This window comes from Serratia sp. BNK-4, from assembly GCF_048685115.1.
GTDB classification, from domain to species: domain Bacteria; phylum Pseudomonadota; class Gammaproteobacteria; order Enterobacterales; family Enterobacteriaceae; genus Serratia; species Serratia bockelmannii.
The window spans coordinates 1-228,822 of sequence record NZ_JBLQTM010000001.1 but is presented as its reverse complement, the minus strand read 5'-3'; the positions used below and the strand labels follow the sequence as shown (position 1 = coordinate 228,822).

Genomic DNA, 228,822 nt, shown 5'->3' with positions numbered 1-228,822 from the left:
GGCGGGCAGGCTCGCCCATCTGCGGCACCATCAGCTTGAGGGTGTCCAGGATGCTGTTGATACCGGCGGCGGAGAACGGCGCACGCACCTTCTGGAACAACGCGGCAATCTCCCGGCTCAGCTGTCGGTGTGGCAGCACCTGCCAGGCGCCGCGCGTGTAGCGGCACAGCTCTTCCCCCACCGGCGGCACCGCCAGGGTGTTGCCGTAGTGTTCGGCCAGCAGCTCGGCCTTCTCGCTGGCGCTCATGGCTTTGAGGTCTGCATCGCTCAGCGTGTCGAACGGGCTCGGCTGCGGTGGCTGACTGAACGCCTGGAGCTGGGCGCGCGTGGCCTCGGCCCCTTCCCGGCCATAAACGTCGTTCCAGTCGCCTTCCGTGGACGGCAGCGCCGGGGTGCCGCCGGTGAGTGTGGCCGCCTCGGCGGCGCGGGTCTGCCCGGTGCCGCTGCGGTCATTATCGGCCGCCAGCAGCAGCCGCGCATCCGGGTAATGGCTGCGTACCTGCTGCGCCACGGCGGCCAGGTTGTTGGCGCTGAGCGCCACGCACACCGTTTCACCGGTCAGGCGGTGCACGGTGAGGCCGGTGGCATAGCCTTCGGTGAGCCAGATAACCGCGTTGTCCGGGCCGCTCAGGGTGTGGCAGGCGGCTTTCACCTGCCCGCCTGCCAGCATCCGCTTGTCGCCGCTGGCGTTAATCAGCTGCACGTTGACCACCTCGCACCCGGCATTGTGCAGCGGCAACAGCAGGTCGCCGGGCTGGAAGGTGATACCGCCGACGCGCAGCGGCTGGCCGTGCAAGGTCAGGGTGTCTGCCTCCGGCCAGCCCTTGGCGCTCAGATAGGCGTTGCCGGTCTGGGACTGCGCGGCAGCCACCAGAGCCTGTGCCTGTCGCGCGGCCTTGCGCTGAGACTCGGCCTTATCTTTCGTTGAATGACCAGTCTCAGCGGCCGGTGGCAGAGCGTTGGAGTTTTCTCCCATCACGGCGGCCACCTGTTCGGCGGCGGCCCTGGCAGACAGTGACAGGGCCTTTTCCACCAGGTTGAGGCCGTCACCGGCCCCGCACTGATTGCAGAACCAGGTGCCGCGCCCGTCCTGGTTATCGAAGCGGAAGCGGTCTTTACCGCCGCAGGTCGGGCACGGCTGCGGCTTGCCGTTCGGCTGCAAGGCAATGCCGAGGGCCGGGAGTATCACCGGCCAGTGGCCGGTGGCGGTGCGTACGGTCTGGGAAACGAACTGGGCGCTCATCCTTTCTCTCCTCAGTGTACGGTGGCGTTCTGTGCCGCCGACAGGCGCTCGCAGCACAGCTCGTCCATCATCTTCTGCCCCAGCGCGGTCAGGCGCGGCGCGGCCACCAGAACGTCCGGCTGCACCATGTCGCTCAGCATGGTGCACGCCATGTCCATGCCGTCTTCTGCGCCGTACTGACGCACAAAGTGCCCTTCCAGGCGCAGGGCAATCGCCATCTGCAGCTCGTCCAGCGTGTACCCGAGGTTCACCCGGTAAAAGGCGCAGGTATCCAGATAGGCTTGCGCCACGGCGCGGCGGAAAACGGCGGTACGGACTTCAATCGGTAAACAGGATTGGGTGTTCATGCGGCGGTGGCCTCCATGCGGGCAAGAATCTGGGTTTCACAGGTGTTGACGACGTGGCCGAGCTGGTCGGTCAACATAGCAATGACCGAGGCAAACGATGCCTGTTGCACGGCATCGGGGCACTGCCCGCCGAGGTCGAGGGTGTCCAGCAGGTCAAGGAACAGCACGCCGGTGGCGTGCGCGTGCTGGAGACGCAGAAAATCGGCGTGCGGAATAGGGTAATGGGTGTCACGGTAGTAACGGTCGGCCAGGGTGTTCATGCTGCCGCCTTAACCGGCAGACGACCGGCAAAGGACAACACGTAATCACGGGAAAGCCTACGGCGGGCGTTGCGTTCGCTATCCGCCACGGTGCGCACCATACGGGGCGAAGCCGTCAGCGCAGACCGGCGCACGGCCGCAAACAGAAAGCAGAATGTCGGGTGAGTCGGGGTGAGGGTCGTAGCCATGGTGGCAGCCTCCATTGAGTCATGGTTATTGCTACCACCGAAGTTCTCACGCAAGGGTGGTAGCCCAGACGGGGGTGAGAAACCGGCCTCAATGAATACCGGCCAGCCCGAAGGCTGCCCCGCCTGAGCCACCATTGATTGACTGCTGCGATAGCATAACATCCACCGCGCAAAAAATGAGCAAGCAAAGGCTGCGACATAAAAAAACACGCCAGGCGCGTGTTGTGTCGCCATTGAGTAACACGGGTTCTCACGCCCGGCTGCCGATTGTGCGGCAGCGGGAGGACTATAGCGCAAGGCCGGACAGGGGGGCAAGCCGTAAGACGCCCCCGGACGTTCAATCGATCGCATAGTGATCAACAGTCGGTAAGCTGATCGTTGCGGGTATCGGCCGCCGCGCAGGTCAGCGGCACCGGCCCGGCACGGAACAGGCGCGGCTCGGCCTGGCGACTTGCCAGACGAATAACGCCGTGCTTTTCGCTACGGTGCTCCGGCAAGACGACGCCAGGCTCTTTACGCTGCAACAGGATAGCTTCCGCCACAAACAGCGCGTCGCGTTCATCGAGGGTGAAATGCTGGCGACCCAAGGTTAACTGCATCATGCGGCGGCCCCCTGGTGACGGTTGGCGATACGTTCATCCATCCACTGCTCGACCTCGGAGGCCAGCCAGGCGACGTTTTTACCGCCGAGGGAAACTTGTACCGGGAACTGCCGGCGGCTCATCATCTCGTATACGGTGGAGCGGGACAGGCCGGTGGTGTAGAGCACTTCCGGCAGGCGGATAAAGCGCTCGCGCGGGGTGTAGCCGTTCTGAAGCACCGGCGACGGGGTGGATGGAGTGGGGGTGGAAACGGTCAACATAAAACGCTACCTCTTTGTGTCCGGCCAACGCTGGCCGGGACTGTGTGAACTTCGGTAGCGCCCTATTATGTGAATATTTACCGGGGTGGCAACAAGGCGTTGTTGTGTGGTGGAACAGATTTTATGCTTGTTTTTCAATCAAGTGGACAACGTTGGCCGATATTGGCCTTTATTGGCATTTATTGACCGTTGTTGGCAAACCGGCCGAAAAGCCTGAGCGATGAATGGGCGGTTGATTAATAGGGAAAAACCGCCAAACATCGCTAGCCAGGGAAAAGGCCTCGCGAGAGCCGGTGAACAGGCATGAACACCAGGTGAACGGATACGGTCGCTACTCTTCACCCCACTACCTACTGATTTATCTCTATTTTTTATTTTGGTGAACAGTATGAAGAGTGAGTAATAAAACTAAAAACACTCTGATGTGATTATCGTCAGCGCTAGGTACATCTCCCCCAGCTTCAGCAACGGCCCTCGGCCATGTCATTGAGTAACGCACGACAACGCCAGGCGTAACTCCCTCACGCCCCGTCATCAAAAAAGAGCTTTTTCTCTGGCTAGCGGGTATCAAATTGCGTGTGCATGCATAGGGTGCATGATTTTGCATGTGGGAAGATGCAATCTTTATCCCCCACCGCGCCAGTACAGGCAAGGCCTGCGGCCCATCATGCAGGTGCATGAAAAGCGACACATAAAGCGGGCAGGCGTGGCGGGGGTAGCATTGCGCGCCAGGGGGTTTTAACGATTTATTGGCAGAATTTTGGGGGGTGGTAATGGAACGCCATTATGCAGCCTTATTTTTTTATGCGGGCAAAATCATACGGAGCTATACCTGCTTCTTTATTTGCATCCAGATAATCAGCCCACCATTGGATCATCAGCCTACGCTCATCTAAGTGCACAGAAGTATGAATGTAAGCAGCCCGCACGTTATTACGCTCAGAATGACTAAGCTGACGCTCTATTGCATCATCGCTCCACAGTCCAGACTCCCCCAAAGCACCACGAGCCATAGTCCTAAAACCATGCCCACACACCTCCGTTTTGGTGTCATATCCCATTGCACGCAGGGCGTTATTCACCGTGTTTTCGCTCATGACTTTTTTTGGATCATGGTCACCTGGAAAAAGTCGCTCATTATCGCCACTTAGCTCTTTCAATCTGTCCAGCAAGATCAACGCTTGGAGACTGAGTGGAACAATATGCTCTTCTTTCATCTTCATACCACGGTGCGAATAGCGAACCCCTCTGATTTCTTCTCTTTGCGCCGGTATGCGCCAGCAAGCTTTATCAAAATCGAACTCATCCCAGCGGGCGAAACGCAGCTCACTAGAACGCACAAAGGTGAGTAAAGAAAGCTCTACGGCGATGCGTGTCATGAGACGTCCCCGATAAGCGGCAAGCCGTGCGAGGAACTCGGGGAAACGATGTGGCGGCAATGCTGGATAGTGCCTGGCTTTAGTCGTTGCCAATGCCCCGGCCATGTCGCTGGCAGGATTAGAATTAATATAATCGTTCTGTACAGCATAACGCATGATGGCCGTAACGCGCTGTTGCAGTCGCTGCGCTACGTCGTGCTTACCGCTGGCATCAACAGCCTTAATCGGTGCTAAGAGATGGCTGGTTTTAAGACCACGAATATCAGCTGCACCAATGTGCGGGAAAATATACAGTTCCAAATAACGAAGCACTCTCGCCCGGTGATCTTCACTCCAGCGTTTGTTGTTGGCATGCCATTCTCGGCCAATGGTCTCGAACATGTATGCGCCCGCAGTTTCCGCCTGAGCTTCCCTTTCTTCTGCTTTTGGATCTAATCCTTGTACCAACAGCTTTTTGGCTTCATCTCTTTTGCTACGTGCCTCGGCAAGACTAACCGTCGGCCAAACACCGAAAGCAAGCCGATCCTCTTTTTTATCGCTAGGGCGGCGGTACTTCATTCGCCAATACTTGGAACCTTTCGTTGTAACTTCGAGATACAAACCGCCGCCATCGGCCATTTTGTAGGTTTTCTCTTTGGGCTTTGCGGTCTCGACCTGGCGGGCGTTTAGCTTCATTTTGGGGGCACATTTTCTATCGAAGTGGAGATGCCCCCAATTATGCCCCCAGTACCCCCTGGATTTCAACGGACGGTCTCGGACAATGGCGGACGCCAGAAAGGCTACGATTATTGATTTTAAAGGATTTTTTGGACTTCGTCGGACGACTACGGAAGGGGGAATGGTGCCGAAGGCCGGACTCGAACCGGCACGTATCTCTACGGTTGATTTTGAATCAACTGCGTCTACCGATTTCGCCACTTCGGCACTGAAGTAGTATGCGGAAAACGGGTGCATTATACCTTCCCGCGATCGGTGCGCAAGAGTTATCAGGCATTCAATGAGTTAAATGTTGAAAAAAGCGTCACAATCCCCGTTTACCCTCTTATTGCGGCGTTTACCGCATCTTCCTCCCGCTCTTTCACGCCCCTCACTCCAAAACCGCAGATCCGATCACAATTTCACCAAATGCTGATTTTAAAGCCATATGAAAGAGAATAAGGTGAATAAATAAAATCAAATGAAAATAAAAGAAGGATAAACGCAATGAATGAAACAACCAGAAGCATGGCCAGATTGATCGATCTGAGCGCAGTGCAGGCCACCAATACCGAGGAAGACGTGCGCCACTGCGCCGCGCTGGCCTGCCGCTATCGCATCATCTCGGTGCACGTACTGCCCTGCTGGACGCGTTTCCTCAGCACCCTGCTGCCGGAGCGCGGTCAGGCGGGCGTGATGATTGGCGGGCCAGTCGGCTTTCCCGGCGGCGGGCAGACTACCGACCTCAAGGTGCAGGAGGTACGCCAGCTGATCGCCGAGGGCGCGCGCGAGGTCGATATGGTGGTGAACATCGGCAAGGTGCTATCGGGGGATTACGACTACGTGCGTGAAGATCTGCGCCGAGTAGTCGAGGCCGCCGCACCGGTGCCGGCCAAAGTCATTCTGGAGACGCACTATCTGAACGAGCAGCAGATCCGTCGGGTGTGCGATATCGCCGTCGAAGTCGGCATGGTCTGGGTGAAAACCTCCACCGGCTGGGCACCGACCGGCGCCACGGTAGAGAAAGTGGCGATCATCGCCGATCAGTTGCGTGGCCGCATCCAGATCAAAGGGGCCGGCGGCATTCGCGATTTGGACACGGTGCGCGCGTTGTATCGGCTGGGCGTACGCCGCTTTGGCATGAGCGCGGCGGCCACCCAGCGCGTGCTGGAGCAGCTCGAACAGGATCCAGGTCTGTTCCCAGAACTGAACGATAACTAAATCCTGCGCGATCCCAGCACACGCTTCTGCGGGTGGCCCGCGCCATCCGCCACGGGAGTGATAACAATGAAAGATTTACTTCTTACCCTTGATATTGGCACCGGCAGCACCCGCGCCGGGCTGGTCACCAACACCGGGGAAATCCTTGGCTTCGCGCAGCGCGAGTACGAGCAGATCACGCCGCAGGCCGGTTGGTCGGAACAACCGCCTTCACTGTGGTGGCAGAGTGTCTGCCAGTGTACGCAGGAGCTGTACGCGCGCTACGCCGAATACTGGCCGCGTATCGCCGCCGTCGGTGCCTGCGGGCAAATGCACGGCACGGTCTTGCTCGATGCCGACGGCGAGCTGGTCGTCGATCGCGCCATGCTGTGGAACGACAAACGCGCGCAGCCGCAGGTGGCACGCTTTAGCCACCAACAGCCGCCGCAGCCCTGGCTCGAACTGTTGAACAATCCCCCCACCGCCGCCTGGCCGGCGTTCAAGCTGGCCTGGCTGTGTGAGCATCACCCATCGCAGTGGGAGCGCATCGCCACGGTGTTGATGCCTAAGGATTACGTCAATTTCCGGCTCTGCGGCGTACGCGCCACCGACTACAGTGAAGCCTCCTGCTATTACCTGATGGACAGCGCCACGCTGCAGTGGTCGCCAGAGGCGCTACGGCAGTTCGGGCTGCGCGCCGATCAGCTGCCCGCCATCCACCTCTCCAGCGAGGTGATTGGCCACATTACGCCCGCAGCGGCACGCGTGACCGGTCTGCCGCCGGGCGTGCCGGTGGTAGCGGGCACGGCGGATATGGCCGCTACCCTGCTCGGTTCCGGCGTCTATCAGGCCGGCATCGCCTCCGACAGCACCGGCACCTCCACGCTGCTCACCGTGGTCTCGGAACACCCGCTGCTCTCTGCCAGCGTCAACAACCTGCACCTGGCCAACTCGGCCTGGGGCGGTTTTACCCTGCTTGATGCCGGTGGCGACGCCATGCGCTGGGCGCGTTCGGCGCTGAGCGCCGGCCAACTCAGCCATCAGCAGATGCTCGATATGGCGGCCGAGGTGCCGCCGGGTGCCGAGGGGCTGCTGTTCCTGCCCTACCTGACCGGCGAGCGGCTGGCGGAACACACCAACTCGCGCGCGCAGTTCTTCGGCCTGCAGCGCAAGCATAGGCAGCCGCATCTCTACCGCGCGGTGCTGGAAGGCGTAGCGCTGGCCTCCCTGCGTAATCTCCAGCAGCTCAGGCGCCACGCACAGGAGCCGGAGGCAATGATCGCCTCCGGCGGCGGCGCACGCAGCCCGCTGTGGCTGCAGATCAAAGCCTCGGTCTATAACCTGCCGCTGCTGCAGACGCGCAATCAGGAGAACGGCACCACCGGCTGCGCGATCGTCGCCGGGGTCGGCGTCGGGCTGTTCAGCAGTTTTGCCCAGGGGGTGAGCCGCACCGTCAGCATCGAGCGCGAATTTACTCCCGATCCGCGCCAGCACGAGCACTACCTGCGCTGCTTCGAGCTGTTCGAACAGCTCTACCGCCAGGCGCAGCCCCTCTACGAACAGCTTGACGTTATTAGCTCGTTCTCTTTTTCTCCGGATGAAGGAACACCGCAATGAGCGACTCTCTGATTAACAAGGGCGACATCGCGCCGCACGCCGCGGCCGAAAGTATCGACCGCAGCGCCTATCTTCCCGCCACGCCCTGGCTGCAGCTGATGCTGGTCTGCTGCCTGTTCGCCCTGTGGGGCATGGCCGGCAACCTGAACGATATTCTGATCGCCCAGTTCAAAAAAGGCTTCGATCTGTCGGATACCCAAACCGCACTGGTGCAGTCGATCTTCTTCCTCGGCTACTTCGTGATGGCGCTGCCCGCCGCAGCGGTGATCAAACGCTACTCGTACAAGGTGGCGATCGTGATCGGCCTGTGCCTGTACGCGCTCGGCTGTTTCCTGTTTATCCCGGCAGCGCAGATCATGACCTACGGCGCCTTCCTGGCCTGCCTGGGGGTGATCGCCACCGGGCTGTCGTTCCTGGAAACCTCCGCCAATACTTACTCCAGCCTGCTGGGGCCGCTGGAAACCTCCACCCAGCGCATCAACTTCTCGCAGATCTTCAACTCGCTGGGGATCATTTTTGGCGTATTGATCGGCCAGCAGCTGGTGTTCGGCAAAAACGATCCCAGCCATGCCGAGCTGCTGCAGATGCCACCGGCGGCGGCCGAAGCGGCACGCACCCAGATGGTGTCGCAGGTGGTCACACCTTATCTGATCATCGGCAGCGTGCTGATCGTGTTGGCACTGATCTTCGTGGCGGTGAAATTCCCCGCCTGTAAAACCCAACGCTCGCACCAGGGAGCAGGCAAGCCGCTGATGCAATCGCTGAAGATCCTGCTGGCGCTGCCGCGCTTCCGGTTGGGGGTGCTGTCGCAGTTCCTGTATGTCGGCGCGCAGGTAGGGCTGTGGAGTTTCACCATTCGTTTTGTGCAGATGATTGAACAGGGGGCAACCGAGCATTCAGCCACCTACTGGCTGCTGGCCACGCTGGTCTGTTACTCGGCCGGCAAGGTGGTCACCACCGCGCTGATGAAAAAGTTCAGCCCGGCGCGGCTGCTCGGCGTGTTTTGTTCGGTATGCGTGCTGCTGTTGCTGCTGGCCGTCAACATCCAAAGCCTGCTGGCGGTGGTGGCGATCATGGGCGTCAACTTTTGCATGGCGCTGTGCTGGCCAACCAACTTTGGCCTGACGATCAAAGGGCTGGGCGAAGAAACTCAGGTGGCCGGTTCGATCGTAGTGATGTCGATCATCGGCGGTGCGGTGGTGCCGTTAATCATGGGCATCATCTCCGATCTCAACGGCGGCGATATGCAGATCGCCTTCGCGGTGCCGCTGGTCTGCTTCGCCTACGTCGCCTTCTATGGCTTCTACTGCGCGCGCAAGGGGATTTGATATGGCACACCGAATTAACGGGCTGATGCACGTCGGTTTGCGCTGCGCCGATATCGAACGAGCCGCCGGCTTCTATCGTTCACTCGGTTTCGAACCCCGGCAAACGCTGGCGCTCAGCGGCCCCGTCACCGTACAGTTTTTGCAGTTGGGTGAGTTAACGCTGGAGTTATACCAGCTACCCGCCGAAGGGCTGACTCGCCCCGCCAGCGCCTATGGTATCGACCACATCGCTTTGCGGGTCACCGATCTGGCGGCCACGCAACGCTGGCTGGCGGATCTGGGCTATCCGGTGATTGAAGGGCCGACGCTGCAGCCCAGCGGCGCCAACGGCGTGCGCTATCTGATGATCGCCGGGCCGGACGGTGAGCGGGTGGAGTTCAGCCAACCGTTGTAATGTTTCTTCCCACATAGCACAAGGCCCGATGGCTGTTATAAGCCATCGGGCCTCATTCGCTTTTTTGTCAGCTCACGCGTCTTTATAACCTTGGCTCGCCGCTTGTCGGGTTATGCTTGTTACTCCCCCGATCTATGTAAACGATGCCAAATAATCCCGAACCGGGATAACAATGCTGAAAATAATTGCATCACAATAATTCAGCCAATAAAAAATATGTTTGCACAACATTTCGACAACACTATTTTTTCATCTACGGCAGTCATAACTGGAATAAGTCAATGGGAACGGGGTTGTCAGGGGAGAGATGTTATTTCTTGATATGGGATTTTATCTAGAACCAACAGAAAATAGCGTGCATACGTAACAAAACAGCAACCCAAAGCTAAAAACCAGCAGAGAACACTTGCCTCTGCTGAGTTGATAGCTTTAAGATGGTGTAAGAAAATTTTCCCTGGTGTTGGCCGATCTTGGCAGCCTGACCCTACGAGGTCAGGTTTTTTTTATGTTTTTTTCATCAAAAATTGACTAGAAAAGTGTATCGCCTTAGGGAGTTAGAAGCTAGTTAGACTAAAGTATAGTACCCTACTAGACCTTCATCAGTTCAGTTGGGTTATTATTTCACATAGCGGAAATCGGGTGCTAGCACTATTTTTCGCTCTGTATCTCAGCCGCCACGGCGTTCTATCAAGACCACCACACATTGCTCATTTCACCCAGCAGCCCAACATACCCGCAGAACCATCACGAAATAGCACCGTTCCTGTCATTACAATAATGTGATCTCTATCAGATATTTTTTAAGAGCGGACTTGGTCACGCAGGAGTACAGGTCCGAGGACATACTGTAAAAATCACACTGGCCGCCATTTTCACGCTTATTCCTCTGCGGGACGACGAAGTCATGCCTTATAGGCAAATCTTCAGTAGGAAAATATCACCAATTCACTATTAAAATAATTAAGACACCATTCATTATAAAATCACCAGTTAATATTTCGCCATGGCAGACAAGGCCGGGCAGCCCATGATAGCAATTCTGGAATCCTCTCCTGTCTTTAATCGGCCAGGCCGTTCAATTTCGCCGGCCTGCTGTGTTCACTGTGCCATTGCCCTGAAACTGCCTCGCGGCACGGCATAATAAGGTTAGCGCCGATCGCTTAAAAAGCCTTATCATTCTCACGCACCGGCATGCTCGTAGTGAAACTTCGCTGATGTTACTGGATAAAGTTATTTCTCTTAATTTATTCAAAGGTAACATTATGTTTAATATTTACAGCACCAACTACGCATCAATGAGCACCGAAAAATCAGCAGAACTTTATGTTTTAAGGAAAAATGTCTTTAAAGACAGGCTGCAATGGGCCGTGAACTGTTCAGACGGCAAGGAGCTGGATGAGTTTGATAATGATAAGACAAACTATATATTTGGCGTAAAGGACAACATGATAGTTTGTGGTACCAGGATGATTGATATGAAACACAAGAATATGCTGAACAGCGCATTTTCCTCTTTCTTTCATGACATCGTCATTCCAGAAGGGAATTTCATCGAATCCACACGCTTTTTCGTCGATAAAGAAAGAACCCAGTCACTGCTGGGTCGCCGGTTCCCTGTGACTCTGGCGCTGTTCTTATCGCTGATCAACTATGCGCGGCAACACGGCTATGACGGCATACTGGCCGTCTCCAGCCATCCGATGTTGCATATCATCAAAAGCTCCGGCTGGAACGTCACGCTGCTGAAGACAGGCATATCGGAAAAGAACGAGCCCGTTCATTTGCTGTTGGGCCACGTTGATCGTCAGAGCCAGGAGGCATTAAAAAACAAAATATTCAAAAAGTTGAATACGCAAGACGAGCACATGCTAAACGCCTGGCCGTTGAGCGACGAACCTGCATTCTAATCACCCCACCGGTTTAATCAGCTGAAGTTCCATCCCTAAACGGATAGCATGCCGGGCATTCGCCACCCCCAGCTTTTTGACAATGTTCCCCATATGAAACTTGATGGTGCAGGTTTTGATCCCCAGGATCATACCCATTTCCTGGTAGGTTTTCCCTACGCTGGCCCAATAGAGGATCTCGTTTTCTCTCTCGGTAAAACGGGCGTTTTTTTCTTGGCGCGCGGTGTTTTTTTCGGACAGTGAGGTCAGCGTCAAATACATCTCATGGGTCGATGCCAACAGCAATGAAATATCGCCTTTATGCTGATTCAGCATCTGCATGGTTTCCGCCTTGCGCTCGGCAGCGAGGGTAAAGGAAAGGGTCACCAGATTATTATTAAAATCATGCAACACGAAGGTATAGCCGTCGGCTACGCCGAATTCGCGTGCTTGCTCGAACAACTCAGAAAAGCGGAAGCCGGCACCGGCCATCAGATTTTCATCCCAGGCAAAAGGCGTCAGGCGATTGAGCGCCGTAATGACTACCGGATCGGTATATTGTAGCCCTTGTTCTTTATATTGCTTTACCCATTCACCGGGATAATTGGTGACGCCAAAGATACATGACATATCTTTCTTGGATAACACCACGTAGGCCCAGATAAGCTCGCCGAAATCGCCTAATGCCGCTTCCAGATGCTTGCTGATAATGTGACTGATATTCTCTTCATATTCCATTAACTGCCTGCCCCGCTACCCAATACGCTGCTGGGTAGACTATACCAAAAAGGATCGACGCGCCGTAACCTTCACATCTCGCACAGATAATGCCCGGTGGAATATTGCCCTCGGTGGCCGGCAAGCGCTTTGCCTGCCGCCGATACGCGGGGTATATTAGCCGCACGTCCATTGTGCCTGTCAGGAGTGAATGAGTGAGCATGTTCGCAGAAGAGCGCCAGGAAAAACTCCTCGCCATTCTCAAGGAGAAGCGCAAGCTCTCCGTGGGGGAAATGAGCTCGCGCTTTAACGTCTCCGGCGCCACCATCCGCACCGATCTGCGCATTCTGGAAGACGCCGGTATGCTGACACGCACCCACGGCGGCGCCATTCTGCGCACCCGCGCCAGCTTCGAGGTCGGCTCTGATCAGCGTGAAGAGGTGAACCTCAGCGCCAAGGAGCAAATCGGTCAATTGGCCGCCGGCCTGGTGGAAGACGGCGACATCATCGTATTGGATACTGGCACCACCACCCTGCAGATCGCCCGCCATCTGCGCCAGCGCCGCAACCTGACCGTGGTCACCAACGATTTCATGATCGCCAAGAGTCTGGAAGACGTCGAATCGATCCAGATCATCCTGCTGGGTGGCATCGTCAAAAAGGGTTATCACTGCGCGGTCGCCATCAACGGCCGTTCGCTGCTGGATACGCTGAACATCGACAAGGCGTTTATGGGTGCCAACGCATTGTCGCTGAAACAAGGCGCCTGTGTGGCCGACATCATGCTGGCCGAAACCAAGCGCGCGATGGTGGAGCATGCCAATCAAGTGATCGTAGTGTGCGATCACTCCAAGCTGAGCAACACCTCGCTGGCGCAGTTCGCCTCCCCTGCACAGATCGATACCCTGGTGCTGGATCGCCTGCCGGAAGACGCGCAGGCCTATCAGGATGCCGGCATCGCGCTGCTGAGCGTTAGCTAATCCTCCCAACAAAAAAGGCGCGGCCCCACGGCCGCGCCTTTCTTCACTACCGATCGCCCCGCTACTTGCGTTTGAGCAGCATATACACGCTGATCAGCAGGAACAGCATGCTCGGCAGCAGCGCGCCCAGCACCGGCGGCATGCTGTAGACCATGCTCAGCGGGCCGAAGATCTGATCCAGCACGTAGAACAGGAAGCCGAAGCTGATGCCGGTCACCACGCGGATGCCCATCGGCACGCTGCGCAGCGGGCCGAAGATGAACGACAGCGCCATCAGCATCATCACCGCCACCGACAGCGGCGAGAAGATTTTGCTCCACATGTTGAGCTGGTAACGGTTGGATTCCTGGCCGCTCTGCTTCAGGTACTTCACGTAGTTGTGCAGCCCGCTGATGGAGAGCGAATCCGGATCCAGCGCCACCACGCCCAGCTTGTCCGGGGTTAGGTTAGTTTTCCATTCGCCGGTCAGCGTCTGGGTGCCGGTCACCTGTTTCGGGTTGGTCAGATCCGAGGTGTCCACCTGCGAAAGCTGCCACAGGCCGTTCTCGAAGCTGGCGGTAGCGGCATAGCGCACCGTTTCCAGGCGACGCTGATCGTTGAAGTGGTAGATGTTCACGCCGGAGAGTTCTTTGTCGCCGGAGACGCGCTCGATGTAGATGAAGTCGTTGCCGTCCTTCGCCCACAGCCCGCTCTTGGTGGAGAGCAGCGAGCCGCCGTACATCTGCTGGGCGCGGTAGTTGCGCGCCATCTGCTCGCCCTGCGGCGCTACCCACTCGCCGATCGCCATGGTCAGCAGCACCAGCGGAATGGCGGTTTTCATCACCGAGCCGGCGATCTGCAGGCGGGTAAAGCCGGAAGCCTGCATCACCACCAGTTCGCTGCGCGTCGCCAGTTGGCCCAGGCCGAGCAGCGCGCCAAGCAGCGCCGCCATCGGGAAGAAGATCTCGATGTCTTTCGGCACGCTCAGCAGGGTGTACATGCCGGCGCTCAGCGCGGTGTATTCGCCCTGGCCGACCTTGCGCAGCTGATCGACGAACTTGATGATGCCGGACAGCGACACCAGCATGAACAGCGTCATGATGATGGTGTTGAAAATCGTTTTGCCGATATACCGGTCTAATACGCCAAACATCAGGCCGCTCCTCTCAGGCGTGCGCGCAGCTTGCGCATCGGCACGGTATCCCACAGGTTCAGCGCCAGCGCGATCGCCAAGTAAACGCCGTTAACCAGCCACAGCCACAGCATCGGATCCAGCTTGCCCTTGCCGGCGTTGGAGCGCAGCGAGGTCTGCAGCAGGAAGAAGATCAGATACAGCAGGATGGCCGGCAGCATGCTCAGCACGCGGCCCTGGCGCGGGTTCACCACGCTGAGCGGCACCACCAGCAGCGCCATCAGCGCCACCGAGACCACCAGCGTCAGGCGCCAGTGCAGCTCGGCGCGCGCGTCCGGATCGTCGGATTCCCACAGCGTCTGCATCGACATCTGTTCGGATTCGGTGTTATCCGCCGCCACGGTGCGGTGGCCAATCACCGCCTTGTAGTCGGTGAAGTCGGTAATGCGGAAGTCGCGCAGCAGCGCGGTGCCTTCAAAGCGGGTACCCTTGTCGAGCGTCACCACCTGCGAGCCGTCTTTCTGCTGCACGATGTTGCCGTGCTCGGCCACCACCACCGACGGGCGTTGGTTGCCGTTCGGCCGCAGCTGCGCCAGGAACACGTCGTTGAAGGTGCTGCCCTTCACGTTGCCGATAAACAGCACCGCGTTGCCATCCTGCGAGGGTTTGAACTGCCCTTCCGCCAGCCCGGCGATGCTCGGGTTGGCCTTGGCTTCGTTCACCACCACGTCCTGATAACGCGAAGCCCAGGGGCCGGCCCAAAACACGTTCACCGCCGCGATCGCAGAGGTGAGCAGCGCCAGGATCATGGCGGCGATAATCAGGGTGCGCTTGCCCAGCCCGCAGGCGTGCATAACGGTGATTTCGCTCTCGGTATACAACCGCCCAAGCGTCATCAGCAAGCCGAGAAACAGGCTCAAAGGCAGGATGAGCTGCGCCATTTTCGGCACGCCCAACGCGAGCAGAGAGAGTACTAAGTTTGTCGGGATATTGCCGTCCACCGCGTCGCCCAACACCCTGACCAAATTCTGACAAAAGAAGATCAGAAGCAGGATGAACAGGATGGCGATTTGGCTCTTGAGCGTTTCCCGTACCAGATATCTTATGATGATCACGCTTATTACGCCTGTGAAAACTTGTCTTTTTGCAGGAAAATCGATAATTTCATCGTTAATCCGCCATTTATTCTCATCATATGGCAACCTTCACAGCTAAAATAGTATTACAACATCAAGCCGTTTGGGTGTCCTATAGGAACTTGCTTATAGTCGCCAAAACAGAGCAATTTATGCCGTTCAGGTTAACATAATCCGTTAACTCAAATGGCAGGAGATCGTTACGGAGTCGGTTATTCTAGCCGTAGCGTCCGCCTTTGTCTTTAAGATTCAGGAGAGTGCATGGAGTTCAGTGTAAAAAGCGGTAGCCCGGAAAAACAGCGCAGTGCCTGTATTGTAGTCGGCGTTTTCGAACCGCGCCGCCTGTCCCCTATCGCAGAACAACTCGACAAAATCAGTGATGGTTATATCAGCGCATTGCTGCGCCGTGGCGAACTGGAAGGCAAGGTCGGGCAGACGCTGCTACTGCACCATGTGCCCAACATTCTCTCCGAGCGCATCCTGCTGATCGGCTGCGGCAAAGAGCGCGAGCTCGATGAGCGCCAATACAAGCAGGTGATCCAGAAAACCATCAATACCCTCAACGACACCGGCTCGATGGAAGCGGTCTGCTTCCTGACCGAACTGCACGTGAAAGGCCGCAACACCTACTGGAAAGTGCGTCAGGCGGTAGAAACCGCCAAAGAGACGCTCTACACCTTCGATCAGCTGAAAAGCAACAAAGTGGAGCCGCGTCGTCCGCTGCGCAAAATGGTGTTCAACGTGCCGACCCGCCGTGAGCTCACCAGCGGCGAGCGCGCGATTCAGCACGGTCTGGCGGTGGCTTCCGGCATCAAGGCGGCCAAAGATCTCGGCAACATGCCGCCGAACATCTGTAACGCTGGCTACCTGGCCTCGCAGGCCCGCCAGTTGGCGGACGCCTTCAGCACCAACATCACCACCCGCGTCATCGGCGAACAGCAGATGAAAGAGCTGGGCATGAACGCCTATCTGGCGGTCGGCGCCGGTTCGCAGAACGAATCATTGATGTCGGTGATGGAATATAAGGGCAACCCAAATCCGGACGCTAAGCCGATCGTGCTGGTAGGTAAAGGGCTGACCTTCGACTCCGGCGGCATCTCGATCAAACCGGCCGACGGCATGGACGAGATGAAATACGACATGTGCGGCGCGGCGACCGTGTACGGCGTGATGCGCGTGGTGGCGGAGCTGAACCTGCCGCTGAACGTGATCGGCGTGCTGGCCGGCTGTGAAAACATGCCGGGCGGCCGGGCGTATCGTCCGGGCGACGTGCTGACCACCATGTCCGGCCAGACCGTCGAGGTGCTCAACACCGACGCCGAAGGCCGCCTGGTGCTGTGCGACACCCTGACCTACGTCGAGCGCTTCGAGCCGGAGCTGGTGATCGACATCGCCACCCTGACCGGCGCCTGCGTGATCGCCTTGGGCCACCACATCACCGGCCTGATGTCGAACCACAACCCGCTGGCGCACGAGCTGCTGGGCGCTTCCGAGCAGGCCGGCGACCGCGCCTGGCGCCTGCCGATGGCCGACGAGTACTACGAGCAGTTGGACTCCAACTTCGCCGACATGGCGAACATCGGTGGCCGCCCTGGTGGCGCCATCACCGCCGCCTGCTTCCTGTCGCGCTTCACCCGCAAGTACACCTGGGCACACCTGGATATCGCCGGCACCGCCTGGCGCTCCGGTAAAGCCAAGGGCGCGACCGGCCGCCCGGTGGCGCTGCTGTCGCAGTTCCTGCTCAACCGTGCAGGTCTGAACGGCGACGATTAAATCTGAGCGGTAATTCAGGTATAATCCCAAGGGGCACAGCATGCTGTGCCCCTACATTTTTTTATCGGCAGCGGTGGATCCTTAATGAAACAGGCGACGTTTTATTTGCTCGACAACGCGGAACCGTCAGGCGCGCTCAGCGCCCATGAGGCCGTGGCCTGCGCCGTTGCCGCCAGCGGCTTCCGTTCCGGCAAGCGGGTGCTGATCGCCTGCGAGAGCCAGGAGCAGGCCCAGCGGCTGGACGAAGCGCTGTGGCAGCGCGAGCCGCATGAATTCGTGCCGCACAATCTGGCCGGCGAAGGGCCGCACTACGGCGCGCCGGTGGAACTGTGCTGGCCCGGCAAGCGCGGCAATGCCCCGCGCGATCTGCTGATCGCCCTGCTGCCGCAGTTTGCCGATTTTGCTACCGCTTTCCATGAAGTGGTAGACTTCGTTCCTTACGAAGACACTCTGAAACAGTTGGCGCGCGACCGTTACAAGGCCTATCGCAGCGTCGGCTTCCATTTGACCACGGCTACGCCGCCAACTCACTGAATACGATAAAGAATGGAAAAGACAAACAGTCAGCTCGACACCGCATACGACCCAAAACAGATCGAACAGAAGCTGTACGATCACTGGGAGAATCAGGGTTACTTCAAGCCGAACGGCGACACCAGCCAGGAAAGCTTCTGCATCATGATCCCGCCGCCGAACGTCACTGGCAGCCTGCACATGGGCCACGCGTTCCAGCAGACCATCATGGACACCATGATTCGCTATCAGCGCATGCAGGGTAAAAACACCCTGTGGCAGGCGGGCACCGACCACGCCGGCATCGCCACCCAGATGGTGGTGGAGCGCAAGATCGCCGCGGAAGAAGGCAAAACCCGCCACGACTACGGCCGTGACGCGTTCATCGACAAAATCTGGCAGTGGAAGGCGGAATCCGGCGGCACCATCACCCGCCAGATGCGCCGTCTGGGCAACTCCGTGGACTGGGAGCGCGAGCGCTTCACCATGGACGAAGGCCTGTCGAACGCGGTGCGCGAAGTGTTTGTCCGTCTGCACAAAGAAGACCTGATCTACCGCGGCAAGCGCCTGGTGAACTGGGATCCGAAGCTGCGCACCGCCATCTCCGATCTGGAAGTGGAAAACCGCGAGTCCAAAGGCTCCATGTGGCACCTGCGCTACCCGCTGGCCGACGGCGCGAAAACCGCCGAGGGCAAAGACTATCTGGTGGTCGCCACCACCCGTCCGGAAACCGTGCTGGGCGATACCGGCGTGGCCGTCAACCCGGAAGATCCACGCTATAAAGACCTGATCGGCAAAGAGATCATTCTGCCGCTGGTCGGCCGCCGCATCCGCATCGTCGGCGACGAACACGCCGATATGGAAAAAGGCACCGGCTGCGTGAAGATCACCCCGGCGCACGATTTCAACGACTACGAAGTCGGCAAACGCCACGGCCTGCCGATGATCAACATTCTGACCTTCGACGGCGACATCCGTCAGGAAGCGGAAGTGTTCAACACCCTGGGCGAAGTCTGCACCGACTACTGCAACGAGATCCCGGCCGAGTTCCGCGGCCTGGAGCGCTTCGCCGCGCGTAAAGCGGTGGTTGCCGCCTTCGATCAGTTGGGCCTGCTGGACGAGGTCAAACCGCACGACCTGACGGTGCCTTACGGCGACCGCGGCGGCGTGGTGATCGAGCCGATGCTGACCGACCAATGGTACGTGCGCACCGCGCCGCTGGCCAAAGTGGCGGTGGAAGCGGTCGAACAGGGCGACATCCAGTTCGTGCCGAAGCAGTACGAAAACATGTACTTCAGCTGGATGCGCGACATTCAGGACTGGTGCATCTCGCGTCAGCTGTGGTGGGGCCACCGCATCCCGGCCTGGTATGACGTGAACGGCAAAGTCTACGTGGGCCGCAGCGAAGAAGAAGTGCGCAGCGAGAACAACCTGGGCGCCGACGTGGTGCTGACCCAGGACGAAGACGTGCTGGACACCTGGTTCTCGTCCGGCCTGTGGACCTTCTCTACCCTGGGCTGGCCGGAGCAGACCGAGGCGCTGAAAACCTTCCACCCGACCAGCGTGATGGTCAGCGGCTTCGACATCATCTTCTTCTGGATCGCGCGCATGATCATGCTGACCATGCACTTCATCAAGGATGAAAACGGCAAGCCGCAGGTGCCGTTCAAGACCGTCTACATGACCGGCCTTATCCGCGACGACGAAGGCCAGAAGATGTCCAAGTCGAAAGGCAACGTGATCGACCCGCTGGACATGGTCGACGGCATCTCGCTGGAAGATCTGCTGGAAAAACGCACCGGCAACATGATGCAGCCGCAGCTGGCGGAGAAAATCCGCAAGCGTACCGAGAAGCAGTTCCCGAACGGCATCGAGCCGCACGGCACCGACGCCCTGCGCTTCACCCTGGCGGCGCTGGCCTCGACCGGCCGCGACATCAACTGGGACATGAAGCGCCTGGAAGGCTACCGCAACTTCTGTAACAAGCTGTGGAACGCCAGCCGCTTCGTGCTGATGAACACCGAAGCGCACGACTGCGGCTTCAACGGCGGCGAGAAAGTGCTGTCGCTGGCGGATCGCTGGATCCTGGCCGAATTCAACCGCACGGTGAAAGCCTACCGCGAAGCGCTGGACACCTACCGCTTCGATCTGGCGGCCAACATCCTGTACGAATTCACCTGGAACCAGTTCTGCGACTGGTATCTGGAGCTGACCAAGCCGGTGGTGAGCAACGGCAGCGAAGCGGAACAGCGCGGCACCCGCCACACGCTGATCACCGTGCTGGAAGCGCTGCTGCGCCTGGCGCACCCGATCATTCCGTTCATCACCGAAACCATCTGGCAGCGCGTGAAGCCGCTGACCGGCACGACCGCAGACACCATCATGCTGCAGCCGTTCCCGGCCTACGACGCCGCGCTGGAAGACGAGCAGGCGCTGAACGATCTGGAGTGGATCAAGCAAACCATCATCGCCGTGCGCAACATCCGCGCCGAAATGAACATCGCGCCTAGCAAAACGCTAGACGTGCTGCTACGCAACTGCAGCGCCGACGCCCAGCGCCGCGTGCAGGAGAACCAAAGCTTTATCGCCCGTCTGGCGCGCCTGGAATCCATCGCGCTGCTGCCAGCCGGTGAGAAAGGCCCGGTCTCCGTCACCAAGCTGGTGGACGGCGCCGAGTTGCTGATCCCGATGGCCGGCTTCATCGACAAGGACGCCGAGATCGCGCGTCTGGCGAAAGAGATGGGTAAACTGGATGCGGAAATCGCTTCGATCGAAGGCAAGCTGGCGAACGAAGGCTTCGTGGCACGCGCGCCGGAGGCGGTGGTCGCCAAAGAACGCGATCGTCTTGCGGCCTGTAAAGAAGGCAAAGTGAAACTGCAGGAACAGCAGGCGACCATCGCCGCACTGTAATCCACCGGCTCACGCCAACGCCTGAAAAACAGCGGGGTCTTCCCCGCTGTTTTTTTATCGCCGTTGCATCCGGGCCGGGTTAGATGTTATTACAAGATATTACTGCTGCAGGGACGCCGCCGGGAAATAATCCCCGGCGCGTTTCGTGCTGCGATAAAAACGAAAAACGAACGTGGTCTCTTTCAATGGCGAGTGTAAACATGACAACAGCAACCCCGGCGCGCCTGCTGGTGCGCCCCATCACGGCGGAAGACAATCCCGCCATTGCTCACGTCATTCGCGAAGTCTCCGCCGAGCACGGCCTGACGGCGGATAAAGGCTATACCGTCTCCGATCCCAATCTGGACGCCCTGTATCAGCTCTACAGCCTGCCGCGCAGCGCTTACTGGGTGATCGAGGTGGACGGCCAGGTCGCCGGCGGCGGCGGCATCGCGCCGCTGCAGGGCGGTGCAGACGATATTTGCGAATTACAGAAGATGTATTTCCTGCCGGTGTTGCGCGGCAAAGGATTGGCGAAACGCCTGGCGCTGCAGGCGCTGGATTTCGCCCGCCAGCACGGCTTCCGCTGTTGTTACCTCGAGACCACCGCCAGCCTGACGCAGGCAGTTGCACTGTACGAACACCTGGGCTTCGAACACATCGACCACGCGATGGGCGCCACCGGCCACGTCGATTGCGAAGTCACCATGCTGAAAACGCTGTAATCGTCCCCCGTCTCTCTATCATGGCGCAGCGTGCTGCGCCATTTTATTAATATCGCAATCAATCAGTAAAACTCGCTATGACGCCGTTTTTCAAGCAGATAAACTGACGTTAAAAACCATAATGTAAATTTAATGTGAAGTTCGTTAATAAATTAACGATCGCAAATTGACCGCTTTTTCCCCCGCGTTACTCTGCCAGTATCCCAATCGCGCACGGAGAGTTGTCATGTCGGAAAATACCTTTGATTACATCATCGTCGGCGCCGGATCCGCCGGCTGCGTGCTGGCGGCGCAGCTGATCCGCCGCACCCAGGCGCGGGTGCTGCTGCTGGAAGCCGGCGGCGACGACAATAACCTGTTTATCAAGATGCCGGCCGGGGTGGCCAAGATCATCGCCAAAAAAAGCTGGCCCTACGAGACGGAACCGGAACCTCATGCAAATAACCGCCGCATGCAGATCGCGCAGGGCAAGGTGCTGGGCGGCAGCAGTTCGGTCAACGGCATGATCTACCTGCGCGGCCAGCCGCAGGACTACGACGACTGGGCCGAACGCTATGGCTGCGCCGGCTGGAGCTACCGGGATGTGCTGCCCTACTTCAAACGCGCCGAGGCCAATGAAAGCCTGTCCGACGACTACCACGGCGCCGACGGGCTGCTGCCGGTCAGCGAAAACCGCTACCGCCACCCGCTGAGCATGGCGTTTATCCGCGCCGGCCAGGAGCTGAACCTGCCCTATCGCAACGACTTCAACGGCGACAGCCAGCACGGCGTCGGTTTCTACCAAACCACCACCCACAACGGCGAACGCGCCAGCACCGCCCGCACCTACCTGAAGGCGGTGCGCGACGAACGGCGGCTGGTGGTGAAACTGAACGCCCTGGCGCATCGGCTGACCTTCGAGGGCAACGTCGCCACCGGCGTGGTCTACAGCCAGAACGGCGGCGCCGAAGTGACCGCACTCGCCACCAAAGAGGTGATCGTCAGCGCCGGCGCGGTCGGTTCGCCGAAGCTGCTGATGCTGTCCGGCATCGGCCCGCGCGACCACCTGCAGCAGCTGGGCATCGAGGTGCGGGCGGATCTGCCGGTGGGCAAAAACTTCCACGACCATCTGCACATGTCGATCAACGTCAGCACCCGCGAGCCGATCAGCCTGTTCGGCGCCGATCGCGGTCTGCAGGCGCTGAGCCACGGCGCGCAGTGGCTGGCGTTTCGCAGCGGCGTGCTCTCATCCAACGTGCTGGAAGGCGCCGCCTTCACCGACAGCCAGGGCGACGGCCGGCCGGACGTGCAGATCCACTTCCTGCCGCTGCTGGACAGCTGGGACGACGTGCCCGGCGAGCCGCTGCCGAACATTCACGGCTTCACGCTCAAGGTCGGCTACCTGCAGCCGAAGGCGCGCGGCGAAGTGCAGCTGCGCAGCAGCAACCCGCGCGATCCGGTCAAGCTGCACGCCAACTACCTCGGCCACCCGGACGATCTGGCCGGCAGCGTGCGCGCGGTGAAGTTCGGCCTGGATTTCCTGCAAACCGCGGCGCTGAAGCCGCTGATCAAAGACCTGCTGATGCCGCAGCCGGAGTGGACACGCGATGAAGCGCAGCTGGAAGAGTTCGTGCGCAACTTCTGCAAGACGGTGTATCACCCGGTGGGCAGTTGCCGCATGGGGCCGTCGCCACAGGACGCGGTGACCGATCCGCAGCTGCGGGTGCACGGTTTTGAACGGCTGCGGGTGATCGACTGCTCGGTGATGCCGCAGCTCACCAGCGGCAACACCAATGCGCCAACCATCATGCTGGCGGAAAAGGCGGTGGATCTGTTGCTGGGCGCGCCGCAGTAAGGGCGCGCTTCAACGTCAGGCGGCGGCGGGCACGCCGCTGTGGAAACGCAGCTCGCTGTCCGGCGACAGGATCAGCTCGGCTTCGAGGCGGCCGAAATGCGCCACCCGTTCGCTGATGTCGCCGCCGGCGATCTGCTCGGCCAATGTCAGGTAGTCCTGATAATGCCGCGCTTCGGATCGCAGCAGCGAGACGTAAAAGCGGTTCAGCTCATCGTCCAGGTGTGGCGCCAGTTTGGCGAAGCGTTCGCAGGATCGCGCTTCGATGTAGGCGCCGCAGATCAGTTTGTCGATCAGCGTCGCCGGATCGTGGGTGCGGATCTCGCGTATCATGCCCTTGGCGTAGCGGCTGGCGGTGATCTTGCGATACGGGATCCCGCGCGCCTGCATGATCTCCAGCACCTGCGAGAAGTGATGCAACTCTTCCTTGATCAACAGCACCATGCGATCCGCCAGATCCTGGCCGTAGGCCGAGCCGTTTTTCGGCAGGATCTTGCGGGTGAACTGGCCCTGGCGGAACAGCGTGTCCGGCGCGCCCTGCGCCTCGTGCAGAAACGCCTCGTAGGGCCGCAGCAGCGCCAACAGCGCGTCGCCGCTCTCTTTGTCCGCCACGTAGCGGCGGATCAGCCACATGCCGGTCTGTGCGGCTTTCAGCTCGCACACCAGGTGGTCGGTCAGCAACAGCTGCAGGTTTTCCGGACGGCGCGCGGCGTCGATCCAGGCGTCGGGAGTTTCACAGTGCAGGAAGCTTAAAATCGGGGCTAACAGGGATTGGTATGTCATCGGCTTCATTGCCCTATGTATTTCAAGTCGCAGCTAGGCGGCCAGCTCACTCATCCCCAGGAGCTTACTCAGGTAAGTGACTGGGGTGAGAGAGTGCAGCCAACAACGCTGCAGCTTGAAAGACGACGGGGATATCAGGGGCCGGCGAGAACCGGCCCATGTGAATAAGCGAGGTTAATTAGTGGCGTTTGCCGTCGTCGTCTTCGTCGATGTAGTCGCCGTCTTCGTCATCCTCACCGTCTTCACCGTTCGGATCTTCGAAGTAGGTGCCCCAGCCGTCGTAGTTGACGCCGCAGCGTTCCGCCAGCGCCACCAGCTGTTCTACCTGGGCGTCGATCAGCTCGGCGTTCAGGCCGACTTCGCTGATCACGTCGCAGCACATCACCATCGAACCGTCTTCCACTTCCAGCTCTTCGGCGTCGGTCACTTCGTAGCCCAGCTTGAAGGCTTCAACGGCGGCCTGCTCCAGAACCTCAAATTTCTCGGCGGACAGATGGTGCTCGATGGTGTAGAGCGCGTCCGGATCGCTGCCGTCTTCCAGCAGTTCTTCGATGATCAGGCGGGTCTCTTCACGTTGTTCTTCCAGCAATTCGCGGTTTGCCATGCCTATATCCTCAAGTCAAATGGCCTTCATTCCTTCTATTTTCACACACCGCCGACATTGCTTCCACGATAAACGTGAAAGATTTCCTCGCTGGGGTTGAAATTGAATATTCATACATATAAAGTGAATTTTAATTCAATTACACAATCAGGGAATCGGACTATGAGCACCGGCAATGCGTTCTACCAACGTCACTTTCTGAGGTTAATGGATTTCACCCCCGCCGAGCTGCAGGCGCTGCTGCGGCTTTCGGCCGATCTGAAACAGGCCAAGAAGCAGGGGCAGGAACAGCGCCGGCTGCAGGGCAAAAACATTGCGCTCATCTTCGAAAAAGACTCGACCCGCACGCGATGCTCTTTCGAAGTTGCCGCATTCGATCAGGGTGCGCAGGTGACCTATCTCGGCCCAAGCGGCAGCCAGATCGGCCATAAAGAGTCGATGAAAGACACCGCCCGGGTGCTGGGCCGCCTGTACGACGGTATTCAATACCGCGGCTACGGCCAGGCGCTGGTGGAAACCCTGGCGGAACACGCCGGCGTGCCGGTGTGGAACGGCCTGACCGACGAGTTCCACCCCACTCAGCTGCTGGCGGATCTGCTCACCGTGCAGGAACACCTGCCGGGCAAGGCGCTGAGCGAGGTGAAGCTGGCGTACGTCGGCGACGCGCGCAACAACATGGGCAACACGCTGCTGGAAGCCGCCGCGCTGGCGGGCATGGATCTGCGGCTGGTGGCGCCGAAGGCCTGCTGGCCGCAGCCGGAGCTGGTGGCCGAATGCCAGGCGCTGGCGCAGCAAACCGGCGCGAAACTCACCCTGACCGAAGACATCGCCGAAGGGGTGCAAGACGCCGACTTCCTCTACACCGACGTGTGGGTGTCGATGGGTGAACCGAAAGAGACCTGGCAGGAACGTATCGCGCTGCTGCGGCCGTATCAGGTCAACATGGCGATGCTGAAGCTGACCGGCAACCCGAACGTGAAGTTCCTGCACTGCCTGCCGGCTTTCCACGACGACCAAACCACGCTCGGCAAGCAGATGGCGCAGCAGTACGACCTGCACGGCGGCATGGAAGTGACCGACGAGGTGTTCGAATCGGCGCACAGCGTGGTGTTCGATCAGGCGGAAAACCGGCTGCACACCATCAAGGCGGTGCTGGTCGCCACGCTGAGCGAAACCCTCTGACACGCCTCCCCCTCCGCCCTGGCGCCCCCGGCCAGGGCGGCTAATATATTCCTGGAATATCAAATAGCGGATTAACCTTTGCCCGCCGCCGGCAAAGGTTCTACCGTGACAGGCCGACGGCGCCCGCGCCGTAAAAACCAACGATAACAAACCGTTCTCAGCGCCGCCTTGCGGCGCTTTCAGGGGATACACACCGATGAAAGCCAAACTCTTGCCGCTGTTCCTGCTCGCCGCCCTGCCCACCGCCACGTTAGCCGCCACGCCGCCGAATACGCTGGTGGTGGTGCAATCACTGGATGACATCGTCAGCCTCGATCCGGCGGAAGCCAACGAACTCTCCAGCATCCAGACGGTGCCCAGCCTGTATCAGCGTCTGGTGCAGGCGGACCGCGACGATCCGGCCAAGGTGGCGCCGGTGCTGGCGGAAAGCTGGCAGGGCGATGCGGCGGCTAAAACGCTGACGGTGAAACTGCGGCCGCAGGCGGCGTTTGCCTCCGGCAATCCGCTGACCGCCGACGACGTGATCTTCTCTTACAGCCGCGCGGTGAAAATGAACAAGTCGCCGGCGTTCATCCTCAACGTGCTCGGCTGGCAGCCGGACAACATCGACGCGCAGCTGAAGAAGATCGACGACCATACCGTGCAGCTGCGCTGGACGGCGGACGTCAGCCCGGCGGTGGCGCTGAATATCCTCTCGACGCCGATCGCCTCGATCGTCGACAGCAAGGCGGCGCTGGCCAACGTCAAAGACGGCGACTTCGGCAACGCCTGGCTGAAAATGCACTCCGCCGGCAGCGGTCCGTTCAAGATGCGCGTCTATCAGCCGCATCAGGCGATCGTGCTGGACGCCAACCCCACCTCGCCGGGCGACAAGCCGCAGCTGAAAAACATCATCATTAAAAACGTGCCGGATCCGGCCACCCGCCGCCTGCTGATCCAGCAGGGCGACGCTGATATCGCCCGCGAACTCGGCGCCGATCAGACCGACACGCTGAAGAACCAGCCGGGCGTCAAGGTGCTGGAGATCCCGTCCGCCGAGCAAAACTACCTGGTGTTCAACACCGGCAACGGCGCCAATCCGCTGCTGAACAACCCGGCCTTCTGGGAAGCGGCGCGCTATCTGGTGGATTATCAGGGCATCACCCAGGATCTGCTGAAGGGCCAATACTTCGTGCACCAAAGCTTCCTGCCGGTCGGGCTGCCGGGCGCGCTGGAGACCAACCCATTCAGCTACGATCCGGCCAAGGCGAAAGCCATCCTGGCCAAGGCGGGCATCACCCACGCCGCCTTTACGCTGGACGTAGAGAACAAGCCGCCGTTCATCACCATCGCGCAGGCGCTGCAGGGCAGCTTCGCCGCCGCCGGTGTGAAGGTCGAGCTGCTGCCGGCCGCGGGTAGCCAGGTTTACTCGCGCGTGCGCGCCAGGCAGCATCAGGCGGCGATCCGACTGTGGATCCCGGATTACTTCGACGCCCACTCCAACGCCAGCGCCTTCGCTTACAACGACGGCAAGAGCAGCACGGTGGCCGGGCTGAACGGCTGGCAGATCCCGCAGTTGAACCAGCAGACGCTGGCGGCGCTGGCCGAAGCCGATCCGGCCAAGCGCCGCGCGCTGTACACCGCCATGCAGCAGGAGCTGCAGCGCAGTTCGCCGTACGTGTTTATCGATCAGGCCAAAACCGAAGTGGTGCTGCGCGACAACGTCAAAGGCTATCAACAGGGGTTGAACGCCGACATGGTCTACTACGATCGCGTCAGCAAATAGCCGACGGGCGGCCATCGCCGGCCAATCGATTGCGGGGCGGCAAAAAACGGCGTTTTAACGCTTGCAGTGGCGAAAAGCGCGAGTATAATGCGCCACAATTTGCCAGGAGAAAGCATGAAAAACGACGTTTGTTTTGTTAGCCGCAATCGACAAAACCGACTGCCTATCGGCGGCCAGCTGCCGTTGTTTCTCCTGTTGCTAAACCGATCTTTTCAAGCCCCTCATTGAGGGGCTTTTTTTTGCCTTAAAAAGTCCCGCGCCACGGGCACGCGTCGAGGAGGAGTGAAAAATGGCCAACCCGCTGTATCACAAACACATCATCTCTATTAACGATCTCAGCCGCGAGGATCTGGAGCTGGTGCTGCGCACCGCCGCCGGTCTGAAAGCCAACCCGCAGCCGGAGCTGTTGAAACACAAGGTGATCGCCAGCTGCTTCTTCGAAGCCTCGACCCGTACCCGCCTGTCGTTCGAAACCTCGATGCACCGCCTCGGCGCCTCGGTGGTCGGTTTCGCCGACGGCAGCAACACCTCGCTCGGCAAGAAAGGCGAAACCCTGGCCGACACCATCTCGGTGATCAGCACCTATGTGGACGCCATCGTGATGCGCCATCCGCAGGAAGGCGCAGCGCGCATGGCCTCGGAATTCTCCGGCAACGTGCCGGTGCTCAACGCCGGCGACGGCGCCAACCAGCACCCGACCCAGACCCTGCTGGATCTGTTCACCATCCAGGAAACCCAGGGGCGCCTGAGCAACCTCAGTATCGCCATGGTCGGCGACCTGAAATACGGCCGCACCGTGCACTCGCTCACCCAGGCGCTGGCCAAGTTCGAAGGCAACCGCTTCTACTTCATCGCCCCGGACGCGCTGGCGATGCCGGCCTACATCCTGAAAATGCTGGAAGAGAAAGGCATCGAGTACAGCCTGCACAGCAGCATTGAAGAAGTGGTGCCGGAGCTGGATATTCTCTACATGACCCGGGTGCAGAAAGAGCGCCTCGATCCTTCCGAGTACGCCAACGTGAAGGCGCAGTTCGTGCTGCGCGCCGCGGATCTGACCGGCGCGCGCACCAACCTTAAGGTGCTGCACCCGCTGCCGCGCATCGACGAGATCGCCACCGACGTGGATAAAACGCCGCACGCTTACTACTTCCAGCAGGCGGGCAACGGCATCTTCGCCCGCCAGGCGCTGCTGGCGCTGGTGCTCAACGCAGATTTGGCTCTTTAAGGGGGAACCGCCATGACTCATGACAACAAACTGCAGGTCGAAGCGATCAAATGCGGCACGGTGATCGACCACATCCCGGCGCAGATTGGTTTCAAACTGCTGACGCTGTTCAAGCTGACCGCCACCGACCAGCGCATCACCATCGGCCTGAACCTGCCCTCCAACGAGCTGGGCCGCAAGGATCTGATCAAGATCGAGAACACCTTCCTGACCGAGCAGCAGGCTAACCAGCTGGCGATGTACGCGCCGAAGGCCACGGTAAACCGCATCGACAACTATGAAGTGGTACGCAAGCTGACCCTCAGCCTGCCGGACCACATCGACGGCGTGCTGACCTGCCCGAACGGCAACTGCATCAGCCGCAGCGAGCCGGTGGCGTCGAGCTTCAGCGTCAAATCGCGCGGCGGCGAAGTGCACCTGAAATGCCGCTACTGCGAAAAAGAGTTCGAGCATCAGGTGGTGCTGCAGGCGGACTAAGCCCGGCATGGGCGCCGGGAGATGGCGCTGTCATTCTCCCGGTGACGCCCTATAATGGGTCCTCTGAAAATTACTCTACCCACGTTGCTACCCACCGAATTTTACGCTGCGGCCGACCGCGCGGCGGCGTGAAAGACAACGGGTCTATCAGGAGAAAACATGTCACGTAATATCAGCACTGAACTCGCCCCGGCAGCCATTGGTCCTTACGTGCAGGGCGTTGATCTGGGCAGCATGATCATCACTTCCGGCCAAATCCCGGTCGATCCGAAAACCGGCGCCGTCGCCGACGACGTCGCCGCTCAGGCGCGCCAGTCGCTGGAAAACGTTAAAGCGATCATCGAAGCCGCCGGCCTGATCGTTGCCGACATCGTGAAAACCACCGTATTCGTGAAAGACCTGAACGACTTCGCCACCGTCAACGCCGCGTACGAAGCCTTCTTCACCGAGCACAGCGCGCCGTTCCCGGCCCGCTCCTGCGTGGAAGTGGCGCGTCTGCCGAAAGACGTGAAGATCGAAATCGAAGCCATCGCCGTGCGTCGTTAATCGACACGCATGCGAATCACGGCCAGTGCAGACTGGCCGTTTTTATTGATAATCATTTTATTAACCCAATTAATTTATAGCGATAGCGTAATATCGTTCACATTTACAATTCCTCAATAAAAATACGCCTATAATTGTTTTTCACCCGGCCGGGTCATTGCTGTTTCATTTCGTTCACTTCGTGAATAATGACAGGAGATAACCATGGCACCTAGCGTATTGGATTATTTTATCCAACAAGTTTCCCGTTATCCGGAAAAACTTGCCGTCGTCGGCGATAATAAGCGCCTGACCTACCGTCAATTGGATGAAGCCAGCAGCGCACTGTGCACGCTGTTGCTACGGCGGGGCGTAGCGCCCGGCAGCTATGTGCCGCTCGTCACGCTGCGCACGCCGGAAATGCTGATCGGTATGTTGGCGATCGTCAAAGCCGGCGCAGGCTATATTCCCATCGACGCCCGTTACCCGGAAAAAAGAATACAGGATATCGTCACGCAAAGCGGTTCCCCTTTAATACTCGCCAGCAACGCGACGATAGCGCTTTCGGAAAATAACTTCAGCGAGGATATTATTTATATTGATAATATATCAACTTCTTCGCAGGAGAATATAACGTTAATTTCTCCGTCCCCCGATGCCATCGTTTATCTCATTTTCACTTCAGGCACCACCGGCAAACCGAAAGGTGTGCTGATAGAACATCAGTCACTGCTGAATTTAATTCTCTGGCATAACAAGCAATTCGCCATGGATGCCGAAAGTCGTTCTACGCTGATCGCCGGCTTGAGTTTCGACGTCGCGCAATGGGAGATCTGGTCGCCTCTGACCAGCGGCGGCACATTGTATCTCCCCCCGGAAGACGCTCGCCTGCAGCCGGAAGTCCTGCTGGCCTACTTTGCCGAACAGGGCATTACCCACGCCAGCCTGCCCGCCGTACTGGTTGCCGAAGTGGTCGGCGCGCCGCAACCGGCCAATCTGGCGCTGCGGTATCTGTTCAGCTCAGGGGAGAAACTTCATCCGGTCGATCTGCGCGGCATCGATTATTCATTGATCGACTACTACGGCCCGACGGAAGCCACCATATTCGCCACCTGCAACCGGGTGGCTTGCGCCACGCAAAACCCGCCCGCCAGCATTGGGCGGCCCATCGGCGATACCGAAATCTTCATCCTCGATGACCGACTGCAGCCCGTGATCGGCGATCGCCCCGGCGAGCTGTATATCAGCGGCCGCTGTCTGGCCCGCGGCTACCTGAACAATCCGGCGTTGACCGCCGAGCGCTTCATCACCCCGCCTCACTTCGCCGGATTGCGCCTGTACCGCAGCGGCGATCGGGCTCGTTGGCTGGCGGATGGCCGCATTCAATATCTGGGCCGTATCGACGATCAGGTCAAAATCCGCGGCAATCGCATTGAACTGGGCGAAATCGAAAACGCCATGCTGCAGGTTGCGGGCGTCCGTAAAGCGGTGGCCGCCGTGGCAATGGCTGACGATCCGCTGGGCAAGAAAATCGTGGCGTTTCTGATCGCGGAGAGTGACAGCGAAAACGTGACCGCACGCGTCCGACAGAAACTGAAAGAAACGCTGCCCACCGCATTTCTGCCCGCCGATTATCGTTTACTGGAACACATGCCGCTGAACAACAACGGCAAGATCGACAAAGCGGCTCTGTTGGCGCATTACCAATCGGTCAGCGTCAGTGTCGACGTTGCGCAGCCGCTGACCGCCGACCAGCGCGTCGTCGCCGATCTCTGGCGCTCGCTGCTGAAAGTGGAACAGCCCGCAGCCGACGATGATTTTTTCTCGCTGGGCGGCCATTCGCTGTTGGCGGCCAAACTGATGGCGGCGCTGGCCGAGGCATTTGCCGTCGAGACTTCGGTGCACGACATCTATGAATATCCCACTCTGGGCGCCCTGGCGCAGGCACTGGCACAACGCAGAGACCGGCAACCGACACAGCGGCAAGGCGAAGCGCGTGCCTTGCAGGATGATGTTTATTTGCCGTCGGATCTCGTCATCGATCCGACGTTCGATCCGCGGCAAATCAGCGCGCCGCGCGCCATTTTGCTGACCGGCGCCACCGGCTTCGTCGGCGCGCATCTGTTGGCCGATCTGCTGCGCACCACCGACGCCGAGCTGTACTGTCTGGTGCGCGACGGCGCCAAACTGCCGCCGAGACAGCGGCTGGAGGCGGTGCTGCAGCGCTACCGGATCGCGCTGAACGCCAGCCAGCACGCGCGCATTCATATCGTGCCTGGCAACGTAGCGGAACACGACTTTTCGCTGACGCCGGCGGCCTACAGGGCGTTAAGCCGAGATATCGATCTGATTTACCATTCGGCCAGCGCGGTGAATTTTATCCAGCCTTACGCCTACATGAAGCGCGACAACGTGCAGGGCCTGCGGGAAATCATTCGCTTCGCGGCGCATAGCCGCACCAAGCCGCTGATGCTGCTGTCGACCATCTCCGTATACAGCTGGGGGCATCTGCACACCGGCAAGCGGGTGATGCGGGAAAGCGACGATATCGACCAAAACCTGCCGGCGGTCAGCCGCGATATCGGCTACGTGCGCAGCAAATGGGTGATGGAGAAAATCGCCGATTTAGCGGCGGCGCAAGGCCTGCCGCTGATGACCTTCCGCCTGGGCTACGCCACCTGCCACAGCCGTACCGGCGTCAATGCCGATTATCAATGGTGGGGACGGCTGGTGAAAACCTGCATCAGCAGCGGCACGGTGCCGGATTTACGGGATATGCGCGAAGGGTTGACCACGGTGGATTACATGACCCGGGCCATCGCCCACGTCTCTCGCAACCCGCAGGCGCTGGGGCAGAAATTCAACCTGATCCATCAAGGTGACAATAATCTGACGCTGCGTGAGTTTTTCAGCCTGCTGGAGCGCGAGTTCGGTTATCGTTTTCGCCCCTTGCCCTTCGCACAGTGGCGGGCACAATGGGAAAACGACAGCGACGCGCCGCTGTACCCGCTGCTCAGCCTGTTCAAGGATCCTATGGTGGACGAGCTATCGACGGTGGAGCTCTATCAAGACACCTATCGGTGGGACTGCAGCAACCTGCAACGCTTCCTGCAGGGCAGCGGTATCGATGAGCCGCGCTTCACCCGCCAGCTGCTGCTGAATTACCTGCAGCACGCCATCGGGTATGCGCCGCTGTCGCTACAGGCGTAACAAAACCGGGGCTCAACTGGCCGAGCCCCGTCACCCTCACTCCGTTTTAAGCCCCCGCAGCAGCGCCTCCAGCGGGTACACCGCGGCAATCACCACTTCGTCGCGCGTCTGCGCCGCCGCATCCAGCCGGCGCTGCGCTTGTTCGGCCTCGGCCCGGCTCAGCGGTTTGTCCTGCTGATGGCGATCCAGCAGCGTTAACCCCAATACGGCCAGGGCATCGACGTCCTGCGCCACCGGCGCCAGCTCCCGCAGCGTGCGGTTGCCCGCGATCGCCGTTTGCAGCGCCGCGCCGTTCGCCTGCCAGCGCTGCAGCCGTTCGCGCAGCGCCTGCGCCGCCGCCTTATCGCGCTTATCCTTCAGCAAAGCCGCAACCTGGGCATGCATGTCACGCACCGCGCCGCTCTCCGGCGGCAGCGCATCGGCAAAGCGGTTCAGCGGTTCGAACTGGTGATAGTTGCCGGCCTGGAACTTCAGGTGCTGGCGGGTGTAATACTGCGCCGGTTCCACCGCCTCGGCCAGGATCTGTAGCGGCGCGATCTGCACGCTGTTGCTCAGCCGGGTGAATTCGCGCGCCGTTTCCGCATGCTGCTGCAGGCCGACCGACACCACCGACCAGGCGTCGATCGCCGCCAGCCGCCGGTACATGTTGCTTTCGTCGGTAACGTCCTGCGCCGACCACAGCCGCTCCGCCACCGCGAAGGCGCGCGGCCACAGCTTGAGATCGATCAGCGGCGCGCGCACGTTTTCCGCCCACAGCGCCGCTTCCCCGCCGAGAATATTGGCCTGCCCTTTCTCGTCCGGCACCACCGGCATCTTGCCCGCCGGCGCCGCCGCCAGTTTCTCGCCCTGGGTGGGGTAACGCACGTTGCCGACCAACGTATAGCCGCTGAGCTTGTCCTGCTGCAGCGTGACCACCGGCCGCGTATCGCCCATCCAGGTATCGACGCGGAACGTCACCTGCTGCGGCGTGCGCCAGACGATGTCGTGCACCGCGCGGCGCGACTTGCCGTTGAAATCGATAAAGCCGCGCCAGCCCTGCTTGCCCTCGATCAGCGTGAAGCTGCCCTCCACCGCGCTACCCTTCAGACGCGGCATGCTGAAACGCCAGCTTTGCGCCTGCTCGCCGGGTTGCACCGCCGTCTCAACCCCCAGCGGCTGCGGCAGAATTTCATTGCGGTAGTGATAGGCGGTGCTTTGCGGCTGATCGAGGTAGAAACCGGTGGAGAGGATGCCCTGATAGCCGTCCTGCGCGCTGGCGCCCAGCGAGTCTTGCCCCTGCCAGGATTGAATGACGATCGAGCGCGGCAGCGACGGATGGTAGATCTCGTCCCAACCGACCATCTGCCGCTGGTGCTTCTCGAGGATCTTTTCCAGCTTCTGGTTGAAGTAGGCCTGCAGCGCATGGGTATCCGCCAGCCCGTTCTGCTGCATAAACGCCTGAATCGACGGCGATGCCCGCCACTGGCTGGCGTCCACTTCGTCGCCGCCGATGTGCAGATAAGGATCGGGGAAGATCGCCGCCAGCTCGCCGACGATCGTATCGACAAACTGATACACCTCGTCGCGGGTCGGATCGAGCGTCGGCTTATGCACGCCCCACTCGCGCTCCATGCGATACGGCCCCGGCGCGCTCATCAGGTCGGGATAGGCCACCGCGATGCTGGAGGCGTGCCCCGGCATGTCGATCTCCGGCACCACGCGAATGCCGCGCGCCGTGGCGTAAGCCACCACCTGCCGCATCTGCTCACGGGTGTAGAACTGGCCGTCGCTGGCCTGCTGCTGCAATTTGGGGTAATGCTCGGAGGCGAAGCGCCAGCCCTGATCGTCGGTCAGGTGCCAGTGGAATACGTTGAGCTTGGCCGCCGCCATGCCGTCAAGCTGGCGCAGAATGTCCGGCAGCGGCAGGAAATGGCGCGCCGAATCCAGCAGCACGCCGCGCCACGGAAAACGCGGCACGTCGCGAATATCCACCAATGGCAGGAAAGTGTTTTGCCCGTCGGTCTGCAGCAGCTGCAGCAGGGTCTCCATGCCGCGCAGCGCGCCAAAGCGAGTGTTGGCGGTCAGCGTGGCGCCCTGCGGCGTGACCGCCAGCCGGTAGCTCTCATCGCTGCCCGGCAGCGGCTGCGCCGCCACCCGGTCCTTGATCACCACCTTGATCGCCGCGCCGTTTGCTTCTTCCCTCAGCGCCAGCGTCCAGCCGGTCTGCAACTCGATGCGCTGGCGCCAGCGCGGCAGCGCGTCACCCAAATCATCACCCTGCAGCGTCAGAGACAATCGACGATCCAGCACCAGCTTGCCCGCCGGTTGCGTCACGTCCACCTGCTGCGGCCAGGGCATCAGCGGCAGATCGCCCGCCGGCTGTGCTAGCGCGCCGCAAGAAAACCATAACGATGAAGCCAGTAGCGTATAACGGAAAGGTCTGTGCATCGGAAATTCCTCAGAGGAAAAAAATCAATAAAAACAGCCAACGCTGTAGATAAAGACTCAGCACAGAACAGATGTCCAACCGTTGCGGTGAAAAAGCGGACGGGATCACAGTTGCCCCCTCCCGGCCGGAGGGGGCGAACGGGTTATTGCCAGCCGTAGCGGCGCACGAACCAGCCTTTCACGCACTGGGTCAGCACCATGTAACCGGCGAGGATCAGCACCAGCCACGGGAAGTAACCGAGCGGCAGCGCCTGCAGCTGCAGGAAGCCGGCCAGCGGCGAGAATACCAGGCCGATGCCGGTGGCGATCACCGCCAGCGTCATGATGCACAGCGGCCAGGACGGGCGGCTCTGGATAAACGGAATTTTGCGCGTGCGGATCATGTGCACGATCAGCGTTTGCGACAGCAGCCCTTCCACGAACCAGCCGGACTGGAACAGCGTCTGCATTTCCGGCGTGTTGGCCTTGAATACCCACCACATCAGGCTGAAGGTCAGCACGTCGAAGATCGAACTGATCGGCCCAAAGAACACCATAAATCGCCCCAGATCGGCGGAGTTCCAGCGCTGCGGCTGGGTGATCTGATCGTCATCGACGTTATCGAACGGGATGGCGATCTGCGAGATGTCGTACATCAGGTTCTGAATCAACAGGTGCAGCGGCAACATCGGCAGGAACGGCAGGAAGGCGCTGGCGATCAGCACGCTGAACACGTTGCCGAAGTTGGAGCTGGCGGTCATCTTGATGTATTTCAGCATGTTGGCGAAGGTGCGGCGCCCTTCGATCACCCCCTGCTCCAGCACCATCAGGCTTTTTTCCAGCAGGATGATGTCCGCCGCTTCCTTGGCGATGTCCACCGCCGAATCAACGGAGATGCCGATATCGGCCGCGCGCAGCGCCGGCGCGTCGTTGATGCCGTCGCCCATAAAGCCCACCACGTGCCCCTGGCGGCGCAGCAGTTTGACGATGCGCTCCTTGTGCAGCGGCGTCAGCTTGGCGAACACCGTGGTGCGCGCCGCCGCCTGCGCCAGCTGCTCGTCGTCCATCTGCTCGATCTCGCTGCCGCGCAGCAGATGATCGGCCGCCAGCCCGACGTCACGGCACACTTTGGCGGCCACCAGTTCGTTGTCGCCGGTGAGGATCTTCACCGTGACGCCGTTCTGTTTCAGCGCCGCCAGCGCCGGCGCGGTGCTTTCCTTCGGCGGATCGAGGAAGGCGACGTAGCCTTCGAGGATCAGATCCGACTCGTCCGCCACGCCGTATTCATGGGTTTGCGCCGGCAGGATCTTGTTGGCCACCGCCACCACCCGCAGCCCCTGCTGGTTGAGATCGTCGGTGATGCGGCGGATCCTCGCCAGCAGCGCCTCGCTCAGCGGGATCACCTCGTCTTCGTGGCGCACGTGGCTGCAAATCGCCAGCATCTCTTCCAGCGCGCCCTTGCACACCAGCTCGTGATACTCGTTGTCTTTGGCCACCACCACCGACATGCGGCGGCGCACGAAGTCGAACGGGATCTCATCCACCTTGCGGTAGTTTTGCAGCGCCTGCGGCTGCTGATTTTGCTCCGCGCAGCTCAGCACCGCCACGTCGAGCAGGTTTTTCAGCCCGGTCTGGTAGAAGCTGTTCAACCAGGCGTAGCGCAGCACCCGCTCGCTGCTGGCACCGAACACATCGGTGTGGCGCTCCAGTACGATCTTGTCCTGGGTCAGGGTGCCGGTCTTGTCGGTGCACAGAATGTCCATCGCGCCGAAGTTCTGGATGGCGTCCAGGCGTTTGACGATCACCTTCTGGCGCGACAGCTTCACCGCCCCTTTGGCCAGCGTCGACGTGACGATCATCGGCAGCATTTCCGGCGTCAACCCGACCGCCACCGACAGCGCGAACAGCGCCGCCTCCCACCAGTCGCCCTTGGTGTAGCCGTTGATCAGCAGCACGATCGGCGTCATCACCAGCATAAAGCGGATCAGCAGCCAGCTGACCTTGCTGATACCGCTCTGGAAGGCGTTCGGCTGCTCATCCTGGCTGGTGACGCGCTGCGCCAACTGGCCGAAATAGGTGCCGCCGCCGGTGCCAATCACCATCGCCAGCGCGGTGCCGCTGACTACGTTGGTGCCCATGAAGCACAGGTTCTGGCAGTCGAGCGGATCGGCCGCCAACGCCTGCGGCGCCGCGGATTTTTCCACCGGCAGCGATTCACCGGTCAGCGCCGCCTGGCTGATGAACAGATCCTTGGCCGACAGCACGCGCAGATCCGCCGGGATCATGTCGCCGGCCGCCAGCTTGATGATATCGCCCGGCACCAGCTGCGCGATCGGCAGCTCCACGTGCTCACTCTTGCCGGTGAGCGCATCGCTGCGGATCACCGTGGCGGTGTTGCTCACCATGGCCTTCAGTGCGTCGGCCGCCCGGTTGGATCGTGCCTCCTGGATGAAGTTCAGCAGCGTGGAGATCAGCACCATCAGCGCGATCACCAAGGCGCCGGTGAGATCCTCGGTGGCGTAAGAAATCATGCCGAGCGCGGTCAGCAGCAGGTTGAACGGGTTGCGGTAGCAGTGCCAGAGGTGTTGCCACCAGGCCTCTTTCTGCTGATCGTCGATGACGTTCTCGCCGCAGCGCTGGCGCACCTGCTCCGCCTCATGGGCGGTAATGCCTTCCGGGTGGCTGTGGAAACGCTCAAACAGCTGCATCGTTTCTGCGGCGGCGCATGCCAGCCGCTGCTGAGCCAGGCCGGCCGGCATATCGCGCGCAGCGCCGCCGACGCTGTCCAGCAGACTGTCGCGACGCACCAAACGGCGCGGGAGGCCGCGGGCGAACAGGCCCAGCAGCTGGCGGGGGAGTTTTTTCAGTTTCATGGTTCGCACCTCGTCGCCCGGTGCCTCACGGCAGCGGGTAAACGGGGATCGTCATCGGCCGGGCGGATGGCGGGTGCGCCAAAAAGCCTCTGCCAACGCAGATCCTTATTCTTTTTTTCAGCAGCAGGAGCGAACGACGAAGCGCGCGCTACCGGTTACCGTGATGTACTTCACCGGTAAAACAGCAGCGCCAGGCGGAGAGGTTTTACCGGAGAACCGAGTGAGTGTCTAAAGCAGTCGGGTCGGGGTCCATATGGGGGATCACCTCCGGTAAAGGGAAAACAGAGCGGCAGGAGCGGCCGTTCAGCGCAGTGCAACAATCCCGTTTTGCATCAAGATCCGCGTCGGAAAATGAGCTATGCTGACGGGCATTGTTTTACAGGCCGTTATGTTACGCCTGTCCACTTCAACGAAAAGTAAACCATGCAAAACCGGCTGACCATCAAGGACATCGCACGCCTGAGCGGCGTAGGTAAATCCACCGTCTCACGCGTGTTGAACAATGAAGGCAGCGTGAGCCCGCAAACCCGTGAACGGGTGGAAGCGGTGATCCGTCAGCAAGGGTTTACCCCCTCCAAGTCGGCGCGCGCCATGCGCGGCCAGAGCGACAAAGTGGTGGGCATCATCGTTTCCCGTCTCGATTCGCCGTCGGAAAACCAGGCGGTGCGCACCATGCTGCCGTTGCTGTACCAGCAGGGCTTCGATCCGATCGTGATGGAGAGCCAGTTCGAAACCCGCCTGGTTCAGGAGCATCTGCACGTACTGCATCAGCGCAACGTCGACGGCGTGATCCTGTTTGGCTTCACCGGCCTGACCGCGGCGATGCTCAAGCCGTGGCAGGAAAAAATGGTGGTGATGGTGCGCGAATACGACGGCTTCTCGTCCGTCTGCTACGACGACGCCGGCGCGATGAACCTGCTGATGGATCGCCTGTATCGGCAAGGGCATCGGCATATCGGCTATCTGGGGGTGCAGCTCAGCGACGCCACCACCGGCCAACGCCGCTACCAGGCCTATCTCGACGCCTGTGAACGCCTCACGCTCACGCCGCGCGCCACGCTGGGCGAGCTGAGCTACCAGAGCGGTTTCCAGCACGCCGCCGAAGTGATTGACGCGCACACCAGCGCGCTGGTTTGCGCCTCCGACAGCATCGCCCTGGGGGCGATCAAATACCTGCAACAACAGCCGACGCGCGCCATCCAGGTATGCGCCATCGGCAACACCCCGCTGCTCAGCTTCCTGTTCCCCGACACCCTGTCGGTGGAGTTCGGCTACGGCAGCGCCGGCCTGCTGGCGGCGCAGCAGCTGTTGGCACAGCTCAGTGGCGAACAGGGGATCCGCCGCCTGGTGGTGCCCAGCAAACTTTCCTGACGACCTGATGAGAAGTTGACCATTTTTTGTCATTTTGTGATCCTCGCCCCAATCCGGGAACGTTCCCATTTCATTCAAAAAGCCGAGTGGCTAAGCTTTGATCATTACTCAGTCAACACCTCTGCAGGTATCCCATAATGAGCAAAGTAAAACAGCAGGATATTGATCGCCTGATTGTTTTGGTCGGCGGCCGCGAGAACATCGCCACCGTCAGCCATTGCATTACCCGGCTGCGTTTCGTCCTCAACGATCCCAACAAGGCGAAACCGAAAGAGATCGAAGCGCTGCCGATGGTCAAGGGTTGCTTCACCAACGCCGGGCAGTTCCAGGTGGTGATCGGCACCGACGTCGGCGACTACTATCAGGCGCTGATCGCCAGCACCGGCGTCAACGAGGCCGACAAGGAGCAGGCCAAGGTGGCCGCGCGCCAGAACATGACCTGGACTGAGCGCACCATCTCCCACTTCGCCGAGATCTTCTTCCCACTGCTGCCGGCGCTGATCAGCGGCGGTCTGATCCTCGGCTTCCGCAACGTGATCGGCGACATCCCGATGTCCGACGGCCAAACGCTGGCGCAGATGCACCCGGCGTGGAAAACCATTTACGACTTCCTGTGGCTGCTCGGTGAAGCGATCTTCATGTTCCTGCCGGTGGCCATCTGCTGGTCGACGGTGAAAAAGATGGGCGGCACGCCGGTGCTCGGCATCGTGCTGGGCGTCACCCTGGTGTCGCCGCAGCTGATGAACTCCTACCTGCTCGGCCAGCAAACGCCGGAAGTGTGGAACTTCGGCTGGTTCGTGATCCAGAAAGTGGGCTATCAGGCGCAGGTGATCCCGTCGATCCTGGCGGGCATGGCGCTGGGCTGGATCGAAACCCGGCTGAAAAAGATCGTTCCCGACTATCTCTATCTGGTGGTGGTGCCGGTGGTCTCGCTGCTGCTGGCGGTGTTCCTGGCACACGCGCTGATCGGGCCGTTCGGCCGCATGATCGGCGACGGCGTCGCCTGGGCGGTGAAATCGGTGATGACCGGCAGCTTCGCGCCGGTGGGCGCCGCGCTGTTCGGCTTCCTGTATGCGCCGCTGGTGATCACCGGCGTGCACCAGACCACGCTGGCTATCGACATGCAGATGATCCAGAGCATGGGCGGCACCCCGGTGTGGCCGCTGATTGCGCTGTCCAACATCGCGCAGGCCTCGGCGGTGCTCGGCATCATCATCATCAGCCGCAAGGCCAACGAGCGTGAAATCTCGGTGCCGGCGGCGATCTCCGCCTACCTCGGCGTGACCGAACCGGCGATGTACGGCATCAACCTCAAATACCGCTTCCCAATGCTGTGCGCGATGATCGGCTCCGCGATCGCCGGCCTTATCTGCGGGCTGGACGGCGTGATGGCCAACGGCATCGGCGTCGGCGGCCTGCCGGGCATTCTGTCTATCAAGCCGCAGTTCTGGCTGATTTACTCGCTGGCGATTCTGGTGGCGATCGTCATCCCGCTGGTGCTGACCATCATGGTCTACAAACGCAAGGCCGCCCGCGGCGAGCTGCCGGTTTGATTGACGCAAGATGAATGTAGGGGCCTGCTCACGCGGGCCCGTTGTCACGATTCAAAGGTATTGAACTATGAGCAACCCAACCCCCTGGTGGCAGAACGGCGTCATCTACCAAATTTATCCGAAGAGTTTTCAGGACAGCACCGGCAACGGCTACGGCGATTTGGCCGGGGTGACCCGGCGGCTGGACTATCTGCAGGAACTGGGCGTCGACGCCATCTGGCTGACGCCGGTCTACGTATCGCCGCAGGTGGACAACGGCTATGACGTGGCGGACTACTGCGCCATCGATCCGGCTTACGGCACGATGGCCGACTTCGAGCAGTTGATCGCCGCCGCCCACCAGCGCGGTATCCGCATCGTGATGGACATGGTGTTCAACCACACCTCGACCGAGCACCCGTGGTTCAAGGCCGCGCAGGATCGCCACAGCCCGTATCGTCAGTTCTACGTCTGGCGCGACGGCGACGGTGAAACGCCGCCGAACAACTGGCGCTCCAAGTTCGGCGGCAACGCCTGGCAATGGCACGCCGACAGCGGCCAGTATTACCTGCACCTGTTCGCCGCCGAGCAGGCGGATCTCAACTGGGAACACCCACCGGTGCGCGAAGAGCTGAAGAAAGTGTGTCAGTTCTGGGCGGACAAAGGCGTCGACGGCCTGCGCCTCGACGTGATCAACCTGGTGTCCAAGCAGCAGGACTTCCCGTCCGACAGCCAGGGCGACGGCCGCCGCTTCTATACCGACGGCCCGCGCATTCACGAGTTCCTGCAGGAGATGAGCCGCGAGGTGTTCCAACCACGCGGCCTGATGACGGTGGGCGAGATGTCCTCCACCACGCTTGAGCATTGCCAGCAGTACGCGGCGCAGAGCGGCGAAGAGCTGTCGATGACCTTCAACTTCCACCACCTGAAGGTGGACTACGCCGGCGGTGAAAAATGGACGCGGGCGGCGCCGGATTACGTGGAACTGAAGCAGATCTTCCGCCACTGGCAGCAAGGGATGCATAACCGCGCCTGGAACGCGCTGTTCTGGTGCAACCACGATCAGCCGCGCATCGTGTCGCGCTTCGGCGATGAAGGCGCACTGCGGGTGCCGGCCGCCAAAATGCTGGCGATGGTGCTGCACGGCATGCAGGGCACGCCTTATATCTACCAGGGTGAAGAGATCGGCATGACCAACCCCGGCTTCCGCGCCATCGAGCAGTATCGCGACGTGGAAAGCCTGAACATGTACGCCGAACTGAGCGCCCAGGGCCGCAGCGATGCCGAACTGCTGGCGATCCTGGCCGACAAGTCGCGCGACAACGGCCGCACCCCGATGCAGTGGAGCGCCGCGCCGCACGCCGGTTTCACCACCGGCACGCCGTGGATCGGCTGCGCCGAGAACTACCCGCAGATCAATGCCGACGCGGCGCTGGCCAATCTCGACTCGGTGTTTTATGCCTACCGCCAGCTGATCACCCTGCGCAAGCAGTACCCGCTGCTGACCCACGGCGACTATCAGGATCTGGCGCCGGAACACCCGGCGCTGTGGTGCTATCAGCGCAGCTGGAACGGCCAGCGCCTGCTGGTGGTGGCCAACCTGAGCCGCGAGCCGCTGGCCTGGGCGGCGGCAGGCGTGGAGCCTTCCGCCCAGTGGCGCCCGCTGATGAGCAATTACAGCGACTCGGCAGACCAGCCGCAGGCGCTGACGCTGCGGCCGTTCGAAGCGGTGTGGTGGCTGCTCGAAGACTAACCCCGCAGGGCGCGGCGAGCGCTGCGCCCTACCATTTCCCCAGCAGCGCCACCACGCCGGCGGCCTCTTGCGCCAGGCGTTCATCGCTCATATCGAACACGCCCTGCACCAAATGCGGCGGCAGGTAATCCATGCCGGTCAGGTTGGCCATGGCGTGGAACGGCAGCAGCAGATCCTGCACCGGATAACGGTTGTACCCTTCCGCCGTATAAGCCTGCGCGTTACCGCCGGTGCTCACCACCAGCTGCAACGGCTTGCCGTGCAGTTTAGTGCCCTCGCTGCCGTAGGCGAAACCGTAGGTTAATACCGCATCCTGCCATTCGCTGAGGATCGCCGGCGAGCTGTACCAGTAAAACGGGAACAGCATCACTACCGCATCATGGCTCTGCAGCAACTCCTGTTCGCGCGCCACGTCGATGCGATAATCCGGGTACGCGCGGATCAGCTCATGTACGGTAACGTTAGGCAGCGGGCGTACGGCCTCGATCAGCGCCTTATTAATGCGCGACTCGTCGGGGGTGCGGTGGGCAGTTAACACTAAAATGCGTGGCATAACGATTCCTCGGTCATAAGAAGATGAGGCATTTTTCCATTTCCGCCGCTTCGGGTGTAGGCTGTTAGAGGTCACTTCAATTTCAACCGAAAGTATCAACCACTATGTCGCTGCCCTTTGACGTGCATCGCCTGTTGCCGGCCTTCCTCGCCGCCGCGCAGGCGCAAAATTTCTCCGCCGCCGCCCGCCAGCTGGGCGTGACGCCGGCGGCGGTCAGCAAAAACATCCGCGCGCTGGAAGAAAAGCTGGCGCTGCGGCTGTTTCAGCGCAACACCCACAACGTGTTGCTGACCGACGAGGGCAAAGCGCTGCTGGCACAGGTGGCGCCGCTGTGGCAGGCGTTGGCGGCGACGCTGGAAAGCGCCGGCGGCGAACGGCAGGCGCCTGCCGGCGTGGTGCGCGTCACGATGATCCCCGGCTTCGGCCGCCAGATGCTGATGCCGTTGATCCCGCAATTTCTGGCACGCTACCCGCAGATCGATCTCGATCTGTCGCTGGATGCCCGGGTGGTGAATCTGGTGGGCGAAGGTTTCGACGTCGGCATCGGCAGCCGGGTCGATCCCGACAGCCGGCTGGTGGCCCGCCCGCTCTACCCGATGCACATGGTGCTGGCGGCATCGCCGGACTATCTGGCGCGGCGCGGTGAACCGCAAACGCCGCACGATCTGCTGCGGCACGACTGCCTGCTGCACCGCAACCCGGCCAACGGCCGCCACGTCAAATGGCAGCTGCGCCATCAGGGCGAAACGCTGGCGCTGGATCTGAACGGCCGGCTGGTGGTCAGCCGCCCGGAGATGTTGCTGGATGCGGCGCTGGCCGGGCTGGGCATCGTCAACCTGGCGCGCTGGTACCTCGATAGGCACTTCGAACAGGGCACGCTGCGGCCGGTGCTGGCGGAATGCTGGCCGCGCCCGGTGCAGCTGTGGCTCTATTACGCCTCGGCGGATCTGCCGCCGCGGGTGCGCGTCTGGGTCGATTTTCTGCTGGAACATTTTCGCGATCGGCCAACCGGCGATTGACGTCTGTTCAGCTTGCACACGCTCTTCCGTTTTCCTTGTTCTACATCAAAAGAATCGCGCCAATATCTATATATAGTGCATTAAGAATTGCGAACACCTATATATAGTAGTTATCCACAAAATCATCCACACGCCGCCACAGCCCTTACGCGCTGCGGCTTTGCCCTGTGGATAAGCGAAATTTGACGGTTGCTCGCCACGCCAGGCGGGTATGAACGCTCCCTCGGGGAACAAGGAGTACAACGTGAAACCAGTAGTGATTAAGCGGGACGGTTGCCAGGTACCTTTTGACGAAGCGCGCATCGCGCAGGCCATCGAGCGCGCCGCGCTGGCGGTGGGCGTGGTCGACGCCGACTACTGCGCCACCGTCGCCCGCGTGGTCGCTCAGCGCATGGAGCAGCAGCCGCGCGTCGATATCCACGAGATCCAGCAGGCGGTGGAAAACCAGCTGATGGCCGGTGAGTACAAACAGCTGGCGCGCGCCTATATCGAATACCGCCACGATCGCGACGTGGCGCGCGAGCTGCGCGGCCGCCTGAACCAGGAAATTCGCGGCCTGGTCGAGCAGAGCAACCGCGCGCTGCTGAACGAAAACGCCAACAAGGACAGCAAGGTGATCCCCACCCAGCGCGACCTGCTGGCGGGCATCGTCGCCAAACACTACGCCAAGCAGCACATCCTGCCGCGCGACGTGGTGCTGGCCCATGAACGCGGCGAAATTCACTACCACGATCTCGACTACTCGCCGTTCTTCCCGATGTTCAACTGCATGCTGATCGATCTGAAAGGCATGCTGACCAACGGCTTCAAGATGGGCAACGCCGAGATTGAGCCGCCGAAGTCGATCTCCACCGCCACCGCCGTGACCGCGCAGATCATCGCCCAGGTCGCCAGCCATATTTATGGCGGCACCACCATCAACCGCATCGATGAAATTCTGGCGCCGTTCGTCGACGAGAGCTTCCGCAAACACCTGCAGGTGGCGGAAGCGTGGCAGATCCCGGATGCCAAAGGCTATGCCATGGCGCGCACCGAGAAAGAGTGTTACGACGCCTTCCAGTCGCTGGAGTACGAGGTCAACACCCTGCACACCGCCAACGGCCAGACGCCGTTCGTCACCTTCGGCTTCGGCCTTGGCACCAGCTGGGAATCGCGCCTGATCCAGCGCTCGATATTGAAAAACCGCATCGCCGGGCTGGGCAAGAACCGCAAGACCGCCGTGTTCCCCAAGCTGGTGTTCGCCATCCGCGACGGCCTCAACCACCAGTACGGTGACCCGAACTACGACATCAAGCAGCTGGCGCTGGAGTGCGCCAGCAAGCGCATGTACCCGGACATCCTCAACTACGATCAAGTGGTTAAAGTCACCGGCTCGTTCAAAACGCCGATGGGCTGCCGCAGCTTCCTCGGCACCTACGAGCAGGACGGCGAGCTGGTGCACGACGGCCGCAACAACATCGGCGTCATCAGCCTCAACCTGCCGCGCATCGCGCTGGAGGCGATGGGCGACGAGTCGCGCTTCTGGGCGCTGCTGGAACAGCGCCTGCAGCTGGCGAAAAAGGCCCTGATGACGCGCATCGCCCGGCTGGAAGGCATCAAGGCGCGGGTGGCGCCAATCTTGTACATGGAAGGCGCCTGCGGCGTGCGGCTCAAGGCCGACGACAACATCGCCGATATCTTCAAGAACGGCCGCGCTTCAATTTCGCTGGGCTATATCGGCCTGCACGAGACCATCAACGCGCTGTTCGGCGGCGAAAATCACGTGTATGACGACGAAGCGCTGCGTGCCAAAGCGGTGGCGATCGTCGCGCGGCTGCGCGCCGCCGTCGACGCCTGGAAAGACGAGACCGGCTACGGCTTCAGCCTCTACAGCACGCCGAGCGAAAACTTGTGCGATCGCTTCTGCCGGCTGGACACCGCCGATTTCGGCGTGGTGCCGGGCGTCACCGACAAGGGCTATTACACCAACAGCTTCCACCTCGACGTGGAGAAGAAGGTCAATCCGTACGACAAGCTGGACTTCGAAGCGCCCTACCCGCCGTTGGCCAGCGGCGGCTTCATCTGCTACGGCGAATACCCGAACCTGCAGCACAATCTGAAGGCGCTGGAAGACGTGTGGGACTACAGCTACACCCGGGTGCCTTACTACGGCACCAACACGCCGATCGACGAGTGCTACGAGTGCGGCTTCACCGGTGAATTCTCCTGCACCAGCAAAGGCTTCACCTGCCCGAAATGCGGCAACCACGACTCGGCCAAGGTCTCGGTCACCCGCCGGGTGTGCGGCTATCTCGGCAGCCCCGATGCCCGGCCGTTCAACGCCGGCAAGCAGGAAGAGGTGAAACGCCGGGTGAAACACCTCGGCAACGGGCAGCTCGGCTGAAAAGCGCCGTGCAACCTAGGCAGAAGCCTGTTCATCAGGCGTGATTGTCGCAGCCGGTTTGCCTTCGGCCAGCGCACACCAACCGGAGCGTACACGCAGTACGTGAGGATTGGGAGCACTGCCCGGAGGCAAAATGGCCAGTAAAATAGCCTGATGGGCAGGCCTCACATGAATTATCACCAGTATTACCCGATCGACGTCGTCAACGGCCCCGGCACCCGCTGCACGCTGTTTGTCGCCGGCTGCGTGCACCAGTGCCCCGGCTGCTACAACAAAAGCACCTGGCGGCTCAACTCCGGCCAGCCGTTTACCCCGGCGCTGGAAGACCGCATCATCGCCGATCTGAACGATACGCGCGTGCCGCGCCAGGGGCTGTCGCTCTCCGGCGGCGATCCGCTGCACCCGGCCAACGTGCCGAGCATCTTGCAACTGGTGAAACGGGTGCGCGCCGAGTGCCCTGGCAAGGATATCTGGCTGTGGACCGGCTATCGGCTGGCGGAGCTGGACACGCAGCAAATGCAGGTGGTGGACAGGATCAACGTGCTTATCGACGGCAAGTTCGTGCAGGATTTGAAAGACCCGGCGCTGATTTGGCGCGGCAGCAGCAACCAGGTGGTGCATCGGTTGCGATGAGCCAACAACACACGTTTCAATAGGTATTCATCCAAACTCGACCTGACGCATCGGCAGCATAGAGTTAATCTGACAGGCGGCTCTGTGCCAAAAGCGGATGTTAGGGGTGCAAACCTTGCTCTAATGATGCCGTAGATACTACAGAGGGTATGATTGACTGAGAGAGCGACTGATTTTTCAAACTTGTAAAATCAGTGATTTCAGCCTCATTGTGGTAATGGCATAATCAGGCTGGCGAAAGTGAGGGTGAGAATGGATAAAACATCTAAAAATCAGATAGTAGACAGCGACATTGCGCGTTTATTGCTTAAACATAGGAAGGCACGCAACTGGACGGTAGCAGAGCTTGCCCAACGGTCGGGCGTCAGTCAGGCCATGATCAGCAAGGTTGAACGAGGGGCCTCCAGTCCCAGCGCCACGATCCTCGGCCGTTTAGCCAACGCGATGAATATCACGCTATCAAAACTTTTCGCAGAGCTTGAACAACACCAGAACTCACTGGTGCTCTTTGCTCATCAGCAGCAGCATTGGACAGATGAAAAGTCGGGCATTACCCGCTGGTCTCTGTCCCCAGCGGGCGCATGTCCCGAACTTATCAAAGTTGAAATTCCTGCTCTTGGTCAACTTACGATACCCGCTTCCGCCAGTGAGCATCTTTCCGGCCAAACGCTGTGGGTGTTGAGTGGCAGCCTTGATTTTCGGGTCAATAATCAAACCCATCATTTACGCGCCGGTGACTGTTTTGCCCTGACCTTTGCCAGCGAGTACCAAATGAGCAATCCCGACAGTGAGCAGGGTTGTGCGTACGTCGTTGCTTTTAGCCAAAAAAATCCATGAGGCGCCACTGCCACGACGGCTACATTCCCGCCGATCGGCTTAGGTGCAATAGGGGATAGGCCCTGCCTTGATTATCCAACTCGGAACGCCCTGAAACTTCAAAGCCCATATGTTGATAAAATCCGACGGCCTGTTGGTTTTGTTCATTCACATCGACGCTTAAATCAGGATGAAGCGCCAGCGCATGTGATATCAACTGCTTTCCGACGCCACGTCCGCGAGCTGCAGCATCGACAAAAAGCGCCTCCAGATGACCATCGTGTAAAAACATAAATCCCAGCGGATGGTCTTCCCGATCGGCGGCAACCCACACGGGGGTTTCAGAAAAAAAACCGACAACCTCTTTTTCGATCTCTTGTCGATCGTGCGCAGTGAGAAAGTCGTGCGTAGCATCTACAGAATTTTTCCAGATTTGTATAATTTTTGACGCTTCAGATGGACGTGACATTCTGATTTTTAACATTCTTCTACCTTACCGTGGTCATTACTGGGTGTATTTACACACAAAATTAGTCCACACAAATTTACTATAGTGAATTTAAATTCACAATAGTACATTCGATATCATGTCATGATATACGACAGGAGAAGCATTAACTCACTGACTCCATTGATCTGCTTTACCGGTTGTTAAACGTGGCCATTGCCATCTCCTCCTTGAGACAGCACCGGGCCACTCATCAGTTACACCAACCCCATCCCCACCACGCCGGTCAGTACGCCGCACAGCGCCACCAGCGCCGCCGTCAGGCACAGCGCCCGGGCGGAGAAGGCTTTGTTGAGCATCAGCAGCGAAGGCAGGCTGACCGCCGGCAGGGTCATCAGCAGCGCCAGCGCCGGGCCTGCGCCCATGCCCGCTAGCATCATGGTCTGCACGATCGGGATCTCCGCCGCGGTGGGGATAACGAACAGGCAGCCGACGATCGCCAGGCCGATGATCCACAGCAGGCTATTGTCGACGGCGCCGTCGGCGTGCGGGAACAGCCAGACCCGCGCAGCGCCCAGCGCCAGCACCGCCAGCACGTAGATCGGGATGGTCGACCAAAACAGCGCCCACAGCGCTTTGCCCCAGCGGGCGAGGAACGGCTGCTCGTCGTTCTGCGCCATCATCATCACCGGCGGCTGCGGCGCGGCGGGCTGCGGATCGTTGGCGGTCACGCGCTGCACCAGCCAGGCGATGCCCAGCACCATCACCACGCCCGCCACCAGACGGATGGCGGCGAATGGCCAACCGAGCACAAATCCCATAAACACCAGCGTCGCCGGATTCAATACCGGGTTGGCGAGCCAAAAGGCCAGCGCGGCGCCGCTGGACACCGACTGGCGACGCATGCCGGCGGCAACCGGTGCGGCGCAGCAGGTGCACATCATGCCCGGCAGCGCGATCAGCGCCCCCAGCACGGTGCCGGAAAAACGCCGGTGGCCGAGCGTGCGCGCCAGCCAGTCGCGCGGGATCAGCACCTGCACCAGCGAACCTAACAACATCCCGAGCAGCGCCGCCTTCCACACCGCGGTGAAGTAGACCAGCGCGTACTGCCAGGCCGCCAGCCAGGGGCTCGCGGCGCCGTCGGCCAGGATAGATTTGCCGATCGAGTGGCTGTCCGCCGCCACGAAGGCCTTGCCGTAGTAAGGCTGCCATTTGACGTAGTAGAGGCCGACGGCCACCACCAGCAGAAACAGGATCGGTTTCCACAGCGGCCAGGCGCGTGGGGCGGGTTCAGGGGCGTTCAGAGGTTGCGGCATGGTAGCGGCCAGAGTCAGTCAACAGAGGCGTCAGCATAGCGCGCCGTCGCCGCCCGTGCACGCCTGGGCTGTCCTAAATAGTTCATCTGTTCGCCACCGAGGCGTAACGCGATTGTCATCTGCGCCCGGCACCATGATGCCAACTTGAAAACCACAGGGTAGACGCCCGATGAAACGCACCGCTTCCGCCTTCATCGCACAGCCATCGGTATGACGAGGTTTTTATTATGATGGAGTTATCTAGACATCCGACCACTTACCCCACCCGCTATCAGCAGATCGCCGCACAGCTGGAACAGGAGCTGCGCACGCGGTACCGCTGCGGCGACTACCTGCCTTCGGAGCAGCAGTTGGCCGAGCGCTATCAGGTCAATCGCCACACCCTGCGCCGCGCGGTGGATCAGCTGGTGGAGCGCGGCTGGCTGCAGCGCCGCCACGGCGTCGGCATTCTGGTGCTGATGCGGCCTTACGACTACCCGCTGCACGCCAATACCCGCTTCAGCCAGAACCTGTTCGAGCAGGGCAGCCACCCCACCAGTGAGCGCTTACTCGCTGTCTTGCGCCCGTGCAATGGGCATGTCGCCAGCGCACTCTCGCGTGAAGAAGGCGAAATGGTGATCCACCTGCGCACCCTGCGCCGGGTCAACGGCGTGCCGATGAGCGTGATCGACCACTATCTGCCCGATCTGGACTGGTGGCCGGCGCTGCAGCAGTTCCACAGCGGTTCGCTGCACCAGTTTATCGAACAGCACCTGCAGCAGCCGCTGACCCGCCGCCAGACGCGCATCAGCGCGCGCCGCGCGCAGGCCAAAGAGAGCCGGCTGCTGGAGATCGCCACCCACGCACCCCTGCTGTGCGTGCGCACCCTTAACGTCCGCAGCGGCGGCGAAGACGTGGCGGAATACTCCGTCAGCCTGGCCCGCGCCGACATGATTGAACTGACGATGGAGCACTGAATGCAAGCCTTAGAGTCGAGACAACGCTGGATGTCGGTGCTGGCGCACAGCCGGCCCGAGCAGCTGCGCAGCCACTGGCAGGCGCTGAACCTCAGCCCGGGTTACCGCCGCATCCGCGCGCCGGAGATCGGCCTGGCCCAGCTGCAGGGGCGCATGGGCGCCACCGGCCGCCGCTTCGTGTTGGGGGACATGACGGTCACCCGCGCGGTGGTGCAGCTAGACAACGGCGGCTACGGCTACAGCTATATCGCCGGGCGCGACAAGGCGCACGCCGAGCTGTGCGCGCTGGCCGATGCGCTGCTGCAACAGCCGGAACACGGCGAGCGCCTGCAACAACAGCTGATCGCGCCGCTGGCCGCGCTGCAGCACGAGCAGCGCCAGCTGCGCGCCCGGGCGATCGCCGCCAGCCGGGTGGACTTCTTTACGCTGGTGCGAGGGGATTAAGCTATGAGTTTATTGACCGGTTTTGAACAACCGATAGACCAATCGCAGCACGCTTTCCGTTTGATTCTTAAGGCATTGAGTGAACCGGGTTACCGGGTGACGCTGCCGTCCGGCCCGGCCTGGGCGCCGCTGAACGCCGCCAGCACCGCCGCGCTGCTGACGCTGGCCGATCAGGAAACGCCGCTGCAGCTGTGCGCTGCGCTTAAAAGTGAGCAAGTGCTAACAAACATTCGTTTTCACAGCGGCGCGCCGCTGGCCGCCACGGCGCAGGAGGTCTGTTTTGCCCTGTTCGATGAACAACTGCAGGCCGCCGATCTGCAGGCCTTACCGCACGGCACTGAAATCTCGCCGGAATGCGGCGCCACGGTGGTGGTGCAGCTTGCTGAGCTGGAGAACGGCGCCGCGCTGCGCCTGACCGGCCCCGGCATCGAGAGCCAACGCCTGATTGCGCCGCGCCTGCCGCCGGCGCTGCTGGATTACCTGGTCAACCGCCCGCAGCGCTTCCCGCTGGGGCTGGATATTTTGCTGACCTGCGGCGATCGCCTGCTGGCGATCCCGCGGACCACCCGCGTGGAGGTGTGCTGATGTACGTAGCGGTAAAAGGGGGCGAAAAAGCCATTGAGGCCGCCCATCAGCTGCAGGAACAGCTGCGGCGCGGCGACGACGCGCTGCCGGCGCTCGGCGCGGAACAAATCGAACAGCAGCTGGGGCTGGCGGTGGATCGGGTGATGACCGAAGGCGGCATCTACGATCGCGAGCTGGCGGCGCTGGCCATCAAACAGGCCAGCGGCGATCTGGTGGAGGCGATCTTCCTGCTGCGCGCCTACCGCACCACCCTGCCGCGCCTGGCGGTCAGCGAGCCGCTGGCCAGCGAAAACATGCGGCTGGAGCGGCGCATCTCGGCGGTTTACAAGGACTTGCCCGGCGGGCAGGTGCTGGGGCCGACCTACGACTACACCCACCGGCTGCTGGACTTCGCGCTGCTGGCGGAAGGCGAGGCGCCGCGCGCGCCGCAGGCCGACGAACCGCTGCCGGACAACTGCAGCCACGTGTTCGATCTATTGTGTCGCCAGCAGCTGGCGCGGGAGGAACAAGACGACGGCAGCGCGCCGGACGACATCACCCGCAACCCGCCGGTTTACCCCTGCTCGCGCTCGGCGCGCCTGCAGCAGCTGGTGCGCGGCGACGAAGGTTTTCTGCTGGCGCTCGGCTATGCCACCCAGCGCGGCTACGGCCGCAACCACCCGTTCGCCGGCGAGATCCGCACCGGCCACGTTTCGGTGGAGATCGTGCCTGAAGAGCTCGGTTTCGCCATCGATATCAGCGAAATCCTGCTGACTGAGTGCGAAATGGTCAACGGCTTCGTCGATCCCAAGGACCATCCGCCGCACTTCACCCGCGGCTACGGGCTGGTGTTCGGCCGCGCCGAACGCAAGGCGATGGCAATGGCGTTGGTGGATCGCGCATTGCAGAGCCCCGACTACGGCGAAGGCGTCGCCGGCCCGGCGCAGGACGAAGAGTTCGTGCTGGCCCACGCCGACAACGTCGAGGCCGCCGGCTTCGTCTCCCATCTCAAGCTGCCGCACTACGTCGACTTCCAGGCCGAACTGGAACTGCTCAAGCGGCTGCGACAGGAATACAGCGAGCGTCAGGAGGCCCGCGATGAGTGAAGTATTGACCGGCTATAACCTCGGTTATCTGGACGAGCAGACCAAGCGCATGATCCGCCGCGCCATCCTCAAGGCGGTGGCGATCCCCGGTTATCAGGTGCCATTCGGCGGCCGCGAGATGCCGATGCCCTACGGCTGGGGCACCGGCGGCATCCAGCTCACCGCCAGCGTTATCGGCCGCGCCGACGTGCTGAAGGTGATCGACCAGGGCGCCGACGACACCACCAACGCGGTGTCGATCCGCCGCTTCTTCCAGCGCGTCGCCGGGGTGGAAACCACCGAACGCACGCCGGAGGCCACGCTGATCCAAACCCGTCACCGCATTCCGGAAACCGCGCTGCGCGAAGACCAGATCCTGATCTATCAGGTGCCGATCCCGGAGCCGCTGCGCTTTATCGAACCGCGCGAAACCGAGACCCGCAAGATGCACGCGCTGGAAGAGTACGGCGTGATGCAGGTGAAGCTGTATGAAGACATCGCGCGCTACGGCCATATCGCCACCACCTACGCCTACCCGGTGAAGGTCAACGATCGCTACGTGATGGATCCGTCACCGATCCCGAAATTCGACAACCCGAAAATGCACATGATGCCGGCGCTGCAGCTGTTCGGCGCCGGGCGCGAGAAACGCATCTACGCCCTGCCGCCGTTCACCAAGGTGGAGAGCCTGGACTTCGACGACCATCCGTTCAGCGTGCAGCAGTGGGACGAACCCTGCGCGCTGTGCGGTTCGCGCCACAGCTACCTGGACGAGGTGGTGCTCGACGATCAGGGCAACCGCATGTTCGTCTGTTCGGACACCGACTACTGCCGGCAGCAGCTGGCGCAATCTTCGCAAGAGGCGCAGCACTGATGACTTCCACCCCTTTGAGCACCACCCCGCTGCTGTCGGTGAACCGGCTCACCCACCTGTACGCCCCCGGCAAGGGCTTCAGCGGCGTGTCGTTCGACATCTACCCCGGTGAAGTGCTGGGCATCGTCGGCGAATCCGGCTCCGGCAAAACCACGCTGCTGAAGTCGATCTCGGCGCGGCTGGTGCCGCAGCGTGGCCAGATCCTTTACCGCCCGCAGGCGGACCAGGAACACGATCTGTACGCCATGGCGGAGAGCGATCGCCGCCGCCTGCTGCGCACCGACTGGGGCGTGGTGCACCAGCACCCGCTCGACGGGCTGCGGCCGCAGGTCTCCGCCGGCGGCAACATCGGCGAGCGGCTGATGGCCATCGGCCAGCGCCACTATGGCGACATTCGCCGCCAGGCTGGCCAATGGCTGGAAGACGTCGAAATCCCGCTGTCGCGCCTCGACGATCTGCCGACCACCTTCTCCGGCGGCATGCAGCAGCGGCTGCAGATCGCCCGCAATCTGGTCACCCACCCCAAGCTGGTGTTTATGGACGAGCCGACCGGCGGGCTGGACGTGTCGGTGCAGGCGCGCCTGCTCGATCTGCTGCGCAACCTGGTGGTGGAGATGCAGCTGGCGGCGGTGATCGTCACTCACGATCTCGGCGTGGCGCGGCTGCTGGCCCACCGCCTGCTGGTGATGAAACAGGGCGAAGTGGTGGAGAGCGGCCTGACCGATCGGGTGCTGGACGATCCGCACCATCCTTACACCCAGCTGCTGGTTTCTTCGGTGCTGTCGTAACCCAAGGCGATAACAGATGACTATGCAAATCCGAGTTGAACATCTCAGTAAAACCTTTGTGCTGCATCAGCAGTACGGCACCCGCCTGCCGGTGCTGCACGACGCCAACCTGACGGTCCACGGCGGCGAATGCGTGGTGCTGCACGGCCACTCCGGCAGCGGCAAATCCACCCTGCTGCGCTCGCTGTACGCCAACTACCTGCCGGACAGTGGCCATATCTGGATCCACCACCAGGGCGACTGGCTGGACATGGTCAGCGCCGATGCGCGCCAGATTCTGGCGGTGCGCCGCCATACGCTGGGCTGGGTCAGCCAGTTCCTGCGAGTGATCCCGCGCATCAGCGCGCTGGAGGTGGTGATGCAGCCGCTGCTGGAACAGGGCGTCGAGCGCGCCGAATGCCGCGACCGCGCCGAAGCGCTGCTCGCCGCGCTCAACGTGCCGCAGCGCCTGTGGCCGCTGGCGCCGTCCACCTTCTCCGGCGGCGAGCAACAGCGGGTAAACATCGCGCGCGGCTTTATCGTCGACTACCCGATCCTGTTGCTGGATGAACCGACCGCCTCGCTCGACAGCCGCAACAGCGCGGCGGTGGTGCAGCTTATCGAACGCGCCAAGGCGCGCGGCGCGGCGATCGTCGGCATTTTTCACGATGAAGGCGTCCGCCAACAGGTCGCCGACCGGCTTTATGACATGCAGGCGCCGCAGGCGCTGGAGGCCCTCTGATGATCGTCAATAACGTTAAGCTGGTGCTGGATGACCAGGTGGTGCAAGGCTCGCTGGAGATGCAGGACGGCGTGATCCGCAGCTTCGCCGACGGCCCGAGCCGGCTGCCGCAGGCGCTGGACGGCGACGGCGGCTGGCTGCTGCCGGGGCTGATCGAGCTGCATACCGACAACCTGGACAAGTTCTTCACCCCGCGCCCGAACGTCGACTGGCCAGCCCATTCGGCGATGAGCAGCCACGATGCGCTGATGGTGGCCAACGGCATCACCACGGTGCTGGACGCGGTGGCGATCGGCGACGTGCGCGACGGCGGCCACCGGCTGGAAAACCTGCAGAAGATGATCGACGCGGTGATCCACAGCCAGCGCGCCGGGGTGAACCGCGCCGAGCACCGGCTGCACCTGCGCTGCGAGCTGCCGCACGAGAGCACCCTGCCGCTGTTCGAACAGCTGATGGACAAGCCGGGCGTGTCGCTGGTGTCGCTGATGGACCACTCGCCAGGCCAGCGCCAGTTCGCCTCGCGCGAAAAGTACCGCGAATATTATCAGGGCAAATACCACCTCAACGACCAGCAGATGAGCGAGTACGAGGAGCAGCAGGTCGCCCTGTCCGCCCGCTGGGCTGCGCCGAACCGCGAGGCGATCGCCGCCCACTGTCACGCGCGCCGCATCTCGCTGGCCAGCCATGACGACGCCACCGCCGCGCACGTGGCCGAATCCTGCGCGCTGGGCAGCGCCATCGCCGAGTTCCCCACCACCGAGGCGGCCGCCCGCGCCTCGCACCAGCAGGGCCTGCAGGTGCTGATGGGCGCGCCGAACATCGTGCGCGGCGGTTCCCACTCCGGCAACGTGGCGGCGCACCACCTGGCGGCGCTGGGGGTGCTGGATATTCTCTCTTCCGATTATTACCCGGCCAGCCTGCTGGATGCGGCGTTTCGCCTCGCGGCGGACGAACGCAACGCCTACGATCTGCCCCAGGCGGTGCGCATGATCACCCGCAACCCGGCGCGGGCGCTGGATCTGCAGGATCGCGGCACCCTCGCCGAAGGGCTGCGGGCGGATCTGGTGCTGGCGCGGCCGCACGGCGAGCACGTTTATGTGCAGAACGTGTGGCGCCAGGGCAGGCAGGTGTTCTGATGGCGCGGCTCATCTACCTGATGGGGCCTTCCGGCGCAGGCAAGGACAGCCTGCTGGCCGCACTGCGGGCCGACGCCGACCGCGCGCCGCTGGTGGCGCACCGTTACATCACCCGGCCGGCGGACGCCGGCTGCGAGAATCACATCGCGCTGAGCGAACCCGAATTTCTGCGCCGCCGTGCCAAGGGGCTGTTCGCGCTCGACTGGCAGGCCCACCAGCAGCGCTACGCGTTCGGGATCGAAGTGGATCTTTGGCTGCTGCAGGGGATCGACGTGGCGGTCAACGGTTCGCGCGCCCACCTGCCGCAGGCGCAGCAGCGCTATGGTACGCAGCTGCTGCCGGTATGCCTGCAGGTCAACGCCGCGGTCCTGCGCCGGCGCCTGCAGGATCGGGGGCGAGAAAGCGCCGAACAGATCGAGCAGCGGCTGGCGCGGGCGGCGGAATATCAGCAGAGTCTGCCCGCCGGCTGCCGGGTGCTGCACAACGACGGCCCACTCGACGACACCCTGGCGGCGCTGCTGGCGCTGCTGCCCACCCCTACCCGACAAGCTCAGGATGCGACGCCATGAACGACTTTGCCCAGCCGAAAATCGGCGACAACGTGACCCTTAACCGCACCCGGCTCGGCCAGTATGTGCACCTGGCCGACGATGCGATCCTGGAAGAGGTGGAGATGGGGGATTACTCCTACACCGCCGGGCACAACCAGATCTTTTACGCCACTATCGGCAAGTTCGTCTCCATCGCCTCCTATGCGCGCATCAATCCCGGCAACCACCCGACCTACCAGCGCATCGCGCAGCATCACTTCACCTACCGCGCTTCCGAATACGGGCTGGGGGAAGACGACGCGGCGTTCTTCGACTGGCGGCGCGAGCACCACGTCACCGTCGGCCACGACGTGTGGATCGGCCATAACGCCATTCTGATGCCGGGCGTCAGCGTCGGCAACGGCGCGGTGATCGGCAGCGCGGCGGTGGTCACCAAGGACGTGGAGCCCTACAGCATCGTCGCCGGCGTGGCGGCCAAAAAGATCGGCATGCGCTTCGACGATGCGCTGATAGAGCGTATCGAACGCAGCCAGTGGTGGCACTGGGATCACGCCACGCTGCAGGCGCGGCTGGCGGATTTTCGCGACATCAACCGCTTTGCCCAGAAGTACCTTTAACGGAGGGGGAGCGATGCAACTGACCTTTCTCGGCACCGGCGGCGCACAGCAGGTGCCGGTGTTCGGCTGTGACTGCCTGAGCTGCCAACGGGCGCGGCGCGAGCCGGCATTTCGGCGGCGAGCGTGCAGCGCCATGCTTAACTATCAGGGGGAAACGACCTTATTGGATGCGGGATTGCCGGCTTTGGAGCGGCGATTTTCGGCGGGGCAAATTCAACGTTTTTTACTGACACATTACCACATGGATCACGTTCAGGGGTTATTTCCTTTACGTTGGGGGTGCGGAAATTCCATTCCGGTGTATGGCCCACCGGATGAACAGGGCTGCGACGACCTGTTCAAACACCCGGGCATTCTGGCGTTTCAGCCGCCGCTGGCGCCCTTCGCCACCGTCGAACTGGGCGGCATGCGCATCACCCCGCTGCCGCTGCAACACTCCAAACTGACCCACGGCTACCTGATCCAGGCGGCGGGCGCTGCGCTGGCCTACCTGACCGACACCGTCGGCCTGCCGCCGGCCACCGCCGACTATCTGCAGAACGTGGCGCTGGATCTGCTGGTGCTCGATTGCAGCCTGCCGCCTCAGCCGCAGGCGCCGCGCAACCACAACGACCTGACCCGCGCGCAGGAGACGCAGCAGTTGCTGCAGCCCAAGCGCACGCTGCTGACGCACATCAGCCATCATCTCGATCTGTGGCTGCTGGACAATGAACTGCCCGCCGGGCTGGAGCTGGCGTTCGATCACCTCAGCGTGAGCCTCGGTAGCAGTGCAGCCGATCCGACTCCAGCACCCTGACCCCTTCGCCCGGCGTGAACGCCTGCTGCATCAGCGTTTGCGCCACGTCTTTGGCGGAGACGGCGCGCCATTTGCCAGGCAGCAGCCTGAACAACGGCAGCGTGAGGCGCTCCATCAGGCGCGGCGCAGGGCGATCCCCCACCAGCATGGAGGGCCGCACCAGCGTCAGGCGCGGCCAGTGCTGTTCGCGCAGCGCCTGCTCCATCTCGCCTTTGGTGCGGTTATACAGGAAGGTGGAATGCGCATTGGCGCCCAACGCGCTCACAACCAGACAGTGCTGCGCCCCCAACCGGCGGCCGGTCAGCGCACTCTCCACCACCAGTTGGTAATCGACGTAGCGGAAGGCATCGGCGCTGCCCGCCGCCTGGCGGGTGGTGCCCAGGCAGCAGAACACCAGATCGACCGGTTGCTGCAGGCTACTCAGCAGCTCGAACAGCGCATCGCCGACCGGGTTGGTCAGCTTGCCGTGCGGCGGCAGCGGCGCACGCGTCGGCGCCACGATAGCCGTTACCTGCGGATCGCTTTGCAACCGCTGCAACAACTCGCGCCCCACCAGCCCGGTTGCGCCGACTAACAGTGCTCGCGCCATGCAATCTCCCGTTGTAATCAATACGTCGACTTAAAGTATAGACCGCGCCCAATGCAGCTTCTTGCCGAAGCCGAGGGTGTTGTCGGTCATCTTCACCTCGTGCAGATCCAGCCGCCATACCGAGGCCTTCATCGCCCTGGCGATCGGGAAGCGCTTGCAGTAACGCGCGCGCGCCGCCTCGGCTTCTTCACCGCTCAGCAGCACCGCCTCGGCGCGGTATTGCACGCCGCGGATCAGCGCGATGCTTTTCGGTTTCGGCGCGATGGTGCCGACCACCCGGCCGTTGTTCAGCATCAGCCCGCCGTGGCGGGTGTGCGGTTCGGTCATCAGCCACAGCGCCATCGTCGCGGCGTCGAACACGTAAAAACAGTTGGCGCACCACATGTCGAGGCCGTCGCCGGCGCACAGCGTTAAGACGTGTTGCTTGCCGATGAAATCCGCAATCTGTTGCCGTTGTTCTGAGGTATTCAAGGTTACTCGCCTCCCGGTTCACTCACTTCATCTTACCCTGCGTTGTTGAGGCGAGTCACAAATAACGATAATCATCAAAAATCACACATGAATATAAACACAACAATAATGAATTTTTATTTATTTTTGCATAAAGCAGATTGATAACATAAAAAACACAAGGCGGATTTATTTGATCGTTATGTAGCCGGTTATTTGACCGCTTTTTTTATTCCTTTCCGAGCGCCATTGAAATTAAGCGCTTAAGGGCCGCGAGCATTAGCAATTCATTTACATGCCAACCTCTGGACCCGGATGATACTTATGCAATTCATTGCATAACAGGTGAATAGTTATTTATAAACACCGGCATTTATGTGACTTTCATCACGATTTTTAGCACACCTTGCGTTAAAATAGCGCCATCTTTTCACTCAGCAAGGTGGATTAGAAAATGGAAAACAATAACCGAAAAATGGCGCACATCAGGCGCACAACCCATATTATGATGATGGCTCATCGCAGCTGCTTTAGTTTCGCATTCTTCAACTACAGATAACCCTCCCCCTCGCTCTTACGCCGTTGATAAGAGTGTCATTGCGTTTTATTTATTCTCCGCACGCCGGTGATAATATCTCTTTCTCGCTAACCGGGAAGGACACGCAATTCATTTTTAATTTCGGCCAAGCGCATCCAAGCTAAATAAAACAGCGAACACAGTTAATGCCTTTCGGCATCACTGGGTTCTCGCACACCTTTATTTTCGTGAAGGCGTTAACGGCAAATGTAATTATTTGCCGGCGGAATGCCTTTGCCTGAAGAATGAGAAAAATGAAAAAATTAAAAATTGCCGCCAACACCCAAACCCTCGGCTGCTTTGAAACTGAACGCGACATCGTCGATGTGCACCACAGCGATTTCAATGACGTCGCCGCCATTGTGCTGTCGGTAGACGACGTCACGCAAGGCATGGTGGCGCGCATCGAAGAACACGGCCTGAACATTCCGCTGTTCGTCGCCGTCTGCTGCGAAGAAGAGCTGGATAACGCCGTCTTGCCGGCGCTGCACGGTGTGTTTGAACTGTGCGGCAAGAATACCCAGTTCTACGGCAAACAGCTGGAGGCCGCCGCCGCCAAATATGAGAGCGAGCTGCTGCCGCCGTTCTTCAACACGCTGACGCAGTATGTGGAAATGGGCAACGCCACCTTCGCCTGCCCCGGCCACCAGGGCGGCGAGTTCTTCCGCAAACACCCAGCGGGCCGCCAGTTCTTCGACTTCTACGGCGAAACGCTTTTCCGCTCCGACATGTGCAACGCCGACGTCAAACTGGGCGATCTGTTGATCCACGAAGGCGCGCCTTGCGCGGCGCAGCAGCACGCCGCCAAGGTGTTCAACGCCGACAAGACCTACTTCGTGCTCAACGGCACCTCGGCCTCGAACAAGGTGGCGACCAATGCCCTGCTGACGCGCGGCGATCTGGTGCTGTTCGACCGCAACAACCATAAATCCAACCACCACGGCGCGTTGATCCAGGCCGGCGCCACGCCGGTTTATCTGGAAACCGCGCGCAACCCGTTCGGCTTTATCGGCGGCATCGACGCGCACTGCTTCGACGAACGCTACCTGCGCCAGCAGATCCGCGAAGTGGCGCCGGAACGCGCCAACGAAGTCCGCCCGTTCCGCCTGGCGATCATCCAGCTCGGCACCTACGACGGCACCATCTACAACGCCCGTCAGGTGGTCGACAAGATTGGCCACCTGTGCGATTACATCCTGTTCGACTCCGCTTGGGTGGGTTATGAGCAGTTCATTCCGATGATGAAAGACTGCTCGCCGCTGCTGCTGGAGCTGAACGAGAACGATCCCGGCATCATCGTCACCCAGTCGGTGCACAAACAGCAGGCCGGCTTCTCGCAAACCTCGCAGATCCACAAAAAAGACAAGCATATCAAGGGGCAGAGCCGCTACTGCAACCACAAGCGCTTTAACAACGCCTTTATGCTGCACGCCTCCACCAGCCCGTTCTATCCGCTGTTCGCCGCGCTGGACGTCAACGCCAAGATGCACGAGGGCAAGAGCGGCCAGCGCCTGTGGCAAGAATGTGTGCGCGTGGGCATCGAAGCGCGCAAAATGCTGCTAGATACCTGCACGATGATCAAACCGTTCGTGCCGGATCAGATCGACGGCAAGCCGTGGCAGGCCTATGACACCGCGGCGATGGCCAACGATCTGCGCTTCTTCAACTTCGTGCCCGGCGAGAAGTGGCACGCCTTTGAGGGCTATGCCGAGTCGCAGTACTTCGTCGATCCGTGCAAACTGCTGCTCACCACGCCGGGTATCGATACCGCGACCGGCAGCTACAGCGAGTTCGGCATCCCGGCGACCATTCTGGCCAACTACCTGCGCGAAAACGGCATCGTGCCGGAAAAATGCGATCTCAACTCGATCCTGTTCCTGCTGACGCCGGCGGAAGACATCGCCAAGATGCAGCACCTGGTGGCCCTGATCGCCCGCTTCGAGAAGCACATCGAGCAAAACTCCCTGCTCAGCGAGGTGCTGCCTGCGGTCTATAAAAACCACCAGCAGCGCTACAAAAACTACACCATCCGCCAGCTGTGCCAGGAAATGCACGATCTTTACGTCAGCTATGACGTTAAAGAACTGCAAAAAGAGATGTTCCGCAAAAGTTATTTCCCGCGCGTGGTAATGAATCCGCAGGACGCCAATACCGAGTTCGTGCGCGGCAATGTGGAATTGGTGTCGCTGGCCAAGGCCGAGGGCCGCATCGCCGCCGAAGGCGCCCTGCCTTACCCACCAGGCGTGCTGTGCGTCGTGCCCGGTGAAATTTGGGGCGGCGCCGCGCAGCGTTATTTCCTGGCACTGGAAGAAGGCATCAATTTATTGCCGGGGTTCGCGCCGGAATTGCAGGGCGTTTATATCCAACAGGATGAGGACGGCTGGAACCGTGCTTACGGCTACGTCATGAAAAATTAATCACCTTACGGGGCGGCGATAATTCCCGCCGCCCGGATCGCATCCTAAAAGAGAAAATGATCATGAGTAAGTCCAATAATAAAATGGGGGTCGTGCAATTAACGATCCTGACCGCCGTGAATATGATGGGTTCCGGCATAATTATGCTGCCGACCAAGCTGGCCGAAGTGGGCACGATTTCGATCGTTTCCTGGCTGGTGACCGCTGTCGGCTCGATGGCGCTGGCCTACGCCTTCGCCAAATGCGGCATGTTCAGCCGTAAATCCGGCGGCATGGGCGGCTACGCCGAATACGCCTTCGGTAAATCCGGCAACTTCATGGCGAACTACACCTACGGCGTTTCGCTGCTGATCGCCAACATCGCCATCGCCATTTCCGCCGTCGGCTACGGCACCGAGCTGTTCGACACCACGCTCAGCCCGCTCGGGATCTGTATCGCCACCATCGGCGTGCTGTGGCTGGCGACCGTCGCCAACTTCGGTGGCGCGCGCATCACCGGCAAAATCAGCGGCATCACCGTCTGGGGCGTGATCATTCCGGTGGTGGGCATCTCGGTCATCGGCTGGTACTGGTTCAGCGGCAGCGCCTACGTCGCCGCCTGGAACCCGCATCAGGTGCCGACCTTCGAAGCCATCGGCGCCTCGATCTCAATGACCCTGTGGGCGTTCCTGGGGCTGGAATCCGCCTGCGCCAACACCGACGTGGTGGAAAACCCGGAGCGCAACGTGCCGATCGCCGTACTGGGCGGCACCCTCAGCGCGGCGGTGATCTATATCATTTCGACCAACGTGATCGCCGGCATCGTGCCGAACATGGATCTGGCCAACTCCACCGCCCCGTTCGGGCTGGCGTTCTCCCACATGTTCAACCCGACGGTCGGCAAGATCATCATGGCGTTGATGGTCATGTCCTGCGTCGGCTCGCTGCTCGGCTGGCAGTTCACCATCGCTCAGGTGTTCAAATCCTCCGCCGACAGCGGTTTCTTCCCGAAAATTTTCTCCAAGCTGAGCAAGGCCGACGCGCCGGTTAAAGGCATGCTGACCATCGTCGTCATCCAGAGCGGTTTGTCGCTGATGACCATCAGCCCGTCGCTGAACAAGCAGTTCAACGTGCTGGTGAACCTGGCGGTGGTGACCAACATCATCCCTTACATCCTGTCGATGGCGGCGCTGGTCATTATTCAGAAAGTGGCGAAGGTGCCGGACAACAAGGCGCGCATCGCCAACATCATCGCCGGCATCGGCGCGCTGTACAGCTTCTATGCGCTCTACAGCTCCGGTGAGGAAGCGATGATGTGGGGCGCCATCGCCACCTTCCTCGGCTGGACGCTGTACGGCATCGTCTCGCCGCGCTTCGAGCTGGCGGGAAAAAAGGGGTAAAGCGGTAGGGCACCGGCGGCCGGGGATGGGATTGTGACGGCGAACATGCCATCATACGCCGACCCTGGCCACCGAAACGGCGTACGATGACCGACACTTCCCCCACTCCCTGGCACCTCTACATGCTGCGTTTACCGAGCGGCATGCTGTATACCGGCATCACCACCGACGTGGCGCGCCGCCTGGCGCAGCATCAGGCCGGCAAAGGCGCCAAGGCGCTGCGCGGTAAAGGGGAACTGACGCTGGCGTTTCACTGCCAGGTGGGAGATCGCTCAACGGCGCTGAAGCTGGAATACCGCGTCAAACAGCTGAGCAAAATACAAAAAGAGCGGCTGGTGAATCACCCGCCGCTGTCGTTGGCGTATCTATTGCCGGTCGTTAAAAGCGATTAAACGGCGCCGAAAAAGCCACTTCGCCGCTGACGCCATTCAGGGCGTCTTCCGCCAGCGGATACACCTGGAACGCGCTTTCCGTGTCCGGCCAGCGGCAGTTCAGGCCATAGGTGGCGGCCGGTTTAAAGCCGAAGCGGCCGTAGTAGGCCGGATCGCCCAGCACCACCACCGCGGCGTAGCTGAATTCGTTCAGCGAATCCAGGCCTTCGTACACCAGCTTTTCAGCCAGCCCCTGGCGGCGCAGGCTTTCGTCTACCGCCAGCGGCGCCAGCGCCACCCATTGGCGGTCTTCGCCGGCCACGTCTACCGGGCTGAACGCGGCGTAACCCACTACCCCGCCTTCGTCGTCAGTGGCGACCACGCCCAGCGTCAGCAGGCCGTCTTCGCGCAGCTGCTGCACCAGATCGGCTTCGTCGTCGCGGCCAAAGGCGCGGCGCAGCAAGGTGTCGATGCCCGCCGCGTCTACCGGGATCTCTACGCGGATCAGCATGATACCGCCACACGGGAAGCCGACGCCGTGCCCTCCTGCAACCCTGCTTCGACAAAATCAGCCAACTGCAACAGCCCCATGCGCAGCGGCGCAGGCATGCTTTCCAGCTCGATGGCGTCCATCAAATTTTTCACATACAGGCCCAATTCGGTATCCCCTTCAATCTGCAGCCGACGCTGAAAGAACAGCGTATCCGGATCTTGCTTGCGCGCCGCGATCAGGATCAGATCGTTGGCGTCGCCGCTGAAGCTGACGTCCGCTTCGGCGTGCTGGCTGACCACCAGTTTGTCGTTTTCTACCGTCATAAACCATTGTAGCGCCAGATCGCGAACTTCGATCTTCAGCCAACGCGATTCGAGAAACTCCAGATCCCCATCCGCCAATGCCTGGCGGAACTGCCAGCTCAGCACCTGTTGCAGCAGCTGACGCTGCAGAGCGAACGGCGTGAATTTCAGCGGGATGCGCAGCAGCGACGGCCCCTGGCGCACAAGGCGTGCTCGTAGTTGTTCCAACACGGTCATCCACTCCTTTCAATACGGACTACCGCTATTTTGCCACACTGACGCGCGGCTTCAGCGGTCTATATCAACAAATAGTGCATTTCACCGCCATGTTTATCAATACGCCATAAGCTGCCTCAAATCAAAACCTGTGTGTGCCCCATTGCCTAAAATGACCTCCCCGATTCGCATTTGCCGGCGGAACACCTCCGCCGGCAACCTTTAAAGACAGCGTGCGCCCGGCCGGGCGCACGGCTAAGCCAGGATAAATCTATGGAGCTGCTTTGTCCCGCCGGCAACCTGCCGGCCCTGAAGGCCGCGGTGGATAACGGCGCCGATGCCGTTTACATCGGTCTGAAAGACGATACCAACGCGCGCCACTTCGCCGGCCTTAACTTCACCGAGAAAAAGCTGCAGGAAGCGGTCGATTATGTGCATCGCCACGGCCGCAAACTGCATATCGCCATCAACACCTTCGCCCATCCCGACGGCTATGCCCGCTGGCAGCGCGCGGTGGATATGGCGGCCCAACTGGGCGCCGACGCCCTGATTCTGGCGGATCTGGCGATGCTGGAATACGCCGCCCAACGCTATCCGCAGTTGGAACGCCACGTTTCGGTGCAGGCTTCCGCCACCAACGAGGAAGCGATCCGTTTTTACCAGCGCAACTTCGAGGTCGGCCGGGTGGTGCTGCCGCGCGTGCTGTCGATGCATCAGGTGAAACAGCTGGCACGCACCAGCCCGGTGCCGCTGGAAGTGTTCGCCTTCGGCAGCCTGTGCATCATGGCCGAGGGGCGCTGCTATCTCTCTTCCTACCTGACCGGCGAGTCGCCGAACACCGTCGGCGCCTGTTCGCCGGCGCGTTTCGTGCGCTGGCAGCAAACCCCGCAGGGCATGGAGTCGCGCCTGAACGACGTGCTGATCGACCGCTACCAGGACCATGAAAACGCCGGTTACCCGACGCTGTGCAAGGGCCGCTATCTGGTGGACGACGTGCGCTACCACGCGCTGGAAGAGCCCACCAGCCTCAATACGCTGGAGCTGCTGCCGGAGCTGCTGGCCGCCAACATTGCCTCGGTGAAGATCGAAGGCCGCCAGCGCAGCCCGGCTTACGTCAGCCAGGTGGCGCGCGTCTGGCGCCAGGCGATCGACCGTTGCCAGGCCGATCCGGCCGCCTACCGCGCCGACGCCGCCTGGATGGAGACGCTGGGCGCGATGTCCGAGGGCACCCAGACCACGCTGGGCGCCTATCACCGCAAATGGCAGTAGCCGGAGGAAACATGAAATACGCACTGGGGCCGGTACTCTACTACTGGCCGAAAAACGACATCGCGGCGTTCTATCAGCAGGCGGCGGAGAGTAACGCCGACATCATTTATCTCGGCGAGAGCGTCTGCACCAAGCGGCGCGAGATGAAGGTCGGCGATTGGCTGGCGCTGGCGCGCGACATCGCCCGCAGCGGCAAGCAGGTGGTGATCTCCACGCTGGCGCTGCTGCAGGCGCCGTCCGAACTGAATGAGCTGAAACGCTATGTGGAGAACGGCGAGTTCCTGTTTGAAGCTAACGATCTGGGCGCAGTGAACATGGCGGCGGAACGCGGTCTGCCGTTCGTCGCCGGCCATGCGCTGAACTGCTACAACGCCTATACTCTGCGCCTGCTGCGCCGCCAGGGCATGATGCGCTGGTGCATGCCGGTCGAGCTGTCACGCGATTGGCTGGCCAATCTGCTGACGCAGTGCGACGAGCTGGGCTTCCGCCACGACTTCGAGGTGGAGGTGCTGAGCTACGGCCATCTGCCGCTGGCCTATTCGGCGCGCTGCTTCACCGCCCGCTCGGAAAACCGCGGCAAGGACGAGTGCGAAACCTGCTGCATCAAGTATCCGCAGGGTCGCATGATGCGCTCCCAGGAACAGCAGCAGGTGTTCGTACTCAACGGCATCCAGACCATGAGCGGTTACTGCTACAACCTCGGCAACGAGCTGCCAAGCATGCAGGGGCTGGTGGACATCGTGCGGCTGTCGCCGCAGGGCGCCGAGACGCTGGCGCAAGTCGACGCATTCCGCGCCAACGAGCATGGCGAGCAGCCGCTGGCCTTGACCAACCACGCCGACTGCAACGGCTACTGGCGCCGCGTGGCGGGGTTGGAGTTGGTGGGGTGATCCTCGCTCCCCTCCTCACCGAGGGGAGTTTTCAATCAACTCGCCCGCCGCTTCCTGAACATCCCGCGCAGCGCCACGCTGTTGCGCAAGAAACCGACGCCGAAGCCCAGCAGGGTGTAGACCACGCCGAGCACCAGCATCATCATCACGTCGCCCCACACTTCATTCAGCGACAGCCCCATCTGGTTGACGCCGGCGATCGCCTTGGTGCCCCAGGTGGAGGGAATGCTGTACGAGATGGCGCGCACCCAGGCCGGCATCGACTGCAGCGGCCAGATAGTGCCGGATAGGTAGAAGACCGGCGTCGTGATGAACGCCAGCGTCAGGTAGATCATCTCGACGCTGCGCAGGCACTCGGTCACCAGCTTGCCCAGCCCCAGTACCGCCAGCAGGAACGGGAAGGTCAGCAGCAGCAGTTCGGCGATGTTCGCCGTCTGCCGATAGCCCAATACCCACGGCCACAGCACGAACAGCACGATCGACAGGAACAGCCAGATCGGCAGCAGCGCCGTCAGCCCGCCGAGGTGCGCCGCCAGCGGCGCTTTGCCGCCGGGCATGCTCTTCATGGCGATATTGACGCGGATACAGGCGATCAGCAGCGAGTGCTGCAACAGCATCACCAACAGGCCGGGGAAGATGATCGCCGCGAAGCTGATGCCGGGGTTGAACACGTCCAGCGTTTGCCCCAGTATCGGCGTCAGCAGTATCTGCGCCTGCCGTTCGCTGAAACCGCTGCGCAGCAGCAGCCCGTTGTTGTACTCCGTCAGCAGCTGCTGGTAGGCCGCCACCACGTCCTGTTGGATCTGGCCGTTGGCCAGGCGGTTGGTGGCGTCGCCGTAGACCGGCACCACGATGTTCTGCCCGCTGAGGATCTTCTTCTCCAGATCCACCGGCATGATGATCACCGCAAACAGCTTGCGCCAGCTGAGATCGCGCTGTGCCTGTTCCAGGCTGTCGTAGGTTTCAATCGCTATCTTGGAGGTGGCGTCCAGTTGGCGGATCAGCTGGCGGCTGGCGGTGCTGTGGTCCTGATCGACCACCCCCACCGGCAGATCCCACACCGTGCGGTTGGCGTACACCAGGCTCATGATGCACAGCGACAGGATCAGCATCAGCCACACCGGCCGCTCCAGCATGCCGAGCAGCACCTTAACGAAGGTTTGCCAATAGAGCTTCATCCGGCGTTCCCCTCTTTTGCCAGCCGCGCCGGCAGGCGATTGCGCACCAGCAGCGCGGCCACCAGCGGATAGACCGCCAGCAGCGCGCACACGCTGAAGATGGCGCTGGCGTGCACCTGCCGCAGGAACACGTCGAACATCGCGTACAGCGCGTGGGTCAGCGGTTCGATGTTGGAAATGATGCGCGCCGGCAGCGGCATCGACAGCTCAGGCACCGCCATGCCGGAGAAGGTCATCGCGATACTGACCAAAATACCAATCAGGCTGTAGGCGGTGATGGTGCTGCCGGTAAAGGTGTACAGCAGCAGGCCGATGCTCTGCGCCGCCATCACGTAGAACAGGCCGATCATCAGCATAAACAGCGGATTGCCGCTGACGCGGGCGTCAAAGATACCCACCAGCGCCGCGATCTCCACCATCAGCAGGGTGGTGAAACACAGCGTGTACGGTGCCAGCTTGCCGAGCAGCGCCAGGCTGAACGGCTTGGCCTGCAGCAGCGACTTGCTGCGCGCCAGCACGTAGATCATGCAGGTCACCGCGAACAGCTGCAGCAGGTGGATGGTGGCGGCGAACTGCTGGTAATAGATATAGCTGCCGCTGGCGTTGAACAGGCTGCCGTAGGAGAGCGTCACGTCCGCCAACGGCGGCAGCGTTTTACCCATCTCGGTGGCGATGATGCTGCGGGTGCTGGCGTTGATTTCGTTCATCAGGCCGCCAAAGTCCTGGGTGGAGTACAGCCCGGCGCCGTAGAACAACGCATTGTAGTACATCACTACGCTAGGCTGTTTGCCCGACAGCGCGTTGGCCTCAAAGTCCGGCGGGATATACAGCAACGCGTAATCCTGCGCGCTGCGCAGGCGGCTCAGCGACTCCGGCAGCCCGCCGCCATATGCCTCGACGTGGGCATGCGAACCGGCGTCCAGCCGCCGCGTCAGCGATTTGGACAGCGGGCTGTGATCGCTGTCCACCACCGAGACCGGCAGATCGAGCAGCGTGCCTTCGGAGAAGTTGCTGCTGATCAGCGCAAACAGGATCAGTGGAAAGATCCAGCTCAGCCAGTGCACCACCGGGCTGCGAAAGGCGACGCGACACTCTTTGTCGAACGCGTGACTGAAGCAGCGCCAGCCGGCCCTTACTCTTTCCATTGCCATAAGGTGCTCATCCCCGGACGCAGGCCGTCCACCGGCTGTGACGGATACAGGCGCACTTCGAAGGTTTTCAGGTCGAAGTCGCCGGTGGCGCGGGTGGCGCGTTTGGTGGCGTAATCCCCCAGCGGCGCGATGTAGCGCACCTCGGTGTCGATCATTTTGTCCTTCAGCGCCGGCACCCGCAGCGTGACCTTGTCGCCTTTGCGCACGTGGGCCAGGATGTCTTCACGCAGGTTAAACACGAAGTAGGCGTCCGGCACCCGGATCAACGTCACCAGCGGGCTGCCGGCGTTCAGCAATTCGCCCACTTCGGCCGGGATCGGCCCCACTTCGCCGTCCACCGGCGCTTTCACCTGCAGATCGTCGCTCTGCGCCTGGATCTGCAGCAGATTCTCTTCCGCCGCCCGCAGCGCCGCCGCATATTGCTGCCGCTGCTCGACGCGGTCGCCGTTAATGCCTTCATCCAGATTGGCCTTGGCGGCCTGTACCTGCTGGAAGGCGGTGTCGCGCGACCGGCGCGAAGCGTCCAGCTCGGACTTCGAGATATAGCCCTTGCCGGCCACGCTCAGGTTGCGGTTGTAGTCATTTTGCGCATTGCGGTACTGCGCCTCGGCCTGCGCCAGGTTGGCGCGCAGGTTGCGGATGCTCTCTTCACGGGTGCCGTGCAGCGACAGCTCGAGCTGCGCCTTGGCCTCGTCGCGCGTCGCCTGCGCGGAACGCAGCTGCGCCATCAGTTCGGGGCTATCGAGCTGAATGATCAGCTGACCGCTTTTCACGTCGTCGCCGCGTTCGATCAGGCGTTCAACGACCCGGCCTTTCGCCTTGGATGCGACGATCACTTCGGGGGCATCCACTTCACCCTGCAGCAACAGATCCTGATTGTGCGCGCGGAACAGGATCGCCAATGCGATCGCCGCCAACATCAGCAACAGGGTAAACAGCGTCTTTTTTTTCATTATGTCAGCTCCCGGAACGGTAAGCGGCGGGCGGGGATCATCATTTCCATGTCTCAAATTGCTCCAAAAAACACCATTGCTCTCATGAGGATATCACAAGCACATATCTCCTCTTTTATAACTATAAATTGGATTATGCTTTTAACACTAAAAAGCATCTTTTTTCGGCTTTTTGGTATGCAGACTCCTGCAATCGCCCTTTAAGCGATCCACTCTCTGATGGACGATGTCATGACTGAACACACTGCGGTACCGCTGTCGGTACTGGATTTATCGCCAATCCCGCAAGGGGCCAAAGCGCGCGACGCTTTCCACTGTTCGCTGGACTTAGCGCAGCACGCCGAACGCTGGGGCTACCAGCGCTACTGGCTGGCCGAGCACCACAACATGACCGGCATCGGTAGCGCCGCCACCTCAGTGCTGCTGGGCTATCTGGCCGCCGGCACCCAAAGCATTCGCCTCGGCTCCGGCGGTGTGATGCTGCCGAACCATGCGCCGCTGGTGATCGCCGAGCAGTTCGGCACGCTGGAGTCGCTCTACCCAGGGCGCATCGATTTGGGGTTGGGCCGCGCGCCCGGCACCGATCAGCGCACCATGATGGCGCTGCGCCGCCACCTGTCCGGCGATGTGGATACCTTCCCGCGCGACGTGCAGGAACTGCAAAACTATTTCTGCGATGCGCAGCCCGGCCAGCCGGTGCAGGCGGTGCCGGGCCAGGGGCTGCACGTGCCGCTCTGGCTGCTCGGTTCCAGCCTCTACAGCGCGCAGCTGGCGGCGCAGCTCGGCCTGCCGTTCGCCTTCGCCTCGCACTTCGCCCCGGATATGCTGTTCCAGGCGCTGCAGCTGTACCGCGAGAACTTCAAACCGTCCAAACAGCTGGCGCAGCCGCACGCCATGGTATGCGTCAACGTGATCGCCGCCGAGAGCGACAGCGATGCACGCTTCCTGTTCAGCTCGATGCAGCAGCAGTTCATCAATCTGCGCCGCGGTTCGCCCGGTCCGCTGCCGCCGCCGGTGGATAACATCCACGCGCTGTGGACCGCCGGTGAACAATACGGCGTCGAACAGGCGCTGCGGATGTCGATCGTCGGCGATGAAAAAACGGTGCGCCACGGGCTGCAAACGCTGCTGCGTGAAACCGATGCCGACGAGATCATGGTCAACGGCCAGATTTTCGATCACCAGGCACGGCTGCGTTCGTTCGAGATTGTTGCCGGCGTGAAGGGCGACATCGTGAAGGGATAAAAAGCGAAAAGGCGGTGGGGAACCCCACCGCCTCGGCGTTAACGCTGGATCAGGTAGCGGATGGTCGGCCCGTCCTGCTGGATATCCAGCACCTTATAGCCATGGTTGCGCGCATCGAGCGGGATGTTGTTGATCGACTGCGGGCAATCGCTGATCACTTCCAGGATCTCCCCCGGTTTCAGCTGCGGCATCGCCTCCAGCGTCGCCACTGCCGGGTACGGGCAAGGCTCACCCAGCATGTCCAGCCGGTAGTCCGGCACTATCGTCGTCTCTTTCATGACATGCTCCTCAAATTCACCACCTGCGCCTCAGGCCGGGCGCGGAAAAAGCGTTTCTCCCACAACAGCATGGCGGCGAAGGCCAGCGCCAGCAGCAGGTAAGTCACCAGCAGGCCGCCGATCGGGCCGAAGGTATCGAGCAGGTTGATCTTGTCGTAGTCGGTCGCCAGCGCCGGCGCCAGATCGTCCCAGTAATAGGCCAGCAGCGTAGCGCCGATGATGTTGCCCAGCCCCACCCACCAGTAGTGCACCTGCCCTTCCACCGCGCGGTACATCCAGCCGGTTTCGCAACCGCCAGCCAGCACGATGCCGAAGCCGAACAGCAAGCCGCCCAGCACCGCATTCGGGCCGGCCCACATGATCTTCGGCGCCACGCCGAGCTGCACGTAGCTGAAGATGCCGATGGCGCTCACCGCCATGCCGATGATGATGGCTTTCGCCATGTGAGTGCGGCCGGTGATCCACAGATCGCGGAACGCCGAGGTGAAGCAGATCTGCGCGCGTTCGATCAGCAAACCGAAGCCGATACCGAACAGCATGGCGATACCGAGCTTCGGCGCATCGAACAGCGTCCACAGCGACCAGGCCACCGCTAGGCCGAAGACCGCCATGCCCAGCCGGAAGCGGCGGCGCGCCTGCTCAGGCTTCTGCGTCAGCGGCGCGGCGGACTTCACCTTTTGCAATTTGACCGGGATGCGGAACATCGGCAACAGCGTGAATTTGGCGCCGAAGTAGGAGCCGGCGGCGGTCGCCAGCGCGAAGAACCAGGCATGCAGCGAGAACTGCGGGATGCCGGTGAAAAACGCTGCCAGGTTACAGCCCATCGCCAGGCGCGCGCCGAAACCGGCGATGATGCCGCCCAGCAGCGCCTGTACGATGCGAATGCGGTGCTGCGGCTGGCGCAGCTTGATGTTGTTGGCCCACAGCGCGGCGGCGATGCAGCCGGCGAACATGCCGATGATCATGCGCCCGTCGATGCGTTCCAGCGGCGTGCCCTGCAGGCCGATAACCTTGAAATAGCCCCACTGCTCGGGGTGCAGGCCGAACCACTGCAGCACATGGCCGCCCCAGCGGGTGAATTCCCCGGTCACCGCCCAGAAGGTGCCGGTCATGCCGAAGTAGTAGGTAGAAAGGATCCCGGCAGCGATCACCGCCGGCAGCGGCGCCCAAAAGCGCACCAGGTATTGAGATTTGAACTGCTGCCAACTCATGGCATCTCCCGTGCATATCATCCATAAGAAAAAACCTTATGAATGATACGCCATTCAGGGGCGTTTGACGGCAATTTTCAGGCATAAAAAAACCAGCCCGCAGGCTGGTTTTTCAGAGTGCTTCACCGCGAACGGTGAATCAGCGATTACGCGTCGCCGAAACGACGACGTGGTGCTGCCGGTGCGCTGTCATCACGGCGTGGCGCCGGCTTGCCGTCACGGTTGTAGTTACCGCCACGACGCTCGCCGCCGTTACCGCCTTCGCGACGTTCACCGAAGGAACGACGTGGGCCGCCTTCGCGACGTTCGCCGTTGAACGGACGGCCGTTACCGTTGCCACGACGCTCGCCACCGTTGCCACCGTCACGACGCTCGCGACGTTCGAACGGCTGTGCATCACCCAACAGCTGCATGTTCATCGGCTTGTTCAGGATGCGAGTGCGAGTGAAGTGATTCAGGATCTCGCCCGGCATGCCTTTTGGCAGCTCGATGGTGGAGTGGGAAGCAAACAGCTTGATGTTACCGATGTAACGGCTGCTGATGTCGCCTTCGTTAGCGATAGCACCAACGATATGACGGACTTCAACGCCATCGTCACGGCCCACTTCGATGCGGTACAGCTGCATTTCGCCAACGTCACGACGTTCACGACGCGGACGGTCGCCGTCACGGCTATCGCGACGGTCGCCACGATCACCGCGGCGATCGTCACGGTCGTTGAACTCACGGCGCTGGCGCGGTTTGAAGACCGGATCCGGCGGCAGGATCAGCGGACGTTCGCCCTGAGCCATTTTCAGCAGCGCTGCGGCCAGGGTTTCCATATCCAGCTCTTCTTCCGGCTGCAGTTTGGTCAGCAGTGCGCGGTACAGATCCAGATCGCTGCTTTCCAGCTGCTGCTGAACTTTCGCGGCGAACTTGGCCAGACGACGCTCGCCCAGCAGTTCTGCGTTTGGCAGCTCCACTTCAGGGATGGTCAGCTTCATGGTGCGTTCGATGTTGCGCAGCAGGCGGCGTTCGCGGTTTTCCACGAACAGCAGCGCACGGCCGGCGCGACCCGCACGGCCGGTACGGCCGATACGGTGAACGTAAGACTCGGAGTCCATCGGGATGTCATAGTTGACAACCAGGCTGATGCGCTCAACGTCCAGGCCACGGGCCGCAACGTCGGTCGCGATCAGGATATCCAGACGACCGTCTTTCAGGCGCTCCAGGGTCTGCTCACGCAGCGCCTGATTCATGTCGCCGTTCAGCGCGGCGCTGCTATAACCGCTGCGCTCCAGCGCTTCGGCCACTTCCAGGGTCGCGTTCTTGGTACGGACGAAGATGATCGCCGCGTCAAAGTCTTCGGCTTCCAGGAAACGCACCAGCGCTTCGTTTTTACGCATGCCGTAGACCGACCAGTAGCTCTGGCTGATGTCCGGACGGGTAGTCACGCTGGACTGGATGCGCACTTCCTGCGGCTCTTTCATGAAGCGGCGGGTAATGCGACGGATCGCTTCCGGCATGGTGGCGGAGAACAGCGCGGTCTGATGTTCTGCCGGGATCTCAGCCATGATGGTTTCTACGTCTTCGATAAAGCCCATGCGCAGCATTTCGTCGGCTTCATCCAGCACCAGACCGCTCAGGTTAGAGAGGTTCAGGGTGCCGCGCTTCAGGTGGTCCAGCAGACGACCTGGGGTACCCACAACGATTTGCGGGCCCTGGCGCAGAGCGCGCAGCTGTACGTCGTAACGCTGGCCGCCGTACAGGGCTACCACGTTGACGCCGTTCATGTGTTTGGAGAAATCGGTCATCGCTTCGGCAACCTGAACCGCCAGTTCGCGGGTCGGTGCCAGCACCAGGATCTGAGGTGCTTTCAGGTCTGCCTGCAGGTTGTGCAGCAGCGGCAGCGAGAACGCTGCGGTTTTACCACTACCGGTCTGTGCCATGCCCAGCACGTCGCGGCCGTTCAACAGGTGAGGAATACACTCAGCCTGGATCGGAGATGGTTTTTCATAGCCCAGATCGTTCAGGGCGGAAATGATTGGAGCAGACAGCCCCAGATCAGCAAAAGAGGTTTCAAACTCAGTCGTCATGTACACGTGCCTCATTAATAATGGCAGCCAGTCTACATAACTCGTCGAGAAAATTTTCAGTCATTTTCATTGAAAAGTGTGAACCGGCTCAAATTAGATTATAAAACGAACAAAAAAGCCCTCGCCCGTTAAGGCGATAACTTTGGTTAAAAACCAATGTTCATCAGGCTGATAGGTGTTCGTCAGCTATTGCTGGTCCGATTCCGATAGGTCGTCTTGCTCTTGGCCCAAAAGCGCCAATTCCAACAATGCATAGCGGTGCTCAACGAAGTTGTGAACGTTGTTAGACACCGTCAGTTTGAACAGCGCCGAAGCGGTGTCCTTGTCCCCCAGACTCAGGTAGTGTTTACCCAAATAGAAGTCAGTTTCACTGAGATGCTCAGCGAGCGAAGTGTTATCCGTTGCATCTGCCTTGAGGCGTTCCATCAGCGTTTTTTCGCTGATCTTGCCCAGGTAGAATTCGACAATATTCCATCCCCATTGCCCTCTGTCCGATTTGTCATAGCGCTGCTGAAGCGCTACTTCGGCCTTCTTGGGATCGATTTCTCGCTCCACCAGATACAGCCATAACGAACGGAAGGGATCGTTTGGGTCGTCTTGATAAAACGCCTGCAGATCATCCTGCGCCAACGGGAAGCGGCCGCCATAATACAGTGCGATGCCCCGGTTTAAACGCGCGTAATTGTAAGTTGGATCAAGCTCTAGTACAGAATCAAACGCTTCATAGGCAGCATCAAAATTGCCTGCCTGCGTTAAGTAAATGCCCAGGTAGTTGAAAACTTCCGGCATGTCGGGACGTATCGCCAGCGCCTGCGAGAAATCATTGCGCGCTAATGCACGTAACCCGAGGCTATCATACAGCACACCGCGCTCATATAAAAGCTGTGCGCGTTCGTCATCCGTCAGTGCCCGGCTGGCAAGAATTTGTTCCATGCGCGCCAGGATCACTTCCTGCTGCAACGTAGGCTGCAACGGGATTGCCAAAACTTCGTCTTTACGCCAATCATGGTTGCTGCATCCTGCCAGCATGAGTGCTGTCGCAACGTAACACCAGCGCAAGAAAGGCTTCATTTCCCACTCCCGAAGACAAACATTGGATGAACGTCCTGTCCTCCGTTTGCTAAAACGCGGGTATCCTACCCGCGCGATACGAACAGCTCCCAACCCCATGGCGGGGAGCTGTAAAACTATCTATACAGTTATTCTGCTTCAGGCGCAGGTGAACCTGCTTCCGGCGCCATCGCTTCTTTGATGCTCAGACGCACGCGGCCCTGACGGTCAACTTCCAGTACCTTAACCGGCACTTCCTGACCCATCTGCAGATAGTCGGTCACTTTCTCAACGCGCTTGTCGGCGATCTGAGAAATGTGCACCAGACCTTCTTTACCACCGCCGATAGCGACGAATGCGCCGAAATCAACGATACGGGTCACTTTACCCTGGTAGATACGGCCCACTTCGATCTCTGCCGTGATCTCTTCGATACGACGGATAGCGAATTTCGCCTTCTCACCGTCGGTCGCAGCGATTTTAACTGTACCATCATCTTCAATTTCGATGGTAGTGCCAGTCTCTTCGGTCAGTGCGCGGATAACGGAACCGCCCTTCCCGATCACGTCTTTGATTTTATCCGGGTTGATGCGGATAGTATGAATACGCGGTGCGAATTCGGAGATATCGCCGCGTGGGGAGCTGATAGCCTGTTCCATCACGCCCAGGATGTGCAGACGCGCGCCCTTGGCCTGGTTCAGAGCCACCTGCATGATCTCGCGGGTGATGCCTTCGATTTTGATGTCCATCTGCAGCGCGGTGATACCGTCGCGGCTACCGGCCACTTTGAAGTCCATGTCGCCCAGGTGATCTTCGTCACCCAGAATGTCGGACAGAACCACAAAGTTATCGGCTTCTTTCACCAGGCCCATCGCGATACCCGCAACGGCAGCCTTGATTGGCACACCGGCGTCCATCAGCGCCAGAGATGCGCCGCACACGGAAGCCATGGAAGAAGAACCGTTGGATTCGGTGATTTCAGACACCACGCGAACCGTGTACGGGAAATCTTCCGGTTTAGGCATCATAGCCAATACGCCGCGTTTCGCCAGGCGACCGTGACCGATTTCACGACGCTTAGGAGAACCGACCATGCCGGTTTCGCCTACGGAGTACGGAGGGAAGTTGTAGTGGAACAGGAAGCTGTCGGTCTTCTCGCCCATCAGCTCGTCCAGGTTCTGTGCGTCGCGCGCGGTACCCAGGGTCGCGGTAACCAGCGCCTGAGTTTCGCCACGGGTGAACAGCGCGGAACCGTGGGTGCGCGGCAGTACGCCGGTGCGCACGTCCAGGCCACGGATCATGTCTTTTTCACGGCCGTCGATACGCGGCTCGCCACGCAGTACGCGGCTACGCACCACGTTCTTCTCGACGTTGCCCAGGATGTCCTGGATTTCGCCGGCGTCCAGCGTTTCGTCCTGCGCCAGCAGGGTTTCAACCACGCTGTCTTTGATCGCGTCAACCTGAGCGTAACGCTCTTGTTTTTCGGTGATGTGGTAAGCGTCGCCCAGGCGAGCTTCGGCCAGTTCAGCCACGCGCGCGTGCAGCGCTTCGTTGACCGCAGGGGCCTGCCAATCCCACTTCGGCTTGCCGGCTTCGGCAACCAGGGAGTTGATGTTTTCGATAACCACTTGCTGCTGGTCGTGGCCGAACACCACGGCGCCCAGCATCTGATCTTCGCTCAGCACTTCCGCTTCGGATTCAACCATCAGCACCGCGCCTGCAGTACCGGCAACCACCAAATCCAGACGGCTTTCTTTCAGCTCGTCAGTTGTCGGGTTCAGCACATACTGATCGTTGATGTAACCTACGCGCGCTGCGCCGATTGGGCCGTTGAACGGAATACCGGACAGGCTCAGGGCGGCAGAGGCGCCGATCATCGCAACGATGTCCGGGTTCACCTGCGGGTTAACGGAAACCACGGTCGCGATCACCTGAACTTCGTTCAGGAAGCTGTCCGGGAACAGTGGACGGATCGGACGGTCGATCAGACGGGAAGTCAGGGTCTCGCCTTCGCTCGGACGGCCTTCGCGACGGAAGAAGCTGCCCGGGATGCGGCCGGCGGCGTAAGTACGCTCTTGGTAGTTAACGGTCAGCGGGAAGAAGCTCTGGCCCGGCTTGGCTTTTTTCTGGCCAACGACGGTAACGAATACGGCAGTGTCATCCATGCTCACCATAACGGCGGCGGTGGCCTGACGAGCCATCATACCGGTTTCGATGGTGACGGTATGCTGGCCATACTGGAATTTGCGAATGATCGGTGTCAGCAAAATTATATCCTTGATTAGCGGCGCGCAATCGCATTGACGACTCGACACGCCTGTGACTCGATTTGCCTTCTCACTACATCCTCGCGACTAATGACAATCCTTATCTCAGGCAGGAGATAAAGCCTCTCATTAGCCGCGCGAACCTCTGTAACGGAAGAACCTGTTTGGAAACATCAGTAATACATTAACCTGATTTGCTTATGCTTCCTAGAAGAAAGGGGCCAAAATAGGCCCCTTTCCACTGAAACTTGCTAGATTAGCGACGCAGACCCAGACGCTCGATCAGGCTGGTGTAACGTGCTACATCTTTACGCTTCAGGTAGTCCAGCAGCTTACGACGCTGAGAAACCATACGCAGCAGACCACGACGGCTGTGGTGATCTTTTTTGTGCTCGGAGAAGTGGCCTTGCAGATGGTTGATCTGCGCAGTCAGCAGGGCAACCTGAACTTCGGTAGAACCGCTGTCGTTAGTACCACGACCGAAATCAGCTACGATTTGAGCTTTAGCTTCAACACTTAGAGACATTGTAATACTCCAGATTATAGATAATAAAAACAGGCGCCGATCTCTAATTCAGCAACCCAATGCATAAGCTGCGCCATTCTACTCTTAGCGCAGTGCGATCGCAAGGCGACGCAGTGCCCCGCCGTCAGTCGAAATGCTCGACCACCAGGCGGCGCGGCGCCACGCGACCATCCTCGGCGATGTCGCCAACGCCGATGAATTTTCGCTCTTCACCCTCGGTGATACGCACCAGGCCGGAAGCCGGCGCGCCGGCGACTTGCACCGGTTGCCCCTGCTTGACGTAACCCGCAACCACCGGCAGCAAATTCACTTCCGGATAGTTCTCAACCGGGCTGTCCATCGGCATCAGCAGCGGATCGAGCAGCTCGCCGGGCGCGATTTCTTGTTCCTGCGCCTGCGCCAGCAAAGCGTTCAGCTGTTCCAGCGTCACCATGCGCGCAATCGGATAAGTCGCCACCTGCAGGCGGCGCAGATAGATCACGTGCGCGCCGCAGCCCAGCAGCTCGCCGAGATCGTCGGTGATGGTGCGGATGTAGGTGCCTTTCGAGCAGTGGATCTCCAGCTCCAGCTCATCCCCTTCCCAGCGGATAAACTGCAGCTCGTACACCGTGATGCTGCGCGCTTCGCGCGGCACTTCAATCCCCTGGCGCGCATACTCGTAGAGTTTCTTGCCCTGGTATTTCAACGCCGAATACATCGACGGCACCTGCTGGATGTCGCCGCGGAAGGTGTCCAGCGCCGCGTCGAGCTGCGCCTGGGTGAAATTCACCGGGCGCTCCTGCACGATCTGGCCGTCGGCGTCGGAGGTATCGGTACGCTGCCCCAGCTTGGCGATCACCCGATAGCGCTTGTCGGAATCGAGCAGGTATTGCGAAAACTTGGTCGCTTCGCCCAGGCAAATAGGCAGCATGCCGGTCGCCAACGGATCGAGCGCGCCGGTATGGCCCGCTCGGTTGGCGTTGTACAGACGTTTTACTTTTTGCAGCGCATCGTTGGACGACAACCCCTGCGGCTTGTCCAGCAACAGCACGCCGTGGATGTCACGGCCGCGGCGACGAGGGCGACTCATTAATCCTCCTTGTCATCGCCTGAGGCGGAACGGCGCTCGGCGTCGTTCTTCACCACGTTGGTCACCAGGTTGGACATGCGCATGCCTTCCACCAGGGAGTTGTCGTAAGCGAAGGTCAGCTCCGGCACCACGCGCAGGCGCATCGCTTTGCCCAGCAGGGTACGGATATAGCCGGAAGCGTCCTGCAACGCTTTGATGCCGTTGGTGACCAGATCCGGATCGTGGTTCTCGGTCAATACGTTCAGGAAGGTGACGTAAACCTTGGCATACGCCAGGTCGCGGGACACTTCCACGCCGGAAACGGTCGCCATGCCGACGCGCGGATCTTTAACTTCACGCTGCAGAATGATCGCAATCTCTTTCTGCATCTCTTGCGCCACGCGTTGACCGCGGCTGAATTCTTTTGCCATTTTGGATTCTCCAGACAAATCGGGGGGCACAAAGGCCCCCCGTAAACAGATATAAGCAGATGTGCAATCGTTAAGCGATGGTGCGTTGGATCTCAATGATTTCGAACACTTCGATCATGTCGCCGACGCGCACGTCGTTATAGTTCTTAACGCCGATACCACATTCCATGCCGTTACGGACTTCGTTAACGTCATCTTTGAAGCGGCGCAGGGATTCCAGCTCGCCTTCATAGATAACCACGTTGTCGCGCAGTACGCGGATTGGGTTGTGACGCTTGATGGTCCCTTCGGTAACCATACAGCCGGCGATAGCGCCGAACTTAGGCGATTTGAACACGTCGCGCACTTCGGCCAGGCCGATGATCTGCTGCTTGTATTCCGGCGCCAGCATACCGCTCATCGCCTGCTTCACTTCGTCGATCAGGTTATAGATCACGGAGTAGTAACGCAGATCCAGGCTTTCCGCTTCGATCACGCGGCGCGCAGAAGCGTCGGCACGCACGTTGAAGCCCAGGATGATGGCGTTGGAAGCCGCAGCCAGCGTCGCGTCGGTTTCGGTGATCCCACCTACGCCGGAGCCGACAATCTTCACCTTCACTTCGTCGGTAGAGAGTTTCAGCAGCGAGTCGCTGATCGCTTCGCAAGAACCCTGCACATCGGACTTCAGTACGATGTTCAGCTCAGACACTTCGCCGTCGGTCATGTTAGCGAACATGTTTTCCAGCTTGGACTTCTGCTGACGCGCCAGTTTGACTTCGCGGAACTTGCCCTGACGATACAGCGCCACTTCACGCGCTTTCTTCTCGTCGCGCACCACGGTCGCTTCGTCACCCGCTGCAGGCACGCTGGACAGACCCAGGATTTCCACAGGGATAGACGGACCGGCAGAGGTCACTTCACGGCCCAGCTCGTCACGCATCGCACGCACACGGCCGTATTCGAAGCCGCACAGGACGATGTCGCCCTTGTTCAGCGTACCTTCCTGAACCAGTACGGTAGCCACTGGGCCACGACCTTTATCCAGGAAGGACTCGATCACTACGCCGCTCGCCATGCCGCTGCGTACCGCTTTCAGTTCCAGAACTTCGGCCTGCAGCAGGATAGCCTGCAGCAGCTCGTCGATACCGGTACCGGCTTTCGCGGACACGTGAACGAACTGCGCTTCGCCGCCCCACTCTTCCGGCATAACGCCGTACTGAGACAGTTCCTGCTTAACGCGGTCCGGATCGGCTTCCGGCTTGTCGATTTTGTTCACCGCAACCACCAACGGCACCTGCGCCGCTTTCGCGTGCTGGATAGCTTCGATGGTCTGTGGCATCACGCCGTCGTCGGCCGCCACCACCAGAACCACGATGTCAGTCGCCTGAGCACCACGAGCACGCATCGAGGTAAACGCGGCGTGGCCCGGGGTATCCAGGAAGGTGATCATGCCGTTCTCGGTTTCTACGTGGTAGGCACCGATGTGCTGGGTAATGCCGCCGGCTTCGCCCGCCGCCACTTTGGTGGAGCGGATGTAGTCCAGCAGAGAGGTTTTACCGTGGTCAACGTGGCCCATGATGGTCACGACCGGCGCGCGCGGCTCAGCCGCAGCGCCCGTATCACGGTCGCTCATCAGCGCTTCTTCCAGCTCGTTTTCACGACGCAGAATAACTTTGTGGCCCATCTCTTCGGCAACCAGCTGTGCGGTTTCCTGGTCGATAACCTGGTTGATGGTGGCCATCGCGCCCAGCTTCATCATCACTTTGATGACCTGAGAACCTTTTACCGCCATCTTGTTGGCCAGCTCGGCCACGGTGATGGTTTCACCGATCACCACGTCACGGTTAACCACCTGCGCCGGCTTGTTGAAGCCCTGCTGCAGAGCGCTAGGCTTGCGTTTGCCTTTACCGCCACGGGTAACGGCACGCGCTTCTTCGCGATCCGCTTTGGATTCGGACAGCTTGTTGCCTTTCTTCTGCTTGGTCGCTTTGCCGCCGCGGGTGCGGCTACGACGATCGCCTTCAACTTTGGCGTCGTTTTCGTCTTCTGCGGCACGCGCATGCTGAGAGGTGGTCACGTGATAGTCGGCACTTTCAACCGCAGCGCTTGCCGCGTCGGCCTGGGCCCACTTCTCGCCGTTCTCTTCGGCCATGCGACGCGCTTCTTCCGCCACGCGCTTGGCTTCCTCTTCAACCTTGCGGCGCACTTCCTCTTCCGCTTTACGTTTCAGTTCAGCGGCTTCGGCTTCACGGCGTGCTTTTTCCGCCTGAGCTGGCTTGGTCATTTCGTCGGTATGTTGATTGGTCACTTTTTCTTTTTCCGCTGAATTACGCTTAGCAATCTCCGCGGCCTCACGTTTGGCTTGCTCTTCGGCTGCGCGCTTCGCTTCCGCTTCGCGTTTTGCGAGCTCTTCCGCTTCGCGCCGTGCCTGCTCTTCCGCTTCACGCTGTGCCTGCTCTGCCGCTTCAGCCAACTGGGCTTCCTGCGTATCGCGATTTACATAAGTGCGTTTCTTGCGGACCTCAATTTGCACCGATTTACTTTTACCGCCGGTGCTCGGGATATTCAAGGTGCTGCGCGTTTTGCGCTGCAAAGTGAGTTTACCTGGCGCGCTGCCGTGTTCACGGTTCAGGTGCGCCAGCAATGTTTCTTTTTCTTGCTGGGTAACAGAGTCCGACTCGGACTTGTTGATCCCTGCATCAGCAAACTGCTGTACCAGGCGATCAACCGGAGTCTGAATCTCTGCTGCCAGCGATTTTACGGTTACATCTGTCGTCATGCTGTTCCTTCCTGCTACAGTTATTACGCGTTGTCGCCAAACCAACAGATATTGCGTGCAGCCATGATCAGCTCACCGGCTTGCTCATCGCTAAGCCCTTCAATATCAGCCAGATCGTCAACACCCTGCTCGGCAAGATCTTCCAGCGTACAAACCCCACGCGCGGCCAGTTTAAAGGCCATGCTGCGCTCAAGACCCGGCAGGTTGAGCAAATCGTCGGCCGGTTTGTTGTCGCCCAGGCTTTCTTCTTGTGCCAGGGCCAGCGTGGTCAATGCAGCTTTGGCGCGTTCGCGCAATGCTTCAACCGTATCTTCATCCAGACCGTCGATTTCCAACAGCTCTTTGATCGGCACGTAGGCCAGCTCTTCCAGCGTGGAGAAGCCTTCTTCAACCAGTACGGTGGCGAAATCTTCGTCGATATCAAGATACTTGGTGAAGGTATCAATAGCGGCATGAGCCTCGGCCTGGTGCTTGGCCTGCAGGTCGTCCGCCGTCATCACGTTCAGTTCCCAACGATCGTCGCCGCGGTGTTGTTTCAGCAGCTGGGAAGCCAAACGCACGTTTTGGCCGTTACGGCCGATCGCCTGTGCCAGGTTGCTGGCTTCAACGGCGATATCCATGGTGCAGTTATCTTCGTCTACCACGATCGACGCGACGTCGGCCGGCGCCATGGCGTTGATGACGAATTGCGCGGGGTTATCATCCCACAGGATGATGTCGATGCGCTCGCCGCCGAGCTCGCTCGACACGGCCTGAACGCGCGCACCGCGCATACCTACGCAGGCGCCGACCGGGTCGATGCGCTTGTCGTTGGTTTTCACTGCAATTTTCGCGCGAGAGCCTGGATCGCGGGCTGCCGCTTTAATTTCGATCACTTCTTCACCGATTTCCGGCACTTCGATGCGGAACAGTTCTTTCAGCATTTCCGAGCTGGAACGGCTGACGAACAGCTGCGCGCCGCGAGCTTCAGGACGCACGGCGTACAGTACGCCGCGAATGCGATCGCCCGGACGGAAGTTTTCGCGCGGCAGCATGTCTTCACGGCCAATCACCGCTTCGGCGTTGTTGCCCAGATCCAGCGCGATGCTGTCACGGTTCACTTTCTTCACCACGCCGGTGACGATCTCACCTTCGTGTTCACGGAAAGCGTCGACCACCATCGCACGCTCGGCTTCACGTACTTTCTGCACGATAACCTGCTTGGCGGTTTGGGTGGTGATACGGTCAAAGGTCACAGATTCGATCTGATCTTCGACGTAGCCGCCGAGCTCGATGCTCGGATCTTCAAACTGAGCGGCTTCCAGCGTGATTTCACGCGTCGGCTGAGTCACTTCGTCTACGGCGACCCAACGGCGGAAGGTGTCGAAATCGCCGGTTCTACGGTCAATGCTGACGCGCACGTCGATTTCCTGCTCGTATTTTTTCTTGGTTGCGGTGGCTAATGCAGTTTCCAGCGCTTCGAAAATCTTCTCGCGCGGAAGGGATTTTTCATTGGAAACTGCTTCAACAACAGCCAGAATCTCTTTGTTCATCCTAGTTGCCTCTTCCAAACTTTAAAAGTGGGGTACCAGGTTCGCTTTCTGGATGTTGCTCAGCGCGAACACTTCATCTTTCCCTTCCACAGTAACCGTGATCATCTCGCCTTCGACAGACTTGATAATACCCTGCCACTTGCGACGGTTCTGTACCGCCATGCGCAGGACCAGGCTGACTTCTTCACCGAGGTAACGCGTATAGTGTTCTGCGGTGAACATCGGGCGATCAAGGCCAGGAGAGGAGACTTCCAAGTTGTAAGCGACCGTGATTGGATCTTCGACGTCCAATACAGCGCTGACCTGGTGGCTGACATCAGCGCAATCATCAACATTGATGCCGTTATCACTATCAATATAGATGCGGAGCGTCGATTGGCGCGCACGAATGAATTCGATGCCTACAAGCTCAAAGCCCAACGCTTCTACGGGTGCCGAAAGCATCTCTGTTAACTGTTGCTCTAATGTGGACAAGCCCACCCCCAAGACATAAAAAAAGGGCTAAATAGCCCAGTGATTCTGTTGCCAAATAACAAAAAACCCCGAAAAATCGGGGCTTTATGCAACTGGACCCTGTTTGCCGCTAGGCGGCCTCGGTACAACTTTCGAGCAAGTGTCATTTTCAAATGTTGATCGAGAAAAGCGGATTTCAATCGAAAAGTGTATTTGAAAATAAACACTTAAAGGAAAGTGGTTGCGGGGGCCGGATTTGAACCGACGACCTTCGGGTTATGAGCCCGACGAGCTACCAGGCTGCTCCACCCCGCGTCCGAAAACGTGGCAAATACTACGCCGATAATCGCAAAATTGCAAGTTATCTCTGGGATTTGGTACCGAGGATGGGACTCGAACCCACAAGCCCGTTAGGGCACTACCACCTCAAGGTAGCGTGTCTACCAATTCCACCACCTCGGTACTGATTCTTACTGCTAACGGCCGTTGTTCCTTCGAGTTCACAACCACCGTTTACAAACTTTTTGCGGCTTACTGCGGGATGTCGCTGCTCGGCTTAGCTGGTGCTGCCGGCGCGGTCGTCTGCTCAGTTTTCACTGGCTGACCCAGGTTTTCCCACTCGCTGCCTTTCTTGCTTTGGTTGCTGCTGAGGTTGCCCAGAATCAGGCTGATGACGAAGAACAGCGTCGCCAGCACAGCAGTCATGCGGGTCATAAAGTTACCGGAACCACTCGAACCGAACAATGTGCCTGATGCACCTGCTCCGAAAGAGGCTCCCATATCAGCGCCTTTACCTTGCTGTAGCATAATCAGAGCAACCAGCCCGATTGAGATCAGCAGGAAAATTACCAGAAGAGCTTCGTACATAGTAGTACCCGTATCCTTGCGGCCTCACCGCATGCCAAATGCTTCACACTCATCAAGCAGGCGTTTTTACAAACTGCCTACTGAAGCGGGTGTGAATACTAACCAAAGCCGCCAACCCACGCAAGGGCAATTTGCTGCCGCCGGCGCGTTTGCGGAAAAAAACGCCAACAATCATCTATTCGGGCTCAGCGATGCCAAGCCCGATGGCTAACTGTCTGTTTTAACCTGCGGATTTCACCGCATCGGCGATGCGATGCGCCAGCGCGGTCACCTGCTGCTCGTCCTCGCCTTCCACCATCACGCGGATCAGCGGCTCGGTGCCCGATTTACGCAGCAGCACCCGGCCACGGCCGGCCAGCTCGGTTTCCACCTGCTCGGTGACCTTACGCACCGCTTCAGACTCCAGCGGATTATGCTCGCCGGCGAAGCGGACGTTGACCAGGATCTGCGGCAGCAGCTTCATGCCGCTGCACAGGTCATGCAGGCTCATGTGGTTGCGCACCATGGCAGTCAGCACCTGCAGCCCGGCCACGATGCCGTCGCCGGTGGTGGTTTTGTCCAGCAGGATCACATGGCCGGAGTTTTCCGCACCGATGCGCCAGCCCAGTTCCTGCAGTTTCTCCAGCACGTAACGGTCGCCCACTTTGGCGCGAGCGAACGGAATACCCAGCTGTTTCAGCGCCAGCTCCAGCCCCATATTACTCATCAGGGTCCCGACCGCGCCGCCGCGCAGCTGCCCCTGACGCAGGCCTTCGCGGGCGATGATGTACAGGATCTGATCGCCATCCACCTTGTTGCCGAGGTGATCCACCATCATCACGCGGTCGCCGTCGCCGTCAAACGCCAGGCCAACGTGCGCTTTTTCCTGCAGCACGCGCTCTTGCAGCTGACGCACGTCGGTAGCACCGCATTTTTCGTTGATATTCATACCGTCCGGCTCAACACCGATAGCGATCACCGTGGCGCCCAGCTCGCGCAGCACGCTCGGCGCAATGTGGTAAGTCGCCCCGTTGGCGCAGTCGACCACGATTTTCAGCCCCTTCAGGCTCAGCTCGCTCGGGAAGGTACCTTTGCAGAATTCGATGTAACGGCCAGCGGCGTCGATGATACGGCTGGCTTTACCCAGCTCGGCGGACTCCACGCAGGTCAGCGGTTTTTCCATCTCGGCTTCAATTGCCTCTTCGACGTTGTCCGGCAGTTTGGCGCCGTCGATTGAGAAGAACTTGATACCGTTGTCATAGAACGGGTTATGCGAAGCGGAAATGACAATGCCCGCTTCGGCACGGAAGGTACGCGTCAGGTAGGCCACCGCCGGCGTGGGCATCGGCCCGGTGAAGGAGGCGGACAATCCAGCGGCCGCCAGACCGGCTTCCAGAGCGGACTCCAGCATATAGCCGGAGATGCGCGTATCCTTACCGATGATGATCTTGCGGGAACCGTGACGCGCCAGCACTTTACCGGCCGCCCAGCCCAGCTTCAGCACGAAGTCCGGCGTGATGGGGCTGTCCCCGACCTTGCCACGGATGCCGTCGGTGCCAAAATATTTGCGCTCGCTCATGTCTCTACTGTCCCTTAGCTGAAAGTGTTGCCTCGACGACACGCATCGCCTCGACGGTTTCTTTAACGTCATGCACTCTGACAATCTGCGCACCCTGCATCGCCGCGATCACCGCGCAGGCCACGCTGCCGATAACCCGTTGATCCGGCGGCACGTTCAGCAGTTGCCCAATCATCGATTTACGCGACATGCCGACCAATAGCGGCAAACCGAAACGATGAAACTCCGACAACCGTGCCAGAAGCTGATAGTTGTGCGCCAAATTTTTACCGAAACCGAAGCCTGGGTCGAGCAGCAATTTCTGATTTGTTATCCCCGCCTCGTTACAGCGCTGAATATGATGCTCGAAAAACGCCTGAACATCGGTAATCAGGTCATCGTAATGCGGCGCCTGCTGCATGGTGCGCGGCTGCCCTTGCATATGCATCAGACAGACCGGCAGACCGCTTTCCGCCGCCGCCGCCAGGGCACCCGGCTCCTGCAGCGAACGAATGTCGTTAATCAGATGTGCGCCTGCATGCGCCGATTCGCGGATCACGCCCGCTTTCGAGGTATCGACCGAGATAAAGACTTCGAAGCGCTGCGCCAGCGCTTCCACCACCGGCACGACCCGTTCCAATTCTTCCTCTTCACTCACCTCAGCTGCCCCCGGCCTTGTCGATTCGCCGCCGATATCGATCATCGTGGCACCGGCCGAAATCAGCGCATGCGCGTGGAGCAGCGCCTGGTTCAGGGTGTTGTGACGGCCGCCGTCGGAAAACGAATCTGGCGTCACATTGAGGATACCCATCACCTGCGGATAGGAGAGGTTGAGCGTCATGTCGCGCACGGTTAACTGCATGGTTGGTCCACCTTACTGTTGCCTGGTTCACTGCCCGCCGGGCAAAAAAAAACCCCGGCGTACCGGGGTTTGATGTTATTACACAGCCGCTGTTACTTGTCGAGCTGTTCGGACATGGTGTTGCCCGGCGTTGGGGTGCGCGGCTCATCTACCGGCGTCGGGGCTTTCGGAGTGCCACCGTTGTCGGAGCTGTTGCCTTTGTTCGCATCGTCCCAGCCCGCCGGCGGACGCACGTCTTTGCGGTTCATCAGATCGTCGATCTGCGGCGCATCGATAGTTTCATACTTCATCAGCGCATCCTTCATCGAATGCAGGATGTCCATATTTTCCATCAACAGCGAACGAGCACGCGTGTAGTTACGTTCGATCAGCGACTTCACTTCCTGGTCGATGATACGCGCGGTTTCATCCGACATGTGCTTCGCCTTGGCCACGGAACGGCCCAGGAACACTTCACCCTCTTCTTCCGCATACAGCAGCGGCCCCAGCTTCTCGGAGAAGCCCCATTGGGTCACCATGTTGCGGGCAATGGAGGTCGCCACTTTAATGTCGTTCGACGCACCGGTAGAGACTTTTTCCGGCCCGTAGATGATCTCTTCCGCCAGACGACCGCCGTACAGGGTGGAGATTTGGCTCTCCAGCTTCTGACGGCTGGCGCTGATCGCATCCCCTTCCGGCAGGAAGAAGGTCACACCGAGCGCCCGACCACGAGGAATGATGGTGACCTTGTGTACCGGATCGTGTTCAGGAACCAGGCGGCCAATGATGGCGTGGCCCGCTTCGTGATACGCGGTCGACTCTTTCTGCGCTTCGGTCATCACCATGGAGCGACGTTCCGCACCCATCATGATCTTGTCTTTGGCTTTTTCGAACTCCACCATCGACACCACGCGCTTGTTGCCGCGGGCGGCGAACAGCGCCGCTTCGTTGACCAGGTTGGCCAGGTCGGCACCGGAGAAGCCCGGCGTACCGCGCGCAATGACGGAGGCGTCGATGTCGGCAGCCAACGGCACGCGGCGCATATGCACCTTCAGGATCTGCTCACGGCCACGCACATCCGGCAGCCCGACCACGACCTGACGGTCGAAACGGCCCGGGCGCAGCAGCGCAGGGTCAAGCACGTCTGGACGGTTGGTCGCCGCGATGACGATGATGCCCTCGTTGCCTTCGAAACCGTCCATCTCAACCAGCATCTGGTTCAGGGTCTGCTCACGCTCATCGTGACCGCCACCCAGGCCGGCGCCACGCTGGCGACCGACGGCGTCGATTTCATCGATGAAGATGATGCACGGCGCGGCTTTCTTCGCTTGTTCGAACATGTCGCGCACGCGGGATGCACCCACGCCGACGAACATTTCGACGAAGTCGGAACCGGAAATGGTGAAGAACGGTACCTTCGCTTCGCCGGCGATCGCTTTCGCCAACAGCGTTTTACCGGTCCCCGGCGGGCCAACCATCAGCACGCCTTTCGGGATCTTGCCGCCCAGCTTCTGGAAACGGCTCGGTTCGCGCAGGTATTCCACCAGTTCGCTCACCTCTTCTTTCGCTTCGTCACAACCGGCGACATCGGCGAAAGTGGTCTTGATCTGGTCTTCCGTCAGCATGCGGGCCTTGCTCTTGCCGAAGGACATCGCGCCCTTGCCGCCGCCGCCCTGCATTTGCCGCATAAAGAAGATCCAGACCCCGATCAGCAACAGCATCGGGAACCAAGAGATAAAGATAGAAGCCAGCAGGCTCGGCTCTTCAGGCGGCTCGCCGACAACTTTCACATTCTTCGTTAACAACGTATCCAGCAACTTAGGATCGTTGACAGGGATGTAGGTCGTGTATTTGTTACTGTCTTTCTTGGTAACGTTAATTTCACGTCCGTTGATTCGCGCTTCGCGAACCTGGTCCTGGGTCAGTTCGGACATGAAGGTAGAGTAATCCACCCTACGGCCATTCGACTCGCTGGGCCCAAAGCTCTGGAATACAGACATCAACACTACCGCGATGACTAACCAGAGAATTAGGTTTTTCGCCATGTCACTCAAGGGATTAACCTCATCTTACAACTGTGTTAACAAACAGCGTTAGGGTACTACAGTTTGCGCCCTGTCGCTACAATGTACACTTCGCGCGAACGGGCGCGGGAAGCGTCTGGCTTACGAATCTTAACCTTCGTAAACAGGGAGCGAATTTCCCGTAGGTACTCGTCAAAGCCATCTCCCTGGAACACCTTCACCAGGAAACTTCCGCCTGGTGCGAGGACATCACGACACATATCCAGCGCCAACTCCACCAGATACATCGACCTTGGAATATCGACCGCCGGGGTGCCACTCATATTCGGGGCCATATCGGACATGACCACCTGAACCTTACTCTCGCCTACTCGTTCCAACAGCGCCTTCAGCACCAGTTCATCACGAAAATCGCCCTGAAGGAAATCGACGCCAACGATAGGATCCATTGGCAAAATATCACAGGCGATGATGCGCCCGGTACCGCCGATTTGGGTGACCACATACTGCGACCAGCCGCCCGGTGCGGCGCCCAGATCAACCACGGTCATTCCCGGTTTGAACAGTTTGTCGCTCTGCTGTATTTCATCAAGTTTAAACCAGGCACGGGAACGCAGTCCCTTTTTCTGCGCCTGCTGCACATATTTATCGCTAAAGTGTTCTTGTAACCAGCGACTGGAGCTAGCCGAACGCTTTTTATTAGCCATCTCGTTTTCCAACTATCATAAAAAGAGTCTTATGTCAGGGTCGCTGCTCACGTAGACTCACACCGGTGAAGACCGATTTGGTGATATACATGAGATGGCGGTAGAATGTACCGTTTTCAATCCCAACTTAAGCAAAAAAGACAATGAATCTGAATAATAAACAAAAACAGCACCTGAAAGGCCTGGCGCATCCGTTAAAACCGGTGGTAATGCTGGGCAATAACGGTCTTACCGAAGGGGTGCTGGCTGAAATTGAACAGGCTCTGGAGCATCATGAGCTGATCAAGGTAAAAATCGCCGCTGAAGATCGCGAAACCAAAACCCTGATCGCCGACGCTATCGTGCGTGAAACGGGCGCCTGCAATGTGCAAGTTATCGGCAGTACGCTTATTCTTTACCGCCCGTCGAAAGAGCGCAAGATCAGTCTACCGCGTTAATAACCATCAGGTTAACGAAAAGGTGCCATGCGCCTGACGAAGATAAAAGGCCGCTTGCGGCCTTTTTCCTATCTTTACAAAACGTTGGCGCATTAATGACCAACGGCCTCGATCAGAGATACTCGACCTTCAGGATCTCGTATTCCACGTCGCCGCCGGGGGTTTTGATCACCACCACGTCGTCTTGCTCTTTGCCGATCAGGCCGCGCGCCATCGGCGAGTTTACCGAAATCAGATTTTTCTTGAAATCGGCCTCATCGTCGCCAACGATGCGGTAAGTCACTTCTTCTTCACTGTCCAGATTCATCACCGATACGGTGGCGCCGAAGATCACCCGGCCGGTGTTCGGCATCTTGGTGATATCGATCACCTGAGCATTGGACAGCTTGGCTTCGATTTCCTGAATGCGGCCTTCGCAGAAACCCTGCTGTTCACGGGCGGCATGGTACTCGGCATTCTCTTTCAAATCGCCGTGCTCACGGGCGTCAGCGATATCCGCAATGATTTTCGGGCGGCGCACGCTTTTCAGATATTCGAGCTCTTCGCGCAGTTTTTCAGCGCCAAACAAGGTCATCGGAATTTGGTTCATCGTATAAATACCTCTAAATCTTTCCTGTTCAAATAACCGTCATCCTGACGTATTCGTATGAAAACACGGTTGGCATACCGCCACCCGCCTCCAGGCGACAAACAAAAGAAACCTGACTCGGAACGAGGCCCAAGCCAAGATTGGTTTTGCATTTTGATACGCATTTTAGCCTAGAGTTCCTTGAGGGTCATCGTTTACTTTTTCCCTGATTGCACCGTAGTATGACGGCACGTTATCCAGCTGTTATCCCGAGATTATGCGTTTTTCACGAATTGTCAGTGCATTGGCTTGCGCATTTGTTCTGAATGCGAATGCGGCCCCGGTTGAAGAGTACACACAATATCTGCCTGATGGGGCCAACCTTGCCCTGGTCGTTCAGAAAATCGGTGCCGGCGCGCCGACGATCGATTATCACTCTCAGCAGATGGCGCTGCCGGCCAGTACCCAAAAAGTGCTGACCGCGCTGGCGGCCTTGCTGCAACTCGGGCCCGATTACCGTTTCACCACCACGCTGGAGAACCAGGGCGATATCCGCGATGGCGTGCTGCACGGCAACCTGATCGCCCGCTTCAGCGGCGATCCGACCTTCAAGCGCCAGAGCCTGCGCAATATGGTGGCCGTCCTGAAGAAACAGGGCGTGCGCCAAATCAGCGGCGACGTGCTGGTCGATACCTCGGTCTTCGCCAGCCATGACAAGGCGCCCGGCTGGCCGTGGAACGATCTGACGCAGTGCTTCAGCGCGCCGCCGGCCGCCGCCATCGTCGATCGCAACTGTTTCTCGGTCTCGCTGTACAGCGCGCCGAATCCGGGCGACATGGCGTTTATCCGCGTCGCCTCCTATTATCCAGTCAATATGTTTAGCCAGGTGCGCACCCTGGCGCGCGGCTCAGCAGACGCGCAATACTGCGAGCTGGACGTGGTGCCGGGCGAACTGAACCGCTTTACCCTGACCGGCTGCCTGACGCAACGCAGCGAACCGCTGCCGCTGGCCTTCGCCATCCAGGACGGCGCCAGCTATGCGGGCGCAATCCTGAAAGACGAACTGACCCAGGCCGGTATCCAGATCGACGGGCACTTGAAACGCCAGACGCGTCCCGGCATCACCGGCACGGTGATCGCGCAAACTCAGTCGGCGCCGCTGCACGATCTGTTGAAGATCATGCTGAAGAAATCGGACAACATGATCGCCGATACCGTCTTCCGCACCATCGGCCACGAGCGCTTCGGCGTACCGGGCACCTGGCGAGCGGGCTCCGATGCAGTGCGGCAGGTGCTGCGCCAGAAGGCCGGCATCGATCTGGGCAATACCATTATCGCCGACGGTTCCGGCCTGTCGCGCCACAATCTGCTGGCGCCGGCGACTATGATGCAGGCGCTGCAGTACATCGCTCAGCACGACAACGAGCTGAACTTCATCTCGATGCTGCCGCTGTCCGGCTATGATGGCACCCTGCGCTACCGCGGCGGCCTGCACGAAGCCGGCGTCGACGGCAAGGTGTCGGCCAAGACCGGTGCACTGCAGGGCGTCTACAACCTGGCGGGCTTCATCACGACCGCCAGCGGCCAGCGCATGGCCTTCGTGCAGTATCTCTCCGGCTACGCCGTGCCGCCAGAAGATCAGAAACAGCGCCGCGCGCCGCTGGTGCGCTTCGAAAGCCGCCTGTATCGGGACATTTACCAAAACAACTGAGGATCGTCATGAAGCTGCTGGTCGTTGAGGATGATGAACTGTTGCAACAGGGGCTGGCACTGGCGCTGACCGGCGAAGGTTACGTCTGCGACTGCGCCGCCACGGCGGCGGAGGCCAACAGCCTACTCATCACCAGCCAATACAGCATGGTGATCCTGGATCTCGGTCTGCCGGACATGGACGGCGCCGCACTGCTGCGGCAGTGGCGCCGCCAGCAGATCGATCTGCCGGTGCTGATCCTGACCGCCCGTGATGCCCTGGAAGATCGCGTCGACGGGCTGGATGCCGGCGCCGACGACTACCTGGTCAAACCCTTCGCGCTGGTTGAGCTGCAGGCGCGCGTGCGCGCCCTTCTGCGGCGCTACCAGGGCCACAGCGACAATCTGATGCAGGTGGATGACCTGCAGTTGAACCTCTCCAGCCAGCAGGTCTACCTGCAGCAACAGCCGGTGGAGGTTACGCCGAAAGAGTTTGCCATTCTGGCGCGCCTGATTATGCGTGCCGGGCAGACGGTCAATCGTGAACTCCTGCAGCAGGATCTCTACACCTGGCAGGACGACCTGGGTTCCAACACGCTGGAAGTGCACATCCACAACCTGCGCCGCAAACTGGGCAAGGATCGCATCCGCACCGTGCGCGGCATCGGCTATCGCCTGGAACCCTCGTCATGATCAGCATGCGCCGCCGCCTGCTGCTGATGCTGGCGCTGATCCTGCTGGTCACGCAACTCATCAGCGCCTTCTGGCTGTGGCACGAAAGCCAGGAGCAGATCAGTTTCCTGGTGGATGAAACCCTGTCCGCCAAAGTGCGTACCGAGCGCGTCGATACCGAGATCGCCGAGGCCATCGCGTCGCTGCTGGCGCCTTCGCTGATCATGATGGTCGTCACGCTGCTGGCGTCGTTTTGGGCCATCAGCTGGATCATCCGCCCGCTAAACCAATTGCAGCAGCGGCTGGAAAAGCGCTCTGCCGATAACCTGACGCCGCTGCCAATCACCAGCGACAGCCAGGAAATGGTAGCGGTCACCAATGCACTCAATCAGCTGTTCTCACGGCTGGATAACACCATTCAACAGGAACGCCTGTTCACTGCCGACGCCGCCCACGAGCTGCGCACGCCGCTGGCCGGCATCCGCCTGCACCTGGAACTGATGGAAAAGCAGGGCGTCCAGGGCAGCCAGGCGCTGATCGCCCGCATCGATCAACTGATGCACACCGTCGAGCAGTTGCTGATGCTGTCGCGCGCCGGGCAAGACTTCGCCAGCGGCCATTATCAGCATTTCGATTGGGTGGCCGATGTGATCCAACCGCTGCGCGAAGAACTCGACGAAATGACCGCCCAACGCGGACAGACGCTGGATTGGCAATTGCCGGCCGTCGCCGCGGTGAACGGCGATCCGGTGCTGCTGCGGTTGCTGCTGCGCAACCTGGTCGAAAATGCCCACCGTTACGGCCCGGAAGGCGGCGCGATGCAGGTGCGATTAACGCCGCAAGACAGCGGCTATCTGCTGCAGGTCATCGACGATGGCCCGGGTATCAAGGAAGAGATGGTTGGGGAGCTGACGCAGGCGTTTCGCCGCATGGATCAACGCTACGGCGGCAGCGGACTGGGCCTGAATATCGTGATCCGCATCGCGCAACTGCACCAGGGGCGATTGACGCTGGAAAACCGCCGCGATGCGCGCGGCCTGAACGCCCAGTGCTGGTTGCCGGAAAAGGCGCTCAAATAACAAGGGCCCAGTGTTGCTGAGCCCTTTATCACCGAATTACTTCTGGTAAATGATTTCGACGCCTTCGTCGTCGTCTTCGTCCCAGTCGTCATCCCAGTCATCTTCCGCTTCGGCTTCCACCTCCGCGATTTGCTCGCGGTGGTAGTCATCCCACATGAATTCGACTTTTTCCGGCGCGCTTTCTTCAATCGCCATCGCTTTCGGCTGAGTGTTGATGAAGTTCATCACGTCCCAGCACAGCGCGTTGACGCCTTCGCGGTTGGCGGCGGAGATCATGTAGTACTTCCCTTCCCAACCCATGCCTTCCACAATCGCTTTGGCGCGTTCGGCGGCTTCTTCCTCACCAATCACATCAATTTTGTTGAACACCAGCCACCGTGGCTTCTGCGCCAGATTTTCGCTGTATTGGTTCAACTCGTTGATGATCACTTTGGCGTTTTCCACCGGATCGGTTTCGTCGATCGGCGCGATGTCCACCAAGTGCAGCAGCACGCGGCAACGCTCCAGGTGTTTCAGGAAGCGAATACCCAGGCCCGCCCCTTCGGAGGCCCCCTCGATCAACCCCGGAATGTCGGCAACCACAAAGCTCTGCTCGTGGTCCATGCGCACCACGCCCAGGCTCGGTACCAGCGTGGTAAACGGATAATCGGCCACCTTAGGTTTGGCAGCAGACACCGCGCGGATGAAGGTCGATTTACCGGCGTTCGGCAGCCCCAGCATGCCCACATCGGCCAGCAGCAACAGCTCCAGCAACAGGTCACGCGCTTCGCCCGCGGTACCCAGCGTCTTCTGACGCGGCGCGCGGTTGACCGAAGATTTGAAACGGGTGTTGCCCAGACCGTGCCAGCCGCCTTTGGCGACCATCAGCTTCTGCTCGTGACGCGTCATGTCGCCGAGGATCTCGCCGGTGCCCTGATCCTTCACGCGCGTGCCGACCGGCACCTTGATGATGACGTCTTTACCGCGTTTGCCGGTACAGTCGCGGCTCTGGCCATTCTGGCCGCGCTCGGCGCGGAAAGACTTCTCAAAGCGGTAGTCGATCAGGGTGTTGAGGTTCTCATCCGCCAGCAGGTAAACGTCGCCGCCGTCACCGCCGTCACCGCCGTCAGGCCCACCGTTCGGGATATATTTTTCGCGGCGGAAGCTGACGCACCCGTTGCCGCCGTCGCCTGCAACGACCAGAATCGCTGCTTCATCTACAAACTTCATTTACCGTCTCCGTAAATCATTCACCGGGCTGCTTCAAAGGAGCAACCAGGGGGGGTTCTGCCCGTCGCGGCCACCACCGGTGACCAATTGCGGAAAACATGGCGCCCGCCACAACCACAAACGCACCCACATAGCCGACGATGTTCAGCGTCGGCGCAGCGAATGCCTGGGGCCAGGCCAGCGCCAATAAATCTGAAAACAGCAGGGTAAACAGCGGGGTCAGCGTCACCAACGCGCTCACCTGCGCCGCCTGCCAGCGTGCCATCGCCTCTGCCAACGCGCCGTAGCCGATCAGCGTGTTGGCGCCACAAAATAGCAGACACGCCAATTGCCAGCCGCTCAGCTGGAAAATCACCTCGGGTTTGGCCAGAGGGAACAACGCTATCGCACATAAAGTGTACAACATAACCAGGATCTGCGGCGAAGCCAGTCGGCGCAGCAACACCTTCTGCGCCACGCCGTAGCTCACCCAAACCATCGCCGCGCACACGCCCAGCATAACGCCCAGCGTGTAGTCCGTCAGCCGGGTGAAGATCTCTATCAAACTGACGTTGAAAAACAGCATCAGTCCGCAAATCAGCATCAGGGCGCCAATAACCTGGGTGATGCGCATACGTTCTTTTAAAATCAGCACGCTGGCGAACATCATGCCCACCGGCGACAGCTGGCCAATCACCTGCGACGCCGTCGGGCTCAGGTATTGCAGCGAGGAGCTGAAGAACACAAAGTTGCCTAGCAGCCCCGCCGTCGCGATCGCCAACAGCAGCAGCCAACGCGGCTGGCGGAACATCGTCAGCCGCGGCAGCTTGCCGCGTACCGCGAGGATCACGCCCAAACCGATGGCGGCCATGGTAAAGCGATACCAGACAACGGTAAACGGCTCCATCACGACCAACACTTCTTTCATCGCGATCGGCAACGCGCCCCAGCAAACCGCCGTGGTTAACGCCAGAGAAATGCCAACGCCGACCTGCTGCTTCGTATCCATATCACCTTCGTCAACGCTGACGGGCCTGCCCTCAGGCAACCCATAAATGTAAAAAGCCCCGCAACGAATTGCGGGGCTTACATCTATTTCGTAAGGCTCGAAAAATTATTCAGCTTCGATGCTGATGAATTTACGATTGCTCGGGCCTTTAACTTCGAATTTGACTTTACCGTCTTTCAAAGCAAACAGAGTGTGGTCTTTGCCGCAACCCACGTTGGTACCAGCGTGGAATTTGGTGCCGCGCTGACGAACGATGATGCTGCCTGCCAGTACTGCTTCGCCGCCAAAGCGTTTTACGCCCAGACGTTTAGCTTCTGAATCGCGACCGTTACGAGTCGAGCCGCCAGCCTTTTTGTGTGCCATTAATCCGCTCTCCTAACTTAAGCGCTGATGCCGGTGATTTTAACGTCAGTGAACCACTGACGGTGGCCCTGCTGCTTACGGTGGTGTTTACGACGACGAAACTTAACAATTTTAATTTTCTCGCCACGACCGTGAGCAACAACTTCAGCTTTGATCTTGCCGCCATCGACGAAAGGAACGCCGATTTTGATATCTTCGCCATTAGCGATCATCAGAATCTGGTCAAACTCAACCGCTTCACCAGTTGCGATGTCCAGCTTTTCCAAGCGAACGGTCTGACCTTCGCTTACTCGGTGTTGTTTACCACCACTTTGGAAAACCGCGTACATATAAAACTCCGCTTTCCGCGTGCCCGACTGTGTTAGTTCAGAGCGCGCTATAAATATTCACAATAGGGCGCGAATTCTACGCAAAAAAGCAGCGTATGACAAGAGCAGAATAAGACCAGAACAAGAAAAAAGAAGAAAAAAAGCGCAGTTTCTTTCGTGGCGTTTATCTGAACCGTTTTTCAAGTACAATCATAGGGACAGTTACCGCCATGTACCGATGTGAGCAGCGATCTCAACGCGGTGAAGAGAAACACAGCTGAAAAAAACACAATGAACCTAGAGCAAATTACCGAGTTAACCGCGCAAGATATGGCGGCCGTGAACGCAACAATTCTCGAACAGCTGAATTCCGATGTCACGCTCATCAATCAGCTTGGCTATTACATTATCAGCGGTGGCGGTAAGCGCATCCGGCCGATGATCGCCGTCCTGGCGGCGCGGGCGTTGGGCTATGAAGGCAACAAGCACGTCACCGTCGCCGCCCTGATCGAATTCATTCATACCGCCACGCTGCTGCATGACGACGTCGTCGACGAATCGGACATGCGCCGCGGCAAAGCCACCGCCAACGCGGCGTTCGGCAACGCCGCCAGCGTGCTGGTCGGCGACTTTATCTATACCCGCGCCTTCCAGATGATGACCAGCCTAGAATCCCTGCGCGTGCTGGCGCTGATGTCGGAGGCGGTCAACGTCATCGCCGAAGGCGAAGTGCTGCAGTTGATGAATGTGCACGATCCCGACATCAGCGAAGAAAGCTATATGCGGGTGATCTACAGCAAAACCGCCCGTCTGTTTGAGGCGGCGGCGCAATCGTCGGCGATCCTGTCCGGCGCCAGCGCCGAACAAGAGAAGGCGCTGCAAGATTATGGCCGCTACCTCGGCACCGCTTTCCAGCTGATCGACGATCTGCTCGACTACAGCGCCGACGGCAGCACCCTGGGCAAAAACACCGGCGACGATCTGAACGAAGGGAAGCCGACCCTGCCGCTGCTGCACGCGATGCACAACGGCGACGACGCCCAGCGTGACATGATCCGTGGCGCAATTGAGCAAGGCAACGGCCGTCATTTGTTGGAGCCGGTACTGCAGGCGATGCAGCAATGCGGTTCGCTGGAATACACCCGCCAACGCGCCGAGGAAGAGGCCGACAAGGCGATCGCCGCGCTGCAGGTGTTGCCGGCATCGGAGCACCGCACGGCGCTGGAAGGCCTGGCCCATTTAGCGGTGCAACGCGATTTTTAAGAAATCGTGATTTCGCAATACACTCATCAGGCCCGCGTACGCGGGCCTGCTTAGGTATTGCTCTCTTCGTCGATACGCGCCAGCAGGCCGCCAATCCCTTCCCGCATCAGGAAAGCCACCATTTTCTCGCGCTCGCTCTCCGTCAAATGGTAGTAATACTCGATCCAGACCGCCAACGGATCCTGGCGTTCTACGTCATAGGCCGCCCCGTCTTCCTTCAGCACCAGCAGGTTACGCACACCTGAAGGCAGGCTATCGATATGGTATTCCAACGCTTTTCCCTGCACGCCTTTACGCCTGCGGCTGATCCAGCCTTCGCGCCGGGCCATCAAATTGATTCCCTGTGGTGAGGAGGGTAATCCTGCGATGCCTGTCAGTTCCTTGGCGGCAAACCACTCGTTTTTCATGGCCATCATCTCTGGGCAATAGTGGGCAACGTCATTTTTGGAAATTACCTGGGTATTTTTTAGGAAATTTAATGGTATTCTGGTTTCCGAATAAACGTTTCACGTTGTTCAAACGCTTAACTTTGACTCGTTAGTTATACCACTAACGCAACTTTGGCTAATCAGAAAAGGAATGTAAACATGAATTCAAGGAACCCAGATTGGCACCCGGCAGATATCATCGCGGCGCTACGCAAGCAGGGCACCACGCTGGCGGCGGTATCGCGCAAGGCCGGATTGAGCTCATCGACGCTGGCCAATGCGCTGTCGCGCCCGTGGCCGAAGGGGGAATGGCTGATCGCCGAAGCGATAGGCATTCACCCATCGGAGATCTGGCCAAGCCGTTATTACGATCCGCACAGCGATTGCCTGCTGGATCGCAAAGCACGCATCAAGTCGTGAACGCGGAACAAAAAAAACCGCCGGAACAGCGTCCGGCGGCGTTTATCGGCTGACTCTCGGTATCGATCAGTTATTGATGAACTTCTCGCCCAGTTCGATATCTTTGTGCAGCACGTCCAGCATCTCGTTCAGCGCTTTCTGCTCGAAGGCGCTCAGGGTGCCGATATCTTTACGCTCTTCAACGCCGTTCTTGCCCAGCACCAGCGGCTGCGCGAAGAAGCGAGCGTATTTGCCGTCGCCTTCAACGTAAGCGCATTCCACAACGCCTTTTTCGCCCTGCAGCGCACGCACCAGAGACAGACCGAAACGTGCGGCCGCCTGGCCCATGGACAGCGTTGCAGACCCGCCGCCGGCTTTGGCTTCTACCACTTCGGTACCGGCGTTCTGAATGCGTTTGGTCAGATCCGCCACTTCCTGATCGGTGAAGCTCACACCAGGGATCTGCGACAGCAGAGGCAGAATGGTCACGCCAGAGTGGCCGCCGATAACCGGCACGTTCAGCTCTTCCGGCTGCTTGCCTTTCAGCTCGGCCACGAAGGTGTTGGAACGGATGATATCCAGCGAAGTCACGCCGAACAGTTTGTTCTTGTCGTAAACGCCGGCTTTTTTCAGCACTTCCGCCGCGATAGCGACCGTGGTGTTAACCGGGTTGGTGATGATGCCGATGCAGGCTTTCGGGCAGGTTTTCGCCACTTGCTCAATCAGGTTACGCACGATACCGGCGTTAACGTTGAACAGATCAGAGCGATCCATGCCTGGCTTACGGGCCACACCGGCGGAAATCAGCACCACGTCCGCACCGTGCAGAGCCGGGGTCGCGTCTTCGCCGCTGAAGCCTTTGATTTTAACTGCGGTTGGGATGTGGCTTAAGTCGACGGCAACGCCTGGGGTAACGGGGGCAATGTCGTAGAGAGAGAGTTCAGAACCTGAAGGAAGCTGGGTTTTGAGTAGAAGGGCGAGGGCCTGGCCGATACCGCCAGCAGCACCGAGAACTGCAACTTTCATCCTATACTCCTTTATTATCTTAAATATATAAAGCGCCGTGAATGTGTTGGTTACGAACCTTGAGTCATTACACCTTTCAAAACAATAAATTAGTCAATTCTTGCCTGCAGGTGTAATAAAACGGCCGCTGTCGCGCCCATTTTAGATTAAATCGCTTGCGCATGAAGGGCATAGCGCACACTAATCAAAAATAGTGCGAGGTTATTCACGAGCAAGTTAACCGGCCGTTACATTACACCCTTACGCAACATCAGAACAACATCATTTTAATAACATTTTATTTACCACCGTAGGCCGATTTTCCGTCGTCAAAAGGGCATATTCATCGCGGCCGGATTTTGTTAAAATGCCGCCCTTTCCTCGCCGCCCGGTCTTTTTTATTTTCTTTGGGGCGGCCTTTGTTGCATAAAAATTCATCTATATGCATAATCATGACTTCCACTATCAACATTCCACGGTGCAAAATGCGTAATCCCGCAAAACAGGAAGATCTGATCAAGACGTTCAAAGCGTTATTGAAAGAAGAAAAATTCAGTTCTCAAGGCGAGATCGTTTTGGCGCTGCAAGAAGAAGGCTTCGAAAACATTAACCAATCCAAAGTATCGCGCATGCTGACCAAGTTCGGCGCGGTACGTACGCGCAATGCCAAAATGGAAATGGTGTATTGCCTTCCTGCCGAACTCGGCGTGCCGACCACCACCAGCCCGTTGAAGAATCTGGTGCTGGACGTCGACCATAACGACGCCGTCGTGGTGATCCATACCAGCCCGGGCGCCGCGCAGCTGATCGCCCGCCTGCTCGACTCACTGGGTAAATCCCAGGGCATCCTCGGCACGATTGCCGGCGACGATACCATTTTCGTCACCCCGTCCAGCGGCTTTACCGCTCAGAAGCTGCATGAAGCGATCCTGGGCGTGTTTGAGCAAGAGCTGTGAAACCTGGCGCTAACAAAGTGCGGCTACCTTCCGCATTTTGTTAGCGCTTCTTTAACCCTCGCGTTACCTCCCCGGCCTTTAACCGCGTTTAACACTGCTTTTTTATCCTGCAACAACACATTTCCATGACATCGCCATGTAACCAGCAGTACCCACTGTGATCTTCCGCACTTTTGGTTAAAAGCACTTACCTTATTGAAATTACATAAATTTAACATCAAAAGATCGTTTTATGAGCGTTTTTTATTCCTTGCAGTTATAAAAAATAAGGATCATAAGGTTAAAGTTTCACTAGAAACTGTTAGCGAACTATTAATTTTTCGCGTTACTAGCTGTATACTCATTTTCGTGAACTGAATCACAGTTCGTTGGAACTGATAAAAGAATACGATGAGGTGAGATGATGAAAATTAAAGCTACCGTTGCAACCCTGAGCGTTCTGTCCATGCTTTCATTTGGTGCATTCGCAGCACAATCTGTTGATGCAACCCAGGCCGCACAACTGCAACCCGCCGGTGTGATCACCGTGAGTGGCGTCGCCGCTGCGCCTTCCGACATTCGCCAGGCACTGTCTGACAAAGCTGACGCCAAAGGGGCGACCGCTTACCGCGTGATCGAAGCGCGCAACGACGGCAACTTCCACGCGACCGCTGAAATCTACAAATAAGTAACGACATTACCCGGTAACGGGCAATACATCTCTGGAATCAAACGCTGTCATAACGGCCTTCAAGAATAAAAATCGCTGCCAAGCCCTTCCAGGCGGTTATGACCAAGGATCGCTATCATGAACATGAAAACTACTCTTGCTGCACTCGGTCTGCTGTCCGTCATCTCCTTCGGCGCATCTGCCGCCCAGTTGGTGACTAACGATCAGACCGCCAATCTGCAATCTATCGGCACCATTACCGTCAGCGGTATCGACGGCGCACCGACCGACATTCGCCAGGCGCTGTCGGAGAAAGCCGACGCTAAAGGCGCGACCGCCTACCGCGTGATCGAAGCGCGTAACGAAGGCAACTACCACGCCACCGCCGAGATTTACAAATAACAACTCTGGGAACGGCTTTGCAGAGCTGATTACCCTCGTCACTGCCACTGCCGAGTTCTGACGCAAACGCCGATTTCCCAGAGACCCTCTCGTCGTCCTATCCGACGAACCCCGTTGCCCTCGCTCGCGAGGGCTTTTTTATGGGCGTAAAAAAGGCCGCAAATGCGGCCCTTAGAGTGGCTTATGCTACTGAACAATCAGTAGGTCACCTTCGGTTCCTGCTTTTTCGCCAGCGCGTCCAGCAGGCGATCGTGAATGCCGCCAAAACCGCCGTTGCTCATCACCAGAATGTGGTCGCCCGGCTGTGCGGTTTTCACCACCATGTCCACCAGCGTGTCGAGATCCGCGCTCCAGTGCGCCGGCTGCACACAGGCATCAGCCACTTCCGCTACCTGCCATGGAATGTGATGCGGCTGGAACAGGAACACTTCGTCGGCGCGGCCGAGCGAAGGCGCCAGATCGTTTTTGCTGATGCCCATTTTCATGGTGTTGGATCGCGGTTCCAGCACCGCCAGAATGCGCGCCGTGCCGCCGACCTTGCCGCGCAACGCGGCCAGGGTGGCCAGGATCGCGGTCGGGTGGTGCGCGAAGTCGTCGTAAACCGTGACGCCGTTGGCTTCGCCACGCAGCTCCAGGCGGCGGCGGGCGTTGATGAAATCGCCCAACGCGCGGCAGGCGTCTGCCGGCTGCACGCCAACGTGGCGAGTCGCGGCTATGGCCATCAGGCCGTTATGCATGTTGTGCTCGCCCACCAGCGCCCAGTTCACTTCGCCGACCTGCTCGCCGTCGAGGAACACCGCGTAATGACTGGCGTCCGGCGTCAGCTTCTGCGCACGCCAGGTACCCTCTTCGCCCACCAGCTCCTGTTCGCTCCAGCAGCCCATCGCCATCACCTGCTTCAGGTGGCTGTCGTTGTCCGGCAGGATGATCTTGCCTTTGCCCGGCACCAGGCGCACCAAGTGGTGGAACTGTTTCTGGATGGCTTTCAGATCGTCGAAGATATCGGCGTGGTCGAACTCCAGGTTGTTCATGATCAGCGTGCGCGGGCTGTAGTGCACGAACTTGGAGCGCTTGTCGAAGAACGCGCAGTCATACTCGTCGGCCTCGATCACGAAGAACGGGCTGCCGCCGAGGCGCGCCGAGACGTCGAAGTTGCCCGGCACGCCGCCGATGACGAAGCCGGGCTGGTAACCGCAGGCCTCGAGGATCCAGGTCGCCATGCCGGCGGTGGTGGTTTTGCCGTGGGTGCCGGCGACCGCCAGTACCCAGCGATCGCGCAACACGGCGTCGTGCAGCCACTGCGGGCCGGAAACGTAAGGGATGCCACGCTCCAGCACCGCCTCCACGCACGGGTTGCCGCGCGTCATGGCGTTGCCGATGATCACCAGATCCGGCGCCGGATCCAACTGGGCTGGATCATAACCCTGAATAAGATCGATCCCCTGGTTCTCCAGCAGCGTGCTCATCGGCGGATAGACGTTGGCGTCCGAACCGGTGACGTCATGCCCCAGTGAACGCGCCAGCATCGCCAGCCCGCCCATAAAGGTGCCACAGATCCCAAGAATGTGAATGCGCATAGGTTTCTCATGTGAGTGCATCGAATGTCGGCATATTCTAACGCTCAGAATCGTCCAGAAGAAATGGATTTGCCTATGAATGGCGCGCATCTTTGGGCTACACTGCTCGCGAAAACGTTGGCGGTTTGTTAACAGGCCGCTATCCATCCGTAGATTCAGGGATTGTGTCATGAAAACGTTAGGCGAATTTATCGTCGAGAAACAGCACGACTTCTCGCACGCCACCGGCGAGCTGACCGCGTTACTTTCTGCCATTAAACTGGGCGCCAAAATCATCCACCGCGACATCAACAAGGCTGGCCTGGTTGATATTCTGGGGACCAGCGGGGTGTCCAACGTACAGGGCGAAGTTCAGATGAAACTGGACCTGTACGCGAACGAAAAACTGAAAGCGGCGTTGAAAGCGCGTGGTGAAGTTGCGGGTATCGCTTCCGAAGAAGAAGATGAAATCGTGATATTCGACGGCGAGCGAGCTGAAAATGCCAAGTATGTCGTATTGATGGATCCGTTGGACGGTTCGTCCAACATCGATGTCAACGTCTCGGTCGGTACGATTTTCTCTATCTACCGTCGCATCACGCCGGTCGGCACACCGGTGACCGAAGAAGACTTCCTGCAGCCGGGCAGCGCCCAGGTCGCAGCGGGTTACGTGGTTTACGGTTCGTCCACCATGCTGGTGTACACCACTGGTTACGGTGTCCACGCCTTTACTTACGACCCGTCTCTGGGCGTGTTCTGCCTCTCCCACGAGAAAGTACGCTTCCCGGCGAGCGGCAACATGTATTCCATCAACGAAGGCAACTACATCAAGTTCCCTCTCGGCGTGAAGAAATACATCAAGTACTGCCAAGAGCAGGATGAAGCGACGCAGCGCCCTTACACCTCGCGCTACATCGGTTCTCTGGTGGCGGACTTCCACCGCAACCTGCTGAAAGGCGGCATCTACATCTACCCAAGCACCGCCAGCCATCCGCAAGGCAAGCTGCGCCTGCTGTACGAATGCAACCCGATGGCGTTCCTGGCCGAACAGGCCGGCGGTAAAGCCAGCGACGGCAAAAACCGCATTCTGGACATCACGCCGGTGAAACTGCACCAGCGCGCGCCATTCTTCGTCGGCACCAAGTCGATGGTAGAAGACGCAGAACGCTTCATCGCCGAAAACCCGGACGAGTAACGCGTTTCTGGCAAGGGTTCGGCACCGCGCCGAACCCTTATCGCCTTACAGCTTGAACGCCGCCATGCTCTGCGCCAGCAGCTGAGCCTGATCTTCCAGCGAGCGCGTTGCCGCCGCCGACTCTTCCACCAGCGCCGCATTCTGCTGCGCCACCTGATCCATCTGCGCCACCGCCAGGTTTACCTGTTCGATACCGCTGCTTTGTTCGCGCGTCGCCGCCGAGATCTCACGCATCAACGCCGTCACCCGGCCCACTTCACCGGTGATGCCGCTCATGGTCTGCGCGGCCGACTCCACCATCTGTTCGCCTTCCTGCACCCGGTTCTGCGACGCTTCAATCAGCCCTTTAATCTCTTTCGCCGACTGGGCGCTACGCTGCGCCAGACTACGCACTTCACCGGCCACCACCGCGAAACCGCGGCCTTGCTCGCCGGCACGCGCCGCTTCCACCGCCGCGTTCAGCGCCAGGATATTGGTCTGGAAGGCGATGCCGTCCATCACGCTGATGATGTCGGCGATGCGGCGCGAACTGTCGGTGATCGCCTGCATCTTGCTCATCACCTGGCTGACCACGTCACTGCCCTGGTTGGCGATATCGGACACGCTCAGCGCCAGTTGGTTGGCCTGCTCGCAGTTCTCGGCGTTCATTTTCACCGTCGAAGTCAGCTGTTCCATGCTGGCGGCGGTCTCTTCCAGCGAAGCGGCCGACTCTTCGGTACGCTGCGCCAGATGCAGGTTACCGGCCGCCAGTTCGCGTGAACCGGTGTCGATCTGGCTGCTGGCATCGCGCACTTTGCTGACCGAACTGGCCAACGCCTGCTGCATACGCTGCATCGCCCGCACCAGGCGGCCCATCTCGGTATCACCCTCACCGCGGATCTCATGGGTCAGATCGCCGCCGGCGATGTGTTCCAACTGCGCGATGGACTCGTCCAACGGGCGCAAAATGATCACGCGCAGCGCGAACCAGGCCAGCACCGCCAGCAGCACGCTGAGCAGGCCCGCCACCACGATCAACGAGATCTTGGTGCTGGCGTTGTTTTCCGCGTCATACACCTGCTTTTCGCCGAGCTTCATGGCAAAGCTGCGGAAATCGCTGAGATCCTTTTCAAACGCGATGCTCAGCGCAGAGATGCGGGTCTCCTGAATATGGTAATACTCATCGATTTTGCCGGCCTTGATGGCGGCAGCCATCGGCTTCACGCCCTGCTCGAGGTAGGCGCGATAGCTGTTTTGCAGACGATTGGAGAGTTCGCGGCCGCGATCGGTCACGGTGCCGACGCCGACAAAGCGCGCCATTTCCTTGTTTGACTGATCGAGGTAACCGTAGATGCGGCCCACGGTGGCGTCGGACACATCGATTTGGCCGATCTCCCGTTGGCGCACCGCCAACGAAGCGGCGGTTCGGGCGCGCAGCGTCAGGTTGGAGCTGTTGGCCAGCGAGCCCAGCTCTTCACCGAGGATCTGGTTCAAGGTATGGATCGATCGCGATCCTTCGTTAATCGCGTTGACGCCAATAACGCTGACCATGATCAGCAACATGGTCATCAGGCTCAGCAGGGCGATCAGCCCAGCCTTCACCGTAATCTTTTTTAGCATGAGTTCTTCCCGGCTTCAGAAATTGTGAGATCAGACGTAGTAGGGGTGGCAAAACGCGGAGCCAGCTTTGCTGGCTCATTATTGTTTGTTGAAGTTATCGGCAGGCGAAGGCAAAACTTCATGCCGCGGCGGGATTAATCTGGAAATTATCCCTGCGCCGGCACACTGGGTTTTCGACGATGAAAAGGGCAGGAAATCGCAAAAGAGTCCGCTATAATAGCCGCCACTCCATTTCTGGTTTGATGATTAAAGGAAACCGACATGAGCTTGAATCTGGTCCCTGCTGGCAAAGACCTGCCGGAAGACATCTACGTAGTAATCGAAATCCCGGCCAACGCCGATCCAATCAAATACGAAATCGACAAAGAAACCGGCGCGCTGTTCGTTGACCGTTTCATGTCCACCGCGATGTTCTACCCGTGCAACTACGGCTACATCAACCACACCCTGTCTCTGGACGGTGACCCGGTTGACGTGCTGGTCCCAACCCCATACCCGCTGCAGCCGGGCTCCGTGATCCGCTGCCGTCCGGTTGGCGTACTGAAGATGACCGACGAAGCCGGTGAAGACGCCAAGCTGGTTGCGGTACCACACAGCAAGCTGACCAAAGAGTACGATCACGTGAAAGACGTGAACGACCTGCCGGAACTGCTGAAAGCCCAGATCGCTCACTTCTTCGAGCACTACAAAGATCTGGAAAAAGGCAAATGGGTGAAAGTGGAAGGCTGGGCAGACGCTGCCGCGGCTAAAGCGGAAATCATCGCCTCCTTCGAACGCGCTGCCAAGAAGTAATTCCAGCCGCCGTCCGATGAAAAAACACCGCTCATTGAGCGGTGTTTTTTTCTTACTGTTCTTCGAGACGCTTCAGCCAGTCACCGCTGGTAATTCGCGGGTAACCGTCCACGCTGTGTTTGTACAGGTAGATCCACGCACTCCCATAAGGCGTCTGAATCAGCTCGCGCTTATAGTCCTTGGTGTTGCTTTTCAGTTCGTCCAGCTCTGCCAGAATCGATGAGTTAATACGATACACCTCGCAATGTATCGTGCCCTCTCCAGGGATCGCCGCCGGGTAATGGCCCAGATTATAAATCTGATAGCCTTCGAGCTCGTGCTCGCCGAGCCATTGGGCGTTGGTCATCCAATGGCTGTTTCCCTGTTTGCGCCGTAAACTGCCGTAGACAATTATTCGCATCGCTAAAACTCAAACTGATAGAGCAAATCTAATGCCTGGTCGAGACCAGACACCGCTTCAAGATACAACTTAGGCATCAGGCGATAACGCAACGTCAGCGTGGCCAGCGAGTCGAAAATGCCCACCCCATATTTTACTTGTAAGCCTGGGAGGACATAGCCGCTCACGACAACCTGGGAATTGTCGCCAACCCCTTGAGTGTCCAGAGCCAAATTACTCACGCCGAATGCCTCGCCGATTTTACCCACAAGTTGACCACTTTGTGCAACCCCCATGCCGATTAACATCGACGTCATGGCGTTGCCGTCGGCGCCGGAGCTGCTCAAACCCTGGCCGCGCAGCAGATAAGACAAGGCTTCCTGTTGCGATTTGGCCGGATCGGAGAACACTTCCAGCTTCGGTGCATCCGCCAGGCCGGTCACACGCACGCCGGCGGTCACGTCGTCCTCGGTGGATTCCGGGTTGCGGATCGCTTCGATATTGAGCAGCGGCTGATCCGGCGGGCCGGAGAACATCAGCTGCCCTTTACGCACGATCAAATCCTGACCATAAGCATGGAAGCGACCGGAAGGGATGTCAATCTGGCCGTTGAGGCCCAACCCTTTCTTGTCCTGCACCACCTTCAGATCGCCCTTCAAGCGGGCTTTCAGGCCAAAGGCGTCCAGCCGCACGTCGTTACCGACGTGGATCATCAGGTTGCTGTTGATCGGGATCGAGGCGGTCTTCGGCTGAATCGGCTTCAGCTGATCGTCCAGCATCACCTCGTCGGAAGAGACGCCCACCGCGCTTTCCGGCAGCTCCTGCACCGTAATGCGCGCCCAGGGAATGTCGACCTTGCCGTTGAGCGAGAACAGCTGCGGCGTGGCTTCGAACACCAGATCCGGCGACACGTCGATGCGGATCATCGGCGGCACCGTCACCCGCAGCTTGTCGCCCTTGGCGGCAATGCGCGCACGCCAGGCGTTGATGTCACGCCAGTCGGCATCGCCCGCCAGATTCAGCTGGCCGCGGGTGGTGCTGAGCAGCCCCTCCAGCGTCGAGGTCATGCCGTTGAAATTCACCGCCAGCCGCGCGTCGGTCATATCGAACGGCATCCAGTGCCCCTGCACCTTCGCCCGATCCAACGCCAGACGCCCGAACACCAGCGGCTTCTGCGCGCTGCCGCCCAGACGCAGGTTGGCGTTCAGCATGCCCGCTGCACTTTCGCCCTTCATCAGCGCCGGGTTGATCAGCGCCAGCGAGATGTTGGTGATATTGACGTTGCCGCTGATGGTGCGCCGCACCTGCGGATCCACCACCTGGATATTGCCGTCAAACTGGCCGTTGTTGGTCAGTTTGATCCGCCAGTCAGCCTGCGCGCGGCCGTTGTTCAGGCCGGCGTTGAGGGTCAGCGTATCGAAAGCGATAGGCAGCGCGTTGCCCTGCACCTGCTGTACCACCTTGACGCCGTTGCCGGCCAGCGTGACTTTCGCCTCCGGCAGCGCGCCGCCTGGTTTCCAGCTGACGTCGGCCCGGCCGGTGAACACGCCGCTCAGGGCGGTTTCCGGGCCGAGAAACGGCTTGATCATCGCCAGGTCGAACCGATTGAGCACCACGCTAGCCTGGCCGCTCTGGCCGGCTTCAATGGTCTTCGGCACGCACAGCTCGGCGTTCGGGTTCTGCCAACAGTGCGGCCCGATGCTGATTTTCTGCGCGGTGTTCAGGTAATCCAGCGCGATGGCGCGCGTCAGGCGCCACTCCCCTACCGGCGTATCGAAGCGGGTATTGTTCAAATTGCCGCGCCAGCGCTGCTGCTGACGATCGAAGCTGCCCTGCAGCGCCAGCTGGCCGGAGACCGGTTTGCCGTCGATCTTCAACTGCAGCTGATGCTGCTTCTCGCTGCCTTTGGCGTCGAGGGTCAACAGGCTGACTTCCAGCGCATCCTGCTTCAGCTGCTCGACGCGTACCGCCAACTGCCCCTGGATCTGATCCGTGGAGCGCACGTCGCCGTCTATTTTCACGCGGTTGATGCGCAGCGCCTGCCACTGCAAGCCGGAGGCGGTCAAATCCGCCAGCAGTTGCGGCGCCTGCAGATTGCCGCGCAGTTTCAACAGCCCTTTGGCGGTGCCGCCCAGGCCCGGCAGCGCGCCGTCCAGACGCGGCGCGTCGATGTTGGCGTCCAGGTTCCAGCTTTTCTCATCCAGCTGCCCTTTGACGTTCAGCTGGTTGCGCCCCAGCGTCAGATCGATGCCGGGGATTTTCCACTGCCCGGCGGCGTTGCCGCTCAGCGTACCGCGCGCCGTGACCTTGTTCTGCTTCACGTTGCCGTCCAGCTGCAGCACCGGCACCTGCAGCTGCCAGCTGCCGCCGTGTAGGCTGCCGCGCGTAGTGATCTTGCCATCCAGCTTCGCCGGCCATTCCGGCCACTGCTTGGCGGTATTGATGCCGCTCAGCGTCAATTGCGAGTTCCAGCTGATGGCCTTGCTCCAGTCCACCAGCGCGGTAAGATCGGTATTGCCCTGCAGCGCCGCCAGCCGCAGGCGCTCCAGCTTGAACTGCTCAACGTTGCCTTTGCCGTCCAGCGTCAGCACCGCCGGCGGCAGATCCTGGCCTTTCAGATTGGCGCGTGTCGACAGCGCATAGTCGGTCGCCTTGCCGTTAAAGCGCAGGCGAAAATCGTTGACCTGGTACTGCGCCTCGCCGCTCAGCGGCCATTTCAGCTGTTTGCTCTGCAACGTCAGCGCCAGCGGCAGGCCGGCTTCGGCCAGCCGGGTTTGCACATCGAGCTGGGCGCCGACCGGGCCGGACAGGTTCAGCGCGACCTTCAGCTCATCACGCAGTCCGCCACCGATGTTCAGCTTCACCTTCTCGCCCTTCAGCGGTTCGATGTTCAGCGCGCTGTTGGCGGTCAGGGCCACCGGCCAGTCGCCGGTCAGGGTCGCCTGCCCCTGCACCGACAGCGTGCCCTGCGGCGACTTCACGTCGAAGTTGTCCAGTTGGATATGCTGATCCTGCGTGCTGGCCTGCAGCAACAGACTCGTGATCAGCACGTCGGTATCGCCGGTCAAGCGCAGCTGTTCGCCGCTGATCTCTTTGACGGTGATATCCAGCGGCAGGCGGATGTCCGGCAGATCCGGCAACAGCGGTTTGGCGAACAGTTCCTTCAGCGTTTCGCCGAGCGGCTTCTCTTCCGGCTGCGGCGCCGGTTTCGCCGCGTCGGTAACCTGTTCACCGACCTTTTTCGCTACCTCAACCGCCGGTTGCACCGCTTCCGGCAACGGATTTTGCGGCGTTTTCGGCAAGGCGATCAGCAACGAGCCGATCTTGGTTGGCATCAGCGTCAGCGCGCGCTCTTGCCACTGTGCGCCGGTGCGAAACTCGGCCAGAGAAATGGCGGTGTCGTCGACGGTGACCTTGACGTTGTTCAGCGCCAACAGGCGCAGGGTGATCGGATAAGGGGTGCTGAGATTGGAGGTCGGCTCACTGCTCTCCTCCACCGGCGCGGAGGGCGTCATCTCTTTGGTGTTCACCGCCACATCCACGTCCTGGGCGGTCAAGGCATTGACGCACAGCGAACTGCGCTTAAAGCAGGAGAGATCGAGGGACAGATGGAACTGCCCGGCGTTGACCGTCACGCCCGGCATCTGATACTTCACGCCCTTCAGCGTCAGATCGCGCCAGCCGCCGCTGACGCCGGCGATCTCCAGCCCCGGCACCCAGCGCGCCGCGCCGTTGATGACCATATGCAAACCGGTGGTGGTAGCCACCAGGAAGGCCAGACCGCCGATCAGCAACAGCAGAACGACCAGAAATCCGAGACAAATCTTTTTAACCAGGCTCATAGTTCAGGCCCCAAACCGATGTAGAACTGCATCCCGTGGGTGTCCTTGTCCCCCACAGGCGCGGCGATATCCAGCTTCACCGGCCCCACCGGCGACTGCCAGCGCACGCCTACGCCGGCGCCGGTCTTGAAGTTGCTCTTCTTGATATCGTTCACCGCTTCACCGGAATCGACGAACATCGCCCCCCACCATTTGCCGGTCACGTTGTATTGGTACTCCAGCGAGCCGGTCAGCATCTTGGAGGCGCCGGTCAGCTTGCCATCGTCGCCGCGCGGCGAAATGTCTTTGTACTTGTAGCCGCGAATGCTGCGGTCACCGCCGGCGAAGAAGCGCAAATCCGGCGGCACCTTGTCGAAGTCGTTGGTTTCTATCCATCCCACCTGCCCGCGCGCCACGAAACGATGCTTGTCAGCGAGCGTGCGGATCCAGACGTTTTGCGCCTGCATCAGCGCGAAGTCCACGCCGGAGCCCCAGGTGGTGTCGGACACGTCGATGGAGTAGCGTTGGCTGTCGCCCCAGGTCGGCATCAGGCCACCGCGTGAGCGGGTGCGGTTGAAGCTGACGCCGGGGTACAACAGCATGGTAGTGTTGCTGACATTGCCCTGGGTAAAGTTATCCCAGCGCCAGGTCAGGTTGATCGCCCGCTGCCAGCCGCTGGAGAGATCCCAGTTGCGCGAGGCCACCACTTTGGAGGTCACGGATTTGGTGTCGTTAAGATCGACGTTCTTGAGCCCGCCCTGCAGCAGGTAATACTGCTCCAGCGGATTCTTCAGCAGCGGGATCTTATAGGTCAGATCCAGTTGCTGCTCCGGCGCCGACACGCTGGCGCTGGTTTCCAGGCTGTGGCCGCGATCGTTGAGCCAGGGCTTTTTCCAGGTGCCTTTCACCCGCGGGCCGACGTCGGTGGAGTAACCGATACCGGTTTCGATGGTATTGCGCGTACGCGGCGTTACCAGCGCGTCCAACGGCAAAATCTTGTTCTCTTTGGCATCGTTGAAATCAGGGGACACCACCACCGAGTTGAACCAGTTGGTAGCGGACAAACGGCGGTTCAGCTCGGCCAAATCCTCCGAACTGTAGTAATCCCCCTGATGAAAGGGCACCAGATTTTGCAGATAGTCTTCGCGGATTTGCGAACCGGTGAATTTCACCTTGCCGAAGCGGTAACGTTCGCCGCTGTTGAAATCGATGTCCCAAAACGCCTTGTGCAGATCTTCGGCCACGCCGAGCTGGCTTTTGGTCATGTCGGCGTCGAAATAGCCTTTGCGCAGCGCCAGGCCGGTGAGCGAGCCTTTGAAACTGTCATACTTGCCGTGGTTGAGGATCTCGCCGATGGTCGGCCGCCCCTTCTTTACCAGCGTCAGGTAGTCTTCATCGGTCTTCGCGCCGCCCTCCAGCACGATATTAGCGCCGGCGATACGCACCGGCTCGCCCGGATTGACCTTGGCATGCAGCACCGGGCGCGACATTCCCGGTCGGTCGTCCAGCGTAAACTCGATGGTCGGCTGGTAATAGCCGAGCGCGCGCAGCCCCTGGCGCACCGCCTCATCCACCCGCGCGCGGAAGCGGCCGTCGGTGCCGACCTCTTCAGGCGTGATCGACGACAGGCGCACCCGGACGTTTTTTTCCAACTCTCCGCTTAACCCCTCCACCTGCAGCCGCACGTTCGCCGCATAGGCCGCAGGTGCCGCAAGCAACACAGATATCAAGCACATGACCGGGTACTTTGGCACGTGTTCTCCTTATTGATTTTACTTTCCTGTTATGGTGTTTGCTCCGGGGCCAGGGCAGACTCCGCGCTATCATGACGGCAGCCCTCTTCAACCTTATTCCGGACGCCGCCCGCCGCGCTTTGCCACCGCCGCGCAACAGGCGAATTCTTCACTTTTGGCGCTCAAAATACTGCGTTAAGCTTATACAAAATCCAACTTGCCACTTATTGTGGGCAAAGACGCGGTGAGATACAACCGAACCGCCGCCATGTAGGGTCAATTCTTACTGTGACAACAGGAGTCAACCGTGGTGCCATTTTTTGATAAATCACAAACCGTCGATAAGGCAAGCGCGCTGCCTGGCCGCACCACGCCAATGCCTGTCGCAACGCTCAACGTGGTCACCGAACACTCGATGACCCAGGTGCCGGCAGGCATGGAAGTGGCGATCTTCGCCATGGGCTGTTTCTGGGGCGTTGAGCGTCTGTTCTGGCAGCAGCCGGGCGTCTACAGCACCGCCGCCGGCTACAGCGGCGGCTATACGCCGAACCCGACCTACCGCGAAGTGTGCAGCGGCCAGACCGGCCACGCCGAAGTGGTGCGCGTGGTGTTCGATCCGCAGATCGTCAGCTACAAACAGCTGCTGCAGGTATTCTGGGAAAATCACGATCCGGCGCAGGGCATGCGCCAGGGCGGCGACGTCGGCACGCAGTACCGCTCGGCGATTTATACGCTGAGCCCAGAGCAGCAGGCCGAGGCGGAAAGCAGCCTGCAACGCTTCCAGCAGGCGATGGACGCGGCGGGCGACAAGCGCGTCATCACCACCGAGATCGCGCCGGCGCTGCCGTTCTATTATTCGGAAGACGATCATCAGCAGTACCTGTTCAAAAACCCGGAAGGTTACTGCGGGCTGGGCGGCATCGGCGTTTGCCTGCCGCCGCAGGGCTGATTTGATGCCGGCCGGCGGCACTTTTTTAACCGCTGGCGGCCCCTGTGGGGCAACTGCTATACTATGCGGGCCGCTTCTGCGGCCCGATAGCTTCCCTTCTGGTTGTTATCGCTGCTTTTTTTACTATGTACTACCCTTCCTCAAGAGCGCCGTCATCCCGTCGGCACGTATGGATAGATTATGTTAAACAGTATTTTACTGATTCTTTTTCTGATCGCGGTGAGTGCGTTCTTCTCACTGTCGGAAATCTCTCTGGCCGCCTCGCGCAAGATCAAACTGAAGCTGATGGCCGACGAAGGTAACGTCAACGCCGCCAGAGTGCTCAAGCTGCAAGAAACCCCAGGCATCTTCTTCACCGTGGTGCAGATCGGCCTGAACGCCGTGGCCATCCTCGGCGGTATCGTCGGCGACGCGGCTTTCTCTCCCACCTTCAAGGTGTTGTTCGATCGCTTCCTGTCGCCTGAACTGGCAGAACAGGTCAGCTTCATCTGCTCCTTCGTGCTGGTGACCAGCCTGTTTATCCTGTTCGCCGATTTGACCCCGAAGCGCATCGGTATGATTGCACCAGAGACGGTCGCCGTCCGGATCATCAACCCGATGCGTTTCTCCATCATGATCTTCCGCCCGCTGGTGTGGTTCTTCAACGGCATGGCCAACCTGATCTTCCGCATGTTCAAGCTGCCGATGGTGCGTAAGGACGATATCACCTCCGATGACATCTACGCGGTGGTGGAAGCCGGCGCCCTGGCGGGCGTGCTGCGCAAGCAGGAGCACGAGCTGATTGAAAACGTGTTCGAGCTGGAATCGCGCACCGTGCCGTCTTCGATGACCTCACGCGAAAGCGTGGTGTACTTCGATCTGCGCGAAAGCGAAGAGAGCATCAAGGAGAAGGTCTCGACCCATCCGCACTCCAAGTTCCTGGTGTGCGACGGCCATATCGATCAGGTGGTGGGTTACGTCGATTCCAAAGACCTGCTGAACCGCGTGCTGGGCAACCAGAGCCTGGTGCTGAGCAGCGGCGTGCAGATCCGCTCGGCGCTGATCGTGCCGGATACGCTGACGCTGTCCGAAGCGCTGGAAAGCTTCAAAACCGCCGGCGAAGACTTCGCGGTGATCCTCAATGAATATGCGTTGGTGGTGGGCATCATCACCCTTAACGACGTGATGACCACGCTGATGGGCGATCTGGTCGGCCAGGGCCAGGAAGAACAGATCGTGGCGCGCGACGAAAGCTCATGGTTGATTGAAGGCGGCACGCCGATCGACGACGTGATGCGCGTGCTGGACATCGACGAATTCCCGCAGGCGGGCAACTACGAGACCATCGGCGGCTTTATGATGTATATGCTGCGCAAGATCCCGAAACGCACCGACTTCGTCAAATACGCCGGCTACAAGTTCGAGGTGGTGGATATCGACAGCTACAAGATAGACCAGTTGCTGGTCACCCGGCTGAGCGACAAACCGGCGGCGGTGCTGCCGAAAGCGCCAGACGACACCCCGGCGGCCTGACGGCGCGAAGGACTGAAACATCAGCGGCCCCATCGGGGCCGCATTTTTTTACCGCTGTCAGCGAGGTGTTCACCCCATCTCGGTCTGCAACAGCAGCACCTGACGGTTCACTTCAGACATCACGCTGAAATGGCGCTTGTCGCGAATCTTCGGCGGCAGGATTTTCCCTTCGTCGAATTCAAATGCGCCTACGTCCTTGATATACAGCCTTCCACGAAACAGGGTCTTAACGTACTTTGCCACTTTCAAAGGGTTATAACGCTGGAAGATTCTCATTCTTTTACGCTCCTCCCGTTGATCCATGCGCTCAGCGAGCCGCCAAAGGTGGCAGCCTCGAAATTCAGAACGCAACTTGATTGCATGTAGTAGACCCAGTAAAGACCAGAACGTTCACTTCTGCCTGGTTATCTACGCTGGATTTACACTTTTTGACAGAATTGTATATGATAATTTATAACGTTTTCAGGATATCCCTTCAAAATCTGATGATTAGCGAACCAAGGGAAAATCTGCGATCCGGTTAACAGGACAGACCTCTTATCACATCCTATGCTTTAGGCTGTCGAAGTGCTGTCGCACAAATTCCCCCCATTACAAGGAGAAAGCATGAAAACAAGTCGCATGCTGATGGTATCCCTGCTGCTCGCCCCGCTTTTCGCTTCCGCGCACAACTTCCAGCTCCAGCAGCGCGTAGCGCCGGTTGGCGTCAGCGACAAAGGAGAGCTCAACTACGCTGACGGTAATTTTAGCTACCAAAACTGGAACAGCGCGCAGCTCAGTGGAAAAGTGCGAGTGATACAACATATTGCCGGCCGCAGCTCCGCCAAAGACATGAACGACCCACTGATTGAAGCGATCAAGAAAGCGAAGCTACCACACGATCGTTACCAAACGACGACAATCGTCAACACCGACGATGCCCTGATGGGCACCGCGATGTTCGTGCGCAGCAGCATTGAAGACAGCAAGAAGGAGTTCCCGTGGTCGCAGTTTATCGTCGACAGCGACGGCAACGTGCGCAAGGCCTGGGATTTGCAGCCGAAAGGCTCAGCCATCGTGGTGCTGGATAAGCAAGGGCGCATTCAGTTTGCTAAAGACGGCGCGCTGACGCCGGAAGAGGTGCAGCAGGTGATATCCAAACTGCACCAGCTGTTGGCGAACTAACTCAGAACAGCGACACCCGGAAGCCGGGGTTGAGGAAAGATTCACGCGGGGTATAGAGCAACGGCTTGCCCTGCCAATCGTGAATTTGCGCCCCGGCAGCCACCGCCACCGCATGCCCTGCGGCGGTATCCCAAATGTTGGTCGGCCCAAAGCGCGGATAAAGCTGCGCCTTGCCTTCCGCCACCAGGCAAAACTTCAGCGAGGAACCGACGGACACGGTCTGGTGCTCGCCCAGTTGCTGAAGGTAATCTTTCAGCTCGTCGTCGATATGCGAGCGGCTCACCACCACCAGCGGCGGATGCGCGTTGCTGACGCCGATCGCCTGCCGCACGCCCTTCTCTTCTTTCCAGGCCTTGCCGCGCTCCGCCAGATACAACACGTCGATCGCTGGGGCATACACCACGCCCATCACCGCCTGCCCGTCTTCAATCAGGGCGATATTGACCGTGAACTCGCCGTTGCGGTGCAAAAACTCTTTGGTGCCGTCCAACGGATCGACCAACCAGTAGCGCGTCCAGTTGCGGCGCTCTTCCCACGCCGGCGGATCCTCTTCCGACAGCAGCGGCACCTCCGGCGTCAGGGCCGCCAGGCCGCGCTTGATGATGTGATGCGCCGCCAGATCGGCCGCCGTCACCGGTGAGTCATCTTTTTTCTGTGCGACATCAAGCGGTTGTTCACCGTCGTACACCGCCATGATCGCCGCCCCCGCCTCGCGGGACAGTTGGCAAATTCGCTCTAACATCATGCACCTCAACTCTGCATCTCCGTGGGAAATTTCCCTCTGTCTCTGCTAGCAGACTAGTTTTTTTTACGCCGAATATCCATCTCAACCGGCTAAGCCACGGGAAATCCTCAGATCTTGTTGGGCACAACTGTGAACTTCCCCGCGTTACCTGCTCCCGTTTTCTGCCACACTTCACAGTTTACTGTGGCAAGCAGTGTTAATTACATTTCCCTCTGCGATAACACTCGAATAATGGAATGGAGAGAACCCCAAATGATGAAGCATCCACTGACGCTGTCCGCGCTTGCGCTGCTGGTGTGCGCCTCGGCGCAGGCGGCGACCGTCGATCTGCGCGTGCTGGAAACCACCGATCTGCACAGCAACATGATGGACTTCGATTACTACAAGGACACGCCGACCGACAAATTCGGCCTGGTGCGCACCGCCAGCCTGATCCAACAGGCGCGCCAGCAGGCCGCCAACGCGGTGTTGGTGGACAACGGCGACATCATTCAGGGCAGCCCGCTCGGCGACTACATGGCAGCCAAGGGGCTGAAACCGGGTGACGTGCACCCGGTCTATAAGGCGATGAACACGCTGGACTACGTCGTCGGCAACATCGGCAACCATGAGTTCAACTACGGGCTGGACTATCTGAAGAACGCCATCGCCGGCGCCAAATTCCCGTATATCAACGCCAACGTCATCGACGCCAAAACGCAAAAACCGCTGTTCACGCCGTACATCATCGTCGATACGCCGGTGAAAGATCGTGACGGCAAGGCGCATACGCTGCGCATCGGCTATATCGGCTTCGTGCCGCCGCAGATCCTGGTGTGGGACAAAGCCAACCTGCAGGGCAAGGTGACGGTGGACGACATCACCGCCACCGCCAAGCGCTACGTGCCGCAAATGCGTAAACAGGGCGCCGATCTGGTGGTGGCGATCCCGCATTCCGGGCTGTCCAGCGAGCCTTACAAGGCAATGGCGGAGAACTCAGTCTACTACCTCAGCCAGGTGCCGGGCATCGACGCCATCATGTTCGGTCACGCCCATGCGGTGTTCCCGAGCAAAGACTTCGCCAACATCAAAGGCGCGGATATCGACAAAGGCCTGCTGAACGGCGTACCGGCGGTGATGCCGGGCCAATGGGGCGATCATCTCGGCGTGGTCGATCTGCAGCTCAACAACGATAACGGCAGTTGGAAAGTGACCGCCGCCAAAGCGGAAGCACGGCCGATCTACGATAAAGAGAACAAGACATCGCTGGCGGCGGAAGATGCCGCGCTGGTGAAGGTGTTGGCGGACGATCACAAAGGCACGCGCGAGTTCGTCAGCCAGCCGATCGGTAAATCCGACGGCAACATGTACAGCTACCTGGCGCTGGTGCAGGACGATCCGACGGTGCAGATCGTCAACAATGCGCAGAAGGCCTACGTCGAACATTACATCCAGGGCGATCCGGACCTGGCCGATCTGCCGGTGCTGTCGGCGGCGGCGCCGTTCAAGGTCGGCGGCCGCAAGAACGATCCCGCCAGCTTCGTCGAAGTGGAAAAAGGCCAGCTCACCTTCCGCAACGCCGCCGATCTCTATCTCTACCCCAATACGCTGGTGGTGGTGAAGGCCAGCGGCAAAGAGGTGAAAGAGTGGCTGGAGTGCTCCGCCGGCCAGTTCAACCAGATCGACGTCAACAGCGCCAAGCCGCAGGGCTTGATCAACTGGGACGGCTTCCGCACCTATAACTTCGACGTGATCGACGGCGTCAACTACCAGATCGACGTCAGCCAGCCGGCGCGTTACGACGGCGAATGCCAGCTGATCAACGAGAAGGCGGAGCGTATCAAACAGCTGACCTTTAACGGCAAGCCTATCGATCCGAACGCCACCTTCCTGGTTGCCACCAACAACTATCGCGCCTACGGCGGCAAGTTTGCCGGCACCGGCGACAAACATATCGCCTTCGCTTCGCCGGATGAAAACCGCTCGGTGCTGGCGACCTACATCAGCGCCGAAACCCAGCGGCATGGCGCGGTGCGCCCGCAGGCGGACAACAATTGGCGTTTGGCTAACTTCAGCAGCAAGCAGCCGCTGGATATTCGCTTCGAGACCTCGCCTTCGGACAAAGCGACGGCGTTTATCAAAGAGCACGCCCAATACCCGATGACCGCCGAAGGCAATGACCGTATCGGTTTCGCGGTCTATCGCATCGATTTAAGCGCGAAATAATCACCAGGCCGGGGCACTCCCCCGGCCATCACCTCTATTTTCCCGCTGGCGCGCCCTTTAAATTGCATTTAAAATGCATGTTATAAAATCCCTTCGTTTAAAGAGGCACTACCATGGATTACCGCAATCAATCCCTTGGCGCGCTCGCTATCGCCATTCCCCGGGCATCCCGCCTGTTTCGCCAGCATCAGCTGGATTTCTGTTGCGGAGGCCGGCAATCGCTGGCACGCGCCGCCGAGCGCAAAGGGCTGGATATCGACACACTGGAAAACGAACTGGCCGCCCTGGCCGCCACACCGGAGCAGAGTCGGGACTGGCGCACGGCGCCGCTCGGTGAAGTAATTGATTACATTCTGCCGCGCTTTCATCAGCGGCACCGCGAGCAGCTGGCCGAACTGGTGCTGATGGCGGAAAAAGTCGAACGTGTGCACGGTGACAAACCCACCTGCCCGCGCGGACTGGCGAAGCAGCTGAACCTGATCCGCCTGGATCTGGAGAATCACATGATGAAAGAGGAACAGATCCTGTTCCCGCTGATCAAACAAGGCATGGGGCCGCAGGCCGCCGGACCGATCTCAGTGATGGAACATGAGCATGACGAGGCGGGTGAACAACTGGAGGTGGTGAAGTTCCTCACCGATAACGTGACGCCACCGGAGGGCGCCTGCACCACCTGGCGGGCGCTGTACAACGGCCTCGACGAGTTCATCGGCGATCTGATGGAGCACATCAGCCTGGAAAACAATCTGCTGTTCCCGCGCGCGCTGAGCGGCGCATAAAACAAGGGCGCCATAAAGGCGCCCAGAGCAATCTTCGGTAGGATTACAGGATTTCCAGCAGCTCGACGTCGAACACCAGCGCGCTGAACGGCGGGATGGACGCGCCTGCGCCACGTTCGCCGTAGGCCAGGTTGTGCGGGATATACAGCTGCCATTTGGAACCGACCGGCATCAGGGTCAGCGCTTCAATCCAGCCTGGGATCACGCCGCTGACCGGGAATTCTGCCGGCTGGCCACGCTCGACCGAGCTGTCGAACACGTCGCCGTTGATCAGACGACCGGTGTAGTGCACACGCACGCGATCCTGACGGGACGGGATTGGGCCGTTGCCCTGCTCCAGTACGGAGAACTGCAGGCCAGACTCGGTCAGCGTCACGTCGTCGCGCTTGGCGTTGTCGTCCAGGAATTTCTGGCCTTCAACGGCCATCGCCTGCTGGCGCTCGCGGCGCACCGCATCCGCACGCTCGTGGATTTCACGCAGCGCACGGTGCACCACGTCTACCGGAACCGCCGGGGCATTCCCTTCCAGCGCGTCGCGCAGACCCGCCAGCAAAGCTTCCGGTTGCAAACCTTCCAGCCCGGACTCTTGCAGCTGCTGGCCGACCTGTAAACCAATCCCGTAACTTGCTTGCGCTTCAACGCTGTCAAAAGAAGGGGTTGTCATGGGGTTTTCCTTAAGTCTGTAAAAAGTCGAAAGCGCAGCATAACAGCGCGTCAATGCCGGGTAAAATCTTGTGTGGAGAATGATGACTTTTGTCGTAGAAAAAGAAACAATAACCTTCTGTTAACGCCCGCAGCCGCAAACGCCGGCCCTGCCGCTCAGCCGCCTTTCACTTCAATCAGTTAGCGGACTATACTGAAAGCAGGATATCGGGCAGGCAACGCGCTTGCCGCGCCGCGCTCATTATTACGCCGTCGAAGAGAGGTCACCATGGGCAGAATCGCGCCCAGGAGAAGGAAAACCACCCGCATCTACCAGCCGCTGCTGCGCACCTGGCTGAACGTCAGCCAGCGCCTGAAACCGGGCGCCGCACCCACGTCTGAAGGCGCGGAACCGCCATCGGAGCCACCGTCGGCCAACGATAAAATGCAGCAGCTCAAAGCGCTGCTGGCCAAAGTCTGGCATCTGCCGGACCGTTTCCATTGGATGGAGCCGCTGCCCTACTTTCACCGCCGCTGGGTGCTGATCTTTGGCATCATTCTGCTGTTGGCGTTGCTGTGGCCCTATTCGCCCGAAAGACAGCCGTTCCCGGTCTCCCACCAAGAAACCAGCGTGCCACTGCAGGCCGATCTGCAAAACGGCGGCGGTACCACTTCAGCCAGCGAACCGACGCCGGCGGGCAACTGGCAGCGTTACCAAATCCAGCCAGGTCAGACCCTGGCCCAGCTGTTTCGCGATAACAATCTGCCGGTAAATGAAGTGTTTGCCATGGCGCAGGTGGAAGGCGGCGACAAGCCGCTGAGCAACATGAAAGCCGGCCAGGAAGTGCGCATCGAACGCGACGCTAACGGCGTGATTAACGCGCTGTCAGTCACCACCGTGGACAACAGCCAGGCGCTGTTCCGCCGCCAGGCCGACGGCAGCTACCGCCGGGAACGCTAATCCCTACAGCTGCGCCAGCAAAAACTCGCGCAGCACCACGCCCTGGTTGCGCTCGGTGTCCTTGCTGCCATACAGCAGCGTCAGCGTTTTCCCCTGCCGTAAGAGCGCCACCAGCGGCTGCCAGGCGTCGTTGGTAGCCAGCTGTTGGCGGTAACGCTCTTCGAAGACTGTCCACTGGTCGGTATGCTGATGGAACCACTTGCGCAGTTCGTCATCCGGCGCCACCTGTTTCAGCCACTGCACGCCCGTCAGCCGCTCCTTGCTGATACCGCGCGGCCATAGCCGGTCTATCAGATAACAGTGTTCCGGCGCCGGCGCGCTGAAGTCATAAACCCGCTGCAGCATAATCTTTGCCATCGCTCGCTCTCCTTTTCATCCCGTCTTCAAGCGTAGCGCGTTTTGCCGGGCGCAGAAAAGCAAAACGCCAGCGCGAGGCTGGCGTTTTAACCGGGTTAACAGCAGCGTAAATTACGCTTCTGCAACCACAACTACATTCAGCTGTGCGAACACGTCACTGTGTACCTGGAAGTGCACTTCGTGCTCACCAGTGGTACGCAGAACGCCGTTCGGCAGACGAACTTCGCTCTTGGCAACTTCAACGCCTGCCGCAGTCACTGCGTCAGCGATGTCGCGGGTGCCGATAGAGCCGAACAGTTTACCTTCGTCGCCAGATTTGGAAGCGATGGTCACTGAACCCAGTTCGTTGATCTTGGTTGCGCGAGCTTCAGCAGCAGCCAGAACGTCAGCCAGTTTGGCTTCCAGTTCAGCACGGCGTGCTTCGAAGAACTCAACGTTTTTCTTGGTAGCAGGAACAGCTTTGCCCTGTGGTACCAGGAAGTTACGAGCGTAGCCCGCTTTAACGTTAACTTGATCACCCAGGCTGCCCAGGTTTGCTACTTTATCAAGCAGAATAACTTGCATTACCTTATCCTCTCAAAGTCGTTAATGGACAGTGGCCGATTACTGATGACGATCAGTGTACGGCAACAAAGACAGGTAGCGCGCGCGCTTGATAGCACGGGCCAGCTGGCGCTGATATTTTGCACGAGTACCGGTGATACGGCTCGGTACAATTTTACCACTTTCGGTGATGTAGTTTTTCAGCGTAGCGATGTCTTTATAGTCAATCTCTTGAACGCCTTCCGCGGTGAAACGGCAGAACTTGCGACGACGGAAATAACGTGCCATTTGGCTAGTCTCCAGAATCTATCAATTCAATCTGCTCGGCATGCAGAACCAATTTGCTCAGCCCGTTGCGCCCTTGATGGCAGCTTACAAAGCCTTGCACGGTAATCTGACTGCCGACCGTTAATCTTTGAGTTAGTGCTTGTGACTGTTGTCCGCTGACAACCACGGGCATTCGGCACCATGCTTGTCTGCTGAATCCGGCTTCCATCTGCTGCGAACGGTGCTCTAGCACAAATTGGCAGTGCGGTATCCCGGAAGGACTCACTTTTCGAACCGGCGCCTTGCACACAGTGCCCGACAAGACCAGACGATTAGCCGTCACGGCGGCAATTACTCTTCAGAATCCCCAGCATCTGCATCATCTGCGGTTTCGTTAGCGAAGTCTTCGCGGCGATCGCCACGACGTTCGTCTTTCGCTTTAACCATCGGAGATGCTTCAGTTACCGCGTGCTTAACGCGCATAACCATGCTGCGGATAACGGCGTCGTTGAAGCGGAAGTTAGTTTCCAGCTCATCGATCGCTTCCTGCGGCGCTTCAACGTTCAGCAGAACGTAGTGAGCTTTGTGCAGTTTGTTGATCGGATAAGCCAGCTGACGGCGGCCCCAGTCTTCCAGACGGTGAATCTGACCTTGCGCGTTAGTGATGGTAGCACTGTAACGCTCGATCATGCCCGGAACCTGTTCGCTTTGGTCAGGATGGACCATAAAAACGATTTCGTAATGACGCATCGAATTGCTCCTTACGGATTATTCAGCCTCCTGTCAGGGTCAACCGCGGCCCATGGAAGCAAGGAACGTGTTTAGTGTGCGGCTGAAAAATGACGCGTAATCATACTGACGCAGGGCGGGAAACTCAAGGACTGCGTGGGTTTTATTCGCGTTAATGCGAGGCGCTATGGGAAATAGCACGATTTGCTCGTGGGTGAACCTATGTACGCCGATCCATGGGTTTCAAAAATCTTTCAATGAAATCAGCGCTGAGTCACAAATCTATTTCATTTTTTTTGAAAGAGGTCATCAAAACACCCCACTTTTTAATCCGCAGTAACGGACTAAAATTAACCATATCCGCCGCAGACAGCGCGACGAAAAAGATTTCAGGTTATTCAATGCAGATAAATGACTTTTTGCCGCAGCGACACTCGCTGTCAGGCCGTAACGGCAAAGGGTTAAGAGAGGCACTATGAAACGCATTATTCTTGCGACGGCGCTGGCCGCCCTGTTCTCCGCCAACGTGATGGCCGCGACGGAGATTAGCTCGCACCAGGCCGATCAACGCCAGAGCGTTGGCTTCGTCACCCTGAACCAGAACGTGGTTTCGCCGGATGACGCCAGCAGCCAGGTCAGTAAAATCGCCGATCAACGCGGCGCGACCTCTTATCGCATCATCGCCCTGCACGAACCGGGCGACAACAGCACGATGCACGTCAGCGCCGAGCTGTACCGCTAAAAAGACGCGCCACGCCAGGGAAATCCCCAGGGCTTCATCAGAAAGCCCGCTCAATCCTCGCCGGAGCGCCGCTTGTCGGGCGCTCCACTTTCTCACCTGTCACAGCTTGAGCAACGCCGGCGCGCTGAACGCTTTGCCCGGATTGTGCAATTGCAGCGCCATCCGCAGATAGTTTGTCCGCGTTTGCAGCAGCTCGGCGCTTTGCGTCAGCGTCACCCGCTGCTCGAAGGAGAGCGTACCGGCCGCCGCGGTGTGAGTGGCCGCCGCTTTCGGCGCGAAGGCAAACAGCGCCGTCATGTTTTGCACCGTCTGCGCGGTGATGCGCGACAGCGGATCCGCCTTGTTTTGCCGCACCTTGCAGTCGGCTGCCCCCAACATCTCGCTGAAGGCCGCTGAGTTAAGATCGGCGCGCACTTTCATCGTTCCCACCAGCCCGCGCGCTGTCTCGGCCGTATTGCTGATACCCTTTATCATGCTCTCCGCTCCTTGCTGCCCTGAAAGAATTCACGCTGACATTCTCCTCCTCCATGCGTCAAACAATGACCGAAACAGCCCGCAGAGAGCGGCGCAATTCCACGCATCGCGCCCGGATGCGTATTACAGCTCGCGGAGGAAGAAATCGGTGGTAGCGGACAGCGCCAGCGGCGTGATGCGGTGCTTCACGCCCGGCTCGACGAGCGACGTCAAGCGGCCATCTGCGCCTTGCTGCCGCAGTTCAGCCGCCAAACGCAGGCTGTCCGCCGCCGGCACCACGTCGTCCGTCTCGCCGTGCCACAGCAGCAGCGGCCGCCCGGCGATCGTCTCCAAACGCCCTTCCAGCTCATACTCCGCCAACACGGCGGTGCGCGCCGCAAACGCCGCCGGCGAGAGTGCCTCGCCCTCTTCGCCCAACGGCGGATACAGCGTTTGCGCCAGCGCACGGTAATAGCCTGAGCCCATCAGGCTGGCGGCCGCCCGGATCCACGGAAAGCGCGCGAAGGCGCCCAGCGCGGTCATGCCGCCCATTGAGGCGCCGGCGACGCCGATGCGGCCGTCGACGATCAGGCCAAGCCGCTCGAAATGCGCCTTGATCTGCGGCAGTTCGTCGATATTGCTGCGCAGGATCTCCCAGAATGACGCCAGGCGCTGCGCCTCATCGCCGTCGAATCGCTCGCCGTGCCGATCGGCATCCGGCAACACCGCCCGAAAACCGGCACGCGCCAGCGCATAGGCGAAGTAGGCGTACACCTCTTTCGACGAGGTATAACCATGGCAGAAGAACACCGTCGGCAGCGGCCGATGATACTGCCCCGCCGGCACCGCATGGATCACCGCGATATCGCCCACTCGCTCGTCATGAATTTCGATCATCCGTTCATCCTCACTCCACCTGTTGGCCTTAATCATGACAAACTTGCGCGAAGCAGCGTTAGCTCAATCTGTTACAGCTTATATTGCGTTACACTGAAGCCATCGCACCGGCTCTTTCGAGGTCACCATGACGCTAGTCCGCACACTCATCGCCCTGACGCTGGCCGCACAGCTTTCCGCCTGCGGCATCATGACCACCACGCCGAAACCGCCACCGCCCCCCACCGCACAGGCGCAGGAGATCGTACGCGCGCAGACCGCCGCACTGGCGAAAATGGGCACCATCACCGCCGTGGTGCGCGGCAGTCCGATGGACGTGGAAGCGGAGATCCAACGCAAGGCCACCGCCGCCGGCGCCCGTTATTACGTGATCATCATGAACAGCGAAACCGTCGTGCCGGGCCAATGGTATTCCCAGGCGATCCTGTATCGTTAAGGCGGGGATTTTTTAAGCAGATTTACACTGGCTTTGCACTGGCTGAAGAAGGGTGTTGCACACTGAGGGACAGCATGCCGCATGTTGCGGGTGTCGATTCAGGATCTGACGAAGGGGAACGCCATGAAACGCTCCACCGCACTCACCTCCCTCTTGCTTTCCATGGGATTGCTCAGCACCGGCGCACAGTCCGCCGAGCTGGCGCCCGCCGATCGCGTGACGCCGCTCAGTGAAATCGCCGAGATCACTTTCAACGATCTGCCCGGTTCGCCGCAGGAAGCGGAACTGGCCATTGCCCGCACCGCCGACCAACACGGCGCCAGCTATTACCGCATCCTGCGGATGGAAGAACAGGCGCACCCGCTTGGCTGGCGCGCCTCCGCCATCTTATACCTTTAATAGCTCATGCAAGCCGCATTCAACACGCCGCCGCTAACGGAGACGCCCCCCAGGAAAATCCCGGCGGCCAGGTGATTCGCTTCGATCTTTTCGCTGATACGCGGCATGTAGATCTTCACGGCCGCGAACAGCAAGAGTTGCACCACCAGCGCCACTACGCCCCACAGCAGGTAATCCAGCAGGCTGATCGAGTTGATCGCCGCGCTGGCCAACGGGATCACATACCCCAGGCAGGCGCCGATGAAAGCAAAGGCGGCGGATTGATTATCGGCCTTGATCAGCGCCCATTCATCGTGCGGGGTGATACGGGTATAGACGAACAGAAACACCAAAATCATGGCGAAGCCGCTGAAGAAGTAAGAGGCAAACGCCGCCAACGCGCTGAGAATATCCATGTGCATTTTCCTGTCAGAGTGAGGCTGAATTAAAAAGGTTTTCGCCGCCGGGCGCCACCCTTTTCCCTAACCGCCGATGGCGCGACTCAGCAGCAGTTCGCACACCTCGGCCGACAGCAGGCTCTCGCCACGGTGATCCAGCGTCAGATGACACCAGGCGTCGGCGATCTGCGGGCTGGCGTGCTGCAGCAGCTGCGCGGCGCAGCACAGGTCGAACAGCTGCTGGGTCAGCAGCCGCCCCATCTCTTCACGCGGTTGCCGGGCACGCTGCTGCCACTGCCGCCAGGCGCGATCGAACAACCGATTCTGGCCGCGCACCGGCTGCAGCTCGAACTGCAACATCTCGAGCGCGCCCGGCAGTTTGTGCAGGCTGCGCAACACGTCCAGACACATGATGTTGCCAGAGCCCTCCCAGATGCTGTTCACCGGCATTTCACGGTACAGGCGCGGCAGTTCACTCTCCTCGCAGTAACCGATGCCGCCCAGCACCTCCATCGCCTCGGCGATGAACGGCATGCCCTGGCGGCAAATGCTGTATTTGGCCGCCGGCGTCAGCAGACGGCTGTAGATCAGTTCGCCTTCATTGCTGCGGCTTTCCCAGGCGCGAGCCAGCCGGAACAGCAACGCGGTATGCCCTTCCAGCCGCAGCGCCATGCGCGCCAAGACCTGGCGCATCAGCGGTTGTTCTATCAACAGCTTGCCGAACGCCTGCCGCTGCAGCGCATGATACAGCGCCACCGACAGCCCGCGGCGCATCAGGCCGTGGCTGCCCAACGAACAGTCGAAACGGGTCAGGCCGCCCATCTTCAGGATATGCCGCACGCCGTCGCCCTCATCGCCCAGCAGCCAGGCCGTGGCATCCTGAAACTCCACCTCGCTGCTGGCGTTGGAGCGGTTGCCCAGTTTGTCTTTCAACCGCTCAAGGCGAATGGCGTTGCGGCTGCCGTCCGGCAAAATGCGCGGCAGGAAGAAGCAGGACAGCCCGCCTTCGGCCTGCGCCAGCACCAGGTGCGCATCGCTCTGCGGCACCGAGAAGAACCACTTGTGCCCCACCAGCCGGTAGGCTTCGCCCGGCCCGCGCGCGCCGAGCGGCGTGGCGGTGGTGGTATTGCTCAAGACATCGGAGCCGCCCTGTTTCTCCGTCATGCCCATGCCGATCAGCAGGCCGCGCTTTTGCCCGCCCGGCAGCAGGTGAGCGTCATAACGGTCCGACAGCAGCGGCGTCAGCCAGGAGCGAAACTCGGCCGGTAAAGCCTGCAGCAACAGCGGCGTGGCGCCGAAGGTCATGGTCACCGGGCACAGCGTGCCGGCCTCGACCTGCGCATGCAGCATAAAGCGCGCGGCGCGCGCCACGAAGGAACCGATGCGCGCATCCTCCTGCCAGGGCAGGTTGTGCACCCGATTGGCGATCAGGCCCTGCATCAGAATATGCCAGGCGGGGTGAAAGCGAACGTCATCCAGCCGCTGGCCAGTGGCGTCGTAGCGCAACAGTTCCGGCGGGTTGGCGTTAGCCAGCCGCCCCAGCTCCAGCGACTCCTGGGTACCGAGCTGCTGGCCCAGCGAGGCCAATACCTCGGCGTCCCAACCGCCTTGTTCACGCTGCAACGCTTCGCGCAGCGGCGTATCGGAGAGAAACAGGTTGCTGTTGCCCAGCGGCTTGGGTTGGTTAAAAACGGTGTGCGTAGTCCAGACCATGAGAGTGCTCCCTGAAAAAAGCGTCAGGGATAAGTATGGTCGGCGCAGAGATTTCTGCCGCAGGCGGGATCACAAGAGGGGGAATTAACGGGGGCACGGGGCCCCCGTCAGAAGAATCAGCCGCGCTGACGCACCGCTTCGAACAGGCAGATGCCGGTGGCGACCGACACGTTCAGCGAAGAGACGGTGCCGGCCATCGGGATGCTGATCAGCTCGTCGCAGTGTTCGCGAGTCAGGCGACGCATGCCTTCGCCTTCCGCGCCCATCACCAGCGCCATCGGGCCGGTCATTTTGCTCTGATACAGCGTATGGTCGGCTTCGCCGGCGGTGCCCACCACCCAGACATTCATCTCTTGCAGCAGACGCAGCGTACGTGCCAGGTTGGTCACGCGGATCAACGGCACGTTTTCGGCGGCACCACAGGCCACTTTCTTGGCGGTGGCGTTCAGCTGGGCGGAACGGTCGCGCGGCACGATCACCGCGTGCACGCCGGCTGCGTCGGCGCTGCGCAGGCAGGCACCGAGGTTATGCGGGTCGGTCACGCCGTCCAGCACCAGCAGGAACGGGGTCGCCACGCTTTCCAGCAGGCCCGGCAGATCGTTCTCCTGATACTGACGCCCTTCGCGCACCCGGGCGATGATCCCCTGGTGCACCGCGCCTTCAACCTTGTCATCCAGCCATTGGCGGTTCGCCACCTGGATCACGATGCCGGTCGCTTCCAGCTCGGCGATCAGCGGTTGCAGACGGCGATCTTCGCGGCCTTTCAGGATAAACACTTCCAGGAAGCGTTGCGGATCGCGCTCTAACAGGGCTTTGACGGCGTGGATGCCGTAAATAATTTCGCTCATGATGCTCTTTTAAATTCGTGCGGCCGGCGATAACCGGCCGATGATAACGATGTGCGGCAGGTTAAGCCTGCTCGGCACCTTTCTTCTTGGCTGCGCGTTTGGCTTTGGTCGCCGCCGCGATTTTCCGCGTTTTGTCGGACGCTTTCTTGGCTTTCTTTTTCGCCTTCTTCACGTTGTCCGCGGGCTTGGCGTCATCCTGCTTACGGAAGGCGCTGTCCGGCTCGAAGTTGGCCGGCGGTTTGCCGCCGCGGCGTTTGCCGCGCCCCGCATTGCCACTGTCGCGCAGCGTGCGTTGGCCGCCCTTCTTGGCGCGATCGCGCTCGGTTTTGCCTTCACCGCGTGCTTTGCGGGTGCTGGACACCAGCGCGAAGTCGATCTTGCGCTCGTCCATATGCACCGCATCCACGCGGATCTCCACCGTATCCCCCAGGCGATAGACCGTGCCGGAAGACTCGCCGATCAGGCGCTGGCCGATATTATCGTAGCGATAGTAATCATTATCCAGCGTTGATACGTGCACCAGCCCGTCGATGAACAGATCGTTCAGGCGCACGAAGAAGCCGAAGCCGGTCACGCTGGAGATGATGCCGCTGAACACTTCACCGACGTGATCCTGCATGAAGTCGCACTTCAGCCAGTCGGCGACGTTGCGCGTCGCTTCATCCGCACGGCGCTCGGTCATCGAACAGTGCTCGCCCAGCTGCAGCATCTCTTCGAATTCGCTGTGCCAGCCGCCGGTCGGCGTCCAGCGCTCTTTCGGCTCGCCGTGTTCTTTGGCCAGCTGGTATTTGATCGCGCGGTGCAGCGCCAGATCCGGATAACGGCGGATCGGCGAGGTGAAGTGGCCGTAAGACGCCAGCGCCAGACCGAAGTGGCCGCGGTTTTCCGGATCGTAAATCGCCTGCTTCATCGAGCGCAGCAACATGGTTTGCAGCATTTCGTGGTCAGGGCGCTCGGACACTTCATCCATCAGCACCGCATAGTCCTTCGGCTGCGGTTTGTTGCCGCCGCCCAGCGTCAGGCCCAGTTCGCTCAGCACGCTGCGCAGCGCGGAGATGTGGTCATCGCTCGGACGATCGTGCACGCGGTACAGCGCCGGCTCGTTGCGTTTCTCGACAAAGCGCGCGGCCGCCACGTTGGCCATGATCATGCACTCTTCGATCAGCTTGTGGGCGTCGTTGCGCACCGTCGGCTCCACGCGTTCGATACGGCGTTCGGCGTTGAAGATGAACTTGGCTTCTTCGGTTTCAAACGCGATGCCGCCGCGCTCGGCGCGCGCCTTATCCAGCACCTTATACATCGTGTGCAGCTCTTCCAGGTGCTTGACCAGCGGGTGGTAATGCTCGCGCAGCTCCTGATCGCCCTGCAGAATGTGCCACACCTTGTTATAGGTCAGGCGGGCGTGCGAGCTCATCACCGCCTCGTAGAATTTGGCCGTGGACAGGCGCCCCTGGGCAGAGATGGTCATCTCGCATACCATGCACAGGCGATCGACCTGTGGGTTCAGGGAGCACAGTCCGTTGGACAGCACTTCCGGCAGCATCGGGATCACCTGCGACGGGAAGTAGACCGAGTTGCCACGGCTGCGCGCTTCGTCATCCAGCGCGGTGCGTGGACGCACATAGTAGCTGACGTCGGCGATCGCGACCCACAGGCGCCAGCCGCCGCCGCGTTTTTTCTCGCAGTACACGGCGTCGTCGAAGTCGCGCGCATCTTCACCGTCGATGGTGACCAACGGCAGTTTGCGCAGATCGACGCGGCCCTTCTTGGCCGCTTCCGGCACCTGCTCGCTGAGATCGGCCACCTGCTTTTCCACCTGCGGCGGCCAGGTATGCGGGATCTCATGGGTGCGCAGCGCGATGTCCACCGCCATGCTGGTGCCCATTTTGTCGCCGAGGATCTCGACGATCTTGCCGACCGCCTTAGTACGGCGGGTCGGGCGCTGAGTCAGCTCCACCACCACCATAAAGCCCATGCGCGCGCCGCTGACGCTGTCGGCTGGGATCAGAATATCGAAGCTCAGACGGCTGTCGTCCGGCACCACGAAGCCGGTACCGGCGTCCATGAAGAAGCGGCCGACAATCTGGCTGGTTTTCGGCACCAGCACGCGCACGATGCGCGCTTCGCGGCGCCCTTTACGGTCCGCACCCAGCGCCTGCGCCAGCACCACATCACCGTGGATCGCCATTTTCATCTGTTCGGCAGACAGGTACAGATCGTCTTTGCTGCCTTCAACGCGCAGGAAGCCGTAGCCGTCGCGGTGGCCGATCACCGTGCCGCGCAGCAGATCCAAACGCTCCGGCAGCGCATAGCACTGGCGGCGGGTAAACACTAACTGGCCATCGCGCTCCATGGCGCGCAGGCGGCGACGCAGCGCTTCCAGCTGCTCTTCACCGCTGAGGCCCAATTCGTTGCCCAGTTCTTCGCGACTGGCCGGCGTTTCTCGTTTCGCCAAATGGGCCAGGATATATTCACGGCTGGGGATAGGGGATTCGTATTTTTCTGCTTCTCGTTCCAGGAATGGATCTTGTGACATTGCGGTTCCTCCGTTGTCATCAGCAGGATGACGTTGAGCCTTGTCTTCTCAACGTCGTTTTATTCGACAAGCAATAGCTTGTAGAGCGGCGGATTGTCTTCGACCATGTCGGCCAACGTATGCTTATCCAGCTCTTCAAGGAAATTCTGTACGCCCTGTTGGAGCACCTGCTTCAATCGGCAGGCAGGGGTGATGTGGCAAAAATCACTGCTGCAGTTAACCAGCGCAAGCGGCTCCAGCGCCCGCACGACGTCACCGAGGCGAATGCTCTCGGCCGGTTTACCCAAACGAATGCCGCCATGCTTACCGCGCACCGCCGTGACAAAACCGACCCGGCTCAACTGATTGATGATCTTCACCATATGGTTGCGGGACACGCCATAAACCTCTGTCACTTCCGAGATGTTGGTCATCTTGTCCTGCGGCAACGAGGCCATGTAGATCAACGCCCGCAGGCCATAATCAGTAAAACTTGTTAACTGCACATCTTACCTCTGGGTATCACTTTACCCGTCTGATACGCCGCTTTTCGGCGCTATTCAAAAGATTACTCATTGGATAATAAACCAGCCGGAGAGTTCGTCGCTAATTATTTAGCGGATCCCGCGCCCTAAGGCGAGTTTATGAAAGGATTTTTTGACGTGAAACCGCAATCGGAGGGAGTCAGGATAAAAACAAACCGGGACGCGCCCGGTTTGTTTAATGCCGCAAAGCCTGATTATGCGTCGAACGGGTCGCGCAGGATCATGGTTTCGCTGCGGTCCGGGCCAGTAGAGATGATGTCTACCGGTACGCCGGTCACTTCTTCGATGCGCTTGATGTAGTTCAGCGCAGCCTGAGGCAGCTTGCTGTGCTCTTTCACGCCAAAGGTCGTTTCGCTCCAGCCCGGCATGATTTCGTAGATAGGCTCGATGCCTTCCCAACCTTCAGCCGCCAGCGGAGTGGTGTCCACTTCGCGGCCGTCCGGCATGCGGTAGCCCACGCAGATCTTCACTTCTTTCAGGCCGTCCAGGACGTCCAGTTTGGTCAGGCAGAAGCCGGACAGGGAGTTGATCTGCACCGCGCGACGCACCGCTACCGCGTCCAACCAGCCGGTACGACGACGACGGCCGGTGGTGGCGCCGAACTCGTTACCCTGCTTGCACAGGTACTCGCCGGTTTCATCGAACAGTTCGGTTGGGAACGGGCCGGCACCCACGCGAGTGGAGTAGGCTTTCACGATGCCCAGCACGTAGTCCACATAACGCGGGCCAATGCCGGAACCGGTAGCCACGCCGCCGGCGGTGGTGTTGGAAGAGGTCACGTACGGATAAGTACCGTGGTCGATATCCAGCAGGGTGCCCTGAGCGCCTTCGAACATGATCAGGTCGCCACGCTTGCGTGCGCCGTCCAGCAGTTCGGAAACGTCAACCACCATGGCGGTCAGGATGTCGGCGATAGACAGTACGTAGTCCAGCGTCGCCTGATAATCGACGGCTTCAACTTTGTAGTAGTTGACCAGCTGGAAGTTGTGGTAATCGACGATCTCTTTCAGCTTAACGGCGAAGGTTTCTTTATTGAACAGGTCGCTGACGCGCAGGCCGCGACGAGCCACTTTATCTTCGTAAGCCGGGCCAATGCCGCGACCGGTGGTGCCGATCGCTTTCGCGCCGCGCGCTTTCTCACGCGCGTTGTCCAACGCAACGTGGTAAGGCAGGATCAGCGGGCAAGCTTCAGAGAGTAACAGACGTTCGCGTACCGGGATGCCACGCGCTTCGAGTTCACCCATTTCTTTCATCAACGCGTCCGGCGCCAGAACAACACCGTTGCCGATGATGCTGGTGACGTTTTCACGCAGAATACCTGAAGGAATTAAATGAAGGACGGTTTTTTCACCGTTGATTACCAGAGTGTGGCCAGCGTTATGGCCACCTTGGTAGCGCACAACATATTGAGCCCGTTCAGTCAGCAGGTCTACAACCTTGCCTTTACCTTCGTCACCCCATTGGGTGCCCAGTACGACGACGTTCTTACCCATTTTTCAAAATCACCGATTGCTTAAAAATGGATTCTACCACCGTAATTTTCGATTTTCAGCACTTTTAGCATACGATTGCATAAATTTTGGGCTAGACTTTAAAGACCCGTGCGGCCGCTCAACATGTAGTAGATCACGCAGCCCGCAACCACTATTCCACCACCAAATCGCCGCAGCGTCGCGTCCGGCAGCTGCGACATCGCCACAATCATTTTGCGCCAGGCCTGCGGAAACAGCATCGGCCCTAACCCTTCCAGCACCAGGACCAGCCCGAGCGCCAGCCAAATCGTTGAGTTCATGCATCCCCCAAAAACGAGAAAGGGCCCGCGTAAACGGGCCCTCGGTCAGATCGCCTGCCGCGCTTATTTGCGCAGGGTATCAGGCGACTTCATGTAGCGGAAGAAATCGCTGTCCGGGCTCAGTACCAGCACGTCCTGGTTGTCCTTGAAGCTGGCTTCATAGGCACGCAGGCTGCGGATAAAGGCATAGAAGTCCGGATCCTGGCTGAACGCGTTGGCGAACAGTTTAGCCGCTTCGGCATCGCCTTCACCGCGGGTGATACGCGCCTGACGCTCGGCTTCCGCCAAGGTACGGGTCACTTCGTAGTCCGCGCTGGCGCGCAGTTTCTCAGCTTCTTCCTGGCCCTGCGAGCGCAGACGACGGGCTACCGCTTCACGCTCGGCGCGCATACGCTGGTAGATGGCGTCGGACACTTCGGCCGGCAGGTTGATCTGCTTGATACGTACGTCGATCACCTCGATGCCCAACGCCGCCATGCTGTTCGGGTTAACCTGCGGCTGTTTGCCGGTGGTTTCCCGTTCAACGCGCGCCGCCGCAGAGGCGATAGCGTCATCGGCTTCGGTGGTCGCCACTTCTTCGCCGTCACCCACGGTGCCGGTGTTCAGCGCGTCACGCACGTCAGACATCAGCTTGCCGCGCGAGTCGGTCACGATGTCTTTCACGTCCAGACGGCCGATTTCGGAACGCAGACGGTCGCTGAACTTGCGTTTCAGCAGCACTTCGGCCTGGGAGACGTCGCCGCCGCCGGTCGCCAGATAGTAGCGGCTGAAGTCGCTGATACGCCACTTCAGATAGGAATCGACGATCAGGTCTTTCTTCTCGCTGGTCACGAAGCGATCAGCCTGGTTATCCATGGTCTGAATACGCGCATCCAGGTTCTTCACGGTCTCGATGAACGGGATCTTGAGGTGCAGACCCGGCGCATACACCAGCGGCTTGTTTTCGCCGTCGCGCAGAACCTTGCCGAAGCGCAGCACGATGCCGCGCTGGCCTTCCTGCACCACGAACAGCGAAGCGTACAGCACCACCAGCACCGCGAGGACAATAACTACAAAAGACTTACGCATTGATTACTCTCTCCCTACGCGAGTGGTGTCGTCACGCTGCGCATTCGCCCGGCGCTGATCCATAATCGAACCGCCGCTGGTACGCGGAGCGCTGCTGTTGGCAGCCGGCGCAGGATTCGGATTGAGGCGAATCAGGCTGGTATCCTTGTTGCCGCTCTCCGTTGCCGCGCCTTGACCGCGCAGCATCTGATCCAGCGGCAGCACCATCAGGTTGTTGCCTTTGTCGCTCACCAACACCTTACGGGTATGGCCCAGCACTTTTTCCATGGTTTCGATATACAGACGCTCGCGAGTAATCTGCGGTGCGGACTTGTATTCCGGCAACAGCTTGGCAAAGCGCGCCACCTCACCCTGAGCTTCCAGGACGGTACGGTCTTTATAAGCCTTGGAGTCTTCCAGCAGACGCTGCGCCTGGCCGTTCGCACGCGGCTGAACTTCGTTGGCGTAAGCTTCCGCTTCACGGATGTATTGCTGCTCGTTCTCACGCGCAGCGATCGCATCGTCGAACGACGCCTTCACCTCTTCCGGTGGACGCGCCGCCTGGAAGTTGACGTCCAGCAACGTGATACCCATGTTGTAAGGACGAATAGTCTCTTCCAACATGCGCTGCGTATCGTTACGCACCACGGTACGGCCTTCGGTCAGGATGCGGTCCATCGAGTATTTGCCGATCACGCCGCGCAGGGCGCTGTCGGTCGCCTGGCTCAGGCTGTCGTCGGCATTGACGACGCTGAACAGGTACGCTTCCGGGTTGGTCACGCGGTACTGCACGTTCATTTCCACGCGCACCACGTTTTCATCGGAGGTCAGCATCACGCCGGACGCCGCCAGCTCGCGCACGGACTCCACGTTCACCGGACGCACGTCATCGATGAAGGTCGGCTTCCAGTTCAGGCCCGGCTGCACCAGGTGGCTGAACTTACCGAAACGCGTCACAACGCCGCGTTCGGCTTCCTTGATGGTGTAGAAGCCGCTGGCGGCCCAGATCACCACCACGGCAACCGCCGCGATACCGATAATGCGGCCGCTGAAGCCCGGACCAGAGGTGCCGGTGCCGCCGCTATTGCTGTTGGAGCCTTTGCCCCCGCCGAAACCGCTCAATTTCTTGCTCAGTTTGCGGAAGATATCGTCCAAATCAGGTGGCCCTTGATCACGACCGCCTTTGTTGTTACCGCCAGAGTTGCCGCCATTATTATTGCTGCTCCCCCACGGGTCGCGGTCCTGTCCGTTATTACCGGGCTGATTCCACGCCATGTTTTAGCTCCATATTCTGTGATTGGGTACTTCAGGCTTTCGCGAAGCATAAATGTAACAGGATATGATCATACGATAAAGTCAATCAGGTCCTGTTCTTGCTTGCAGAGACGACGCCATTCGACGATCGGCATTCGCACCACCACGCCAATGCTGCCGTCCTCTTCGTTCCACTCTTTTTCAATCGCCTGAAGCTGGTAAAAACGGCTGCGAAGACGGCCTGCCCGTGGCGGTAAGCGCAATTCGTAATGCGCGATCTCCCCCGATAAGCGCTCCGTCAACGCCTGATACAGCAACGGAATACCCTCTCCGCTGGCGGCGGACAGCCACACCCGGATCGGCAGGTTTTCGTCGTTGCGGTCGATACGCGGCACAAAATCGTCCAGCATATCTATTTTGTTCATCACTAACAGTGTAGGAATTTCATCCGAGTCTATCTCCGCCAGCACGGTGTTCACCGCTTCGATGTTCTCATCGACGCGCGGATCTGCGGCATCGATGACGTGCAGTAGCAAAGACGCCTGGCGCGTTTCCTGCAGCGTCGCCTTGAAGGCGGCCACCAGATCGTGCGGCAGGTGCCGGATAAAGCCTACGGTATCCGCCAACACGGTATCCCCCACGTCCGGCACGTCAATGCGCCGCAACGTAGGATCCAGGGTGGCAAATAGCTGGTCCGCCGCATACACCTCGGCAGACGTTATTCGGTTAAACAGGGTGGATTTGCCGGCGTTGGTGTAGCCCACCAGCGATACGGTCGGCACATCGGCACGGGTCCGCGCGCGTCGGCCTTGTTCACGCTGCTTTTCTACCCGCTCGAGGCGGCGCAGAATCAAGCTGATGCGATCGCGCAACAGGCGACGGTCGGTCTCAAGCTGGGTTTCCCCCGGCCCGCGCAGGCCAATCCCCCCTTTTTGCCGCTCCAGGTGCGTCCAACCGCGTACCAGACGCGTGGCGATGTGACGCAACTGCGCCAGCTCCACCTGCAGCTTACCTTCATGGGTGCGGGCACGCTGGGCGAAGATGTCTAAAATCAGCCCGGTGCGATCGATCACCCGGCATTCGCACAGGCGCTCGAGGTTTCTTTCCTGCGCCGGGGAAAGGGAATGATCAAACAGGACAACAGACGCGCCGCTGGCTTTCACCGCATCTGCAATTTCTTCGGCCTTTCCTTCGCCGACAAAGTACTTCGGATGCGGGGCTTTGCGGCTACCAGTCACCACTTGCAAAGCTTCGACACCGGCTGAAGAAACCAACGATTCGAACTCGTTGAGGTCTTCCGTATCTTTGTCTTGCGAGAAATAGATATGAACCAGTACGGCCTGCTCACCGGCTTCATAACGGTCAAACAAGCGTGCAACCTCTCAAACGGACACTCACCGTGAGTTTGGGGGACATAAACAGCCCGCGGCTGCTTATGCTCCCCGTCATGGTTGACTTGCAACGCGCTTTATTCAGCGTCATCGCTTTCCTGCTGCGGCTGTTGCTGCGCAGACGGATTGTTGCCATGGTGATAGTTGCTTGAACCGCCGCTCGGGTTGTTGCTGTGATGCGAAACCGGGCGTGACGGGACAACGGTAGAGATAGCGTGCTTGTACACCATCTGGCTAACCGTGTTCTTCAACAGGATGACAAACTGGTCAAAAGACTCAATCTGGCCTTGCAGCTTAATACCATTCACCAAATAAATAGAAACCGGAACACGTTCACGACGCAATGCGTTCAGGAACGGATCTTGCAAAGATTGCCCCTTAGCCATTCTATCTTTTCCTTATTTGCTTGTTGTTTGTAACTAAGAACCTGTCGGCTCTAAAATAAACGACGTAAAAAATTTGCGCGCTGAATACTCAGCAATTGTACACAATCACCCAACCTATGCACTAACAACCTGTGTCACCGAGTCCAAAGCCTCTCCCGGCTTTTCACTGTCCAACCAATGGACCGACTCCCAACCCCGTAACCAGGTCATCTGACGTTTAGCCAACTGACGTGTTGCGCAAATACCACGATAAACCATCTCATCGTAACTAATTTCACCAGACAAGTATGACCACATCTGGCGGTAACCGACACAGCGAATGGAGGGCAAGTCCGTATGCAAATCACCCCGTGCGAAAAGTGCACGCGCTTCCGTCTCAAAACCCGCCGCCAACATTTGATGGTACCGCAGCTCGATGCGTTGATGGATCAACTCACGGCTGGTCGGCGCTATCGCAAATTGGTGAACTTGATACGGTAACGATTCACCCGAAATTTGAGTCAGTTCCGTTAAAGTTTTACCCGAAATAAAAAAAACTTCCAGTGCTCTGGACAGTCTCTGCGGATCATTCGGATGAATTCTCACTGCCGCGACGGGATCGATCGCCTGTAACTGACGGTGCAGCGCCTCCCAGCCCTGCTCCGCCGCTTGGCGTTCGATGCGCTCGCGCACCGCGGGATCGGCGGAGGGCAGCGGCGACAATCCTTCCAGCAACGCCTTGAAATACAACATGGTGCCGCCGACCAGCAGCGGAATGCGCCCGGCGGCGGTGATATCGGCCATCTCCTTCAGCGCGTCGGCGCGGAACTCCGCGGCCGAGTAAGCTTCGGCGGGATCGCGAATATCGATCAGCCGATGCGGCGCCTGCGCCAATTCTTCGGCGCTCGGCTTGGCGGTGCCGATATCCATGCCGCGGTAAATCAGCGCGGAATCGACGCTGATCAGTTCCACCGGCAGGCGTTCGCGCAGCGCGATCGCCAGCGCGGTCTTGCCTGAGGCGGTCGGCCCCATGATGAAAATAGCCGGGGGACGTGGTGTCATTTCAGTGTTAGTCATGCTTGAGGGCCGCCAGTGCGGCCTGTAAATCAACGGGTTGTAAAAGTCCGCTCGGTGGCGATTTGACCAGCTGCGGGCAAAGTCGTTCAACGTCGGTCAGCAATTGTATCGCTTGCGAGGTGTTCCACTGTTCATGTTCGCTGCCAAGACGGCGAGCGAGCCAGGTGGCCAGCACCGCGGGCGACATCTCCTGATGTTCGGCCAGATAGCCTAACAGTTCGGGTATCAGTTTTTGTAAATTTTGTTGGCGTAATGGTAAAGGCACTGCGCGCAGCGTCACACGGCCGTGATCCGTCTGCAGATCCAGCCCCATCATCGTCAGCAGCGCCTGATGCCGTGCAATGGCCGCCGCTTCGTTCTTATCCAACGTCAGCTTGATCGGTATCAGCAGCGGTTGCGGCCGCAGCCCTTCCGTCGGCGGATTGAGCTGCGCCTGGCGCAACCAGCGTTCGGCCACCGTCAGATTGAGCAACGCCGGCTGCTGGCGCTGTTCAATCAGCGCGTAGCACGGCGGATGGATCATCAGCACCCGGCCAAAGCTGTGTTGTCCGCTCGCCAACGGCGTTTCCACGGCGGCTTTCGCCGGCGGGAACAGCGGCGGCTTGCTCGACACTTCCGGCGTCGCATCGGCCGGTGGCTCGGTGGCGGGCTGCATCAGTTTGCCGTACAGCTCGCCTTCGCGTTTCTGGTAACCGCCCGCCGTTTGCCAACCGGGCTGCGGCGCGCGCTCGCGGACGGCGCCGGCCGATGACGGCGTTTCGCGACGCGGCGCAGGCTGAGAAAAATGGTTGCCGCCGGCGGCGACGCGGTTTTCCTGCTGCCAGACCGGCGCGGGCGTTTCCGCCAGCGGCAGCGACGGTGTCTGACTGGCCTGTTGCAGCACGGTGGTCACCGCCTGGTAGATAAAATCGTGTACCAGCCGCGCCTGATGGAAACGCACCTCGTGCTTGGCGGGATGAACGTTGACGTCCACCTGGTGCGGGTCGACTTCCAGATACAGCACGTAAGCGGGCTGCTGATCGTCTTTTAACTGATCCTGATAGGCCTGACGAATCGCGTGATTGATCAAGCGATCGCGCATCATGCGGCAATTGACGTAGCAGTATTGCATCTCACCCAGCTGGCGCGCCCCCGCCGGATCCGCCACCCAGCCGCGGATACTCAGATCGCCGTGTTGCCAGTCGATGTTCAGCGCATGCTGTAAAAACGCCGGGCCGCAGATGCTGCCCAAACGGCGTTCGTGCTGGCTCTCTTCTTTCGCCGCCCGGTATTGGCGGATCAGTTTGCCGTTGTGGCTGAGGTTGATCGCCACATCGAAACGCGCCAGCGCGATGCGCCGCACCACTTCATCGATATGGCCGAATTCGGTTTTCTCGGTACGCATGAACTTGCGGCGCGCCGGCGTGTTGTAAAACAAATCCAGCACTTCCAGCGTACTGCCGACCGGGTGCGCGGCGGGTTTGACCGTCACCGCCTGCTCGCGCCCTTCGGCATAGGCTTGCCACGCCTCGCTTTGTTCGGCGGTGCGCGACGTCAGGGTCAAACGGGAAACCGAGCTGATACTGGCCAGCGCTTCGCCGCGAAAACCGAGGCTGACGATCGCTTCCAGGTCATCGAGCGTGCTGATTTTACTGGTAGCGTGCCGCGCCAGCGCCAGCGCCAAATCGCCCTTGCCGATGCCGCAGCCGTTATCGCGAATGCGGATCAGCTTGGCACCGCCGCGTTCGATATCGATATCGATGCGCGTCGCACCGGCGTCCAGACTGTTTTCCACCAGCTCTTTGACGACCGACGCGGGGCGTTCAACCACCTCTCCGGCGGCGATCTGGTTGGCGAGCTGTGGCGGTAACACCTGGATAGGCATGCTGACTCCTGTAGCGGTGGCGCTAGGCCTGCGGAATGGTCAGCGTCCGGTCCAGCGGCGCGACGTCCGACTTCAGATTATTGACCCGTTTCAGATCGCCGACGCTGACCCCATAACGAGAAGCGATAGAGGACAGCGTGTCCCCGCGGGCCACTTTATGTTTAGACGGCTTCTTCGCCGGCGTTTTCGCCTTGGCGACGGCGGTGACGGCGGCGGTTTTCCCCGCCGGCACCTTCAGACGTTGCCCGACCCACACGCCGTCTTTTTTCAGTTTGTTCAGATCCCGCAGCGCCGCCATGGTCGTGCCGTAGCTGTCGGCGATGCCGGACAGCGTCTCCGCCCGTTTCACCACATGGATCTGAGTCTTGCCGCTTACGCTGCGGCTCGCGCCGGCCGAGCTCACGATAGGCTCCGGCTGGCGCACGTCTGGTGTTGAGGTGTTAACCGCCGCTGCGACGTCCAGCGGTCGGTTTTCCACCTTTGGGTCGGCTTGCAGCGGATGCGCCAGGAAGTAGCTGCGCAGGCCGTTATGAATGGCCTTGGCAATCTTCTCCTGATACGCGCTACTGCCCAGCAGCCGCTCCTCCGTGCTATTACTGATAAATCCGGTTTCCACCAGCAGCGAGGGAATATCCGGCGAACGCAATACACCCAGGCTGGCGTGTTCCGGCCGGCGTTTATGCAACGATCCGACGCTCTGCAGCTGCTGCAGCACCTTCACCGCCACATCGTACCCGACGCGCTGCGAGTGGCCGAACTGCAGGTCCAACACCGCCTGGCTCAGATAAGGATCGGCCTGGCTGTTGGCCAGCAAATCGCCGGCGCCGCCGAGCAACTCAGACTGCTTCTCATGCTGTTCGAGCCAGCCGGCCATTTCGCTGTTGGCGCGGCGATTGGACAGCACCCAGACGGAAGCCCCGCTGGCGCTGCGGTTCGGCGCGGCGTCGGCGTGGATGGAGACCAGCACGTTGGCACCCTGTTTACGCGCAACGTCGGAACGCCCCATGACCGAGATGAAATAGTCGCCGTTACGCGTCAGCACCGGTTTGAACTGCGGATCGGCGTCCAGCATCGCCTGCAGGCGGCGCGCGATGGCGATGGTGACGTTCTTTTCTTTCAGTCCGCTCGGGCCAATGGCGCCCGGATCCTGGCCGCCGTGGCCGGCGTCGATCGCTACCACCACCCGATCGCCGGAACCGGCGGAAACGCGGCTACTGCGCGGCGTCACCTCGGTGGCGGTGCCTGCAACCACGGTCTGTTTATTGGTAAACGGATTCGATCCCGTCGGCGCTTTGCGCAGCGGCGGCTCCGGCGCTTCACGCACCGCCACCGGCGCCTGGCGCGGTGGCTGGCTGACCGTGACGGGCGCCTGACGCGGCGGTGGATTGACCGCAACCGGCGCTTTACGCACTACGGTATTGGCACTGCCTTCGGCCGTGATAGTGAACACTACGGTGTGCACGCCGCCGTTCTGGCGGGTGGCGACGCGGGTTTTGGCGCGCTGCGTCAGATCAAACACCAAACGCACGCTCTGAGCGTCTTTCGGCGCGCTGGAGCGAATGCTCTTCACCAGGTTTTGGCCGCTGAAATTGAGCGGCAGGCCGCCGACCTTGCCTTTCTGGTTGACGTCAAGCACCACGCGCTCCGGGCCGTGCAGCGGGAAAAACGCGTAGTCCGGCGGACCATTGAAGCTCACCGACACCGTCGCTTCGCGTTGGGCGTTGGACACTTTGATATCGGACAGCGAGGACGCCGCCAGCGCGTTCAACGCGCCGAGCGGCCCCAGCACGGCGATCAGCATGATGACCGCAAATTTTTTCAACACATGCGTCATTGCAGCATCATCCCTGTGATCCATGAATGCGGTCTAACAGCTGGCTGCCGTATGCGGAAATCGCCTCGATCTTCGCCTCTCGCCCCTCGCCCTGATAGCTGAGGTGCAGCGCCAGATCCGGCTCCGGCAGCACGCCAGTGCCCTGCTGCGGCCATTCGACCAGGCAGATGGCGTCTTGCGCGAAGTAATCGCGAATGCCCATAAATTCAAGCTCTTCCGGATCGGCCAGGCGATACAGATCGAAGTGATACACCGCCAGCGGCTGCAAGGCATAGGGTTCCACCAGCGTGTAGGTTGGGCTTTTGACGTTGCCCTGATGCCCCAACGCCTGCAGGAAACCACGGCTGAAGGTGGTTTTACCGGCGCCCAGGTCGCCGTAGAGATAGATGACGCTGGCGCGATCGCAGGCCTTGGCCAAAGTGGTGCCCAAAGCGACAGTCGCTGCCTCGTCCGGCAGAGGTAAAACGAGTTCTTTCATTCGATAAAGTCTATTTTGCCCACTCAGGGTTAACGAAATGAAGGATGTCCGGCAGTAAATCGGTCGCCAACATGCCTCTTGTTCCTTGTCTTTCCGCTACGCGATCGCCGGCCGCGCCGTGTACGACGCAGCCCGCACAGGCGGCATCATACAGCGAGAGCTTTTGCGCCAGCAAACCGCCGATGATGCCCGACAGCACATCGCCCATGCCGCCGGAGGCCATGCCGGCGTTGCCGACGTCGGCGATCGCCATCTGCCCCTGCTCATCGGCGATCAGCGTACCGGCGCCTTTTAGCACCGCCACGCCGCCGTAGCGTGCCGTCAGCTTGCGCACGGCAAGTAAGCGATCACTCTCGATGTCGACAGTGCTGCAGCTCAACAGCCGCGCAGCCTCTCCAGGATGCGGAGTCATCACGCGATTCTGCCGTTTCTCGGGATTTAATGCCAGCAAGTTCAGCGCATCGGCGTCCCACAAGGCCGGTTTATCGCTGGTTTGCAGCACGTTCAAGGCATTTTTGCCCCGCTCAGCCTGGCCAAGCCCCGGACCGATCACCAGCACATCCGCCCATTGCATCGCCTGCCGAAGCGTCGCCTCGTCCAGCGCCTGCGCCATCAGCTCCGGCCGGGCCGCCAGCAGCGGCGCGACGTGCTCAATGTGAGTAAGCACTCGCACCAACCCAGCCCCGCTGCGCAGCGCCGCTTCCGCCGCCATGCGAATGGCGCCACCGAACCCGCGATCGCCGCCCACCAACAGCAGACGGCCATGCTCGCCTTTATGGGCACAGGGACGACGCGGATGCAGCCAGCGCGGTAACACCTCGGCGGTAAGCCGCTGAATCTGCTCCGGTTGCTTCGCCAGCCAATCCGATAAGCCTAGCGTATTCTGATGAAGTTGCCCGACCCAGTCGCGCGCTTGCCCGGTCAGCAAACCCGGCTTGAGGCCAATGAACGTGATGGTGTGCGCGGCACGCACGACCGGACCCGGCGTCGCGCCACTTTCCGCCAGCAGGCCGGACGGAATATCGAGCGCCACCACCGGCGCCGAATGGCGGTTGACGGCCTCGATCAGCGCGTCGTAGGGCGCACGCGGCGCGCTGCCCAGGCCGGTGCCTAGCAGGCCATCAATGATGAGCGAAACAGACGCCGGCCAGCGGCTGTTCGCCGGCAGAATGTCGCCGCCGGCAGCCAGCCAGGCCTCGCGGGCCGCTGCGGCCTCCGGCGGCAAAGGGCGTGCGCCTTCGCAGGCGATCACCGTCACCTGCACGCCCGCCGCCTTCGCCAAACGCGCCACCACATAGCCGTCGCCGCCGTTGTTGCCGTGGCCACAGAGCACCAGCCAGTGGTTGCAGGAGGGATAAGTGTCGCGCGCCAGTACGTAGGCCGCCTGACCGGCGCGCAGCATTAAATCGTAAAGAGAAAGACCGAGCGAGGCCGCCGCCGCAGGTTCCGAACGACGGATCCAATCCGCAGGCCAGACAGAGTGTGGTAAACTGTCAGCGTATGCTTTTTCACTGTGGCCCGTCATGACGCACCCCCTCGATCTCCATCAACTCGCCCAACATATCAAGCAATGGGGGCAATCGCTAGGATTCCAGCAGGTTGGCATCTGCGATACCGATCTCAGCCTGGAAGAGCCGAAGCTGCAGGCCTGGCTCGACAAACAGTACCACGGCGAGATGGAGTGGATGGCGCGCCACGGCATGCTGCGCGCACGCCCTCACGAGCTGTTGCCGGGCACGCTGCGGGTGATCAGCGTGCGCATGAACTACCTGCCGGCCAAGGCGGCGTTCGCCAGCACCCTGCAGAACCCGCAATTGGGCTACGTCAGCCGCTATGCGCTGGGGCGCGATTATCACAAGCTGTTGCGCCAGCGTCTGAAAAAGCTGGGCGATCAGATCCAGGAATACTGCGGCGAGTTGAATTTTCGCCCCTTTGTCGATTCTGCGCCGGTGATGGAGCGCGCGCTGGCCGCCAAAGCGGGCATTGGCTGGGTTGGTAAACACTCACTAATTCTCAACCGTGAAGCCGGGTCGTGGTTTTTCCTCGGCGAACTGCTGATCGACCTGCCATTGCCGGTGGATCAGCCGCAGGAAGAGCAGTGCGGCCGCTGCGTTGCCTGCATCACCACCTGCCCGACCGGCGCCATCGTCGCGCCCTACACCGTCGATGCCCGGCGCTGCATCTCCTACCTGACCATCGAGCTGGAAGGCGCGATCCCGGAAGAATTCCGTCCGCTGCTCGGCAACCGCATCTACGGCTGCGACGACTGCCAGCTGATTTGCCCGTGGAACCGCTTTTCTCAGCTCACCGACGAAGACGATTTCAGCCCCCGCGCCGCGCTGCATGCGCCGCAGCTGCTCGATCTGTTCAACTGGACGGAAGAAAAATTCCTGCGCATCACCGAAGGCTCGGCGATACGCCGCATCGGCCACCTGCGCTGGCTGCGCAATATCGCCGTGGCGCTGGGCAATGCGCCCTACGAAGACAGCATCGTGCTCGCACTGCGCACGCGTTTGGGCCAAGACGCCATGCTGGATGAACATATCCACTGGGCGCTGGCGCAACAGCTCGCTCGCCGCGAAGCGCAGGGTATCGAGGTGCAGACGGCGCAGAAAAAGCGGCTGATACGGGCTGTGGAAAAAGGTTTGCCAAGGGATGCCTGACGGCGTACGCCATTCAGGCGTATCGCCGGAAGACTCACTCTGTGGATTTGTGCATAAAAATAAAAACACGTTGTCTTTCAACTGCAACAAAAAGAGCAAGTGATCGGCATAACGTTTTGGGATAAATAAATAAGCATATAAATCAAATAGATAAATATTTAATTTGTATGACGTTGATTTTTCAGGCAGGCGAGTTTATGTACAGAGGCTGTGGATAACTCTGTTTACAACATTTTTACCAGGCGTGTAAAACGGGACAAAAACCCGCGCCGGATAAGGCGTTGGATTTGAGTTTGAAACGAAGAGAAAATTGGAGCGGGAAACGAGACTCGAACTCGCGACCCCGACCTTGGCAAGGTCGTGCTCTACCAACTGAGCTATTCCCGCATTGAGATGCTTTTGGCATCCGGCCACCAAACACTGGCGTGACCTTTGAATTTTTGGAGCGGGAAACGAGGCTCGAACTCGCGACCTCAACCTTGGCAAGGTTGCGCTCTACCAACTGAGCTATTCCCGCGTCGCATAGGTACTGCTTGATACTGCTTTATTTATTCATCATGCCGCATCGCGACATTGTTGAATTTGGAGCGGGAAACGAGACTCGAACTCGCGACCCCGACCTTGGCAAGGTCGTGCTCTACCAACTGAGCTATTCCCGCCCGGCGTATCGATGGTGGAACGTTACGAAATTCTTCATCGGTACGGGGTGCGCATTATACGAGAAATCCTTTTTGTCGCAAGCCCCTGAAAGCAAAAAAACGCGATTTTTGTTTGATTGCCGATTAAAGCGCCAGATTGGCGAATTAAGCGGCTAAAAACGGCGTTTTTTCCCCGCAGGGGCCGTCATCGCCTTAAAGCTGAATGAAATGTTCGCGGTAATAAGCCAGTTCGGCCACCGATTCACGGATGTCATCCAGCGCCTGATGGGTGCCCTGCTTCTTAAAGCCGCCGAGAATTTCAGGCTTCCAACGGCGCGCCAGCTCCTTCAGCGTGCTGACGTCCAGATAGCGGTAATGGAAGTAGGCCTCCAGCTCCGGCATATAACGGAACAAGAAACGGCGATCCTGGCCCACGCTGTTGCCGCAGATCGGCGATTTGCCGGCCGGTACCCACTGCTGCAGGAAGGCTATCGTTTCCAGCTCAGCGGCGCGATCGTCCTGGCGGCTGGCTTTCACCCGCTCCACCAGCCCGCTGCCGGTATGGGTGCGCACGTTCCACTCGTCCATCAAGGCCAGCTGCTCGTCGGATTGGTGCACGGCGATCACCGGCCCTTCCGCCAGGATGTTCAGGTTGGCGTCGGTGACCAGCGTGGCGATCTCGATAATGCGGTCACGCTCGGGATCCAGCCCGGTCATCTCCAGATCGATCCAAATCAGGTTATTTTCGTTTGCTGTCATGATGTTTCCTGCCTAAAAGCCGAGAGAAAAACGCTGTGCGGACGAGACGACGGCCGCCGCCGATGGCGACACGCCGCAGCCGGCGGCTAACAACGGTTATTTAATATAAAATAGCGTGTATCATAGTCTTTTTGGTCGCCATCGGCGACATATACCCTGACGGGTTCAAGGCTGCGCCCGGGGCTAGTCCCTCGCCGCAGCTGTGCGTATACGTAAAGGTATAAAACCGATTCAAGTGAGGCGCAGTGAGTAAGAACAAACTGTCCAAAGGTCAGCAACGCCGCGTGCAGGCGAACCATCAGCGCCGTCTGAAACGCGCTGATAACAAACCGGAACCGGATGATTCCCAGCTGGGCGAGCCGCAGGAAGGCGTCGTCATCAGCCGTTTCGGCATGCACGCCGACGTTGAGGCGCCGGATGGCACTCAGCACCGCTGCAATATCCGCCGCACGCTGCGTTCGCTGGTCACCGGCGATCGCGTGGTGTGGCGCCCCGGCCTGGGCACCCATGAAGGGGTAAAAGGCATTGTGGAAGCGGTACACGAGCGCACCTCGGTGCTGACGCGCCCGGACTTCTACGACGGCGTGAAACCGATCGCCGCCAATATCAATCAGATCGTCATCGTGTCGGCGATCCTGCCCGAGCTGTCGCTGAACATCATCGACCGCTATCTGGTGGCCTGCGAAACGCTCGAAGTCGAGCCGCTGATCGTGCTCAACAAAATTGACCTGCTGGACGCCGAAGCGCGCAAGCTGGTCGACGGCATGATGGATATCTATCGCAAGATTGGCTACCGGGTGCTGGAAGTCTCCAGCCAGACGCGGGAAGGCATGGCGGAATTCGAACAGGCGCTCGCCGGGCGCATCAGCATCTTCGCCGGCCAGTCGGGAGTCGGCAAGTCCAGCCTGCTGAACGCGCTGCTGCCGCCGTCTGAAGAGCAAATTCTGGTAAATCAGGTTTCCGACGTCTCGGGCCTCGGGCAACATACCACCACCGCCGCGCGGCTGTACCATTTCCAGCACGGTGGCGACGTGATCGACTCCCCGGGGGTGCGCGAGTTTGGCCTGTGGCACCTGGAGCCGGAACAAATCACCCGCGGCTTTGTCGAATTCCGTGATTATTTAGGCGGTTGCAAATTCCGCGACTGCCGCCACGATACCGATCCCGGCTGCGCCATCCGCGCGGCGATGGAGAAAGGCGATATCGCGGAAGAACGTTTCGACAACTATCACCGCATTCTGGAAAGCATGGCTCAGGTGAAGGTTCGCAAGAACTTCACGGACGCCGCAGACTGACACTGACGGGCGAGCATTGACGACGGCGAGGCCCTCGTTACAATGCGCGCCCTTTACCCTGATTCACGAGGTTAACGTGCTGGATAGCATCAAGATTAAACTGCAATATTGGCTACCGAAGCTGGCGCTGACCCGCCTGGCGGGCTGGGGCGCCGACAAACAGGCAGGCTGGCTGACCCAACTGGTGGTCAAAACCTTCGCCCGCTACTACCGCGTGGACATGCAGGAAGCGCAAAACCCAGACCTGACGTCTTACGCCACCTTCAACGACTTCTTCGTGCGCCCGCTGCGCGATGGCGCGCGCCCGATCATCGCCGACGCCAACTGGCTGGCGCTGCCTGCCGATGGCGCCATCAGCCAGCTCGGCCCGATCCGCGAGGATCAAATCTTCCAGGCCAAAGGCCACCACTACAGCCTGGAAGCACTGCTGGCCGGCAACTACCTGTTGGCCGAGCCGTTCCGCAACGGCCTGTTCGCCACTACCTACCTGGCACCGCGCGACTATCACCGCGTACACATGCCGTGCGCCGGCGTACTGCGCGAAATGATCTATGTGCCGGGCGATCTGTTCTCGGTCAACCCGCTCACCGCCGCCAACGTGCCTAACCTGTTCGCTCGCAACGAGCGCGTGATCTGCGTATTCGACACTGACATCGGGCCGATGGTGCAAATCCTGGTCGGCGCCACCATCGTCGGCAGCATCGAAACCATCTGGGCCGGCACCGTCACGCCGCCGCGCGAAGGCATCATCAAACGCTGGACCTACCCGGCCGCCGGCGAAGAAGGCGCCATCGCGCTGGAAAAAGGCGCCGAGATGGGCCGTTTCAAACTCGGCTCCACGGTGATCAACCTGTTTACCGCAGGCAGCGTGCAGTTTGCGCCGCAGCTGCATAACGGCACCGTCACCCGCATGGGTGAGGCCTTCGCCGAAATCCCGGCCGCCGCTGAAACACCACAGACCCCGCTCTAAAGGAATCGACGCCGTGCGCCTGATCATCACGCTTTTGCTCGGTTGCCTGCTGTGGCAACCGGCGCTGGCCGCCCCCGTGCCGACCGAGAACCAGCTCAAACAGGAGCTGAAGCAGGCGGAAAGCAGCAAAAACGCGCCGAATCAGGCGGAAACCACCGAGGCGCTGCAAAGCGCCCTCAACTGGCTGACGGAGCGTAAAGAGTCGCAGACTCGCTCCGAGCAGTATCAGAGAGTGATCGACGATTTCCCGAAGATGACGCAGGAGCTGCGCCGTCAGCTGGTGCTGGAAAGCAACAAGATCCTGCCGAACGGCGACGATCTGCCGGCCGCCGAGCTGGAACAGCAGATCCTGCAAACCAGCAGCCTGCTGCTGGAACAGGCGCGCCTGCTGCAGCAAGAGCAGGATCGCACGCGGGAAATCAGCGATTCGCTCGGCCAGCTGCCGCAGCAGCAGACCGACGCCCGCCGCGCGCTGACCGAAGTGCAGCGCCGTCTGCAGGCGCAGCCCGCCAACCCGACCACCCCGTACGCGCAGGCCGCCCTGGCCCTGCTGCAGACCGAAGCCGCGGCGCGCAAAGCCAAAGTGGACGAGCTGGAGCTGGCGCAGCTGTCGGCCAACAACCGTCAAGAGCTGGCGCGCATGCGCGCCGAGGTCTATAAAAAGCGCCACGAGAAAATAGACGTTCAACTGCAGGCGCTGCGCAACAACCTCAACGCCCAGCGCCAACGCGAAGCGGAACTGGCGCTGGAAAAAACCGAGCAGCTGGCCGAGCAGAACGGCGATTTGCCAAAAAGCCTCAGCCAACAGCTGCAGATCAACCGCGAACTGTCCGCCGCGCTGAACAGCCAGGCGCAGCGCATGGATCTGATTTCATCGCAGCAGCGGCAGGCGGCGGCGCAGACGCTGCAGGTGCGCCAGGCGCTGAGCACCATCATCGAGCAGGCCCAGTGGCTCGGCTCGTCGTCGGCGTTAGGGGAGACCCTGCGCGCCCAGGTGGCGACGCTGCCGGAAATGCCCAAGCCGCAACAGCTGGACGGCGACATGGCCCAGCTGCGCGTGCAGCGCCTGCAGTTTGAAAATCAACTGGAAAAACTGTCGCAGCGCGAATTCAAACGCGACGACGGCAGCGCGCTGACCAACCAGGAGCAGCGCATCGTCGATGCTCAGCTGCGCACCCAGCGCGAACTGCTCAACTCGTTGCTGTCCGGTTGCGACACCCAAATCCTCGAGCTGACCAAGCTGAAGGTGGCCAACACCCAGCTGATCGAAGCGTTGAACGAGATCCGCGACGCCACCCACCGCTATCTGTTCTGGGTGCCGGACGTCAATCCGATCAACTTCTCTTATCCGCTCAACGTGGCGCACGATCTGACGCGCGTCCTGTCGCTGGACACGCTGTCGCAGCTCGGCGGTGCCTTCATGATGATGGTGACCAGCCGCGAAACGCTGATCCCGATCTTCGGCGCCCTGCTGCTGGTGATTTTCAGCATCAGTTCGCGCAAGCACTATCACGCCTTCCTCGAGCGCGCCAGCAGCCGCGTCGGCAAGGTGACGCAGGACGAATTCTTCCTGACGGTGCGCACCGTGTTCTGGTCGATTCTGGTGGCGATGCCGCTGCCGGTGCTGTGGGCCGCGCTCGGTTACGGCCTGCAGAGCGCCTGGAACTACCCGGTGGCGGAAGCGATCGGCAAAGGGGTGACCGCCACGCTGCCGATCCTGTGGATCTGCATGATCTGCGCCGCCTTCGCCCACCCTCAGGGGCTGTTCATCGTGCACTTCCGCTGGCCGGCGAAGCAGGTTTCGCGCGCCATGCGCTACTACAAGATGTCGATCTGGCTGATCGTGCCGCTGATCATGGCGCTGATCACTTTCGATAGCCTGAAAGAACGCGAGTTCGCCAACACGCTGGGACGGCTGTGCTTCATCCTGCTGTGTCTGGCGCTGGCGCTGGTCACCCACAGCCTGAAGCGCGCCGGTATCCCGCTGTATCTGGATAAAAACGGCTCCGGCGACAACATGCTCAACAGCGCCTTCTGGGGGCTGCTGCTGTCGGCGCCGCTGTTGGCGGCACTGGCCTCGACCGTCGGTTACCTCACCACCGCGCAGGCGCTGTTGGCGCGCCTGGAAACCTCGGTGGCGATCTGGTTCCTGCTGCTGGTCATCTACCACATCATCCGCCGCTGGATGCTGATCCAACGGCGGCGCATCGCCTTCGATCGCGCCAAACAGCGCCGCGCCGACATCCTGGCCCAGCGCGCCCGCGGCGAAGACGAAACCTCGCACACCCCGAACAGCACTGAAGGCGCCATCGATCCGGACGATTCGGACTTCGATCTGGACACCATCAGCGCCCAGTCGCTGCGGCTGGTGCGCTCGATCCTGACGCTGATCGCATTGGTGTCGGTGATCGTGCTGTGGTCGGAGATCCACTCCGCGTTCGCCTTCCTGGAAAACATCTCGCTGTGGGACGTGACCTCGACGGTGAACGGCGTGGAAACCGCCCATCCAATCACTCTCGGCGCGGTTCTGATCGCCATTCTGGTGTTGATCATCACCATGCAGCTGGTGCGCAACCTGCCGGCGCTGCTGGAGTTGGCAGTGCTGCAGCACCTGGATCTGACGCCGGGCACCGGCTACGCCATTACCACCATCACCAAGTACCTGTTGCTGGTGTTCGGCGCGGTGCTCAGCTTCGCCTGGATCGGCATCGAATGGTCGAAACTGCAGTGGGTGGTTACCGCGCTCAGTCTGGGGTTGGGCTTCGGCATGCAGGAGATCTTCTCCAACTTCATCTCCGGCCTGATCATCCTGTTCGAGAAACCGATCCGCATCGGCGACACCGTGACGATCCGCAACCTGACCGGTACCGTCACCAAGATCAACACCCGCGCCACCACCATCTCGGACTGGGACCGCAAAGAGATCATCGTGCCGAACAAAGCCTTCATCACCGAACAGTTCGTCAACTGGTCGCTGTCCGACACCCTGACCCGTGTGGTGCTGACCGTACCGGCGCCGGGCGAAGCCAACAGCGAAGAAGTGACCAAGATCCTGATGAACGCCGCCGAGCGCTGCTCGCTGGTGCTGGATAACCCGGCGCCGGAGGTTTACCTGGTCGATCTGCAACAGGGCATCCAGATCTTCGAGATGCGTATTTACGCCGCCGAGATGGGCCACCGTATGCCGCTGCGTCACGAGATCCACCAGTTGATCTTGGCGGGCTACCGCGAGCACGGCATCACGCTGCCGTACCCGCCGTTCCAGGTGCGCACCGAGACGCTGTCGCGGTTGACCAACAACGGCCGTACGCCGCCGTCCACGCCGGCGCCGAACACCAAGCGCGACGCCGGGGGGCTGTAAGCGTTTCTCGCGATAAAAAAAGGGCCGGCAAATGCCGGCCTTTTTTGCTTTTCTTACCGCCTGAAACTCAGGCGATCCCGACTGGGAAGGCTAATACTTCGCTCAGGCTCTCGGCGCCCAGCGCCAGCATCACCAGGCGATCCACGCCCAGCGCCACGCCGGAGCATTCCGGCATGCCGTGCTGCAACGCCGCCAACAGGTTGTAGTCGATCGGCTGCTGCGGCAGGCCGCGCTCCGCACGTTTGCGGTTGTCCTGCTCGAAGCGCTGCTGTTGTTCACGGCCGTCGGTCAGCTCGCGGAAACCGTTCGCCAGCTCAATGCCCTTGAAATACACCTCGAAACGCTCCGCCACGCGGTGGTCTTCGGTGCTGATCTCCGCCAGCGCCGCCTGGCTGGCCGGGAAGTGGTACACGAACGCCGGTTTTTCACGGCCGATATGCGGCTCCACGCCCACGGTGAACAGCAGCTGCAACAACGTATCACGGTCTTCTTCGGTATCGGCGATGTTGCTCAGATCGAGTTTGGCTGCCGCTTCACGCAGCTGCGCCTTCTCCGCCGACAGCGGATCGATGTCCAGATGGCGCAGGAACGCCTGCTGATAGGACAGGGTCTCCGCGCTCTCGCAGTCCAGCACCTGTTGCAGCAGATCGTCCACCTCGTTCATCAGGCGGTACATGTCGTAGTGCGGACGGTACCACTCCAGCATGGTGAATTCCGGGTTGTGATGCCGCCCGGCTTCTTCATTGCGGAAGCTGCGCCCCATTTGGTAGATCGGGCCGCTGCCCGCCGCCAACAGGCGCTTCATGTGATATTCCGGGCTGGTCATCATGTATAGCGTCAGGCCCTCTGCCGCCCCCGGCCCGACGAAACGCGTCTCGAACGGGAACAGGTGAACGTCGGTGACCGTCGCCTGGCTCATGGTGGGCGTCTCAACTTCCAGCACGCCACGATCGGCGAAGAAACGCCGGATCTCAGCCAGAATCGCTGCGCGTTTCAACAAATTGGCGATGGGTGCACTAGGCTGCCAGCTTGCCGTTTCGCTCATGGTAATTAACTCCGAAATCAAACAGGGGATGCAGTCTACTCGCATCCTTGCAGCCAAACAAATTCTTCACGATGCACAACCGTCCATAACGCCAATTTCCGATAAATGGGCGGCAAAAGCGCGTTAAAAAGGGTAAAGCAGGCCAAACGCGCAAAAAAACAGGCAAGCCTGTTGGTCGAGCGTTAATCGACAAAACAATCGATCACATCAAATTTCGACTACTTAACTTTAGGTATAGTTAATTCCCCATTATTGGTGGGAGATATCTATCCTTAACCTTTAAGCAACATTAATCGGTTCAATTAGTTAGCACCCGAAGAGTTCGCTAAATTTTAAGCATAGATATTTAACTTGCCGTTCTTAACAAGAACATTGGAGGAATGCAGTGCAAACCTTTAACGCCGATCTTGCCATTATTGGGGCCGGGGGCGCTGGTTTACGTGCAGCAATAGCCGCAGCGGAAGCCAATCCCCAACTGAAAATCGCGCTGATCTCTAAGGTCTATCCGATGCGCAGCCACACGGTCGCCGCCGAGGGGGGCTCCGCCGCCGTCACCCAGGATCACGATACCTTCGACTACCACTTCAACGACACCGTCGCCGGCGGCGACTGGTTGTGCGAGCAGGACGTGGTCGATCACTTCGTGCATCAGTGCCCGCGCGAGATGACCCAGCTCGAGCAGTGGGGCTGCCCGTGGAGCCGCAAACCGGACGGGTCGGTCAACGTGCGGCGCTTCGGCGGCATGAAGATCGAACGCACCTGGTTCGCCGCCGACAAGACCGGCTTCCACATGCTGCACACCCTGTTCCAGACCTCGCTGAAATACCCGCAGATCCAACGCTTCGACGAGCACTTCGTGCTGGATATCCTGGTGGATGACGGCCAGGCGCGTGGTCTGGTGGCGCTCAACATGATGGAAGGCACCCGCGTGCAGATCCGCGCCAACGCGGTGGTGATGGCCACCGGCGGCGCCGGGCGCGTCTACCGCTACAACACCAACGGCGGCATCGTTACCGGCGACGGTATGGGCATGGCGTTCCACCACGGCGTGCCGCTGCGCGACATGGAGTTCGTGCAGTATCACCCGACCGGCCTGCCCGGTTCCGGCATCCTGATGACCGAGGGCTGCCGCGGCGAAGGCGGCATTCTGGTGAACAAAGACGGCTACCGTTACCTGCAAGACTACGGCATGGGCCCGGAAACCCCGCTGGGCGAGCCGAAGAACAAATACATGGAGCTGGGCCCGCGCGATAAAGTGTCCCAGGCCTTCTGGCATGAATGGCGCGCCGGCCGCACCATCGCCACCCCGCGCGGCGACGTGGTCTACCTCGATCTGCGCCACCTGGGCGAGAAAAAGCTGCTGGAGCGGCTGCCGTTCATCTGCGAACTGGCCAAGGCCTACGTCGGCGTCGATCCGGTGAAAGATCCGATCCCGGTGCGCCCTACCGCGCACTACACCATGGGCGGCATTGAAACCGACCAGAACTGTGAAACCCGCATCAAGGGGCTGTTCGCGGTCGGCGAGTGCTCCTCCGTCGGCCTGCACGGCGCCAACCGCCTCGGCTCCAACTCGCTGGCGGAACTGGTGGTGTTCGGCCGCGTCGCCGGTGAACACGCCGCGCGCCGCGCGCTCGAGACCGCGCCGGCCAACGGCAGCGCGCTGGATGCGCAAACCCGCGACGTCGAAACCCGCCTGAGCAACCTGATGAAGCAGGAAGGCAACGAAAACTGGGCGAAGATCCGCGACGAAATGGGGCTGTCGATGGAAGAAGGCTGCGGCATCTACCGCACGCCGGAGCTGATGCAAAAAACCATCGATAAGCTGGCCGAGCTGAAAGAGCGTTTCAAGCGCGTCAACATCACCGACAACACCAGCGTCTTCAATACCGATCTGCTGTACACCATCGAGCTGGGCTATGGCCTGGACGTCGCCGAATGCATGGCGCACTCCGCGTTTAACCGCAAAGAGTCGCGCGGCGCCCACCAGCGCCTGGACGAAGGCTGCACCGAGCGTGACGACGTCAACTTCCTCAAGCATACGCTGGCGTTCCATAACCCGCAGGGCGCGCCGCGTCTCGAATACAGCGACGTGAAAATTACCAAGCTGCCGCCGGCCAAACGCGTCTACGGCGCAGAAGCCGAAGCGCAGGAGAAAAAGAATAAGGAGCAGGCAAATGGCTGAGATGCAAACCCTGAAGATCGACGTCATGCGCTATAACCCGGAAAGCGACGCCGAGCCGCATTTCGTCACTTACGCCGTGCCTTACGACGAACAGACCTCGTTGCTCGATGCGCTGGGCTACATCAAGGATAACCTGGCGCCGGACCTCTCCTACCGCTGGTCTTGCCGCATGGCGATCTGCGGCTCCTGCGGCATGATGGTCAACCGCGTGCCGAAGTTGGCGTGCAAAACCTTCCTGCGCGACTACGTCGGCGGCATGAAGGTTGAAGCGCTGGGCAACTTCCCGATCGAGCGCGATCTGGTGGTCGACATGACCCACTTCATCGAAAGCCTGGAGGCGATCAAACCGTACATCATCGGCAACGATCGCAAACCGGAGGATGGCCCAAACGTGCAGACTCCGGCGCAGATGGCCAAATACCACCAGTTCTCCGGCTGCATCAACTGCGGCCTGTGCTACGCGGCATGCCCGCAGTTCGGCCTCAACCCCGAGTTTATCGGCCCGGCGGCGATCACGCTGGCGCACCGCTATAACCTGGACAACCGCGACCACGGCAAGAAACAGCGCATGCCGCAGCTCAACGGCCAAAACGGCGTCTGGAGCTGCACCTTCGTCGGCTATTGCTCCGAAGTCTGTCCGAAACACGTCGATCCCGCCGCCGCCATCCAGCAGGGCAAGGTGGAGAGCGCCAAAGACTTCATGATCGCCATGTTGAAGCCGCAATAAGGGAGAAAATTGCCATGACAACTCAACGTAAGCCCTATGTGCGCACCATGACGCCCACCTGGTGGCAAAAGCTCGGCTTCTACCGTTTCTACATGCTGCGCGAAGGCACCTCGGTGCTGGCGGTCTGGTTCAGCATCGTGCTGCTCTACGGCGTGTTCGCGCTGAAGGGCGGCGCCGAGAGCTGGGCCGGCTTCGTCGGTTTCTTGCAGAATCCGCTGGTGCTGTTAATCAACGTCGTCGCATTGCTGGCGGCGGCGCTGCACACCAAAACCTGGTTCGATCTGGCGCCGAAGGCCGCCAATATCGTGGTCAACAGCGAGAAAATGGGACCGGGCCCCATCGTGAAAGGGCTGTGGGCCGTCACGATCGTCGTCAGCGTGGTCATCCTGGCCGTGGCCCTGTTCTAATCCGGAGGAAACATGATAAATCAAGCACCTAAACGCTCCGATGAGCCGGTTTTCTGGGGATTGTTCGGCGCTGGCGGCATGTGGGGCGCGATCGTCGCGCCGGCTATCGTGCTGCTGGTCGGCATTCTGCTGCCGCTGGGGCTGTTCCCCGGTGAAACGCTGGGTTACGAGCGCGTGCTGGCGTTCTGCCAGAGCCTGATCGGCCGCCTGTTCCTGCTGCTGATGATCATTCTGCCGCTGTGGTGCGGCCTGCACCGCATCCACCATGCGATGCACGATCTGAAGATCCACGTGCCGGCCGGCAAGTGGGTGTTCTACGGTCTGGCGGCAATCCTCAGCGTCGTCACCGTCATCGGCGTCGTCACTCTGTAAACCGCTCGGGTGGCCAACGCCCGTTGGCCGCCCTTTTCTCATCGGCTACACTGTTTACTCGCCCCCGGTAAACAGGAGTCACCGATGCGTTTATGGTCAAAGCTTAGCGTCATGCTTTCCGCCCTGCTCTCCGTCGCCTGCAGCGTCTCCCCGCCTAAAGACATCAAGGTCGTGACCCCCTTTGACAGCCAGCGCTATCTCGGTACCTGGTATGAGATCGCTCGTCTGGATCATCGTTTTGAACGCGGTTTGCAGCAGGTGACCGCCCATTACAGCCCGCGCGCCGACGGCGGGCTGAAAGTCATCAATCGCGGCTTCAATGCGCAAAAACAGCAATGGCAAGAAAGCGAAGGCAAAGCCTACTTTATCGGTTCACCGCAGGTCGCGGCGCTGAAAGTGTCGTTCTTCGGCCCCTTCTACGGCGGCTATAACGTGATTGCCCTGGACCCGCAGTATCGCTACGCGCTGGTTTGCGGCCCTAACCGCGACTATCTGTGGATCCTGTCGCGCACGCCGACGCTTGACGCCAGCGTACGCGACAGCTTATTGCAGACGGCCAAAGGCTACGGTTTCGCCACCGACAAGCTGATCTGGGTGCAACAGTCCGCCGATCAGTGACTGCTGAACTTCAGCCCGAGTATGCCGACCACGATCAGGCACAGGCTGATGATGCGCGCAATATTGGTCGACTCACCCAACAGCACCATGCCCATGATGGCTGCACCCACCGCGCCGATGCCGGTCCACACCGCATAGGCGGTGCCGGCGGGCAGCGTTTTCATGGCGTTGGCCAACAGCAACATGCTGACCACCATCGCAGCGATGGTGATGATGCTCGGCGTCAGCCGGGTAAAACCGTGGGTGTATTTCAGACCGATAGCCCAAACCACTTCGAGCAAACCGGCGATAAGCAGAATAATCCAGGCCATGAGACGGCCTCCCTACCACTGGGGTCGTCCCCGATAAAATGACGCGTAAACGGGTCGTCCCGTTTAGCGAGGTGACGCATGACGGGTAACCTCACCCGCACTGCGGCAGGATAGCAGCAGCGTTAACGCTCAGGCAAGGGATAGAAATGTGGCGGCTCTCCGCAGCCGGAACGCCGCCGGGTAGAGAACGGATTATTCCGCGCTGCGCTGAATAGCCTTGCCGCCGGCCTGAATGTCTTCACCCACACCGCGGGTGGTATTGCAGGCGGTCAGCGAGCTCAAAATCATCAAAGAGAAGATCGCGATAATACTTTTCTTCAGCATAAGAAAGTCCTTATTTGTCGTTGATGAAAAAGTACGGCTTTCTAAGCGTAGTCAAAATTGACGGAGGGTGTGGGATCGTGACCGGCTTTGTGGCGCAAATACATCGGGTTAAAGACGGGGATCAGCTGGCCGTGCGGGAGATGGCGCCGCCGAGATGCTGAACGTCTTCGCCGAAACCGCGAAACGTATTGCAACTGCTGAGGGAGAAAAGGAACAACAGGGAGAGCACGGCCAACAACGTTTTCTTGAACATGCGGATTTTCTGCCAACGAACGGGGATGGGATAAAACAGAGGAACCGCGTGGGTTCCTCTGTTTTGAAACTTATTTAACGCGAGAGACGTATTCGCCAGAGCGAGTGTCAACCTTGATCACTTCGCCGATCTGGACGAACAACGGCACTTTCACCACGGCGCCGGTGCTCAGGGTAGCCGGCTTGCCGCCAGTCCCTGCGGTATCGCCTTTCAGGCCAGGATCGGTATCGGTGATTTCCGCTTCGATGAAGTTCGGCGGCTGAACGGCGATTGGACGGCCATCCCACAGGGTGATGATGCACTCTGCGTTATCCTGCAGCCATTTGGCCGCGTCGCCGACGGTTTTGCCGTCAACCTGATGCTGTTCGAAAGACTCAGGGTGCATGAAGTGGTAGAACTCACCGTCGCTGTACAGGTAGTTCATGTTGGTGTCCATCACGTCTGCGCCTTCGCAAGAATCGGTAGACTTGAAGGTTTTTTCCACGCGGGTGCCGGTCAGCAGACGACGCATTTTCACGCGCGCGAACGCCTGGCCTTTGCCCGGCTTAACGAACTCACTGGCTTCGACGGCGTAAGGTTCGCCCTCGAACATGATTTTAAGACCCGGACGGAAATCGTTGCTAGAATAAGTCGCCATGATGGCCCTCTGAATATTTGAACTGGTAGCTTAGCCAAAAAAATGGCACACATTATAACCCAAAGTACGGCACATAGAGAAGATTGGTTGCATCAACTCGCCGATGTTATTACCGATCCCGATGAATTACTGCAGCTTTTGTCACTGAATACGCACCCGGAACTGCCGCAGGGGCGCGATGCCCGTCGGCTGTTTGCCCTGCGCGTGCCGCGCGCCTTCGCTGCGCGCATGCGCCCCGGCGATGCCAACGACCCGCTGCTGCGCCAGGTGCTGACCGCCAGAGAGGAGTTCATCAACGCCCCAGGGTTCACCACCGATCCGCTGGATGAACAGCGCAGCGTGGTGCCGGGCCTGCTGCACAAATACCGCAATCGCGCGCTGCTGCTGGTCAAAGGCGGCTGTGCGGTCAACTGCCGTTACTGTTTCCGCCGTCACTTCCCCTATCAGGATAATCAGGGCAACAAGAACAACTGGCGGCAGGCGCTGGATTATATCCGCCAACACCCGGAACTGGACGAGATCATTTTTTCCGGCGGCGATCCGCTGATGGCCAAAGACAGCGAGCTGGAGTGGCTGGTCGGCGAGCTGGAGGCCATTTCGCACCTGAAACGCCTGCGCATTCACACCCGTCTGCCGGTGGTGATCCCGGCGCGCATTACGCCAGCGCTGTGCCGCCTGCTGTCGGCCTCGCACCTGCAGGTGCTGATGGTCACGCACATCAACCACGCCAACGAAATTGACCGCGACCTGCAAAGCGCCATGGCGCAGCTGCGCCTCGCCGGCGTCACGCTGCTCAACCAGAGCGTGCTGCTGCGCGACGTCAACGACCATGCCGACACGCTGGCGGCGCTCAGCAACGCGCTGTTCGACGCCGGTATCCTGCCTTACTACATCCACGTGCTGGACAAGGTGCAGGGCGCGGCGCACTTCATGGTCAGCGACGATGAAGCGCGCGTCATCATGCAGGCGCTGCTGAGCAAGGTGTCCGGTTATCTGGTGCCGCGCCTGACGCGTGAAGTGGGCGGCGAACCGAGCAAAACGCCGATCGACCTGCGCCTGATGCCGGAGTGACGTGCGCCAAATGCCGTAACGAAAAAGAGGAATGCCGTGGCATTCCTCTTTTTTATCTCTTTGCGACTGCGGTCTCAGCGCCTTACGGGCACTTGTAAACCTGGCCGACCATTTTGCTGTCCAGCGGTGCGAAGCTGGAGAGCAGATTCTGGCTCGGGCTGTTGGCGCCGTAGATCACGTTGCCGCCCATGGCCGCCGCCTTGTTGCGCAGATCGTTGGCCGCACCGCGCATGGAGCTGCCTTCACCGCCGTTGCCGGACAGCCAGTTGCTCTGGGTGCCGGTCACTTCCCCCAGCAGCTGGCATTCCGCCGCCGGCTTGCTGTCGGTGAACTTGATCTGCTGACCCGCAGCGGTCAGTTCATGAGTGGTGCTGCAACCCGCCAGCAGCATCGCTGCCGAAAGACCCAGTAAGGCTTTAATCCGCATCTTGTTCCCCATTCGATGTTGAGAATTACGCAAAATCTTCTACCCGTCGCCTTTCAAGCTGTAGCGTTGTTGACTGCGCTCGCTCACCCCAGTTACTTACTCAAGTAAGCGCCTGGGGACTCACGAGCTGGCCGCCTAGCTACAACTTGAAATTCATAGGGTATATCAGAAAGCGATGCCATCTCTTAAGCATCCGTTGCCGCGCGAGCGGGCCAACGTCTTGAGCGACAGCTGATGACTTACCAGTTTACCAGCTAAATCGCCCCGGGCGGCAAAAATATCATCAAATACAGTGCGGCGGCGTTATACCCAACCGGCAACGGCCGCCGATGCCTGCGCCTCCACGTCGCCCTGGCGCGGTTCCCCCTCCGCCAGTTTGAATACCGCCACCGCCTGCGCCAGCAGGGCCGCCTGTTCCTCCACGCCGACGGCGGTGGTCGCCACCTCCTCCACCAGCGCGGCGTTCTGCTGGGTCACCTGATCCATCTGGGTCACCGCCACCCCGACCTGCTCGATGCCTTTGCTTTGCTCTTCCGACGCATAGGAGATGTTATCCATCAGCGACGTCACCTGGTTCACCGAGCCGACGATGGCATTCATCGTCTCGCCCGCCTGTTCCACCAGCCGCACGCCGGCGGCGATATCGCCGGTTACGCCGTCGACCAGACCGCTGATCTCCTTGGCCGAAGTCGCGCAGCGCTGCGCCAGATTGCGCACTTCGCCGGCTACCACCGCAAAACCCCGCCCCTGCTCCCCGGCACGTGCGGCCTCGACGGCGGCGTTCAGCGCCAGAATGTTGGTCTGGAAGGCGATGCCGTCGATCACGCTGGTAATATCCCCCACCTGACGCGCGCTGTCGTTGATCGCCCGCATCTTGTCGATCGCGCTGGCCATCAGCGTTTCGCCGTTGCGGGCAATGCCGGCGGTCTGATTGACCATGCCGGCGGCCTGAGTGGCGTTATCGGCGTTTTGCCGCACCGTGGCGGTAATCTGCTCCATGCTGGCGGCGGTTTCCGTCAGCGCGCTGGCTTGTTCTTCGGTGCGGCTGGAGAGATCGGCGTTGCCGACGGCGATCTCGTGCGTACCGTGGTTGATCGACTCCACACCGTCACGCACCTGCTGCACGGTCGCACTCAGCTCCTGCTGCATCGTCCGTAGGCTGGCGAACAGCATGCCGATCTCATTGTTGTTGCGTACCGCGATCTCGCTGCGTAGATCGCCGCGCCCAACCTTTTGCAAGTGTTCGGCGATCTGGCGCAGCGGCAGAATCAAGCGCCGGCGGAAATCACGCTGCACGGCGACCAGCAGCAACAGGATCGCTGCCAGGGTGCCGCTCAGCAGGCGGGCGAAGACTTTTTGGGTCTGCTCCGCCTCTTCCACTGCCAGACGGTGGGCGGCCACCGTGGCCCGCATGTAGTCGGCAAACTGGTTATCCAGCCGCTGGCGCACCTGGCGCTTCTCTGCCGCCATGGCGTGCAGCCGCTCGATCAGCGCCGTCTGTGGCGTGTCGGCCAACAGCGTCAGTTCTTGCTTCAGCACCGCCTGCTGCGCCAGGTAAACCTTTTTCATCGCCTCGCCCAGATCCGGGCGCGATACCGTCAGGCCCGGCGTCTCCCAAAACAGGTTGAACGCGACGTCGGCGCTGCGCAGCTCACCTCGCGCCTCATCGATACCCTGCTGAATATCGGCTCTGCTGGTCTGCGCCCAGCGCTCGAACGCCATGTTGTCGATCAGCGTCTGCGTTTGCAGCAAAGCACGCCAACTGCGGTTCAGCGCCGCTTCCTCGTCGGAGAAGGTGCTCATCCTGTCGATACTGTGGCCGTTTTGCTGCATGAAATAGAAGGCAATGGCGCCAGTTCCCATGGGCATCAAGCCCAGCAGCAACAGCATCATCATCAGCCAGGTGGCTATTTTCATATTTTTCAGCATAAGTCGTCTCCGTTGACAGTCACACCGGCGAGGGGAAATTCCCCGCCTGGTAGGGGCTATATCGGTACGAAACGACAACGGTTTAGGGTAAAAACAAAATAATGCAATTATTCATTCACCAAACTAATAACAAGCTAACAAAACATCCTTTTAATTGATTTTTAAGCTAAAAAAAACCCCGGTCAGTTGACCGGGGTTCTCAGCACACAAGCGTGTGGGGGATGATTACATCATGCCGCCCATGCCGCCCATGCCACCCATGCCGCCTGCTGCGCCCAGATCCGGTGCGTCAGCCTTCGGCAGGTCGGTGACCATGCATTCGGTGGTGATCATCAGGCCAGCCACGGAAGCCGCGTACTGCAGAGCAGAACGGGTCACTTTGGTTGGATCCAGGATACCCATCGCGATCATGTCGCCGTATTCTTCAGAGTAAGCGTTGTAGCCGTAGCTGCCTTCGCCCGCTTTCACCTGGTTGGCGATAACGGAAGCTTCTTCACCGGCGTTGACCACGATCTGACGCAGAGGGGCTTCCATTGCGCGCAGCGCAACTTTGATACCCACGTTCTGGTCTTCGTTGTCGCCTTTCAGCGAGGCGATTTTGCCTGCAACGCGGATCAGCGCGACGCCGCCGCCGGCAACCACGCCTTCTTCCACTGCGGCGCGGGTTGCGTGCAGGGCGTCTTCAACGCGGGCTTTCTTCTCTTTCATTTCAACTTCAGTGGCTGCGCCAACCTTGATAACGGCAACGCCGCCGGCCAGTTTCGCTACGCGCTCCTGCAGTTTTTCACGATCGTAGTCAGAGGTCGCTTCTTCGATCTGCTGACGAATTTGAGCAACGCGGCCCTGGATGGTCGCTTCGTCGCCCACGCCATCGATGATGATGGTGGTGTCTTTGTTGATGACAACGCGTTTCGCCTGACCCAGATCTTCCAGGGTGGCTTTTTCCAGTTCCAGACCGATCTCTTCAGAGATAACGGTACCGGCAGTCAGGGTAGCGATGTCCTGCAGCATGGCTTTACGACGGTCGCCGAAGCCAGGCGCCTTAACGGCAGCCACTTTCACGATGCCGCGCATGGTGTTGACCACCAGGGTCGCCAGCGCTTCGCCTTCTACGTCTTCAGCGATGATCAGCAGCGGTTTGCCTGCTTTGGCAACGGCTTCCAGCACCGGCAGCATTTCGCGGATGTTGGAGATCTTCTTGTCGGCCAGCAGGATGAACGGGCTTTCCAGCTCAACAGAACCGGTTTCCGGCTTGTTGATGAAGTATGGAGACAGGTAACCGCGGTCGAACTGCATACCTTCAACCACGTCCAGCTCGTCTTGCAGGCCGGTGCCTTCTTCAACGGTGATAACGCCTTCTTTGCCCACTTTCTCCATCGCTTCCGCGATCAGTTTACCCACGGTTTCGTCGGAGTTGGCGGAGATGGTGCCGACCTGAGCGATAGCTTTGGAATCGGAGCAAGGTACGGACAGTTTTTTCAGTTCTTCAACCGCAGCGACAACCGCTTTGTCGATGCCGCGCTTCAGATCCATCGGGTTCATGCCTGCAGCAACCGCTTTCAGGCCTTCGGTGATGATGGATTGAGCCAGTACGGTTGCAGTGGTGGTGCCGTCGCCCGCCGCGTCGTTCGCTTTGGAGGCCACTTCTTTCACCATCTGTGCGCCCATGTTCTCGAACTTGTCTTCCAGTTCGATTTCACGCGCAACGGAAACGCCGTCTTTGGTGATGGTCGGTGCGCCGAAAGATTTATCCAGCACTACGTTGCGGCCTTTCGGGCCCAGGGTCACTTTTACTGCATCAGCGAGAACATTCACGCCGCGGAGCATTTTCACGCGAGCGTCATTGCCGAATTTTACGTCTTTAGCTGCCATTGGTATTTCCCTTCAACTCGTTCAGTTCAGAAGATAAAGCGCAATTACGCTTCAACAATTGCCAGAATGTCGCTTTCGGACATGATCAACACTTCTTCATTGTCGATCTTCTCTGCTTTCACGCCGTAGCCGTCGTTGAAAATCACGATATCGCCAACTTTCACATCCAGCGGTTGGATGTTGCCGTTTTCCAGCACACGCCCTTTACCCACTGCAACCACTTCACCGCGAGTGGATTTACCCGCAGCAGAGCCAGTCAGGACGATGCCGCCAGCAGATTTTGATTCAACTTCTTTGCGCTTGACGATAACGCGGTCATGCAATGGACGAATACTCATTGAACGCTCTCCTGTAAGAAGGTCTCTATCAGATTTAGGGTTGTACACCGGATGGTTGTTATTACCGGCCTCGTGGCATTTGAGATGGGGGCGTTCCAGCCCCCTTCAAGGGGGCGAACAAAAAAAATTTCGCATTTTCGGTTCGGCGAGTGCCGCAGAGATGAAAAACGCGGCCTGAGCCGCGTTTGCTTAACGATCGTGAGGTTTGCGATCCTCGTCCGGGCGGTGTTCCAGCACCGGGCGTTCGTCGTCCTTGCGCTGGAATTCGCCGTCGAAGGTATTGCCGTTGGCGGCGTCGCCGCCCGTCCAACCGCCGGGGCGATACACCGACAGGTGCGGCATCAGCTTCAGCGTCAGCGATTTTTGCACCGGCGGCAGCAGCAGCAACAGGCCGAGGAAGTCGGTGAAGAAGCCCGGTATCAGCAGCAGGAAGCCCGCCAGCACCAGCGAAACGCTTTTCACCATTTCCGCCGCCGGGCTTTCGCCGGCCGCCAGTTTTTGCTGCATCTGCACGAAGGTTTTCATGCCCTGATTGCGCACCAGCGAAATGCCGACGCAGGAGCTGAACACCACCAGCAGCAGGGTGACAGCCACGCCGAGCACGGCGGCGACTTTGATAAAGATGGATATTTCTATGTAAGCCAGCAGAAATATCAGCAGTAGCGGTAACCAGCGCACCTGGTTCTCCTATCGGTAGGTAAGGCACGGCCGCCACGGGGCGACGGCGCGAAAAAAGAGGCCGTAAACGGCCGACACCATTACAATGAGGGCATCCCCCCACCATTTCAACCGAGAGCCGGTTTTTATTGCTAAAGTTCACAAACGTGAAAGAAGTCACAGAACCGGAAAAGGGCATATCCTTAAACACCATAAGGTGATCTGGATTCAGTCATTTCTTATCAACCAGCATATGATCTGGGCAGCAACGGGCGATTTGGTTAATCGTTTCACGCCCCAAGCCTTCGGCAACATTAATTTAGGCTGTGCCCTTACTAGCCTTGACCTGACAAATTATTAATTCGGCAGCAACACATAGAGAAGGTTCTCATGTCAAACAACATTCGTATCGAAGAAGACCTGTTAGGAACACGTGAAGTCCCCGCAGACGCTTACTACGGAGTTCACACTCTGCGTGCGATTGAAAACTTCTACATCAGCAACAGCAAAATCAGCGATGTCCCCGAGTTCGTTCGCGGCATGGTGATGGTGAAAAAGGCCGCGGCGATGGCCAACAAAGAACTCAAAACCATCCCACGCAAAATCGCCGACGTGATCATCCAGGCCTGCGACGAGGTGCTGGATAAAGGCAAGTGCATGGATCAGTTCCCGGTGGACGTGTTCCAGGGCGGCGCAGGCACCTCGCTGAACATGAACACCAACGAAGTGCTGGCGAACATCGGCCTGGAGCTGATGGGCCATCAAAAAGGCGAATACCAGTACCTGAACCCGAACGATCACCTCAATAAGTGCCAGTCCACCAACGACGCCTACCCGACCGGGTTCCGCATCGCGGTGTACGCCTCCAACCAGAAACTGATCGACGCCATCAACCAGCTGCGTGAAGGCTTCGATCGCAAGGCGAAAGAGTTCGAAACCATCCTGAAAATGGGCCGCACCCAGCTGCAGGACGCAGTGCCGATGACCCTCGGCCAGGAATTCCACGCCTTCAGCGTGCTGCTGAACGAAGAGACCCGCAACCTGCACCGCACCGCGGAGCTGCTGCTGGAAGTTAACCTGGGCGCCACCGCCATCGGCACCGCGCTCAACACCCCGGAAGGCTATCAGCCGCTGGCGGTGCAAAAACTGGCGGAAGTCAGCGGCCTGCCGGTGGTACCGGCGGAAGACCTGATCGAAGCCACCTCCGACTGCGGCGCCTACGTGATGGTGCACAGCGCACTCAAACGCCTGGCGGTGAAACTGTCCAAAATCTGTAACGACCTGCGCCTGCTCTCCTCCGGCCCGCGCGCCGGCCTGAACGAAATCAACCTGCCGGAGCTGCAGGCGGGGTCGTCCATCATGCCGGCCAAAGTGAACCCGGTGGTGCCGGAAGTGGTCAATCAGGTGTGTTTCAAGGTGATTGGCAACGACACTTGCGTTACCATGGCGGCCGAAGCGGGCCAGCTGCAGCTGAACGTGATGGAGCCGGTGATCGGCCAGGCGATGTTCGAGTCGATCCACATCCTGACCAACGCCTGCTACAACCTGCTGGAAAAATGCATTAACGGCATCACCGCGAATAAAGAAGTCTGCGAACACTACGTCTTCAACTCGATCGGTATCGTCACCTATCTGAACCCGTTCATTGGCCACCACAACGGTGACATCGTCGGGAAGATCTGCGCCGAAACCGGCAAGAGCGTGCGCGAAGTGGTGCTGGAACGCGGCCTGCTGACCGAAGCCGAGCTGGATGACATCTTCTCCGTGGAGAACCTGATGCACCCGGCTTATAAAGCTAAACGCTATACGGATGAAAATGAACAATAACAGACCTACCCGGTAGCCCTGAAAGGCACGCTAAATCCTCTGGATAGCGTGCCTTTTTACTTTCCGGCGCCCACAAAATTTTAACGTTTGATTTTCAATTTCTCTCATTTTAAGGAGTAAACACTATGCTAGCCGTAGAATTGGTTATCGTTCTGCTGGCCATCTTTTTAGGGGCCAGGTTGGGCGGTATCGGTATCGGGTTCGCGGGGGGGTTGGGCGTTCTGGTCCTGGCGCTGATCGGCGTCAAGCCAGGCAGCATTCCCTTCGACGTGATTTCCATCATCATGGCGGTGATCGCGGCGATCTCCGCGATGCAGGTCGCCGGGGGGATGGACTATCTGGTGCAGCAGACCGAAAAACTGCTGCGCAAGAACCCCAAACACATCACCATTCTCGCCCCTATCGTCACTTACTTCCTGACCATCTTCGCCGGCACCGGCAACATCTCGCTCTCGGCGCTGCCGGTGATCGCCGAGGTGGCGAAAGAGCAGGGCATCAAGCCTTGCCGCCCGCTGTCGACCGCCGTCGTCTCCGCCCAGATCGCCATCACCGCCTCGCCGATCTCCGCCGCGGTGGTGTACATGTCTTCGGTGATGGAAGGCCACGGCGTCAGCTACCTGCACCTGTTGATGGTGGTGATCCCATCCACCTTCTGCGCCGTGCTGGTGATGTCGCTGCTGGTGACCTGGCTGTTCGACTCCAAGCTGTCTAACGATCCGGTGTACCTGAAACGCCTGGAAGAAGGCCTGATCACCCTGCGCGGCAACAACGCGCTGGCGATCAAACCGCGCGCCAAAACCTCGGTGCTGCTGTTCCTGCTGGGCGTGCTGTGCGTGGTCGCCTACGCCATCATCAACAGCCCGGGCCTGGGCCTGGTAGCCAAGCCGCTGATGAACACCACCAACGCCATCCTGATCATCATGCTGAGCGTCGCCACGCTGACCACCCTGCTGTGCCGCGTCGACACCGACATGGTGCTGAACTCCAGCACCTTCAAGGCCGGCATGAGCGCCTGTATCTGTATCCTCGGCGTCGCCTGGCTGGGCGATACTTTCGTGCAGGCCAACATCGACTGGATCAAAGAGACGGCCGGCAGCGTCATTCAGGCGCACCCGTGGCTGCTGGCGGTGATCTTCTTCTTCTGCTCGGCGCTGCTGTACTCGCAGGCCGCCACCGCCAAGGCGCTGATGCCGATGGCGCTGGCGCTGAACGTGTCGCCGCTGACCGCCGTCGCCTCCTTCGCGGCCGTTTCCGGCCTGTTCATCCTGCCGACCTACCCGACGCTGGTCGCCGCGGTGCAGATGGACGATACCGGCACCACGCGCATCGGCCGCTTCGTGTTCAACCATCCGTTCTTCATTCCCGGCACCATGGGCGTGATCTTCGCGGTGGTATTCGGCTTCCTGCTCGGCAGCGTCATGCTGTAAGGCATCGACCGGGGCTACGGCCCCGGTTTTCTTTCTGGCGATAAACTCGCCTTCTAGCCAATCCGCCTTCAGGGTATAGTGCCCATTCAAACCGATGAGAGGGCTGAAGATGTCTGATTGCGAAGCTGTCGTCATACTCTGTACCGCACCCGATGAAGCCAGCGCCCAGGAACTGGCGGCGCGGGTCTTGGGCGATAAGCTGGCGGCCTGCGCCACGCTGCTGCCCGGCGCCACCTCGCTGTATTACTGGGAAGGGAAACTGGAACAGGAATACGAAGTGCAGATGCTGTTCAAAAGCGATCGCCGCCGTCAGCAAGCCCTGCTCGACACCCTGAAACAACATCACCCCTACCAGACGCCCGAGCTGCTGGTCTTGCCGGTGATGGCCGGAGATAAAGACTACCTGTTATGGATCAACGCTTCCTTAAACTGATTTTGCTGCTGTGCAGCCTGTGCTTCCTGCCGCAGGCGGCGCAGGCTTCGCTGTTCGCGCCGAAGGGCGGCAGCCAGTTCGTGCCTGTCGATCAGGCCTTCACTTTCGATTTCAAACAGCAAGGCAACCAGGTAACGCTGAACTGGCAGATCCGCCCCGGCTACTACCTGTATCGTCAGCAGATCAAACTGGTGCCGCAGCAGGCGACGCTCGGCGCGTTTACCCTGCCCGAAGGGCTGAGCCACAAGGATGAATTCTTCGGCGAAGTGGCGATTTTCAAACAGCAGCTGAATCTGCAGGTGCCGCTGCAACAGGCGGCGGCCAACGCCAGCCTCAGCGTCACCTATCAGGGCTGCGCCGAGGCCGGCTTCTGCTATCCGCCGGAAACCCGAACCATCCCGCTGGACGCGGTCAGCGCCACCGCCGCCGCGCCGCTCTCGGCCTCTGCGCCGGCTGAAGCCCCTGCCGCACCGGCCAGCCTGCCGTTCTCGCCGCTGTGGGCATTGCTGATCGGCATCGGTATCGCCTTCACCCCGTGCGTACTGCCGATGTACCCGCTGATCTCCGGCATCATCCTCGGCCGCGACCGGCCGCAAAGCAGCGGCCGCATTCTGGCGCTGGCGGTGGTTTACGTGCAGGGCATGGCGCTCACCTACACTCTGCTGGGCTTGGTGGTGGCCGCCGCCGGATTGCAGTTCCAGGCGGCGCTGCAGCATCCTTACGTTCTGATTGGCCTGTCGGCGCTGTTCATCGCGCTGGCGCTGTCGATGTTCGGCCTCTATTCCCTGCAGTTGCCCTCGGCGCTGCAAACCCGGCTGGCAAACTGGAGCAACACCCAGCGCGGCGGCTCACTGACCGGCGTGTTCCTGATGGGCGCCCTGGCCGGGCTGATCTGTTCCCCCTGCACCACCGCGCCACTCAGCGCCATCCTGCTGTATATCGCCCAGAGCGGTAATCTGTGGGCCGGCGGCGGCACGCTGTACCTGTACGCGCTGGGAATGGGCATTCCGCTGGTGATCGTCACCCTGTTCGGCAACCGCCTGCTGCCGCGCAGCGGCCCGTGGATGCAGTACGTGAAAGAGGCCTTCGGCTTCGTCATTCTGGCGCTACCGGTGTTCCTGCTGGAGCGGGTGATCGGCGACCTGTGGGGCATGCGCCTATGGAGCCTGCTCGGCCTGGCGTTCTTCAGCTGGGCCTTCGCCCTGAGCCTAAGAAGCGCACGCGGCTGGGCGCGTGCCCTGCAATTGCTGTTGCTGGCGGTGGCGGTGATCGCCGCGCGGCCGCTGCAGGACTGGGCTTTCGGCACCGACCAGGCGCAGCAGGCGGCTCAACCGCATCTGGCCTTTACCCGCATCAACAACGTCGAACAGCTCGATCTCGCGCTGCAACAGGCGCGGGGCAAACCGGTGATGCTGGACCTATACGCCGACTGGTGCGTAGCTTGCAAAGAGTTCGAGAAATACACCTTCAGCGACGCCGCGGTGCAGGCGAGCCTGGCCAACGCGGTGCTGCTGCAGGCGGACGTCACCGCTAACAGTGCGGAACAGGCGGCGCTGCTGAAGCATCTGCAGGTGCTGGGGCTGCCGACGATCCTGTTCTTCGATCCGGCGGGCCAGGAACTGACAGTACAGCGGGTCACCGGTTTTATGAAGGCGGCAGCCTTCAACGCGCATTTGCAGAAAGTGATGTGATAAATAACACTGAGGTTCTGAACCGAAGAGGAGGAAGCACAAGTGCAACGTGAACACGTCCTTGATACCGCGCTGGGCCTGTTGGAACAACAGGGCCTGGCGACCGCCACATTAGAGATGCTGGCGGAAAAACTCGACGTTCAGCCCGGCGATCTCAAGCGGTTCTGGCCAGATCGCGAAGCGCTGCTGTACGACTGCCTGCGCTACCACGGCCAACAGATCGACACCTGGCGCCGCCAGCTGCTGCTGGACGAGAGCCTGAGCCCGCAGCAAAAGCTGCTGGCGCGCTATGACGTGCTGGCGGAATACGTGCAGCAAGACCGCTACCCCGGCTGCCTGTTTATCGCCGCCTGCAGCTTCTTCCCGGAAACGGATCATCCGATCCACCAACTGGCGGAGCAGCAAAAGCTGACCTCACTGGAGCTGACCCGCGAACTGCTGCGCGACATGGACGCCGACGACGCCGACATGGTGGCACAGCAAATGGAGCTGATTCAGGAAGGCTGCCTGAGCAAACTGCTGGTAAAACGCCAGCTCCAGGACGTATCGGTCGCCAAACGGCTGGCGGAAGACATCTTGCAGGTGGCGCAGTGCCGCCGCAACGGGGCGTTGAGCTGAATCGGCAGGGTTGGCGGCACAGCCAACCCAAGGTGATAGCCAGAACAGGCGCATTTTTTGCGCCCTTTGCCTGAAAAGCCAGCAACCGGAGGTATTTTAACGTCTTTAACGCATAAAGCCGTTGACGGCTTTCGGCCAATACGGTTTAATGCTGCGCGTTGCCCGGATAGCTCAGTCGGTAGAGCAGGGGATTGAAAATCCCCGTGTCCTTGGTTCGATTCCGAGTCCGGGCACCATATTCAGAAGAACCCGCCTATGGCGGGTTTTTCGCTTTCTGGGGTACGGACTCTCCATCGAACTGCGTTCGATTATTCGGCCAAAGGCCTCACCCTACGGGCCAGCGCCGGTTGTCCGAGTCCGGTCGCCCTATTCAGAAGAACCCGCTTATGGCGGTTTTTCGCTTTCTGGGGGTACGGACTCTCCATCGAACTGCGTTCGATTATTCGGCCAAGGGCCTCACCCTGCGGGCCAGCGCTAAAGCGCTATTCAACACGGCACCAGCGCCGGTTGTCCGAGTCCGGTCGCCCTATTTAGAAGAACCCGCCTATGTCGGGTTTTTCGCTTTCTGGGGTACGGACTCTCCATCGAACTGCGTTCGATTATTCGGCCAAAGGAGCTTACACTGCGGGCCAGCGGCATAGGCGAATGCTCCCTTCTCTACTTGCATCCCCCAAAAACGTTGGCGCCAAGGGTAAGCGAATTGCCGCATTCTCGGCATTAGGTGTGAAAGTGGCGACGCTAGACGAGCAATGCCCAATTTCGTTGAGGCGGATACTTACTCTCTGGTAAAAAACGCTACGTCATGCAATGCGTAGCAGCGTCAATGATGACGTCGCAATGCCAACCAACGGGAAGAATGGCCAAGTTCTTGAATAGATAACTGCCTTTTCTTCATCCGCTGCGCATGTTTATAGAATGAATAGATGCTTAAACAGAACAAGAATATCGCGAAATAAAACAAATCCACTTCACCTTTCCCTTGGTGTAGATAATACCCAACGTAAATTACGTACAGCTACCATCACTGCCAACGATAATAATTCACCTAACTTATGATCTGATTCGGAACAACAGGATATTTAATCAACAGTCACAAAAAAAGCAGGGAGGATAACCCTGCTTGTCATTCAAAAATAAATATTACTGGCATAGCGGCGAGTATTTTTTCATAAACGGCGATTCACATATCGCATTCATGACTTCGCCTTTATCTTTTTCTTTAGGCTTGGCGCCTGTGTTGGTGTTGCCCGCACATTGCCCGCCATTTTTCCCTTGACCATTGATGCATTGGCCAAAATCGCTATTGCCGGCGCCGCTGGCGTTGCCATTATTGCCCTGCACGTTCTGATTGCCGTTAAAACCGGCATGTGCATAAGATGCCATCATGATGCAAGCGCCAATAAGTAAAGCCGCTGTCTTTTTCATAATTTTCCCTTTTTGTTATTTAATAAATGAATAAATCGAGAATTAACATTTCCCTGATGGATTTTAATCAGAATCAACTATCCTTTAGCGTTCTAAAGATAACAGACGAGAATAATTATAATTATTCCCCATCACGGTTAGGAATACTCTGCCTCTGGAGATAGTAACCAATACATAAAATCATGGCTGCGGTTTAACATTAGCTTACCCATTACCGAACGCTTATGGCTGTGCACCGTTTTAACGCTCACCCCCATTATTCTGGCGGTTTGCGATTGATCCAACCCGCGCCGCATATAGCCGATAACCTGCCGCTCACGAGGGGTCAGCACCAGTCCGGAAAAATGGCATGCCGGGCCGGGATTGGCCAGGGCATCGGTCAATAGCGTAAACAGCCGTTGTTGATCGTCGGTTCGATAAAGCACTCGCTTCGCTCGCCTAGCGACAAGGGTCTGTCTTTCTTCAATGGTGACGACGTGTGCCCTTGAATAGGCAGTCCAACGCCGGGCGTGCCGGAGCTGCGAGGTCAACACGATGTCGGGCCGCTCATCGCTGCCTGGCCGCAGGAAATGCGCGACTTTATTATACTGCTGCGCATATTTCGCAATGCTTAACCGCAAGCCGGTAGCGAAATAGCGATTTTCGTCATCAATCACAATATTGATCGGTTTCATTCCCTGAGCCTCCTGTAGGCATAGTATTAATTCGTACCGGCGATAACCTTCCGCCGCCCCTTTGTCTCTCGCTTTTACAGTGTATGACTGAAAATAGCGGGTCGTTCAGGCTCACTCCATGACATCGCCAGGTAAGAGAATGCGTATATCACATATGTTCTTTTCGCATTTACCAAATAAGCAGCGACACGGCAATAATCTCATTCACTTGCTCATTGACTAATGACTTATTTAATACACGCGATAGCACATTACTTTATGCCACCTCTACGATGAGCACCACCGAGGCAGAAAACGGGCCCGTATGTGAGGTATTATTATTTTTAAGATCGCCATCGATAAATATCTCTTGCGTACCGGCCCGCACGTTAACAAAACTTTCCAAACTGTTCGCACCCGGGGTTGAATTCCTCACTTTCAGGCTGGCCGTCAGCTTTCCATCCTGGCTGAGTGACATATTCGTCACATTGGAGGCAAACTTGACCCGCACGCTGCTGTCACCGGAGCAGTCAATTTTAAATGAACCACTGGCCTGCCGGCTTACCACGTCGTTGCCGAACGTTCCAAAATTGACCAGGGCATCAGTATCCAGAATATCGCAGCTTGTCGTCAGAGGGATAAGTGGGCTGCAATCGAATCGCCCCGAAGACCCATTCCCAACCGCTGAAGAATTAGAAAAATACAAACATGATCTGAAACCCTCAAGTTCAAAATAGGGACGGATCAGTTCCGTCTTGGCTATACCAAAGCCGCCACGGTACTTCATCAATGGCACCAGTTCCCCAATAGTTTTGGCTGTTGCTATATTTGTCTTGCAAGTACTGGTCGAACACTGGTTAGGGGGGCGTCGGTCAACCAAGTCAGTGATCAACCTGGCAGTAGCCACAGATCCGTTCGAGGCAATTGGGTAGATAGCGAAAGTGTAACCACATGGGTACGCAGTACTAGTTATCGTGCCATTGCATATATTACTATCGGGTATCGGCCCAATGTCATTTAGCGTGGTGGTGACAAGGAAAGATCCCGGGATCTCCCCTTTTCGTATGATGGTGGTGGCGTTGTGGTATGCGGCATTCGCCGTGCTGACGCTGCAAAAAAACACGATTAAAAATAAAAGAGCACTTTTCATCGAATGACCTTTCATATTATCTCAACAATAGCCACCACAGGCACAGAAAACGGGCCGGTATGCGAGGTATTGTTATTCCTGAGATCACCATCGATAAAGATTTCTCTATTGCCGCCTGGCACTTTGACATAATTCTCGCCCACGCCAGCGATCAGATCTCTAAACTTCAGGCTGGCGGTCATTCGCCCGTCCTGGCTTAACGGCATATTGGTGACATTGGAATTAAACTTAACGCGCAAGTAAGCCTCGCTGGCACAATTTATCTTGATGGTTCCCGTGGCCTGCCGGGCCGTGACATCGCTGCTGAATGTGCCAAAGTCAACGATGGCGTTAGTGTCAAGAATATCGCAACTGTTCGTCTTGGGTATTTCGGGGCCACAGCCGAAAGCGCCACTCCATCTACCGTTAATTGCCACACCGAAGCAGAGTCGAAGAGGCCAGCTGCCAACCTGGTTTATATCTCTCGTCGAGTTCGTCCCATTGCGCCCTAAATACCTGACTAACGGCGCGAGCTCCCCCATGGTTTTGGCCGTGCTCGTGCTGGTCTTGCAATCCGCCGTGTTACAGCTGCTGTTGGCCTCAGCCAACGCCACAGAGGCACGTGGGGAGCTCGATAAGGTCATCACCACAGATAACATGCAGTCTCTTTGTCCATAACATGGGTTGGGTTCCTGCGACTCCGGTAAAATACGGAGAAACGTAAAAGAGAGAAAAGCATAGGATCCACTTGTAGGCTCTATACGAGGAATGGCCTCAAAATTAGCGGCGCGGGCCGCATTCATGCCGCCGAAAAATACGATTAGCAATAATAAAAAAATCTTTTTCATCTGGTTACCCTGCCGGAAAAATAGCTTATCCGACCATCGCCAATGGCGAAAATATTCCGCCGGTTAAGTGCCGTCGGTGCGCCTCTTTCCACCGCGTTTATAACGCGGCGGCTTTAATTGCTGCCGCAGCCCGGCACCGGAGCAGTGCAGCTTCGGTGCCGGTCTAACGTTTTACTCATATATGGCGGTCATGGTTGCCGACGCGGTGAAACTTCCCACAGGTAAACCCGCGTTCTCTTTGCCGATCGGTACGGCGTAGAACTTAGGCGGATTATTCTGATCGGCAACCACCACCTTGGTGTTAGGCACATAGGTTTTATCCGCGTCCCCTTCGATGATACGCAACCCGAAATTAGCAAATTGCTGGAGGGGTTGGGCCTGGATCGAGCTGTAATCGCCCCATGGGACAGTCGTATAGCCCAGCATCACCTTAAGCTGGCCGCTGCCTGGTGAACCGCCGCTACAGCTGACGGTGTAGGGGATCTGCATTTTCTTGTAGGTTTTACCATCAACCTTGGTGCCCACCACTTCCTGAAAATCAACGCTGATATCTTTACCCGTGTTGAGGACGCAGTCGGGCGCCGCCACCAGCTTACCGGTAAAGTTCACATTTATCGCCTGCGCCGCGCCGCTGGCCAGCAACCCCATACAGGCCAAGGCGGCCAGCCCTGGAATATATTTCATCTTCATCTCCTTATTGAACCTCGACTAATAATGTGGCTGAACTGGAAAAGTTCCCGCCACTCAACTTGGCGCCGCCGCGCTTGACCGGTACGGCATAGAGCAGTGGATAATTGGGATAAAAAAAGTTATGCCACTCGTTCAGCTTTAGCTGCTGGCCATTTTCGAACAGCAGCTTGATCGCCAAATCTTCCTTCTCGCGGGTGCGCAGCAAACCGACGCCAAAATTTGAGTTCTCGCCCTGCAATGACACTTTCATATTTCCGTTCGAGCCGGAGGTATCGCCGCTGCAGCTCACGCTATAGGGGATCTTTTTCTTGCCGTAGTTGACGCCGTCAATGTCTGCGATATTCAGTTCGCCGAAGGGCACATCGATGTCATTGCCGCCGTTGATTTCACACTTTGGTTTCGCGAGCACTTCACCTTTCACCGTGACATTCACCGTGGCGGCCTGCGCCAGCTGGCCAAAACTCAGCACCGCCAGCAGGGTGAGCGCCGAAGCGGCAGCGGTGCTGGCCGCCAGCGCACAGCCCAGAAGGAGATATTCGCCGCCGATGGCCAGCGTGCGTCGCCCTGTATCGCCCATACCGTCCACCTCAGTCATAGTTCAGCCGGAAATCGATCGCCGCGCGGTAGGCGCCCGCCAACAGCGGCGCACGCGTGCGCTCCGCCATCACATAAAACTGCAGCCCGTTATCGCCCAGCGCCAGCAGCTGCGGCCGGCTGCGGCTGCCCAGCCGCACATCGCGGTTATCCGCATCCAACAGCCGCAGCCCCAGGCCTTCGGCGCCCTGCACCTGCACCAGCTGCGGGTTATCCGCATCGGCCGGGGCGGTGAAGCTCACCGTTACTGCCGGCTGGTAGGCATCCCACAGCCGGTAACCCAGGCGAGTGTCTCTGATGGCCGCCCCCATGCGCGTGCAGTCACGCAAGCGCAGTTGGAAGGCCACCGGCTGCGTGCGGTTGCCGGGCGCCGCCAGGCTGCTCGTGGTGGTTTCGCCCAGCCAGATATCCTGGTAGGCCGAAGACATCTCCAGCCGGCAGGCGCCTTCGGTCAGCGCGCCATGCACAAACAGCATGCCGTGGTTACCTGACTCTGCCCGATTCGTCAGCAAAACCAGCGCCAATAACGCCGCCTGGCCTGCCCGTCGCGTTAAAGCGCCTCTCTCCTGGCTATTGCAGCCGCTATCGATTATTTGCATTAGTTTCCCTGCCGCTTCAACTGATGGAACGCCGCTGCCGGCGCCGATTATCCTTGCTTCTCAGGCACCACCTGACAATCACCGGTGCCACACTTGAAGGTCAGATCCGGGCGGCCGCCATAGTCATTGACATAAGTCAGCACCGGTGCATTGCCCAGGCCAGTGGCGCCTAACGCCACGCTGCCTTTCGGCGGCACCATCAGCGGTTCAAAACCGGCGGCGGTTTTACCGCTCTTGCTGCTGCGGGCATCGACCAGCGTGATGTAATACGGGGTCGGGTTATTGGCCCTAAAGCCCGCGCCCTGGCGGGTCAGCGTCAACTGCTCTTGCCACGGGCTGTACGCGGCATTTTTGTTCGGCACGATCGCCGCCGGGCGGTAGAACAGCTTGATGCGGGTCTGCAGCGCGATCTGCAGCGTGTTGGCCTTGTTGCTCTTCGGCGGGATCTCGCGCAGGTTGAAGTAGAACAGGCTCTCGCGATCCTGCGGCAGCGCCTTGGCGGCCGGCAGCGCCTGCACCTTGACCTGGCTTTGCGCGCCCGGCTCCACCCGCTGCACCGGCGGCAACACGATCAGCGGGCTGTTGATTTTTTCACCCTGCTCATTCTCCAGCCAGCCCTGAGCCAGATAAGGCAGTTGGGTGTTTTTATTGGTGATGCTCATACTGGCCGAGTTATCGCCGCCGTTTAAAATCACGCGGGTGCGATCCAGCGCGATAGCGGCCTGCGCCTGGCCGCTCAGCAAGGTGGTGGTTAGCAGGCCGGCTACCGACAGCGTTTTTACAGTGTTGTTTCGCATAATAAGCTTCCATTTGGTCAAAAATTGCATTTACGGGTTTTCCGGGGCATCTGCCTGGCCTTCACTGCCTGCGGCCACGCGCCGGCACGGCAGCAGCAGATCGCTCAGAGCAACATCCGTGCGCAACGCCGGCAGATCGATTTCGCATTGCGCCTTCCCTTCCCAATGCACCGTCATTTGTTCACCGGCGCGGATACCGCTGAGGTAAACGCTGCCGCCGTCATTCACAATCCCGGTCTGCTGCCTGCGGCGGTTGAACACCTCGGCGCCAAACGGCGGCGTGCTGCCGTCCGCCAGGCGGATCACCGCCATCGCTTTCTGGCCGGAAATCACGTTGAAGCGCCGGTAGCCAATGGCCCCTTCGGTGAGCGTCGCCTGCACCACCGACTGCGTCGCTTCAGCCTCGTCCGATAAGTTGGTCAGATCGATGCTCGCCCGGCTGCGGTAAAAGTTGCCGACGTCCGTCACCACCGCTTTGCCAAACATGTTGGTGCGGCTCGTGGCGCCATAGCCACGTACCGGCACCCCGGCCACGCCATCGGTGTCCAGCATCAGGCGGGTACCACCGAAGCTTCCGCTACGGTGCAGCGCCGCCCCCTGGGCGGTAAGCGTGGCCCCGCCCAGCAGGCTCATGCCGAACGCGGAGTACTGGCCCCCCTGATAACTCGCGTTGGCGTCGATACGCGCCGCGTCGCCGTCGTGGCTGTAAAACGCGCTGGCGGAGCCGCCGTTGCGCGAGCTGCCGGCGGTCAGCTGATAGTTGTTGTGTTCATCCAACCGTTGGTAGTAGCCCACCCGCTGGTTGTTATTGTTACGGTTCCACGAACTGCTGTAGCTGAGGTTGGTATCTTCTCCCCACGGCACCGTCAGGCTCAGATACATGCCGTCGTCGTTGGTCCCTCTGGACTTGTTGCGATAAGCCGAGAGTGAGGCGCTCAGGTTTTTCCACGATCCCAGGTTGAAATAGCGCGACAGCGCCAGGCTGTAGCGTTCGTCGGTCGGCTTATCCCAGTAAGTCTGGTGGTCGTAGTTGAGATAGGTACTGACCCCCAGATCGCGGAACTGCTTGTTAAAGGTGATGGTGTACATTTCTCGGCTTTTGCCGTTCCGCAAGCCGTGATAACGCGCGTCCAGGTATTCGCTCATGGTCATAAAATTTTCTTCCGAGAAGCGATAACCGGCGAAGGTGATCTGACTGTCGTATTCATCAAAGCTTTTCGAATAGCTCAAACGGTACGAGCCGCCTTTTTTGGTGCCGTCGTCAATCGGCAATCTGGCCCGCGAATATGTGGTATCAAACGACAGCGCGCCGAGCACCAGCAGATCGCGCCCCAGCCCCAGCGACAGCGCGTTATAATCGCCACCGGCGATAGCCCCGCCGTACAGCGACCAACCGTTGCTGACCCCCCAGGAGAATTCACCGGTGGCAAAGGTTGGCCCCTGCACCTGGTGCTCCCAGTTCGACGGCCGACCACCGGCGAACTTGAAGCGCACCATGCCAGGGCGCGTCAGATAAGGAATGCTGGCTGTGTCCACCTGAAACTGCTGCACGCTGCCGTCTTGTTCCTCAACCTTGACGTCCAGCTTGCCCATCACCGAATCGCTCAGATCCTGGATGCGGAACGGCCCGGCGGCGACCTGCGCCTCATACAGCACGCGCCCCTGCTGGCTGATGGTGACTTTGGCGTTGGTTTTGGCGATGCCGGTCACCTCCGGCGCATAGCCGCGCAGGTTGGGCGGCAGCATGTTGTCGTCCGACATCAGGCTGAAGCCGGTAAAGCGGAAGCTGTCGAAGAGGTTGCTCTGCAGCGAATCCTCTCCCAACGCCAGGCGCGCGCCCCACTGCGGCAACGCGCGGAAAGCGTAATAGCGGCTCCAGTCAAACGTTCTCTGGCTCGATTCCCCCGAGCCGGTCTGGTGATTGAGACTGGTCTGCCAATCGGCCCGCAGCCGCCAGGCGCCCAGGTTGGCGCCCACCGCACCATTACCGCCCAGGCGCTGCGTCTGGCCGCCGCCGTTGCTATTCTGCTGCACCTGGCCGTTCAGGTTGTAGTCCAGCAGCAGGCCGGGAATGCCGTTATCCCAGCGCGCCGGCGGATCCCAATCCGGCGAGGAGTACTCTAAATAGGCCTGGGGAATGTTCAGATACAGCGCCGACACCGCCAGATCGCCCCTGGCCTCGATGCCCTTGAGGCTGCTCAGATCTAGGCACTGCTCGTTATGCCACCAGCGCAGCTGCTTGAGAAACTCGGTTTTAAGGCCCAGTTTTTCAACCAGCTCCGGCGAGACGCAGGCCGCACTGCCATCGGGATCGTTTTCCGGCGGATAGAAAACCACCGGCTGCTCATCCAATGGCTGCTTGTTCACCACTACCGTCATGCTGTACTTGCCCGGCATAATAAAGGCGCCTTTGGCAAAGCGGCCGAGATCGATATTTTTACGATCGTTGATATCCAGGATGTCAGTGTTGAACTGAATTGCATCATCCGCCCGTCCCGGCAACGCCAGGCCGCAGAGAGCCAGAGAAATACATATCCCTAATAAACTTAACGGGAGCGCCCCCGATTTAAATTTTCTCGCATCCATGATCCCGCCAACCTTTAACTTATTTATAATCAGTAGTAATCCAATTTAAAACGAATGGCGGAGCGGTAATCCCCTGCGCGCAATACCTGGCTGTTAGCCACCAGCTGCATTGAATAATTCAATCGATAATCTTTTGTTAGGGTATTTTCTATTGACATCGGCACCCCAGGGTAAATATCTGTGCCGATGCTATCGACAATGCGTAACGCCACGCCACGGGCATCGCCGATGACGCCGAAGTTTTTTCCTTCCGCATTACCGTCAAATATCATGCGGAAATGCTGGCGCCCGGTATTGGTACTGTTTTCCCCTGCCAGCCCGCAGTTCACCAGCTTCAGCGTAAAGGGGCGGGTCAGCCCGTGCCCATCACGGGTAATTTGTTCCACCGGCAAAATTTTCATATCGATGGTTTGATCACGGCTGGCCGCTTCAAGGGCGCAGGCCGCGTTGACAATAGCGCCTTCCATATTGACTCTTCCCCAGCCAATAACCGAAGCCGTTGCCGGCATCGTCTGGGCCGTAAAAATCGCGACCAATAGGGAAGGCGCCACTACATTTTTGCCAATAAGGGCCATAGAGATTATCCCTTGCAAACAGGAATCCATTCGGGGAAAAAGCATACGGGCTAGTCCCGCATGCTATAATTATTCAACCTGTCGTAAATCGATTAGTTATAATTTACAATGAAGTTAGCAGTACTGAAGAAGGTACCGGCTTGAATTGGTTTATTTTTATCGTCTCCATTACCACGCAGGTGAGAGGTGAAATTCAGAGTATATTCAGTATCTGCGCCCGCTTTCAGTACACCAATGTTAATTGGCGTACCCAGCTTAACAGTGTCCGCGCCATGAGAGATAACGACACCGGCGTTTTTAGCGGTGCTCATTGGACCGAATTGCAGCATATCGTCTTTAACACCTTTAAGACCGTTGAAAGTGATCGTCATCGCCGTCTCAGTAGGAGCGTCAGGCAAAATACAGTCTCTCAGCACAATATCGAACGGAGTCTTAACAGCGGAATCACGGCCATTCAGCAGGCTGGAGTCGCCGATTTGGCCCATTTTTACAGTTTGCTCAACGCTCTTCTGATCCATTGAACATGCAGCTTTCGCAATAGAACCTTCAAAGTGAACCTTACCGGTGTTAGCTGCCTGGGCCATCATAGAAGAAGCGCCGAAGGCCAATACCGCTGCAATCATAATTTTGTTCAGTTTCATAGAGATTCCTTACATTCCTTAGTAAGTAGTGGAGAAGAATTAAATCCTTAAAGTCACGCATGCAATGCAGCAGCTTTATTCCTGAGATTCCTGCGCATTGTCTCCGTGGCTAATACGCTGCGTTTCCGCGCCCCGTATCAGTGGAAACAAATTTACACTTAGCGCCTTCCATTTGAAACGTTATGTCGCAAAAATACAAAAACACAGGATTATTATCGATAAAATAATAATTAAATAGATTAAAATCACGATAAATAGGATTTAATTATCAGTATTTATATTAAAAAACTTGTAAGCAGATAAACATTTCATTTCAATTACACGAATAAAGAGAAAAATCCTATTGCCCTGCAACTCAAGGGATTGAAAAAAGTACACAGAGGTCTCAGAATAATCTCTCGACAGGAAAGTTGACGGGTAAATAAAATGATTTTCATTATAAATGAGAGCATCCTCTATAACGAGGAGGAAGGCACATTGATGCATGTCGATAATGCCAGCAATAAAATAGCTTTACTGAAGCCGACCAGCAGACTGCTTTCGTTGTTCATCAAGAATAATAACAAGCTGTTGTTGCGAGAGAGGTTGCTTAATGATGTTTGGGTCGATTATGGGCTGAAAGCCTCCAACAATAACTTAAACAATTACGTTTCCGGGTTACGTAAATCACTGGCGCAGTTTGGCGCCGAGGAGATTATCGTCACCTATCCACGTCAGGGGTTTAAATTTATTGCTCGAAACATTCATGAAGCGAATGAAAATAAGGTGGAAATATATAGAGAAGAAAAGCACCGTGAAACGGAAATAGCGTCTACGCCGCCCCCCGGGACTTCTCCCCCCGGCATCCGACGAGCATTACAACGCTTAATAATGATTGCCGCTGCCTGTCTGGTGCCTTTTGCCATCATTGTGCTGTATCAAAACAGCACGCGTATCAGCGTTTATCCACTTGGGAATTACCAAAGCTGCCAGGTGTACAGTATGACTTTAGGTGGAGGAAGCCTGGAGAACATCAAGCAGGTGATACAACAGGCGGGCTTCAATTGCCGTACGCGGGCCGATGTCTATTATTACGCTAACATTCTTAATGAGAGCACTAACCAGGATGAACAGCAGGTCACCTACTGCCCGCGTACCGGTAACAGCCCTTGCATCAATAATTATATAACCGGCAATCAACCTTAATCTTTTCGCTCTTGACACCCAGGGTCAGAGACAACATCGGCCCCCCGGTAATTCTGGGGGGGACCGTTATGCGCCAGTCACGCAGACAAAAAGCGGCGAATGGTTATCAGTAAACAGATAGTGATGCCGATCGATACGCTCGATGCGCAAATGCAGCTGCTGCCCGGCGATAGGCAACCGGCGATTCATATCCTCGCGAACGACAGAGTCCTGCGGCTTGCGGGTATTTTTCGTTACCCACATGGTGTAGTTGCTGCCGCGACGCTGGTAACTCATTTCCACGGAGCGATCGACCACATAACGTGTATCACCATCAAAAAAACTGCCGCTCATCAACATAGTGAGCTGTCGCGCGCCCTCAGGCACGATGCTCACCAGCAGCACACGCTCCATCGCCGCATCTTTATCCTGATTATGCACCCGCATCGACGCCCGGCATTCCGGCACCTGCGGCATAGCGAACAGCACATAAGCGGCGGCGCAACAGCAGGCCAGCGCCGCAAAGACTAACAGCGCGTAACGGTAATGCCATATCCGGTTATTTTTCCAGACTTTCATAGTAGTTCTCGCATTGCGCTTTGCCCGCCGCCATCGCCGTCTGCGGACAATAAAAGAAGTAAGAAGATCGCACGCGTTCTGCGCTGCCTGGTACCACCGACTGGCTGTCGTAATAAAGCAGCGTCGCCGGTTCACTACAGTGAATATGATTTCGTTTATCCAGCAACGTTTGCAAGTGCGCCAAATCCGCCTTGCCGGAACCGGTCTTATGATAAGAAGCGATGAACTTCACCTCACAGCTGCCGATGTTGCCTACGCTTACCGTGCTGATCGGCGCATAGCCGGCGTCCTGCCAGGCCCACAGACCGCTCCCCGCCGCCAACAGCAGCAACGCGGCCAGCCCGAGGCGCTTAAATCGCTGCGCTCGCAGCGGCTTGGTCGGCAAGGCGCTTTCTGCAGCCGCCGGGATCGGCGGCTCCGACGAACTCTCCGCCAGGCTGTCCGTCGTCTTCAACGAAGTGGCGGTAAACATAAATCCCTGGCGCGGCAGCGTGACGATAATCTCGTCCTCGCCCAGGGCGGCGAACATCTTGCGCAGGATGGAAATGGTGTTATTGAGGTTATTGCCGGAGGCCACCTGGCCGTGCGCTTCCCATACCTGCGTCAGCAGGGTATCGCGGGAGAGCACCAGGTTATTGTTTCTGACCAATGTGGACAGCAGGCGGTTCAGGGTGGCGGTGAGCGGTTGAGGCGGTAGCTCAGCATTGATATCCACCAACTCTGATCTATCTTCATGATATTTAATCTTATTATTAATTATGTATCTCATTATTCCCCGCTCAAAAAACTAATTAATAATAATTAGCCCTTGTTAAACATGAGAATAGTAGCACACGGCGTGAGTTAAGAAAATTCCTATAAAAACGCATAAAAAGCTAAATAATCATAAATATAAGAAATAACATTGTGCTGTATCACAGGGTGCCAAACATTTAACTGATGATTATCTATTTCTTATCATGTCGACATTAAAATGCCGCCCGGAAAATACTGGGCGGCACGAGAAGTCGCTATTTTCACTAGGCTTAACGCAACAAGGCTTACTCTTTTAAACGCCGCAGTTGCCTACCCTGCCAGCCACCGAACAGCCACTGGCCGGCTATCGCGCCGAGCAACGCGCAGAACATATCGGACTGCGTGTCCCACGGGTCGCCCTGGGTGCCGAGAAACTCGTCGGCGCCCTGGCCCAGCGCCAGTGCCGCCCACCACTCGATCAACTCATACACCGCGCTGATCGCCAGCGCGATGCAGCACACCACGAAGCCCAGCATCTTGCGGCCCTGCACATAACCGCCGCGCAGCAGGATCTCGCGCGCCGCCAGCGCCGGCACCAATCCCTGGAAGAAATGCCCCAGTTTGTCGTACGGGTTGCGGCCAAGATCCAGCCACTGCTGCACCTCAAAGCCCAGCGGCACGCGAGCATAGCTGTACATGCCGCCGAAAATCAGGATCAGCGCATGGAAGAAAATCAGCGTGTAGAGCAGCGGCGTCAGCGGATAACGGCGATGGGTCAGCCACAGCAACGGCAAAACAATCAATACCGGCGCCACCTCCATCAACCAGGTGGTGCGATCGTAGGGGCTGATGCCGCTGTGGATCAGCGCGGCCAGCAGCAGCAGGGTGATAACGGACAACAACAGCGGTGTGCGTGAAGCAGGCATAACCCACGTTCCTTCGGATCAATAAGGCAATCCACACTTTATACCGCAGATCGCACGGCGAAAAAAACAGGCGGAGCGTCGCCGCTTCGCCTGTTCGAGGGGGTTTACCCTGCGCGGGATTATTTCAGCGCTACGCGGATCACGTCGTCCGGCGCGGTCGCTTCTTTCTCGCGGCTGGAAGCCTGCTTGACGCTAACGTACAGCGTCTGGCCGTCCGGCGACAGCGCCAGGCTGTTCGGGTGGGTCGGCGTCTTGATGGTGTTCAGCACCTTGTAGCTCTTGGCGTCGATCACGCTCACTTCACCCGCCTGGCGATGGGTCACGTAAACTTCATTGCGCGCCGGGTTGAACAGCACCGCCAGCGATTCCGGCACGTCGATCTTGCTCAGGATGTTGCCGCTGCGGGTATCCACCACCAGCACCTGTGGCTGCTTGGAATCGGTGATGAACGCGCGATGGGTGGCGGTATCCAGGCTGATGTTCAGGAAGAAGTGCTCTTTAGCCTCATCCAGCTTCTTGCGCGACAGCACCTTGTTGCTCTGGGTATCGATGGTCACCAGCTCGCCGTCGGCGTTGGTGACGTACAGGCGCTTGGCGGCGGCGTCCAGCGCCAGGCCGGTGCCGTATTTGCCGGTGTCGGTCACGGTGGCACGCAGGGTCAGATCCTTGCCATCCACCACCCACACCACGCTGGATTCACCCAGCCCGGTAATGTACAGGGTATCGCTGTCGGCATCCGCCACCAGCTCGCGCGGCGCCAGCGGCTTGACGGTCTCAGAGCGCTGGCGCGCGTCCAGCACCAGGCGGCCTTTCACTTCGCCGCTCTTGGCGTCGATGGCGGTCACCGAGTTATTGACGGTGTTACCGAAGAACAGCGTGCCGGTTTTAGCGTTGACGGCGGCGCCAAACGGCTTGATGTCGTTATGAATAATCTGGGTCACGTCCAGCGTGGTCGGATCCAGGCGGTAAACGATACCGCCCTTGTCCAGCTTGCGGCTCTGCGACGTCGCCAGGTAGAGCGCGTTCTCGCTCGGGCTGTAGGCCATTTCATAGGCGCCCTTGCCAACCGGCTTGCGCAGCACTTCCGGCGCAGTCTGCGCCAGCAACGAGTTGGAGAACAGCAGCGTGGACAGCAGCATCAGCGGGAATGCCGCGCGTTTTCCCTTGGTGATCAAAGCATTCATCGAAATCTCCTTATAGAGCCAACGGGGCAGCCGAGCGGCCGCCCTCTCATCGTTATTAAAATCAGGCTTTCTCTTCGGAAAGCAGCGCCCACCAGCTGTCGATGGTCGGGTTGCGCGCCAGCGCGATAAAGTCGATGTCGCCGCGGATCTTGCGCCAGCGGGTCGCCAGCTCCATGATGCGCACCGAATCCAGGCCATAATCGATCAGGTTTTCATCGTTGCCAATGTCTTCGCTGTCTTCGTCCAGCAGCGGCAGGATCTGCTGACGCAGCGCATCGATGCTGGCAATGCCTGCCGCCGGTAACAGCGACGCGGTGGTCACCACCCGGCCGCAGCGGCCGGCGGTATAGCGCAGCGCCATCAGGTGTTCGTCGCGCGAGAAGTCCGCCAGGCCGTCGGCCACCATGAACGGCTGGATGTTGCGCATGAAGGCGTCAATGGCGGTGGTCAGGCAGCCGATGTGCGCATACACGCCGCAGATGATCAGCTGATCGCGGCCGGACTCCTGCAGGATCTCCTGCAGCGGCGAGCGGTGGAAGGCGCTGTAGCGCCATTTCACCAGCACCGTGTCGTCTTCGTCCGGCGCCAGCGCGGCGGTCACCGCCTGCTGCTCGGGGTGCTTATTCAGGCCCGGCCCCCACATGTCGTTCAACAGCGCGCGGTCTTCATCGCTCTGCTGGTTCGGCTGCGCGGTATAGAACACCGGAATGCCCTGCTGTTTGCAGTAGCGGCGCAGGTTGGCGATGTTCTCCACCACCTGTTTGATCAGCGCGCTGTCTTCGCCCCAGAAATTGAGGAAATACTGCTGCATATCGTGGATCAGCAGCGCGGCGCGCTGCGGTTCTACCTGCCAGGTGACTTTATTTTGCGGCAGTTCGTCCGCCGTCGGCAGCGCGTAGTCATTAAGTTTTGGAATGGCCATCGATTAATCTCCCTGAGCCTGAGTCTGTAGTTGCGCGTCGAGCTGCTGGCGCAGCCGTTTTTTGTCCACTTTGCCGACCGGGGTCAGCGGCAGGCTGTCCACCTGAATAAAGCGATCCGGCAGTTTGAAGTCCGCCACGCCCTGCTCCCGCAGGTGGCGGCGCAGCACCACCGGCTTCAGCGGCGCGTTGGCGATGATATAGGCACAGCTCTTCTCCCCCATCAGCGCGTCCGGCATCGACACCAACGCGGCGTTGATCACGTCCGGATGACGCAGCAGCAGGTTCTCGATCTCCTCGGCGGCGATCTTCTCCCCGCCGCGGTTGATCTGGTCTTTTTGCCGCCCCTGCACGGTGATGTAACCGTCTTCGCTGATGCTGATCAGATCGCCGGAGCAGTAGAAACCGTCAGCGTCGAAGGCGTCGGCGTTGTGCGCCGGGCTCTGGTAGTAACCGCGGAAGGTATAAGGCCCGCGCGTCATCAACCGGCCGACCTCGCCCGCCGGCAACGGATTGCCGTCGTCATCCGCCACCCATACTTCGTCGTCCGGCGACATCGGCCGCCCTTGCGTCGTCAGAATGTGGCGTTCGTCGTCGTCCAGCCGGGTGTAGTTCACCAGCCCTTCCGCCATGCCGAACACCTGCTGCAGTTGGCAGCCGATTTCGTTCTGAATGCGCGCCGCCAGCGTTTCGCCTAGCTTGGCGCCCCCCACCTGCAGCAGTTTCAGGCTGGCAAGCTGGGCATTGCCGCCCCACTCTTCGATCGCCTGCAGCCACAGCGTGACCGCCGGCGGCACCAGCGCCGTCACGTTGATTTGGTGCTGTTCGATCAGGCGGAAGCACTGCGCGGCGTCCGGATCGGCGGCGAACACCACCAACCCAGCGCCATAAAACACGCCCAGCACGCCCGGCGAGCTCATCGGGTAGTTGTGCGCCACCGGCAGCGCGCACAGATAGCGGGTCTGCGCGTCGAAACGGCAGATCTCCACGCTGCGGCGAATGCTGTAGTAGTAGTCATTGTGGGTACGCGGGATCAGCTTCGGCGTACCGGTGCTGCCGCCGGATAGTTGGAAGAACGCCACCTGATCGGCCGCGGAAGGCTGCGCGACAAAACCGTCGCTGGCTTCGTCCAGCCAGGCGGCCAGCGCCAGCTCGCCCTCGGGCTGGCTGCGCAGCGCCACAACCCGCAGCGAAGGATGCGCATCGCGGAAGGCGTTCAGGAATTGATCGTCGGCAAACAGCCCGTGCTGGCGGTCGGCGATCAGCAGCGCCGGTTTGATCTGCTCGGCATAGGCATTCAGTTCGCTGCGCTGATGGCTGAACAGCGCGTTGACCGGCGCCACGCCAATCTTCAGCAGCGCGAAGAACACGATATAAAACTCTGCCACGTTGCCCAGTTGGACCAACGCGGTATCGCCGGATTTCACGCCGCGGCGCAGTAAAGCAGCCGCCAGGCGATCGGAACGCTGCTGCAGCTCGCGGTAGGTCAGGCTGCCCTGGGCATCGATAATCGCCGGGGCGTCGTTGTTGGCCTGGCGGTCGAGGATTTCGGTCAACGGCTTGTCAGTCCAGTAGCCGCGCTCGCGATAGCGGCTGGCGAACTCCGCCGGCCAGGGGGTAAAGGCAATGCTCATCTTGTCGTTATCCTTGATTCATACCAAAGGCACGCAGAATGGTGCTGAGTTTGGTGCCTGTTTCATGCCATTCAGATTCGGGTGAAGAGTCTTCCACGATGCCGGCGCCGGCGAACAGCCGTACCCGGTTGCCGTCAACGGTGCCGCAGCGGATAGTCACAACCCACTCGCCGTTGCCTTCGTCGTCGCACCAACCGACGATGCCGCCGAACAGGCCGCGATCGAACGGCTCCAGCTTGCCGATCAGGGCGTGCGCCTCGGCCGTCGGCATGCCGCACAGCGCCGGCGTCGGGTGCAGCAGGCAGGCCAGCGACAGGGCATTTTCGTCAGGAGACGCCGCCTCGCCGTCGATCGGCGTGGAGAGATGCCACAGCGTCGTGGTGGTCAGCAGTTCAGGGGTGTGCGGCACGTTCAGGTAGCGGCAGCGGCCGGCCAGCACGTCACGCATGCTTTCGGTGACGATGCGATGCTCGTGGCGATCTTTCGCCGAGGCCATCAGCCGCTCCCCCACTTCGCGATCGCGCTGCGGGTCGGCCTCGCGCCGGGCGGAACCGGCCAGCGGGTTAGAATAGAAACGGCCGCTGTCCTGGCGCAGCAGCAGCTCTGGGCTGGCGCCCAACAGCGCGCCCTGCTCCAGCGGCACATGGAAATGGAAACCGTGCGGATTCTGGGCAATCACGCGCGCCATCAGCGCATGGCGATCCACCGGCTGGCGCGTTTCGATCTCCAGCAGGCGCGACAAGACCACTTTATCCAGCTCACCGGCCTTCATCGCGTCGACGGCGTCGCTGACCATCTTCATAAACGGCTGCTGCGGCGGCAGCTCCGCCACGCCGGCCAGTTCAGGGCCGTTCGCCGGCGGCCGAACGCCGGCCATAAAGGCAGCGCGATCGAACCAGCGGCTCTGCTGCGGAATAAACAGCGCCGAAGGCTGCCGGGTATCGAACGGGATGGCACCGCACAGCAGCGGTTTTTTGATACCGGCCTGGCGGGCCTCGGCAAACGCCTGCCGCACGCTGCGCTGGAACTCGCCGTTCAGGTCGGCGCCGTCTGCGGCCGGCAGGCGAATGCGGCTGAAACAACCGGTAGTGGTCAAGCTGCGGAAAGGAGAGGTAAAGAAGAAGCCCGACGCCGGAGAAAAATCAGCGGCGAACCGGTGTTCTTCGCGCTCCTGCATTTCCTTTCGATTGATGTCGTTCACGGCAGTATCCATCGCTTCGCCCTCAAGGATTTGAAGTGATAACCAATATAATAATGATTATCATTTGAGTTAATTCCGCGCTAAATTACTCGCCGATATTTGCTATGTCAATAAACGTAAGCACTTCTTTCATTTCGAAATCATGACATAAACGCTGTGGGTTTTACGCATGCCGATGATAAGCATTGCTATTTGATCCCACAGCGTTGTCTTAACGCGTTCGACTACTTTTCTATAGCGGGCTGCGGCTCCGGTTTGTGCAACGTCACCTGACGCAAACCGGTCATGGCGAACAGCAACAGGATGCCGAGCAGCGCGGCGCCGAAGCCGAAACCGCTGGCGCTCATCGCCGGCAGCATGAAGGCGCCCATCGCCCCCAGCAGCAACGCGCCCAGCGCATCGCCCACCACGTTCTGCGCCGTCCACAGGCCGTTTATGCGGCCGAGGAAGTTGTCCGGCGTCAGGCTCTGGATCAGGCCGTATTGCAGCAGCGAGTTCAGCGCGCTCAGATAGCCGAACGCCACCAGGCACAGCAACGCCAGGCTGTACCACGGCATCAGGCCGAACAGGCCAATGGCGGCGAATGCCGCGATCGCCGTCAGCAGCATCACCCAGCCGGGGCGCGCCACGTGCGCCACGCGCCCGCTGGTGAACGCACCGATGGCCGCGCCGAGCGGCACGGCGGCGTACATATAACCGAGGTGGGCAGCGTCGATGTGCCAGCTTTCCGCCATCGCCGGGTACAGCACGCGCACCGCGCTGGCCATGGTCAGCAGCGCGCCGATCAGCGCCACCATGCCGATCACCTTGTTCTGGAACAGGAAGGCGAAGCCGCCCGCCAGCGCGCGCAGCGGGTGTTCACGCGGCTGCGGTGGCGGCATCAGCTGCGGCAGGCTCAGCAACGGCAGCAGCGTCAGCAGGGTGCCGAACGCCGCCAGGCCATAGTTCCAGGCAATGCCCATATGGGCGATCACCAGGCCGCCAATCGCCGGGGAAAGAATCGAGCCGAAGCGCACCGTCAGCATGCTGATGGCGCCCGCCTGCACGATGTTTTCGCGGCCCACCAGCGCCGGCGTGGCCGCCAGCAGCGCCGTCACCCCCACCGCGCCGAAGAAACCGTCCCACACCGCCAACAGATAAATGGCCGCCAGCGAAGGCGACGGCAACAGGGCATTGAGGCACAGGCCGACGAAGCCGATGCCGCAGGTGGATCGCGCGAACAGGATCAACCGGCGCCGCTCATAGCGATCGGCCAATACGCCCCCCATCAGCAGCCCGGCGAACATGCCGCCGCCGGCCAGCGTCACCGCCAACCCGACCTGCAGGGTGGAACCGGTCAGCGCCTGGATCTGCACCGGGATGGCGATCGCCATCAACCCCAGCGCCACAATGGAGATAAAGCGCGCGCAGAACACCGCGCGGAAAGCCCGGTTAGTTTTCAACAGGCTGAAATCAAGCAGGATGGAGGGTTTGCTACTCATCGGTTGTTCACCACATCTTTAAACGGGGATTCTGCAATTGCGGAGCGCTATGCTAGCACAGATGACGAAATCAATAATGATAATAAAAATCATTGATATTCAATTGTGAGCAACCGCAAGAAACGCCGCCACACGCGGGGTAATCCCCGTGCCTGGCGGCGAGATGACGGGCGCGATCACAGCGTGCGCAAGATCCGGTTCAGCAGCGGCCCCAGCACTTTGAACGACGCCGGCGAAACGATATCGACATGCGCGCAGTCCAGCTCGTGCGCCTGCAGCGCATCGACGTATTGCGACCAGGTCTGCTGCACGTCCATCCCTTCCTGCAGCGTGCGTTTAGCGACGAACAGCGTCGCCTGGCCGTGGAAGCGAGCGGTACGCGTGTGCGACAGCAACCGCACCGAATCGGCGTAGTTGGCTTCGATGTTGTCGAACATCGCCGTGCGCGTCTCGCCCAGCGCCGGATCGAGCGTATCCTGCGACACCGCCAGAAACTGCTCGCGCTCGCGCTGCACTTCCTTCAACACGTTGTCGTCCAGCATCACGTCCCAGTTTTGGGTCTCCGGCGGATAAGTATCCAGCAGGCCGAGGAACGCCACCTCTTCGCCGCGCGCCTGCAGCCGGGCGGCGATGCCCTGGGCCAGCGTGCCGCCCAGCGAGTAGCCGATGAAGTGGTACGGCCCGTGCGGCTGGACCTGCAACACCGTCTGCAGGTGGGCATCCACCACCTGATCCATATCTTCGCTCAGCGCCAGCGGGCCATCCGGCCGCGGTGACTGGATACCGACCAGCGACCAGTGCTGATCGAGATAGCGCGGCAATACGCTGAACTGCCAGGAGAAGCCGGACGCCGGGTGCAGACAGAACAGCGTCGGCCCCTCGGTGACGCGCAGCGGCAATACGCTGTCGAAGCCGCTGCGATCGGCCTCTTCCTGCGTGCGATCTTCCGCCAGCAAGACAGCCAGTTGCTCGACGCGCGACGCCACCATCACCTGGCCGACAGACACCGCCTTGCCCAGATCGCGGCGCAGCTCCGCCGCCAGCCGCATCGCCAGCAGCGAATGGCCGCCGAGCGCGAAGAAATCGTCGTCGGCGAACACCTGCTCGCGCTGCAGCAAACGGGCGAACACCGCCGCGATCTCGCTTTCCAGCCCGGCCTGCGGCGGCCGTCCTGCCTTGCGCTCACCGCCCTGCGGCTGCGGCAAGGCCTTGCGATCCAGCTTGCCGTTGGCACTCAGCGGCAAATCACTCATTTCCACCAGCGCCACCGGTACCATGTGCGGCGGCAGACGGTCGGCCAGGGCCGCGCGCAGGGCTTGCGCATCCCAGCTCGCGCCAGGCTGCATCACCAGATAGCCCACCAGCTGGCGCGCATCGCCGCCGGCATCCACCGGCGTGCCCTGCAGCACCAGCGCGTGCGTCACCGCCTGGCGCACGCCCGGCAGCGACAGCAAGGCGTGGTCGATTTCACTCAGCTCGATACGCTGCCCGCGGATCTTCAGCTGATCGTCACTGCGGCCCAAATATTCCACCGTGCCGTCCGGCAGCCAGCGCGCCACGTCGCCGGTGCGGTACATGCGCCCGCCCTCGCCGAACGGATCGGCGACAAAGCGGCTGGCGGTCAGATCCGGCCGGCCCAGGTAGCCGTGCGCCAGCTGCACGCCGGTCAGATACAGATCGCCCGCCACGCCCGGCGGCACCGGCCGCAGGCGCGCGTCCAGAATGCGCAGCCCGGTGTTCCATACCGGCAGGCCGATCGGCACGTTGGCGCCGGTCACTTTCGCCAGTGCGTCGCCGTAAGCCGGATGCCAGGTCACGTCCACCGCCGCTTCGGTCGGGCCGTAGAGGTTGTGCAACGGCACCGCTGTGCGGCTTTGCCACAGGCGGCACAGCTCCGCCGGCAGCGCTTCGCCGCTGCAGAACACCTGGCGCAGCGCGGCGCAGTTCGCCACCGCCGCGTCGTCGTCCAGTGCGGCCACGAAAGCCGCCAGCATCGACGGCACGAAGTGCATCGTGGTAATGCGGTGTTGTGCGATCAGCTGTTGCAGCTGCTGCGGATCGCGATGCGCCTCCGGCGGCGCCATCACCAGCCGGGCGCCGACCATCAGCGGCCAGAAGAATTCCCACACCGAGACGTCGAAACTGCACGGCGTTTTCTGCAGCACCGCGTCGTCCGCCCCCAGCGGATACTGGTGTTGCATCCACAGTAGGCGGTTGACGATCGCCTGATGGCCGACCAGCACGCCTTTCGGGCGCCCGGTGGAGCCGGAGGTAAAGATGATATAGGCCGCATGGTCCGGCGTCGGGCCCGCGATCGCCACCCCGGCGGCGTGATCGGCCGCCAGCGGCGCGTCATACAGCAAGATTTCGCCCTTGTCGGCGAAACGCGCCTGCTGCGCCGGGTTAGTGATGACCAGCCGGGGCGCGGCGTCTTCCAGCATCATCGCCAGCCGCTCGTCCGGATAACCGGTGTCCAGCGGCAGATAGGCGGCGCCCGCTTCCACGATCGCCATCAACGCCAGCGACAGGAACACCGAACGCGGCAGCGCCACCGCCACGATGTCGCCCGGCCGCACGCCCTGCGCCACCAGCTCGCGCGCCAGCGCCGTAACCTGCTCGCGCGTTTCGCGGTAGGTGAAATTGAAATGCGCATCCGCCAGCGCCGGTGCGTCCGGCGTGGTTTGCGCCTGCTGCGCCAGCAACTGGCTCAGCGTGGTCGCCGGCACCGGGTGCGCCGTGTCGTTGACCCGCGCCAGCAGCGCGTGATCGTCGGCGGTCAGCATATCGGCTTCGCCGATCGGCAACGTTGCCTGCGCGGCGAACTGCGCCAGCAGCAGCGGCAACCGCTGCAGGTGCGCCTGCAGTTCCTGGCGGCTGTAACGCTCGGCGTTGGCCAGCAGCTCCACCTTCAGCTGATGGTGTTCGTCGATAAACAGCGCAATCTCCAGATCGCGCACCGGCCCGGAGGCCAGATCGTGGGTAATGCCTTCGATACCGGCGAAATCCAGCTGGTAATCGAACATTTTGAAGTTGAAGACCGTGCCGTACAGCGGTTCGCCGTCGCCGATGCGGCCCAGATCGCGCTGCACCTGTTCGGCGTCGTAGCGCTGATGGCGGCGCACCGTTTTCAGCTCGCGGCTGATGCGGGTGGCAGCCTCATACAGCGTGGCCTGCGGCTCGAGGTGCATCTCCATCGGCAACACGTTGATCACCGGGCCGGCAGCGCACAGGGCGGCCGATCCGGTGCGGCGCATAAAGATAAAACCGGCGCTGAAGCTCGGTTGGCCGCTCAGGCGCGATACCCACAGCGCCACCAGCGCCACCGCCATATCGGCGGCGTTCAGCTTCTGCTGTGCGCCACACTGCACCAGTTCGGCGAAGGCCTGCGGATCGCAGCGCTGTTCCAATCGATGGATGCGCGGCGTGGGCGTTTGCCCAGCCAGCGGCTGCGGGCAGAGCGTGGCCGGCGGCGGCAACTGCCGCGCTTTTTCGCGCCAGAAATCGGCGTCGCGTTGCCAGGCCGGCGCCTGCCGGTAAGCCTGGTATTCCGCCACTACGTCGCTGAACGCCGTGAAAGGCGTCGGCTCCAGCGCGTCACCGCGGCAAAGGTGGGTATAAATCGCCGCCACGCGGCGCGCGATGGCGGTGAAGCTGAAACCGTCCACCAGCAAATGGTGATAGCGCTGATACCAGAACCAACGGTCATCCGCCAGGCGCATCACCACATGGCGATACAGCGGTGCGCCGCTGCCGGCGCGCAGATCGCTCGCCAGATCGATGTCCATCAGGGCACGCGCGGCGGCTTCAGGGTCCGGCGACGTCGTCAGATCGACAAGTTCCGGCTCGTACACCGCCAGCGCGTCGTCCAGCCATTGCACCGGCACGCCGTCGCGTTCCGCAAAACGCAGGCGCAGCATGTCCACCTCGCTCAGGCCCTGGATGATGGCCTGCAGCAGAGGCTCTACGGTGACAGGGCCGTTGAGTTCGATGGCATGTGCGACCGCGTAGGCGTTGCGATGCGGGGAGATTTGATCGGCGACCCAGATGCCGGGTTGCGCCGCGACCAACGGCCATTCGCCCGCAAGCGCCGGGCCGCTGAGAGAGTTAGGGGTGTGTGACACTGCTTATTGCTCCCGTGATTACCTGGCGCCGGTCACGCCTCGCGTGCTGCGACCGGCAGAATGTCTTGCCAATGCTGTTCCAGCCATTCGGCGCACGCGGTGTGCGCCGCCGGGCCAAAGACGATCGTCCAATCGGACGGAATGGCGCGGAAATCCGGCCACAAACTGTATTGTTGTTGTACGTTGCGCAGCACCAGGCTGCGCTGCTGTTGATCATCGAACGGATTCAGGCTTTCCATCATGTGTTCCTCGTGCCGCCGCCGATGCCGGGTAAGCGGTGGCGAAAGCGGAAGCCCAGACCGCCTGCAGCCCATCGGTCAGGCCGCTGCGCCAACACAACGCGTCGTGCCCGCCTTCCACCACCCGGTAGTGCACCCGATGGCCGGCGTCACTCAGGCGTGCCGCCATTTCGCCGCTGACCCGATGCACCAGCTTTTCCTGCGTACCGGCTTCCATAAATACCTTCAGCGCGCCGTGGTTGCCCAAGCCGTGCCGTTCTACCTGTTGCATCAGCCAGCAGGCGTCGTCGGGAATGCTCGGCAGCTGCAGCATGTCGCGCCGCGGCCACCAGTAGGAACCGGACTGGGTGATCACCGCGCCGAAGCGCTGCGGCCAGCGCAGCCCGGCATACAGGGAAGCCAGGCCGCCAAAGCTTTGCCCCGCCACCACCGTGTCGGCCGGTTTGTCGCTGTGCGGCGCCCAGTCGGCCAGCTGCGGCATCAATTCTTCCTGCACCGCCAGCCAGAAATCGTCCTTGCAGGTTAATTCTCGCGCCCGGTGCGGCAGATCAATGATGTCGATCAGCACATACACCGCTTCCGGCAACGCCCCCTCGCGGGTCAGCTGCATCAGCGGCTCCCAAACCGGCATCTGCTTCGCCCAGAACTGGCCGTCGAGCAGGATCGCGAGCGGGCGCTCGGCCGGCTTACTGTCGCCGGTCGTGTAGATCCAGACATCGCGGCTGTTGCCCAGGCGCTCACTGCACCAGGTATGGCGCTGCAAACGCGCCGGCAGCGGCGGCGTGCAGCGCCCGCTGGCGATCTCATACTCGTCGAACGAGCGCCATACCGGCTGCGGCGGCGCATCCGGCATGTGCAGGCCGGAGACGCTGTGGCCGCTGGCGCTTTGCCAGGAGCGATAAGGGTTGAGCAGATCGGGGGTGGCGCTGGCGAACACCTGATGCCACCAGTGGCGCAGGTTGTGCATGTTGGCGTGCGCATCGTCGCCGCTGAACGCCGGCGGCCGCTCGTCAAAACAGGGGATAAAGCAGTAGCTGCCGCGCCAGGCGCCGCTCAGCTCGGTCTGCCAGTACCACACGTCGGTACCGGCCAAACGCTGCAGGCTTTGCGGCGGATTCGGCTGGTGATGGTCGGTCAAGCAGTTAATGTTAATCCACACGCGACGGTAGGCGGAGGTCAATTCGCATCCCTGAGGATCGCGCCAGAAAAAGGTGGTTCGCCAGCGGCCGTTACCCGCCGGTTCTACCCATGGCGTACCGCGCCGTGCCACCGTCAACCACCACCCTGGACTGCCCGCATTGCTGCTGGCCAATAATCTGCTGCTTTCTGACTGTAGTTCTGTATTCACAACGCCTACCCATTTTGTAGTTGGCGGCACCGGGAACGTCGACTTTTCCCTATCGCCGGCCACCGCCCGAACGCACTGTACGCCAAATACTATTGATAATAATTTGCATTTGCAATAGTGTGTAAGGCTTGGAGATCGTGCTGGTATTGCGCGCAACGGACAGGGATCGGGGATACATCAATGGCATCCCTTGCCGCAGCCGATTTTCTATTTCCGACTACACAAAAACTACAACCGCCCTTCCCCCCGTTCGGCGAGGGATGGCAGCAAGGTAGGACACTCAAATGAAAAGCAAGCTATCACGTTATTCTTTAGCCACTCTTATCGGCTTGGGATTGGGCGCGTCCGCGTTCGCCAACGCCGCGCAGCAGACCGACACCCCCACCACGGAAGAAAACAGCGGCACAGCGGATAAAAAGCCGCGCGGCGAAGACACCATCGTCGTGACCGCCGCCCGGCAGAACCTGCAGGCGCCGGGGGTGTCCACCATCACCGCCGAAGAGATCAAAAAACGCCCGCCGGCGCGCGACATCAGCGAACTGATCCGCACCATGCCCGGGGTTAACCTGACCGGCAACTCCACCAGCGGCCAGCGCGGCAACAATCGCCAGATCGATATCCGCGGCATGGGCCCGGAAAACACCCTGATTCTGATCGACGGCAAACCGGCCTCCAGCCGCAACTCGGTGCGTCAGGGCTGGCGCGGCGAGCGCGACTCGCGCGGCGATACCGCCTGGGTGCCGCCAGAAATGATCGAGCGCATCGAAGTACTGCGCGGCCCTGCCGCAGCGCGCTACGGCAACGGCGCCGCGGGCGGCGTGGTCAACATCATCACCAAGAAGGCCGGTGATGCGCTGCACGGCTCGCTGAACGGCTACTTCAACGTGCCGCAGCACAAGCAGGAAGGCGCTACCAAGCGCACCGACTTCAGCCTGTCCGGCCCGCTGAGCGACTCCCTGAGCTTCCGCCTGTTCGGCGGCTACAGCAAAACGCAGGCCGACGCCTGGGACATTAACGAATCACACAAGTCCGAACGCGTAGGCGCCTACGCCAACAGCCTGCCCGCCGGGCGTGAAGGGGTGGTCGATAAAAACATCGACGCCTTGCTGCACTGGGACTTCGCCCATCTGCAGTCATTGGAGTTCGAGTATGCCTACGGCCGCCAGGGCAACCTGTATTCTGGCGATACCCAGAACACCAACACCAATGCCCTGGTGCAGAGCAACTACGGCAAAGAGACCAACCGCATCTACCGTGAAACCTTCGGCCTGACCCACCGCGGCGCCTGGGACAACGGCGTGAGCACCAACAACTACGTGCAGTTCGAGCGCACCCGCAATACCCGCCTGAACGAGGGCTTGGCCGGCGGCACCGAAGGCATCTTCGACACCAAAAACACCGGTTTCGGCACCACCAAGCTGGACGACTTCCTGGCGCACAGCGAAGTCAGCGTGCCGTTTGAGCTGGGCGTCGCGCAAACCGCTACGCTGGGTACCGAGTGGACCCAACAGCGGATGAAAGACGGCACGTCCACCAGCCAAACGCTGATGGGCGGCACTATTCCCGGCATGGGCAACGGCACGCGCAGCCCTTACGCTTCCGCGCATATCTTCTCGCTGTTCGCCGAAGACAACATCGAGCTGACCGACACCACCATGCTGACGCCGGGTCTGCGTTACGATCTGCATTCAGAATCCGGCAACAACTGGAGCCCGGCGCTGAACCTGTCGCAGGAACTGGGCGACTACTTCACGCTGAAAATGGGCATCGCCCGTTCTTACAAGGCGCCGACCCTGTACCAGACCAACGGCAACTACCTGCTGTACAGCAAAGGCCAAGGGTGTGCGGGCAGCGATGTCAGAAACGGCTGCTACCTGCTCGGTAACGACGATCTGAAGGCGGAAACCAGCGTCAACAAAGAGATCGGGCTGGAGTTCCATAACGAAGGCTGGCTGGCCGGCGTCACCTACTTCCGCAACGATTACCACAACAAGATTGAAGCGGGTAACTCGCGCATCGCCACCAGCAGCACCGGTACGGCGGTCTATCAGTGGGAGAACGTACCGAAAGCGGTCGTACAAGGGCTGGAAGGCTCGTTGAACGTGCCGGTCAGTGAGACCGTCACCTGGAGCAACAACGCCACCTACATGATCGAGAACAAGAACAAGACCACCGGCGATTACCTGTCGGTGATCCCGAAGTTCACCGTCAACTCGACCCTCAGTTGGCAGGCTACGCAGGATCTGTCGATGCAGTCCACCCTGACCTGGTACGGCCGTCAGAAGCCGAAGAAGTACAACTACCAGGGTAAACCGGCCACCGGCGGCGAAACCCGCGAGGTTAGCCCTTACGCCGTCGTCGGCGCCAGTGCGACCTATGACCTGACCAAAAACGTCAGCGTCACTGCCGGCATCGACAACCTGTTCGACAAACGCCAGTTCCGCGCCGGTAACGCGCAGAACGTGGGCGACCCGATTACCGGCGCGATCAACATCGCCGGCGCGGGCGCGGCCACCTACAACGAACCGGGCCGTACCTACTACATGAGCATCAACACCCACTTCTGATGACATGACCCAACGACAAAGGGGGGGCTCAGCCCCCCTTGAGGTAAATGACAAAGCGGATGACGTTGCCGGGCTTTCATTAGGCGACAGATAGAAAACAAGGAAAATCAATTCATTGATCTTCGGCTGATAACCACAAAGGAGGAAAAACCACGCTTTTTCCTCCTTTGTCAGCCACTAGAAAGGGCGCCGCGGCGCCCTTTTTTTATCTTTATATTCAGTTATTTGGTGTGTAGTTGAATACGCACCACGCTTTCCGGCTTGCCGGCCTTGGTGGAAGCGCCGTCGTTTTTCACCGTCACAAACAGCGCGTCGCCTTTCGGATCCAACGCCAGGCTGTTAGGGTGCGGCGGCAGGTCTACGGTTTGCAGGCGCTTGAGCGTTTTGGCGTCGAACACCGTCAGCGTGCCGGCGCCGTGATCCACGCGCACGCCTTTGCGGTTGGCGACATACAGCCGCTGGCTGCGCTCGTCGAGCAGCAGGCCGATCGGCACCTCATCCGTCAGCTCGCTGGCCAGCACTTTGCCGCTATCCGCATCCAGCGCAAACACCCGGTGGCCACTGCTGCGCTTCACGTAGTCGTGCCCCAGATGATGGTTACGGTAGTCGTCGCGATCGATGCCCTGATCGACGCCCAGCAGGCGATTGCTCGCCGGGTCATACACCAGGTTTAGCAGCTGATCGGCCTGTACTTCGTGGGTGGCGGTGATCGCCAGCGTGTCAGCGTTCAGGGTGATCACCTGCCCCTGCATGTTGGAGACGAATACCCGACGGCCCTTCTCATCCAGCGTGATGCCCACCGCGTTGTAGCCGAAGCCCGGGATCACTTTCTCCAGCTTGCCGGCTTTGGTATCGACCACGTACAGCACGCTGTCGACGCCAAAGCCCAGGCCCGGCAGGAACAGACGGCCGCTTTGCGCGTCATACTTGAGCTCGCGGAGGCGGTACAGGTAGTCCTCGGTGATTTTGAATTTCTTCAGCTCCGCCAACAGGAAGTCCAGGCGCTTGCCGCTGATGCCCGCCTGCTTGTAAGCCTGCTCCAGCACCGCTTTGTCCAGCAGCTTGATGCTGCCCAGCGCGTGGTTGGTAGTGGTGTCCACCACCCCGACTTCGCCGTTGAAGGCCTGCGTCAGGTACAGGCGATTGCCCGCGTCGTTCAGCGCCACGCCGAAGCCTTTCACCTGCAGTGGGATCTCTGCCTTGATCGCCAGGGTGTTGGGATCCAGCCGCAGCACGCGGGAGCGCGCCTCTTCCTTCCAGTCCGGCGCGCTGACGAACAGCGCCTGTTGCGAGGTGCTGTAGGCCATCTCCACCACCGTCGACGATAGCGCCTCGCGCTTGATGTCCTGCGGTTTGATGCCGACATCGTCCGCCTGCGCGGCGCCGGCGACCACCAGAGAGGCCGCCACCAGCAGCGACAGTAGCGCGCGCGGGGTTGCTAGGGTTCCAGACATCCTTTTATCTCCTTGAAAATCATGCTTTCGGTTAGAGTGAAACAACGTCATGCCTGCGGCCCGGGCGGCAGCGCCGCCAGAGCGATATCGCCAGCGATGTGCTGCGCAAACTGGGTAAAGACGTGCTGAACGCCATCGGCGATCAGATTGGCCTGCTCCCGGCTGTAGTGGTCCTGACGGTAGGTCATCATCACCCGCAGGGATTTCTTCCCGGCCAGATCGTCTTCCATCACCTCAAACTGCAGGCCGAGCAACGATTCGGCTTTCTCCGGCTCCACCTGACGGTAGGCGATCGCACTGCCGTCCTGCAGCCGGAACTCGCCGTTCAGCTTGATGCGGCTATGGATCTGGATGAACACTTCGAACATGTGGTTCTTGCGGTCGGCGTCCACGCCGAACAGCCCTTCTTCCACCAGATCGATCGGAATGTCGGTGTACGGCAGCGAGCCATTGATGGTGTTTTTCACCTGGCTGACCAACCCGGCCACCGTCAGCCCCTCGTCGAAGCGCACGCGGTGCACCACCACGGTGGTGAAATAGCCGACGGTATCGAAGAACTCGGCGTCGTTACGGCCGGAAGTCGAGGTGCCCACCAGCAGATCCGCCGGGCCGCCCAGCAGACGCAGCGCCGAGGTAATCCCGGCATACACCACGTTGAACAGCGACGCGTTGTTGCGGCGGGCAAGCTGATACAGGCCTTCCGCCACGGCAGGATCGACCTCGAACTCCAGCCAGCCGCCGTTGACGTCCGCCGGTGCCGGCACCGCCGGATGGGTGGATGCTTCTTGCCGGAAGATCGGCTGGCCGACCGGCGCGCCGCGCAGCGCATCAAGCCAGTAGTCCAGATGTTGCTGCTGCACCCCGGAGGCCCGCTGCTGCCGGGCGAAAGTGTGGAACTGCGGCGGCTGCCCGCTCCACTGCGGCGCCTGGCCGACGACGCGATGGCGATAGGCGATGCCCAATTCGTCCATCATCAGGTTGAGCGACCATTCATCCAGCACCACATGGTGGAACAGCAACGACAGCAGCTGTTGGCCGTTGTCCGCATCGCGCAGCAGCGTGGCGCGCAGCGGCAGCTCGGCGGCCAGATCGAACCGGTGCTGGCCGGCGTCGGCCAACAGGGCGGCGGCATTACCCGCTGGCGTCTCGTGAGAGAAGCGGAACCACTGATAATCCGGCAGTTCTGCGGCCGGCACCACCACCTGCACCACCTCCCCCTGCTGCTCGACAAAGCGTGAACGCAGCACGGTATGGCGAGTCATGACGTCGATAAACGCCTGGTGCAGCGCCGTTTCGTCCACCGCATCGAAGAAGCGCAGAGAGAACGGCAGGTTGAAAATCTCATCATGGCCGAAGGCTTCATACACCTTCCACAGCGATTCCTGCGCCAGCGACAGCGGCGCCTGCGCCCCCTCATGATCGTCGGCGATGGCTAGCGCGGCATTCGGCTGCGCAACGTTCAGGCGTTTGGCGTAGCCCGCCAACCCACGCGCCGTCGGATGGCTGAACAGATCGTTAATGTTGATTTCGATCTGATGCAGGCTCAGCAAACGGCCGATCACCCGGGTAGCGACCAGCGAATGGCCGCCGCGATCGAAGAAGTCTTCATCCAGGGTCATTTCCGGCGCCACCAGCGCCTCACGGAACTCCTGCAAAATCAGCGGCGCAACGCTTTCGTCGGCGTCGCCGTTCGCCGCCGGCGCGGCCATCGCCGGGGAAACGGCCTCAGCCACCGGCAATGCGACGGCAATTCGCTGCCCGGCCAGGAACGCGCTGAACTGCTCCAGCAGGAAAGGCGCCGCGTGCGGAGACAGGCGCGGGTCGGTGACCAGCTCCAGCGTTAACGCTTCCGCTTCGGGCAAGCCCAATAGCAGCGCCAGTTCGAACGGCGTATGCAGCGGCGGCAGCAACAGGCGTTCGGCGTGAACGCCTTCCAGCCGCCACTCTGCGGCCAGATCGTCACGCCAGGCCACCAGCAGCTGCGCCCGCTGCGGATCCGGCTGTTCAGCCACGGCCTGCGCCAGCAGCCGCTGCCCGACGTCGCCCTCGCCATGCTGCACGGTCAGGCGCATCAGCGGCGCCGCCGTCAGGCCCAGATCCAGGCCGACGAACTCTGCCGTTTCTGCGGCCGGCACGCACAGCTGCACCGCTTGGCCGCCGGCCTGCGCGGCGACGAACTCGGCAAACCGCGCCGCCACCGCCGCCAGCAAGGCCCGCGGCGTGTCGTTGGCGGGCAACAGCGAGCGATCAATGCGTGTGACCACGCGCGCGCCCACCGGCGGCAACGCTTCAGTACGCTGCGCCGGGCTGCGGTAATCCTGCAGCGAGACCGCCTGGCGCGCCCAGGGCAGCTGTGGCGCCGGGATTTCCGGCAGCTCGACCGGCGCCGCCGCGAAAGGCAGAGGCATCGCATCTCCGTTATAGCGGGCGGACAGCATCGCCGGCAGATGGCGCCACGGCAGCGCTTCCGCCAGGATGTCATGCAATACCACGCCCAAAATCACGTCATCGGCAGGCGTGAGCAACAGCAGGCAGCGCAGCGGCGCTTCGCTTTCCAGTTCAAATGGCGCCGCCTGCACTTGCAGCAGACGACAAATGGCGTGTTGTTCATCCGCCACCTGACGCAGGCTCACCGGCAACGGCGCCGAATCGGCAGCGCGTTTAACCAAACCGTTTTCGTCATCAAAAACGTAACGCACGTTCACGCCCGGCGTTTCCCGCACCAGCGCTTGCAGCGCCGCCGTCAGTTGGGCGATATCCACCTCTCCCGTCAGGCGCCAGGCCAGCGCCCGCTGCCCGCGTGCGTCACCCTGCTGCAGATGGGCAAACCATGCCCGCTCTTCGGCTTCGCTCACCGGCCGATCGCCGTTCGCCGACGCCGCGCCCAGCGCCTGAAACGCGCTCTCCAGCCGCTGGGCCTCTTCATCGCTCAGAATGCTGTCAAAATCACCGATCACTGCGTTATCTCCTTTGCCCGGCCGTGCCGGGATAGCGCATAAAACGGGGGACATTCGTCCCCCCATCATCGCGATAGCGTTAGAAATTCAGCTCAACCGCCGCGCCGACCAGGCGGCCTCGCTGGAGAGTCGCCGTGTAAATGTCATTGCTTCTGACCATCTCACGACGGTCGGAATCAAACAGGTTTTTCGCATACAGCGTGGCGCGACCGTAGTCGAAGGTGTAAGCCAGCTGGGCGTTAGCCGTCCAATAGGAGCCGATGCGCCCGCGCGAGTCGTTGTCGTATTGCGAATAGTAGGAGTCGGTAAACGCCACGTTGCTGCTCAGCTCCCATCCTTTCAGGAACTGATATTTGGCCCCCATGTTGGCGGTGTAAGCCGGTGCGCGCGCCAGCTCATGCCCTTCCACGCCGCTGCCCGAGAACTTCTTGATGTCGGTTTTCAGCAGGCCGAGGTTGCCGAACAGCTCGAAATCCCAGCGCGGCTGCCAGGTGGCGCCGATTTCCGCACCGTAGGTTTCCACCTTGTCGGCGTTGCGGATCACGCTGGAGTTCTCACCCAGCGAGTACGGCAGCTGCATGTCTTTGTAATCGTTGTAGAAGATGTTACCTGTCAGCACCACGTTGGCGTCTTTCAGGTGATGGCGGGTGTACAACTCGTAGTTCCAGACATACTCGGAACCGTAGGTGTAGCTGACCACCGGCGTGCCGATCGTGATGCCGCCGCCGCCGGCGTTATAGCCGCGGGCGATCTTGGCACCGTAGGTTTGGGTATCCGTCGGTTTCCAGGCCACGTCCAGCTTCGGCAGGAACACGGTGTAGGTTTCGTCGAAATCGATGCGCACCGCCTGGCTGCCGCCGTCGCGGCGACGGTGTTCGCGTTCCAGGCGGCTGGCGGCAGTCACGTCCACCTGCGGCGTCAGCGCATAGGTCAGCTCGGCGAACGCCGAATGGGTATCGGTTTTATCTTTGAAGGTCGATCCGCCGAAGATGTTGACGAACTCATCCTGCGTGCCGTGGAAGTAACGCAGCCCCGCTAGCCCGTGCAGGCGGCTGTCCGCACCGCCGAAGCGCACCACCGGCTCCACGTGAACTTCCTGGCCGTCGATCTCGGCGTATTGGATGTTGTAAGCGGTCGGACGGTTGATGTTGAAATCGGTATAGATAACGCGGTTTTCAAACGTCAGCGCATCAGAGGCCTCCCAGGCCAGATCCCAGATGGTGCTGTTCATGTTGCTTTTGAACACGGCGCGGCGCGGATCGTGGCGCGGGTTGGTCGGATGCGGCTGCGGGTTGAGGCTTTCGTTCTGTGGCGCGGTGCTGCCGAAGTGGTTAAAGGTCAGCTTGGTGGTCAGATCGCGCAGGCCGGCCGGATTGAACAACAGCTTGGCACGGGCGGTGGTGGCTTCCACTTCGCGTGGATCGCCCACCGGCGCATAGGCCGGCAGATCGGCTTCGCTGCGGCGGCGCTGGCGATCGACGCTGACGCGGAACGCCAGCTGATCTTCCACCAGCGGGCCGGACGCCATGGCGGCCAGCTGTGAAGAGTGCTGGTTGCCGGCCCCGCCCTTGAAGGCGCTTTCCCATTCGAAGGTCGGATCTTTACTGGCCATGACGATGGCGCCGGCGATGGCGTTGCGCCCCTGAATGTAGCTTTGCGGGCCGAGGAACACTTCGACGCGATCCAGATCCCACAGCGACTGTGGGCCGAAAGCCTGTTCGTTATAGGTCAGCGAACGGCCATCCAACGACAGATTGAGGCGCGGACGGGTGCCGCTGAGGAAGGCATTGGCGCCAACGTTCGGGCCGGAACCGTCGATGCCGCGCACGGTCGGCAGTTCGTTGCCGATGCCTAGATCCACCACGTTGGGGGTCATGCGCAGCAGATCGGGGATCTGCACTGCGTCAGGCATCGAGGCGATGCGGTTGCTGTCGAACACCTGCACGCTGGAGCCGGTGTCGAAAATGGAACGTTTGATCTTCTCACCGGTGACCAGCAGCGTTTCCGCGTCCTGGTAGGTTTCGTTGCTCTTGGTTTCCGCCGCGTTGACGTTACCGATCGCCAGTGAACAAACCCCTAAAAATACGGAGGAAAACGCCCCAATGGCTTTCAACCCCGCCTTTTCCCCGTTTCCTACGCTTTCATGCCGTTGAGCCGCAAAATGCTTGCCCATAGATGTCTTCTCCTTTCATCCCAGAGGTGCACAAAATTTGATTTTTTTTTACACAACCTACATCGACACTCACACAGACCATGACGCTGCGGCCTTCCCGGCCTTGCTGTTGCTTATCCCTGCGGCAAACCCATGCCTTTCGCGGCCGGACGGGCGCGGCCCCGTCCACGGCTAAGCCGCCGGCGGAGCGGCCGGCAGCTTGTATAAAAACGTAAAATAATGTTAAGAATGATAATATTTTGCATTTTCTAATGCAAATCATTATCAACAAAGGTGTGAGGCCTGACAAGATAACTGCCAGAAACCCTTATACTTTCGCAGGAAAAACGAGCGCTGCAATAACAAGCAATCATTTCAATGCTAAGAATAATATAGATAAATTATTCACACCCAATGCCCTCACTGCCCGGCGTCGCTAAAACGCCTTATAGATAGCACCCGATCGCCAAATGGATCAAATAATAATAATTTTCATTCCTATTAACATTTGGATATATTCTTGCAGTCTCGTTGGCTGAATCAAAATGGATACCCGATGAAAGCTTTGACCACGATGCAGGCCGCCTATTGGGTAGGCCGACAGTCCGCTCCTCCCCTCGGCGGCATGGCCGCCCACCTGTATGCGGAATTCGACGGCGGCGAGCTGGATACCGCTCGGCTGCGCCAGGCCGTCGAGGCGCTGTACCTGCACCATCCGCTGTTACGCCTGCGCATTACCGACGATGGCCGGCAGACGATCGCGCCTCCCGGCCCTCGGCACGCCTTGCATCTCGACGATTGGCAGCACGCCGATGAAGCAACGCTGGCAGCCGCGCTCGCCGCCAAACGCCAGGCAAAAAGCACCCAGCTGCTGCCGCTGGAACAGGGCGTGCCCTGCGATATCAGCCTGAGCCTGTTGCCGGAAGGGCGCAGCCGCCTGCATGTCGATCTCGACATGATCGCCGGCGATGCCATGAGCTTTCGCCTGTTGATGGAGGATCTGACGGCGTTTTATCACCAGTGTCCGCTGCCCCCCTCCGATGACGCACCAGCGGCCTACTTTGATCACCTCGAACGACGCGACGCCGACGAGGCGCTACGCCAGCGGCGCGAACGCGGCCAGCGTTGGTGGCGTGAACGCCTGGCGCAGGTGCCCCCGGCGCCGCGCCTGCTGCGCACGCCGGACCGCTGCCGCAGCGATCGCCTGGCCGTACAGCTGAATGCAGAAGAAAGCCGCGCGCTGGAGAATGTCGCCAAGCGGCACCACACCTCCCTCTCTACGCTGTTTTTAGCGCTGTTCGCACTGGCCGTCGGCCAGGGTTGGAATATGACGCGCTTCCGGCTCAACGTGCCGCTGTTCCACCGCGAAAGCGAACGGGAGGACGCGCATCGTCTTATCGGCGATTTCTCTAACCTGGTGCTGCTCGGCGTGGAGCTGAACCCGACGGAAAACCTGAGCGCTTTCTGCCGGCGCCTGATGGCACAGCTGGCAGAGCTTATCGAACATGCGGATTACCCCGGCGTGAGCGTGATGCGCGATCTGTCGCGCCTGCACGGCAGCCTGCAGCCTTCTCCGGTGGTGTTTACCGCCGGTTTCGGCATCCGCGGCAAGACGCTGTTTTCCGAACGGGTCACCGACACCTTCGGCCGTCTCGGCTGGGTCATCTCTCAAGGACCGCAGGTTGCGCTGGATGCGCAGGTCGCCCACGTCGACGACGGCATTCTGATTAACTGGGACGTGCGGCTGGACGCATTCCCCGAGCACGCGCTGCCGCGCCTGCTGGCCTGTTATCGTGCGCTGCTGCACCTGGCCGCACGGCAAGCGGAGGCGTTCGATCGCCCGCTGTCACAGCTGTTGGCGCAATGCACACCCGACGCGCTGGCGCAGCAGGCACCGGTGCGCCAGGTGCTGCACCGGCTGCTGGCGCGGGTGGCTCCCGAGGCCAGCTTGCACGACCACGACGATATCCACCGCTTGGCCCTGCCGGATGCTGGGGTGAACGCGCTGCTGACGGTGCTCAACAAATATCTGGCGGCGGCGCTGACGGCGCAGGATCTGGCGGCGCATCCCTCTCCGGCGGCGCTGGCGGCATTGATCTGCCAACGCTCGCCCGAGGCAGGACGGAATGCGAAAACGCTGCTCGCCGCGCTGGCGCCGCAGCACTGAGATTTAATCGGTTAGCGACTATAGGGAAGTACCATGGAGACACCATTAACCGCACTGCAGCAGGCCTATCTTCTGGGCCGCAGCGATCGATGGCCGCTGGGCGGCGTGGCGATGCACGACTTTCGCGAATACCGTGCCCGGCAGCTGGACGTACCGCGCCTTGAAGCGCGCCTGACCGAGCTGGTTCAACACTACCCGGCACTGCGCACCTGCATCGATGTGCCGCGCGGCACGCAGCACGTACGCCCGGAGGTGACGCTGCATCTGGATAGACACGATCTGCGTGCCCTTGATGGTGAAGCGGCGCAGCGCCAGGTCGAACAACTGCGCGCGCGTTACTCCCACCAGCGCCACGATCCGAGCCAACCGCTGTGGCGCATCGCCGTGATCCAACTTGCCGAACAGCAGGATCCGACGGGATCGCCGTACGATACGCTGATCTTTACCAGCTTCGATGCCTTGATCTTAGACGGCCAGGGGATCTCCACCGTGATCGCGCGCCTGTTCGACGATCGCCCTCTGGCGCCGACCGCCGCCGCCTTGCCGCCCCCCGCCGCATCGGCGGCGCAACGCCAGGCCGATGCCGCCTACTGGCGCGAAAAGCTGCAGGATGTCACCACCCCGTCGGCGTTGCCGTGGCGCGCCCCGCTCGCCAATCTCACCTCATCACGCTATCGCCGCGCCAGCCTGACGTTGCCGCACGACACGGTTAAACAGCTTGGCCGTCTGGGATCGCCGCATGCGCTGCTGCGCAACAGCCTGCTGTCGGCGCTGATCCTCGATACGCTGGCCCACTGGACCACCGACGGCGAGCTGTGTGTCGGGGTGCCGGTAGCGTTCCCCGCCGCCGACGGCGCCCTGGGCAACGCCTCCAGCTTCGTGGCGGTGCGCTATTCCCGCCACGGCGAAGATTTTATCCAGCGCGCGCAAGCCTTGCAGGACGACGTGCTCGGCGCGCTCGATCACCTGGCGTTTTCCGGCGTCGATCTGGCGCGGCAGTTGCTCGGCCAAAGCCAGGGCGGCCCGGCGCTGCCGGTGATCCTGACCAATTGCCTGGGTTGGGAGACGCTGCCAGCCGAGGCGCCGGTGCGCTTTCACGACGGCCTGACCCAAACGCCGCAGGTCGCCATCGATATCCGCCTGACGTTGGACAGCGAAAAAAATCTGCAGCTGTGCGTGGACTACGCCGAGCAGGCGCTGCATGGCGAACAGGTAGAAGCGATGCTGGCGGCGTTGCAGCGACGCATCCTGCACAGTTGCCAACGGGCCGACCTGGCGATCGCGCCGCGCGACTTCATCGATCTGGCGCATTACCGCCACAACGACAGCGAAGCGAATTACGCGCCTTATCCTTATCTGGCGCAGCTGGCCGAGCGGCTGTTCGGCGCGCAAGACGGCGGCAATGCGCTGATCTGCGGCGAGCAGACGCTAACCTACCGCGAGCTGGGCCAGCGGATCGCCACGGCGATCGCCAACCTGCAGAGCCGCGGCGTGCAGCCGGGCAACGTGGTGGCACTGTATCTGCCGCGCAGCCCGGAACAGATCATCTTCAGCCTCGCCTGTGCCCTGCAGGGCGTGATCTGGGTGCCTATCGATATCAACTCGCCGCCGGAACGCACCGCCTACCTGCTGGAGAATTGCCGGCCGACGCTGGTAGTGCACGGCGGCGATCTCGAAACGCCGATCGGCGTGACGCCGGCGACCCTGCTGGCGCAGGCGGATCGCGCACCCGCGCTGCCGGATGAACGGACGCTGGTTGAACGCAGCGCCAGCCAGGCCGCGAGCTACTACCTGTATACCTCCGGCACCACTGGTAAGCCTAAATGCGTGGTGCTTAACAACCGCGCCACCGCCAACGTCGTGCACCAAACCCAACAGCGCTGGAGAGTCACCGCCGACGATGTCTTCATTTCCGTCACGCCGCCGCACCATGACATGTCGATGTTCGATCTGTTCGGTTCGCTGTGCGCCGGCGCCACGCTGGTGCTGCCGGCGCCACATCAGGAAAAGGATGCCATCAGCTGGAACCAACTGGTGGAAAAACATCGGGTCACCCTGTGGTGTTCGGTACCCGCCATTCTGGAGATGCTGCTCACCTGCAAAACGGCCGACAGCCTGCGCTCGCTGCGCCTGGTGGCGCAAGGCGGCGACTATATCAAGCCGGCGACGGTACAAACCCTGCGTACCCTGCGCCAGGATCTCGCGCTGTTCTCACTCGGCGGGCCGACCGAAACCACCATCTGGAGCATCTGGCACCCGATCGCCCCACAGGAGAGCGGCACCGTGCCTTACGGCCGCCCGCTGCCGGCTAACCGCTACTTCATCTGCCATGACGACGGCAGCCACTGCCCGGCCGGCGTGGTCGGCCGCATTCACACCGCCGGGGTGAACCTGGCGTTAGGCTATCTGGAGCAGGGGGAGCTGAAGCAGCACGATTTCGTTACCCTCGAAGGACCGGACGGGCAACCGCTGCGCGCTTTCCGCACCGGCGATCAGGGCTATTACCGTGCGGACGGCAACATCATGTTCGCCACCCGGGTGAACGGCTATGTGAAGATCCGCGGCGTGCGCGTCTCGCTGCCGGAAATCGAAGACGTGCTGCGCCGCCATCCGGCGATCCTGGATATGGTAGTGGTGGATTATCTCAGCGGAGAGAACAACGAGGCAGCGCTCGGCGCCCTGTATCTGACCCGCGACGGCAAGCCGCTGCCGCTGTCCGAGATCCGCGCCTTCGCCACCGGCTATCTGCCCTGTACCCATATCCCCACGCGCTTTATCCATGCCGAGGCGCTGCCGCTGTCCGCCAACGGTAAAACCGATCGCCATCGCATCCGCGCCGACCTGAGCCACCAGCAAACCGCGCCGGCGTTGAACGCCTGCGCGGCCCCGCCGCCGAACGCACCGGTGGCGCGCAGCGCCGAGATCCTGACCATTTACTGGCAGGCGATTGGCGTAACGCCGCGCCCGGAATGGGGGGAAGAGACGGCGTTTATCGCCATGGGACTGAAGCTGCCGCATATCAAACAGGTGGCGGCACGCCTCAATGACGCTTTCGGCACCCGTCTGGTAAGCAGTGCGCTCTTGCCATGCAAGAACGCACGCGAAGTGGCGGCGTTGCTGGTCAGCTGAAACCATACCACTCGGGCGGGGACATCCCCCGCCCGCATTTTCTCAGGCGGGTAACGCCGTCAGGGCCGCCAGCGGTTGCTCCCAGGCTTCCTGCTGCAGCGCACGCAACAGAAATTCTTGCAGCGCCTCGCCATAGTCCAACGCATCCTCCGTCGGGAACTGTTCCAGATAAATATCGATATCCACCTGCAGATCGCGGGCGTCGGTGCGGCCGCGATACGTCAGGTTAAAACCGTCGCCCGAGCCGCCGGCCAATACGCTGCGGGTACCGCGACAGCCAGTAAAACGAGGCGCATCGAAGGGTTGCACGTTGATGAAGGGGGAAATAAAGAAGCGCGAGCCCGGATCCACACCGCGATCGGCGGCCAATTGGCGCAGACGGTAGCCGGCGTGGCTGCGCAGCTCCCGCAGCTGCTGCGTCAGCGTGGTGAGAAAGCTCCCCAGCGTCTCCGCTTGCGGCGGTGACACCAGCAGCGGCAGCGTGTTGACCGCCAGCGAAGGCACGTTAGTGGCTGCCTGCCCACGGCGATTCATCGCCGGCATCCACATCGGCAGCGTATCGCCTTGCCGGGCACAGCGCGGCATCACCTGAAACAGCCAGGCCGCCGACAGCGCCACCAGCAAGTCGGGCCAATTGATGCCGCTACGCTCCGCCAACTGCGCAAGAGAGTGCGACACCGCCGCCGGCAGCCGGTGGTGGGTGCTCAGACGCCGTACGCCATAGGCCTCACCGCCCTTGCGCACCGTCGGCAGCACCTGCGACGGCGGCAGATAGGTCTGCCAAAAGCGCCGATCGCGCTCGCATCGCTCAGAATCAGCGTAGGCCAGCTCGGCCTGTTGAAAGACGTCGAAGGCGCCCAGAGGCATACCTGCGCTGCCCTCACCCAGATAGTGCGCATATAACGCGGCGCAGCGGTGTTCGATCAGGGCCATGCCGAAGCCATCAACCAGAATATGGTGCGCACGCACGTACCAGAGGTAGCGCTCCGGCCCCAGCTTGAGCAGCCAGGCTGCGGCTAACGGTTCGCTGTGCAGCGCCCGGCGCTGCGCGATATCTTCGCGCATCAGGTTTTGCGCCGCCTGCCAGGGATCGTCGTGCGTTTGCAGATCGATGCGTTGCAATGGCGGCGTGCGCTGTGGATCGTAACGTAACAGCGGGGGAGAGTCGCCATGCCGCTCACCAAAGCGCAAGGCAAACGCCTGCGTCTCGGCGAGAGTGGTGGCGATCGCCCGGCAGAGCGTCTCTTCCTCTACCGCGCCGCACAGTTCGGTGCAATGTGCGACGGTGGACAGAGTCTGCCCAGGGTGCAAGGTGTGTTCTTCCCAGAAATCAAGCTGCGCTGGCGCCAGCGGCAACCATTCAGAGGCCAAAGCGGTGTCCGACATGTTACCTACCTTTGATAAGCCCGAATAAAGACGTCGAGCGGGCGTAACCCCGCCGTTCAACGGCTTTTGCGTGTCTCCATACATCATCAAATGAAAATGATAATAACATCTATTATCATTTCTATTAATTTGGTAACACTTTAGATTTTGTTAAGCGGGGATGCAAGTCGCGCAGTTGGGCAGTTGGGCAGAGAAAAGAAAGTGGCAGGTTGAAGGGCCATAAAAACAAAACGCCCCGGCACAACTGCCTGGGGCGTTTTTAACGTCGGCGATACTCGTGATTAGGCCTGGTTGGCCGGCTTCACCTTCTGCGCCAGAAACTCCGTTTCGTAAGCCAGCGCCTTCTTGCGATCGAACTGGTGCTCCCACTTGGCTATCACCAGTACCGCCAGCGCGTTGCCCACCACGTTCAGCGCGGTACGCGCCATATCCAGGATACGGTCCACGCCGGCGATGAACGCCAGGCCTTCCAGCGGGATGCCGACGCTGCCCAACGTCGCCAGCAGCACCACGAACGAGACCCCCGGCACGCCGGCGATCCCTTTCGAGGTTACCATCAGCGTCAGCACCAGCACGATCTCCTGCCCCAACGACAGTTCGATGCCGTACAGCTGGGCGATAAAGATAGCGGCGATGCTCTGGTACAGCGTCGAGCCATCCAGGTTAAAGGAGTAGCCAGTCGGCACCACGAAGCTAGTGATCGACTTGGGCGCGCCGTAAGCCTCCATCTTTTCGATGATGCGCGGCAGCACCGTTTCCGAGCTGGCGGTGGAATAAGCCAGGATCAGTTCGTCTTTCAGGATGCGGATCAGCGTCCAGATGCGCAGGTTGCACAGCCGGGCGACCGCCCCCAGCACCACCAGGGCGAAGAACGCGATGGCGAAGTATACCAGCAGCACCAGCTTGGCCAGCGGCAGCAGCGAAGCGAAACCGAAGTTGGCTACCGTGACCGAAATCAGACCGAATACCCCGATCGGCGCATAGCGCATGATCATGTGGGTGACTTTGAACATGCTCTCGGACACCGCCTTGAACACCTTCAGCAACGGCTCTTTGGTCTCTTTCGGCAACGACGACAGCCCCAGACCGAACAGCACCGAGAAGAAGATAATCGGCAGCATGTCGCCCTTGGCCATCGACGAGAAGACGTTCGATGGGATCAGCGACAGAATGGTCGCCACCAGACTGTGCGAACCGCTTTGCACCTGTTCGGTGGTTTTCTCATACTGCGAAATGTCCACCGTGGTCAACGTCGACATGTCGATGCCGTGGCCGGGTTGGAATACGTTGGCCAGCGTCAACCCCACCACGATGGCGATGGTGGTGATCACTTCGAAGTAAATAATGGTTTTCAATCCGATGCGGCCCAGCTTTTTCGCATCGCCTACGCCGGCAATACCGACGATCAGCGTGGAAATAACAATCGGCACCACAATCATCTTGATCAGACGAATAAAGATATCACCCGCCGGGCTGAGAATATTGCTGACCAGCCACTCACGAGATTCTGTCTGGTTGTGCAATACCGCGCCAACAATAATACCCAGTACCAACGCGATCAGGATTTGCCAAGCCAGGCTAATTTTTACACTTTTCATACCCAAAAAGTCCTCAAAGACTCTTTGCGCCGTACAAAGTCGCAACACGGCGAAAAGAATACTTAATCATTTATTACAGGCTTATGTTAATTCAGTGGAAGCGTTCACCTGCCCTGGGTGCGACGCAGTATAAATCTGTATCATCCGGGCGGCATGCTCTGCAAGCCTTGATTTGTCAGGGTTGAGCGCTGAATCGAATCACAAAAATTTCGCGTAACTATTTCAAATGGCATAATTGCTTGTTATTAAAAACATAATTTTTCAGATAATGAAGCACATAACCGCGCCGGTGACGTTTTTTTGAACGCGATTAAAATGCGTTATTTTTCGTCCATTCTGCATATTTAGTCCGCACCGAATGTTTATATTTTGTTACTCAAAAGTCAAATAAATGGGAATTGGCCGAGTGACATTTTCACCCATAAATGCAGCGCCATTTTATATTTAGATTAAAAATCGAACGATACCGCAGGATGAATGCCATAGGGTATTTCCCGATTTTTCATCAGGTATGAAGCATTAATAGAACGTTATTTCACGATGTGCCGTCCATCGTTATATCGCGTTAATACCAACTTCGAATATTAATAGCGAAAAATAATCAAAAAAGATTTATAGCGCGAAATAATGCTGATCTCTCCCATCCTTATTAAGCGCGAGGCAAATACCCTCGCCTTTTTTTATTCTTTTTTGTTCTTTAGATAAGTGTTTTTGGTTAAAAACGTGGGTTTATGAGGATTTGAGCGCCAAATAGATAGATATGCCCTGCAAATGCGACAGAACGATTACAAATCAATATCTTTGTTGCGTGATCTGCCGCGCAAAAAAGAAACAAAGAATCGTAGCAAACTATACTTAACCTTCAGTTGACATATCATTAACAACTTCAAGGAGAAAAGCTATGAGCCAACTGCATAAACACGCTATTCCTTCTGCAATTGCAGAACGCGCCCTGATTAATCCGGCACAATACCAACAGTATTATCAACAGTCGGTTCAAGACCCAGAGGCTTTCTGGGGTGAGCATGGCAAAATCCTGGACTGGATCAAACCCTATACCAAAGTCAAAAACACCTCGTTCGATCCGGGCCACGTCAGCATCCGTTGGTTTGAAGACGGCACGTTGAACCTGGCGGCCAACTGTCTGGATCGTCATTTGGCCGAGCGCGGCGACCAGACCGCCATTATCTGGGAAGGCGACGACCCGACCCAATCCAAAAAGGTGACTTACAAACAGCTGCACCATGACGTCTGCCAGTTCGCCAACGTGCTGAAAAAGCTCGGCGTGAAAAAAGGTGACGTGGTGGCTATCTATATGCCGATGGTGCCGGAAGCGGCGGTCGCGATGCTGGCCTGCGCGCGTATCGGCGCCGTACATTCGGTGATCTTCGGCGGCTTCTCACCGGAAGCGGTCGCCGGACGCATTATCGACTCCAACGCCAGGCTGGTGATCACCGCCGATGAAGGCCTGCGCGCCGGCCGTGCCGTGCCGCTGAAAAAGAACGTCGACGATGCGCTGAAAAATCCCGGCGTAGTCAGCGTGGCCAACGTCGTGGTGTTCCAACGCACCGGGAAACCGGGCTACTGGCAGGAAGGGCGCGATCTGTGGTGGCATGAGCTGACCCAGGGCGTCTCCGCCGACTGCCCGCCGGCAGAAGTGAACGCCGAAGATCCGCTGTTTATCCTGTATACCTCCGGTTCGACCGGCAAGCCGAAAGGCGTGCTGCACACCACCGGCGGCTACCTGGTCTACGCCGCGATGACCTTTAAGTATGTGTTCGACTACCACGACGGCGACATCTATTGGTGCACCGCCGACGTGGGCTGGGTCACCGGCCACAGCTATCTGCTGTACGGCCCGCTGGCCTGCGGCGCCACCACGCTGATGTTCGAAGGCGTGCCTAACTATCCGGGCGTTAATCGCCTGTCGCAAGTGATCGACAAGCACCAGGTCAACATTCTGTATACCGCACCGACCGCCATTCGCGCCCTGATGGCCGAAGGCGACAAGGCGATCGAGGGCACACGACGCGATTCGCTGCGTATCATGGGCTCGGTCGGCGAGCCGATCAACCCGGAAGCCTGGGAGTGGTACTACAACAAGATAGGCAATGCAAAGTGCCCGATCGTCGACACCTGGTGGCAAACCGAAACCGGCGGCTTCATGATTACCCCGCTGCCTGGCGCCACCGAGCTGAAAGCCGGGTCTGCTACGCGGCCTTTCTTCGGCGTACAGCCGGCATTGGTCGATAACGTCGGCACACCGCAGGAAGGCGCCTGCGAAGGCAACCTGGTGATCGTCGATTCCTGGCCGGGCCAGGCGCGTACCCTGTTCGGCGATCATGACCGCTTCGAGCAAACCTACTTCTCGACTTTCAAAGGCATGTACTTCAGCGGTGACGGCGCACGCCGCGACGAAGACGGTTACTACTGGATCACCGGCCGCGTCGATGACGTGCTGAACGTCTCCGGCCACCGTCTGGGCACCGCCGAGATTGAGTCCGCGCTGGTATCGCACCCGAAAATCGCCGAAGCGGCAGTGGTCGGCATTCCTCATAACATCAAAGGCCAGGCGATCTACGCCTACATCACGCTGAACCACGGCGAAGAACCGACGCCGGAGCTCTATACCGAAGTGCGCAACTGGGTGCGCAAAGAGATAGGGCCGATCGCCACGCCGGACGTACTGCACTGGACAGATTCGCTGCCCAAAACGCGCTCCGGCAAGATCATGCGGCGTATCCTGCGCAAAATTGCCGCCGGCGACACCAGCAACCTGGGGGATACCTCTACGCTGGCGGATCCGGCCGTCGTCGACAAGCTGTTGGAAGAAAAACAATCAATGAAAGTGCCGTCATAATTTATGCCGCTTCAGGCCGCTCAATCCGGATCACGCACCGTTGAGCGGCCCTGGCGCGGCGTACTCTCTCAATACCGACTGGAGACACTCTGATGAATGACACCATTTATCAAGGGATTGAAGAAAACCCGCGCTTTAAAGAGCTGGTGAGAAAACGCGGCCGGTTCGCCTGGCTGCTTTCACTGATTACGCTGGCGCTGTACGTCGGCTTTATTCTGTTGATCGCCTTCGATCCGCAATGGCTCGGCACGCCGATCGCCGCCGGATCGACCATCACCCGCGGGATCCCGGTCGGCGTCGGGCTGATCGTGATCTCTTTCGTCTTGACCGGGATCTACGTGTTTCGCGCCAACGGCGAATTCGATCGCCTCACCGCAGAGATTCTGCGCGAGGTGAAACAATGAAGCGCTTATTGTCCGCCGCCGCGCTGCTGTTGCTGCCCGGTCTGGCCTGCGCCGACGCCATTGGCGGCGAGGTGCATCGCCAGCCGCTGAACATCCAGGCGATCGTGATGTTTATCCTGTTTGTCGGCGCCACCCTGTACATCACCTACTGGGCTTCCAAACGCACCCGTTCCCGTCAGGACTACTACACCGCGGGCGGGCGCATCACCGGTCTGCAAAACGGGCTGGCGATCGCCGGTGACTTCATGTCCGCCGCCTCGTTCCTCGGTATCTCCGCCCTGGTCTACACCTCGGGCTATGACGGACTGATTTACTCCATCGGCTTCCTCATCGGCTGGCCGATCATTCTGTTCCTGATCGCGGAGCGCTTGCGCAACCTCGGCCGTTATACCTTTGCCGATGTCGCCTCTTACCGTCTGCAGCAGAAACCGATCCGCACCCTCTCGGCCTGCGGCTCGTTGGTGGTGGTGGCGCTGTATCTGATCGCGCAGATGGTCGGCGCCGGCAAGCTGATCCAGCTGCTGTTCGGGCTCAACTACCATGTGGCGGTGATCCTGGTCGGCATCCTGATGGTGCTGTACGTGCTGTTCGGCGGCATGCTGGCCACCACCTGGGTGCAGATCATCAAGGCGGTGCTGCTGCTGGCCGGCGCCAGTTTTATGGCGCTGATGGTGATGAAGTCGGTTAACTTCGACTTCAATACCCTGTTCGCCGAAGCGGTGAAGGTGCATCCGAAAGGCATCGCCATCATGAGCCCCGGTGGTCTGGTGTCCGATCCGATTTCCGCGTTGTCGCTCGGTCTCGCGCTGATGTTCGGCACCGCCGGTCTGCCGCACATCCTGATGCGTTTCTTCACCGTCAGTGACGCCAAGGAAGCACGCAAGAGCGTGTTCTACGCCACCGGCTTTATCGGTTACTTCTATATTCTGACCTTTATCATCGGCTTCGGCGCCATCTTGCTGGTCAGCGCCAATCCGGCGTTCAAAGACGCCACCGGCGCGCTGCTGGGCGGTACCAACATGGCGGCGGTGCACCTGGCCAATGCCGTTGGCGGTAACTTCTTCCTCGGCTTTATCTCGGCGGTAGCCTTTGCCACCATTCTGGCGGTCGTCGCGGGCCTGACGCTGGCCGGCGCCTCAGCGGTTTCCCACGATCTGTACGCCAGCGTGATGAAAAACGGCAAGGCGACCGAGCGTGACGAGCTGAAGGTCTCCAAGATCACCGTCGTGGTATTGGGCCTGGTTGCTATTGCCCTGGGGATTTTGTTCGAGAAGCAGAATATCGCCTTTATGGTCGGGCTGGCGTTCTCTATCGCTGCCAGCTGTAACTTCCCTATCATCATCCTGTCGATGTACTGGTCGCGTTTGACGACCCGCGGCGCGATGATTGGCGGCTGGCTGGGTCTGTTAACGGCGGTGATTCTGATGATCCTCGGCCCGACGATCTGGGTGCAGATCCTCGGCCATGAAAAACCGATTTACCCGTATGAATACCCAGCGCTGTTCTCGATGATCGTGGCCTTTGTCGGCACCTGGCTGTTCTCGATCACCGACAGCTCGCTGGCCGGGCAGCAGGAGCGGGAACGCTTCCGGGCGCAGTTTGTCCGTTCGCAAACCGGGCTGGGTATCTCTCAGGGCAGCTCGCATTAATCGAATAATAAGTGAAAAAAAGCAAACACACCCTAATCAAAGGCCCTTCGGGGCCTTTTCTCTGGCTGTCTGTCGGAGATAAGCTGGGGAGAGCAGCGCAGCGTAGCTGCGCTTTTTTACGTTTTACGCACAGCAAAAAGCCCTGAACGTCAGTTCAGGGCTTTCGGCTTTATTTGATGCCTGGCAGTGTCCTACTCTCGCATGGGGAGACCCCACACTACCATCGGCGCTACGGCGTTTCACTTCTGAGTTCGGCATGGGGTCAGGTGGGACCACCGCGCTATTGCCGCCAGGCAAATTCTGTTTCATTCCAACCGCCTCACTTCCGTGAAGCCATCAGAACCAATCTCGGAACTTCGCTGAAAATCTCTCTAAAAACACCTTCGGTGTTGTAAGGTTAAGCCTCACGGATCATTAGTACTGGTTAGCTCAATGCATCGCTGCACTTACACACCCAGCCTATCAACGTCTTAGTCTTAAACGTTCCTTCAGGGGCCTTAAAGGCCCAGGGAAGACTCATCTTGAGGCAAGTTTCGCGCTTAGATGCTTTCAGCGCTTATCTTTTCCGCACTTAGCTACCGGGCAATGCCATTGGCATGACAACCCGAACACCAGTGGTGCGTTCACTCCGGTCCTCTCGTACTAGGAGCAACCCCTCTCAATCTTCCAACGCCCACGGCAGATAGGGACCGAACTGTCTCACGACGTTCTAAACCCAGCTCGCGTACCACTTTAAATGGCGAACAGCCATACCCTTGGGACCTACTTCAGCCCCAGGATGTGATGAGCCGACATCGAGGTGCCAAACACCGCCGTCGATATGAACTCTTGGGCGGTATCAGCCTGTTATCCCCGGAGTACCTTTTATCCGTTGAGCGATGGCCCTTCCATTCAGAACCACCGGATCACTAAGACCTACTTTCGTACCTGCTCGAGCCGTCACTCTCGCAGTCAAGCTAGCTTATGCCTTTGCACTAACCTCACGATGTCCGACCGTGATTAGCTAACCTTCGTGCTCCTCCGTTACTCTTTGGGAGGAGACCGCCCCAGTCAAACTACCCACCAGACACTGTCCTCACCCCAGATTATGGGGCCGAGTTAGAACATCAAACATTAAAGGGTGGTATTTCAAGGATGGCTCCACGCAGACTGGCGTCCACGCTTCAAAGCCTCCCACCTATCCTACACATCAAGGCTCAATGTTCAGTGTCAAGCTATAGTAAAGGTTCACGGGGTCTTTCCGTCTTGCCGCGGGTACACTGCATCTTCACAGCGAGTTCAATTTCACTGAGTCTCGGGTGGAGACAGCCTGGCCATCATTACGCCATTCGTGCAGGTCGGAACTTACCCGACAAGGAATTTCGCTACCTTAGGACCGTTATAGTTACGGCCGCCGTTTACTGGGGCTTCGATCAAGAGCTTCGCCTTGCGGCTGACCCCATCAATTAACCTTCCAGCACCGGGCAGGCGTCACACCGTATACGTCCACTTTCGTGTTTGCACAGTGCTGTGTTTTTATTAAACAGTTGCAGCCAGCTGGTATCTTCGACTGGCTTCAGCTCCATCCGCAAGGGACTTCACCTACATGCCAGCGTGCCTTCTCCCGAAGTTACGGCACCATTTTGCCTAGTTCCTTCACCCGAGTTCTCTCAAGCGCCTTGGTATTCTCTACCTGACCACCTGTGTCGGTTTGGGGTACGATTTAATGTTACCTGGAGCTTAGAGGATTTTCCTGGAAGCAGGGCATCAACTACTTCTGCACCGTAGTGCATCGTCATCACGCCTCAGGGTTAGTATGCAACCGGATTTACCAGGTCACACCCCCTACACGCTTAAACCGGGACAACCGTCGCCCGGCTAGCCTAGCCTTCTCCGTCCCCCCTTCGCAGTAACACCAAGTACAGGAATATTAACCTGTTTCCCATCGACTACGCTTTTCAGCCTCGCCTTAGGGGTCGACTCACCCTGCCCCGATTAACGTTGGACAGGAACCCTTGGTCTTCCGGCGAGCGGGCTTTTCACCCGCTTTATCGTTACTTATGTCAGCATTCGCACTTCTGATACCTCCAGCAACCCTCACAGGCCACCTTCAACGGCTTACAGAACGCTCCCCTACCCAACAACGCCTAAGCGTCGCTGCCGCAGCTTCGGTGCATGGTTTAGCCCCGTTACATCTTCCGCGCAGGCCGACTCGACCAGTGAGCTATTACGCTTTCTTTAAATGATGGCTGCTTCTAAGCCAACATCCTGGCTGTCTATGCCTTCCCACATCGTTTCCCACTTAACCATGACTTTGGGACCTTAGCTGGCGGTCTGGGTTGTTTCCCTCTTCACGACGGACGTTAGCACCCGCCGTGTGTCTCCCGTGATAACATTCTTCGGTATTCGGAGTTTGCATCGGTTTGGTAAGCCGGGATGGCCCCCTAGCCGAAACAGTGCTCTACCCCCGAAGATGAGTTCACGAGGCGCTACCTAAATAGCTTTCGGGGAGAACCAGCTATCTCCCGGTTTGATTGGCCTTTCACCCCCAGCCACAAGTCATCCGCTAATTTTTCAACATTAGTCGGTTCGGTCCTCCAGTTAGTGTTACCCAACCTTCAACCTGCCCATGGCTAGATCACCGGGTTTCGGGTCTATACCTTGCAACTATTCGCCCAGTTAAGACTCGGTTTCCCTACGGCTCCCCTATACGGTTAACCTTGCTACAAAATATAAGTCGCTGACCCATTATACAAAAGGTACGCAGTCACACCACGAAGGTGCTCCCACTGCTTGTACGTACACGGTTTCAGGTTCTATTTCACTCCCCTCGCCGGGGTTCTTTTCGCCTTTCCCTCACGGTACTGGTTCACTATCGGTCAGTCAGGAGTATTTAGCCTTGGAGGATGGTCCCCCCATATTCAGACAGGATGTCACGTGTCCCGCCCTACTCATCGAACTCACGACCTGTGCATTTTAGTGTACGGGGCTATCACCCTTTACTGCGCGACTTTCCAGACGCTTCCACTAACACACAAGCCGATTCAGGTTCTGGGCTCCTCCCCGTTCGCTCGCCGCTACTGGGGGAATCTCGGTTGATTTCTTTTCCTCGGGGTACTTAGATGTTTCAGTTCCCCCGGTTCGCCTCATGCCACTATGTATTCATGACATGATAGTGTGTCGAAACACACTGGGTTTCCCCATTCGGGTATCGCCGGTTATAACGGTTCATATCACCTTACCGACGCTTTTCGCAGATTAGCACGCCCTTCATCGCCTCTGACTGCCTAGGCATCCACCGTGTACGCTTAGTCACTTAACCTCACAACCCGAAGATGTTTCCATCGTTCGCGCTGCAAACATTTGAGAGACTCTATGACAGGTTACTCTTCATCCCAATACGTCTACGGAGGGATAAATTTCAGCCGTCATGTTTCAATTTTCAGCTTGTTCCAGATTGTTAAAGAGCAAAATACTTCGCAGCATACTGTCGCCAATATACTCTGAAGTATTAAATACCGGACTATATGGTGGAGCTAAGCGGGATCGAACCGCTGACCTCCTGCGTGCAAGGCAGGCGCTCTCCCAGCTGAGCTATAGCCCCATACAGTCACGTGCAGTACCTTTTCCACTTCGAAGAAGTGGTAGGCCTGAGTGGACTTGAACCACCGACCTCACCCTTATCAGGGGTGCGCTCTAACCACCTGAGCTACAAGCCTATAAAGGTATTTCTGCTCGTTACTTTCTATCAGACAATCTGTGTGAGCACGCCACTCGAACTAATATCTTTAGGTAAGGAGGTGATCCAACCGCAGGTTCCCCTACGGTTACCTTGTTACGACTTCACCCCAGTCATGAATCACAAAGTGGTAAGCGCCCTCCCGAAGGTTAAGCTACCTACTTCTTTTGCAACCCACTCCCATGGTGTGACGGGCGGTGTGTACAAGGCCCGGGAACGTATTCACCGTAGCATTCTGATCTACGATTACTAGCGATTCCGACTTCATGGAGTCGAGTTGCAGACTCCAATCCGGACTACGACATACTTTATGAGGTCCGCTTGCTCTCGCGAGGTCGCTTCTCTTTGTATATGCCATTGTAGCACGTGTGTAGCCCTACTCGTAAGGGCCATGATGACTTGACGTCATCCCCACCTTCCTCCAGTTTATCACTGGCAGTCTCCTTTGAGTTCCCGGCCGAACCGCTGGCAACAAAGGATAAGGGTTGCGCTCGTTGCGGGACTTAACCCAACATTTCACAACACGAGCTGACGACAGCCATGCAGCACCTGTCTCAGAGTTCCCGAAGGCACCAATCCATCTCTGGAAAGTTCTCTGGATGTCAAGAGTAGGTAAGGTTCTTCGCGTTGCATCGAATTAAACCACATGCTCCACCGCTTGTGCGGGCCCCCGTCAATTCATTTGAGTTTTAACCTTGCGGCCGTACTCCCCAGGCGGTCGATTTAACGCGTTAGCTCCGGAAGCCACGCCTCAAGGGCACAACCTCCAAATCGACATCGTTTACAGCGTGGACTACCAGGGTATCTAATCCTGTTTGCTCCCCACGCTTTCGCACCTGAGCGTCAGTCTTCGTCCAGGGGGCCGCCTTCGCCACCGGTATTCCTCCAGATCTCTACGCATTTCACCGCTACACCTGGAATTCTACCCCCCTCTACGAGACTCTAGCTTGCCAGTTTCAAATGCAGTTCCCAGGTTGAGCCCGGGGATTTCACATCTGACTTAACAAACCGCCTGCGTGCGCTTTACGCCCAGTAATTCCGATTAACGCTTGCACCCTCCGTATTACCGCGGCTGCTGGCACGGAGTTAGCCGGTGCTTCTTCTGCGAGTAACGTCAATTGATGAACGTATTAAGTTCACCACCTTCCTCCTCGCTGAAAGTGCTTTACAACCCGAAGGCCTTCTTCACACACGCGGCATGGCTGCATCAGGCTTGCGCCCATTGTGCAATATTCCCCACTGCTGCCTCCCGTAGGAGTCTGGACCGTGTCTCAGTTCCAGTGTGGCTGGTCATCCTCTCAGACCAGCTAGGGATCGTCGCCTAGGTGAGCCATTACCCCACCTACTAGCTAATCCCATCTGGGCACATCTGATGGCAAGAGGCCCGAAGGTCCCCCTCTTTGGTCTTGCGACGTTATGCGGTATTAGCTACCGTTTCCAGTAGTTATCCCCCTCCATCAGGCAGTTTCCCAGACATTACTCACCCGTCCGCCGCTCGTCACCCAGAGAGCAAGCTCTCTTGTGCTACCGCTCGACTTGCATGTGTTAAGCCTGCCGCCAGCGTTCAATCTGAGCCATGATCAAACTCTTCAATTAAAAGCTTGATTTGCTTCCACTCGAGAAGCGATGCTCAAAGATTTACTGCATGAATTTTACTTCAGTTAGTCACTCTTCAAGACTTGATATTTTTTTGCATCCGAAGATGCTGGATATCGTCTTGTGGAGTGCCCACACAGATTGTCTGATAAATTGTTAAAGAGCAGTGAGTTAGGCGCTTTCGCTTGCTAACTCGAGGTGGCGTATATTACGCTTTCCTCTTTCAGAGTCAACCCTAATTTTCAGGATTTTTTCTCTGCGACCCCCGGATACTCTGTGAAGTTGTTCACATGTTCCGTGTCGATGGAGGCGCATTATAGGGAGTTCC

The 228,822-nt window shown here is 59.6% G+C and carries 202 protein-coding genes, 9 tRNA genes and 3 rRNA genes (1 of these 214 only partly in view); 86 read left to right on the top strand and 128 right to left on the bottom strand.

Features of this window, described 5'->3' with window-relative positions; translation table 11 throughout:
• The 8 genes from ACMGGW_RS01070 to ACMGGW_RS01035 form a co-directional block, all read right to left on the bottom strand.
• On the bottom strand, positions 1–1,243 hold the 5' portion of the coding sequence (locus ACMGGW_RS01070; RefSeq protein WP_420279129.1) for a primase-helicase zinc-binding domain-containing protein. It extends 1,091 nt beyond the left edge of the window; 1,243 of the gene's 2,334 nt are visible here — the first part of the coding sequence; its start codon is at positions 1,241–1,243; its stop codon lies off the left edge, out of view.
• An 11-nt stretch (positions 1,244–1,254) separates the two neighbouring features.
• Complete coding sequence (locus ACMGGW_RS01065; protein WP_420279128.1) at positions 1,255–1,590, bottom strand: DUF5375 family protein; 336 nt, start codon at positions 1,588–1,590, stop codon at positions 1,255–1,257.
• On the bottom strand, positions 1,587–1,850 hold the full coding sequence (locus ACMGGW_RS01060) for a hypothetical protein (RefSeq protein ID WP_420279127.1): 264 nt from the start codon (positions 1,848–1,850) through the stop codon (positions 1,587–1,589). The genes ACMGGW_RS01065 and ACMGGW_RS01060 overlap by 4 nt, the downstream gene beginning before the upstream one ends.
• Positions 1,847–2,389: a host cell division inhibitor Icd-like protein gene (locus ACMGGW_RS01055; RefSeq protein WP_420279126.1), complete on the bottom strand. Its 543-nt coding sequence runs from the start codon at positions 2,387–2,389 to the stop codon at positions 1,847–1,849. Before ACMGGW_RS01055 ends, ACMGGW_RS01060 begins: the two co-directional genes overlap by 4 nt.
• A 5-nt stretch (positions 2,390–2,394) precedes the next feature.
• Positions 2,395–2,640 carry a hypothetical protein gene (locus tag ACMGGW_RS01050; RefSeq protein WP_016929809.1) on the bottom strand — a complete coding sequence of 82 codons (246 nt, stop codon included), beginning with the start codon at positions 2,638–2,640 and terminating at the stop codon, positions 2,395–2,397.
• Positions 2,637–2,900 (bottom strand): helix-turn-helix transcriptional regulator, encoded by a 264-nt coding sequence (locus ACMGGW_RS01045; protein ID WP_420279125.1) that lies wholly within the window; start codon positions 2,898–2,900, stop codon positions 2,637–2,639. The genes ACMGGW_RS01050 and ACMGGW_RS01045 overlap by 4 nt, the downstream gene beginning before the upstream one ends.
• A gap of 794 nt (positions 2,901–3,694) precedes the next feature.
• Positions 3,695–4,954, bottom strand: a complete 1,260-nt coding sequence (locus ACMGGW_RS01040) for a tyrosine-type recombinase/integrase (protein WP_420279124.1) — start codon at positions 4,952–4,954, stop codon at positions 3,695–3,697.
• A 164-nt stretch (positions 4,955–5,118) separates the two neighbouring features.
• Positions 5,119–5,203 (bottom strand) — tRNA-Leu (locus tag ACMGGW_RS01035).
• 279 nt (positions 5,204–5,482) lie between these two features.
• On the opposite strand from ACMGGW_RS01035, the gene deoC reads away from it, so the two are divergent.
• The 5 genes from deoC (at position 5,483) to ACMGGW_RS01010 (ending at position 11,421) form a co-directional block, all read left to right on the top strand.
• Positions 5,483–6,196: a deoxyribose-phosphate aldolase gene (gene deoC / locus ACMGGW_RS01030; RefSeq protein WP_394853086.1), complete on the top strand. Its 714-nt coding sequence runs from the start codon at positions 5,483–5,485 to the stop codon at positions 6,194–6,196.
• Between the two features lie 66 nt (positions 6,197–6,262).
• A complete protein-coding gene (locus ACMGGW_RS01025; RefSeq protein ID WP_197832120.1) occupies positions 6,263–7,792 on the top strand; it encodes a xylulokinase in 1,530 nt (509 codons plus the stop codon).
• The gene (fucP, locus tag ACMGGW_RS01020) at positions 7,789–9,120 is read left to right on the top strand and encodes an L-fucose:H+ symporter permease (protein ID WP_197832119.1); all 1,332 of its coding nucleotides are present in this window, start codon (positions 7,789–7,791) and stop codon (positions 9,118–9,120) included. The genes ACMGGW_RS01025 and fucP overlap by 4 nt, the downstream gene beginning before the upstream one ends.
• Position 9,121: 1 nt before the next feature.
• Positions 9,122–9,514, top strand: a complete 393-nt coding sequence (locus ACMGGW_RS01015) for a VOC family protein (RefSeq protein WP_049208826.1) — start codon at positions 9,122–9,124, stop codon at positions 9,512–9,514.
• A 1,214-nt stretch (positions 9,515–10,728) separates the two neighbouring features.
• Entirely contained in the window at positions 10,729–11,421 is a 693-nt protein-coding gene (locus ACMGGW_RS01010) for an acyl-homoserine-lactone synthase (protein ID WP_080352488.1), read from the top strand.
• Here ACMGGW_RS01010 and ACMGGW_RS01005 read toward each other — a convergent pair whose 3' ends face one another.
• Complete coding sequence (locus ACMGGW_RS01005) at positions 11,422–12,138, bottom strand: helix-turn-helix transcriptional regulator (RefSeq protein ID WP_033636878.1); 717 nt, start codon at positions 12,136–12,138, stop codon at positions 11,422–11,424.
• Positions 12,139–12,338: 200 nt separating this feature from the next.
• Here ACMGGW_RS01005 and ACMGGW_RS01000 point away from each other — a divergent pair, with 200 nt between their 5' ends.
• Entirely contained in the window at positions 12,339–13,097 is a 759-nt protein-coding gene (locus tag ACMGGW_RS01000) for a DeoR/GlpR family DNA-binding transcription regulator (RefSeq protein WP_033636877.1), read from the top strand.
• Positions 13,098–13,158: 61 nt separating this feature from the next.
• Here the strand turns inward: ACMGGW_RS01000 and lptG are convergent, their stop codons facing one another.
• A complete protein-coding gene (gene lptG, locus ACMGGW_RS00995; protein WP_019453290.1) occupies positions 13,159–14,229 on the bottom strand; it encodes an LPS export ABC transporter permease LptG in 1,071 nt (356 codons plus the stop codon).
• Positions 14,229–15,323 carry an LPS export ABC transporter permease LptF gene (lptF, locus tag ACMGGW_RS00990; protein WP_025305120.1) on the bottom strand — a complete coding sequence of 365 codons (1,095 nt, stop codon included), beginning with the start codon at positions 15,321–15,323 and terminating at the stop codon, positions 14,229–14,231. Before lptF ends, lptG begins: the two co-directional genes overlap by 1 nt.
• A 282-nt stretch (positions 15,324–15,605) precedes the next feature.
• On the opposite strand from lptF, the gene pepA reads away from it, so the two are divergent.
• From pepA to ACMGGW_RS00965, 5 genes are all read left to right on the top strand, one after another.
• Positions 15,606–17,117, top strand: coding sequence for a leucyl aminopeptidase (gene pepA / locus ACMGGW_RS00985; RefSeq protein ID WP_004933352.1), 1,512 nt, complete (start codon positions 15,606–15,608; stop codon positions 17,115–17,117).
• 84 nt (positions 17,118–17,201) lie between these two features.
• Positions 17,202–17,651: a DNA polymerase III subunit chi gene (locus tag ACMGGW_RS00980; RefSeq protein ID WP_025305119.1), complete on the top strand. Its 450-nt coding sequence runs from the start codon at positions 17,202–17,204 to the stop codon at positions 17,649–17,651.
• A gap of 12 nt (positions 17,652–17,663) precedes the next feature.
• Entirely contained in the window at positions 17,664–20,540 is a 2,877-nt protein-coding gene (locus ACMGGW_RS00975) for a valine--tRNA ligase (RefSeq protein WP_049208824.1), read from the top strand.
• Between the two features lie 200 nt (positions 20,541–20,740).
• On the top strand, positions 20,741–21,244 hold the full coding sequence (locus ACMGGW_RS00970) for a GNAT family N-acetyltransferase (RefSeq protein WP_004933360.1): 504 nt from the start codon (positions 20,741–20,743) through the stop codon (positions 21,242–21,244).
• A gap of 226 nt (positions 21,245–21,470) precedes the next feature.
• On the top strand, positions 21,471–23,078 hold the full coding sequence (locus ACMGGW_RS00965) for a GMC family oxidoreductase (protein WP_164100042.1): 1,608 nt from the start codon (positions 21,471–21,473) through the stop codon (positions 23,076–23,078).
• Between the two features lie 15 nt (positions 23,079–23,093).
• Here the strand turns inward: ACMGGW_RS00965 and miaE are convergent, their stop codons facing one another.
• Positions 23,094–23,858, bottom strand: coding sequence for a tRNA isopentenyl-2-thiomethyl-A-37 hydroxylase MiaE (gene miaE, locus ACMGGW_RS00960; protein WP_015376459.1), 765 nt, complete (start codon positions 23,856–23,858; stop codon positions 23,094–23,096).
• Positions 23,859–24,036: 178 nt separating this feature from the next.
• Positions 24,037–24,462 carry a ribonuclease E inhibitor RraB gene (rraB, locus tag ACMGGW_RS00955; protein WP_025305115.1) on the bottom strand — a complete coding sequence of 142 codons (426 nt, stop codon included), beginning with the start codon at positions 24,460–24,462 and terminating at the stop codon, positions 24,037–24,039.
• A gap of 162 nt (positions 24,463–24,624) precedes the next feature.
• Between rraB and argF the strand changes: the two genes are divergently transcribed.
• The 6 genes from argF to ACMGGW_RS00925 all read left to right on the top strand — a co-directional run bounded on the left by argF (position 24,625) and on the right by ACMGGW_RS00925 (position 32,846).
• A complete protein-coding gene (argF, locus tag ACMGGW_RS00950; protein WP_049294756.1) occupies positions 24,625–25,644 on the top strand; it encodes an ornithine carbamoyltransferase in 1,020 nt (339 codons plus the stop codon).
• Positions 25,645–25,840: 196 nt separating this feature from the next.
• Positions 25,841–27,409 (top strand): ABC transporter substrate-binding protein, encoded by a 1,569-nt coding sequence (locus ACMGGW_RS00945; protein WP_025305113.1) that lies wholly within the window; start codon positions 25,841–25,843, stop codon positions 27,407–27,409.
• 289 nt (positions 27,410–27,698) lie between these two features.
• Positions 27,699–28,634, top strand: a complete 936-nt coding sequence (gene pyrB / locus ACMGGW_RS00940) for an aspartate carbamoyltransferase (protein ID WP_025305112.1) — start codon at positions 27,699–27,701, stop codon at positions 28,632–28,634.
• A gap of 12 nt (positions 28,635–28,646) precedes the next feature.
• Positions 28,647–29,111, top strand: coding sequence for an aspartate carbamoyltransferase regulatory subunit (pyrI, locus tag ACMGGW_RS00935; protein ID WP_004933377.1), 465 nt, complete (start codon positions 28,647–28,649; stop codon positions 29,109–29,111).
• Positions 29,112–29,270: 159 nt separating this feature from the next.
• On the top strand, positions 29,271–29,657 hold the full coding sequence (ridA, locus tag ACMGGW_RS00930) for a 2-iminobutanoate/2-iminopropanoate deaminase (RefSeq protein ID WP_197832118.1): 387 nt from the start codon (positions 29,271–29,273) through the stop codon (positions 29,655–29,657).
• 204 nt (positions 29,658–29,861) lie between these two features.
• Complete coding sequence (locus ACMGGW_RS00925) at positions 29,862–32,846, top strand: amino acid adenylation domain-containing protein (protein ID WP_197832117.1); 2,985 nt, start codon at positions 29,862–29,864, stop codon at positions 32,844–32,846.
• Positions 32,847–32,882: 36 nt separating this feature from the next.
• Here ACMGGW_RS00925 and ACMGGW_RS00920 read toward each other — a convergent pair whose 3' ends face one another.
• On the bottom strand, positions 32,883–35,273 hold the full coding sequence (locus ACMGGW_RS00920; RefSeq protein ID WP_197832116.1) for a family 20 glycosylhydrolase: 2,391 nt from the start codon (positions 35,271–35,273) through the stop codon (positions 32,883–32,885).
• Positions 35,274–35,416: 143 nt separating this feature from the next.
• Complete coding sequence (gene mgtA / locus ACMGGW_RS00915; RefSeq protein ID WP_197833527.1) at positions 35,417–38,125, bottom strand: magnesium-translocating P-type ATPase; 2,709 nt, start codon at positions 38,123–38,125, stop codon at positions 35,417–35,419.
• 423 nt (positions 38,126–38,548) lie between these two features.
• Here mgtA and treR point away from each other — a divergent pair, with 423 nt between their 5' ends.
• From treR to treC, 3 genes are all read left to right on the top strand, one after another.
• Positions 38,549–39,496: a trehalose operon repressor TreR gene (gene treR, locus ACMGGW_RS00910; protein WP_197832114.1), complete on the top strand. Its 948-nt coding sequence runs from the start codon at positions 38,549–38,551 to the stop codon at positions 39,494–39,496.
• A 137-nt stretch (positions 39,497–39,633) separates the two neighbouring features.
• Positions 39,634–41,049 (top strand): PTS trehalose transporter subunit IIBC, encoded by a 1,416-nt coding sequence (gene treB, locus ACMGGW_RS00905; protein ID WP_148123079.1) that lies wholly within the window; start codon positions 39,634–39,636, stop codon positions 41,047–41,049.
• 67 nt (positions 41,050–41,116) lie between these two features.
• On the top strand, positions 41,117–42,781 hold the full coding sequence (gene treC, locus ACMGGW_RS00900) for an alpha,alpha-phosphotrehalase (RefSeq protein WP_197832113.1): 1,665 nt from the start codon (positions 41,117–41,119) through the stop codon (positions 42,779–42,781).
• A gap of 28 nt (positions 42,782–42,809) precedes the next feature.
• Here the strand turns inward: treC and ACMGGW_RS00895 are convergent, their stop codons facing one another.
• Positions 42,810–43,334 (bottom strand): NAD(P)H-dependent oxidoreductase, encoded by a 525-nt coding sequence (locus ACMGGW_RS00895; RefSeq protein WP_025305105.1) that lies wholly within the window; start codon positions 43,332–43,334, stop codon positions 42,810–42,812.
• A 104-nt stretch (positions 43,335–43,438) separates the two neighbouring features.
• Here ACMGGW_RS00895 and ACMGGW_RS00890 point away from each other — a divergent pair, with 104 nt between their 5' ends.
• The 4 genes from ACMGGW_RS00890 to ACMGGW_RS00875 all read left to right on the top strand — a co-directional run bounded on the left by ACMGGW_RS00890 (position 43,439) and on the right by ACMGGW_RS00875 (position 48,206).
• Positions 43,439–44,353 (top strand): LysR family transcriptional regulator, encoded by a 915-nt coding sequence (locus ACMGGW_RS00890; RefSeq protein ID WP_060434028.1) that lies wholly within the window; start codon positions 43,439–43,441, stop codon positions 44,351–44,353.
• A gap of 244 nt (positions 44,354–44,597) precedes the next feature.
• The gene (gene nrdD, locus ACMGGW_RS00885; RefSeq protein ID WP_049204463.1) at positions 44,598–46,736 is read left to right on the top strand and encodes an anaerobic ribonucleoside-triphosphate reductase; all 2,139 of its coding nucleotides are present in this window, start codon (positions 44,598–44,600) and stop codon (positions 46,734–46,736) included.
• A gap of 168 nt (positions 46,737–46,904) precedes the next feature.
• The gene (nrdG, locus tag ACMGGW_RS00880; RefSeq protein ID WP_089196460.1) at positions 46,905–47,369 is read left to right on the top strand and encodes an anaerobic ribonucleoside-triphosphate reductase-activating protein; all 465 of its coding nucleotides are present in this window, start codon (positions 46,905–46,907) and stop codon (positions 47,367–47,369) included.
• A gap of 252 nt (positions 47,370–47,621) precedes the next feature.
• Entirely contained in the window at positions 47,622–48,206 is a 585-nt protein-coding gene (locus ACMGGW_RS00875) for a helix-turn-helix domain-containing protein (protein ID WP_043139204.1), read from the top strand.
• 19 nt (positions 48,207–48,225) lie between these two features.
• Here ACMGGW_RS00875 and ACMGGW_RS00870 read toward each other — a convergent pair whose 3' ends face one another.
• Together ACMGGW_RS00870 and ACMGGW_RS00865 are read right to left on the bottom strand one after the other, a co-directional pair.
• A complete protein-coding gene (locus ACMGGW_RS00870; protein ID WP_197832112.1) occupies positions 48,226–48,669 on the bottom strand; it encodes an acetyltransferase in 444 nt (147 codons plus the stop codon).
• Between the two features lie 221 nt (positions 48,670–48,890).
• On the bottom strand, positions 48,891–49,949 hold the full coding sequence (locus ACMGGW_RS00865) for a permease (protein ID WP_197832111.1): 1,059 nt from the start codon (positions 49,947–49,949) through the stop codon (positions 48,891–48,893).
• Positions 49,950–50,176: 227 nt separating this feature from the next.
• Here ACMGGW_RS00865 and phnF point away from each other — a divergent pair, with 227 nt between their 5' ends.
• From phnF to phnP, 11 genes are read left to right on the top strand one after another with little or no spacing between them, the layout of a single operon-like run.
• Positions 50,177–50,905, top strand: a complete 729-nt coding sequence (gene phnF / locus ACMGGW_RS00860; RefSeq protein WP_025305098.1) for a phosphonate metabolism transcriptional regulator PhnF — start codon at positions 50,177–50,179, stop codon at positions 50,903–50,905.
• The gene (phnG, locus tag ACMGGW_RS00855) at positions 50,906–51,349 is read left to right on the top strand and encodes a phosphonate C-P lyase system protein PhnG (protein WP_197824962.1); all 444 of its coding nucleotides are present in this window, start codon (positions 50,906–50,908) and stop codon (positions 51,347–51,349) included.
• Positions 51,350–51,352: 3 nt separating this feature from the next.
• Positions 51,353–51,934, top strand: coding sequence for a phosphonate C-P lyase system protein PhnH (phnH, locus tag ACMGGW_RS00850; protein WP_197833528.1), 582 nt, complete (start codon positions 51,353–51,355; stop codon positions 51,932–51,934).
• Positions 51,934–53,019 (top strand): carbon-phosphorus lyase complex subunit PhnI, encoded by a 1,086-nt coding sequence (locus tag ACMGGW_RS00845; RefSeq protein WP_197832108.1) that lies wholly within the window; start codon positions 51,934–51,936, stop codon positions 53,017–53,019. Before phnH ends, ACMGGW_RS00845 begins: the two co-directional genes overlap by 1 nt.
• Positions 53,012–53,872, top strand: a complete 861-nt coding sequence (locus ACMGGW_RS00840) for an alpha-D-ribose 1-methylphosphonate 5-phosphate C-P-lyase PhnJ (protein WP_019453317.1) — start codon at positions 53,012–53,014, stop codon at positions 53,870–53,872. The genes ACMGGW_RS00845 and ACMGGW_RS00840 overlap by 8 nt, the downstream gene beginning before the upstream one ends.
• Positions 53,872–54,660 carry a phosphonate C-P lyase system protein PhnK gene (phnK, locus tag ACMGGW_RS00835; protein WP_197832107.1) on the top strand — a complete coding sequence of 263 codons (789 nt, stop codon included), beginning with the start codon at positions 53,872–53,874 and terminating at the stop codon, positions 54,658–54,660. Before ACMGGW_RS00840 ends, phnK begins: the two co-directional genes overlap by 1 nt.
• A 16-nt stretch (positions 54,661–54,676) precedes the next feature.
• Positions 54,677–55,381, top strand: coding sequence for a phosphonate C-P lyase system protein PhnL (phnL, locus tag ACMGGW_RS00830; RefSeq protein ID WP_049204453.1), 705 nt, complete (start codon positions 54,677–54,679; stop codon positions 55,379–55,381).
• Entirely contained in the window at positions 55,381–56,517 is a 1,137-nt protein-coding gene (gene phnM / locus ACMGGW_RS00825) for an alpha-D-ribose 1-methylphosphonate 5-triphosphate diphosphatase (protein ID WP_197832106.1), read from the top strand. Before phnL ends, phnM begins: the two co-directional genes overlap by 1 nt.
• Entirely contained in the window at positions 56,517–57,086 is a 570-nt protein-coding gene (gene phnN / locus ACMGGW_RS00820) for a ribose 1,5-bisphosphokinase (RefSeq protein WP_127146740.1), read from the top strand. The genes phnM and phnN overlap by 1 nt, the downstream gene beginning before the upstream one ends.
• Positions 57,083–57,685, top strand: a complete 603-nt coding sequence (locus ACMGGW_RS00815) for a DapH/DapD/GlmU-related protein (RefSeq protein ID WP_015376431.1) — start codon at positions 57,083–57,085, stop codon at positions 57,683–57,685. The genes phnN and ACMGGW_RS00815 overlap by 4 nt, the downstream gene beginning before the upstream one ends.
• Positions 57,686–57,698: 13 nt before the next feature.
• A complete protein-coding gene (gene phnP / locus ACMGGW_RS00810; protein WP_089181578.1) occupies positions 57,699–58,481 on the top strand; it encodes a phosphonate metabolism protein PhnP in 783 nt (260 codons plus the stop codon).
• Here the strand turns inward: phnP and ACMGGW_RS00805 are convergent.
• Positions 58,432–59,070 (bottom strand): NAD(P)H-binding protein, encoded by a 639-nt coding sequence (locus ACMGGW_RS00805; protein ID WP_167324760.1) that lies wholly within the window; start codon positions 59,068–59,070, stop codon positions 58,432–58,434. The genes phnP and ACMGGW_RS00805 overlap by 50 nt on opposite strands.
• A gap of 30 nt (positions 59,071–59,100) precedes the next feature.
• Positions 59,101–59,541: a YhbP family protein gene (locus ACMGGW_RS00800; RefSeq protein ID WP_025305087.1), complete on the bottom strand. Its 441-nt coding sequence runs from the start codon at positions 59,539–59,541 to the stop codon at positions 59,101–59,103.
• Positions 59,542–59,974: 433 nt separating this feature from the next.
• On the opposite strand from ACMGGW_RS00800, the gene speFL reads away from it, so the two are divergent.
• The 4 genes from speFL to ACMGGW_RS00780 all read left to right on the top strand — a co-directional run bounded on the left by speFL (position 59,975) and on the right by ACMGGW_RS00780 (position 64,285).
• The gene (gene speFL / locus ACMGGW_RS00795; RefSeq protein ID WP_004933443.1) at positions 59,975–60,079 is read left to right on the top strand and encodes a leader peptide SpeFL; all 105 of its coding nucleotides are present in this window, start codon (positions 59,975–59,977) and stop codon (positions 60,077–60,079) included.
• 272 nt (positions 60,080–60,351) lie between these two features.
• A complete protein-coding gene (speF, locus tag ACMGGW_RS00790) occupies positions 60,352–62,514 on the top strand; it encodes an ornithine decarboxylase SpeF (RefSeq protein ID WP_197769227.1) in 2,163 nt (720 codons plus the stop codon).
• 62 nt (positions 62,515–62,576) lie between these two features.
• Positions 62,577–63,893, top strand: coding sequence for a putrescine-ornithine antiporter (gene potE, locus ACMGGW_RS00785; protein ID WP_025305085.1), 1,317 nt, complete (start codon positions 62,577–62,579; stop codon positions 63,891–63,893).
• Between the two features lie 86 nt (positions 63,894–63,979).
• On the top strand, positions 63,980–64,285 hold the full coding sequence (locus ACMGGW_RS00780) for a GIY-YIG nuclease family protein (protein WP_145956991.1): 306 nt from the start codon (positions 63,980–63,982) through the stop codon (positions 64,283–64,285).
• Here the strand turns inward: ACMGGW_RS00780 and ACMGGW_RS00775 are convergent.
• Together ACMGGW_RS00775 and ubiT are read right to left on the bottom strand one after the other, a co-directional pair.
• Positions 64,272–64,775 (bottom strand): GNAT family N-acetyltransferase, encoded by a 504-nt coding sequence (locus ACMGGW_RS00775; RefSeq protein ID WP_043139248.1) that lies wholly within the window; start codon positions 64,773–64,775, stop codon positions 64,272–64,274. The two genes, ACMGGW_RS00780 and ACMGGW_RS00775, sit on opposite strands and share 14 nt — an antisense overlap.
• Entirely contained in the window at positions 64,769–65,290 is a 522-nt protein-coding gene (gene ubiT / locus ACMGGW_RS00770; RefSeq protein WP_039567957.1) for a ubiquinone anaerobic biosynthesis accessory factor UbiT, read from the bottom strand. Before ubiT ends, ACMGGW_RS00775 begins: the two co-directional genes overlap by 7 nt.
• Positions 65,291–65,548: 258 nt before the next feature.
• Here ubiT and ubiU point away from each other — a divergent pair, with 258 nt between their 5' ends.
• A complete protein-coding gene (gene ubiU / locus ACMGGW_RS00765; protein WP_015376422.1) occupies positions 65,549–66,544 on the top strand; it encodes a ubiquinone anaerobic biosynthesis protein UbiU in 996 nt (331 codons plus the stop codon).
• 11 nt (positions 66,545–66,555) lie between these two features.
• The gene (locus ACMGGW_RS00760; RefSeq protein ID WP_089181576.1) at positions 66,556–67,434 is read left to right on the top strand and encodes a U32 family peptidase; all 879 of its coding nucleotides are present in this window, start codon (positions 66,556–66,558) and stop codon (positions 67,432–67,434) included.
• Positions 67,435–67,469: 35 nt separating this feature from the next.
• On the opposite strand, the gene ACMGGW_RS00755 is transcribed toward ACMGGW_RS00760, so the two are convergent.
• The 3 genes from ACMGGW_RS00755 to ACMGGW_RS00745 are packed head-to-tail and all read right to left on the bottom strand — an operon-like array spanning position 67,470 to position 70,716.
• The gene (locus ACMGGW_RS00755; protein ID WP_049203336.1) at positions 67,470–68,612 is read right to left on the bottom strand and encodes an ABC transporter permease; all 1,143 of its coding nucleotides are present in this window, start codon (positions 68,610–68,612) and stop codon (positions 67,470–67,472) included.
• Positions 68,609–69,763, bottom strand: coding sequence for an ABC transporter permease (locus tag ACMGGW_RS00750; protein ID WP_044029869.1), 1,155 nt, complete (start codon positions 69,761–69,763; stop codon positions 68,609–68,611). Before ACMGGW_RS00750 ends, ACMGGW_RS00755 begins: the two co-directional genes overlap by 4 nt.
• Entirely contained in the window at positions 69,745–70,716 is a 972-nt protein-coding gene (locus ACMGGW_RS00745) for an HlyD family secretion protein (RefSeq protein WP_025305060.1), read from the bottom strand. Before ACMGGW_RS00745 ends, ACMGGW_RS00750 begins: the two co-directional genes overlap by 19 nt.
• A gap of 231 nt (positions 70,717–70,947) precedes the next feature.
• Here ACMGGW_RS00745 and ACMGGW_RS00740 point away from each other — a divergent pair, with 231 nt between their 5' ends.
• Positions 70,948–71,961, top strand: a complete 1,014-nt coding sequence (locus tag ACMGGW_RS00740) for a luciferase-like monooxygenase (protein ID WP_025305059.1) — start codon at positions 70,948–70,950, stop codon at positions 71,959–71,961.
• A 38-nt stretch (positions 71,962–71,999) separates the two neighbouring features.
• Here the strand turns inward: ACMGGW_RS00740 and yedF are convergent, their stop codons facing one another.
• The 19 genes from yedF to rlmE form a co-directional block, all read right to left on the bottom strand.
• On the bottom strand, positions 72,000–72,239 hold the full coding sequence (gene yedF / locus ACMGGW_RS00735) for a sulfurtransferase-like selenium metabolism protein YedF (RefSeq protein WP_004933486.1): 240 nt from the start codon (positions 72,237–72,239) through the stop codon (positions 72,000–72,002).
• Positions 72,236–73,450, bottom strand: a complete 1,215-nt coding sequence (gene yedE, locus ACMGGW_RS00730) for a selenium metabolism membrane protein YedE/FdhT (RefSeq protein WP_197832105.1) — start codon at positions 73,448–73,450, stop codon at positions 72,236–72,238. Before yedE ends, yedF begins: the two co-directional genes overlap by 4 nt.
• A gap of 146 nt (positions 73,451–73,596) precedes the next feature.
• Complete coding sequence (locus tag ACMGGW_RS00725; RefSeq protein WP_049208592.1) at positions 73,597–75,525, bottom strand: DEAD/DEAH family ATP-dependent RNA helicase; 1,929 nt, start codon at positions 75,523–75,525, stop codon at positions 73,597–73,599.
• The gene (gene yrbN / locus ACMGGW_RS00720) at positions 75,515–75,589 is read right to left on the bottom strand and encodes a protein YrbN (RefSeq protein ID WP_223182019.1); all 75 of its coding nucleotides are present in this window, start codon (positions 75,587–75,589) and stop codon (positions 75,515–75,517) included. The genes ACMGGW_RS00725 and yrbN overlap by 11 nt, the downstream gene beginning before the upstream one ends.
• 122 nt (positions 75,590–75,711) lie before the next feature.
• Positions 75,712–76,596 carry a lipoprotein NlpI gene (nlpI, locus tag ACMGGW_RS00715; protein ID WP_025305056.1) on the bottom strand — a complete coding sequence of 295 codons (885 nt, stop codon included), beginning with the start codon at positions 76,594–76,596 and terminating at the stop codon, positions 75,712–75,714.
• 128 nt (positions 76,597–76,724) lie between these two features.
• The gene (gene pnp / locus ACMGGW_RS00710; RefSeq protein WP_025305055.1) at positions 76,725–78,842 is read right to left on the bottom strand and encodes a polyribonucleotide nucleotidyltransferase; all 2,118 of its coding nucleotides are present in this window, start codon (positions 78,840–78,842) and stop codon (positions 76,725–76,727) included.
• A gap of 256 nt (positions 78,843–79,098) precedes the next feature.
• Positions 79,099–79,368, bottom strand: a complete 270-nt coding sequence (gene rpsO / locus ACMGGW_RS00705) for a 30S ribosomal protein S15 (protein ID WP_004933502.1) — start codon at positions 79,366–79,368, stop codon at positions 79,099–79,101.
• 124 nt (positions 79,369–79,492) lie between these two features.
• Positions 79,493–80,437, bottom strand: a complete 945-nt coding sequence (gene truB / locus ACMGGW_RS00700; RefSeq protein ID WP_025305054.1) for a tRNA pseudouridine(55) synthase TruB — start codon at positions 80,435–80,437, stop codon at positions 79,493–79,495.
• Positions 80,437–80,847, bottom strand: coding sequence for a 30S ribosome-binding factor RbfA (rbfA, locus tag ACMGGW_RS00695; protein WP_004933508.1), 411 nt, complete (start codon positions 80,845–80,847; stop codon positions 80,437–80,439). The genes truB and rbfA overlap by 1 nt, the downstream gene beginning before the upstream one ends.
• A 70-nt stretch (positions 80,848–80,917) precedes the next feature.
• Positions 80,918–83,605 carry a translation initiation factor IF-2 gene (gene infB, locus ACMGGW_RS00690; RefSeq protein ID WP_004933511.1) on the bottom strand — a complete coding sequence of 896 codons (2,688 nt, stop codon included), beginning with the start codon at positions 83,603–83,605 and terminating at the stop codon, positions 80,918–80,920.
• A 23-nt stretch (positions 83,606–83,628) separates the two neighbouring features.
• Positions 83,629–85,137: a transcription termination factor NusA gene (gene nusA, locus ACMGGW_RS00685; RefSeq protein WP_019453340.1), complete on the bottom strand. Its 1,509-nt coding sequence runs from the start codon at positions 85,135–85,137 to the stop codon at positions 83,629–83,631.
• A gap of 21 nt (positions 85,138–85,158) precedes the next feature.
• Positions 85,159–85,611 carry a ribosome maturation factor RimP gene (gene rimP, locus ACMGGW_RS00680; RefSeq protein WP_004933515.1) on the bottom strand — a complete coding sequence of 151 codons (453 nt, stop codon included), beginning with the start codon at positions 85,609–85,611 and terminating at the stop codon, positions 85,159–85,161.
• Between the two features lie 217 nt (positions 85,612–85,828).
• Positions 85,829–85,905: transfer RNA gene (locus ACMGGW_RS00675), tRNA-Met, on the bottom strand.
• Positions 85,906–85,965: 60 nt separating this feature from the next.
• Positions 85,966–86,052: transfer RNA gene (locus ACMGGW_RS00670), tRNA-Leu, on the bottom strand.
• A gap of 69 nt (positions 86,053–86,121) precedes the next feature.
• Complete coding sequence (secG, locus tag ACMGGW_RS00665; RefSeq protein WP_004933519.1) at positions 86,122–86,457, bottom strand: preprotein translocase subunit SecG; 336 nt, start codon at positions 86,455–86,457, stop codon at positions 86,122–86,124.
• A 220-nt stretch (positions 86,458–86,677) separates the two neighbouring features.
• Positions 86,678–88,015 (bottom strand): phosphoglucosamine mutase, encoded by a 1,338-nt coding sequence (glmM, locus tag ACMGGW_RS00660; protein WP_025305053.1) that lies wholly within the window; start codon positions 88,013–88,015, stop codon positions 86,678–86,680.
• A 4-nt stretch (positions 88,016–88,019) separates the two neighbouring features.
• Positions 88,020–88,856, bottom strand: a complete 837-nt coding sequence (gene folP / locus ACMGGW_RS00655) for a dihydropteroate synthase (protein WP_025305052.1) — start codon at positions 88,854–88,856, stop codon at positions 88,020–88,022.
• A 92-nt stretch (positions 88,857–88,948) separates the two neighbouring features.
• Positions 88,949–90,880, bottom strand: a complete 1,932-nt coding sequence (ftsH, locus tag ACMGGW_RS00650; RefSeq protein WP_004933529.1) for an ATP-dependent zinc metalloprotease FtsH — start codon at positions 90,878–90,880, stop codon at positions 88,949–88,951.
• Between the two features lie 56 nt (positions 90,881–90,936).
• Positions 90,937–91,566, bottom strand: a complete 630-nt coding sequence (gene rlmE / locus ACMGGW_RS00645; protein ID WP_004933533.1) for a 23S rRNA (uridine(2552)-2'-O)-methyltransferase RlmE — start codon at positions 91,564–91,566, stop codon at positions 90,937–90,939.
• Positions 91,567–91,709: 143 nt separating this feature from the next.
• Between rlmE and yhbY the strand changes: the two genes are divergently transcribed.
• Positions 91,710–92,003: a ribosome assembly RNA-binding protein YhbY gene (yhbY, locus tag ACMGGW_RS00640; protein WP_004933536.1), complete on the top strand. Its 294-nt coding sequence runs from the start codon at positions 91,710–91,712 to the stop codon at positions 92,001–92,003.
• Positions 92,004–92,115: 112 nt separating this feature from the next.
• Here yhbY and greA read toward each other — a convergent pair whose 3' ends face one another.
• Positions 92,116–92,592, bottom strand: coding sequence for a transcription elongation factor GreA (gene greA, locus ACMGGW_RS00635; RefSeq protein WP_025305051.1), 477 nt, complete (start codon positions 92,590–92,592; stop codon positions 92,116–92,118).
• 256 nt (positions 92,593–92,848) lie between these two features.
• Between greA and dacB the strand changes: the two genes are divergently transcribed.
• From dacB to pmrB, 3 genes are read left to right on the top strand one after another with little or no spacing between them, the layout of a single operon-like run.
• Positions 92,849–94,282: a serine-type D-Ala-D-Ala carboxypeptidase gene (gene dacB / locus ACMGGW_RS00630; RefSeq protein ID WP_141997092.1), complete on the top strand. Its 1,434-nt coding sequence runs from the start codon at positions 92,849–92,851 to the stop codon at positions 94,280–94,282.
• An 8-nt stretch (positions 94,283–94,290) separates the two neighbouring features.
• A complete protein-coding gene (pmrA, locus tag ACMGGW_RS00625; RefSeq protein ID WP_019453348.1) occupies positions 94,291–94,953 on the top strand; it encodes a two-component system response regulator PmrA in 663 nt (220 codons plus the stop codon).
• Positions 94,950–96,011, top strand: a complete 1,062-nt coding sequence (gene pmrB, locus ACMGGW_RS00620) for a two-component system sensor histidine kinase PmrB (RefSeq protein WP_197832104.1) — start codon at positions 94,950–94,952, stop codon at positions 96,009–96,011. Before pmrA ends, pmrB begins: the two co-directional genes overlap by 4 nt.
• 36 nt (positions 96,012–96,047) lie before the next feature.
• Here the strand turns inward: pmrB and cgtA are convergent, their stop codons facing one another.
• The 4 genes from cgtA to rplU form a co-directional block, all read right to left on the bottom strand.
• Positions 96,048–97,220 carry an Obg family GTPase CgtA gene (gene cgtA / locus ACMGGW_RS00615; protein ID WP_025305047.1) on the bottom strand — a complete coding sequence of 391 codons (1,173 nt, stop codon included), beginning with the start codon at positions 97,218–97,220 and terminating at the stop codon, positions 96,048–96,050.
• Positions 97,221–97,236: 16 nt separating this feature from the next.
• Positions 97,237–98,208: a DMT family transporter gene (locus tag ACMGGW_RS00610; protein ID WP_043139276.1), complete on the bottom strand. Its 972-nt coding sequence runs from the start codon at positions 98,206–98,208 to the stop codon at positions 97,237–97,239.
• Positions 98,209–98,313: 105 nt separating this feature from the next.
• On the bottom strand, positions 98,314–98,571 hold the full coding sequence (gene rpmA, locus ACMGGW_RS00605; protein WP_004933559.1) for a 50S ribosomal protein L27: 258 nt from the start codon (positions 98,569–98,571) through the stop codon (positions 98,314–98,316).
• Between the two features lie 17 nt (positions 98,572–98,588).
• Positions 98,589–98,900, bottom strand: coding sequence for a 50S ribosomal protein L21 (rplU, locus tag ACMGGW_RS00600; protein WP_004933561.1), 312 nt, complete (start codon positions 98,898–98,900; stop codon positions 98,589–98,591).
• A gap of 270 nt (positions 98,901–99,170) precedes the next feature.
• Here rplU and ispB point away from each other — a divergent pair, with 270 nt between their 5' ends.
• Positions 99,171–100,142: an octaprenyl diphosphate synthase gene (gene ispB / locus ACMGGW_RS00595; RefSeq protein ID WP_025305045.1), complete on the top strand. Its 972-nt coding sequence runs from the start codon at positions 99,171–99,173 to the stop codon at positions 100,140–100,142.
• 50 nt (positions 100,143–100,192) lie between these two features.
• Here ispB and ACMGGW_RS00590 read toward each other — a convergent pair whose 3' ends face one another.
• Positions 100,193–100,549, bottom strand: coding sequence for a DNA-binding protein (locus ACMGGW_RS00590; protein ID WP_025305044.1), 357 nt, complete (start codon positions 100,547–100,549; stop codon positions 100,193–100,195).
• Positions 100,550–100,729: 180 nt separating this feature from the next.
• Here ACMGGW_RS00590 and ACMGGW_RS00585 point away from each other — a divergent pair, with 180 nt between their 5' ends.
• Positions 100,730–100,990, top strand: a complete 261-nt coding sequence (locus ACMGGW_RS00585) for a helix-turn-helix domain-containing protein (RefSeq protein ID WP_004933567.1) — start codon at positions 100,730–100,732, stop codon at positions 100,988–100,990.
• Positions 100,991–101,056: 66 nt separating this feature from the next.
• Here ACMGGW_RS00585 and mdh read toward each other — a convergent pair whose 3' ends face one another.
• Positions 101,057–101,995 carry a malate dehydrogenase gene (gene mdh / locus ACMGGW_RS00580; RefSeq protein ID WP_004933569.1) on the bottom strand — a complete coding sequence of 313 codons (939 nt, stop codon included), beginning with the start codon at positions 101,993–101,995 and terminating at the stop codon, positions 101,057–101,059.
• 464 nt (positions 101,996–102,459) lie between these two features.
• Between mdh and argR the strand changes: the two genes are divergently transcribed.
• The 3 genes from argR to yhcN (ACMGGW_RS00565) all read left to right on the top strand — a co-directional run bounded on the left by argR (position 102,460) and on the right by yhcN (ACMGGW_RS00565) (position 103,981).
• A complete protein-coding gene (gene argR / locus ACMGGW_RS00575; protein ID WP_016929335.1) occupies positions 102,460–102,930 on the top strand; it encodes a transcriptional regulator ArgR in 471 nt (156 codons plus the stop codon).
• A gap of 403 nt (positions 102,931–103,333) precedes the next feature.
• Positions 103,334–103,597 carry a peroxide/acid stress response protein YhcN gene (gene yhcN / locus ACMGGW_RS00570; protein ID WP_025305043.1) on the top strand — a complete coding sequence of 88 codons (264 nt, stop codon included), beginning with the start codon at positions 103,334–103,336 and terminating at the stop codon, positions 103,595–103,597.
• Between the two features lie 120 nt (positions 103,598–103,717).
• Positions 103,718–103,981 (top strand): peroxide/acid stress response protein YhcN, encoded by a 264-nt coding sequence (yhcN, locus tag ACMGGW_RS00565; RefSeq protein WP_025305042.1) that lies wholly within the window; start codon positions 103,718–103,720, stop codon positions 103,979–103,981.
• A gap of 197 nt (positions 103,982–104,178) precedes the next feature.
• Here yhcN (ACMGGW_RS00565) and mpl read toward each other — a convergent pair whose 3' ends face one another.
• A complete protein-coding gene (gene mpl / locus ACMGGW_RS00560) occupies positions 104,179–105,558 on the bottom strand; it encodes a UDP-N-acetylmuramate:L-alanyl-gamma-D-glutamyl-meso-diaminopimelate ligase (protein WP_033636810.1) in 1,380 nt (459 codons plus the stop codon).
• Between the two features lie 169 nt (positions 105,559–105,727).
• Between mpl and fbp the strand changes: the two genes are divergently transcribed.
• Complete coding sequence (gene fbp / locus ACMGGW_RS00555; protein ID WP_004933587.1) at positions 105,728–106,732, top strand: class 1 fructose-bisphosphatase; 1,005 nt, start codon at positions 105,728–105,730, stop codon at positions 106,730–106,732.
• A gap of 45 nt (positions 106,733–106,777) precedes the next feature.
• Here the strand turns inward: fbp and ACMGGW_RS00550 are convergent, their stop codons facing one another.
• Positions 106,778–108,331, bottom strand: a complete 1,554-nt coding sequence (locus tag ACMGGW_RS00550) for a methyl-accepting chemotaxis protein (protein ID WP_025305040.1) — start codon at positions 108,329–108,331, stop codon at positions 106,778–106,780.
• A 261-nt stretch (positions 108,332–108,592) separates the two neighbouring features.
• Between ACMGGW_RS00550 and ppa the strand changes: the two genes are divergently transcribed.
• The gene (ppa, locus tag ACMGGW_RS00545) at positions 108,593–109,123 is read left to right on the top strand and encodes an inorganic diphosphatase (RefSeq protein WP_004933594.1); all 531 of its coding nucleotides are present in this window, start codon (positions 108,593–108,595) and stop codon (positions 109,121–109,123) included.
• 52 nt (positions 109,124–109,175) lie between these two features.
• Here the strand turns inward: ppa and ACMGGW_RS00540 are convergent, their stop codons facing one another.
• From ACMGGW_RS00540 to tamA, 3 genes are read right to left on the bottom strand one after another with little or no spacing between them, the layout of a single operon-like run.
• Positions 109,176–109,523 carry a gamma-glutamylcyclotransferase family protein gene (locus ACMGGW_RS00540; RefSeq protein WP_025159589.1) on the bottom strand — a complete coding sequence of 116 codons (348 nt, stop codon included), beginning with the start codon at positions 109,521–109,523 and terminating at the stop codon, positions 109,176–109,178.
• 2 nt (positions 109,524–109,525) lie between these two features.
• Positions 109,526–113,344, bottom strand: coding sequence for an autotransporter assembly complex protein TamB (tamB, locus tag ACMGGW_RS00535; protein ID WP_197832102.1), 3,819 nt, complete (start codon positions 113,342–113,344; stop codon positions 109,526–109,528).
• Positions 113,341–115,059, bottom strand: a complete 1,719-nt coding sequence (tamA, locus tag ACMGGW_RS00530) for an autotransporter assembly complex protein TamA (protein ID WP_169540592.1) — start codon at positions 115,057–115,059, stop codon at positions 113,341–113,343. The genes tamB and tamA overlap by 4 nt, the downstream gene beginning before the upstream one ends.
• A gap of 304 nt (positions 115,060–115,363) precedes the next feature.
• Here tamA and msrA point away from each other — a divergent pair, with 304 nt between their 5' ends.
• Complete coding sequence (gene msrA, locus ACMGGW_RS00525) at positions 115,364–116,005, top strand: peptide-methionine (S)-S-oxide reductase MsrA (protein WP_420279122.1); 642 nt, start codon at positions 115,364–115,366, stop codon at positions 116,003–116,005.
• 180 nt (positions 116,006–116,185) lie between these two features.
• Positions 116,186–117,517: a hemolysin family protein gene (locus ACMGGW_RS00520; RefSeq protein ID WP_004933603.1), complete on the top strand. Its 1,332-nt coding sequence runs from the start codon at positions 116,186–116,188 to the stop codon at positions 117,515–117,517.
• Positions 117,518–117,586: 69 nt separating this feature from the next.
• Here the strand turns inward: ACMGGW_RS00520 and ACMGGW_RS00515 are convergent, their stop codons facing one another.
• On the bottom strand, positions 117,587–117,793 hold the full coding sequence (locus tag ACMGGW_RS00515) for a DUF1107 domain-containing protein (RefSeq protein WP_004933604.1): 207 nt from the start codon (positions 117,791–117,793) through the stop codon (positions 117,587–117,589).
• A gap of 330 nt (positions 117,794–118,123) precedes the next feature.
• Here ACMGGW_RS00515 and ACMGGW_RS00510 point away from each other — a divergent pair, with 330 nt between their 5' ends.
• Positions 118,124–118,681 carry a YtfJ family protein gene (locus tag ACMGGW_RS00510; protein ID WP_025305036.1) on the top strand — a complete coding sequence of 186 codons (558 nt, stop codon included), beginning with the start codon at positions 118,124–118,126 and terminating at the stop codon, positions 118,679–118,681.
• Between the two features lies 1 nt (position 118,682).
• Here the strand turns inward: ACMGGW_RS00510 and cysQ are convergent, their stop codons facing one another.
• Positions 118,683–119,423, bottom strand: a complete 741-nt coding sequence (cysQ, locus tag ACMGGW_RS00505; protein WP_033644177.1) for a 3'(2'),5'-bisphosphate nucleotidase CysQ — start codon at positions 119,421–119,423, stop codon at positions 118,683–118,685.
• A gap of 255 nt (positions 119,424–119,678) precedes the next feature.
• Here cysQ and ACMGGW_RS00500 point away from each other — a divergent pair, with 255 nt between their 5' ends.
• Both ACMGGW_RS00500 and ytfE read left to right on the top strand, forming a co-directional pair.
• Positions 119,679–121,631, top strand: coding sequence for a bifunctional 2',3'-cyclic-nucleotide 2'-phosphodiesterase/3'-nucleotidase (locus tag ACMGGW_RS00500; protein WP_043139292.1), 1,953 nt, complete (start codon positions 119,679–119,681; stop codon positions 121,629–121,631).
• 113 nt (positions 121,632–121,744) lie between these two features.
• A complete protein-coding gene (gene ytfE / locus ACMGGW_RS00495) occupies positions 121,745–122,410 on the top strand; it encodes an iron-sulfur cluster repair protein YtfE (protein ID WP_025305034.1) in 666 nt (221 codons plus the stop codon).
• 43 nt (positions 122,411–122,453) lie between these two features.
• On the opposite strand, the gene fklB is transcribed toward ytfE, so the two are convergent.
• Complete coding sequence (gene fklB / locus ACMGGW_RS00490; RefSeq protein ID WP_004933618.1) at positions 122,454–123,074, bottom strand: FKBP-type peptidyl-prolyl cis-trans isomerase; 621 nt, start codon at positions 123,072–123,074, stop codon at positions 122,454–122,456.
• Between the two features lie 267 nt (positions 123,075–123,341).
• Here fklB and ACMGGW_RS00485 point away from each other — a divergent pair, with 267 nt between their 5' ends.
• Positions 123,342–124,013, top strand: a complete 672-nt coding sequence (locus ACMGGW_RS00485) for an OapA family protein (RefSeq protein WP_049205720.1) — start codon at positions 123,342–123,344, stop codon at positions 124,011–124,013.
• A gap of 3 nt (positions 124,014–124,016) precedes the next feature.
• Here the strand turns inward: ACMGGW_RS00485 and ACMGGW_RS00480 are convergent, their stop codons facing one another.
• The 5 genes from ACMGGW_RS00480 to rpsF all read right to left on the bottom strand — a co-directional run bounded on the left by ACMGGW_RS00480 (position 124,017) and on the right by rpsF (position 125,930).
• Complete coding sequence (locus ACMGGW_RS00480; protein ID WP_197832101.1) at positions 124,017–124,370, bottom strand: DUF488 family protein; 354 nt, start codon at positions 124,368–124,370, stop codon at positions 124,017–124,019.
• A gap of 111 nt (positions 124,371–124,481) precedes the next feature.
• Positions 124,482–124,934 (bottom strand): 50S ribosomal protein L9, encoded by a 453-nt coding sequence (gene rplI / locus ACMGGW_RS00475; protein WP_004933629.1) that lies wholly within the window; start codon positions 124,932–124,934, stop codon positions 124,482–124,484.
• Between the two features lie 39 nt (positions 124,935–124,973).
• A complete protein-coding gene (gene rpsR, locus ACMGGW_RS00470; protein WP_000135199.1) occupies positions 124,974–125,201 on the bottom strand; it encodes a 30S ribosomal protein S18 in 228 nt (75 codons plus the stop codon).
• Positions 125,202–125,205: 4 nt separating this feature from the next.
• Positions 125,206–125,523 carry a primosomal replication protein N gene (gene priB / locus ACMGGW_RS00465; RefSeq protein ID WP_049233092.1) on the bottom strand — a complete coding sequence of 106 codons (318 nt, stop codon included), beginning with the start codon at positions 125,521–125,523 and terminating at the stop codon, positions 125,206–125,208.
• A gap of 8 nt (positions 125,524–125,531) precedes the next feature.
• Entirely contained in the window at positions 125,532–125,930 is a 399-nt protein-coding gene (rpsF, locus tag ACMGGW_RS00460; RefSeq protein WP_004933634.1) for a 30S ribosomal protein S6, read from the bottom strand.
• Positions 125,931–126,384: 454 nt separating this feature from the next.
• Here rpsF and ACMGGW_RS00455 point away from each other — a divergent pair, with 454 nt between their 5' ends.
• Entirely contained in the window at positions 126,385–126,651 is a 267-nt protein-coding gene (locus tag ACMGGW_RS00455; protein ID WP_043139300.1) for a DUF1471 domain-containing protein, read from the top strand.
• A 99-nt stretch (positions 126,652–126,750) separates the two neighbouring features.
• Here the strand turns inward: ACMGGW_RS00455 and ACMGGW_RS00450 are convergent, their stop codons facing one another.
• Together ACMGGW_RS00450 and yjfP are read right to left on the bottom strand one after the other, a co-directional pair.
• Entirely contained in the window at positions 126,751–127,125 is a 375-nt protein-coding gene (locus ACMGGW_RS00450; RefSeq protein WP_197832100.1) for a hypothetical protein, read from the bottom strand.
• A gap of 123 nt (positions 127,126–127,248) precedes the next feature.
• A complete protein-coding gene (gene yjfP / locus ACMGGW_RS00445; RefSeq protein WP_025305029.1) occupies positions 127,249–128,001 on the bottom strand; it encodes an esterase in 753 nt (250 codons plus the stop codon).
• A 127-nt stretch (positions 128,002–128,128) separates the two neighbouring features.
• Here yjfP and bsmA point away from each other — a divergent pair, with 127 nt between their 5' ends.
• Together bsmA and ACMGGW_RS00435 are read left to right on the top strand one after the other, a co-directional pair.
• The gene (gene bsmA / locus ACMGGW_RS00440; protein ID WP_025305028.1) at positions 128,129–128,437 is read left to right on the top strand and encodes a biofilm peroxide resistance protein BsmA; all 309 of its coding nucleotides are present in this window, start codon (positions 128,129–128,131) and stop codon (positions 128,435–128,437) included.
• A gap of 123 nt (positions 128,438–128,560) precedes the next feature.
• A complete protein-coding gene (locus tag ACMGGW_RS00435) occupies positions 128,561–128,836 on the top strand; it encodes a DUF1471 domain-containing protein (protein WP_025305027.1) in 276 nt (91 codons plus the stop codon).
• Here ACMGGW_RS00435 and ACMGGW_RS00430 read toward each other — a convergent pair.
• From ACMGGW_RS00430 to nnr, 16 genes are all read right to left on the bottom strand, one after another.
• The gene (locus ACMGGW_RS00430; RefSeq protein ID WP_016929354.1) at positions 128,833–129,231 is read right to left on the bottom strand and encodes a DUF350 domain-containing protein; all 399 of its coding nucleotides are present in this window, start codon (positions 129,229–129,231) and stop codon (positions 128,833–128,835) included. The genes ACMGGW_RS00435 and ACMGGW_RS00430 overlap by 4 nt on opposite strands.
• A gap of 66 nt (positions 129,232–129,297) precedes the next feature.
• The gene (locus tag ACMGGW_RS00425; RefSeq protein WP_060433975.1) at positions 129,298–130,926 is read right to left on the bottom strand and encodes an isovaleryl-CoA dehydrogenase; all 1,629 of its coding nucleotides are present in this window, start codon (positions 130,924–130,926) and stop codon (positions 129,298–129,300) included.
• A gap of 116 nt (positions 130,927–131,042) precedes the next feature.
• On the bottom strand, positions 131,043–131,774 hold the full coding sequence (rlmB, locus tag ACMGGW_RS00420) for a 23S rRNA (guanosine(2251)-2'-O)-methyltransferase RlmB (RefSeq protein ID WP_025305025.1): 732 nt from the start codon (positions 131,772–131,774) through the stop codon (positions 131,043–131,045).
• A gap of 61 nt (positions 131,775–131,835) precedes the next feature.
• Positions 131,836–134,310: a ribonuclease R gene (gene rnr / locus ACMGGW_RS00415; RefSeq protein ID WP_197832099.1), complete on the bottom strand. Its 2,475-nt coding sequence runs from the start codon at positions 134,308–134,310 to the stop codon at positions 131,836–131,838.
• Positions 134,311–134,369: 59 nt separating this feature from the next.
• Positions 134,370–134,795, bottom strand: a complete 426-nt coding sequence (gene nsrR, locus ACMGGW_RS00410; protein WP_025305023.1) for a nitric oxide-sensing transcriptional repressor NsrR — start codon at positions 134,793–134,795, stop codon at positions 134,370–134,372.
• Between the two features lie 233 nt (positions 134,796–135,028).
• Positions 135,029–136,327 (bottom strand): adenylosuccinate synthase, encoded by a 1,299-nt coding sequence (locus ACMGGW_RS00405; RefSeq protein WP_025305022.1) that lies wholly within the window; start codon positions 136,325–136,327, stop codon positions 135,029–135,031.
• 98 nt (positions 136,328–136,425) lie between these two features.
• Positions 136,426–136,626 carry a DUF2065 domain-containing protein gene (locus ACMGGW_RS00400; protein WP_004933666.1) on the bottom strand — a complete coding sequence of 67 codons (201 nt, stop codon included), beginning with the start codon at positions 136,624–136,626 and terminating at the stop codon, positions 136,426–136,428.
• 63 nt (positions 136,627–136,689) lie between these two features.
• A complete protein-coding gene (hflC, locus tag ACMGGW_RS00395; protein ID WP_004933669.1) occupies positions 136,690–137,694 on the bottom strand; it encodes a protease modulator HflC in 1,005 nt (334 codons plus the stop codon).
• A 3-nt stretch (positions 137,695–137,697) separates the two neighbouring features.
• A complete protein-coding gene (gene hflK, locus ACMGGW_RS00390; protein ID WP_025305021.1) occupies positions 137,698–138,948 on the bottom strand; it encodes an FtsH protease activity modulator HflK in 1,251 nt (416 codons plus the stop codon).
• A gap of 68 nt (positions 138,949–139,016) precedes the next feature.
• Positions 139,017–140,297, bottom strand: coding sequence for a ribosome rescue GTPase HflX (gene hflX / locus ACMGGW_RS00385; RefSeq protein WP_004933675.1), 1,281 nt, complete (start codon positions 140,295–140,297; stop codon positions 139,017–139,019).
• A gap of 98 nt (positions 140,298–140,395) precedes the next feature.
• Complete coding sequence (gene hfq, locus ACMGGW_RS00380) at positions 140,396–140,704, bottom strand: RNA chaperone Hfq (protein WP_004933678.1); 309 nt, start codon at positions 140,702–140,704, stop codon at positions 140,396–140,398.
• 114 nt (positions 140,705–140,818) lie between these two features.
• A complete protein-coding gene (miaA, locus tag ACMGGW_RS00375; RefSeq protein ID WP_025305020.1) occupies positions 140,819–141,760 on the bottom strand; it encodes a tRNA (adenosine(37)-N6)-dimethylallyltransferase MiaA in 942 nt (313 codons plus the stop codon).
• On the bottom strand, positions 141,753–143,624 hold the full coding sequence (gene mutL / locus ACMGGW_RS00370; protein ID WP_025305019.1) for a DNA mismatch repair endonuclease MutL: 1,872 nt from the start codon (positions 143,622–143,624) through the stop codon (positions 141,753–141,755). Before mutL ends, miaA begins: the two co-directional genes overlap by 8 nt.
• Before the next feature lie 22 nt (positions 143,625–143,646).
• Entirely contained in the window at positions 143,647–145,458 is a 1,812-nt protein-coding gene (amiB, locus tag ACMGGW_RS00365; protein ID WP_025305018.1) for an N-acetylmuramoyl-L-alanine amidase AmiB, read from the bottom strand.
• A gap of 7 nt (positions 145,459–145,465) precedes the next feature.
• Positions 145,466–145,936, bottom strand: coding sequence for a tRNA (adenosine(37)-N6)-threonylcarbamoyltransferase complex ATPase subunit type 1 TsaE (gene tsaE, locus ACMGGW_RS00360; RefSeq protein WP_025305017.1), 471 nt, complete (start codon positions 145,934–145,936; stop codon positions 145,466–145,468).
• A gap of 10 nt (positions 145,937–145,946) precedes the next feature.
• Positions 145,947–147,461, bottom strand: coding sequence for a bifunctional ADP-dependent NAD(P)H-hydrate dehydratase/NAD(P)H-hydrate epimerase (gene nnr, locus ACMGGW_RS00355; RefSeq protein ID WP_197832098.1), 1,515 nt, complete (start codon positions 147,459–147,461; stop codon positions 145,947–145,949).
• Between nnr and queG the strand changes: the two genes are divergently transcribed.
• On the top strand, positions 147,460–148,599 hold the full coding sequence (gene queG, locus ACMGGW_RS00350) for a tRNA epoxyqueuosine(34) reductase QueG (RefSeq protein WP_025305015.1): 1,140 nt from the start codon (positions 147,460–147,462) through the stop codon (positions 148,597–148,599). The two genes, nnr and queG, sit on opposite strands and share 2 nt — an antisense overlap.
• A 311-nt stretch (positions 148,600–148,910) precedes the next feature.
• Here the strand turns inward: queG and ACMGGW_RS00345 are convergent.
• From ACMGGW_RS00345 to orn, 4 genes are all read right to left on the bottom strand, one after another.
• Positions 148,911–148,986, bottom strand: a tRNA-Gly gene (locus tag ACMGGW_RS00345).
• A 54-nt stretch (positions 148,987–149,040) separates the two neighbouring features.
• A tRNA-Gly gene (locus tag ACMGGW_RS00340) sits at positions 149,041–149,116 on the bottom strand.
• Between the two features lie 66 nt (positions 149,117–149,182).
• Positions 149,183–149,258 (bottom strand) — tRNA-Gly (locus tag ACMGGW_RS00335).
• Positions 149,259–149,450: 192 nt separating this feature from the next.
• The gene (orn, locus tag ACMGGW_RS00330) at positions 149,451–149,996 is read right to left on the bottom strand and encodes an oligoribonuclease (RefSeq protein WP_033641618.1); all 546 of its coding nucleotides are present in this window, start codon (positions 149,994–149,996) and stop codon (positions 149,451–149,453) included.
• Between the two features lie 245 nt (positions 149,997–150,241).
• On the opposite strand from orn, the gene rsgA reads away from it, so the two are divergent.
• The 3 genes from rsgA to mscM all read left to right on the top strand — a co-directional run bounded on the left by rsgA (position 150,242) and on the right by mscM (position 155,622).
• Positions 150,242–151,291 (top strand): small ribosomal subunit biogenesis GTPase RsgA, encoded by a 1,050-nt coding sequence (gene rsgA, locus ACMGGW_RS00325; RefSeq protein ID WP_004929686.1) that lies wholly within the window; start codon positions 150,242–150,244, stop codon positions 151,289–151,291.
• Between the two features lie 76 nt (positions 151,292–151,367).
• The gene (asd, locus tag ACMGGW_RS00320; RefSeq protein WP_025305014.1) at positions 151,368–152,261 is read left to right on the top strand and encodes an archaetidylserine decarboxylase; all 894 of its coding nucleotides are present in this window, start codon (positions 151,368–151,370) and stop codon (positions 152,259–152,261) included.
• A gap of 13 nt (positions 152,262–152,274) precedes the next feature.
• Positions 152,275–155,622, top strand: coding sequence for a miniconductance mechanosensitive channel MscM (gene mscM / locus ACMGGW_RS00315; protein ID WP_049205242.1), 3,348 nt, complete (start codon positions 152,275–152,277; stop codon positions 155,620–155,622).
• A 67-nt stretch (positions 155,623–155,689) separates the two neighbouring features.
• Here mscM and epmA read toward each other — a convergent pair whose 3' ends face one another.
• Complete coding sequence (epmA, locus tag ACMGGW_RS00310) at positions 155,690–156,667, bottom strand: elongation factor P--(R)-beta-lysine ligase (protein WP_025305012.1); 978 nt, start codon at positions 156,665–156,667, stop codon at positions 155,690–155,692.
• A gap of 385 nt (positions 156,668–157,052) precedes the next feature.
• On the opposite strand from epmA, the gene frdA reads away from it, so the two are divergent.
• The 5 genes from frdA to blc all read left to right on the top strand — a co-directional run bounded on the left by frdA (position 157,053) and on the right by blc (position 160,973).
• Complete coding sequence (gene frdA, locus ACMGGW_RS00305) at positions 157,053–158,849, top strand: fumarate reductase (quinol) flavoprotein subunit (RefSeq protein ID WP_049209616.1); 1,797 nt, start codon at positions 157,053–157,055, stop codon at positions 158,847–158,849.
• Positions 158,842–159,576, top strand: coding sequence for a succinate dehydrogenase/fumarate reductase iron-sulfur subunit (locus ACMGGW_RS00300; protein ID WP_004929676.1), 735 nt, complete (start codon positions 158,842–158,844; stop codon positions 159,574–159,576). The genes frdA and ACMGGW_RS00300 overlap by 8 nt, the downstream gene beginning before the upstream one ends.
• Before the next feature lie 14 nt (positions 159,577–159,590).
• On the top strand, positions 159,591–159,983 hold the full coding sequence (gene frdC, locus ACMGGW_RS00295) for a fumarate reductase subunit FrdC (RefSeq protein WP_025305010.1): 393 nt from the start codon (positions 159,591–159,593) through the stop codon (positions 159,981–159,983).
• A gap of 12 nt (positions 159,984–159,995) precedes the next feature.
• Positions 159,996–160,355 carry a fumarate reductase subunit FrdD gene (gene frdD, locus ACMGGW_RS00290; protein WP_084826951.1) on the top strand — a complete coding sequence of 120 codons (360 nt, stop codon included), beginning with the start codon at positions 159,996–159,998 and terminating at the stop codon, positions 160,353–160,355.
• 84 nt (positions 160,356–160,439) lie between these two features.
• Positions 160,440–160,973, top strand: coding sequence for an outer membrane lipoprotein Blc (gene blc, locus ACMGGW_RS00285; RefSeq protein ID WP_049295093.1), 534 nt, complete (start codon positions 160,440–160,442; stop codon positions 160,971–160,973).
• On the opposite strand, the gene sugE is transcribed toward blc, so the two are convergent.
• The 4 genes from sugE to efp all read right to left on the bottom strand — a co-directional run bounded on the left by sugE (position 160,967) and on the right by efp (position 162,498).
• Positions 160,967–161,284 carry a quaternary ammonium compound efflux SMR transporter SugE gene (gene sugE / locus ACMGGW_RS00280; protein WP_004929669.1) on the bottom strand — a complete coding sequence of 106 codons (318 nt, stop codon included), beginning with the start codon at positions 161,282–161,284 and terminating at the stop codon, positions 160,967–160,969. The two genes, blc and sugE, sit on opposite strands and share 7 nt — an antisense overlap.
• Positions 161,285–161,476: 192 nt before the next feature.
• Positions 161,477–161,608 carry an entericidin A/B family lipoprotein gene (locus tag ACMGGW_RS00275; protein ID WP_004929668.1) on the bottom strand — a complete coding sequence of 44 codons (132 nt, stop codon included), beginning with the start codon at positions 161,606–161,608 and terminating at the stop codon, positions 161,477–161,479.
• A gap of 121 nt (positions 161,609–161,729) precedes the next feature.
• Positions 161,730–161,861 carry an entericidin A/B family lipoprotein gene (locus ACMGGW_RS00270; RefSeq protein WP_004929667.1) on the bottom strand — a complete coding sequence of 44 codons (132 nt, stop codon included), beginning with the start codon at positions 161,859–161,861 and terminating at the stop codon, positions 161,730–161,732.
• Between the two features lie 70 nt (positions 161,862–161,931).
• Entirely contained in the window at positions 161,932–162,498 is a 567-nt protein-coding gene (gene efp / locus ACMGGW_RS00265; protein WP_004929666.1) for an elongation factor P, read from the bottom strand.
• Between the two features lie 42 nt (positions 162,499–162,540).
• Here efp and epmB point away from each other — a divergent pair, with 42 nt between their 5' ends.
• Complete coding sequence (gene epmB, locus ACMGGW_RS00260) at positions 162,541–163,569, top strand: EF-P beta-lysylation protein EpmB (RefSeq protein WP_197819431.1); 1,029 nt, start codon at positions 162,541–162,543, stop codon at positions 163,567–163,569.
• An 82-nt stretch (positions 163,570–163,651) separates the two neighbouring features.
• Here the strand turns inward: epmB and ACMGGW_RS00255 are convergent, their stop codons facing one another.
• The 5 genes from ACMGGW_RS00255 to ACMGGW_RS00235 form a co-directional block, all read right to left on the bottom strand.
• The gene (locus ACMGGW_RS00255; protein ID WP_025305007.1) at positions 163,652–163,996 is read right to left on the bottom strand and encodes a DUF4156 domain-containing protein; all 345 of its coding nucleotides are present in this window, start codon (positions 163,994–163,996) and stop codon (positions 163,652–163,654) included.
• 303 nt (positions 163,997–164,299) lie between these two features.
• Positions 164,300–165,925, bottom strand: a complete 1,626-nt coding sequence (locus ACMGGW_RS00250; protein WP_197832097.1) for a methyl-accepting chemotaxis protein — start codon at positions 165,923–165,925, stop codon at positions 164,300–164,302.
• A 225-nt stretch (positions 165,926–166,150) separates the two neighbouring features.
• A complete protein-coding gene (gene groL, locus ACMGGW_RS00245; protein WP_025305005.1) occupies positions 166,151–167,797 on the bottom strand; it encodes a chaperonin GroEL in 1,647 nt (548 codons plus the stop codon).
• 44 nt (positions 167,798–167,841) lie between these two features.
• Entirely contained in the window at positions 167,842–168,135 is a 294-nt protein-coding gene (locus ACMGGW_RS00240; RefSeq protein ID WP_004929661.1) for a co-chaperone GroES, read from the bottom strand.
• 189 nt (positions 168,136–168,324) lie between these two features.
• A complete protein-coding gene (locus ACMGGW_RS00235) occupies positions 168,325–168,813 on the bottom strand; it encodes an FxsA family protein (RefSeq protein ID WP_004929660.1) in 489 nt (162 codons plus the stop codon).
• Between the two features lie 369 nt (positions 168,814–169,182).
• Here ACMGGW_RS00235 and aspA point away from each other — a divergent pair, with 369 nt between their 5' ends.
• The 6 genes from aspA (at position 169,183) to ACMGGW_RS00205 (ending at position 175,024) form a co-directional block, all read left to right on the top strand.
• Positions 169,183–170,619 (top strand): aspartate ammonia-lyase, encoded by a 1,437-nt coding sequence (gene aspA / locus ACMGGW_RS00230; protein WP_004929659.1) that lies wholly within the window; start codon positions 169,183–169,185, stop codon positions 170,617–170,619.
• 125 nt (positions 170,620–170,744) lie between these two features.
• The gene (locus ACMGGW_RS00225; protein ID WP_016929379.1) at positions 170,745–172,046 is read left to right on the top strand and encodes an anaerobic C4-dicarboxylate transporter; all 1,302 of its coding nucleotides are present in this window, start codon (positions 170,745–170,747) and stop codon (positions 172,044–172,046) included.
• 109 nt (positions 172,047–172,155) lie between these two features.
• A complete protein-coding gene (cutA, locus tag ACMGGW_RS00220) occupies positions 172,156–172,479 on the top strand; it encodes a divalent cation tolerance protein CutA (RefSeq protein ID WP_004929657.1) in 324 nt (107 codons plus the stop codon).
• Positions 172,455–174,170, top strand: coding sequence for a protein-disulfide reductase DsbD (locus ACMGGW_RS00215; protein ID WP_197832096.1), 1,716 nt, complete (start codon positions 172,455–172,457; stop codon positions 174,168–174,170). The genes cutA and ACMGGW_RS00215 overlap by 25 nt, the downstream gene beginning before the upstream one ends.
• Positions 174,171–174,212: 42 nt before the next feature.
• Entirely contained in the window at positions 174,213–174,788 is a 576-nt protein-coding gene (dicD, locus tag ACMGGW_RS00210) for a division control transcriptional repressor DicD (RefSeq protein ID WP_004929655.1), read from the top strand.
• Between the two features lie 160 nt (positions 174,789–174,948).
• A tRNA-Phe gene (locus tag ACMGGW_RS00205) sits at positions 174,949–175,024 on the top strand.
• Between the two features lie 904 nt (positions 175,025–175,928).
• Here the strand turns inward: ACMGGW_RS00205 and ACMGGW_RS00200 are convergent.
• The 3 genes from ACMGGW_RS00200 to ACMGGW_RS00190 all read right to left on the bottom strand — a co-directional run bounded on the left by ACMGGW_RS00200 (position 175,929) and on the right by ACMGGW_RS00190 (position 177,653).
• A complete protein-coding gene (locus ACMGGW_RS00200) occupies positions 175,929–176,213 on the bottom strand; it encodes a hypothetical protein (RefSeq protein ID WP_154219765.1) in 285 nt (94 codons plus the stop codon).
• A 137-nt stretch (positions 176,214–176,350) separates the two neighbouring features.
• Positions 176,351–176,887 (bottom strand): helix-turn-helix transcriptional regulator, encoded by a 537-nt coding sequence (locus ACMGGW_RS00195; RefSeq protein ID WP_167324738.1) that lies wholly within the window; start codon positions 176,885–176,887, stop codon positions 176,351–176,353.
• Between the two features lie 256 nt (positions 176,888–177,143).
• A complete protein-coding gene (locus ACMGGW_RS00190) occupies positions 177,144–177,653 on the bottom strand; it encodes a hypothetical protein (RefSeq protein ID WP_167324737.1) in 510 nt (169 codons plus the stop codon).
• Between the two features lie 223 nt (positions 177,654–177,876).
• On the opposite strand from ACMGGW_RS00190, the gene ACMGGW_RS00185 reads away from it, so the two are divergent.
• On the top strand, positions 177,877–178,023 hold the full coding sequence (locus tag ACMGGW_RS00185; protein ID WP_167324736.1) for a hypothetical protein: 147 nt from the start codon (positions 177,877–177,879) through the stop codon (positions 178,021–178,023).
• Between the two features lie 4 nt (positions 178,024–178,027).
• Here ACMGGW_RS00185 and ACMGGW_RS00180 read toward each other — a convergent pair whose 3' ends face one another.
• The 8 genes from ACMGGW_RS00180 to ACMGGW_RS00145 all read right to left on the bottom strand — a co-directional run bounded on the left by ACMGGW_RS00180 (position 178,028) and on the right by ACMGGW_RS00145 (position 185,325).
• Positions 178,028–178,843, bottom strand: coding sequence for a hypothetical protein (locus tag ACMGGW_RS00180; protein WP_154219763.1), 816 nt, complete (start codon positions 178,841–178,843; stop codon positions 178,028–178,030).
• A gap of 171 nt (positions 178,844–179,014) precedes the next feature.
• Positions 179,015–179,527: a fimbrial protein gene (locus ACMGGW_RS00175; RefSeq protein ID WP_025304982.1), complete on the bottom strand. Its 513-nt coding sequence runs from the start codon at positions 179,525–179,527 to the stop codon at positions 179,015–179,017.
• A 10-nt stretch (positions 179,528–179,537) separates the two neighbouring features.
• Positions 179,538–180,110: a fimbrial protein gene (locus tag ACMGGW_RS00170; protein ID WP_197832095.1), complete on the bottom strand. Its 573-nt coding sequence runs from the start codon at positions 180,108–180,110 to the stop codon at positions 179,538–179,540.
• A gap of 10 nt (positions 180,111–180,120) precedes the next feature.
• The gene (locus ACMGGW_RS00165; RefSeq protein WP_025304980.1) at positions 180,121–180,726 is read right to left on the bottom strand and encodes a fimbrial protein; all 606 of its coding nucleotides are present in this window, start codon (positions 180,724–180,726) and stop codon (positions 180,121–180,123) included.
• Positions 180,727–180,773: 47 nt separating this feature from the next.
• On the bottom strand, positions 180,774–181,523 hold the full coding sequence (locus ACMGGW_RS00160; protein ID WP_025304979.1) for a fimbria/pilus periplasmic chaperone: 750 nt from the start codon (positions 181,521–181,523) through the stop codon (positions 180,774–180,776).
• Positions 181,524–181,553: 30 nt separating this feature from the next.
• Positions 181,554–184,109, bottom strand: coding sequence for an outer membrane usher protein (locus ACMGGW_RS00155; RefSeq protein WP_025304978.1), 2,556 nt, complete (start codon positions 184,107–184,109; stop codon positions 181,554–181,556).
• Positions 184,110–184,138: 29 nt separating this feature from the next.
• The gene (locus ACMGGW_RS00150) at positions 184,139–184,684 is read right to left on the bottom strand and encodes a fimbrial protein (protein ID WP_025304977.1); all 546 of its coding nucleotides are present in this window, start codon (positions 184,682–184,684) and stop codon (positions 184,139–184,141) included.
• A gap of 92 nt (positions 184,685–184,776) precedes the next feature.
• Positions 184,777–185,325 carry a fimbrial protein gene (locus tag ACMGGW_RS00145; protein WP_025304976.1) on the bottom strand — a complete coding sequence of 183 codons (549 nt, stop codon included), beginning with the start codon at positions 185,323–185,325 and terminating at the stop codon, positions 184,777–184,779.
• 426 nt (positions 185,326–185,751) lie between these two features.
• Between ACMGGW_RS00145 and ACMGGW_RS00140 the strand changes: the two genes are divergently transcribed.
• Positions 185,752–186,510 carry a winged helix-turn-helix domain-containing protein gene (locus ACMGGW_RS00140; protein ID WP_167324734.1) on the top strand — a complete coding sequence of 253 codons (759 nt, stop codon included), beginning with the start codon at positions 185,752–185,754 and terminating at the stop codon, positions 186,508–186,510.
• Positions 186,511–186,576: 66 nt separating this feature from the next.
• Here ACMGGW_RS00140 and ACMGGW_RS00135 read toward each other — a convergent pair whose 3' ends face one another.
• From ACMGGW_RS00135 to fes, 11 genes are all read right to left on the bottom strand, one after another.
• A complete protein-coding gene (locus ACMGGW_RS00135) occupies positions 186,577–187,068 on the bottom strand; it encodes a hypothetical protein (protein ID WP_167324733.1) in 492 nt (163 codons plus the stop codon).
• A complete protein-coding gene (locus ACMGGW_RS00130; protein WP_239665983.1) occupies positions 187,049–187,783 on the bottom strand; it encodes a winged helix-turn-helix domain-containing protein in 735 nt (244 codons plus the stop codon). Before ACMGGW_RS00130 ends, ACMGGW_RS00135 begins: the two co-directional genes overlap by 20 nt.
• A 325-nt stretch (positions 187,784–188,108) precedes the next feature.
• Positions 188,109–188,729: a DUF2238 domain-containing protein gene (locus ACMGGW_RS00125; RefSeq protein WP_049204134.1), complete on the bottom strand. Its 621-nt coding sequence runs from the start codon at positions 188,727–188,729 to the stop codon at positions 188,109–188,111.
• A gap of 119 nt (positions 188,730–188,848) precedes the next feature.
• On the bottom strand, positions 188,849–189,913 hold the full coding sequence (locus ACMGGW_RS00120; protein WP_197832094.1) for a DUF5074 domain-containing protein: 1,065 nt from the start codon (positions 189,911–189,913) through the stop codon (positions 188,849–188,851).
• Positions 189,914–189,974: 61 nt separating this feature from the next.
• Entirely contained in the window at positions 189,975–190,835 is an 861-nt protein-coding gene (locus ACMGGW_RS00115) for an isochorismatase family protein (protein WP_420279114.1), read from the bottom strand.
• 3 nt (positions 190,836–190,838) lie between these two features.
• Entirely contained in the window at positions 190,839–192,467 is a 1,629-nt protein-coding gene (locus ACMGGW_RS00110; RefSeq protein WP_049204132.1) for a (2,3-dihydroxybenzoyl)adenylate synthase, read from the bottom strand.
• Between the two features lie 7 nt (positions 192,468–192,474).
• Positions 192,475–193,680: an isochorismate synthase gene (locus ACMGGW_RS00105; protein WP_141997065.1), complete on the bottom strand. Its 1,206-nt coding sequence runs from the start codon at positions 193,678–193,680 to the stop codon at positions 192,475–192,477.
• A gap of 212 nt (positions 193,681–193,892) precedes the next feature.
• Positions 193,893–195,149, bottom strand: a complete 1,257-nt coding sequence (entS, locus tag ACMGGW_RS00100; RefSeq protein WP_141997063.1) for an enterobactin transporter EntS — start codon at positions 195,147–195,149, stop codon at positions 193,893–193,895.
• Between the two features lie 176 nt (positions 195,150–195,325).
• Positions 195,326–199,270, bottom strand: a complete 3,945-nt coding sequence (locus ACMGGW_RS00095; protein WP_099817639.1) for an enterobactin synthase subunit F — start codon at positions 199,268–199,270, stop codon at positions 195,326–195,328.
• A 32-nt stretch (positions 199,271–199,302) separates the two neighbouring features.
• Positions 199,303–199,509, bottom strand: coding sequence for an MbtH family protein (locus ACMGGW_RS00090; protein WP_099817638.1), 207 nt, complete (start codon positions 199,507–199,509; stop codon positions 199,303–199,305).
• Positions 199,484–200,857 (bottom strand): enterochelin esterase, encoded by a 1,374-nt coding sequence (fes, locus tag ACMGGW_RS00085; RefSeq protein ID WP_141997061.1) that lies wholly within the window; start codon positions 200,855–200,857, stop codon positions 199,484–199,486. The genes ACMGGW_RS00090 and fes overlap by 26 nt, the downstream gene beginning before the upstream one ends.
• 284 nt (positions 200,858–201,141) lie before the next feature.
• Here fes and ACMGGW_RS00080 point away from each other — a divergent pair, with 284 nt between their 5' ends.
• The gene (locus tag ACMGGW_RS00080) at positions 201,142–203,424 is read left to right on the top strand and encodes a TonB-dependent siderophore receptor (protein WP_089181549.1); all 2,283 of its coding nucleotides are present in this window, start codon (positions 201,142–201,144) and stop codon (positions 203,422–203,424) included.
• A 221-nt stretch (positions 203,425–203,645) separates the two neighbouring features.
• Here ACMGGW_RS00080 and ACMGGW_RS00075 read toward each other — a convergent pair whose 3' ends face one another.
• From ACMGGW_RS00075 to ACMGGW_RS00065, 3 genes are all read right to left on the bottom strand, one after another.
• Positions 203,646–204,878 carry a YncE family protein gene (locus ACMGGW_RS00075; RefSeq protein ID WP_049204090.1) on the bottom strand — a complete coding sequence of 411 codons (1,233 nt, stop codon included), beginning with the start codon at positions 204,876–204,878 and terminating at the stop codon, positions 203,646–203,648.
• Between the two features lie 47 nt (positions 204,879–204,925).
• The gene (locus ACMGGW_RS00070; RefSeq protein WP_197833601.1) at positions 204,926–207,835 is read right to left on the bottom strand and encodes a condensation domain-containing protein; all 2,910 of its coding nucleotides are present in this window, start codon (positions 207,833–207,835) and stop codon (positions 204,926–204,928) included.
• Between the two features lie 79 nt (positions 207,836–207,914).
• On the bottom strand, positions 207,915–210,008 hold the full coding sequence (locus tag ACMGGW_RS00065) for a TonB-dependent receptor (protein ID WP_025304960.1): 2,094 nt from the start codon (positions 210,006–210,008) through the stop codon (positions 207,915–207,917).
• A 535-nt stretch (positions 210,009–210,543) separates the two neighbouring features.
• On the opposite strand from ACMGGW_RS00065, the gene ACMGGW_RS00060 reads away from it, so the two are divergent.
• Complete coding sequence (locus ACMGGW_RS00060; protein WP_197832092.1) at positions 210,544–212,154, top strand: condensation domain-containing protein; 1,611 nt, start codon at positions 210,544–210,546, stop codon at positions 212,152–212,154.
• A 33-nt stretch (positions 212,155–212,187) separates the two neighbouring features.
• Positions 212,188–215,283: an amino acid adenylation domain-containing protein gene (locus ACMGGW_RS00055; RefSeq protein WP_197832091.1), complete on the top strand. Its 3,096-nt coding sequence runs from the start codon at positions 212,188–212,190 to the stop codon at positions 215,281–215,283.
• 42 nt (positions 215,284–215,325) lie between these two features.
• Here ACMGGW_RS00055 and ACMGGW_RS00050 read toward each other — a convergent pair whose 3' ends face one another.
• Positions 215,326–216,669, bottom strand: coding sequence for a condensation domain-containing protein (locus ACMGGW_RS00050; RefSeq protein ID WP_025304957.1), 1,344 nt, complete (start codon positions 216,667–216,669; stop codon positions 215,326–215,328).
• 281 nt (positions 216,670–216,950) lie between these two features.
• Positions 216,951–218,267 (bottom strand): glutamate/aspartate:proton symporter GltP, encoded by a 1,317-nt coding sequence (gene gltP, locus ACMGGW_RS00045; RefSeq protein ID WP_043142347.1) that lies wholly within the window; start codon positions 218,265–218,267, stop codon positions 216,951–216,953.
• 901 nt (positions 218,268–219,168) lie between these two features.
• Between gltP and acs the strand changes: the two genes are divergently transcribed.
• The 3 genes from acs to actP all read left to right on the top strand — a co-directional run bounded on the left by acs (position 219,169) and on the right by actP (position 223,180).
• On the top strand, positions 219,169–221,127 hold the full coding sequence (acs, locus tag ACMGGW_RS00040) for an acetate--CoA ligase (protein ID WP_025304955.1): 1,959 nt from the start codon (positions 219,169–219,171) through the stop codon (positions 221,125–221,127).
• A 92-nt stretch (positions 221,128–221,219) separates the two neighbouring features.
• Positions 221,220–221,531: a DUF485 domain-containing protein gene (locus tag ACMGGW_RS00035; RefSeq protein WP_004930047.1), complete on the top strand. Its 312-nt coding sequence runs from the start codon at positions 221,220–221,222 to the stop codon at positions 221,529–221,531.
• Positions 221,528–223,180, top strand: a complete 1,653-nt coding sequence (gene actP, locus ACMGGW_RS00030; RefSeq protein WP_025304954.1) for a cation/acetate symporter ActP — start codon at positions 221,528–221,530, stop codon at positions 223,178–223,180. The genes ACMGGW_RS00035 and actP overlap by 4 nt, the downstream gene beginning before the upstream one ends.
• Before the next feature lie 178 nt (positions 223,181–223,358).
• Here actP and rrf read toward each other — a convergent pair.
• From rrf to ACMGGW_RS00005, 5 genes are all read right to left on the bottom strand, one after another.
• Positions 223,359–223,474, bottom strand: a 5S ribosomal RNA gene (rrf, locus tag ACMGGW_RS00025).
• A 99-nt stretch (positions 223,475–223,573) separates the two neighbouring features.
• A 23S ribosomal RNA gene (locus ACMGGW_RS00020) occupies positions 223,574–226,481 on the bottom strand.
• Positions 226,482–226,687: 206 nt separating this feature from the next.
• A tRNA-Ala gene (locus tag ACMGGW_RS00015) sits at positions 226,688–226,763 on the bottom strand.
• A 38-nt stretch (positions 226,764–226,801) separates the two neighbouring features.
• A tRNA-Ile gene (locus tag ACMGGW_RS00010) sits at positions 226,802–226,878 on the bottom strand.
• A 74-nt stretch (positions 226,879–226,952) separates the two neighbouring features.
• Positions 226,953–228,494: ribosomal RNA gene (locus ACMGGW_RS00005) — 16S ribosomal RNA — on the bottom strand.
• Together the 16S, 23S and 5S rRNA genes with 2 tRNA genes alongside form the textbook arrangement of a ribosomal RNA operon.
• Positions 228,495–228,822 lie beyond the last annotated feature (328 nt).

Excerpts from the sequence above, each read along its gene's own strand:
- ACMGGW_RS01065 (WP_420279128.1), bottom strand. The coding sequence starts at position 1,590 with ATGAACACCCAATCCTGTTTACCGATTGAAGTCCGTACCGCCGTTTTC.
- ACMGGW_RS01060 (WP_420279127.1), bottom strand. The coding sequence starts at position 1,850 with ATGAACACCCTGGCCGACCGTTACTACCGTGACACCCATTACCCTATT.
- ACMGGW_RS01055 (WP_420279126.1), bottom strand. The coding sequence starts at position 2,389 with ATGCGATCGATTGAACGTCCGGGGGCGTCTTACGGCTTGCCCCCCTGT.
- ACMGGW_RS01050 (WP_016929809.1), bottom strand. The coding sequence starts at position 2,640 with ATGATGCAGTTAACCTTGGGTCGCCAGCATTTCACCCTCGATGAACGC.
- ACMGGW_RS01045 (WP_420279125.1), bottom strand. The coding sequence starts at position 2,900 with ATGTTGACCGTTTCCACCCCCACTCCATCCACCCCGTCGCCGGTGCTT.
- ACMGGW_RS01040 (WP_420279124.1), bottom strand. The coding sequence starts at position 4,954 with ATGAAGCTAAACGCCCGCCAGGTCGAGACCGCAAAGCCCAAAGAGAAA.
- deoC (WP_394853086.1), top strand. The coding sequence starts at position 5,483 with ATGAATGAAACAACCAGAAGCATGGCCAGATTGATCGATCTGAGCGCA.
- ACMGGW_RS01025 (WP_197832120.1), top strand. The coding sequence starts at position 6,263 with ATGAAAGATTTACTTCTTACCCTTGATATTGGCACCGGCAGCACCCGC.
- fucP (WP_197832119.1), top strand. The coding sequence starts at position 7,789 with ATGAGCGACTCTCTGATTAACAAGGGCGACATCGCGCCGCACGCCGCG.
- ACMGGW_RS01015 (WP_049208826.1), top strand. The coding sequence starts at position 9,122 with ATGGCACACCGAATTAACGGGCTGATGCACGTCGGTTTGCGCTGCGCC.
- ACMGGW_RS01010 (WP_080352488.1), top strand. The coding sequence starts at position 10,729 with ATGTTACTGGATAAAGTTATTTCTCTTAATTTATTCAAAGGTAACATT.
- ACMGGW_RS01005 (WP_033636878.1), bottom strand. The coding sequence starts at position 12,138 with ATGGAATATGAAGAGAATATCAGTCACATTATCAGCAAGCATCTGGAA.
- ACMGGW_RS01000 (WP_033636877.1), top strand. The coding sequence starts at position 12,339 with ATGTTCGCAGAAGAGCGCCAGGAAAAACTCCTCGCCATTCTCAAGGAG.
- lptG (WP_019453290.1), bottom strand. The coding sequence starts at position 14,229 with ATGTTTGGCGTATTAGACCGGTATATCGGCAAAACGATTTTCAACACC.
- pepA (WP_004933352.1), top strand. The coding sequence starts at position 15,606 with ATGGAGTTCAGTGTAAAAAGCGGTAGCCCGGAAAAACAGCGCAGTGCC.
- ACMGGW_RS00980 (WP_025305119.1), top strand. The coding sequence starts at position 17,202 with ATGAAACAGGCGACGTTTTATTTGCTCGACAACGCGGAACCGTCAGGC.
- ACMGGW_RS00975 (WP_049208824.1), top strand. The coding sequence starts at position 17,664 with ATGGAAAAGACAAACAGTCAGCTCGACACCGCATACGACCCAAAACAG.
- ACMGGW_RS00970 (WP_004933360.1), top strand. The coding sequence starts at position 20,741 with ATGACAACAGCAACCCCGGCGCGCCTGCTGGTGCGCCCCATCACGGCG.
- ACMGGW_RS00965 (WP_164100042.1), top strand. The coding sequence starts at position 21,471 with ATGTCGGAAAATACCTTTGATTACATCATCGTCGGCGCCGGATCCGCC.
- miaE (WP_015376459.1), bottom strand. The coding sequence starts at position 23,858 with ATGACATACCAATCCCTGTTAGCCCCGATTTTAAGCTTCCTGCACTGT.
- rraB (WP_025305115.1), bottom strand. The coding sequence starts at position 24,462 with ATGGCAAACCGCGAATTGCTGGAAGAACAACGTGAAGAGACCCGCCTG.
- argF (WP_049294756.1), top strand. The coding sequence starts at position 24,625 with ATGAGCACCGGCAATGCGTTCTACCAACGTCACTTTCTGAGGTTAATG.
- ACMGGW_RS00945 (WP_025305113.1), top strand. The coding sequence starts at position 25,841 with ATGAAAGCCAAACTCTTGCCGCTGTTCCTGCTCGCCGCCCTGCCCACC.
- pyrB (WP_025305112.1), top strand. The coding sequence starts at position 27,699 with ATGGCCAACCCGCTGTATCACAAACACATCATCTCTATTAACGATCTC.
- pyrI (WP_004933377.1), top strand. The coding sequence starts at position 28,647 with ATGACTCATGACAACAAACTGCAGGTCGAAGCGATCAAATGCGGCACG.
- ridA (WP_197832118.1), top strand. The coding sequence starts at position 29,271 with ATGTCACGTAATATCAGCACTGAACTCGCCCCGGCAGCCATTGGTCCT.
- ACMGGW_RS00925 (WP_197832117.1), top strand. The coding sequence starts at position 29,862 with ATGGCACCTAGCGTATTGGATTATTTTATCCAACAAGTTTCCCGTTAT.
- ACMGGW_RS00920 (WP_197832116.1), bottom strand. The coding sequence starts at position 35,273 with ATGCACAGACCTTTCCGTTATACGCTACTGGCTTCATCGTTATGGTTT.
- mgtA (WP_197833527.1), bottom strand. The coding sequence starts at position 38,125 with ATGAAACTGAAAAAACTCCCCCGCCAGCTGCTGGGCCTGTTCGCCCGC.
- treR (WP_197832114.1), top strand. The coding sequence starts at position 38,549 with ATGCAAAACCGGCTGACCATCAAGGACATCGCACGCCTGAGCGGCGTA.
- treB (WP_148123079.1), top strand. The coding sequence starts at position 39,634 with ATGAGCAAAGTAAAACAGCAGGATATTGATCGCCTGATTGTTTTGGTC.
- treC (WP_197832113.1), top strand. The coding sequence starts at position 41,117 with ATGAGCAACCCAACCCCCTGGTGGCAGAACGGCGTCATCTACCAAATT.
- ACMGGW_RS00895 (WP_025305105.1), bottom strand. The coding sequence starts at position 43,334 with ATGCCACGCATTTTAGTGTTAACTGCCCACCGCACCCCCGACGAGTCG.
- ACMGGW_RS00890 (WP_060434028.1), top strand. The coding sequence starts at position 43,439 with ATGTCGCTGCCCTTTGACGTGCATCGCCTGTTGCCGGCCTTCCTCGCC.
- nrdG (WP_089196460.1), top strand. The coding sequence starts at position 46,905 with ATGAATTATCACCAGTATTACCCGATCGACGTCGTCAACGGCCCCGGC.
- ACMGGW_RS00875 (WP_043139204.1), top strand. The coding sequence starts at position 47,622 with ATGGATAAAACATCTAAAAATCAGATAGTAGACAGCGACATTGCGCGT.
- ACMGGW_RS00870 (WP_197832112.1), bottom strand. The coding sequence starts at position 48,669 with ATGTTAAAAATCAGAATGTCACGTCCATCTGAAGCGTCAAAAATTATA.
- ACMGGW_RS00865 (WP_197832111.1), bottom strand. The coding sequence starts at position 49,949 with ATGCCGCAACCTCTGAACGCCCCTGAACCCGCCCCACGCGCCTGGCCG.
- phnF (WP_025305098.1), top strand. The coding sequence starts at position 50,177 with ATGATGGAGTTATCTAGACATCCGACCACTTACCCCACCCGCTATCAG.
- phnG (WP_197824962.1), top strand. The coding sequence starts at position 50,906 with ATGCAAGCCTTAGAGTCGAGACAACGCTGGATGTCGGTGCTGGCGCAC.
- phnH (WP_197833528.1), top strand. The coding sequence starts at position 51,353 with ATGAGTTTATTGACCGGTTTTGAACAACCGATAGACCAATCGCAGCAC.
- ACMGGW_RS00845 (WP_197832108.1), top strand. The coding sequence starts at position 51,934 with ATGTACGTAGCGGTAAAAGGGGGCGAAAAAGCCATTGAGGCCGCCCAT.
- ACMGGW_RS00840 (WP_019453317.1), top strand. The coding sequence starts at position 53,012 with ATGAGTGAAGTATTGACCGGCTATAACCTCGGTTATCTGGACGAGCAG.
- phnK (WP_197832107.1), top strand. The coding sequence starts at position 53,872 with ATGACTTCCACCCCTTTGAGCACCACCCCGCTGCTGTCGGTGAACCGG.
- phnL (WP_049204453.1), top strand. The coding sequence starts at position 54,677 with ATGACTATGCAAATCCGAGTTGAACATCTCAGTAAAACCTTTGTGCTG.
- phnM (WP_197832106.1), top strand. The coding sequence starts at position 55,381 with ATGATCGTCAATAACGTTAAGCTGGTGCTGGATGACCAGGTGGTGCAA.
- phnN (WP_127146740.1), top strand. The coding sequence starts at position 56,517 with ATGGCGCGGCTCATCTACCTGATGGGGCCTTCCGGCGCAGGCAAGGAC.
- ACMGGW_RS00815 (WP_015376431.1), top strand. The coding sequence starts at position 57,083 with ATGAACGACTTTGCCCAGCCGAAAATCGGCGACAACGTGACCCTTAAC.
- phnP (WP_089181578.1), top strand. The coding sequence starts at position 57,699 with ATGCAACTGACCTTTCTCGGCACCGGCGGCGCACAGCAGGTGCCGGTG.
- ACMGGW_RS00805 (WP_167324760.1), bottom strand. The coding sequence starts at position 59,070 with ATGGCGCGAGCACTGTTAGTCGGCGCAACCGGGCTGGTGGGGCGCGAG.
- speFL (WP_004933443.1), top strand. The coding sequence starts at position 59,975 with ATGGAAAACAATAACCGAAAAATGGCGCACATCAGGCGCACAACCCAT.
- speF (WP_197769227.1), top strand. The coding sequence starts at position 60,352 with ATGAAAAAATTAAAAATTGCCGCCAACACCCAAACCCTCGGCTGCTTT.
- potE (WP_025305085.1), top strand. The coding sequence starts at position 62,577 with ATGAGTAAGTCCAATAATAAAATGGGGGTCGTGCAATTAACGATCCTG.
- ACMGGW_RS00780 (WP_145956991.1), top strand. The coding sequence starts at position 63,980 with ATGACCGACACTTCCCCCACTCCCTGGCACCTCTACATGCTGCGTTTA.
- ACMGGW_RS00775 (WP_043139248.1), bottom strand. The coding sequence starts at position 64,775 with ATGCTGATCCGCGTAGAGATCCCGGTAGACGCGGCGGGCATCGACACC.
- ubiU (WP_015376422.1), top strand. The coding sequence starts at position 65,549 with ATGGAGCTGCTTTGTCCCGCCGGCAACCTGCCGGCCCTGAAGGCCGCG.
- ACMGGW_RS00760 (WP_089181576.1), top strand. The coding sequence starts at position 66,556 with ATGAAATACGCACTGGGGCCGGTACTCTACTACTGGCCGAAAAACGAC.
- ACMGGW_RS00755 (WP_049203336.1), bottom strand. The coding sequence starts at position 68,612 with ATGAAGCTCTATTGGCAAACCTTCGTTAAGGTGCTGCTCGGCATGCTG.
- ACMGGW_RS00750 (WP_044029869.1), bottom strand. The coding sequence starts at position 69,763 with ATGGCAATGGAAAGAGTAAGGGCCGGCTGGCGCTGCTTCAGTCACGCG.
- ACMGGW_RS00745 (WP_025305060.1), bottom strand. The coding sequence starts at position 70,716 with ATGAAAAAAAAGACGCTGTTTACCCTGTTGCTGATGTTGGCGGCGATC.
- ACMGGW_RS00740 (WP_025305059.1), top strand. The coding sequence starts at position 70,948 with ATGACTGAACACACTGCGGTACCGCTGTCGGTACTGGATTTATCGCCA.
- yedF (WP_004933486.1), bottom strand. The coding sequence starts at position 72,239 with ATGAAAGAGACGACGATAGTGCCGGACTACCGGCTGGACATGCTGGGT.
- yedE (WP_197832105.1), bottom strand. The coding sequence starts at position 73,450 with ATGAGTTGGCAGCAGTTCAAATCTCAATACCTGGTGCGCTTTTGGGCG.
- ACMGGW_RS00725 (WP_049208592.1), bottom strand. The coding sequence starts at position 75,525 with ATGACGACTGAGTTTGAAACCTCTTTTGCTGATCTGGGGCTGTCTGCT.
- nlpI (WP_025305056.1), bottom strand. The coding sequence starts at position 76,596 with ATGAAGCCTTTCTTGCGCTGGTGTTACGTTGCGACAGCACTCATGCTG.
- rpsO (WP_004933502.1), bottom strand. The coding sequence starts at position 79,368 with ATGTCTCTAAGTGTTGAAGCTAAAGCTCAAATCGTAGCTGATTTCGGT.
- truB (WP_025305054.1), bottom strand. The coding sequence starts at position 80,437 with ATGAGTCGCCCTCGTCGCCGCGGCCGTGACATCCACGGCGTGCTGTTG.
- rbfA (WP_004933508.1), bottom strand. The coding sequence starts at position 80,847 with ATGGCAAAAGAATTCAGCCGCGGTCAACGCGTGGCGCAAGAGATGCAG.
- infB (WP_004933511.1), bottom strand. The coding sequence starts at position 83,605 with ATGACGACAGATGTAACCGTAAAATCGCTGGCAGCAGAGATTCAGACT.
- nusA (WP_019453340.1), bottom strand. The coding sequence starts at position 85,137 with ATGAACAAAGAGATTCTGGCTGTTGTTGAAGCAGTTTCCAATGAAAAA.
- secG (WP_004933519.1), bottom strand. The coding sequence starts at position 86,457 with ATGTACGAAGCTCTTCTGGTAATTTTCCTGCTGATCTCAATCGGGCTG.
- glmM (WP_025305053.1), bottom strand. The coding sequence starts at position 88,015 with ATGAGCGAGCGCAAATATTTTGGCACCGACGGCATCCGTGGCAAGGTC.
- folP (WP_025305052.1), bottom strand. The coding sequence starts at position 88,856 with ATGCAGTTAACCGTGCGCGACATGACGCTCAACCTCTCCTATCCGCAG.
- ftsH (WP_004933529.1), bottom strand. The coding sequence starts at position 90,880 with ATGGCGAAAAACCTAATTCTCTGGTTAGTCATCGCGGTAGTGTTGATG.
- rlmE (WP_004933533.1), bottom strand. The coding sequence starts at position 91,566 with ATGGCTAATAAAAAGCGTTCGGCTAGCTCCAGTCGCTGGTTACAAGAA.
- yhbY (WP_004933536.1), top strand. The coding sequence starts at position 91,710 with ATGAATCTGAATAATAAACAAAAACAGCACCTGAAAGGCCTGGCGCAT.
- greA (WP_025305051.1), bottom strand. The coding sequence starts at position 92,592 with ATGAACCAAATTCCGATGACCTTGTTTGGCGCTGAAAAACTGCGCGAA.
- dacB (WP_141997092.1), top strand. The coding sequence starts at position 92,849 with ATGCGTTTTTCACGAATTGTCAGTGCATTGGCTTGCGCATTTGTTCTG.
- pmrA (WP_019453348.1), top strand. The coding sequence starts at position 94,291 with ATGAAGCTGCTGGTCGTTGAGGATGATGAACTGTTGCAACAGGGGCTG.
- pmrB (WP_197832104.1), top strand. The coding sequence starts at position 94,950 with ATGATCAGCATGCGCCGCCGCCTGCTGCTGATGCTGGCGCTGATCCTG.
- cgtA (WP_025305047.1), bottom strand. The coding sequence starts at position 97,220 with ATGAAGTTTGTAGATGAAGCAGCGATTCTGGTCGTTGCAGGCGACGGC.
- ACMGGW_RS00610 (WP_043139276.1), bottom strand. The coding sequence starts at position 98,208 with ATGGATACGAAGCAGCAGGTCGGCGTTGGCATTTCTCTGGCGTTAACC.
- rpmA (WP_004933559.1), bottom strand. The coding sequence starts at position 98,571 with ATGGCACACAAAAAGGCTGGCGGCTCGACTCGTAACGGTCGCGATTCA.
- rplU (WP_004933561.1), bottom strand. The coding sequence starts at position 98,900 with ATGTACGCGGTTTTCCAAAGTGGTGGTAAACAACACCGAGTAAGCGAA.
- ispB (WP_025305045.1), top strand. The coding sequence starts at position 99,171 with ATGAACCTAGAGCAAATTACCGAGTTAACCGCGCAAGATATGGCGGCC.
- ACMGGW_RS00590 (WP_025305044.1), bottom strand. The coding sequence starts at position 100,549 with ATGAAAAACGAGTGGTTTGCCGCCAAGGAACTGACAGGCATCGCAGGA.
- ACMGGW_RS00585 (WP_004933567.1), top strand. The coding sequence starts at position 100,730 with ATGAATTCAAGGAACCCAGATTGGCACCCGGCAGATATCATCGCGGCG.
- mdh (WP_004933569.1), bottom strand. The coding sequence starts at position 101,995 with ATGAAAGTTGCAGTTCTCGGTGCTGCTGGCGGTATCGGCCAGGCCCTC.
- argR (WP_016929335.1), top strand. The coding sequence starts at position 102,460 with ATGCGTAATCCCGCAAAACAGGAAGATCTGATCAAGACGTTCAAAGCG.
- yhcN (WP_025305043.1), top strand. The coding sequence starts at position 103,334 with ATGAAAATTAAAGCTACCGTTGCAACCCTGAGCGTTCTGTCCATGCTT.
- yhcN (WP_025305042.1), top strand. The coding sequence starts at position 103,718 with ATGAACATGAAAACTACTCTTGCTGCACTCGGTCTGCTGTCCGTCATC.
- mpl (WP_033636810.1), bottom strand. The coding sequence starts at position 105,558 with ATGCGCATTCACATTCTTGGGATCTGTGGCACCTTTATGGGCGGGCTG.
- fbp (WP_004933587.1), top strand. The coding sequence starts at position 105,728 with ATGAAAACGTTAGGCGAATTTATCGTCGAGAAACAGCACGACTTCTCG.
- ACMGGW_RS00550 (WP_025305040.1), bottom strand. The coding sequence starts at position 108,331 with ATGCTAAAAAAGATTACGGTGAAGGCTGGGCTGATCGCCCTGCTGAGC.
- ppa (WP_004933594.1), top strand. The coding sequence starts at position 108,593 with ATGAGCTTGAATCTGGTCCCTGCTGGCAAAGACCTGCCGGAAGACATC.
- ACMGGW_RS00540 (WP_025159589.1), bottom strand. The coding sequence starts at position 109,523 with ATGCGAATAATTGTCTACGGCAGTTTACGGCGCAAACAGGGAAACAGC.
- tamB (WP_197832102.1), bottom strand. The coding sequence starts at position 113,344 with ATGAGCCTGGTTAAAAAGATTTGTCTCGGATTTCTGGTCGTTCTGCTG.
- tamA (WP_169540592.1), bottom strand. The coding sequence starts at position 115,059 with ATGTGCTTGATATCTGTGTTGCTTGCGGCACCTGCGGCCTATGCGGCG.
- ACMGGW_RS00520 (WP_004933603.1), top strand. The coding sequence starts at position 116,186 with ATGTTAAACAGTATTTTACTGATTCTTTTTCTGATCGCGGTGAGTGCG.
- ACMGGW_RS00515 (WP_004933604.1), bottom strand. The coding sequence starts at position 117,793 with ATGAGAATCTTCCAGCGTTATAACCCTTTGAAAGTGGCAAAGTACGTT.
- ACMGGW_RS00510 (WP_025305036.1), top strand. The coding sequence starts at position 118,124 with ATGAAAACAAGTCGCATGCTGATGGTATCCCTGCTGCTCGCCCCGCTT.
- cysQ (WP_033644177.1), bottom strand. The coding sequence starts at position 119,423 with ATGTTAGAGCGAATTTGCCAACTGTCCCGCGAGGCGGGGGCGGCGATC.
- ACMGGW_RS00500 (WP_043139292.1), top strand. The coding sequence starts at position 119,679 with ATGATGAAGCATCCACTGACGCTGTCCGCGCTTGCGCTGCTGGTGTGC.
- ytfE (WP_025305034.1), top strand. The coding sequence starts at position 121,745 with ATGGATTACCGCAATCAATCCCTTGGCGCGCTCGCTATCGCCATTCCC.
- fklB (WP_004933618.1), bottom strand. The coding sequence starts at position 123,074 with ATGACAACCCCTTCTTTTGACAGCGTTGAAGCGCAAGCAAGTTACGGG.
- ACMGGW_RS00485 (WP_049205720.1), top strand. The coding sequence starts at position 123,342 with ATGGGCAGAATCGCGCCCAGGAGAAGGAAAACCACCCGCATCTACCAG.
- ACMGGW_RS00480 (WP_197832101.1), bottom strand. The coding sequence starts at position 124,370 with ATGGCAAAGATTATGCTGCAGCGGGTTTATGACTTCAGCGCGCCGGCG.
- rplI (WP_004933629.1), bottom strand. The coding sequence starts at position 124,934 with ATGCAAGTTATTCTGCTTGATAAAGTAGCAAACCTGGGCAGCCTGGGT.
- rpsR (WP_000135199.1), bottom strand. The coding sequence starts at position 125,201 with ATGGCACGTTATTTCCGTCGTCGCAAGTTCTGCCGTTTCACCGCGGAA.
- rpsF (WP_004933634.1), bottom strand. The coding sequence starts at position 125,930 with ATGCGTCATTACGAAATCGTTTTTATGGTCCATCCTGACCAAAGCGAA.
- ACMGGW_RS00455 (WP_043139300.1), top strand. The coding sequence starts at position 126,385 with ATGAAACGCATTATTCTTGCGACGGCGCTGGCCGCCCTGTTCTCCGCC.
- ACMGGW_RS00450 (WP_197832100.1), bottom strand. The coding sequence starts at position 127,125 with ATGATAAAGGGTATCAGCAATACGGCCGAGACAGCGCGCGGGCTGGTG.
- yjfP (WP_025305029.1), bottom strand. The coding sequence starts at position 128,001 with ATGATCGAAATTCATGACGAGCGAGTGGGCGATATCGCGGTGATCCAT.
- bsmA (WP_025305028.1), top strand. The coding sequence starts at position 128,129 with ATGACGCTAGTCCGCACACTCATCGCCCTGACGCTGGCCGCACAGCTT.
- ACMGGW_RS00435 (WP_025305027.1), top strand. The coding sequence starts at position 128,561 with ATGAAACGCTCCACCGCACTCACCTCCCTCTTGCTTTCCATGGGATTG.
- ACMGGW_RS00430 (WP_016929354.1), bottom strand. The coding sequence starts at position 129,231 with ATGGATATTCTCAGCGCGTTGGCGGCGTTTGCCTCTTACTTCTTCAGC.
- ACMGGW_RS00425 (WP_060433975.1), bottom strand. The coding sequence starts at position 130,926 with ATGGTCTGGACTACGCACACCGTTTTTAACCAACCCAAGCCGCTGGGC.
- rlmB (WP_025305025.1), bottom strand. The coding sequence starts at position 131,774 with ATGAGCGAAATTATTTACGGCATCCACGCCGTCAAAGCCCTGTTAGAG.
- rnr (WP_197832099.1), bottom strand. The coding sequence starts at position 134,310 with ATGTCACAAGATCCATTCCTGGAACGAGAAGCAGAAAAATACGAATCC.
- ACMGGW_RS00405 (WP_025305022.1), bottom strand. The coding sequence starts at position 136,327 with ATGGGTAAGAACGTCGTCGTACTGGGCACCCAATGGGGTGACGAAGGT.
- ACMGGW_RS00400 (WP_004933666.1), bottom strand. The coding sequence starts at position 136,626 with ATGAACTCAACGATTTGGCTGGCGCTCGGGCTGGTCCTGGTGCTGGAA.
- hflC (WP_004933669.1), bottom strand. The coding sequence starts at position 137,694 with ATGCGTAAGTCTTTTGTAGTTATTGTCCTCGCGGTGCTGGTGGTGCTG.
- hflK (WP_025305021.1), bottom strand. The coding sequence starts at position 138,948 with ATGGCGTGGAATCAGCCCGGTAATAACGGACAGGACCGCGACCCGTGG.
- hfq (WP_004933678.1), bottom strand. The coding sequence starts at position 140,704 with ATGGCTAAGGGGCAATCTTTGCAAGATCCGTTCCTGAACGCATTGCGT.
- miaA (WP_025305020.1), bottom strand. The coding sequence starts at position 141,760 with ATGACTAACACTGAAATGACACCACGTCCCCCGGCTATTTTCATCATG.
- mutL (WP_025305019.1), bottom strand. The coding sequence starts at position 143,624 with ATGCCTATCCAGGTGTTACCGCCACAGCTCGCCAACCAGATCGCCGCC.
- amiB (WP_025305018.1), bottom strand. The coding sequence starts at position 145,458 with ATGACGCATGTGTTGAAAAAATTTGCGGTCATCATGCTGATCGCCGTG.
- tsaE (WP_025305017.1), bottom strand. The coding sequence starts at position 145,936 with ATGAAAGAACTCGTTTTACCTCTGCCGGACGAGGCAGCGACTGTCGCT.
- queG (WP_025305015.1), top strand. The coding sequence starts at position 147,460 with ATGACGCACCCCCTCGATCTCCATCAACTCGCCCAACATATCAAGCAA.
- nnr (WP_197832098.1), bottom strand. The coding sequence starts at position 147,461 with ATGACGGGCCACAGTGAAAAAGCATACGCTGACAGTTTACCACACTCT.
- orn (WP_033641618.1), bottom strand. The coding sequence starts at position 149,996 with ATGACAGCAAACGAAAATAACCTGATTTGGATCGATCTGGAGATGACC.
- epmA (WP_025305012.1), bottom strand. The coding sequence starts at position 156,667 with ATGAGCGAAACGGCAAGCTGGCAGCCTAGTGCACCCATCGCCAATTTG.
- ACMGGW_RS00300 (WP_004929676.1), top strand. The coding sequence starts at position 158,842 with ATGGCTGAGATGCAAACCCTGAAGATCGACGTCATGCGCTATAACCCG.
- frdC (WP_025305010.1), top strand. The coding sequence starts at position 159,591 with ATGACAACTCAACGTAAGCCCTATGTGCGCACCATGACGCCCACCTGG.
- frdD (WP_084826951.1), top strand. The coding sequence starts at position 159,996 with ATGATAAATCAAGCACCTAAACGCTCCGATGAGCCGGTTTTCTGGGGA.
- blc (WP_049295093.1), top strand. The coding sequence starts at position 160,440 with ATGCGTTTATGGTCAAAGCTTAGCGTCATGCTTTCCGCCCTGCTCTCC.
- sugE (WP_004929669.1), bottom strand. The coding sequence starts at position 161,284 with ATGGCCTGGATTATTCTGCTTATCGCCGGTTTGCTCGAAGTGGTTTGG.
- ACMGGW_RS00275 (WP_004929668.1), bottom strand. The coding sequence starts at position 161,608 with ATGCTGAAGAAAAGTATTATCGCGATCTTCTCTTTGATGATTTTGAGC.
- ACMGGW_RS00270 (WP_004929667.1), bottom strand. The coding sequence starts at position 161,861 with ATGTTCAAGAAAACGTTGTTGGCCGTGCTCTCCCTGTTGTTCCTTTTC.
- efp (WP_004929666.1), bottom strand. The coding sequence starts at position 162,498 with ATGGCGACTTATTCTAGCAACGATTTCCGTCCGGGTCTTAAAATCATG.
- epmB (WP_197819431.1), top strand. The coding sequence starts at position 162,541 with ATGGCACACATTATAACCCAAAGTACGGCACATAGAGAAGATTGGTTG.
- ACMGGW_RS00255 (WP_025305007.1), bottom strand. The coding sequence starts at position 163,996 with ATGCGGATTAAAGCCTTACTGGGTCTTTCGGCAGCGATGCTGCTGGCG.
- ACMGGW_RS00250 (WP_197832097.1), bottom strand. The coding sequence starts at position 165,925 with ATGCTGAAAAATATGAAAATAGCCACCTGGCTGATGATGATGCTGTTG.
- groL (WP_025305005.1), bottom strand. The coding sequence starts at position 167,797 with ATGGCAGCTAAAGACGTAAAATTCGGCAATGACGCTCGCGTGAAAATG.
- ACMGGW_RS00240 (WP_004929661.1), bottom strand. The coding sequence starts at position 168,135 with ATGAGTATTCGTCCATTGCATGACCGCGTTATCGTCAAGCGCAAAGAA.
- aspA (WP_004929659.1), top strand. The coding sequence starts at position 169,183 with ATGTCAAACAACATTCGTATCGAAGAAGACCTGTTAGGAACACGTGAA.
- ACMGGW_RS00225 (WP_016929379.1), top strand. The coding sequence starts at position 170,745 with ATGCTAGCCGTAGAATTGGTTATCGTTCTGCTGGCCATCTTTTTAGGG.
- cutA (WP_004929657.1), top strand. The coding sequence starts at position 172,156 with ATGTCTGATTGCGAAGCTGTCGTCATACTCTGTACCGCACCCGATGAA.
- ACMGGW_RS00215 (WP_197832096.1), top strand. The coding sequence starts at position 172,455 with ATGGATCAACGCTTCCTTAAACTGATTTTGCTGCTGTGCAGCCTGTGC.
- ACMGGW_RS00200 (WP_154219765.1), bottom strand. The coding sequence starts at position 176,213 with ATGAAAAAGACAGCGGCTTTACTTATTGGCGCTTGCATCATGATGGCA.
- ACMGGW_RS00195 (WP_167324738.1), bottom strand. The coding sequence starts at position 176,887 with ATGAAACCGATCAATATTGTGATTGATGACGAAAATCGCTATTTCGCT.
- ACMGGW_RS00190 (WP_167324737.1), bottom strand. The coding sequence starts at position 177,653 with ATGAAGTACCGTGGCGGCTTTGGTATAGCCAAGACGGAACTGATCCGT.
- ACMGGW_RS00185 (WP_167324736.1), top strand. The coding sequence starts at position 177,877 with ATGTCATTTAGCGTGGTGGTGACAAGGAAAGATCCCGGGATCTCCCCT.
- ACMGGW_RS00180 (WP_154219763.1), bottom strand. The coding sequence starts at position 178,843 with ATGAAAAAGATTTTTTTATTATTGCTAATCGTATTTTTCGGCGGCATG.
- ACMGGW_RS00175 (WP_025304982.1), bottom strand. The coding sequence starts at position 179,527 with ATGAAATATATTCCAGGGCTGGCCGCCTTGGCCTGTATGGGGTTGCTG.
- ACMGGW_RS00170 (WP_197832095.1), bottom strand. The coding sequence starts at position 180,110 with ATGGGCGATACAGGGCGACGCACGCTGGCCATCGGCGGCGAATATCTC.
- ACMGGW_RS00165 (WP_025304980.1), bottom strand. The coding sequence starts at position 180,726 with ATGCAAATAATCGATAGCGGCTGCAATAGCCAGGAGAGAGGCGCTTTA.
- ACMGGW_RS00160 (WP_025304979.1), bottom strand. The coding sequence starts at position 181,523 with ATGCGAAACAACACTGTAAAAACGCTGTCGGTAGCCGGCCTGCTAACC.
- ACMGGW_RS00155 (WP_025304978.1), bottom strand. The coding sequence starts at position 184,109 with ATGGATGCGAGAAAATTTAAATCGGGGGCGCTCCCGTTAAGTTTATTA.
- ACMGGW_RS00150 (WP_025304977.1), bottom strand. The coding sequence starts at position 184,684 with ATGGCCCTTATTGGCAAAAATGTAGTGGCGCCTTCCCTATTGGTCGCG.
- ACMGGW_RS00145 (WP_025304976.1), bottom strand. The coding sequence starts at position 185,325 with ATGAAACTGAACAAAATTATGATTGCAGCGGTATTGGCCTTCGGCGCT.
- ACMGGW_RS00140 (WP_167324734.1), top strand. The coding sequence starts at position 185,752 with ATGATTTTCATTATAAATGAGAGCATCCTCTATAACGAGGAGGAAGGC.
- ACMGGW_RS00135 (WP_167324733.1), bottom strand. The coding sequence starts at position 187,068 with ATGAAAGTCTGGAAAAATAACCGGATATGGCATTACCGTTACGCGCTG.
- ACMGGW_RS00125 (WP_049204134.1), bottom strand. The coding sequence starts at position 188,729 with ATGCCTGCTTCACGCACACCGCTGTTGTTGTCCGTTATCACCCTGCTG.
- ACMGGW_RS00120 (WP_197832094.1), bottom strand. The coding sequence starts at position 189,913 with ATGAATGCTTTGATCACCAAGGGAAAACGCGCGGCATTCCCGCTGATG.
- ACMGGW_RS00115 (WP_420279114.1), bottom strand. The coding sequence starts at position 190,835 with ATGGCCATTCCAAAACTTAATGACTACGCGCTGCCGACGGCGGACGAA.
- ACMGGW_RS00110 (WP_049204132.1), bottom strand. The coding sequence starts at position 192,467 with ATGAGCATTGCCTTTACCCCCTGGCCGGCGGAGTTCGCCAGCCGCTAT.
- ACMGGW_RS00105 (WP_141997065.1), bottom strand. The coding sequence starts at position 193,680 with ATGGATACTGCCGTGAACGACATCAATCGAAAGGAAATGCAGGAGCGC.
- entS (WP_141997063.1), bottom strand. The coding sequence starts at position 195,149 with ATGAGTAGCAAACCCTCCATCCTGCTTGATTTCAGCCTGTTGAAAACT.
- ACMGGW_RS00090 (WP_099817638.1), bottom strand. The coding sequence starts at position 199,509 with ATGGAAAGCCTGAATCCGTTCGATGATCAACAGCAGCGCAGCCTGGTG.
- ACMGGW_RS00080 (WP_089181549.1), top strand. The coding sequence starts at position 201,142 with ATGAAAAGCAAGCTATCACGTTATTCTTTAGCCACTCTTATCGGCTTG.
- ACMGGW_RS00075 (WP_049204090.1), bottom strand. The coding sequence starts at position 204,878 with ATGTCTGGAACCCTAGCAACCCCGCGCGCGCTACTGTCGCTGCTGGTG.
- ACMGGW_RS00065 (WP_025304960.1), bottom strand. The coding sequence starts at position 210,008 with ATGGGCAAGCATTTTGCGGCTCAACGGCATGAAAGCGTAGGAAACGGG.
- ACMGGW_RS00060 (WP_197832092.1), top strand. The coding sequence starts at position 210,544 with ATGAAAGCTTTGACCACGATGCAGGCCGCCTATTGGGTAGGCCGACAG.
- ACMGGW_RS00055 (WP_197832091.1), top strand. The coding sequence starts at position 212,188 with ATGGAGACACCATTAACCGCACTGCAGCAGGCCTATCTTCTGGGCCGC.
- ACMGGW_RS00050 (WP_025304957.1), bottom strand. The coding sequence starts at position 216,669 with ATGTCGGACACCGCTTTGGCCTCTGAATGGTTGCCGCTGGCGCCAGCG.
- gltP (WP_043142347.1), bottom strand. The coding sequence starts at position 218,267 with ATGAAAAGTGTAAAAATTAGCCTGGCTTGGCAAATCCTGATCGCGTTG.
- acs (WP_025304955.1), top strand. The coding sequence starts at position 219,169 with ATGAGCCAACTGCATAAACACGCTATTCCTTCTGCAATTGCAGAACGC.
- ACMGGW_RS00035 (WP_004930047.1), top strand. The coding sequence starts at position 221,220 with ATGAATGACACCATTTATCAAGGGATTGAAGAAAACCCGCGCTTTAAA.
- actP (WP_025304954.1), top strand. The coding sequence starts at position 221,528 with ATGAAGCGCTTATTGTCCGCCGCCGCGCTGCTGTTGCTGCCCGGTCTG.